Source organism: Paenibacillus sp. EKM211P, assembly GCF_011066175.1.
Taxonomy (GTDB): Bacteria; Bacillota; Bacilli; order Paenibacillales; family Paenibacillaceae; genus Paenibacillus; species Paenibacillus polymyxa.
In genome coordinates this window covers 1-169,659 of sequence record NZ_JAAMNS010000014.1, presented here as the reverse complement: position 1 = coordinate 169,659, position 169,659 = coordinate 1, and the positions used below count along the sequence as shown (strand labels likewise).

The following is a 169,659-nucleotide window of genomic DNA, read 5'->3' as shown; positions in this document are numbered from 1 at the left end:
GTTATCTCCATATCTTACGACATGGCTTGATTCTCTCGAAAGTGTTTTGATTTGTCTCACGTTATGGGGTCAGTCCCACTACAGCTGATGTGGTTAAGGGGGTTCTTTTTTTTCATAGTTACGGACTTGTCGACCTAAGGTTGGATACCATACACATATAGAATAAAATGGAGATAGCCTGTCCTTTTCAGGGATTAGATAATAGATTTGGAGTAGAAAAGATTAGGAGTGTGGAAAAATGAGCTTACAAGAGGTGCTTGAACGCCAAGCGATTGATCTACCTGACGATACGCTGGAAGCTTTACTAATCCATAGCAAGAAGCAGGAAGGGCGGCAGGTTCAGCTACGATTGCTAAGTGAACAGGAGCTTTCCGAGAGTATCGAGTGGATGACGCAGATCAAGGTGTTCAAACATATCGTCCCGCTATGGACCGATGATCATTCTAATTATGTAGGTCTATATGTAGAGGGACCACTAGCATATAAATTATGTTACATCAATCACCAGGAAACAGATTTGTCACCGATGTACCGAAGTACAGCTTCGCTGATTGCAGAGTTGGAGCAAAACCCAGAGCTGGATTGGGAACAGCTGCGTAAGGATTACCCGTCTGACAACGACATAAGCACCGAACAACTAGCAGAAGATATTCGCTGTATGCATGAAATGCAGGCTATACTGGAAAAGGATTCATCAATGGAGGATGATGTGAGGTGCCAGCTTCTTTACAGCTTAATGGCGATTACACCTGTTAGTGAGGCGGATTCATTGCTTCCTTATGTGGATGATGAAGATATGTATGTACAGGAACGTGCATGTATTCTATTGGGATATCATGGGTATGGACCCGCGACCGAATTGTTAAAAGAAGTAGTGAAGCATGGAAGCCCGAATGGGAAGCTGGCAGCCCGTAAGGCGCTCTCGATGATTCGCGCTAAGCAAATGGACAATCATATAAAAAAATAAACCAACCTCACATAGCAAATATGGACGGGATGGAAAGGTGACTTATGAAGAGACGAACAGAGCAGCAGGAAGCGATGATGGAAGATATTATTCAAAAGGCAGAGCCGTATGTACAGCAGCAGTTGGAGCATGACCACAGTGGTCATGATTGGTGGCATATTGACCGGGTGAGGAAGCTGTCTGTTGAAATTGCTGCAAAAGAAGGTGCAGATCCGTTCGTGTGCGAGCTGTCAGCACTGCTGCATGATGTAGCGGATGAAAAATTAAATGAATCCAAACAAGCGGGGCTGGATAAAGTTGATCAGTGGCTGCATCTGCATGTAAACGATGCGGATGTGATCACACACGTGATGAGCATTATTGCTACAATGTCCTACAATGGTGGACAAAATCCGCCTATGGAAACGCTGGAAGGTCAGGTTGTGCAGGATGCAGATCGGTTGGATGCTCTGGGAGCGATTGGGATTGCAAGAACCTTTATGTATGCAGGCTCAAAAGGCAGTATCATGCACGATCCGGATCAAGACTATTCACAATATGATTATCGCGCCGCAGGTAAAAGTGCCATATATCATTTTTACGAAAAGCTGCTCAAGCTTAAGGATTTAATGAATACCCCTTATGCCCGAGAACTGGCGGAGGTTCGGCATCAATGGATGGAAATGTATTTGGAGCAGTTTTATAAAGAATGGAATGTGAATGATATCCAACAAAACAGGGGAGGCTGATGCTTCCTAATTGCAATGATTCCAGGGGAAGCTAGCTCTCTTTTTAATAAATATTAGAAAAAATATTGCAATACGCCGATTTCTCTCCTACTATTGATAATAGTTATCAATGATAATGATAATTATTATCTGTAAATTCAAGTAGGTAGAGGGGAGTCTTTCAGTTTATGAAGAAGTTTGCAGTATGGATGTGTACCTTATTATCGGCAAGTTTGCTGTTGACGGCATGTGGTGGAAAGGTGCAGGAGGTGGATAGCTCAGCTCAAAAGAATACCAATGCATCGACACAAACGTCTGTTTCTGACGTAGGAAGTGCCAAGACGATTACATATCTAGATAAGACTTATAAGCTGGCCAAGACGGATCATATTATTATAGCTAGTCTGGAAGCGATGGAAGATGCAGCTGTCCTGGGAGTGAAACCAACTGGGGCGGTTACTTCGGGCGGAAAATTTCCTGAGTTCATGGAAAAAGCGATGGAAGGAGCCGCAGACGTTGGTGACCGAATGCAGCCTAGCGCTGAAACGATCCTGAAACTGAAGGCAGATGTGATTCTTGGGAGTTCTAAATTTCGGCCTGCGGTGGCAGAACAGCTAGGGAAGGTCGCTCCATTGGTTCCAGTATCCCATATTTCAACGAACTGGGAAGCGAATCTATTAATGTTGGGACAGCTTACAGGCAAAGAGGCGAAGGCGAAGGAGATCCTCGACAAGTACAAGCAAGATGCGGAGGCGGCCCAACAGAAGCTCAAACCAATATGGGGAAATAAAAAGGTACTCATGGTACGGATTCGTACAGGCAATCTGTATGTATACCCTGCGGATGTATATTTTAATCCTTCGCTGTATGCTGATCTAGGAGCTAAGGTACCGGAAGAGTTAAATACAGTTAAAGCACAAGAGGCGGTTTCTCTGGAGAAATTGGCTGATATGAACCCCGATTATCTGTTCGTGCAATTCTCCGAAGGAGAGAACAAGGACCAGCCGCAGGCATTGGCAGATTTGGAGAAGAATCCGATTTGGAGCAGTATCAATGCCGTCAAGAATGGGAAAACCTTCGTCAACATTGTAGATCCCAATGCTCAAGGTGGTACTTCATGGAGCAAACTTGCCTTTTTGGAAGCGGTTATGAACCGACTTTCGCAGTAAAGGTAGGAACATGGGAAAAAAGTTGATCTCTCCTTACCTTGTAATCTTCGTCTCTCCCTTGTTTATCGTACTAACATTACTGCTGTCTGTGATGTACGGAGCCAAGACGATAGAATGGGAGACGGTAACTGCTACCTTTTTCCATTTTGATGCTGGAAACGTGGACCATCAGGTCGTTTTAAACTCGCGTCTGCCTAGAGCGGTCGGCTCTATATTAATCGGTGCTTTTCTCGCGATTTCAGGAGCCATTATGCAAGGAATGACACGGAATTTCTTGGCTTCACCCTCAATTATGGGGGTGTCGGATGGGGCGGCGTTTGTGATCACCTTAATGATGATCCTTGCACCGAACTCCACTTCGATGGGCCTGATTGGAAGTTCTTTTGTGGGATCGGCTCTGGGGGTGGCTATTGTATTCGGTTTAGCCTGGATGATTCCCGGCGGTCTTGCCCCGGTTCGTATGGCCATTTTGGGAACGATCATTGGCACGTTTTTAAGCAGCCTGTCGGCCGTTCTCTCCATTTATTTTAATGTATCGCAAAATGTAAGCTTCTGGTTTAACGCTCGTCTGCACCAAATGGACCCCGGGATGATTCAATTGGCAATTCCCTTTGCTCTTGTGGCAATTGTAGGAGCAATGCTGCTGGCCAAGCCAATAACACTACTGTCTTTGGGCGACGACGTGGCCACAGGTCTGGGACAGCGGGCATTACCAGTCAAGTTGGGGGCGATGCTCTGTGTAGCATTGCTGACAGGTGTTTCTGTTGCGCTGGCAGGGAAAATTGCTTTTGTTGGCTTGTTGATTCCGCACATTACCCGATATTTAATCGGAGTAGATTACCGTTGGGTCATTCCATGCTCTGGTTTGATCGGTGGTGTTTTTTTGGGCATGTCTGATGTGTTGAGCCGTTTTCTTAATTATCCGTTTGAAACGCCTATTGGAGTGGTTACCTCGGTCATTGGCATCCCTTTCTTTCTGTACTTAATACGTAGAAAAGGAGGGGGAGAGCATGCGTAAAATCAGTGTGAAACGGCTGTGGTTCGTACTTTCAGGTGGGGCTGCACTTATTTTAGCAGCCTCCTATGTTAGTCTGACCCATGGAGAGTTCGACATGACCCTTCAGGAAGTAATTCAGACATTGTTCCGTATCCACCCTACTCCGCAGCTGGATTTGGTGATTTTTGATTTTCGGCTACCGCGTATTGTGATTGCGGCCTTGATCGGCTTAGGTCTGGGGATAGCTGGGGCGGCGGTACAGGGAGTTACACGGAATGGTTTAGCCGATCCCGGCATTTTAGGCATTAACGCAGGGGCAGGGGCAGCAATCGTCATATTTATGTTCTTTTACCAGGGACAGATGGAGACGACAGGCTGGACTGCGGCGTTGGCTATGCCCTTTTTTGGCTTGATTGGAGGTTTGTTGGCTGCGCTGCTGATCTATTCATTTGCTTGGAAAGCAGGACGTCTGGATTCGCAGCGACTGCTACTTGTAGGTATCGCGATTGGCTCTGGCTTCGGTTCCTTAAGCTTATATCTGTCGCTGAAAATGAAAGCCTCGGATTTCGAGATGGCGACAGTATGGATGTCGGGCAGTATTTGGAGTGCTGATTGGAAGCTGGTTGCTGCCGTAATTCTATGGCTTGTCATATTAATTCCTGTTATTTGGTTGAAATCGTATGTGCTGGATCTATTTCAATTACATGAACATACAGCTAAAAGTCTCGGCGTTGCGACCGAAAAGGAAAAGTCTATTCTCCTGCTGTCCAGCATTGGACTGGTGAGTGCCTGTGTGTCTGTTTCTGGAGGAATAGGCTTTGTAGGATTATTGTCTCCTCATATCGCCAGAAGGCTTGTTGGCCTTCATCATCGTTTTGTGATTCCCGTATGCGGTATGGTCGGTATGGTACTGGTGCTGTTGTCTGATTTTGTTGCCAAAACGGTGGTTGCGCCTGCGGAAATTCCCGTTGGACTGATTATTGCGGTGATCGGGGTCCCTTATTTTGTAGTCTTGCTTATGAAAAAAACGGCCTGATTTCATTGGAATTAAGGTTCTATAGGAGGTAATTCTCATTAAAAACGTATTTACGCAAGATTATCATTCCAGCGATGCACATGGAGCTGTGTATGTTCCTCGCAGTCAGCATCGAGTAATGTACTCGCAGGCTGAAAACTGTGAGTATCATATTTATATTGCCATTCCTGCCGAGGAACCTCCTGTATCTGGCTATCCCGTTATTTATGTGCTGGATGCCAATTCTGTTTTTGGAACCATGGTGGAAGCGGTGCGCGTTCAGGGGAGACGACCTGACAAAACGGGGGTTGTTCCAGCTATCATTGTAGGAATAGGCTATCCAACAGAGGCTCCCTTTCATCCTTCACGATATTACGATCTTACACTGCCTGGGGCGGCTGTGGAGCTTCCGGTAAAGCCAAATGAAGATGCCTGCAAAGAAAGCGGGGGCGCCGAGCATTTCTTGTCATTTATTGAAGATGAGCTTAAGCCAATGATCGAGCGTGATTTTCTTATCGACCGCAACCGACAGACGATCTTCGGGCATTCGCTTGGAGGACTGTTCGTATTACATACCCTGTTTACAAGACCAAACTCTTTTCAGGTGTATGTGGCGGGAAGTCCGTCTATACACTGGGGCGGACAAGTTATTATGGATGAAGAGAAACAGTTTGTAGCTTCTATAGCTCAGAAGCATTGGAATAAAAAGCTGTTGATTGCTGTAGGGGAGTTAGAGGCCGGACATTTTAGTGGCATGCAGGAAAAGGCCAGGGACTTAGCTACGCGTTTAACGACTAGGGACGATCTAGGACTACACGTAGAGTACCGAGAATTTACAGATGAAGGTCATATATCCGTGCTGCCTGTTTTAGTTAGCAGAGCGGTTCGTTTTGCTGCTGATTCTATGTAAATATGCAGTTAGGTATAAATTTTTAAAAGTGTACTTATAAAATAAAATGCAAGAAATCTGAGGCTGTTTCCTTTAACCGAGCGTATCGGAGAGGAAACAGCCTTTAATTTTTTATAAATGTCATATTGATATTATAGATTGTTTGTGTTATTTTATTGTTAATAACAAATTGATAATAACAATATAGAAATAACAAAAAAATAAATACTGTAAAGAAAGCGAGGAAGCGCTGATGTTTGGATTTAATTTTGTTAAATTTCAGCCCAGTGAGTATGTCATGAAGGTGAAGAACGGGAAGGTGGTTCGAGAGGGTGTTGGGTTATCTTTTTATTACTACGCGCCGACCACCTCGGTCGTTGTCGTGCCTGTCTCTTCCATTGATGTACCGTTTATGTTTGAAGATATGACAAATGATTTCCAGGCGGTGACCGTGCAGGGGCAACTGACTTATCGGATTGTGGATTACCGCAGAACGACGCAGATTTTAAACTACACGTATGATTTGAAGGAACGTCGCTACATTTCGGACGATCCAAGCAAGCTGGCTCAACGGGTGATTAACATCGCCAAGGTGCTTACCAAAAAGTATTTGGAACGTGTCCCACTCAAAGAAGCGGTTCAGTCCAGTGAACGTCTGGCTCAAAATATGACGAAGGATATTGCTCAGCATACAGAAATGGAGAAACTGGGCATTGAGGTCATGGGGCTGTCCATTTTGGCGATTTTACCAAATAAGGAGACGATGAGAGCACTGGAGGCGCAGGCGAGAGAGGAAATTCTTCGCAGTGCGGATCACGCTTTGTACGAGCGTCGTAACGCATCCATAGAGCAGGAGCGGCGTGTGAAGGAAAATGAGCTGAATACGGAAATTGCGGTGGAGACGAAAAAGAGACAGATTCGCGAAACCCAACTGGATGCCGAGCGTTCCGTAAAGCAAAAGCAAAGTGAGATGAAGGAGGAGCAGCTACGGTTTGACACGGCTTTGGAAGAGAAAAAGCGCGAACTGATTGAGCTGACCGTAACGAATAAAAAGGCGGAAGCTGATGCCAAGGCCTATGAGCTGACAGCGGTGATGAAATCGTTGCAAGATGTCGAGCCTAACGTACTTCAAGCTATGGCCAACATGGATATGAGCCCGGATAAGCTGATTGCGATCGCCTTTCAGGAGCTAGCAGAAAATGCAGGGAAAATTGGTCAGTTGAATATTACACCGGACCTGCTGCAAGGTCTCATGTCAGATACGGGAACAAGTGGATCAGCAGGATCGAGAGGGTCTGGAGGAAGATCACGATGAGCAGCCGAATGACTGAGCAGAAGATTATTTTGGTGAAGCGTAAAACGCGACTGGAGGAACTGATTGTTCGTTACAATACGGTGCAGCAGGCTCGCTTCTTTATGGAACGGCTGGGTGCGGATTTTAGTGATTATGTGCTGGAGGATGAAAATTACCGCAGGGCGGTGGCAACGGCGACGTCCGAGTTATCGGCCTTGGGGCGTGTCCAGATTGTGGAGCGGGAACATGTGCCGAACTTTATTTTTGGTGAGCAGGATACGGTGGTGGTACTGGGTCAGGATGGGTTGGTAGCCAACACGTTAAAATATTTGACCGAGCAGCCGCTAATCGGCGTAAATCCAGATCCATTGCGCTGGGATGGGGTATTGCTGCCGTTTACTGTATCTGATCTGCGCTGGGTGGTGCCGGATGTGTTCGTGCACAGACGGCCGATTAAGGAGGTTACGCTGGCTAAGGCCCAACTAAATGATGGCCAATTCATATATGCTGTGAACGATTTGTTCATCGGGCGCAAAACTCATGTTTCTGCGAGATATGAGCTGAGATTGGAGGATCAGGTAGAGCAGCAATCGTCCAGCGGTATTATTGTTTCCACCGGATTGGGGGCAACAGGCTGGCTGACCAGTGTGCTGGCTGGAGCGGCCGGGATTGTCGGCAGTGCTACACGGCATCCGGTCTCGCTGACTCCAGATCACCTGATGTCAGATGCAGCTTTCAGCCAGGAAGGGACAGTAGAAGGAATGGGGCATGATCATCGTGCTACCTGGAGCTCGCCCTCGCTTTATTTTACAGTGAGAGAACCATTCCCCAGTCGGACGACTGCTGCGGAGCTGGTGTTTGGGCAGGTGGCCGTTGAAAGACCACTGCGAATTGCTTCGCAGATGCCGGAGAATGGAGTTATTTTTAGTGATGGAGTAGAGAGCGACTTTCTGGAGTTTAATGCTGGCATTGAGGCGACCATTGGACCGGCGGAGAAAAAAGGGCATCTGGTGGTGTAGAGGTTTGTACAGGACGGCAATGGGTAATTATGAATAAGGTACAACCATCAGATGAAATTAAAAAAGGAGGAATCAACATGAGCGACCACACTCAAGACGAAGCGAAAATCCGCAACAAGAAGAACGAGGACGGAGATTCCTTGATGGAGAAAACGAAGCTGGACAATGGCGTGGATATCGAGCCTGAGGCTGATGAATGGATTGCGAAGCCCTCACCAGTATCATACGATGATACGAAATCCTCTTCGCAGAAATAAGACTCTTGCGTCTCAATAGAGCAGTAATGCAAAGACAGATGATCCTTAACCGGGTCATCTGTCTTTTTTACATAATTAATTGAATCTGGAATATACCTTCCATACTAGCTCACGACGGCTGCTTACCTCTGTTTTCAAGAAAATGGCTTTCAGATGATCCTGCACCGTGTAGGCCGTAATATGAAGTGCACTTGCCAGTTCCTTGGTAGAAAAGCCTTGGACAATGAGCCGGACAAGCTGTCTCTCTCGTTCAGTCCATGAGTAGATCTCAGCCATGAGCGGCAACATGTCGGTTGCTTTAGCAGGCTCAAACCATACAGCCAGCTGCTTCTCGCCCGTATGCTCACGTCCGCTTTGCAGGAGAGTAGCTCTGACGGTGACCCAAGGAGTTCCAGCGTCTGCGGAAGGGATACATAGTCTGGCTGGTGCAGTAGAAGTGGATAGCGCTCGCAAGCTTACCGCTCGAACAGAGGCCGGCAACTCGTCCTCATGGATTCCCTCCTGCTGCCGAAGCAGCTTTAGCCACTGTTCTGCTACTATATTGGACGAGAGGGGTTCTAGTTGAGCGGAAAGCGTCAGAACACCTGGCTCAAGTTCATGTTCCATAGCCATAGTGGGGGCTGGAGATACACCGACACTGGTTTGACGCAGATGGTAGGCTATGGATGGCGCTAACGCTTCAAGCAGTTGTTGCTCTTCCGCGCTGAATACAGGCTTTCCATAGTGGCGGAACAACGTAAGAAATCCCCAGCAGCTTCCTTTGTACATAAATGGAATACGCAGCTCATCGCCGAATCCAGCGGGCTGCAAAACATTCCTAAAACGTGTGCTGCGATCCGGCTGGCCTTGTGTAGATCCATGAAGCGTCGCGATAGGCTGTCCTTCTCGCACCAATTGATCGTATTTCATGATATCATCGTGCAGATACTCGTATTCTAGCAGTTTGCTATGAATGTCCTCTACACCCGACTCCGTAAATGCACCCGTGGAAAGCAGCGTTCGCGGATCTACTGAGGTACAGCATGCCGCATCAAAAGAAATCTGAGTACGCAAGCGGTCGATTAGCGTGTGCTTGTATGTAGGAGATGAGGGTGATTTATTTCCCATTTCCATGATTGGTTGTTGATCATTCTTAAGCTGTGCAAATTGAGTATAATGTGCGTTCATCGTTTACTCCTATCGTGAAAGCTGGAGATTCTTAAAGTGCCTCTTCCTAAATCCCATATTTATGGGATGGTGGATATTCGTATTGTCTTTATAATTGAGAATGATTCTTAATTAAATCTACAATAAATGAATGGTCGTTGAAGTTCAAGGCTAAATGTTTGGAGGAGAGCACATATGAAACAACCCCATATTGGAAATACCGACTCAAATCAACCTATGAGCTGGAATCATCCGAATGTACATAAATATGCGGATACGATTGCTTTAAAAATACCTGGATATACCCATCTGTATGAGATGACAGATTGTTTGATAACCGCACAGCTTGAAGCGCAGGCTCATAACAAAAATATTGATCCGAATGTGCTGATTGTCGGAGCCGGGGGCGGTCAGGAACTGATTACGCTCGGAGGGCGGCATGAGGCATGGTCCTTTACGGCAGTTGATCCCTCTGCGCACATGCTGGATTTGGCACGTCAACGTGTGACACAAGCGGGCAGCGGTTCAAAAATATCATTTGTTACAGGTACGTTGGAAGAGTTGTCTGGAAAATCACCTAAAGAACAGTACGAAAAGCGCAACGAAGAATCATGCAGAGAACCGGTCTATGACGCTGCTACCTGCCTGCTGGTGCTTCATTTTCTTCAGAGCTTGGAAAATAAACAGGCATTGCTGCGCCAGATATCCGGTCGACTCAAGCCGGGTGCACCTTTTTGCCTAGCTTCTATTAATGGGAATCCGCAGGAGCCTTCTTTTTCCATCCAAATGCAGGCATGGAAAGGTCATATGCTGAGTCAGGGCATTTCACTGGAGGATTGGGAGCGATTCGCTGCTTCCATCGGCCGTGAGTCAAACCCGGTGTCCAATGCAGCAATTCAGGAACTGTTGATAGATGCAGGCTTTACCCACATCACTCGGTATTATAGTGCTTTTTTAGTGAATGCTTGGTTTGCGGTTAAAGAGGGAGAGACGGCTTATGACAAAGGATAACATCATCATTATTGGCGGGTATGGCCATGTTGGAAAAATTGTATGTACAGAGTTAAGTGAAATGTTCCCCGGCAAGGTATTTGCCGCAGGCCGCAGTCTGGAACGTGCCACTGCATTCAGCCAACAATCGAATGGCAAGATACGACCCTTGCAGCTTAATATTCATGAACCGCTGGACCCGTCGATATTAAAGCAAGCCAAAATGGTTATTATGTGTCTGGATCAGGACAATACAGCCTTGGTACGCACCTGTCTTCAGCATGGGGTGCATTACATGGATATTACTGCGAATGCGGCCTTTTTGAGTCAGGTGGAGCAGTGTCATCAGGAGGCCCGAGCTTATCAGGCCACTGCGCTGCTAAGTGTAGGATTAGCTCCAGGGCTAACTAATCTATTGGCATTGCAAGCGACACAGCTCATGGATCAAACGGATGAACTGAACATATCATTGATGCTGGGCTTGGGTGATCGACACGGTCAGGCTGCGATTGAGTGGACTGTAGATCAGATTCATACCGACTTGGAGGTGATAGAACAGGGACGCCTAGTGACTCGAAGAAGCTTTACCGACGGCATAGTGGCAGACTTTGGTGCAGGAGTGGGTCGTCATCGGGCGTATCGGTTTCCTTTTTCGGATCAACAGACACTTCCACGTACACTTGATGTTCCTACGGTCAGCACACGCCTGTGCTTCGATTCGCGATTGACCACCCGGCTTCTGGCAGGGCTTCGGACAATAGGAATATCAGGTCTGCTCCGACAGCCAACGGTTCGTGAGGCAGTAGTTCGCAGCTTTGGCAAGGTGCATTTTGGAGGAAATGCTGTAGCGGTCAAGGTAGACGCCCAAGGAACTCTTAATGGCAAGGAGACGAGGGTCGAATGCAGGCTAAGGGGACATCATCAGTCTGATTTAACTGCTAAAGCCGCCGTCTTTGCAGCGCTTGCTCTGTATCGCTCAGAACTTCCATATGGTGTTTTTCACATGGAGCAGGTTTTTTCGTGGGATCACATGCGGGCTTGGCTGGGACAGCAGGTGGACCTAGATATTCAGGTGAACGGACAGCAAGTATAAAAGTCATATATTCTGAAAAAAAAGACTCTCATATCATCCAAGCTTATTCAGCAGCGCCTTGCGGATAGGTCTTGGATTTCTTTTCCTATTGGATTACACTAGAAGGAAGTACATATTTTTGGGAAAGAGCAGAGGGGATGATATAAATGTGGAATCCCTATGAAAATAGTAGACAGCATCCGCACGATTTTCTAGTAAAATATCGATTTTACACGCTGGAAGAAGGAGGCAGGAAACAACTGCCTGTTCAGGGTTATCGCTGCGATTTTGCCTATGAGGGCGACGATATTACAACAACAGGAATTTATGCGATACATCCTGAGTTTGAAGATGAAGAGGGCCGATTGATTGTAGATATGGAGCGACCGGTTCATCGGGAAGGTCAGGCAAGAATGTGGATTTTGTTTGGAGAAATGAGGGAAAAGGTACACCAACACCGGATACATGTAGGAACCAGGGGATATTTTATGGAAGGTCCGCGCCGTGTTGGTGAACTTGAAGTTACAAGTCTGGTGGGCCTCTTGTCCAATCCACTCAACTAACTGCTAAAAAATCAATCAGAAGGTACAACTAGACAACGATGGAGGTGTTCAATCTAAGATGGATGTCGCTTATATTATCGATCTATTACGTAAAGACGATGTAACCTTAACTCCAGGCTTATCCACCCAGGAGATTACTGAAGTCGAAGACAGGTATGATATTCACTTTCCGCCCGACTTAAGAGAGCTGCTGATGAACGTTCTTCCAGTCGGTAAAAGCTTCATCCCATGGAGAGATACGTCACCACAGCGGATGGGTGTCATTCGGCAAAGGCTGAATTGGCCGCTTGAAGGTATGATTTTTGATGTAGAACAGAATATGTTCTGGCCTTCCGAATGGGGAGAAAGACCAACAGATTTGGAGGAAGCCGTTGATACATGTAAACGTGAGTTTTTGCGTGTGCCCAAGCTGATCCCCGTCTATGGTCACCGATATATCCCAGAGCAGCCATGTGAAGAAGGAAATCCGGTATTTTCAGTGTATCAAACGGATATTATCGTGTATGGAGAAAGTTTGCAGGAGTATTTCAAGCTGGAATTTGGGGAGAAGACTTACGAACAGATTAATTTTGAGGCGGTAAAAACAGTTCGCTTTTGGAGTGATTTATGTAGCTGAATCGCCGAATCGTTAGGAAATTAAATAAGTCGAGATAAAGGAAGGAGAGACTAAGGTGAAGTTGGAGCAGGATTTGGAAGAAATCAAAGAAAGGTTGACCCAGATCGAGACCAAACTGGAACAAAAGTCGACTTTCAGCAAAATCTTAAAGTACATGATCATCATTTTCTTGTCTATTTTTTTCTTGCTTCTTGTGATCGGAGTTCTTCAATTCGTCTCAAGCTGATCGTTATAAATTTACGGACAGAAAGGAGCTCGTTATGTCTATAGAAGCCATTATTTTTGATCTGGATAATACACTGATTCATCGCAAACAGGCATTTGCTGCATATACGGAGCGGTTTATAGAACGATTTATTGTGGCAGAAGAACCGGCCAGCCGTGCGGCGGTCGTTGAACGAATACGTCTGGCAGATCAGGACGGCTACCGGGATAAAAGGGAGCTGTATACGGAGCTGCATGCAGACCTGAAACTGAAAAATCCCCATACGACAGTACAGGAGATGTTGGGCTTTTGGTATGGTGAATTCCATAAATTCACGGTACTGATGGACGGAGCCAAGGAAGTGCTGTCTGAACTGCGGTCTCGGGGCTTGAAGCTTGGTATGATTACCAACGGTTCACTCCGTACACAGCAGGCGAAGATTGACCGAGTGATGCTGAGAGATTATGTGGATTCCATTATTGTATCAGGCGGAGTCAACGTCGAGAAGCCTAATCCTCGTATTTTCGAGTTGGCACTGCATGAGCTGGACATTGCCGAACCTGGTCATGCCTGCTATGTAGGCGATCATCCGACAAATGATATTCGTGGGGCGCAAAGTGCAGGATTGCATACCATTTGGCTGGAAGGCTTTATGACGTGGAATGAAGCAGGCATTGTACCTGATCATCAGATTCAGAGCCTACGAGAAATCACTGGCTGGCTGGATCGTCTCAGTTATCCATCGAATATGGAGGAGGGAGCATCATGAGTATCGAGCAGCAACCGAATCCCATTCTGTTATCATTCCCGGAACAATTCCAGACGGAGCGATTGACTATACGCGCTCCGCAATGGGGCGATGGTGCGGCGGTCAATGAGGCGATACGCGAGAGTGTACATGAGCTGCGGCCTTGGCTTCCTTTTGCGAGAAATCTCCCTACGGTAGAGGAATCTGAAATCCGTTCACGCCAAGCCAGACTTAAATTTCTGGATCGGTCTGACATGGTGCTGTACGTATTTGATACGGCTTCGGGACAATTTGTAGCCAGTAGCGGTCTGCACCGAATTAATTGGGATGCACGAAGATTCGAAATTGGGTATTGGCTCAGAACCTCATGGACCGGAAAGGGGATTATAACAGAGGCCGTGCACGGTATTACAGATTTTGCCATACAGCATTTACATGCTAACCGGTTAGAGATTCTTTGTGATTCCAGAAATACGCGCAGCGCCAAGGTAGCGGAACGGGCAGGTTTTACATTAGAGGGGATTTTAAGGAATGTCGAGTATGATGAAGAGGGGAATATGGTACACCATATGGTTTTTGCCAAAGTGCGTGGTATTGAATTTTAGCAAGCGATTGTATGATATTGCGGGAGCTTATATGATTCATAATATGACGAAAAATACAGACAAGTTGGTGTGCATACAATGTGACATCAGCTTAAGGTTCAGTAATCTTGCAAGCGCTATCCCTAGAGGATGCTTTACGAAGTTTTAGAAGTTTGGTAGGTATTTTCCGGTGTTAGGAAAGGTAATTTAGTATGAGAAAATTTCGTAAGAGCAGCAGTAGGGGAATTAATCAGGAAATAAAGGAAAAGTTCCACTGGAAGGCTCGCGCTGCGTATCTGGTTGCCGTGCTGGTCATGATCTTGTTGGGCTTGGGAAGCAGGGCTTTCTCCACCCAGTTACCTGCATTCGTTGCCAATCACTTTGGGGATGCCTTGTGGGCATGCATGATTTATTTTGGGCTGAGAATGTTGTGGGTGAACCGTCAGTTGTCTGTAGCCCTTTGGGGCAGTGTGCTGTTTTGCTTCGCTATTGAATTCAGTCAGATGTACCAGGCTCCTTGGATTAACCACATTCGGGCGACCACCCTGGGCGGCCTAGTGCTTGGCAAAGGGTTTCTGACCGTGGATCTGATCAGGTACACGGTTGGTATTGTGGTATCCTGGGTACTGGACCAAGGCTGCCAAAGGCTGGTGGGGATCAATAGACGTATGGACGATGACAAACCACTCAAATAATCTGAGAAGCGAGGGTTGCGCTTGAAACAAAAGGGAAAGCATCACAGGTCGTTCGGTAAGATGATTGGGTTATGCGTAGGGTTCAGCTTGTTGTTTGCAACCATACTTATTCCAGGGCAGGCATTAGCGGAAAAGCAGCTTGCGGCGCCTCTTCGTTTTGATTTTGGTCCTGGGGATGTAGCAGACGGCTACACGCAGGTCACTGCCAAGGATGCTTACACGCCTGAGCGTGGCTATGGATTTACCGATCTTTCCAAGGTAAATGAAGAGAACCGTGGTGGAAGTGACGCTATCCGCTCAGATTTTGTTCGTGTTCAAGGCTCATCATTTGTCGTCAATTTACCGCCTGCGGATTACACGCTTTCTCTAATTGCCGGAGATACTGCCGGAAACACGGACATCACGGTTAAAGCAGAATCCATCGTTAAAGTAGAACCTACCGTCAAAGCAGCAGGACAATTTGTCGAGGCTAGATTTGAGCTTGCACTTATCGACGGTCAACTCGAATTGTATTTTTCAGGAGACGAAGCGAAGATTAACGCCTTGGTTATCACTCCCAATAAAGCTCGAACGGCTGGAGAACATCCTTCCGTATACCTGGCGGGCGATTCTACGGTTCAAACCTACAAATCCTCGATGAAGCCTCAGGCGGGCTGGGGGCAAATGATTGCTCCATTTTTTACAGATGAGACTATTTTTGTGAACCGTTCTATTGGTGGACGTAGCACGAAGACTTTTTTGGTTCAAGGGCGGTTAGATGATATTTTACGGAATATCCGTCCAGGAGATTATCTGTTCATACAGTTTGGGCATAATGATGCCGCGATCAATAATCAGGAGCGTTATGTTTCACCTGCCGATTATAAAGTTTACTTGAAAACGTACATCCAAGGAGCCACCCAACGCGGTGCGGTCCCTGTGCTAATTACTCCTGTAGGCCGCCGCGATTATGATGCAGCAAGTGCTTCGTTTCGGCTCAGTTTCCCGGAATATGTGCAGGCGATGAAGGAAACAGCATCAGAGACGGGTGTTGCACTGGTCGATCTTAGTCAATTGAGTGTAGCCTACTATGATACACTAGGCCTGGAAGGAACACTTCCACTGTTTTTACATTTGGAGCCAGGTGTGTATCCTGCATTTCCTGATGGCGTGAAGGATGATACTCATTTTCAGGAGTATGGTGCGGAGCAAATAGCTCGCTTGGTAGCTCAAGGGGTTCGTGACTTGAATATTCCTTTATCTTCAAATGTAAAGACGGAGAATCTGCAATAGCACCGAGTCTCCATAATGATATACTCAGAAAATAAGCTGGCCCTGCCCAAACCCAGCATGATTTAGGCTTGGGTGGGGCTTTAATGTTCTGGACTTTAAGGAGGAAGCACTATGACAGTCGCTCAACTTAATAATCTTATTACCGGTCAACTCCTGCATAATCAGCATCGGAGTTTATTTTATATGCGCGAGGGCTCTGTTCTGTTAGGACCATCAACGGAAATGACGTACTGGCTGACGCAGCGAAGCTCGGAACTGATCCTCATGCTTCAAAGCTTGAAGCGCCAGCATACGTATCATGTTTTTGTGAAGGATGTAGCGGCCCAAATACTGTCCCAGTTTGTAAATACCAATCAGTATCTACATTTTCACACAGATCATGCGAGGGAGCTTACGGAGCTGTATGATCGATTCTTCACCCGGATTGAAAAGCTATTCCAAAAGAAGTCTATAGCAGGGGCAACTCTGGACTTACTGCTCCAGCAGCATTATGGGCATTTGAGAGATTTTTTAACTCGTACCAATGGACGTGAAGTGTTCGCTAAGTATGCAGAGAATGAATATACCTTTTGGGTACCTTGTGAGGAATATACACCGGAGTTGCAAGCGAATCTGCTAGGATTAGACATTGCTCGTTTGCAAGAGCCTGTTCTAGATGTTGGCTGCGGATCAGAGGCACGGTTGGTTACTTATTTACGTGCCTATGGAATTGAGGCATACGGAACAGATCGGCTGGCTGAAACAGACGGTTGTATCACCCGAGGAGATTGGTTAGCGACTACTTATGAAGAAAGTACATGGGGAACGATCGTTTCACATATGGCATTCTCCAATCATTTTATACATCATCATCTGAAGACAGACGGTAATATTCATGAGTACGCTCATAAATATATGGAATTGCTTAGAGCCATTCGGCCAGGAGGCAGCTTTATTTACAGTCCATGTCTCCTATTCATGGAAGAGCTTTTGGATGCCCGAATGGGGTATCAAGTAGAGTATATCGAGTCCTCTAAAGGTTACAGAGCTACGAAAATAACGCGTATACATTCATAAGTGCTAGTATCAATCATTTGTCAGATTCACTCTTAGAATGGTAGTATAAGGATAGATATTACTCTATTTGGGATTCTGTTAATGATCGGGATTCCCATGACGTTAATTTGATAGCATAGTTGTCCTGAATAATAAATTATTGTATAGATAACGGAATTTTTCAGGGAAGATTAAACCATATTTTCCTAAAAGCCGATATATGGAAATGAGGCGAGAACACACTGTTATTATGCCCGCCGCAAAATGGAGGTATATAATTGGGTTAGGAGAGTAGAAGAAGTGTCCGATTTGTATACGAAAAAAGAAGTAGAAGATTATGTAACGAACGTGGTTTTCGAACGACCTTTAGGTGTAAGCATTGCAGCTATTTTACTAATTTTTAATGGAGCACTGCTGTTGGTGACACAGCTATTGACGCTCAATGCACTAAATGAGGCTTCTACGTTATTAGGCATGTGCAGAGGCATGTTTCAAGGGTTTATCGCGTTGCTTGGCTTGGCAGGAACGGCTGCCGGTATTGGTATGTTGTTCGGTAAGAAGTGGGCTTGGTGGCTGGCATTATTTTATTTTACATATGAGACCATGCGTTATGCGTGTGCAATTCTGTTTATTCCCGATGTCTCCCCAATGTTAGGTGGTGTGCAGCTAAGCCCTGCTCTATACTACGTTAAATATGGTATGCGTATTATTTGGAATTTATTGTTTACATTGTTTATGTGCCGTAGTACGGTAACCGGCTTTTTTCAAACAAGTAAAATCAACAAGTGGAGAGCATGTATCGCATTATTCTTCATCAATGGATTGATGGTGGGGATCGGCTGGTGGTTGACAAGGTAGGTTCTGTGAATGTGAAGGAGGAGATGAATGATGACAATGGAAACGTTTCCGATTCTGGAAACCGATCGGCTTCGTTTAAGACAGCTTACATTAGGAGACGCGAGGGATGTATTTGCCTATTTTTCCAGAGATGAGGTTACAAAATATTATGATTTGGAAAGTTTTACGGAGGTAGAGCAAGCTGAGAAATTTATTCGTTCCATGCTAACCAGATACGAGAAGCAAGCGGGTTTTCGTTGGGGAATTACGTTAAAAGAAGCTCCTGAGCGGGTGGTGGGTACAATTGGATTTCATAACTGGCAGAAGGAGCACTCTCGTATTGAAATTGGCTATGAGCTGGCGCCGGAATATTGGCAACAAGGGCTGATGACAGAAGCGTTGAGAGCGGTAGTGGATTATGGCTTTCAATTGCCGCAGGTTCACCGTATAGAAGCCTTCATTGATCCAGATAACGAAGGCTCCAGACGGCTGCTGCTCAAAAGTGGCTTTACTAAAGAGGGTCACCTGAGAGATTACTTCTATGAAAAAGGTCAGTTTGTTGACGCTGTTGTTTTTGGCTATCTTCGGACGGAGTTTCCCGTAAAGCAGTAAGTTTATAAATATCCTTTGTCTCCGTAAGGCTGGAGTCGATCAAGCCAGGTCTGCTCCAGCTTTGCCAGTGCATCTTTGACATCAAAGAATTCCGAATCTTTTTTCTTCAAAACGTCCAGCACTTCAAATTCAAACGAATCTTCGCCATATTCATTCCATTCCTGTTGTAGTGGTTTGTTCTTAAATCCACCCATTTGCAGCTCAAAACGCCTTCCATTCAGCGACTTTAAATTCGGCGTGGAAGCGACAAAAATTTTCCCATTGCGTGTATTACGAATACAATAGATTCCTGCCTCTGTCTTCATCTCCATGTATTGCTGAACTAGTTCTTTTCTTCGATCCATTGTCCAATCCTCCTATTTGAGCATTTTGCATAAATCCCAAGAGCGTTTTCAAATCAGCAATGTATAGATCGAAACGCTTTAGTTCGTCTATATATTGTACCTACGAGCGTCGAGAATCGAATTATGCAAAATGCTGATTTTATAAGCGCCTAGCTTCAAGATTCCTTCAACCAATATTCACTGCCATCCGGTTTGCGATCCAATAGACCGTATTCAATCATATATCTTCGCACCGTGACATAATCGTCATATACTTCCTGTAAAATCGCATTGATATCTTTCTCATGATATATTTGTCCCTTTACAAAACGGTCTGCAATTTCACGCAGCACAATCAGCTTGTGCTTTTCTTGCATTTTAAAGGTCTTTAGGCGCCCGTCTGTACCCTTCGGAAAATACTTCGTGAGTACCTTTTGCCTCTCGTCTTCCGTAATGTTGTAGCGTTCATCTACCATCCGTGCTCGTACGGGTACGTCTACCATGGCGGGAGCGTGATGGTCTTTCTCCTTTAACAGTTCCATTAATGTGAGAAATACTTTGGCCTGTCGTTCTTTTTCCTTGAGACCAAAGCGATGATTGCGTATGGTGGATGCGCTGCCGATTCCGGTTTCCTTTTGAATGTCCGTATCACCCATGCCTTGATAAAATAACTGAAGTAACCGATTCTGGTGATCCGTCAGTCCAGTCAGCTTTTTGTCCAGACCGATCAAATAGTCAAAGACCGATCCGTACGTCCGCTCAATATGAAGACGCATATACCGTTCCGCGTCATAAAATACCCCTTGATCCTGATATATGATGCCTTGTTCATATCGTTGTCCGTCCAGCAGGCAAACCACCTGCTCCCCTTGGCGAATATATCCGCGCTTCAGTTCTTCAATACCAGCATTCCAGAATAGTTCGGAATGGTCCATTTAGCAAACACCTCAATTAAATGATGATTATTTTATAGACAATATAACATTTTGTTTATTTTAAATCAATGGGTGGATATTTCTTTAGGATCTCGAACATGTTCGCTATATACAAAACAGATATAGGATTGTTATCATATGTAAATTGTTGAAATGCATAAGGTTGGATAGTTTCTATATATTGTAATAAGGCGGGGGACTATGAACAAAATGCGATTAGAAGAAGCCATAGAAAGTGGAGATTTAAAGGAAGCGATAAGGATTATAGAGGATGTGGGTGAAAAGCAGGATCATACATTCACTCCAATATTATTGAGATATTTAGTAACGACGGATAGTATATTGCTGAGAAATGCAATCGCTGTTACGTTAGCCGATCTAGGAGACAATGAAGCGGTGTTGCCTCTTTTCGACTTGTTAAGAAATCCCAAGACGAAGGGGAATAGAGGCACAATTTTATATGCTCTAGGATTCTTTGACGCATCTACTCATGTTATGGCGCTGGTAGATTTACTGGATGATACCTTTGAAGCGAGTAGACAATCCTATCAATTGATAAGTACCGTGCAAGATAAAATCTCTGAGGCTCAAAAGGAACTATGATAGACAAATGATAAGAAGAAAGCTGGCCGATCATAAAAACAAACATAAGCGTGATTTTTTGTTGGAGTCTTTAGGGCTTTTTACATGAGGACTTTAAACCTTATCGGCTTCAAAATAATTGATTATTCTACCTAAGAAGCTAAAAATGATACCTTAAATGCTATATTCCTTAAAATTATTGTGAGGAGATATGATACAAAATGAGGCAGAGATTTGCTGTCATGGATGATGAAAGTGGGCTCACAGTTGGTTATTGTCAAGATGCGGTTGGGCTAACGGGTGATATTATGGTCGAAACGTATGAAAAGGTCATTTTTGAACAATTTGTCTTTAATGAGGAATTCATAAGAAACATAGCAAAGACAAAACAATCTGTATCCAACTTGTGCATTGTCATTTTAAATGACGAAGAAAAAGGGATTGGAAGCTATTATTATCACCTACCTGAATCCTTTATAATCCATAAACTAAATTACAATAAAGGAAACTTCAATCTGGAACTAACCGGTATACTTGAAACGAAGCCCTCTCCTGTTGAATTAAGATTATGGGAGTTCTTAAAGTGCTCTCAGTCGCTTGAAAATAATATGTGGCAAGGCTTTTCTAACGAAGAACGGTCTGGATGGCTAAACGTGACTAGAATACATTCTGCATCTAATCATTTTGCCAGACCGGATAAACGAGGAGAAGTCTACACCTTAGACGGGGAACACATATTTGATTTTACAACATTTTTTATAGCAGTTGGTGAAGCGATTAATGGGCCAGGAGGGTACTTTGGATTTAGCTTGGACAGTATATCGGACTGTCTTTGTGGAGGTTTTGGGGCAGTAGGACCGTTCACGATCCATTGGAAAAACGCACATTATTTCTTGGAAAGATTCGAGGAAGAATGGGATCGAGAAGAAAGAAGTTATGGATTTTCACCACAGCAATATTTTATGGATCTTTTAACGATCTTAGTATCAGGTGGTGTCACCGTGAATTTTTCTTCGAATTAAGATAGCAAAGCAAGAAGGGATTTTGAAATGGAATATAAATTAATGCAACCACCTTTTTGCACATAGATATTTGGGAATGGTATCTAGGGAGTGTACAGATTCAAAGTGAAAGTGCTTTGGAGTTAGAAGCGGATCATTCAGGAACCAAAGTCTTATTTTAGCGTAAATCGTCCTGTTATCACTGGTTTGTCTAAGGAAATAGATATGGATGTGATCATGATCTTAACGAATAAAATGTATCGAGTTTTAGACGGTGATCGTAATCCTAATCCTTTATTGGACATTTATCATACGTGGGAAAAATATATTTAAAATTACCTTATAGAAAGGGATTACGGTGTGAAATCTAATTGAGTGGGAAGATCGGTAAAAAAGTACTTTAAATATTATACAAAGAACAGAGAGCCCTTAACATGTTAACGGCTCTCTTTGTCGTCTTCTGGCAAGTATTCGATCAGTTCACCAGGGAGTACGCCAAGGGTTCTACAAAGTGTATTCAAGGTTGGGAAGTCAATTCGGGCGTTTGCGTTGGAGGCCAAAGCTTTAACCGTATTTCTATTAATTCCCGTAATAGAAACAATATCTTTCTGTTCGAGTCCACGATCCTTCATAATTTTATCAAGAGAAAATCTAATCACAACAATTCCTCCAAGAAGTAATCAAGTAAACTAGTTGACATGTATAAAACAGAGGTGTATATTTGTATCAAGTAATCTAGTTAACAAGATTATAAGTAAACTAATTTGATGCCTTCATAGTATCAAAATGCCTTAAAATTAGCAACAGTCACTATATTGATAATCCTAACAAATAAATGCGTGAGGAGGCTTAAAAAACGTATAGAAGTTTCCATTTGAAATGCATTTAACAACGTTATGAAACTGTTTTTAATGTTTTTTAAAGAATAGATTGTAATACAGGTTAATATTTCATCGAACTAAGTTGTGATTAATGAAAGATTGGAGCGAGGATGTATGACAGAATCGGTAATAGAATTGGAGCGGGTATCCATGGTACAGGGGCCGTATGATTACCCTCATATGTATGAGATATTTGAAGGAGTTCTTTATGACTGTCAATATTTCTTTTACCTCGAAAATGGCATACTGTGTTTGCGCCATGTGAAGAAGGTGGAGCAGTCATATCATACGCATCTTTACCTGGATGGAGAGAGCGGAGGCTTGCAACTGGCAGAGGGTGTACAAGGGGAAGTTATGCAAGTTGTCACGGAGATTATCGAACGCTTACGCGCGAAGGATGGACTGACATTTTTATTCGATGAACTGCTGTGGTTATATGGTAGGGGCCCCATTGAATTAAACCTTCTTAAAAAAGGATGAAATGACTCCAGGCAGCAGGCAACTTGCTACAAAAAAATGATCCTAATGTTTTACATTATTGAATTTTCCATATATGAAAAAAGGCTTATGATTTTAGCGAATGAATCAATTGATGACTAATAAATATAAGTGGGTCGTGAGTTAAGCTAATTAAGTCCTGCACAACAGCACTAACAGGAAAACTAAATCCCCAATCAGCTCCGAATAATATTTTTTGCTGTTGCTCAGATGTAGGTGGCTGAGGTTCTTCCAAGCCATATTGCTCTGCTAGCCTCTCTTTCGTTTTTTGATCTATGACAAGTTCATCCTGTGCAAAGGTATAGCACATAGGATTGCTTAATTGTACTAAAAAAAGTAATAATGCTGCGGAAATGATTATTTTTTTGCTCTGCATGGTTAGCTCCTATGATCTCAGATTTTAGTCTATACTTTTTGCGTCGATCAGACTAAATTATGACTTTACAGCATTTTATCACCATATTATAATGATAAATAACAAAAACGTTTTACATACACTGGTTTATCGGGGTATAGCGCAGCTAGGTAGCGCGCACCCTTGGGGTGGGTGAGGTCGTGGGTTCGAATCCCGCTACTCCGATTATAATCCAAATGTCCTGCTGGTGCGGATCGTGCGCCTGCCGGGCATTTTTTTGTATATTACATACTCTATCAGTCATCGCCTCTACTGGGTTGTGACGAGCTAGTCGTAGACAACAAATGTATGTACTTGTGAAGTATTGAGGGGAGATAGGATGAAGCCACTTCTGCACGGGATTCGGAAGCAAAAGTGGCAAATCAACAATCTCTCAATGCTGCCATTTATGATTTTTTAATTTACCTATAGAGATTCCTGAAGGGCCTTAGAAGAAGTGCTGTAATCAGCATAACGGGGAAGCACAATAGTGTAGTATATGCCTACCATAACGGTACAGACCCCAACTAATAAAAACAAGAGCTCAATTGAAATAAACGAAGGAAAGCTTACAGCAATGAAACCTAATGTAAGTGACTGGGACAGCATCATTAACGGATTAATCAAACCTTGCACACGTCCCATCATTTGAGGATCTACAATACGAGGCAGCCATCCTCCTATGCCGATGTTAATGAACGGAAGGATCAGTGCAATGACAAAATTGATAATCAGAAAAGCATAGAGGTGGTTAACAAATCCAAGTATGCACATACCTATTCCGGCAACCAGAACTCCGGCTGCAATCATTTGGTGTAGCTTTAGCTTGACGGAGATGAGCGAAGCGATTAGGGTACCAAGCAACACACCAGCTCCAAAAATAATACCTGTCCAAACCATATACTGCTCATAGTTACCTGGAGCTAGCTTATATTTAAGAATAAACATCGGTAAAACGCTAAAACCTCCATTTAAAATACCGAACATAAAAAAGCCTGAAACCAACCAAAGCAATAGTCTGTTGCGTAATATGTAAAGAAACCCTTGTTTAAAATCGATCATGACCAGTTTGAATTTTAATTGTTTAAATTGATGTGCCCCGTTCGGAAGGCGTACTTCCTTGGGAATTTTGCAGGAACGAATAAGCAGTGCAGACACAATAAAAGAAACAGCATCAATGAGGATGGCTCCAGTAATTCCAAGGTGCCAGTAAACGACGGCCCCCAAAGTTCCTCCAAATAACATGAAAAGACTCCCCATCATTTGATTGAGGCCTGCGGCAATGGTGTAATCTTCTTCGTTTAATATCCCCTGTATAATGGCACTTTCGGCTGGGAAGAAAAATTTGGAGGCAGCACTACGGATGAAGAGAAGGGCAAATACCAAAGGAATCGAATCGACCCAAATAAAAATAAGTAAGCATAAAGATAAAAAAGCGCTAATCCAGTCACAATTAACAGCAATTTTTTGTCTGTCCATCCGATCTGCCAGCACTCCAACCACGAGAAATACTACCAGCATCGGGAGCGAATACATTAACTCGGCAAGTGTTGCATAGTAAGGCTGATTTGTAAACCGTTTCAACAAATAAAACATGAATGCAGTAACCCCGATAATTCCCCCCATTTGTGAGGCGAAGGTTGCCAGAAAAAACCTGACATAATTCTTGTTTCTGAGTATTTGTTTTAGTCCAGTCACAGTTCCATCCCTTTCGCTTTCAAAGCGGTTTTTAGATGCCTAAGTAAAATAATAGTGAAAAGTAGGAAAATTGTACAGAAAAGTGACTTTAATGTCACTTTAAGTTTGAATTTGCATCGTAACGGCCATCTACCTTTTTTAATTCTGCTGTCAACGATAATCATAGTGGGTTGGACTGGAAAGTTGTTTTTAACTCGTTTGGCGTAGTATGAGAAATAACCAGCCGTCCGTTGATATCCGGTGGCTGGTTATTTAAGTTGCCAAGTGTTTGATTCCTGAAATTAAATATCATCTCCATTGTGGTTTTGCCCATATTACCGATAACAAGCCTTACGGATAAGTTGTATGATCTGAAAGCGTTGTTAACTTTTTTTGATTAGGATATCCTTTTATACCACATTCTAATCTTTAAATGATCAAGGCTACAGAATTACAGAACAACCCGATTCATCTCATTTACGCATGGATATGTTGAGAAAAAGGAAATGCTCATAGCTAGAAAACTTTATACAATGGAAGAGAAATAAGAGAAATAAGCACTGTGAAATTCGACTTTTGATGATGGATTTCATATAATGTGAACATAGTGTGAATTACTCAAATTAAAGATTTAACAAAACATCAAAATGAAAATGATTTCCGTCCAGCTATGAATTTCAAAATTTGACGGAGGGAACGAGATGACAATGGAAGAGAGCAGCAGACAGGTACCTTGGCAGACGTATTACGGACCTAATCTAGGTTATGTGCAGGACCAGTATGAAAAGTATGTAGCGGACCCCGGAACAGTTGATCCGGCTTACCGCGAGCTGTTTGATCAATGGGGCGAGCCGCCACAATCCGAATATTCGGCTGCTTCCATGATAGACAACAAGTTGCAAGGCCCCCCTACAAGTGCTCTGGGGCACCTTGATTCAAACATATTACAGAAAGCGGTTACAGCGGGCAAAATGGTGTGGAATATCCGTGAATACGGACATTTGGCCGCCCAAATTGACCCACTGGGACTGGATGCAGAGCAGGATACACGTTTGCTTGATCCAGCATCTTACGGTTTAACTGAACAAGACCTGAAGGCTTTTCCAGCCTCTTTAATATGGGATAACGCTCCTGCGGGAACACTGAACGGGTGGGAAGCCATTCAACGGCTACGTGTAGCGTACACAGGACCGATCGCCTATGAATTTAGTCATATTCATAACGAGGAGGAACGTAGCTGGTTGAATAGCTATGCTGAATCCGGTTGGTCCTCCAAGCCGCTCACAACACAGGAACGCAAGTCGTTGCTGGGTAGATTGGTAGAAGTAGAACAGTTCGAAGAGTTCTTGCATAAAACATTCGTCGGACAGAAGCGTTTTTCCATCGAGGGTAATGATGTGCTTGTCCCTGTACTCGACGAGATTATTCGTCTAACCACAAATGCAGGAGCAAGTCATGTCCTGATGGGGATGGCGCATCGCGGCCGTCTGAATGTATTGGCACATGTGCTGGGCAAGCCTTACAGCAAAATTTTCTCTGAATTTCATCACTCACCGAATAAGGATCTGATTCCGTCGGAAGGTTCTACGGGAATTAATTACGGCTGGACTGGGGATGTAAAATATCATCTGGGCGCGGATCGTTTTGTAAAAGATGGGGAAGCTGTGCAAGCTCGTCTGACGTTGGCGAACAACCCAAGTCACCTAGAATATGTCAATCCGGTTGTCCAAGGCTTTTCGCGCGCGGCGCAGGAAGACCGCAGTGAAGCAGGCTATCCGAAGCTGGATGTCAGCAAGGCAGCTACCATTATTATGCACGGTGATGCGGCGTTTCCGGGTGAAGGTATCGTAGCCGAATCACTCAATTTCACCAATTTGCGTGGCTTCCGTAATGGCGGTACAGTGCATATTATTGTGAACAATCGTCTGGGTTTTACGACAGAGAGTGTTGATTCACGTTCGACCCGTTATGCTAGCGATCTGGCTAAGGGCTACGAAATTCCGATTGTACACGTGAACGCGGATAATCCCGAGGCTTGTATTGCAGCGGCTCGTATGGCTGGCGAATACCGCAATCGTTTCAAGAAGGATTTTCTGATTGATCTGATTGGTTACCGTCGTTATGGTCACAATGAATCCGATGATCCAGAAACAACACAACCACTAGTGTATCGTAAGGTGAAGAATCATCCGACGGTTAGCAAATTGTATGTTCAAAAGCTGATGAAGCAGGGCATAGTTGATGAAGCATTTAGTACTGCTCTGATTGAGAAGGTGCAAAACCGACTGAAGGAAGCGCATGAGCATGTGAAAAATCAACCAGAAGAGGAACCTGAATTTACAGCTGTGAAGGGGAAAAAAAATCAGAGCTCTCAGGTCCGTACTGCGGTTGAACTGAAAAAGCTGCGCCAAATCAATGAAAACTTGCTCAAATGGCCACAGGCTTTTCATGTATATCCGAAGCTGGAACGAATTTTACAACGTAGAAAAACAGCTCTGAACGAGGGTGAAAAGGTAGATTGGAGCTTGGCAGAGACGCTGGCTTTGGCCACCATTCTAGCAGACGGCAAGCCTATTCGTATGACAGGTCAGGATGCGGAGCGTGCTACTTTTGCTCACCGTAACCTTGTGCTGCATGAGCCCGAAACCGGGCGTACCCATTGCCCGCTGCATACATTGCCGGAAGCGCGTGCTTCGTTCAGTATTCATAACAGTCCATTGTCTGAGGCGTCAGTCCTCGGCTTCGAGTATGGCTATAACGTGTTTTCTCCCGAAACGTTGGTCATTTGGGAAGCGCAATTTGGCGATTTTGCCAACTGTGCGCAGGTTATTTTCGACCAATTCATTTCTGCTGGTCGTGCCAAATGGAGACAGAAATCCAGTCTGGTGATGCTATTGCCGCATGGTAGCGAAGGACAAGGACCTGAGCATACGAGTGCACGTCTGGAGCGTTTCCTCCAGCTGTCTGCACAAAATAACTGGACTGTCGCCAATTTGAGTAGCGCCTCACAGTATTTTCATCTGCTGCGCCGTCAGGCTGCATTAAGCGAAAGTGAGGAAGCTCGCCCGCTGGTGATGATGTCGCCGAAGAGCCTGATTCGCAACAATCGTGTTGCTTCGCCTGCTTCTGAATTCAGTGAGGGAACATTCCGTCCTGTGTTGGAGCAACCTGGTCTGGGATCACGTCCAGATCGGGTAGAGCGCATTGTATTGTGTAGTGGCAAGATTGCCATTGATCTGGAGGAAGCGTTGGAGAAAGATAAGAACGGGAATGAGGCAGAAGAGCACTTGCATATTATTCGTGTGGAGCAGCTCTATCCTTTCCCGGCAGAGGAAATTCGGAATATTTTCAATCGCTTCCCACATGTGAAGGAGTTCGTATGGGCTCAGGAAGAACCTAAAAATATGGGAGCCTGGAGTTATATGGAGCCTCGTCTGCGAGAGGTTGTGCCACAGGGAGCGGAAATTCGCTACGCAGGCAGACCGGATCGTTCCAGCCCGGCGAGTGGTTATCAGCAAGTACACAGCCTAGAACAACAGCGAATTATTCAATCGGCGTTGAAGCAGGATTCCAAAAACAATATTACACTGGGGAGGTAGCGGCTGTGAGCGACATTATAGTGCCAGCAATGGGAGAATCCATCACGGAAGGGACAATCTCCAAATGGCTTGTGAAGGAAGGAGATTCCGTAGGACAGGGAGATGTTCTACTGGAGCTGGAAACGGATAAGGTTAATCTGGAAATTAGTGCGGAAGAAGCAGGTGTGGTTCAGAAAATCCTTCGTCAGGAGGGGGATACTGTGGTTATCGGTGAAGCTGTTGGCTTGATCGGAAGCGGCAGTGGCGCGGAAGCAACCGGTGCCGGAGAAGCCGCAGCGACCCAAGCGTCTGAAGCGCCGTCCGTAGCAACTTCACCAACTTCTGTAGAAAGCAGCGGTAAGGCAGTAGAAAAGTCTACGCCGCCAGTTCCCTCCAATAGTGACGGAAATGGTCAGACGGCATCACCATCCGCCCGGAAGCTGGCGCGTGAGCGCGGGATTAATCTGGAGCAGGTACAGGGAAAGGACCCGCTTGGACGTGTGTTCCAGGAGGACGTAAAAACGCATAATGGTGCTGAAGTATCACGTACAGCATCTGTACCTGCGCCTCCCGTTGCCAGCAAGTCTGTGTCACCGTCTCCAGCTCAAACAGAGTACAGCAAGCCTGTGGAGCGGCAGCGGATGTCCCGTCGGAGAGCGACGATTGCCAAGCGTCTTGTTGAAGCACAGCAAACAGCCGCCATGCTTACTACTTTTAATGAAGTGGATATGACCGCCATTCTTGATGTGCGTAAACGCCGTAAAGATAAGTTTAAGGAGAAACACGATGTAGGGTTGGGTTTTATGTCCTTCTTTACGAAGGCAGTGGTTGGCGCGCTCAAGCGCTTCCCTACTGTGAATGCAGAAATCAATGGCGATGATATCGTACTGAAAAAATACTATGATATTGGGATTGCTGTATCTGCTAAGGAAGGTTTGGTCGTTCCCGTTGTCCGGGATGCGGATCGTCTTGGTTTTGCTGAAATTGAGAAGAGCATTGCCGATTTGGCTAGCAAAGCTCGTTCCAATTCACTTTCTCTGGCAGACTTGCAAGGAGGAACCTTTACCATAACCAATGGAGGTATTTTCGGTTCCCTGCTGTCTACGCCAATTCTGAATACACCGCAAGTGGGTATTTTGGGAATGCATAAAATCCAACTTCGCCCGATTGCCATCGACGAGGAACGCATGGAAAATCGTCCAATGATGTATATCGCCTTGTCCTATGACCACCGTATTATTGATGGCAGCGAGGCGGTCCGGTTCCTGGTAACGGTCAAAGAATTGCTGGAAGATCCCGAATCATTGTTGCTGGAAGGATAAAAATAAATTAGGCGAGTGTATTTCCTCTGTACGTGCATGACAAAAGCAGACTCTTGCGGGTCTGCTTTTTTTCCTGCATAGTACTAACATAAGGCTATAGGCATTGCAGACATTCAGATATAGAGAAGGGCGGGAATTGTTTTGGACAAAGACTTGCGCTACCCGATTGGACCGTTCGTGGTTCCAGATACCATTACAGAAGAACAGCTGATCACATGGATCGACGACATTGCTGAATTGCCTGGACAACTGCGTCAGGCGGTCGAAGGACTGAATGAGCAACAACTAAATACGCCTTATCGCGAAGGAGGATGGACAATTCGACAGGTTGTTCATCATTTGGCAGACAGCCATATGAACAGTTATATCCGTTTTAAGCTGGCGCTGACCGAGGATACACCGACAATCAAACCCTATGATGAAGGGCGTTGGGCTGAAATACCAGATGCCAGAGAGCTTCCACTGGAACCTTCGTTGCAATTGCTGGAAGGACTGCATGCACGATGGGTGACCATGTTACGCTCGTTAGGGGAAGATCAGCTACACCGAACATTTATTCATCCTGAATCGGGCCAGACGATCCGCCTGGAACGAAACATTGGCATCTATGCCTGGCATGGCAAACATCACATAGCTCATATTACTTCCCTGAAAGAACGAAATGCATGGTAATTAACTTAAAAATGATGCTCTGATGAAATATAAAGGAATACAAAAGAAACCTTTAAAGCCACTTTTATCGTGCTTTAAAGGTTTCTTTTGCTTATTCCTCACTAGGATGGTGACTTGGGCGAAGCTGATAAAGAGGGCGCTTCGGAGGCTCCAGACAAAACGGAAACAGAGGTTGTTCCTGTGTTAATATGACGGTCGAGCCAGTCCACGATGTCACTCATTACCTCGTTACGATTGGTTTCATGCAACATCTCATGGCGACCGTCAGGATAAAGGCGATACTCCACGTCTTGAAGCTTCAGGCTTCGATACATATCCACTAGCGACAACACACCTTTTCCGAACAAGCCCACCGGATCACGATCCCCGGCAAAAATATAAACGGGCAGTTTGGGATTGATTTTTTTCAGTGACGAAGGCCAGTGGATTTCTTGTAAAAGCCTGAAAAAATCGAGGAAAAAGCCTGTCGTGCAAATAGCTCCGCATAATGGGTCGTGCACGAACTGATCTACTTCCTCAGGATCACGGGACAGCCAGTCGAACGCTGTGCGCACCGGACGAAAGGCACGGTTAAAGCCGCCAAAGACCATAGCGTTGAGCAGCATGCTGCGATGATCCATTCCTTGCAGTTTGGCTTGCAGCAGGGCAACCTGCTCTCCGAGTTTCAGCAGACTACGTCGTCCGTTGGTCCCTGATAAAATAAACCCGTGATACGACTGCTGATCATCATACATAATTTTCTGGGTTAAAAAGGACCCCATGCTGTGACCCAGTAAAAAACGAGATTGATCAGGGAATTCCTTGGCCGCAATTTCGCCTAGCTCCAGCATGCCTTTTGCCATTCGATTGAATGCATTAGCTCCCGGCATACCGAGCTTATCAGGATCACCAGCTGTGCGTCCGTGGCCGATATGATCGTTGGCATACACACCGTAGCCAGAAGCGGTAAGTTTTTCGGCCAGCCGAATGTAGCGGTAGGACGTCTCACACATGCCATGCGAAACTTGAACGATTCCCTTGACGGGAACATTCTGCTCGGGTAGCCATCGGTAAGCAAAAAGCTCTGTTCCGTCATTTTCAGCGATGGTGAAGGTGTATTCCCGCATGATTAGACATCACATCCTTTAAGCTTTAAGGAAGATAAGATCTAAGTACGGTCATTCCGTCATTCAGCGTGTAACCGCCCAGATTAGCGGGGAGCAGGAAGCAATCTCCAGCTTTACAGGAAAGAGACTCCGTATTGTCCCATGTTATGGTTCCACTGCCTTCGCAAATCACAAGGATAGTGAAGCTGTCTTCCGTTGTAGAAAGTGTCCAACTTCCCTCTACGATACCCTTTTCCACAACAAAATACTCACAGGATGCCAGTTGGAGCCATTCTCCAGGCTGCAAGCCGTCCGTTTTCATCGTTGTTGCGCCTGCACCTTCGTAAGAAGTTACATTAAGGGAGTCCTCGATGTGCAACTCACGAGGTTTGCCGTCCAGACCGGGGCGATTGTAGTCATATAAGCGATAGGTTGTATCCGAATTTTGCTGAATTTCAGCAACCACAACACCTGCACACAGTGCATGCACGGTTCCAGCGGGAATGAAGAATGTATCGCCTGCTTCAACTGGAACCTGACGCAAACTGCCCATGATATCTCCGCTTTCAAGAGCTGTACGCAGACTTTCACGGGTTACACCTTCGGTCAGACCATAAATAATTTTGGCATCCGGCTTGGCATCAAGCACGTACCACATTTCGGTTTTTCCTAATTCTCCTGCTGGAAGTCCAGCGTAATCATCCGTCGGATGCACCTGAACGGATAAGTCATCGTTGCAATCCAGTAGCTTGATCAAAAGTGGAAAACGTCCGCCTTTTTTCGATACGCCCTTTGCGCCAAGCCAATCCTGTCCGTAGGTCTGGCGGATTTCATCCAGTCCTTTTCCAGCCAGCTCGCCATTGATAACCGTTGTTGTTCCATTTGGATGATCGGCAATCATCCATCCTTCACCAATATGTCCTTCTGGTGGGGTCAGACCAAATTGTTCTAAGGCTCGTCCTCCCCAAACTCTCTCTTTGAACTCAGGTTGAAATTGCAGCGGGTATGGCTTTAGCATGATTTCTCTCCTCCATAATGAGTAATGAGTACGATCTAACAGAATCAGGCAATCAAAACGTGCCGCTGGGCAATAGACCAGGATGAATAGACCCATATGGCGCTAAAAATATATGTAAGGCGGCTAAGAAAGTCGCTCATTACCAAATATGCGAGTTTAACAACCCGACATTATTTCTTTTCAACCGCGACTACGTAAGGCGAAGCGTCTCGTTGTAATTGACGGTAAATAATGCTTTGACCGCTGGAGACTGGGAGGGCAGAAGCCCATTGAAGAACCGCTTCCGCTTCTTCCCTGCCTCCGGCGTGTCCTGGATATAATACGGCAGTCAAAATACCGCGCGGGCGCAGCAAATGCAAGGCAGCTTCAAGTGCGACGAGCGTGCTGTCTGTATGTGTGATGACCGTAAGATCGGCGCCTTCGGACGGCAAGTAGCCAAGGTTAAACATGACCGCAGCCACTTTACCATGCAGCAGATCTGGAACGGCCTCCCGCATTTGCTCATGGCCTTGCAGCAATAGTGATACTTCTGCTAATGAAGAGGAAGAATCTTCTTCTAGCCGACGACGAGCGTAATCCAAAGCTGCCTGCTGGATATCGAACCCATAGACGCGGCCCCGTTTGCCAGCAGCTTTAGCCAGAAACAACGTATCGGCTCCTGTGCCGACAGTGGCGTCTATAGCAGTATCGCCTGGCTGCACCCGCGCAGCTACTAATTGATGAGCATAGCTCAGAACAGACAGGAATCCCATTTAAGATTTCCTCCAGTATTTTCCCTGCCACGTTTCACGTGATTTTAGTTCATTATCAATGCCGTTAAGCACTTCCCATTTTTTAAGCGACCACATAGGCCCCATCAGTAAATCACGTGGTGCATCTCCGGTCAACCGATGAACGATCATTTCAGGGGGTAAAAACTCCAGGGTATCTACAATGAGCTTAATGTACTCGTCCTTTTCCAGAAAGCGTAGCAATCCGGCTTCGTACTGCTTGACCATTGGCGTTTTACGCATGAGATGCAGGAGATGGATTTTGATGCCCTGCACATCCATAGCAGCTACTGCACGTCCTGTATCGAGCATCATTTCATGCGTCTCCTGCGGTAGACCATAAATGATGTGGGCGCACACACGGATATTCCGCTTACGTAGCTTTTCTACAGCATCCAGATAGCACTGAGTATCATGAGCACGATTAATCAGCTCAGAGGTCGATTCATGGACAGTTTGCAGGCCCATTTCGACCCACAGGTACGTGCGTTCGTTCAGCTCGGCTAGATAATCGACTACATCATCAGGCAGGCAATCGGGACGTGTAGCGATGGACAGACCGACAACACCGGGCTGTTCCAAAATAACCTCGAAATATTCTCGTAGTTCCTCAACCGGGGCATACGTATTGGTGTAGGCTTGAAAATAGCCAATATATTTAGCATTGGGCCATTTTAAATGCTGGCGATCCCGAATCGTATTGAACTGGGTGACCAAATCATCGCGGCGACGTCCGGCAAAATCACCTGATCCGCGTGCACTGCAAAAGGTACAGCCCCCTTTGGCAATGGAACCATCGCGGTTTGGGCAAGTAAAACCCGCATCCAGCATGACTTTAAACACTTTATTTTGAAATTGCTCGCGCATTTCGTAATTCCATGTATGGAACCGTTTATCTCCCCAGAGGAGAGGAGCAGGCAACAAATCTGTTTTCATGGGAGGACTCCTTTTTTTACGATCACCCTATTGTAACAAAATTCAATCTTAAATGGGAATCACTTGCCCGAGAAAGTCATTAAAAAGTGCTGATTTTATAGCTTTGCGGATTGAAAAAGGTTACACAATATGTTATATTGTAAGCGGTACCAGACATATGATAAAAGGACTGTTTTTAATCCTGAAGATAAAAACTTATCAGCCGCTAATGATTATTCTTCAGGGAGACAGCTATGCTGTTTCTATCGCCTGCTTTAGGGGAAGTGCACGTCGGTTCCATCACAAATAACCCGTGAGGTGATCTTTTATGAATACGCAGGATAAGACGCGTATGGATAAAGTTACTGTTGAGTTAACCTTTGATGAGGCGTTAGCATTGACTGGTGTCCGTTTTGGGCAGGATCGTCAGATTGGAACGGCTGCACGTCAAAAAATCAGAGCCGCTTGCCAAAAGACAATTGATTTTTCACCTGCTGATGGGGTAGACTATGAACAATTAAACTAGTTGGACCCCAATCCAAATATATTGAAAAAGGAATTTCATTTCCGTATCTTCAAGCGGGGGTGGAATTCCTTTTTCCTTGATAACAGAGCATATGGAGGAGTAACATGCGTTTACGCGGAAGAAAAGGAATACGTGAAAGTCTGGAAGAACAGCAAGATCTGGTCATCTTGGAGCCATCACAGTATAAGGGGAATTGGCAGCAGCTTTTTGGTAATGATCGCCCCATTCATGTGGAATTTGGTATGGGTAAAGGGCAATTTATAAGCCAAATGAGCTACCGAAATCCAGAGGTTAACTATATCGGATTTGATATGTATGATGAGCTGGTTCGCCGTGCTACGGAAAAGTCCCGCCTGGCCTGGAGTGATTCAGAGGTTGTTACACCGCCCAATATCAAATTGGCACTGGCAAACATCGAACAGATCGAGAATGTTTTCGAACCAGGGGAAGTAGAACGCATTTATCTGAATTTTAGCGATCCCTGGCCTAAAGCCAAGCATGCTCGCCGTCGTTTGACGCATCCGCGTTTTTTGGACAAGTATCGTCAGCTTTTGAATAGCAGAGGACAAATTCATTTTAAGACGGATTCGGAGACATTGTTTGAGTTTTCTCTGAATTCATTCGCTGACAGCGGTCTGCAAATGACGAATATTTCGTTAAACCTTCATCGTGATGGAATCAATGAGGAGCATGTCATGACGGAATATGAACAAAAGTTCATGGGTAAAGGTATGAATATTCATCGCGTCGAGGTGCTGATTGGTAAAGACGCTTTGGAAGAGTACGGAAAAACACGGCTTGAAAAATACGGAAAGTAAAGCAGAAAACTAAATAAAGTAAACAAGACAGGGTGCTTCCTTTTAGGAAAGCACCCTGTTTGGTTCCAGTATATCCAAAATACTCTGTGCGCTCTGAAGAGGATAATATCGCGCTATATTATGAATGTGCTCCTGTCGCTTGCGAACGATTTCTGGAAAATCGTATAGCAGTCGGTTCATCCATTTAACGACAACATCCAGCGAAGTAATCGGTTCTCCGAAGCCTTGAGCCGTAAAATACTGACAATTTTCCTCCTCCTGTCCAGGGAGAGGCTTGTGAAACAGCATCGGAATCCCTTTGGCCAACCCCTCGGTGCATGTCATTCCGCCGGGTTTGGTAATGAGCAAATTCGATACTTCCATTAATTTGTCGATTTCCCGTGTGAATCCGAAAATATGAATATTTGGATGATTAAACCGGGGATCTAGCTCCATTTTACGACGAATTTTATCATTATGCCCCAAACAAAAAATAAATTGAATCTTTTCTCTCCAATCGGTAAGTGAACGATGTATAAATTCGTCATTCATCAGGCCCCAGCCGCCGCCCATAACAAGTACTGTCGGGATGGGTTTAAGTCCAAATTGTTCTCTGATTTCATCGTGCCCTGGATGTTCCCAAAAATTGGGATGCACCGGAATGCCGGTCACCTGGATTTTTGATACGGGTACTCCACGCGCGCGCAGCTTACGCATGACTTCAGGAGTAGATACAAAGTACCGGTCAACCTCAGGACTAATCCATGTTCCATGTGCATCGTAGTCTGTTATGACGGTACACAGCGGGACATGTAGACCTAAGCGCTTCAAACGTGAAATGACCGCGCTTGGGATGGGGTGAGTACATACCACCAAATCGGGACGAAGCTGCCGAAGAATATTTCGGGTCTGTGTGTAGAACAGACGGTGCAAAGCGAGCGTTGTAAGACGGTTTAATGATTTTTTGTATTGATGACGGTAAACCAATCCGACTAGGCGAGGCTGCGATACAACAGTCTTCTTGTATGCTGTAATAATGAGCGGGGCCATTCTCGGATTCAAAAAGCTCCCCAGCTCCAGCACTCTTGTCTGCACATCCGGAGAAAGCTTCCGCAAGCTGCTTGAGAGCGCGTAGGCAGCTTGAGTATGTCCGGCACCGAAACCTTCCGATAATAATAACACTCGTTTTTTAGCCACTCTCATTTCACCTGTTCCTGCTGGGATGTTCTCAATCATACCATATCGGCTTTAAGGCCAGAATGCAACCGTTCCTATTGCTGCAGACGTTCCGATGACTGCTCCTGCAAGTACATCCGTGGGATAGTGAAGCCCCAGATAAATTCGAGAAAAACCTACAATTATCGCTACAGGCAACAGCAACAGTGCTAGCATGGGTGACTGCAGCATAAAAGGAACGGTAGCCGAAAAAATTGCGGTCGTGTGTCCTGAGGGAAAAGAATGATCCGACAGGGGATTGCGAAATGTATTCGTACCTGGTAACGCCAAGTACGGACGTATCCGCGGATACAGCTTTTTAACGATAGCCACGGGGATGTGACTGACCGCAAGAGCGATAGCTCCTTTCATGCCGGAATCTTTCCATGGATACGGAGCGAGCCACCAGATAAGAAGCGTAGAGGCTATAGTAAAGGTAGCGCCGCCTAAATGTGTGAGATAGTACAGCCAAAAGTTCAAAAAACGGTTGTGTAAGCGCCCGTTGATCCATTTGAACAATCGCTGCTCCAGATTTACAAGTTTTACGACTAGACGTTGCATTTGGTTTCCTCCGGTTGCCGGTTCAGGTCTGTCGGCAAATATTTTGAATCAATTTGACAGAATCAGATCTAAGTAATTATTCTCTTGCTCTCATCATATTTTTAAACGCTGTTCATTTCAAGAATCACCACTTATCTGGTTCAATTCTACACAAAAATGTTAATGGAATATAAGCAGTATTGTATAACTTTCTTTGCGTTCATCCGTCTAATAAGATAGAGTGATTAGAAGTGGTTGCTAATTGGCCCACAAAAAGGAGGGACCAAAGAAATAAAAAGTTAGCAAATGGATGAAAATAAGACCTAAGCGTCATGAATGAAAGGTCCAGCGCCGCATTCTCGGTTCAAACGGGAATTTGTCGCGTTTTTTTGCTGCTGAGACCCGTTTAGGGGCTTTGACAAAAGATTGAAAACCAACGAAAATCGTAATGGCATTCCTGTGTCAGCCAAAAGGGGGCTGCGCAGAGCCGAAAGAAGAAAGCAAGGGTCGGGTCAAAACTACAGAAAAGGCGCACAAAGCGCCGCAACTTGCGCTACACAGATAGAAAACAGACAAACGCAAGATTTTTAAAGGGGTATAAAAAGGGGGTAACAAGAGATCATGTTAGACGCTATTTTTGTGACGCTCCAGATTATACTGGCGTTGATCGCAGTCTATCAGTTTGCATTCTCCTTGTTCGGATTGGTTCGCAAGAAAAGGAAAGAGCAGGCGGCTCCAGAAAAATCATTTGCCATTTTAGTCGCTGCCCACAATGAAGAACAAGTTGTCGGAGCATTGATGGAAAATCTCAAGCAGCTTGACTATCCAAAGGAGCTGTACGACGTATTCGTAATCTGTGATAACTGCACAGATAAGACAGCGGACATCGTTCGTGCTCACGGCATGAATGCATGTGAACGTACGAATCCGAATTTGCGTGGTAAAGGCTATGCTATTGAGTGGATGCTCAAGGAGCTATGGGCTATGCCGCGTCAATATGATGCCATTGTCATGTTTGATGCTGACAATTTGGCGCATACCAATTTCTTGAGCGAAATGAACAATGACTTGTGCTCAGGCGCCCGTGTTATCCAGGGATACATTGATACTAAGAATCCTGAGGACTCTTGGATCACAGCCGCATACGGGGTATCTTATTGGTACATCAACCGTTTGTGGCAGTTGTCACGTCACAACCTGAATATGGCTAATTTCCTCGGTGGTACAGGCATGTGCTTTGAAACAAATCTGCTCAAGGAAATGGGCTGGGGTGCAACAAGTCTGGTAGAGGATTTGGAATTCACTATGCGTTGTACACAACGCAACGTATATCCAAGATTTAATTACGATGCCAAGGTTTATGATGAGAAGCCGTTGACGTTCAAAGCTTCGTCCAGACAGCGTCTGCGCTGGATGCAAGGTCACTTTACGGTTGCTCGTCGTTATTTCTTCCCGTTGCTGTGGCAGAGTATCAAGCATAGAAGCCTGATTAAATTCGATATGGCTCTTTATGGTCTAAACGTGTATATCGTACTGTTTACCTTCTTGATGACAGTAGCGATGTGGGTAGATATTGCATTATTTGGTGGACCCAATATTGAAAATATCTACGTGCAATTCCCTGCTTGGACCGGTTTTGTGGCTGTGGGGCTGAATATTGTTACCTTTTTGATCGCGATGATCTTGGAAAAGGTCACGTTCAAAAAAGTATATTTGTACTTGCTGCTGTTCCCGGTCTATCTGATTTCGTGGTATCCGATTACGTTCTATGCGTTCTTTACACAGAACAACAAGCAATGGAGTCACACCCAGCATACGCGTGTTGTTCGTCTGGAAGAGGTTCAGAGCAAGCAAGGTTAATGGACGATAAAGTAAAACTTTGTGTCCTACAGAGGCTGGGCTTCAACTGTTTTTATAAAAGTGTTGACGACTCAGTAGTAACATGATATGATATTCGAGTATGTTAATTGAAAAGTATGGATTAACAAGTAGAAGGACCGACTTCTCACCTGTCCGGTATTGCCGGCTGGTCATGATCCAATGATTTGTGAATTGAACTTTCATGATGAATTGAGTATCAGACAGGGATGTCGGCTGCATAGTCGTCATCCCTTTTTTGTGCTTAAACACAATACAACAATAACAGGTTCTGGAGGTGGAGGGTTATTAGTAAGGAACATATGATCAATGATGAGATTCGAGTGAGAGAAGTGCGTCTAGTTGGTGCAAACGGGGAACAAATCGGGATTAAACCGACTCGTGAAGCTTTGCAAATGGCGATTGACGCAAACTTGGATCTCGTGAACGTGGCGCCTCAAGCGAAGCCGCCCGTGTGTCGGATTATGGATTACGGAAAATTCCGCTATGAGCAACAAAAGAAAGAAAAGGAAGCCCGTAAAAACCAGAAGATCGTTGACATCAAAGAGGTATGGTTCCGTTCCAACATCGAGGAACATGACTACCAAACCAAGTTTCGCAATGTGGTGAAGTTCCTGAATGAAGGGGACAAGGTGAAATGCTCTGTTCGTTTCCGTGGTCGCGAAATTACCCATGCTAATGTGGGTCAAAAAATTCTCGAACGTGTGAAAACGGAAGTTGCTGATCTTTGTACCGTGGAGCGCCAACCCAAGCTCGAAGGACGCAGCATGATTATGATATTGGCTCCAAAGAGTCAATGACAAATTAAGGAGGAAGTTCAATGCCAAAAATGAAAACACATAGCAGCCTTAAAGGCCGCTTCAAAATTACCGGTACTGGTAAAGTAACGCGTTACAAAGCTTACAGAAACCACTTGCTTTCCCACAAATCCAAACGTGCAAAACGCGTTCTGGGTACTAACCCTGAGATGGCACCTGGGGACGTTAGACGTTTGAAACAAGGTCTTGCTAACCTGAAATAGCATAAGCACGGCAATAAATAAAGTATAAACATTATTTGGGAGGTCTTTTGATATGGCAAGAGTAAAGGGCGGATTCGTCGTTCGTCGTCGTCATAAAAAAGTATTGAAGCTTGCTAAAGGTTATTTTGGTTCCAAACACCGCATTTTTAAAACAGCTAACGAGCAGGTAATGAAATCGCTTGTTTACGCATACCGTGACCGTCGTCAGACGAAACGTAACTTCCGCAGACTGTGGATCGTGCGTATCAACGCAGCAGCTCGTTTGAATGGTTTGTCTTACAGCAAATTGATGCACGGTCTGAAATTGGCTGGTGTAGACATTAACCGTAAAATCTTGGCTGATCTTGCAGTCAATGATATTAATGCATTCAACTCTTTGGCAACTGTTGCTAAAGGCAAAATCAACGCTTAATTAAGGCGTGAAAACCGCGAAAGTGGTAACAAAGGTGTCCCGAGCAGTACGCTGTGTAGGGACGCCTTTTTTTGTACATACTTAACATTAAAAAAGACTTCATTTTCTTCAAAATACGAATAAATATGACGTATGATGATAGAATGTATGGTTTTTTCAACTTTGTAACGCTTACATTTTTAGAATTCTAAAAAAAATTGACCCAAGGTTATTAATTGTCTAGATTTTAGCCGATCATAATTGTATAATCTCTAAAGTAAGTCTTCTGTACGATCTGTCTCGTCAGTAAATGACATGAAAATGAAATACATTTTCTAAAGAAAAGAGACAGTCCAGGGATCTAACACTAAGGGGGAACAGTATCAGCATGAAGAAATTGTTTAGTATGTCTTTGGTTATGCTGCTGGCGATCTCGGTCATTCTCGCAGGCTGCGGTAACAAAAATCAAGGTGCTTCCAACGCAAATGGTGGAGAAGCAGGCGGTTCTGCCAAAACATCAAATGTCCAACTTGGCATGGTTACAGATGTGGGCGGAGTAAACGACAAATCGTTTAACCAATCTGCTTGGGAGGCACTTCAAGCTATTGAGAAAGAATCAGGCGTTAAAGTTAAATACCTGCAAAGTAAATCCGACCAAGATTATATTCCTAACCTGAACCAATTCGTTAAAGGTGATTTTAACCTGACTTGGGGTATCGGTTTTAATCTGGCGAATGCGATTGGACAAGTAGCAAAAGACAATCCGAACAAAAATTTGGCGATCATTGACAGTGTTGTGGATGCGCCTAATGTCAAATCGGTTGTATTTGCTGAAAATGAAGGTTCCTTCCTGGTAGGGGTTGTAGCTGGTAAGCTTACTAAAACAAACAAAATTGGTTTTGTGGGTGGACAAGACAGCCCGTTGATCAAACGTTTTGAAAAAGGGTTTGAAGCAGGGATTAAGGCTGTAAATCCAAAAGCACAACTGATTGTGAACTATACGGGTGCGTTTGATAAGCCGGATTTAGGTAAAGCTGCAGCAGCAACGATCTACAACGATGGTGCAGATATTATTTTCCATGCAGCTGGCGGATCAGGAACAGGCGTATTTAACGAAGCACTTGCACGTAAGCAGCAAGGTCAGCAAGTATGGGTTATCGGCGTAGATAAAGACCAATCCCTTGAGTTTGGTGATGAAGTAACATTAACGTCGATGGTAAAACGCGTAGATGAAGCAGTAAAACGCGTATCCCAAGAAGTAATTGACGGTAAGTTTAAGGGCGGTGTCGAAACACTGGCTCTGAAGGATAACGGAATTGGTTTGGCAGATACATCTACGAAAAACGTTCCTAAAGACGTGCTTGATCTTGTAGAACAATACAAGCAAAAAATCATTAAAGGCGAAATTACAGTTCCTTCGAAATAAGTTAGGTGAAGAACATAAAGGTGGCGACAAGGCTGGTTCATAAGACTAGCCTTGTTCTTACGTCTGGAGTTATAAGATTATAACGGTCAAAATCAGCTCATTGGAGCACATACTATAAAGTGTATAAGGGTGATCTCATGGATGCAGCGACCCCCGTCGTTGAGTTAAAGCAAATTACAAAACGATTCCCCGGCATCGTTGCCAACGACTCCATCAGCATCAAGCTGCATAAAGGAGAAATTCACGCCCTTTTGGGTGAGAATGGCGCGGGCAAATCTACGCTTATGAATATTCTTTTCGGACTGTATCAGCCGGATGAAGGGACCATTGAAATGGGAGGGAACCCCGTACAGATTGATAGTCCAAATAAGGCAATTGATCTGGGGATCGGCATGGTGCATCAGCATTTTAAGCTCGTACAGCCGTTTACCGTAACCGAAAATATTGTCCTTGGGTCGGAGCCACGTAAGGGTCTGAAAATCAATTATAAAAAGGCTGCCGCAGAAGTACAGCGGTTGTCTGAACAATACGGACTTCAGGTAAATCCGAATGCCAAAATTGAGGATATATCTGTTGGTATGCAACAGCGTGTGGAAATTATCAAAACGCTTTATCGCGGTGCAGATATTCTAATTTTTGATGAGCCAACAGCGGTGCTGACACCACAGGAAATCTCTGAGTTGCTGGACATTATGAAGCGCTTAGTAGCTGAAGGCAAATCAATTATTCTTATCACTCATAAACTCAAAGAAATTATGCAAATTGCAGATACGGTTACGATTATTCGCCGAGGTAAAGTTATTGACACGGTCAAAACATCTGAAACAACACCAAATGAGTTGGCTGAGAAAATGGTGGGCCGTCGTGTGTCCTTTAAAGTGGATAAGAAGCTTGCTCAACCAGGACAAACTGTACTGGAAATGAACAAAGTAATTTCTAAAAACAAGGATGGCATTCATGTTCTGAATGAATTGAACCTGCAGGTCAAGGCCGGCGAGATTTTGGGGATTGCCGGAGTAGACGGCAATGGACAGAGTGAGCTAATAGAAGCTTTGACAGGCTTGCGCAAGGTGGATAGCGGGAGTATCCGTTTGCTCGGAACAGAACTGGCAAATCAGCCACCGCGCAAAATTTCAGAGGCAGGCGTTTCACATATACCAGAGGATCGCCATAAGCATGGGTTGGTGCTCGATTTTTCCATGAGTGAAAATATGGTGCTGGAGACGTATTATCAGGCTCCTTACAGTAAAAACGGCTTCTTGAACAAGGACGCTATAGAAAAACAGGCAAAAAGTCTTATTGAGAAGTTTGATGTTAGAACACCAGATATTCATACCAAGGCAAGATCGCTATCTGGTGGAAATCAGCAAAAGGCAATCATAGCGCGTGAAATTGATAAAAACCCAGACCTTCTCATTGCGGCGCAGCCTACACGCGGGCTGGATGTTGGAGCTATTGAATTTGTCCAGAAACAATTGATTGCTCAGCGGGATCAAGGTAAAGCGGTACTGCTCATTTCTTTTGAGCTGGACGAGATTATGAATGTATCCGATCGAATTGCTGTTATTTATGAGGGTAAGATTGTCGGGGAAGTGCTGCCTGAAGAAACGAATGACCAGGAACTGGGGCTAATGATGGCAGGAAGTGCAGTGAAGAAAGGAGTAGAGAATGGCTAACCTATTGAAAATATTCACAAAAGACTCCTTTGTTCTGGCTCTGGTCTCTATTATTCTAGGCCTCATTCTGGGTGCTATCGTGATGTTGATTGGCGGGTATGATCCTATTGTGGCTTATTCCGCTTTGTTTAGCCGTGTGTACGGAGATTCCTACAATTTTGGCGAAGCGATCCGTGAGATGACACCGTTGATTTTAACAGGCTTGGCATTTGCTTTTGCGGCTCGTGCCGGGTTGTTTAACATCGGTGGCGAAGGTCAGTTTTTGGTCGGTATGACAGCTGCTTCGATTGTAGGTATCAAACTTCATGGGCTGCCTGCTATCCTTCATGCACCGCTTGCTGTGATCGCAGGAGCTGTTTTCGGAGGCTTGTGGGCTGCGATTGCTGGCTATTTGAAGGCCAAGCGAGGCGTGAACGAAGTTATTACATGTATTATGATGAACTGGATCGGTCTGTATTTGGCTAATTTGGTGATTAATCAGTTCGCACTTATGGAAGGCGAAAATCGCTCTGTGGATATCCAACCTTCCGCTTCTATTTCCATTGATTGGCTGTCCCAGATGATGGGGAATGCTCGAGTTCATTGGGGCACAGTTATTGCTGTGCTGGCGGCAGTGTTTTTCTATATTTTCATGTGGAAAACAAAGCAGGGCTATGAGCTTCGCGCTGTCGGATTTAATCAGGATGCATCCCGCTATGCAGGTATGAATGTAAATCGTAATATCATAAAAGCGATGTTTATTAGTGGTGTTTTTGCCGGATTGGCTGGTGCCTTTGAGGTGCTGGGGGTTTTCCATTATCAATCTGTCATGGCAGGATCACCAGGAACCGGCTTTGACGGTATCGCTGTGTCTTTGATCGGGATGAATAATCCGTTCGGTGTGTTGCTCGGTTCTGTTTTGTTCGGAACGCTCACGTATGGTTCTGCGGGGATGAGCTTTAGCGCGGATGTACCGCCAGAAATTATCCGGGTAGTTATTGGCTCGATTATTTTCTTCATTGCGGCCCAAGGTATTGTGCGTTGGGTTGTGAAGCCGCTCTACTCCAAGCGGAAGAAAGAGAAGGTGTTGTAAAATGAGTTGGTTAACACTTGGTGAATTAATCCATACAACGCTCGTTTTTGCGACGGCGATTATTTTTGCGTCTCTTGGCGGAGTTTTTTCGGAAAAATCCGGTGTAACGAATCTTGGACTGGAAGGTCTTATGGTGTTTGGCGCGTTTGCGGCAGGTGTGGGCGGATTTTATGCTGAGCAAGCAGGATTAGGTGGCACCTCTGCGGCTTGGGTAGGTATGCTGTCAGCTGCGGTGTTCGGTATTCTGGTTTCGCTAATTCATGCTGTAGCCTCTATTACATTCAAGGCTGATCAGGTAATCAGCGGGATTGTCATTAACTTCTTGGCAGCAGGTAGTACACTGTACATGGTTAAGCTGTTATTTGAGGGTGATGGGGACACCGGTCGAATTCAAGGTTTTAACGAGATATCCATTCCTTATCTTGTGGATATTCCGATTGCAGGAAAAGCATTCTTCCAAGCCTATCCAACGACATATCTAGCTATTCTATTAGTTATTATCGGCTACTTTACTTTGTATAAAACTCCGTTTGGCTTGCGTTTGCGTTCAGTAGGGGAGCATCCGGGTGCAGCCGATACAGTGGGGATCAAAGTCAATCGCCTTCGTTACATCGGTGTTATGATTAGTGGTGCGTTGGCTGGGATTGGTGGAGCTACGATCACTTTGACTACAACCAATATGTTCTCACATAATACCGTTTCAGGGCAGGGCTATATTGCTATTGCGGCTATGATTTTCGGTAAATGGAATCCGCTCGGTGCTTTTGGAGCGGCAGTGTTTTTCGGTTTTTCACAAGCCATTCGCAACTATGTGCAGTTGTTTGCATGGTCGCAAAGTATTCCCCAGGAAATTATTTTTATGTTGCCGTATCTCCTGACAATTATTGTGCTGGTAGCGGCAGTTGGACGTTCACGCGCTCCGGCCGCTTTGGGTCAACTGTATGATCCAAGCAAGCGTTAATGACTCATAGACAACTGAATGTTTTTAAATACACATATTGGTGTATATGAAAATCTGGTATCTGCATGTGCAGGTACCAGATTTTTTTACATTGTGCAGGCATTTAAACATACGCTTATGGCTTGAATGGAATAGACTGTGCTATGCAGATTGGACGGACGCTCGGCCCCTGTCAGCTCCAGTCTATTTTGTGGTGGTGGTGAGCTATCAAGGAGCCGTTCAATCTGTCCATCCGTTGAGAAAGAAGGAGGAAATACGATGAAACAGGCAGTAACCAGAAAGCAGGTGGAGAAGCTTGTCGGCAAAGTCATCTTCGCTACACGTAAGGATGGCTCTCGAGTCAGTGGCAAGCTGATTCGCATTTCGGGTAACCGACTGATTCTCCAACCAAACCGTAAGAAAAAAGTAAACACGAAAGCGATTATTCCTCTGGTGCTTTTTGATTTGCTGGCCATTGGCACAGCTCCATACGTGGGTGCCTACGGTGGCTACGGTCCAGGTTATGGAGGACCAGGTTATGGAGGTCCAGGATATGGTCCGCAATATGGACCGTACACAGACGGGGGCTACCCCGGGGTAGGCAATCCTTTTTACCCTAACTTTTTTTAGTTTTACAAAATCCTGAGCCCGAAAACCATACTTTTCACAGTGACTTTTCGAGTTCGTGACATCGGCTTAGAGCCACGTATCGTAGCATATGATATTGATGACGTAGATAAAAATGGATCCCTCGCACATTGTCTTCGTCCACCATCACTTTAGCCCGCTTGCAACGTCGCAATCGGCCATATTGCTCGGCATAATCCAGCAACTTTTTTCCGTATCTTTTACCTTGCTGAGCCGAAGAGATTGCGATCAAATCAATGTATAATAGTTCTCCATGCAGCATAACATGAATGAAGCCAACAACCTGTGCATTATCCGGTCTGCAAGCTACAAAAGTGATGCCCCGGTTTAAGCGCCGGGGTAATTCTTTACGTATTTGATCCATTTCTTGGGCACTTAAATGCGATAGAGGGACAAGCTCTTGCTCGATTAGACGAAAGATCATGTTGTCATCTTGGGCGCATCGTTTGCGAATCATAAACGGGCCTCCTTTTTTACCCTTTTAACAAGATATGTCATGGCTTCGGAGGAGTACAAAGTCTCACTGTGCGGTCTTTTTTATAATATGCGGGTACCTCTTACAAGCGTGCGGCTCAGAGGGGCTTAAGCAGAGAAACATAAATTTTTATGAAATCTGGGTATTGACTATCCCAGATGGGGGACATATAATGTGTCTAAACATTTGAAAGAATGACATGAACACAACGGCAATGAAGAGGACGAAGTGATTAGGGCTCTTTTGTTCAGAGAGTGAGGCATTAGCTGCAAGCTTCACCAAAATCCCTTTTTAACGAGCTCACCTTGGAGCTGTTTTCCTGAAAAGTATTTGGGCCCAATGATATTAACGGTGCGCTGAATCGCCTATTAGGGAAAATCGTACGGTCTACGTTACAGACGCCAGATATGGAGATCCTTTGTGATTTCTGTACCTGCCAAGGTTCGATATTGCGAAATATCGGGCAAACACGGGTGGTACCACGGAAGCTACAGCCTTTCGTCCCTCAGTAACAGCAAGTCTGTTCTAGGGATGAAAGGTTTTTTTGTTTTTACAAATGTCAGCTGTATGTAAATTTTGTAAAGGAGGATGACCAATGAGTGCACAAATTCCTGAAGTTAGGTCAACCGATGAATTACGTCAAAAGTGGATGAAGCCTGAGGTGATTACAGGTTCGGAAATTTTACTCCGTAGCCTTTTGCTGGAGGGAGTAGAGTGTGTCTTTGGATATCCAGGTGGTGCAGTGCTTTATATCTATGATGCCATGTACGGCTTCAAGGATTTCAAGCATGTCCTCACTCGTCATGAGCAGGGAGCTATTCATGCGGCAGATGGTTATGCACGGGCAAGCGGTAAAGTTGGTGTCTGTATCGCGACTTCCGGACCTGGAGCGACAAACCTGGTAACTGGCATAGCGACAGCTTATATGGATTCGGTGCCGTTGGTGGTCATCACGGGTAATGTTGTATCTTCCCTGATCGGTACAGATGCTTTCCAGGAAGCTGATATCACGGGAATTACAATGCCGATTACGAAACACAGCTATCTGGTGAGAGATGTAGAGGATCTGCCGCGAATCATCCATGAGGCATTTCATATTGCCAATACAGGTAGAAAAGGACCAGTACTGATTGATATTCCGAAGGATGTCTCGGCAGCCCAGACGTTGTTTGTTCCACAGACGGAACCTGTGACCATGCGGGGTTACAACCCGAATGTGTTGCCCAACAAAATTCAACTAGACAAGCTGACTCAAGCTATCGCCGAAGCAGAACGTCCATTCATTCTGGCAGGTGGAGGAGTTGTATACTCCGGTGGACATGAAGCACTTTACGAATTTGTTCGTAAAACGGAAATTCCGATTGCAACAACATTGCTTGGTTTGGGAGGATTCCCAAGTGGACATGAACTCTGGACAGGGATGCCGGGAATGCACGGAACATACACTTCTAACCAGGCGATTCAACAGTCGGATTTGCTGATCTGTATCGGTGCCCGCTTTGATGATCGGGTGACAGGCAAGTTGGATGGATTTGCTCCTCAAGCCAAAATCGTACACATTGATATCGATCCTGCTGAAATCGGAAAAAATGTTGCCGCGGATATTCCAATCGTAGGCGACGTGAAGGCAGTATTGGAATTGCTGAATCAGGATGTGAAACGCGCGGATCTGGCAGATGCATGGAGAGCGCAAATTCAGCAATGGAAAGCTGCGAAACCTTTTTCTTATAAGGATTCTGAAACAGTGCTTAAACCACAATGGGTTATTGAATTGTTGGATAAAACGACCAAGGGCGGAGCAATCGTTACGACGGACGTAGGACAGCATCAAATGTGGGCAGCACAGTATTACAAATTCAATCAGCCACGTTCATGGGTCACCTCCGGTGGACTGGGTACGATGGGATTTGGTTTCCCTTCTGCCATCGGCGCTCAGATGGCCAATCCCGACAGATTGGTAATATCGATTAACGGAGACGGCGGCATGCAGATGTGTTCGCAGGAATTAGCCATCTGTGCAATCAATAACATTCCGGTCAAAATCGTAATCATTAATAACCAAGTACTTGGAATGGTTCGCCAATGGCAGGAATTGATCTATAACAATCGGTACAGTCACATTGACCTGGCTGGAAGCCCGGATTTTGTGAAACTGGCCGAAGCATACGGTGTCAAAGGACTGCGTGCTACGAATAAGGAAGAAGCACGTCGGGCTTGGCAGGAGGCGCTTGATACACCCGGACCGGTCGTTGTCGAGTTTGTAGTCAGCAAGGAAGAGAATGTATATCCGATGGTGACACAAGGTTCGACAATTGATCAAATGCTGATGGGGGACGAGTAAAATGACGACAAAAAATACCATTGCTGTACTGGTAAATGATCATCCCGGCGTTTTGCAACGTGTGTCCGGACTGTTTGGTCGCCGTGGCTTCAACATTGAGAGCATAACTGTGGGTCAATCGGAGGAAGCTGGATTATCCCGTATGGTCATTGTGACTGTAGGAGATGAGAACAACCTAGAGCAGATTGAAAAGCAGCTTTACAAGCTGGTTGATGTGATCAAGGTCATCGATCTCAGTTCCAAGCCGATGGTTGCTCGGGAATTGGCAATGATTAAGGTAAAGGCTGAACCGCCTCAGCGACCAGAAATTATGGGCGTGGTAGAAACGTTCAGAGCAGCTGTAATTGATGTTGGAACGACAAGCTTGATTGTTCAGGTCATTGGCGATACTGAAAAAATCGATGCGATGATCGAGTTGTTGAAGCCTTACGGTATTCGCGAGTTGACCCGAACCGGGGTTACAGCTATGATACGTGGAAATGCATAATATAAAGCTTTAACGATTTACCGCTTATAGCGCATTACATCATTAAAGAACCGCCCGCATAAGAGCGGGTGCTCGAAGAGATTTTTAGATACCAATCATGAGGCGAAGTCTCTTGGAGTACCCGCTCATTATGAAGGGTCCAATTAAAAGGAGGAAATTAACCATGGCAGTTACAACGTACTACGAAAAAGATGCAGAACTCAGCGTATTGAAAGGAAAAACAGTGGCCGTTATCGGTTACGGTAGCCAAGGACATGCTCAAGCACAAAACTTGCGTGACAGTGGTGTAAATGTTGTTATTGGTTTGCGTGAAGGCAAATCAGCTGATGTCGCAAGAAACGACGGTTTTGAAGTTCTGAACGTAGCTGATGCAACAAGCCGTGCAGATGTGGTTCAAATTTTGTTGCCTGATGAAACTCAAGCTTCTGTCTACAAAAATGAAATCGAACCTAACCTGAAAAAAGGCGCAGCACTTTTGTTCTCCCATGGTTTCAATGTTCATTTTGGACAAATCGTAGCTCCTAAAGATAGCGATGTATTGCTGGTTGCTCCAAAATCCCCAGGACATATGGTACGTCGTACCTATGTAGAAGGGTTTGGTGTACCGGGGTTGATCGCAATTGAGCAGGACGCAACAGGTCAAGCCAAGGAGATCGGTCTTGCATACGCAAAAGGCATTGGCTGTACACGTGCGGGCGTAATTGAAACCTCCTTCCGTGAAGAAACGGAGACGGACCTGTTCGGTGAGCAGGCGGTATTGTGTGGCGGTGTGAGCGCACTCGTAAAAGCGGGCTTTGAAACATTGACTGAGGCAGGTTATGCTCCTGAGATGGCATACTTCGAATGCTTGCATGAGCTTAAGCTGATCGTTGACCTGATGTATGAAGGTGGATTGGCAACAATGCGTGATTCCATCAGTAATACAGCAGAATATGGCGATTATGTAACTGGACCACGTGTGGTAACAGAAGATACGAAGAAAGCCATGAAGGATGTATTGACTGACATTCAACAAGGTAAATTTGCTCGTGACTTCATCCTTGAAAATCAATCTGGACGTGCATTCCTGACGGCTACTCGTCGCAATGAAGCTAACCATCCAATTGAAGTAGTGGGTGGACAATTGCGTGAAATGATGCATTGGATCAAAAAGTAATAACCTTTTGTACTATAAGCTCGACAACATGAATTATTTATAAATATTAATTACAATGCGGCCCTGCTTATTGCGTGAGCCGCATTGTAATTTAAGGGTCCAAATCCTGAGGAGGTGCGTTAGGTTGCGCAAAATATATATATTTGACACAACGTTGAGAGACGGAGAACAGTCACCTGGCGTGAACTTGAATACTCGTGAGAAAGTAGAGATCGCTCATCAGTTGGAGAAGCTGGGAATCGATCGTATGGAGGCTGGGTTCCCAGCTGCTTCTCCGGGTGATCTCGCGGCTGTTAATGCAGTAGCAAAAGCTGTAAAAAATTCGACTGTTATTGGCCTTTCGCGTGCAAGGGAACAGGATATTGATGCGGTTCGCGAGGCACTTAAGGGAGCACAGGACCCGTGTATCCATATCTTTTTGGCAACCTCTCCAATTCATCGTCAGCATAAGCTGCGCATGGAGAAGGCACAGGTACTGGAAACGGCCCGTGCAGCCATTCGTTATGGATTGAAGTATTTGCCAAAAGTGGAGTTTTCATTGGAGGATGCAGGGCGAACGGAGCTTGATTTTGTGGTTGAAATGGTCACCATGGCTGTACAGGAAGGGGCTTCTGTCGTCAATATTCCAGATACGGTAGGTTACCTAACACCATACGAATACGGAAATATATTCAAACATATCAAGCAAAATGTGGTTGATGTGGAGAAGATTCAATTGAGTGCACATTGCCACAATGACTTGGGAATGGCTACTGCGAATACGCTTGCTGCCATCCTGAACGGTGCAGATCAGATTGAGGGAACGATTAACGGTATCGGTGAACGTGCTGGAAACACGGCCATTGAGGAAATCGCCATGGCACTGGAGACGAGACAGGAATTTTTCCAGGCCAAAACGTCTCTGCAACTGTCTGAAATTGCACGTACGAGCCGTTTGGTTAGCCGTTTGACGGGGATGGTAGTGCCGGGCAACAAGGCGATCGTGGGTGCTAACGCTTTTGCGCACGAATCAGGTATTCACCAAGACGGCATGCTGAAGGAAAAGACGACCTATGAAATTATGACACCGGAAAGTATCGGTCTGAAAGAAAGCAAGCTAGTACTGGGCAAGCATTCAGGGCGTCATGCTTTCCGAGAGCGTTTGGTCGAATTGGGCTACGAATTGAACGAAGAAGAACTGAATCGGGCTTTTGGTCAGTTTAAGGATTTGGCTGATAAGAAGAAGGAAGTATCGGATGATGATATCTTGGCATTGCTGGAAGAAAAATTGGCCGATGCACCTGAAGTCTTCAAGCTGGAAACCATTTTCGTAACTTACGGGAACAAGGCTACGCCTTCCGCACAAGTGCGCCTGGTTAACGATGAAGGTCAGGTAATCGAGACAGAAGCTGAAGGAAATGGTTCAGTCGATGCGATCTATAATGCGATTGACCAAGCCAGCAGCGAGAGTGTTGTACTTTCTGATTACTCCATCAAATCTGTTACCCATGGCAAGGACGCTCTAGGTGAAGTACATGTGGTGCTGACTCAAAACGGAATATCTGTACAGGGACGCGGGGTAAGCACTGATATTTTGGAAGCAAGTGCACGAGCTTATGTGGATGCACTGAATGGTTTGATCGACAAGCGTAAAAATTACAGCAATCGCGTAGATTATAAATCCTAAGTTTATACATGCCTATGAAATGAATATAGACAGGATCGGGTGTTACCGGTCCTGTTTTCTTGTTCTCTGATGGAAAAATCAGCTTATAGGCTGAGCCTATTGAATTGATAGATTCTATATCTTGGTCAAAGCCCTGCTTTATATGTTACAAAGAAGGTATGAGAAATACGGCTGTATGGCTGTATAACAAGAGGAGTGTACGTGATGGCAGACGTTAAAAAGATTGCAGTAATAGCGGGAGACGGAATCGGACCTGAAGTGGTCGCAGAGGCAGAGAAAATTTTGAAACGTACGGAAGAAGTATTTGGCCTTTCATTTGAAACAGAGCATGCGCTGTTCGGCGGGATTGCCATTGATAAGAAAGGGACTCCATTGCCGGAAGAAACACTGGCCGTATGCCAATCTGCAGATGCCGTGCTGTTGGGAGCGGTAGGAGGACCACAATGGGACAACAACCCTAAGGAGCTTCGTCCTGAAACCGGATTGCTCGGTATTCGCAAAGAGCTTGGTCTGTTTTCAAATCTTCGTCCTGCTGTTGTTTTCGATTGTCTTAAGGACGCATCTACTTTGAAACCAGAGGTACTGGAAGGAACGGACTTGATCGTGGTGCGCGAACTGACGGGCGGCATTTATTTCGGTGAGAAGTATAGACGAGAGAGTGCTCAGGGTGAAGAAGCGGTCGATACTTGCGCATATAATGTAACAGAAGTAGAGCGTATTGTTCGTCAATCCTTCGAAATTGCACAAAAACGTCGCAAAAAACTCGCATCGGTGGATAAGGCTAATGTACTGGAAACTTCCCGTCTATGGCGTGAAGTTGTTAACCGGGTCGCTGTAGATTACCCAGATGTCGAGCTTGAGCATGTATTGGTCGATAACTGTGCCATGCAATTGCTGCGTCGTCCATCCAGTTTTGACGTCATTGTAACCGAAAATATGTTTGGTGACATTCTTAGTGATGAAGCAGCTATGCTGACTGGGTCCATCGGTATGCTCTCCTCTGCATCACTGGGAGAAGGCAGCTTCGGTCTGTACGAGCCGGTGCACGGCTCAGCACCTGATATTGCTGGTCGGGGACTGGCGAACCCCATTGCAACGATTTTGTCCGTTGCTTTGATGTTCCGCCTCACCTTTGGGTACGAGAAAGCAGCTGACGCTATCGAGAAGGCGGTAGCTGAAGTACTGGATGCAGGACACCGTACGGCAGATATCGCAGTGGATAAATCACAAGCGATCTCGACAACTCAAATGGGCGATTTGATCGCAGCAGCTATTCGCTAAAGTCCCCGGAAACGTACTTGTTCTGAAAAAAAGCTTCCTATTATATAGTGAGGTTATACAGTATAATTTTATAGCAAATGTTTGACACAGTAGCTCCTGAGTATTCAGGAGCTACTTGCATATCAGAAAGCTGTTGAAATGTGAATAAATTGTGAATTTTTAAACTAGTTTAAAATAATTATAAAAAAGTAATGGTTACAATATTGACTTTGATTTCAGCGAATGATAACATTTATCAAGTAGGTGGTTTATTACAATACAGATGATTGAGGAAAACACAATTGGTGTTTTTCTTACATATTTTAAAGGAGGATTTCACATTATGGCAGAAAGATTGGTAGGAAGACCCGCACCTGATTTTGCATTGGAAACAGTATCTGGAGACGGTCAAGAATTTGGCTCGGTGAAACTTTCCGATTACCGTGGCAAGTGGCTCGTATTTTTCTTCTATCCACTGGATTTCACTTTTGTATGCCCAACAGAAATTACAGCATTGAGCGATGCAGCTGACCAATTCAAAGAGCTGGATACTGAAATTTTGGGTATCAGTGTAGACTCCGTGCACAGCCACAAAGCATGGATCAACACAGCTAAAGAAAACAACGGTCTGGGCAAACTGAACTTCCCGTTGGCTTCTGACATCACGAAAAAAACAGCAAGCGACTATGGTGTTCTGATCGAAGAAGAAGGCGTTGCATTGCGCGGCTTATTCATCATTGATCCAGAAGGCGAACTGAAATATCAAGTGGTTAACCACAATGATGTAGGTCGCAGTGTAGAAGAAACATTGCGTGTACTGCAAGCTTTGCAATCCGGTGGCTTGTGCCCAATGAACTGGAAACCAGGCGATAAAAATCTGTAATATTAGCTTTACAAGTTGAACTTAAACAAGCAAGCCCCCAACAAGCGGTTATTTTACCGTTGTTGGGGGCTTGCTTGCCTGCGCTATGCAGCGGAGATATAGGAACAGCCTGTCTGAATCATGTAATACAGAGTGAAGTAACAAATAATTATGGAAATGTTGTTGTGTTCTGGAGGAATTTTGCCTGATGAAAGCGAATAAGGTATTGTAGAAGATAAACAAGGCAGAACAGGTTTTGTTCAGAGGAGGCTGAGCCCGGATGAGTTATTGCTGTGGAGCAAGCATGGTAGGAACCAAGGGAACGCTGAAGCATTACCGCACCCAAGTCCATAATGTTCCTTTGCTGTTTTGCCCGGTATGTCGTCGCATTGAAGTTCATTATAAAGTCGAAAATGAGTATGAAATTTTAGCTGAGTATGCACATGGAGATGGGGCATCCGAGATTGATTTTCAGGATTATGTCATGGAAGACGATGATACGATATTTGAAAATTGTGTAAATCGTGAGAGTGAAGATGCAGTTGAAATTGTGAAGCGCCAAATTGACATGTCGCTGGATTTATTGACGGTAGCCAAACAAATGAATGATGAGAAATGGCAGGGAGAGCTTAAGAGAAGACTGGCTGTTATGAGTCAAAGACGATCCCGGCTTCAACATAATAAGAGCGGCAGTTGACATCCTACACACCAAAGAAGCTCTCAAATCTGGAGAGCTTCTTTGGTGTGTAGGGCGCTTATTTTTAACTTATTTTTTTATTTTGTAATGTTGCGCAGATATTATGACGAAAGAAAATAAGATAAAAATGTGGATTCGACACTTTTTCCGATTGACTGTGATCCTTAATCTTGTCTATCATAAAATAAGACTCGAATCGAAAAAAATGGTCGGAGTTGATTGAAACTGTTTTTTACACCATTTGAAGGGTGATCGATAGATCCCTTTCTCTTCTTCAAGAATATTACACGTCCGATACGGCCAGTTTATCATTCCGATACAAGGGGGAAGCCTGGCATGATCAGTGAATTCCAAGAAGCCTTGCTTGATACCGTGGGAGCTTGCCCTTCCACACAGATCGCCAATAATAAGTATGAAAATGTACTGGAGAACCTGGATAGTGGTATCATGCTGTTTGACAGTGACGGGGTACTGACCTTTATTAACGTGCAAATGGCGAGATTACTGGAGCTACCACGTAGTTCGCTCGCGGGTCGCAACCTGATGCAAATTTTGCATCATCCTGAGTTAAGTCGGTTTAAGAAGAAGAAAATCATGCGGATTTATAAAGAAACTATCTTTCATAGAAAGCGCTATCATGAGTTGATTGATGAGTATGGTCGGCATTGGTTGATAACAGTGACCTACGGTGATCAGATGGATGGCGATTTTTTGTTTAGTGTAAAGGATGTGTCGGATTATAAGCAGATTGAGCAGACGGCGTATCAAAACGACAAGCTGGCGATGCTAGGACGTATTTCGGCCTCTATCGCCCATGAAATCCGTAACCCGCTTACTGCAATCCGGGGTTTTATTCAATTGCTTCGGCCGCACTTGGTGGAGTTGGGCAGGGATGAGTATGCCCGCATTATTTTAACCGAAATTGATCGTGCGAACGACATTATTTACGAGTTTTTAAATTCGTCCAAGCCTTCGGCTCCGCAAAAAACGGCAGTATCTGTGATGGGACTGTTGAAAGAAGTAGTGATGCTGACAGAAAGCGAGGCGTTGATGAAGGGCTGCCAGATCGCACTGGATGAAAATGATGAACTCATGAAGGTTTCCATTGACGTGAAGCAGATTAAGCAGGTTATCCTCAATATGATTAAAAATGCGATGGATGCCATTGAAAGCATCAGCGGGGAACGAGAGGGATGCATTGATATCCATACCGTGCTTGAGGGCTCTTATGTGCACATTTGCATTGAGGATAACGGCTTAGGTATGGATCACAATACATTGGCGCGTTTATTCGATCCTTTTTTTACAACAAAAGAAAGTGGAACCGGCTTGGGATTGGCTGTGAGCTATCGTATTATCAAAAATCACGGAGGCTTCATTCATGTAGACAGTAAACATGGAAGCGGTACACAATTTAAAATCACACTTCCTGTAGTCTAATATGATGAGATTTTCGCAGAGGGGTCCTGTACATACTATTTCTGTTGTGGTGTGCAGCGTTGGGGTATAGGTATCACCTATTTGAAAAATGTCATCTGAAGCGCATGATCTGAAAAGATGATGCGCTTTTTTGGTACTGTAAGCATGTGCATTTGCATAAATGCGAAAATAAATTCATGAATATAGAACAAAAAAATGATTCACCTTTCACAGATTAAATGCTATTATATACCAGAATACAACATTTTTTTTGATACTATAGACTTAAACAACGGCTTCCAAAGCTGTCAAACGTCTTAGATGATCGGAATCTCCGATATGCAGGGGGCTGAAGAGGCTGAATGAATATACGGCTGGAAGTAAAAAAAACGATAGGCATTGGAATTGCCGCCATAGTTTTATTTGTCTTAGTGCAGTTATTTCACGTAACTTTGAATAAAATATACTCCTATAATGTATTTTTCTTGTTATATCCGATTATAGGATTTGCCTGTGCGGCGATTTGTTTTTCTATTTTTTATCAATCCTGGTCCGTTTTGCTGGAACAGTTAACCTGGCAGAGACTTCTTATTGCCCCAACGTTTTTGGTGGCTGGTCTGCTTTATCTTGTTCATATCGTTTCGTTTAGTTTCGTAAGCCTGACGGACTTTGCTTTGTCTCCGGGCATTTCGTTGTGGCTGCTGTTTGTAAATCGTGCCTTTACCTCGGTCATGCTCTTATTCGTTTGTTCCCTTCCATTTAGAAAGACGAAGTCTGAATACAAGACAGTGGCTTTGTGGGCAGGGATAGGCTGCACGTTGCTGATTCTAGGAGTTATTAAGGCATATGATGCAGGCTTACCGGATCTACGTATACGGTACGAATTAGGTAACCTGGGCTGGACGTTGAATCTGGTTGTCATGATACTGCTGGTACTCACATTTATTTTTGGAGTACGAAAATATCGGAAAGTGCGCCCCGCGGAATTGGGCATGTTGCTTATAGTTCGTGGGATTGGGCTGTGTGTTGTGAGCCAGTTGTTCTATTTATTTGCTGAGCAAATGAGTGATATCAATCATCTTATAGGACTTTTGACTAACGTGATTGCGTTTTATAATCTGTTGAGCGGTCTAGTCCGGCTTATGGTTCTGGTTCCTTATCGGGAAAAACAGGCGGCAGAATCTGAGTTTAATCATATTGCTTATAACGATGATATAACAGGCCTTCCCAATCGCCGTCGTCTTTCCCAGCGCCTGGATAAAATATTGCGCAATTCACTGAAATCTGATGAGACAGTAGCGCTTTTAGTGCTAAATATTGATCGTTTCAAAGCGATTAATGATTCGCTTGGGCATACGGCAGGCAATTATTTGCTGTATGCGGTAGGCGAACGCTTGGGGCATTTTTGCCGCGAAGGGGAAGCGGTCTTTAGCATGGGTGGAGATGAATTTGCCTTTCTTCTAATGGGCTACGAAGATTCAGATGTCATGAGAAATCGTATTGATGATATGGTGAAGCTGTTCGATCAGCCGTTTGATATTAATGGGGAGTCTTATCATGTGATGGTGAGCGTTGGCATAGCTTTGTACCCGTCGGATGCGAATCAGAGCGAACAACTTATTCAACAGGCGGATACTGCTGTACATAGTGCCAAGGAGCAAGGGGTGAATTTTCAGCGGTATGCTAGTGCGATGCAGATGCGAGCGCATGAAAGACTCCAGTTGGAGAATGATTTGCGGCGTGCGCTTGAAAATGAAGAATTTTCATTGGTGTATCAGCCACGTGTCCACCTGCAAAGTGGCGAGCTAACGAGTTTGGAAGCGCTGGTGCGTTGGAATCATCCTCATCGCGGGATGGTGATGCCGGGTGATTTTATTCCAGTAGCTGAAGAAAGTGGCCTGATCGTGCCCTTGGGGGAATGGGTGTTGCGTGAGGCATGTCTCCAAAATAAGCAGTGGCAGGAGCTGGGGTATCCATCGATTCCGATTTCGGTCAATTTATCCATGCGCCAATTCCAGCAAAAAAAGCTGGTTGATGTCATTCGGGGCATTTTGTCCGATACGGGACTGGAGGCACGCTATTTAGAGCTGGAGATTACCGAGAGTATGACTTTTGATAAGGACCGGGCCTTTGAACAGTTGAAAAAAATAAAAGCTATTGGTGTTGCAATCAGTATTGATGATTTTGGAACGGGTTATAGCTCATTGCATTATTTGAAAAATCTTCCGATTGATCGTCTGAAAATTGACCGGTCCTTTGTAAATGAGGTACTGGTTGACAGCAAAAATGCGGCCATTGTATCTACCATTGCCTCTATGGCTCACCATTTAAAGCTGAAGGTTACGGCTGAAGGGGTGGAGAATGAGGAGCAGCTTCAATTTTTGCAGGCGCAGGATTGTCATGAAGGTCAGGGGTATTATTTTAGCCGTCCCATTCCGGCAGAAGTTTTTGAAAAATTGTTTTTACGTAAACCTGTGAATTGGCTGGCTCAGGATGGCGTCTAGTAGGCTTGCATTTTACAAAAAGGTAAGTTATACTAAATAACATCCTGATTCAGTTAGTTGACAAAGGTTTGTGCATGTCATACATAAGAATCAAGATGTTATATAATGCGGGTGTAGTTCAATGGTAGAACTTCAGCCTTCCAAGCTGATAGCGTGGGTTCGATTCCCATCACCCGCTTACGATTTTTAAAATTTCGAAACCCTTGTGACTCAAGGGTTTTTATTTTGTTTGCAATAAGAATATATTTTAGCCGGGATACCAATGGGGGATCCCGGCTTTTTGCGTTCCTATGAACTATTTTCACGCTGATAAATAATACAATATTAAATATTTTTCTTATATGCTATAAATAAACAGATAAAAAGAACTATTTACCATTTTGCGAAAAAAGTATAGTCTCGTAATTGGAATTTAATATAAAAAAAGGATGGTGTAGCTGCGATGAGAAAAATCTCTTTTCTTTTAGCTTTAGCCTTTGTGTTTTTTACTTTTTCAGCAAGTGCTACGTTCGCTGCGACTGATTTCCCAAATACGTCGACGAATGGCATGATTGGTTTTGCTGGACAGGCTAAAAGCGAAACGGGAGCTTCAAAGCCTGCTACAACAGGGGGCAAAAATGGTCAGGTCATCTATATCAATAATCTAAACGAATTGAAAAATCAGCTAGGGGACTCAACACCTAAAATTCTGGTCATCGAAAAGAATATTTCTGCTTCTTCTAAAACCGTGATCAATATTGGTTCCAACAAATCGCTAATCGGCTCTTATGCGCAAAATAAGCTAATCAATATTCATTTGAAAACAACAGCTAACTCGGGAAATGTGATCTTTCAAAATTTAACTTTTGAGCACAGCGCCAGCATTAATGGTAACGATGATATCCAGCTATATCTTACTGCGGGCACAAATTATTGGATTGATCATGTTACTTTTGCAGGTCATAATTATAATGCAAATGGCTCGGATCTGGACAAGCTTTTGTACATAGGGCAATTGGCTGATTATGTAACCATTAGCAACTCCAAATTTGCTAATCATAAATATGGCCTTATTCTGGGTTATCCAGATGACAGCAATAAAAATTATGATGGCATGCCGCATATTACAATTGCTAATAATTATTTTGAAAACTTACTTGTACGCGGTCCAGGTCTGATGAGATATGGATATTTATTCCGAAAATAATTATTTTGGAAAAGGTAGTGAAAAGGGCGGTATTCTGGATGATAAAGCCAATGGTGAATTTAAAGATGTAGGTAGTTTTCCAGCCATCACCAACCAAAAATCGCTTGTGACCCGATGGAATCCGAGCAAGAACTACAGTTATCAAGTTCAAACCCCTGAATATACTAAAGAATTTGTAACTAAGTATGCAGGTTCGTCCAATACAACGTTGGTATTTGGAAAATAAAACTGGTATTGCAAAAATACTGTGATCTGCTATACTGACTGCAAGTAAGTATCCCATAAAAAGGAAGGTAACCATACGTCCGATGAAGTAAGCACACTGATTTTCCCACTCAACTGCACGTTACTGGCAGGCGGCTGCAAGCTGCAACGGGAGAAGTGTGTCTGAAATGAAAGTAGGGACGTATGCGTATATTTCCGAAACGGGATTTGTTTTTTTCGTTCGCGGTGTTATTTTTCATATGCATAAGTTCTGAAATAATTCATAGCAGTCATTCTATTTTCCTGTATGCAAGCCGCAGCCTTCTGCGGCTTTTTTTATTGCTTCCGGTGTAAAAACCGGGCTGGGAAAGGATGATCGTGGTATGAAAACCATTTTGCGAGTTCGCAATGTAGTCAAGGAATGGAACGGGACATCTATATTTGAGAATGTGTCGATGGATGTGACGGAAGGAGAACGGCTCGCGTTGTTTGGGAGAAATGGAGCCGGTAAAACAACGTTATTACGAATATTGCTGGGAGATGAAGCGCCAACCTCCGGTCAAGTAGAACATGATTTGCCCATGGAAGAGCGAGGCTGGCTGAAGCAGCAGGATACAGTGGATAGGTCTCGAACCGCACTGGAGGCCGCACAGCAGGCCAGCCCTCGGCATTGGCGTCTCAAGCAAACGCTGGGAGAGCTGGAAGCTGACCTAGCCAATGCTGGTAAGGATATGGAGCAGCAACTGGAGCGTTACGGCGAGCTGATGGATGAATACGAACGCCTGCAAGGCTTTGCTTGGGAGTCTGAGGTGGAAAAGGCGCTCACCCGAATGGGAATGCCTGCACAGACGTGGTCCATTGCTTATGGTGATCTGAGTGGCGGACAGAAGACGAGAGTACGACTGGCTGGCCTGATGGTCAGGCAGCCCAAGCTGCTGGTACTGGATGAGCCAACCAACCATTTGGATGCCGAAAGTATGCTCTGGCTGGAGCAGTGGCTGTCCTCGTATCCTGGAACACTGCTGTTTGTATCGCATGACAGAGCCTTTTTGGATCAGGTGGCTACGAGTATAGTTGAGCTTACATCCACAGGTATTGAGCGCTATAAAGGTGGTTATAAGGAATATAAAGCGCAGAAGGAGCGGGAACTGCGAGAGCAGGAGGCGAGCTATCGGAAGCAGGAACTGGCGAGACAGGCGCTGGAGGAAACGATTCGAAATTACAGGGAATGGTTTCATCAGGCGTATCGCAGCGCATCCAAGGTTGAAATGGCCATTACGCAGAGCTTTTACAAGGCCAAGGCTAAAAAAAATATTTCCCGTTATCATGCAAAGGAGAAGGAATTGGAGCGACTGGAGGCTAACAGGGTAGAGCAACCACGTGAAGCTCCGTCTTTGCACATGAAATTAAATGACAGCGGGTTTCAGGCTAAATATTTGCTGCGTACTGAGCAGGTTGACTTTAGCTACGACGACCATGTCATCGTGAAAAATCTAAATCTGAACGTTGCACGTGGGGAGCGTTTGGCTGTTCGGGGGCCCAATGGAATTGGTAAAACCACGCTGCTTCGGTTATTAACAGGTCAGCTTGAACCGAAGACGGGAAAAATCACAGCCAACCCACAGTTGAATATCGGGTATTTTTCACAGGAGTTGGAGCAGCTTCCAGAGGATCAGACGTTGCTCGACAGTCTGCTTGCACTCCCAACCATGACCCAAACAAAAGCGAGAACAGTGCTGGGCTGTTTTTTATTTGCCAAAGAGGATGTATTCAAAAGGATCGGAACGCTCAGTATGGGAGAAAAATGCAGGGTAGCTTTTCTGCGTCTGTACTTTAGTGGAGCCAATCTGCTGGTGCTGGATGAACCGACGAATTACTTTGACATTGAAACCCGTGAAATTGTAGAGGACTCTTTACGCCGATATGATGGGGCACTGGTACTCGTCTCGCATGACCGGGAGCTGGTGCGTTGTACGTCAACTCGATTACTCGATATGCAGCCGGGGGGCGGATATGAAATCTACGAGGGGACGGCCGACGAAAAACAAGAAGATGAACGGAGAAGCATCCGAGAGCCCAAGGATCAGGGAGAGCGGGAGGAACGTCTACGATTACAGCTGCGTCTTACCGAACTGATGGGAATGACGGGGACGAGTGAAGCAAATGAGGAGCTCTTGAGCGATATCAGGCGCATTCGTGCCAAGCTGGATCAGTTGAATGATCCCGATATCTGAAGGAATGAAATATAGGCGCTGCTTGCCAAAGTGCAGTAGTTTGCATATAATAATGAACAATAGTTCGTATTTAGAAAATGTCTTGATGGAGAAGAGTAGGCAGTGTCCGATTGAACAGGGAGGAAGCGCCGTAGGATTGAGAGCGTTTCTGCAAATATTGGGCTGTTGAAGTTCGCTCCGGAGCAGTTCCTTGAACCTCAAGCGTCATGTAAATGGCGGTTGTGCAAGTAGGGGATACCGGTTCACGACCGTTACAACGTGCAGAGCGAGATGATGATGCATAGCATGAATGAACCCCCGTACTGATTGCCACAAGGCAACGCGTCGGGTAGCTGAACTTCATTGTCTAACGAGGGTGGTACCACGGTCTTTTCGTCCCTTTTCGGGAGAAAAGACCTTTTTTTGTTGTCTGAAAAGCTGGATATGAAGAAAGGGGACTGAACAGGCGATGAGCGAAACCATCCAAATGAAGGAACATTTGCTGGCCTTGAAGGAAGAAGCACTGGAAGTATTGGAGAAGGTGGAAACACCCAAGGAGCTGGCTGATCTACGAGTTAAATATTCGGGTAAAAAGGGTGCACTGACCGAAATTTTGCGCGGTATGGGCAAGCTGAGTGCGGAAGAGCGTCCAGTTGTTGGCCAGGTAGCCAATGAGGTGCGTGAGGCGATTGAAGAGGTCGTTAACCGTAAGCAGGACGAGTTCACGAAAGCAGAAACGAATGAGCGCCTGCAAGCAGAAAAAATCGACGTTACGTTGCCTGGACGCGCAATGCCGCAAGGCGGGCTCCACCCACTTAACAAAGTGATCGAGCAAATCGAAGATATTTTTACAGGTATGGGATATCGAGTGGCTGAGGGACCACAGGCAGAGACCGATTATTATAACTTCGAAGCTTTGAATCTGCCTAAAAACCACCCGGCACGTGATATGCAGGATTCATTTTACCTGACCGAGGATCTGTTGATGCGTACTCATACGTCACCAGTTCAGATTCGCGCGATGGAGGCGATGAAGGGTGAAACGCCTATTAAGGTGATTTGTCCGGGTACGGTATTCCGACGTGATGATGACGATGCAACGCATTCCTTCCAATTCCACCAAATTGAAGGCCTTGTGATTGGAAAAGACATTCGTATGAGTGATTTGAAAGGAACCTTGCTGCAATTTGCACGCGAAATGTTCGGGGAATCGACCGAAATCCGCTTGCGCCCAAGCTTCTTTCCGTTCACCGAGCCAAGTGCTGAAGTAGACGTGACTTTTGTGAAGAAAAACGGCGAGCGCGTGTGGATTGAAATTTTGGGCTGTGGTATGGTGCATCCGAAAGTGCTGGAAATGGGTGGTTTTGATCCCGAGGTGTACAGTGGCTTTGCATTCGGTATGGGTGTAGAACGGATAGCCATTTTGAAATACGGCATTGACGATATTCGCCATTTTTATAACAGCGATCTGTCGTTCTTGAAGCAGTTTGCGCGTCAATAAACAACTATATCAAGGGAAGTGAACCCATATGAAAGTATCATTCGAGTGGCTGTCCGAGTATGTATCACTGGATCAAGTGAGTGCGGAGGAGCTAGCAGAAAAAATCACCCGTTCGGGCATTGAAATTGATGAAGTTGAACATCGTAACCAAGGAATTACTGGCGTCGTTGTAGGCTATGTCAAAAGCAAGGAAAAGCACCCGGATGCGGATAAGCTGAATGTGTGTATTGTCGATGCGGGTCAGGGAGAAGACCTGCAAATTGTGTGTGGTGCCAAGAACGTGGATGCAGGTCAAAAGGTTCCTGTTGCAGTTGTAGGTGCCAAGCTACCAGGAGATTTTCATATTAAAAAGGCCAAGCTGCGTGGTGTTGTGTCCATGGGCATGATCTGCTCGGCCAAAGAACTGGGCATGAATGATAAGCTATTGCCAAAAGAATTGCAGGAAGGCATTTTGGTGTTGCCAGAGGATGCTGAAATTGGTACGCCAATTACGAAGCTGCTTGCCCTGGATGATCAGGTGCTGGATTTTGATTTGACACCCAACCGCTCGGATTGCCTGAGCATGCATGGAGCTGCATATGAAGTAAGTGCCATTCTAGGACGTGACATTTCGCTCGCTGACCCTGCTAAGGATCTGGTGGAAATTAGCGATGCTGCGGCAGATCACTTGTCCGTTAAGGTAGATACTCCTGAACTGTGCACACACTATGCAGCGCGTTATATCACAGGTGTTAAAGTGGGCCCTTCACCGTTATGGATTCAAAACCGTCTGATGGCGGCAGGTGTTCGTCCGATAAACAATATCGTAGATATTACGAACTACGTTATGCTGGAATATGGTCAGCCGTTGCATGCTTTTGATGCGGATAAGCTGGAAAATGGAAATATTGAGGTGCGACTTGCTCGTGCAGGCGAAACTTTGATTACACTTGACGATCAGGAACGTAAGCTGGAACCGCATATGCTGCTGATCACAGACGGTGTAAAGCCGATTGCATTGGCAGGTGTAATGGGCGGAGCCAACTCTGAGGTTACGGATGCGACGATTAGCATTGCGTTGGAATCTGCGAAGTTTGACGGCGGTACCGTTCGCAAAACATCCCGCCAACTGGGACTGCGTTCGGAAGCAAGTCTGCGTTTTGAAAAAGAGGTTGATCCAGGAGCTGTTATACCTGCTGTAAATCGTGCAGCTGCGCTGATTCAGCGTTATGCAGGGGGCACTGTACACCAGGGCATCGTAGAGTCTGCTTCTGCAAAAGCTAAAAACTACATTATCAAGCTGTCGCTAGATAAAATAAACCGATATTTGGGAACCGAACTGTCCCTGCTTGAGGTGAAGACGATTCTTGGTAGACTTCATTTTGGATGTGGCGATGCAGAACAAGGGGTGCTGGAAGTTGAAGTACCTACACGCCGTGGAGATATTACCATTGATGTGGACTTAATCGAAGAAGTGGCACGTATGTATGGCTATGACAATATCCCAACCACGCCGATTGAAGGTCCAACAACTCCAGGAGCTTTGACGGCATCGCAGTCCCTGCGTCGTTCCTTGCGCAGATTGCTGGCTCATGGTGGCTGGCAGGAGACGATCAGTTACTCTTTTGTGCATCCGCAAAGCACAGCTTTATTTAATGCTCTGACAGAAGGCAGCCATCCGGTACGTTTGGCTATGCCTATGAGCGAAGACCGTAGTGTATTGCGTACAAGCATCATTCCGCAAATGCTGGATACAGCGGTGTACAACATGAATCGGAAGCAAGATAACCTGGCGATTTTTGAGATGGGAACTGTATTCTATACAGAAGAGCAAACATTAACCCGCCAGCCGCAGGAAATTCAAGTGCTGAGTCTGCTGCTGACTGGAGTGCGCCGTGAAAAACAATGGAACATCGGAGCCGAAAAGGTCGACTTCTTTGATATTAAAGGTGCGCTTGAAACAGTGTTCGACTATTTTGGACTAAGTGCCAGCATTCGCTATGTGGCTGACCAGCCGCAAAGCTACCACCCAGGACGTTCCGCTTCGGTATGGCTGGATGTGAACGGAAACTCCCAACGAATCGGTACAGTTGGGCAGATTCATCCTGAACTGCAACAGTCCTATGGGCTGAACGATACGTATGTAGCTGAAATCGCGTTGCAACAGCTCGTTGAGCACGCAAACTCCCATATTCAGTTCAGAGAGCTGGCTCGCTTCCCGTCCGTGGAACGTGACATTGCCCTCGTGGTGAATAAAGACGTTGAGGCAGGTGAACTGCTTCGTGTTATTCACGCTGCAGGCGGAGAACTGTTGCAGGATGCACGGGTGTTTGATGTATTTACAGGCAGCAAGCTTGGTGAAGACAAGAAGAGCGTGGCTATTTCCCTGACCTATCGTCATTGGGAGCATACGTTGACGGATGAAGAGATTAATGCGGCGCATTCTCCTGTCGTTACGTCTCTAGAACAAACTTTTGGAGCGGAATTGAGAAAGTAGCAGGAAATGCGGGAAGCCGTATCGAATCTTAGTGACAGAGGTTCGATACGGCTTTTTGGCCTATCATCATAGAAGCTCTCTACTCTGATATTCACCCGCTGCGGGGAAGCCGGACTAATAAGGTTGAACGCTTCACGGAAGGCGGGTTACCCTAGTACCGGACACACCTTAGAATCAACATACAGTAGTATTGAAGGAGGGCATAATTGTGACTACACCAGATCGTACTCGCGTCACTGTAGAGATCTACGGTACTTCTTATAAACTTGTCGGCAGCAATAGCGATTATATGAAGCAGGTTGCTAATTACGTAGATGAACGTATGCACAGCATTTCTCAAGCACATTCGCGTCTGGATATGCCCCGAATTGCCGTGCTGGCTGCGGTTCATATGGCTGAAGAAGCTGTACAAATTCAGGAGATTCAGAGCCATATGAACCGCTTGGCAGCGGAACGGGCGGAGCTCCGGGGAGATCTGGCCCAACTCCAGACGGCTCTAGGGGAACAACAGCAGAAAAATACAGATATGCACCAAGCCCTTGTTCAATTGAGGGAAGAAAAAGAAACGACGCAGAAGAAACTGGTGGAGACCGAATCTACATCAGCCAAGGAAATTGCCGAACTAAGGGCAAAGCTTGAACAGCAGGAGAAAAAAGCGGCTGAACTTGAAAATGCACAAAAACAAGCTAAGCGTGAATTGGAGGAATCTCGTCAAGAAGCTTCTCGTAAGCTGAAAGAGCAGCAAGAGGCTGCAAATGCGCGTGTCCGGCAGACAGAAGAGCAGTTGAAGAAGGAAATAGCCGAAGCGGCTAAACAGGCTGAAGCTAAGCTTTCCGCTGCGGAAAAGGCTCATCAGGAGCGAAAACGTATAGAGCTGGACAATTTGCGATCTACTTTGCAGCAAGAGCATAGCCAGAAGATAAGCGAATGGCAGATCAAGTGCTCCGGGCTGAATGAGCAGCTGGAGCAGGAACGTAAACAGGCTGAATTGGCTCTAAATGAGGAAAAGCTCCAGCATGAGGAAGCACAGAAACGTGCTGAAGAAGCTGCACTGGAGCAGGAGACTCGGATGGAGGAGCTTCAGGAGCAATTAGAACAAGTACAAGCAGGAAATGCAGAGCTTTCTTCTCGTCTGGAGAAGGCTCGAGAGCAAGCTGTAGCATTGGAGCAACAACAGTCCGAGCTGGAGGCTCAGCTACAAGCACAGCAACAGGCGGCAACAGAGCGGGAGCAGGCAAATACGCTTGCGCGTGAAGAACTGCAAAGCAGATATGATCAGTTGGTGAATGAAGCCAAGGCTACGCAGCAGCAGGCGGCTAAGCTGGAGGAAGAGCAGCGCCGGATGCAGAAGCTGCTGGAGCAAGCTCATGTATCTTCTCGCAAGCTGCAAAGCGAGCTGGCTACGCTGGCTGAAAGTGAGAAGTCATGGAAGAAGCTTGCAGAAGAACGTCAGTTGGCAGCCGATGAGTTGGAGCTTTCCCTGCTGGAAGCGCGTGAACAGAAGGAAGCGACAGAGGAACAACTACAGCAGACTGTGGCTGAGGTTGAGGCTGCTAATGATAAATATGCTTCACAACAGCAACGGCTGGTTCAACTTGAAGCGAAAATCAAGGAGCTGTCGCCTGAGCTGATTCGTGTTCAGGACGAGCTTGAGAAAGCCCAAGTCCGAGAGCAAGAGAGTGCGAAGGCGTATCAATCGCTTCAGGATCAATATGGAAGCATGAAGAGCCGAGCTGGACAGCTGGAGCAACATATTAAGCAACTCCAGCAGGAAAATCATGACCGGCAAAGTGAATTGGAACGTGCTGAGAAGACCTCTGTGGAATGGCAGCTTAAATACGATCAGTTGAAGGCTGAAGCGGAACGTTTGGAAGCTGAAGATGCTGCCCGCAAGGAGGAATTTGCTTCTTGGGAACGGGAAATAGCGGTAACGATTGAACAAAAAGAACAGCTTCAGGAGGAGATTCGTTCCGCGGTTGAAGCTGCCAACACCGCAAAGGCAGAACAGCAGTCCATAGAGCAGGAACGCATGGCCTTGCAGTCTGAGTTAGATGAAGTAGGTCAAAAATATGAAATGGCGGCTCATCAGCTTCGTTTACTACAAGTACAACAGGACGTAGACCGAGAAAATGCAGAGAAGATTTCAACAGAATTGCGTCAACTAAAGGAAGAATACACCAAGCTTCAAACCGAGTATAATGAATGGATTGAGCTTATCGAACAGGATCAGTAGATACGGATTATAAATGTAAGGCAATCCCCGGCTGCTCATGGCCGGGGATTGTTTGTTTATGGTATCGCTAAGAAGTATAAATGACCAAAAGCTGTCCTTTGGCAGATGAATCTGCTTCGGGACAGCTATGCTGGAAGTGTTTGCCGAAATTATTTCCCTTCCTTGCGCCCGGCTTCAAATGGTGTCGATACCGGAATGAACAGATCGATAATCCCGATAACCAATGCAGCGAGCAATGCGCCCATAATCGAAACACTAACATGGGCCACGACATATTGAGCGACCCAGATAACCAGAGCGCTCACTAGAAAACCAACGATACCGCGTCCAAATGGAGAAACGCGTCGACCAAATATCGCCTCGACGATATAGCCAATCAAGGCAATGACAATGGCAAGGATCAGCGCACTCCAAAAGCCGCCTACACTAAATCCGGGAACGATCCAGCTTACGACCATCAGAACCAGAGCGGCAACGATGAAACGTACAATGTGCCCAAGAATGCTCACGGAATAACCTCCTTTGTTTTTTTGAATTAACAGGGTTAGACAAAGGTTAGTGTGTGGCATGAAGAGCTTTCTTATGTGTGAAGCAGAGTTGGCAAATAGCGTAAGTTTGCTGCTTTCGGTATAATATAGATATAAGTGAAAGGAGCAGTGAAGTTGGACTCTAAAATTTTTAAAACCCTTGAATATCAAAAAATTCTAAATAAACTAAGTCACTATGCCCAAACGGCAACGGGACAACAGACAGCCCTTCGATTACAGCCCAGCGATGATTTGGAGCATATCAAGAAATTGCTGAAAGGTACAGATGAGGCCTATGCTGCTGATCGGCTGAAAGGAGTGCCTTCATTTAACGGAGTGGTGGATATCACTCCTACGGTGAAGCGTGCCCGTATTGGAGGAACGTTAAGTCCGCAGGAGTTACATGGTATTCGGACAACGGTTCAAGCTGCACGCCGTATACAGGTGTATGTAACAAGTTTGCATGAGGAAAATCCGGTTGAAACATTGCTGTATTGGAGTGAGCAACTTTCGGAACAAAGAAGTTTGGAAAACTCCATTAAAGGCTGTATTGACGAAAATGCAGAGGTACTGGATTCTGCCAGTACAGAGCTTTCACAAATTCGCCGGGAACTGCGCTCCGGTGAAGTGCGTATTCGTGAAAAGCTGGATTCCATGATTCGTTCCTCAACTGTGTCCAAAATGCTTCAGGATCAGTTGATTACGATTCGTGGAGATCGGTTTGTCATCCCGGTCAAGGCCGAATACCGTTCTTATTTTGGCGGAATTGTGCATGATCAATCCGGGTCTGGCGCAACCTTGTTTATCGAGCCAGAATCCATCGTGGCCATGAACAACAAGCTGAGGGAAACCAGGCTGAGAGAAGAGCGTGAAATTGAAGTCATTTTACAAAAGCTGACCGCACTTGTCGCAGAACAAGCGGATATGTTGCTGTATGATGTGGATATTTTAGGCAATCTTGATTTTATTTTTGCGAAAGCTCGTCTCGCTCGTGAAATGAAGGCAACGCTGCCCTTAATGAATGATCGCGGGTACTTGAAGCTGAAAAAGGGTAGACACCCTCTAATTCCGTTGGAACAGGTCGTTCCCATAGATGTGGAACTGGGTAATTCGTACACCTCCATTATCGTTACCGGACCGAACACAGGGGGGAAAACCGTTACCCTGAAAACTATAGGTCTGCTAAGCTTGATGGCGATGTCTGGACTGTTTGTGCCTGTTGAGGATGAAAGCCAGCTCTGCGTGTTTGATGCAATCTATGCCGATATTGGTGACGAGCAGAGCATTGAGCAAAACTTGAGTACATTTTCCAGTCACATGACCAATATTATTAGCATCTTGAAAAATATGACACCCAAAAGTCTTGTATTGCTTGACGAAGTGGGAGCAGGAACGGACCCGGCAGAAGGTTCAGCCCTGGCTGTATCTATTCTGGAGCATATACATGCTCTGGGTTGCCGCATGGTGGCGACGACTCACTATAGTGAATTGAAGGCGTATGCCTATGAGCGCAAAGGAATTATTAATGCAAGTATGGAGTTTGATGTCGCTACATTAAGCCCGACTTACCGCCTTCTGGTTGGTGTTCCTGGGCGAAGTAACGCTTTTGCTATTGCCGAGCGATTGGGATTACCAGGACGTATATTAGACTATGCCCGTGGTGAGGTAACCGAAGAAGACCAGCGCGTCGAGCACATGATTGCGTCACTGGAGCAGAACCGTTTGACCGCTGAGCAAGAACGGGAAAAAGCAGAGCAGCTGCGTAAGGAAATGGAAGTATTGCGTACACGTCATCAGACCGAGCTAGATAAGCTGGAGTCACAACGGGACCGTATGCTAGAAAAGGCCGAAGACGAAGCAAGAGTTCTCGTGGATAAGGCTCGTAGTGAAGCAGAGAAAATCATTACGGATTTGCGTAAATTGGCTCAGGAAGAGGGAGCCTCGGTTAAGGAGCACAAGCTGATTGCAGCTCGTAGAGAACTGGATGAAGCAGAACCGAAACAACGCAAGAAAAGTACAGTCAAACGTCCGGCGACTCCGCGTACTCGTTCCATCATGGCTGGCGATGAAGTATCAGTTCACAGTCTGAATAAAAAAGGCCATGTGGTTGAACTAACTGGCAGCAAGGAAGCTATCGTTCAACTGGGTATCATGAAAATGAAGGTCAGTCTGGATGATCTGGAGCTGCTGCAACCAGCCCCAACGACTACTCCAAAGGTCCAAAAGCCAGTGACTGGCGTTAAGCGGACACGGGATGATAACGTGCGAAGTGAACTTGACCTTCGGGGGGCAAACGTGGAGGAAGCGCTGATGGAAGTGGACCGCTTCATGGATGAAGCGTTTTTAGCCAATCTGGGTCAGGTATACATTATTCACGGCAAAGGTACGGGGGTCCTGAGAACTGGTATTCAGGAGTACCTTCGCAAGCATAAGCATGTGAAAAGCTACCGTATCGGTAACTACAATGAAGGCGGCACGGGTGTAACGGTTGCTGAATTGGAATAGATATGGGTTGCTGACCGAGAACGCTTGGTAGAACGGGAGGGACGAGGTGAAGATGGCGATTGATGAATTGCTATCACATCCGTTGGGGATGATGCTGGGTTATTTCTCCGTGGCAGTGCTGGAGTTGATTGTATTTTTGTCCTGCTTTGAGCTGGTAACCCGTTATAAATGCTGGGAAGAGATCAAGCGAGGCAATGTTTCGGTAGCCATGGCAACGGGTGGGAAAATGTTTGGTATTTGCAACGTGCTCCGCTTTGCGATGGAGGCTAAATCCAGCGTATATGATACGATGATCTGGTCATTCGTTGGTTTTTTACTGCTACTTGCGGCGTACTTTCTTTTTGAATTTCTGACACCGGTATTTTCTATCGATCAAGAGATTAAAGAAGATAACCGTGCGGTCGGCTTGTTCTCTATGATTATTTCAATATCGTTATCGTATGTGATTGGTGCGAGTGTAACTTGACACATCCTGTATACTAAAGCTTGGTATACGCTTCGGAACGGAAGGATGATAAAGCTTGGAAATGACTATTTGTCCATGGTGTAACATGGAAATTATTTGGGATGAAGAATTAGGACCTGAAGAAGAGTGTCCTTATTGCCATAATGATCTGAAAGGATACTCAGACATAGCCGATGAAGAGGAGTCTGAGTCTGTTTCTCCATCTGTTCACAGACATACGGATGGGCATGAAGATGCGACACACGATCATGCGGTTTCTGTAAGTCCGGCGCTCGGCGCTCATGGAAAAGAAGACCTCAAGGGTTATCGTACATTAAGTATTCAGCTCGGCGATGATGAGGAGCAGGATATTTTATACGAGGCAGAGGATGAAATCGTATCTGAAAAGCCAGCTGATGCACCGTTATTGCAGGATAATGAGCTTCATAAGCTGCCTGTGCTGCATACTTTACAAAAATTCGAAGAAAGCGGTGCGGATCTAATGGCTTATGAGCAAGGTGCTGAACAATTACTCGACAGACAAGATGAGGTTCTTGAATGTTCCCAATGTGGAGAGTATATGCTGCATGCGGGTTCGCAAACCGTAACCAGAGAGGGCTTCGAACCATCGATGTCTCCGGTGCTCGGCAAACCTGTTCTGGACTTGCCGTTCGTCTTGAATGTTTATGTGTGTCCTAGCTGCTTCCATGTTCAGCAGACTTTGTCAGAGAATGACCGACTGCGAATGTTGGAGAAGCTCAGCGGTATTTCCAATAATTAAATGGCAATTCCCCGGATAGGTCCCAACTCAATACGGGCATGTTAAATCAAAGAAATCTTTGAACAAGCTGACTCGTAATAAGCTGATTGGTGATTTTTCCGTTAGGGGGAACTGCATTGAAATCAAACCTGAACGGACAATCCATTCTGCTATTAAGCTTGAATGGATTGTTTGTGTTTGCAGCAGCATTGTCCGGCACATTTCTTAATGTGTATTTGTGGAAAAGCAGGCAGGATTACGCGATGATCGGCTGGTTTAATGTCAGTCAACAAATTGCGCTGGGAATTATGGTCTGGGTAGCTGGAAAGTGGGTCAAAGAACATAATAAAATGAATGCCCTGCGCGTGGGAACCGCATTGTCCGGCTTATTTTATCTCATCGTGTTGTATACAGGACCGCAGGCTGTAAACTACATATGGCCGCTCGGAATGTTGTTGGGTGCAGCCTTAGGTTTATTTTGGCTAGCATTTAATGTCATTTTTTTCGAAGTCACGGATCAGGCAAGCCGTGATCATTTTAACGGATGGGTGGGTCTGCTGGGCTCGTTTTCCGGTATAGTGGGTCCTTGGCTCTCTGGTTGGATTATTGCGCGTATGGAGGATGACGCGGGTTATCGCGTGATATTCAGTATTTCTTTGGCATTTTATGTTGTAGGAGTGGTGTTAAGTTTCTTTCTTCGCAAGCGTAAACCGACAGGAAAGTACAATTGGAAAGAGCCTAAGCAGCGTTTGTCGCAAAAAGGAAGTATGTGGCGTCCGTTGTCGTTATCACTTGTTACACAGGGCATCCGTGAAGGAGTGTTTGCTTTCCTGATTACGCTGCTCGTGTATGTAGTTACTCAACAGGAATGGAAGCTAGCACAGTTTTCACTTATTACATCGGGGGTTTCATTTTTCAGCTTTTGGGCTGTCGGAAAATGGCTCAAGCCACACTATCGCTCGGCTGGTATGTTGTTGGGTGCCGTGCTGTTGGTGGTCGCGCTTTTACCATTATTGTGGCGTATGGAGTATAGCACGCTGCTGATTATGGGGATTGGTACCGCTTTATTCATGCCCTTGTATTTAATTCCTATGATTTCTGCGAGCTTTGATCTAATGGGTACGAGTGAAGGAGATGCTAATCAGAGAGTGGAACTGGTTGTACTGCGCGAACTATGCTTAATGATAGGTCGGTTGACAGGAACACTCGTTTTCTTGGGTGTCCTAAGTATTAGCAAGGCTCCTACGGCGATGATCTGGTTGTTGATTGGACTTGCATTGATGCCAGTAATTGGATGGATTTTTATGCGAAGTGTGCTGAAAATGGAACAAAAAACGAAGCAAAGCAAGTCTCATTCCCATGCACGACGCTTGCACAAGCAAACCGAATAATTGAAAAATTCAATACAAAAGAGCCTCCAAATCCGTTGGTATAGGAAAAGGAGGTCTTTTTGTATCACATTTAAATCATCGGTTCTGTTGTCTCAGGCGAGGGTTTGGTGGGACGGGTCAGAGAAAAAAGCTCCATTTCAGGTCGGTGTGTGCCCGTCAGTTCATCAGCCAATAGCTGTGCGGCCACCATACTCGTAACCGTCCCATTTCCCCCGTAACCCTCCAAAAAGTAGCAGTTAGGAAAACGCGGATGTGGACCAATATACGGCAAGCCGTCGCGAGAAGAGCCGAATACAGCCGCCCAAGCATAATCGATTTGAAATGGGACACCGGGAAAATGCTCCTGTAGTGCTTGCAGCAGCTTTTGCTGTTGGTGTAACAATCTGATTTCACGTTGCTTGGCGTTCAGTACAGGCTCATCCAAACCACCAATGATGATGCGCCCTTCCTGTGTTGAGCGCATATATAGATAAGGACGAGCAGTTTCCCAGATCAGACACTGTTCATGCCATAAAGGCGCCTCTCCGATTGGATTGGTGGCGATAGCGTAAGAGCTTTCTAGCACGGCTCCGCGATCTGTTATAATCTCTTGTGTTTCATAACCTGTTGCAAAAACAACTTTTTTTGCACGGATCATCCGGTCATTGGCATGACAAACGACCTCATTTTCTTTGAATTCAAAATGCTTAGCTTCTGTATGCTCATATAAGCGAACCCCGAGACGGCTGGCAGATTGCAGCAGTCCCTGGGCAAACAAAAATGGATTAACCTCGGCATCTTCGTGCGTATACAAGGCTGCTGGTTTTCGAAATGGAAATCGGGCAGCAACCTGTTGCTCATCCCAGTATTCCACTGGAAATCCAAAACGGGTTAACTGTTTGTATTCTTCCTGCAGCACCTGCACATCCTCTGCAGTACTTGCGTAGTACAGGCTACTGCGGCGAATAAAGGAAGGGTCTCTGTCCAGTGTGGCAGCCAGTTGATCTAGCTGATTCAGAGCATCCCTACACATACGGTAAAACAGTACGCCGTTGGTCTCGCCAAACGTGTTAATAAAAGAGGTTAAAGTCTTGTCATTGCTATATTGCAGCAATCCAGTATTGGCTGAAGAACTTCCATGTACCAACCTTCGCTTGTCAATAAGTACAGTGTCGACCTGTCGTTCTCCCAATAACCGGGAGCAGAGGGATCCACCCATCCCGCCGCCGATGATTAGTACATCACAATTTATATCCTCAGCTAAAGGAGGAAAATCCAGCGTTTGCTCCAAGGTACTCGGCCAATACGTATTCCCGCTTATTAATTCCATATAAATAGCACTCCCCATAGGCAATATGTAGTATCTCTTATGTGTACATAGTATTTCGCCAAACGGACAAGATAACCAGCGTGCAACAAAACATTTAAGGAGGGACAAAAAGACTATGCAATCTATGAACATGCAACCCTTGTCAGGCAAAGAACTGGAGTACATCGTTGACTCCATTTCCAATGAGGAACTCCTGTTAAAACAATGTGCGGCGACAGCAGCGTCTATTCAGCAGCCTGCCATTCAACAAGCCTGTTTGCAACTGGCGAAAACTCATGAGCACCACTTGAATGTACTTTTCAATGCTCTTCAACAACATCAACAGCTTGCTCCTATGCAACCGCAGCAGTAATTACTACAAAAGGAGGTTTGACAGGATGTATTCACAAAACAATATGTCATTTATGCCCGAAGAAGATTTGCTCTATAGCATTCTTGCTGATATGAAACGTACAGTACGCGAGTACACAACAGCGACGACAGAATCCAATTGTCCGTCTGTGCGTCAGATGTTCACCGACCTTACGAATGATACATTGCGTATGCAAGGTGATTTGTATCATCTAATGAGCCAGAACAATATGTACGCCGCCCCAACGAAAGCACTGCGCATTGATTTGGACAAACAGATTCAAGAAGCTCGCAAGACCCAACAGGAATGCCAACAGTTCATTCAGCAGAAGTCATCATCCGCCAGAGCATATGGCCAGCCTATGCATCAAGGCCAGTCTACTCACCAAAGTAACCCTTATTATATGTAAACGGGATTTTCCGTTTTTGAAGCAATTTCCCATAACAGCCGTCCGTCTGCCGGGTTTACCGGGGCGGACGGTTTTTCTTTGCAGGTTTAAAGTGCGTATTGTATGATGTATAGTAATCTCTTTCGATGGAGGCCTTATGTAGAATGACAGAGCTGAATGAATTAAAATTAAAAGTACTGGAATTGTTAAAAGAAGATGCAAGAAGAACACCGACTTTGTTGGCTACTTTGCTGGGGGTTGACGAGCAGGATGTACGCACCTCAATTAAAGAGCTCGAAGATCAACACGTGATTGTCAAGTACGCGGCTGTAGTCAATTGGGACAAAGTCGATGACGAAAAGGTTACCGCTTTGATTGAAGTACAGATTACACCTGAGCGTGGAAGAGGATTTGAAGGGATTGCAGAGCGGATTTATTTGTATCCGCAAGTTAAATCTGTTTATCTCATGTCCGGAGCATACGACTTGCTGGTAGAGGTGGAGGGCCGAAACCTCCGTGAAGTCGCTAATTTTGTGTCGGAGAAACTGTCGCCTATTGACTCGGTTTTGTCTACCAAGACTAATTTTACGCTTAAAAAATACAAGCAGGACGGAATTATCTTTGAGGACCATGAGGAAGATAATCGTCTGATGATTTCGCCGTAAAGGAAGATCATGATGAATCTCAAAACAGAAGCATTTACCGACAGCAACAAAGCCATGAGTTCTTATTTATCCCCATTGGTACGCGAGATCCCATCATCGGGTATTCGTAAGTTTTTTGACCTGGTGGGTGGTAACAAGGACATTATTACCCTGGGGGTAGGCGAACCAGATTTTACAACCCCTTGGCACATGCGGGAAGCCTGTGTCTATTCATTGGAGCGAGGCTTCACCAGCTATACATCTAATGCGGGAACGCCAGAACTGCGTGAAGCGATTAGTGAGTATCTGAATGAGCAATTTGACGTCCGCTATGATCCTAAAAATGAGATTATCGTAACAGTTGGAGGTAGCGAGGCGATTGATCTTGCGTTGCGCGCCTTAATTGTACCTGGTGATGAAATTCTCGTGCCTGAGCCGTGTTATATCTCCTATTCTCCAATCACTTCGATTGGAGGCGGGATTCCGGTCGGCATTGAAACGTTTGCCAAAGACGAGTTTAAGCTGACGGCTGAGGCGCTGGAGGCCAAAATTACACCTAAATCCAAGGTGCTAATTTTATGCTATCCGAGCAACCCGACCGGTGCTACGATGACTTATGAAGATTGGCTTCCGATTGCGGAAATCGTGGAAAAACATGATTTGATCGTCATCTCTGATGAGATATATGCCGAATTGAATTATGGCGATAAGCACGTCAGCTTTGCTTCGGTACCGGGTATGATGGATCGTACGATTCTCGTCAGTGGTTTTTCCAAAGCCTTCGCCATGACTGGCTGGCGTATTGGATATACTTGCGGGCATCCTGATTTGATTGCTGCTATGCTCAAAATCCATCAGTACACCGTCATGTGTGCGCCCTCTATGGGCCAAGTTGCAGCCTTGGAAGGCTTGCGAAATGGTATGGGTGAAAAAGATCGAATGGTAGAAGCCTATAATCAGCGTCGTCGTCTAATGGTTGAGGGATTCCGTGACATTGGTCTGGAATGCCACGAGCCAAGAGGGGCTTTTTACGTTTTCCCGAGTATTCAAAGCACAGGCCTCAGCTCGGATGAATTTGCACAGCGCCTACTGGCAGAGGCCAAAGTTGCGGCTGTACCGGGCAATGTGTTTGGTTTGGGAGGCGAAGGGTATCTTCGTTGCTCATACGCGACTTCTGTCACTCAGCTGACGGAAGCTTTGGATCGAATTGGTCATTTTGTAGAAAAAGTGAAAAAAGAAGGTTAAAATTATTTTTTTATGGGTAATTCATAGAAAATAGTCTTTTATTTCTAAATTTCTATGCTATAATTTGAAATCGGAAGCAGGAAGTTCAATTTTTCAATTACAGGAGGAGTGCTCATGTCATATGTTGGATATAATTCGCCGAGTTCAATAGGATACGACATTTCCCTGGAAGATGAAATTTTGTTCCTGCGCAATGAGATGATGCGGACGTTTCAGGAAGAGCAGTCCTTGACCTCTGATCTTGTCATCGAGATTAGCTGCAAACTAGATTTGAAAATCAATGAATACATGAAGCTGTACGGTACGGAATGCAGAGTGTAACTGTGTGAAGTCACCGTAGCTACGAAGAAGGCCGCAGGGCCTTCTTTTTTTGCGTTCACAACTTATGATATATTAGTGGCATGGAAGAGGGGGCGTACAGATGAAAGCAGGGCTAAAAAGGCTATCGCCATGGATCATCGGAATCATAGCACTTGTACTATTGGCTGGATGTGGGGGGCGAGACAAGGACAGCTTCTCCATATTTATTATGGATAAAGGGGATGCTTCAGTCATTCGTGACGAGCTGGCACAAAAGCTTAAGGATAAGCTGGGCGAACAGGCTCCGACAATCGAGATTTCAGTCAGCCCACTGTATAATCAGCAGAAGCTGGTCGTAGAATATGCGGCCGGAGAACATGATTTGTTTCTTTTGCCGGAAGAGGACATGAAGTTGTATGGACAAAATGGTTCGAATCTACCCTTAGATGATGCCTTTGACAAGAAGACATATGCCCGGGGTGTATTCGAAGGCGGCGTATTTAAGAAAAAGGAGCAAGGGGAAGAAGGAACGGATGTCATCAAGGAAACTCATTTGTACGGAATTCCGGTGGAGCAGATGAAGATGTTTAAGGACCTAAAATATAACTCAAACACATTATTTGCTACCGTACCACCACGCACAAGCAATAAGGAAGAAGCCATCAAGGTGCTGAAAGCACTCACAGAATGATAAAGGGGATAAAATAGTATGGGTATTTATACCAGAACAGGTGATGAAGGACAAACTTCTGTGATCGGCGGTCGAGTGTCCAAAGATGACGACCGTGTGGAGGCGTACGGTACTATTGACGAGCTGAACAGCTTTGTAGGACAAGCGATCAGCTTTGCCGAAGGGGAAAAGTTTGCGGACATTCGGACTCAATTGGAAGAAATACAGCAGGAGCTGTTCGATTGTGGTTCAGATTTGGCGTTTGTTAAAATCAGTGAAAGTAAATATAAGGTCAAAGACGAGCTGGCAGAGCGGCTGGAAGGCTGGATTGATGCATGCCAGGAGGAAAACCCGAAGGTGGAGCGCTTTATTATCCCGGGAGGCAGTACATTATCTTCGACGCTTCATGTTTGCCGCACGGTTTGCCGACGTGCGGAACGCCGTGCTGTTACACTAGGTAAGCACACAGATATCAATCCTGCGGTACGCCGGTATTTGAACCGCCTATCCGATTATTTCTTTGTTGTGGCTCGCACTGCGAATGTACGTCAGGGTGTACCTGATGTCGAATATGTTCGCAGCAAAAAAGTGTTCCGCAAATAAGGAGGCAATCAGGAATTTGTGATGAGCTTGTACTATGAACCTATCGTATATATGATCCCTCCTGAGGAGGAGGGCATGCTGCTGAAGACCATTCTACAAAAACGTATGAACATTTCTCGCAAGCTCATATCCAAACTCAAGCTGACCGAACAGGGGATCATGCTGAACGGGATACGTGTGTATATCAGCGTAAAGGTGAAGTCCGGGGATCGAGTAGAGATCCGCATGGAGCGCGAGCGTTCCGATGATATTTTACCGGAACCCATTCCTTTTGAGATTTTGTTTGAGGATGAACATCTGTTAGTAGTGAACAAGGCGGCGGGGATGATTGTCCATCCGACTCACGGTCATTACACAGGAACGCTGGCGAACGGGGTTGTGCATTATTGGCAGACCAAGGGAGAGCTGTTTCGGTTTCGTCCTGTTCATCGTCTTGATCAGGAGACGACCGGCGTGCTGGTTGTAGCTAAAAATCCGTATGTACACCAGCATATTTCCGAACAGATGATTGCGGGAACGGTGGACAAGCGCTATACAGCTTTGGTGCATGGGCGCCCTGAGCAGCAGGAAGGCAGGGTGGACGGACCGATTGACCGCAACCCGGATAATCCGCATTTGCGTATGGTGACTCCAGATGGTTATCCTGCCCTTACGCTATATAAGCTGGAGGAAGTATGGAGCGAAGGAAGCCGCATCAGTCTAAAATTGGAATCCGGACGTACGCACCAAATTCGGGTTCACATGACATATATCGGATGCCCGTTGATCGGAGACAAAATGTACCGGATTACACCCGATGACGCTGTGCAACGTGAGCGATATGATCAGCTTGATGCCAAGATGCCTCGACAAGCCCTGCATGCTTCAGAATTATCCTTGGTGCATCCTGTGACCGGGGAGCGAATGACGTTTTGTGCTCCTCTACCGGATGATATGATCGGAATGCAAGCGCTATTAATGGCTCAATATCCAGAATAAATATTCAACAAAGATTGAAACCAAATGGAGGTTAATCTAGCGATGAGCCAACTGAAAGTATACCAGTATTCTAAATGCAGCACCTGTCGTAATGCAGTGAAATGGCTGCAAAACAAGGGGCATGAGACGGAACTGATTCCTATTTTTGAACAACCGCCCGGCCCGGAGGAATTGGAAGACTTGATAAAAAAAAGCGGGCTGGAACTGAAAAAGTTTTTCAATACGAGCGGTGAAGTATACAAAGAATTAAAGCTGAAAGATAAGCTTGGAGACATGAGCCGTGAAGAGCAAATTTCGCTTTTGTCCTCGAATGGAAGATTAATTAAACGCCCGATTGTAACTGACGGGAATAAAGTAACCGTAGGATTCAAAGAGGAAACATTTGAGGGGACATGGGGAGCTCAGTAAAGCCCAATTTACCCCCACATTATGTTATACTGTGAGGGTTAAATATTATGATGAATGGGAGCAATACAATCTGTGACACAACGCAATGAACAATCCGTAATGCTGGTTGACGGCATGGCTCTGCTTTTTCGTGCTTATTATGCAACCGCTGCAAACGGTTATATCCGTCGTACAAAAGCTGGAGTACCAACGAACGCCATATATGGTTTTATTCGATATTTTTGGGATGCAGTTCAAACCTTTAATCCTACACATGTCATTTGCTGCTGGGATATGGGTGGAACGACATTCCGTGGGGAACATTTTGCTGCGTATAAGGGCAACCGTGCCGACGCGCCAGATGATTTGATTCCTCAATTTACTTTGATCCGTGAAGTGACGGACAGCCTCGGCATTCCCAACATTGGGGCGGAAGGCTTTGAAGCGGATGATTGTATCGGTACGCTCGCACGTCATTATTCGCAAAATGAGGATATGGATGTCATGATTCTCTCGGGAGATCATGATTTACTTCAATTGGTAGATGAGCGGACACGGGTCATTATTATGAAAAAAGGGCATGGAAATTATATGGTATATACCCCGGAGACCCTGCTGTCAGAAAAAGGGCTTAAGCCAAGCCAAGTGGTCGACCTCAAAGGCTTGATGGGTGATGCAAGTGACAATTACCCGGGAGTACGCGGAATCGGTGAGAAAACTGCCCTCAAGCTGGTGCAGGAGTACGACTCCATTGAAGGCATTCTGGAAAATCTGGATCAATTGACTCCATCGGTTCGTAAAAAGATCGAGAGTGATTTGGATATGCTGCATCTTTCACGCAAACTTGCTAAGATTCACTGTGATGTGCCTGTTGCGTGTGCTTTAGACAGCTGTCTGTTGACGCTGGATCACGTGCAAATTGTCGATAAGTTTGAGCAGCTTGAAATGAAGAGCTTGTGTACGTTGATGGGTGTCGCAACCGGATCATAATGAAGCTGTTAGGCTTGTGCTGTGCATTTCAGGTGGACTAAGTTATATAGGGATGCTGGCGCTTGGTGCGTTAGTGTCCTTATTTGTATACAACTAACTCAGCTTAGGTATATAACCATGTGAAGGATTTTATACAATTGTGATAAGGGGATTGACCTTAGGCTCGTTTCAGGTGAATATAATGGAGAGAGATCATGGAGAGGGGATTACAGCAGCTATGACAGTATTGGGAGCAATTGAGGCAGGCGGTACCAAATTTGTATGTGGAATTGGAAATGAACGAGGAGAAGTATTGGAAAGAGCAAGCTTTCCAACAACGACTCCAGCAGAAACCATGGAGAATGTCATTGCATTTTTTGAAGGCAAGGGGATTGAAGCGCTGGGTGTAGGCTCATTCGGACCGATTGATCCTATCGAAGGCAGTGATACATATGGTTATATTACAACAACGCCAAAGCCGCATTGGGGAAATTATAATCTGATTGGCAAACTGAAGGAGCATTTCGATGTACCTATGGGGTTTGACACGGATGTGAATGGAGCAGCACTGGGTGAGTCCATTTGGGGTGCGGCTAAAGGATTGGACAACTGTCTGTATATTACAATAGGTACAGGCATCGGAGCGGGTGCTTTGGTTGGCGGAAAGCTGGTACATGGATTATCCCACCCGGAAATGGGACATATTTTGGTACGTCGTCATCCAGAAGATCACTATGAGGGCACATGTCCATATCATGGAGATTGTCTGGAAGGACTGGCAGCGGGGCCAGCACTCGAAAAAAGATGGAAGGTTAAAGGGCATGAGCTTTCTGTGGATCACCCGGCCTGGGAAATGGAGGCGCATTATCTGGCCCAGGCTTTAATGAGCTATGTATTAATCCTGTCACCGCAAAAAATTATTATGGGCGGCGGAGTAATGAAGCAGGATCAATTGTTCCCGCTCATTCGTACCAAGCTTCAACAACTTTTAAATGGGTACGTACAGCATCCGAGTCTGACTACAGAAATTGAGCAATATATCGTATCTCCGGGCTTGGGTGACAATGCTGGATTGTGCGGTGCTCTGGCTTTGGCCAAGGAAAAGCTGAATTCTTAGAATTTATGGTTGACGGTACTCCAAGGTCCGGTTATCATATAGGCAACAGCATAGTACGGATCAAAAAGGGAAGCACCTTTCTTGCGAATACGCAGGATAGGTGCTTTTTTTTGCGTTGTGTATTGTGCGAGTCAGTCATTTTAACCTTATGAGGGAGGAAGAACCATGGAGATTGTATTTTTAAACCGCTTGTCCAAACAGAATGAAGAAGGCTGCGAGGACTTTGCGCAGGTATGGATCGGACAACATGAAGGGGGATGGAGTGCAGGCTGGAGCACACATCATGTCCCAGATGAAAGTATAGACGACCTTTGGTATGAAGGCAGTTTGTGGCAGGAATTACTGCATGTATACCGTCATGAGCTGGCACTCAAGATGGCTGAGGGCTACAGGCCTCTAATTCATGGCGTTTTTCATGAGCAAGAAGGATCATCAGGACGTGGACAAACGCTACAAAAGCTGTATTGCTATAGTGATTTGTTTCCGCGTGATGAGGTGTATGAACAATTAACATTGTGGAGACGGCAAAAGGCAGCAACTGAGCGAAAAGCACCTTATTTTATCGCTACGAATCGACTACTTCGACTCATCAGCGTCTATCTTCCTCATACCGAAGAAGAATTGTTAGAACTACCTGGTATGGGCCTGGGTAAGGTGTCGCAATATGGGACGGAGCTATTGGCTATAACGAAACAAAATGATCGGACCACGCCCTTTCCGCTGAACTGGGTAACAGAGACACTTGAAGAAGAAGATTTTTTGTCATGGCTGTACAAGCAAAAAGAAAACCAGTACAGACAGGAACTGAATAAGTTTAGCCTGACTAGAGCGATTATCGAAGGCATTTCGGACGGTCTTTCACTGGAGCATATCGGAATGAAGACAGGCTTGCACCGTCGAGAAATGATTGAAGCTGTGGAGCATTTGGATAGGGATGGAATGGATATGGAGAACCTGATCCGCAAGGAATTGGCACATGTATCAGAGGAGGAGCAGGCAGCCATCTGGTCTGCTTATGCAGAGTTGGGAGATACGCTGCTCAAGCCCATTATGCTAAAAGTGTATGGAGAAGAAAAAGCGACGGAAGCAGGGCTGGATCAAATTTATGAGCGACTGCGACTGATTCGTATACGGTTCCGCCATCAGGAGATACCTGACCGACATGTTGGATAATATAGAGACGATTGAAAGTGTCCTAAAGTAAAAATAAGGTGCAACATAAAAAAAGCAGCAGCGAGTTCCTTATAGGAATCGGCTGCTGCTTTTGATGACCAAGCTTGAAAACCGAAATAATTCAAACCCAATCTTTCTTGCGGAAAATACAGAACATACTGACACCTAGTGCCACCATAATCCCAATGACGACAAAATAACCATAACGTGTATGAAGCTCAGGCATATTATCAAAGTTCATCCCATATATTCCGGTAATGACCGTCAACGGCATAAATACAGTTGTAATGGCGGTAAACACACGCATGATTTCATTAGCACGGTTGGCGATACTTGACTGATAAGCTTCTCTAAGGTTCCCCATCAAGTCGCGATAAGTTTCGAAAGTCTCCGAAATTTTCACAGCATTTTCATAAATGTCGCTAAAATATTTTTGTAGTTGATCGTCGATAAGCCGCAAATCCCGTTTGTTCAGGGTATTGATGACTTCCTTTTGTGGGCCGAGCACTTTTTTTAGCCATAGAATTTCACTGCGCAATCCGATGATTTCGTTCAAGTGCGACTTTTTCGTATGCATTAGAATGTCTTCTTCCAGCTTTTCAATACGAACTTCAATCCGGTCACCAACCAGAAAATAGTTATCAACGATCAAATCGACCAACAGATACATAAAACGGTCAGGCTGGCTAACTTCCTGCTCCCACAGCATAGGCTTGAGAGTACGAAGCTCATTGATTTTCTGCTTGGTCACCGTAATGATAAAATGGCGGCCGAGAAAAATGTTCAAAGCACGCAAAAATATTTCTTCATCATCAAAACGAATACTATTTACAACGATAAAATAATGGCTTTCATAAATTTCAATCTTTGGACGCTGTTCTTCTTCACTCAAACAGTCTTCTACTGCAAGATCATGCATAGAAAATAAGGGCTGAAGCACTGTCAGATCCTCGACATCGGCATCAATCCAATAAAAGCCTTCTGCCGGTGCAGTGAGCGCCATTTCAATTTCTTCGACAGGGGTAAAAACCCCGTTGTTAACCAAACGGATTTTCATATATGTCACTCCTTATGCTCCGTCGTAACGGAAATACGTTTACCTTAAGCATAAGGAATGGACTCAGTTAGCCAGTTAGCCGGTGCGGGTAAGCGTGCATACCATCAAAAGCAGAAGGCTTTTGGAGCATGCGGAGCCTGGCGTCCCGTCTTTCGGCAAGCTGAAGTCATTCCTATGCTGTTGTTCAGGGATCGCCGCCTATTCGGACTCGGGTCGCCTTCCATTCCGGATTCACCTCACATATGTTCTTTTTTAGGTTGCCACAGTATCGAAGAAAACACTCTAATCTACACTGTTGCACCGTATTTTTGCCTATTAGCACTTGTATAGTATAACGCTCGGCCTACGGCCTTTCAAGGGCAAAATCATGGGCTAAATCAACAGCAGTCATATGAGCTTCTGCGAAAGGGGGATATGATTTAACCTATGGAAAAGGTAGACAAAATGTGAATGCAGGGCACAAATTTACAAGTCCATCTTGACGAAGCCCAGCCGATGCATTAAAGTGAACAACAAGAACTTTGTGAACCCAAAATGAATATAGCGAAATCTTATCAAGAGCAGGTGGAGGGACTAGCCCGATGATACCCGGCAACCGGCGATTTTATCGCACGGTGCTAATTCTTGCAGGACTCGCGCTTTGTACAAAGAAGCGTAGCCCTGACAGATGAGAGAGGCGCATATGGATACAAATATGACCTTTCTCTAACCGAGAAAGGTCTTTTTATTATATGCCCGGCATCTCTACCAGACGATTTTCGCACAACTTACCGATCAAGGAGTGAGTTTACATGCCGATTAAAATTCCAGATACACTGCCTGCTAAGGAAGTACTGGAGGGCGAAAATATTTTCGTAATGGACGAAAGCCTGGCTTATCATCAGGATATTCGTCCGTTGCGCATCGCCATTTTGAATTTGATGCCTACGAAGGAAACAACGGAAACCCAACTGTTGCGTCTGGTCGGCAATACGCCGTTACAAGTGGATGTCACGTTGGTGCATATGAAGTCACATGTATCTAAAAATACATCGCAAGAATATTTGAACATGTTTTATAAAACGTTTGATGAGATCAAGAACAGTCGTTTTGACGGCATGATTATTACAGGAGCCCCCGTAGAACAACTTGAGTTTGAAGATGTGACCTACTGGCAGGAGATCCGGCAAATCTTTGAGTGGACGAAAACAAATGTTACTTCGACCATGCATATCTGTTGGGCCTCACAGGCAGGCTTATACCATCATTTCAATGTTCCGAAATACGGGCTCGACACCAAATGCTTTGGGGTATTCCCACACACCGTTATTAAACCTAAAGTGAAACTGCTACGCGGCTTTGATGAACTGTTTTATGCTCCCCACTCTCGGCATACCGAGGTTCGGCGGGAAGATATTGACCATATTGCCGAATTAGAAGTTTTATCCGAATCCGAGGAAGCCGGAGTGTACCTGGTAGCCACGCTTGATGGTAAACAAATTTTTGTAACAGGGCATTCAGAATATGACCCACTTTCGCTGAAATGGGAATACGATCGCGATATAGCCAAAGGACTGGATATTGACGTCCCCAAAAATTATTATCCTAATGATGATCCTGGACGCATACCGCCCTCGATCTGGCGGGCTCATGCCAATTTATTATTTTCAAATTGGCTTAACTATTATGTATACCAAGAAACACCTTATGATATCGGACCTCAGATTTAAAAATGGGTTTGTAGTTTACCCTTATACAGTACCACCTTGCAGTAGCGCAGCAGTATAGTCTTGGACATCCATTTTTGCAGCATATGTTATAGCACCTACTATGGAAGTGAACAGGAGGATTCATATGAGTGAGAAGCAGTGGAGAATCGAAAGCAGATTGGCACAAATCGGTTCAGTAGAGGAGCCAGTAACCGGGGCTGTTAATTACCCGATTTACCAATCTACGGCGTTCCGCCATCCCCGTCTGGGTCAAAGCACAGGGTTTGATTACATTCGGACGATTAATCCCACGCGAAAGGTACTGGAAGAGGCTGCTGCTGCACTTGAATCTGGTGATGCAGGCTTTGCTTGCAGTTCAGGTATGGCAGCGCTGCAAACGGTATTTGCTTTGTTTGGACAGGGAGACCACCTCATTGTATCGCTGGATCTTTATGGCGGGACCTATCGTTTGCTAGAGCGTATTTTATCCAAATTTGGTGTGACCGCAACTTATGTGGATACAAACGATCTCGAAGCACTCCAACAGTCATGTCGACCGAATACCAAAGCCGTATTCATAGAAACGCCTACCAATCCGTTAATGATGATAACTGATATTCAGGCAGTGGCTGCATGGGCATCACAACATGAGTTGCTTACTATTGTAGATAATACGCTGCTAACACCATATTTCCAGCGGCCATTGGAACTAGGTGCGGATATTGTGGTACATAGCGCAACCAAATATTTGGGCGGACACAACGATGTGCTGGCAGGGTTGATTGTAAGCAAAGGAAAAGAGCTGTCAGCTGAAATTTCCTTCCTGCACAATTCCATAGGGGCCGTGCTTTCCCCAAGCGACTGCTATCAGTTGATGAAGGGGATGAAGACGTTAGCGCTACGTATGGATCGACATGAGCATAATGCTACGGTGTTGTCTAATTATTTACTGATGCATCCAGCAGTGGCGGAAGTATTTTACCCGGCGCTTGAGGGCCATCCAGGTCGTGAGATACAAAATAAACAATCCAGCGGAAACACGGGTATTTTCTCTTTCAAAGTAAAGGATGCTCGCTATGTGGAGCCTTTGCTTCGTCATATTAAGCTTATTGCGTTTGCCGAAAGTCTAGGCGGTGTGGAATCGCTAATGACCTATCCTGCTGTGCAGACACATGCGGACATACCAGCAGAAATTCGGGATGCAGTCGGGGTAGATGACAGGTTGCTTCGTTTCTCCGTAGGTATCGAGCATACAGATGACCTGATTGAAGATTTGCGTTCGGCACTGGAAGCGGCACGTCAAGAAGTAGAAGGAGGGGAGCAGTAATGATAGAGGATGCGAGGAAGATCGGAGAGGATCTGGACAAAGGGCGGAAATTCGCAACCAAGCTGCTGCATTTTGGCTCTGAAATTGACAGTGTTACAGGGGCATCGAGTGTCCCGATCTATCAAGCTTCGACCTTTCACCATCATGATATTTTTAATCCCCCACAGCATGATTATAGCCGATCAGGTAATCCGACACGACAAGCTTTGGAGGATTATATCGCCTTATTAGAAGGCGGAGCTTGCGGTTTTGCCTTTGCATCAGGTATGGCTGCCATCTCCACTACATTTATGCTCTTATCCGCTGGTGATCATGTCATTGTTTCGGAGGACGTATATGGAGGAACATATCGACTGCTGACCTCCATCTTGAAACGGATGAATATTGAAACGACCTTCGTTGATATGACGGATCTCAACCTTGTGAAAGAGGCGTTGCAGGAAAATACAAGGGCTGTGTATATGGAAACCCCGTCTAATCCGACCCTCAAAATTACCAATGTAGCTGGAATAACCTCATGGGCAAGGGAAAATGGACTTTTGACGTTATTGGATAATACTTTTATGACACCTTATTATCAACGTCCGATTGAGCAGGGAGTCGATATTGTATTGCACAGTGCGACCAAGTTTTTGGGTGGACACAGCGACGTACTGGCAGGGCTTGCGGTAGCTCGTACTGAGTCGTTGGGGAGACAAATCAAGCAGCTTCAGAATGGATTAGGTACTGTGCTGGCACCGCAAGAGTCTTGGCTGCTCATGCGTGGTATGAAGACACTGGAGGCACGTATGGCTCACAGCGAAAAAAGTGCAGCTAAGCTTGCCAATTGGCTAAACGAGCGCAATGACATTGAAGCGGTATACTATCCGGGCCTGGAAAATCATCCAGGGCGTGTGATTCATGAGAGTCAATCGAGCGGTTATGGTGCAGTGATATCGTTTGATGTGGGTTCGGGTGAACGTGCCAAAGGGATTCTCAGTCGCGTACGGATTCCCATTGTGGCGGTGAGTCTGGGAGCTGTGGAAAGTATTTTGTCGTACCCAGCAATGATGTCACATGCGGCTATGCCGCAAAGTGTACGGTTGGAGCGCGGGATTACAGACGGACTACTTCGTTTCTCCGTAGGTCTGGAGGACATTGATGACCTGATCCGTGATCTGGATGAGGCGCTGAGCTAGAATGTTAGACGCCCATAGCATCTCAACGTTATACGAAGGAAGCAAATAGGTACAGCCCTAAGCAGCAGGTTTCCGGTATTCAGGAGACTTGCTGTTTTCTATATGAAAGACATGATAGACAGTGTGAAAAAAGGCACTTTTCAGTCTAAGTATGGTTCCTTACCAAAAGATATGTTAGTATTATCATTAGGTTTTACTATGCTAAATAGCACAGACAACATACAAGGCTAGTCATGAACATACATTACGGCAGGGTTCGAACGCAGGTTTGTGAAAGCATTCTCGTTCATAAGTCCTGTCTTTCATTTCGTCGCCCTGTGACAGCGAAGGAGGATACACCATGAGTGTAATCGACCATATTTTAGATAAAGCCCTGCGCGGCGAACGCCTGAATTTAGAGGATACCGTTGCTTTGTTCGAATCAGACGAGGTTGAAAAAATAGGTCATGCGGCGAATAAAGTCATGAATCGCATGCATCCCGATCCCATAAAAACCTTCGTCATCGGACGAAATATTAACTATACGAACGTGTGTGACGTATACTGCCGCTTTTGCGCTTTTTACCGCAGACCGGGTTCCGATGAAGGTTATGTTTTGCCGGATGAGGTGATTTTCCAAAAAATTAAGGAAACGCAGGATGTAGGTGGCACCGAAATCTTAATGCAAGGCGGTGTAAATCCAAACCTGCCGTTCAGCTATTATACCGATTTGCTGAAAGCTATTAAGGAACGTTTTCCAGATATTACAATGCACTCCTTCTCACCAGCTGAAATTCACAAAATGAAGGAAAAATCCGGCCTATCCATGGAGGAAACGATCCGAGCCATTCATGAAGCTGGATTGGATTCGCTGCCGGGTGGAGGCGGAGAAATTTTGGATGACCGTACACGCCGCAAAATTAGCCGTCTCAAAGGCTCCTGGCGTGATTGGATGGATGTCATGCAAACAGCTCACAAGGTTGGGATGAACACAACGGCTACCATGGTAATCGGATTTGGCGAGCTGATGGAGGAGCGTGCGCTGCATTTGCTGCGTGTCCGTGATGCTCAGGACGAATGCATTGAAAACAAATATAATTCTGAAGGATTTCTGGCCTTTATTCCTTGGACCTTCCAACCAGACAACACGAATTTGAAGAAAGAACGCCAGACGCCAGAGGAATATTTGAAGACTGTAGCGATCAGTCGTCTTGTTTTGGATAACATCAAGCATATCCAGTCTTCATGGGTAACGATGGGACCGGAAATCGGTAAAAAATCACTGTACTACGGTTGTGATGATTTTGGCAGCACCATGATTGAGGAAAATGTAGTTTCCGCTGCAGGCGCAACGTATAAGGTTAACATCGAATCCATTTTACAGTTGATCCGTGAGACGGGTCACATTCCGGCACAGCGCAATACCCGTTATGATATTATTCGTACTTTTGACAGTGCCAGCAGTATTGAGCATGACTTTATTATGCAAAATTAATATCAGCTAATATCGTACATTACAAAACGCTTATCTTTCACTATCCTATGTACAAGGATAGTGAAGATAAGCGTTTTTGTGCGGAAGAGTGAATACTACAATATCTTTAATCTTTTTTCTATTATGGTTAATATATTTGGGCTTTGCTACGTTTCCCATCGCTTCATATACATGATCTCAGCCTGTGGGTCTGCCATTTGGATGGCCGCCTTAAAGCGCTGCAAATCCAAAAGATGAACACTGTAAATGATGACCATTTGTTCATTTTTATCTGATTCGCTTTTAATCTTGCCCTTTACCTGGGCGGCAGAACCTTCAATAGGTGTGCTGTGTAAACGCAACCTGCGATATATGGCATCTTCGACAGTTGGCTGTTTTTTGCTGACAACACAGACCATGCGTCTCAGACCAGTAAACATCAGCCGAGTCGTTTCATAGGCAGCGAGACAGGATAAGGCGGAATAGAGGGCTGGCTCCCAGCCTAACACAAAACCAGCCGTAATGAGCAGCAGGCCATTACACAACATTACGATCTGTATTAACGGAATTTTCCGATGAATTAGCAACAAAGTGGATGGACGGCCATCGTCAGATTCGCTGAGTCCTAATGAATCAAGCAACCCTCCGTGACGAGCTGTCAGCGCTGCCCCAAGCCCAATACAGATTCCGCCTCCCAAAGCACATACGACCGGATGGCCACTCACTGCCGGAAAAGGCGAGAGAATGATGGCTGAGCCTGAAAAGGCAAACAAGCCGGGGAGTGCGCGAAGCAGCATGGGTTTGTGAGTAGACAAAGAATACAGCAGCATTAGTGGCAAGTTCAAAACAAATAGCAGTAACCCAAAATGCTCCTGTGTATAAAGCGACATGAGTCTGGAGATTCCCGTAACGCCTCCAGCGATCATATCATGCGGATGTAAAAACAATTCCAGACCGACGGATGCCGTAATTCCGCCAATTACCGTATAAAAGACAGGGAACCTGCTCGCATCTCCTGAAGCGGGCTTCACAAGCCGCCTCATAAAGTTTCGGCATGTTTTACAGCGTGCGGCATAGCCTTCCCTCCTATGGATTGTCGTATCCAGCTTTTACAGTTACGCCGATTTGCTTTCTTCCTTTCGTAAGCGAGGGTCCTTAAATTTGAATATTTTGTTTAGCATATTAAAGATAGGCTTTGACTGCTTTGTCAGAAGCGGCCCAAGAATGGCCAATATGAGTACATAGATGGCTGCAAAAGGTTGAACAATATCAAGCAAACCGCCTTCTTTACCCAAGTTGGCCATGATGATCGAAAATTCGCCTCGCGCCACAATAGTCAAACCGATATTTGCGGATGCTTTGGGAGATAAGGACGCCGTACGCCCGGCCAGCATTCCTGCCCAAATGTTACCAAATAGTGTGAGAAGGACTGCTGCCAGCGCAAGCCATATGGCGTTACCTCCTAGGGACAGCGGATCAATGGACAGTCCGAAACTGAAGAAGAACAGAGCACCGAAGAAATCGCGGAAAGGAACAATTAAATGCTCAATCCGTTTGGCGTGTTCCGTTTCGGCCAGTACCAGACCGACCAACAGGGCTCCAATAGCTTCTGCTACATGGATCGTTTCTGAAAAACCAGCCACCAGAAACAGTGAGCCAAAAACAACGAGTCCGAATACCTCATTGGAGCGGATACGGAGAATCCGATTTAGCAGAGGGACGGTCTTTCGACCGATAATAATAACTGCAAGCATAAAGCCAAGTGCGATGAGTGCCGATAGCAGTACACCCCCGAGCGAGGAAGAGTCGCTAAGAACCAATCCGGAGAGGATGGAGATGTAGACGGCGAGGAAAACATCCTCAAACATAATAATACCTAAAATCATTTCTGTTTCAGCATTAGCGGTACGCTTGAGATCGACTAGCACCTTGGCTGCAATCGCACTGGATGATATTGTCGTAATTCCGGCAATAACTAGTGTCTCGGCTACAGGAAAGCCGCTCAGGAAGCCGAGAGCCAGCCCCAGTGTAAAATTGATGCCAATATAAATGGTACCGCCCACAGCAATGGAACGACCTGATTTAATCAACCGACCTACTGAGAACTCCAGCCCTAGATAGAAGAGAAGAAACAGTACTCCGATTCTCCCCATAAAATCAATAAACGGGGCGCTTTCGATAAACCGAAAATCAAAATGCCATAGCTCCATCGCATGAGGTCCAACTGCCATTCCGATCAGAATATAAAAAGGGATGACCGAGAAGCGCAGTTTGGAGGATATCAGCCCCGCTGCAGCGATTAGAGCAATAGCCAATCCAACCTCAAATACCAGATGATCCATCCAATCACCCGCTTCCGTTCATAAGGATTTGTTTAAAGCGTTTCTGCTGGTCACGTTCTCCAACAACAACTACAGTGGCATCATCGCTAATAATCACTTCAGGGCCAGGATTTACATATTTTTTTCCCTTTTTCTCCACAATGGCGATAACCGTGGCACCCGAATTTTGCCTTACATCAAGCTCCCCAATGGATTTGCCTATACTTGCATAGTGGGATTCCACTCTGTACCATTCGATAATAAAATCGTCAAATGTCATCTCTACACTTTCGAGCTGCTTGGGCTTATAAGTCATACCACCGATGATGGAGGCTACTAATCGTGCTTCCTGATCATTCAGGGTCGTCATAGAAATACTTTGTTCCAGATCCTCGTAATCAAAGTGATATAGCTCACGTCTGCCATCATCATGAATAATAATGACAATTCGGTCGCCACTCTCCGCATCAATTCGATACTTAATTCCGATTCCTGGCAAAATAGACTCTCGAATATCCATTTATAAAGCCTCCCGTATAATACGTTTATTTAAGTGAATGATATGGGAAATAAATCACATACTTTGGAAGTGATATGAAAAATTAGATTGCATTAAATTTTAAATAAAAAATGGAAAACTAAATTTTACGCAGTAGATGAATAGGAAAAGTTAGCAAAGAGACATGCAAATATGGTGATATGCATGCTAAAAGGAGGTTAAGCCACATAACTAGAGGTAAATTTGATGGGGAACAAAAACAATTGTTTCTTTAGCTTACAGATGACAGGAATAAAAGGCAGACGTAGCTTAGGAATGCTCATTATCAGCACAAGCGCTATCAGAATGACAAAGGGAAGTGATTTAGCCGCAGCGATCACCAGATGCAGTAATGGGGAGGATTTGCGCACCGCTGGTTTGGAATGATGTTCCAGACCGTGAGAATCCGTTTCTAACGAAGTAACATCAGCATGAAGCATAAGTGAAGATCCCGAAGTAAACTGAAGGGATTGAGTGGTATCTTCCGCGTGAAACGTCACAGGAAGGGACAAAATCTGAACGAGGCTCAATATGACGATCATGAATGTGCGCAGCATGTTCAGCATCGTTGACATCTTATCTCCTCCCTCTTGTGAAAAATTCATATCACTATAACCTTAACATACCCCGCCCTAAATATTCAAACGTCTTTCGGTTTTTACCTAATCACGGTAATTGTTTATAACACGCTTAACGTCTCTTTGAAACCAGATCACCCTCTTTTGCATATGTCTTTTTGTTTCCAGTCGTTCACTTCGTATAACCCTTCAGAGGCCGCCATATACTGAAAGCAGTGATCGAAAGGAGTGAGCCAATGGAACTGTTTACAGTGTGGACCAATACAGACGGAGATCAAGAAACCGACCGTTTTTACGAAGTGGTCAAAAGTAGAACCAAGGGACTACATATGTCACGGCGCGGATTTCGATTCACTTTCAGACAGCTGGACAACAAAGTGGCATGGACCTGCAAGGGCACTGAAAGCAATTCAGCGTTTGAAAGCTTTCTTCCCTGTGTATACAGCATCATGTCTTCGGCCATAGCGGATTATATTATCGAAGTCAGGGAGTGGGGGATTCTCGATCATATTCTCAACAAAGCCTGCTCGTTGCTGGAGAAAGAGGACGTTGAACAAATTCGTAGCATGATTCGCTCACTGTTAAATGATGATGGTCCCCGAGGACGTTTAAAGCGCCATAGTAAGCTGACCACTCTCTTGGAAAAGGACTTTAAGGAGCTTCGTGTAATCAATTTGGAAGGGCTTATTCAATTCAGACTGCATGCGTACAAAAAAGAGCTTGAAGAAATCGTTGACTATGCGATGGAAGAATTCTGGGCAGATCGGCAATACGAAGAATTTATGGGGCTGCTTAAATATTTTGTGTTTTTTCAGGAGAGCAAAGTTCCACTCGTGCATGTACTTCACCAAGGCGGGCATGATTTTACCATTCTCGATAGTGCCATGGTGCCGATACCGACCCCTGATGCGGATGATATTATTGTAGAAATGCCCGGTATTGAACTGGAGATGGAAGTTGAGGATCGAATCGTCAGTACCCTAATTTCAATATCTCCTGCTTCCATTATATTGCACACAGACGATGAGCACACCCCTATTGTGCGAACGCTTCTGCATATTTTTGAAGACAAAGTGAAGCTAAGCAGGCTTTATCCGGGGCAGGATGTTCAAAAATAATTAATAGTCCGTATAAACTCATGGATTTCTGGAAAGCCTTTGCCTCAAGGGGAGGTTTTTTATGAGATCCATGTTGGTATGGAAACGGGTTTTGGGAACCATGTTAATCGCAATCTGTCTGGTATTATCCGGCAATGAGGTTTACGGTCACAAAGAACCGGTCCAGCATAAGAAATGGCAATCCGCACCTGTTATAGCTCCACGCGAAGAGCAGGTTATTACGACCATGACGGTCACGGCAACAGGTTATACAGCAGGGTATGAATCCACTGGCAAACGGCCGAATCATCCCGGTTACGGTATTACGTATTCCGGTGTAAAAGTGCGTCGTGACAAAAATACACTGTCCACGATTGCGGCTGATCCGAAGATGTTTCCTTTGGGCAGCATATTGTACATTCCAGGTTACGGTTACGGGATTGTAGCAGATACAGGTTCAGCGATTAAGGGCAATAAAATTGACTTGTATTTTAAAACAATCCGGCAGGTGTATTCTGAATGGGGCAAGAAAGATGTGGATGTTCAAATCATAAAAAAAGGAAACGGCAAGTGTACCGAAAAAATGATAAAATCGCTGCAAAAGGCGATAGAAACGCATAAGACCATTCCGCCCGAGACACTGGATGCTTCCATATAATCCTTGAATATTGTTTTTCCTGACTTCACATACTATGTTTCGGGATGAGCTTATCCCGCAAACCATACTGGGAGGTCGAGGAATATGCCAAATCAAGGCGGTAGTTCTTTCATGAACAAAGGCTTCAAGGCAAACACAGGAAATCAGTTCAAAGCGGAATTTGCACAAGACGATACGGTAGGCGTTGTTTCTCAAAAGGTGAAGCAGTCTGAACAAAATAAAATTCAAGACAACTTCCAAACACCAAATGAGAAGTATGACGAAGAATTTGCAACAGATCAAGGCGGTACAAGTGCAGTAGCGCAAAAAGTTCAAAACTCCAGTCGCAGCAAAATTCAAAGCAATGCACAAACACCGAACGAAAAGTTCGACGAGAACTTTAACACAAAATAAAAAGCATACTCAACACGAAATGCTCCGGATTGAATTCCGGGGCATTTCGCGTTGAGTAAAAGTGGCTAGATACAATAGGTCTGAGGTTTTATCTCCTTTTTAATTTTTTTTAAGGTGGAATTAAGGTTTAAAGTGCAAAATAAAGTCAGCTAAACAACACCACCTTGAAGCATAGGGTTTGGGAGGAGATATACAATGGACGAATTTAAAAATAATAATTCCGGGCGCCGGAACGACAATGATCAGGTTGATAACGATAAAACAACTCGGCCAAACGATTCAAATGGTTCCTCATATTACTATTCCTATGGCCCTTTCTCCTCAGTGCAGTCGGACGGACAACGCAGGGAAGGGCAGTCGGTGGAGAACGTTGAGATTACGCCACCGCAGGCAGTGAGACCGCTTCCTTCCTCTTATCAACGTGCTATGCCTGAGCAACAGGATGGTTCTGGTCGGAATAGCGGCAACTGGCAATTTAAACCGAATAAGCCCAAATCGCAGGTAAAAACGATTTTGTTATCTTTTTTAGCCGGAATGCTGGTCATTACGGTATTGATGTATACAGCTGACCGAACCAATATGTTCACACCGGAGACAGCGTTGACTTCGGCAGCAGCTGAAAGCGGAGAAACGACGAATTCGGGAACCACTAACTCGTCTCCCAGCGCAGTTCCGGCTGTGATGCCTTCAGGTACGGCTGATGTTCAATCTGTTGTAGCCAAGGCTGGCCCGGCAGTCGTCAAAATTGAAACACTTGCCAAGCAATCAAGTGCTGGAAGTGGCAGACAAAGCAGCCCTTATTACAATGACCCGCTGTATCAATACTTTTTCGGTAACCAGTATGGGGATAGTGGCAGTAGCGGCAACAGTAATGAAAATGAAGGCAGCAACAGTGGACAGCTGACTCCGCTGGGTATTGGTTCCGGTTTTATTTTTGATAAATCGGGTTACGTCCTGACTAACAACCATGTTGTGGAAGGCGCGAGTGTGGTACAGGTTACAGTAGAGGGAACCAACAAGCCTTACGAAGCCAAAGTTTTGGGCAAAAATGCAGATCTAGATTTGGCAGTTCTTAAAATTGAAGGCAAAAATAACTTCCCGACCGTAACCTTGGGAGACTCCGATAACGCTAAAGTCGGCGAGTGGATGGTTGCAATCGGTAACCCAGAAGGCTTTGAGCATTCGGTAACAGCCGGTGTGCTAAGCGCGAAAGAACGTACCATCACCATTAATAGTGAGTCAACTGGAAAACCGACACAATACAAGCATCTCATTCAGACGGATGCCTCCATTAATCCTGGTAACTCTGGCGGACCGTTGTTAAATCTGCAAGGGCAGGTTATCGGTATGAACGTAGCTGTTAGTGCAGATGCACAGGGGATCGGGTTTGCAATTCCGTCCAATACGATTTTGGAAGTCGTCGATAAGCTGAAAAATAACCAGCCTATTCCAAAAGAACCTGTACCTTTCATTGGTGCAAGTCTGTTAAACTTGAGCCCTGAAGTAGCCAAGGAATTGGGTACATCTCTGACCGAAGGCTCGGTTGTTCGGGATATTATATACAAATCACCAGCATATCAGGCCGATCTACGTCCTTACGATGTAATTATCGGAGCTAATGGCACGCCTTATAGCACATCACAGGAGTTAATTCAATTCATCCAAAAACAAAAAGTGGGTACAGCACTTACGCTTAACATCGAACGAGCCGGGCAGAAAAAAGATATTCAGCTGAAAATAGGCAACAAAAATGACTTTAGCTCGACTCTTCAGCAGTAAGAGAATAACTCTAGAATTGAACACGAACGTAAGAAACGGAAGGAAAACGACCCTTCCGTTTCTTGCTGCATTGGGTGGCAAGATGCTACACGCGTTTACTCCTGCTACAATAGAGGGAAAAGAAGAAGAGATAAAGGAGTTTGATCGTGTATGCGTTCTACTATTCTGATCATTGATGATGATGAAAAAATTGTATCCATGCTGCGTAGAGGGCTGGCTTTTGAAGGATATGAAGTGCTGACAGCCGCCAATGGAGCAGAGGGATTAAATAAAATGCTAACAGCTGAGCCTGATTTGGTCGTGCTCGATGTAATGATGCCGCAGGTCGATGGTTTTGAGGTTTGCCGTCGTATGCGGGAGGGAGGAAGCACGGTACCTGTCCTGATGCTTACAGCTAAGGATGAGGTGGAGAACCGGGTGAAGGGTCTGGACCTGGGGGCTGATGATTATCTCGTAAAGCCGTTTGCTCTGGAGGAGCTGCTGGCACGCGTACGAGCGCTTTTGCGGCGTAAAACTGAACAGCAGGACAATAATGGGAATCGGCTTACCTTCGAGGATTTACAACTGGATAACGAATCACGTGAAGTAGTTCGTGGTGGCAAACGCTTGGAACTGACGGCCAAAGAATTTGAACTACTCCATCTGTTCATGCAAAACCCAAAACGCGTTCTGTCGCGTGATCTGATTATGGATAAAATTTGGGGCTATGACTATAGCGGAGAATCGAATGTGCTGGAAGTATATATTGCCATGTTGCGACAAAAAACGGAGCAGGATGGTGGCAAACGGCTTATTCGTACCATTCGGGGAGCTGGCTATATTTTAAGAGGTGATGTGTAATATGTCTATTCGGTGGCGGCTGACAGCTTGGTATTCGAGCATCTTGGCTATAGTGCTTGTCATTTTTGGTCTGGCTATTTACGGACTAGTATATTACTACACATATAATGAAGTGAAAAGTCAGCTTATGACTCAGGCGCCACAAATTAACAAGCAATTACGCCTTATTATAAAAGGGGGATTGTTTGAGGTCCCTAATCTGGATTTGGGATTGGAGCAGGGGCGTGGAATAGATGACTCACAGCTCTATGTTCAAATTTACAATTATACGTCCGGTGTAACCAAAACGACCCAAAATATGAAAGACCTCAGTATCACCTTCCCTGTTCCGTCTACAGCGGCAGGAGCAGTTCAAAATGAGGGGATTCGGCGTGTGAACGTAAATGGTGATTCCTTTATGATTATTCAACAGCCGATCAAATCCGAGGAGTTGGGCTTGGTGGTCGGGCTGCTACAGGTAGGGCAATTCACGGGCTCTCAGGACCGACTTATGAACAGGTTACAAAATGTGCTTGTGTACGGTTCACTATTTGCCTTACTCGCTGCTGCGACCTCTGGTCTCTTCCTGGCTCGTAAATCTATGAAGCCGCTGGTTAAGGTCATTGAGGGGGCCAATCAAATTCAATCCAGTAATGATTTGAGTGTTCGGATTGAATATGACGGTCCGCCAGATGAAATTGGACAATTGATCGGGACGGTTAACAACATGCTGGGGCGTACAGAAGTGTTCTACAAGGAACTTGAAGATGCATATGGTGCGCAGCGCCGGTTTGTGGCCGATGCTTCCCATGAACTGCGCACACCCTTGACGACGATTCGTGGCAACGTTGATTTTCTGCTCAAAATGTGGACTACCGAACCGGACGAGCGACCGAATATGGATGAAGCCATGATTCGCGAGCTTTCCATGGAGGCGCTGAATGACATGGCGGATGAAGGCAAGCGAATGAGTCGCTTGGTGAGCGATATGTTGTCACTCGCAAGAGCGGACACGGGGAAAACATTCGATAAAATGCCTGTTGCGCTGGAGCCGCTCGTAAACGAGGTTGCTCGTCGTGCTCAGTTTTTGGAGCGAACGGCCGAATGGAATGTGGGCGACTTTTCGTTGTTGAATGGTATTTATATGGACGGAAGCAAAGATTATTTGCAGCAAATGCTATTCATATTCATTGATAATGCTTTTAAATATACACCTGAAGGCACAGTCCGATTTGATGCGATTGTTTATCAGGGACAGGTGGGGCTACGGATCAGTGATACAGGTATTGGTATGGACAAAAGTGAGGTTCCCTTTATTTTTGACCGGTTTTACCGGGCAGATGAGTCACGCGGCGTGACAGAGGGAATTGGCTTGGGATTATCTATTGCCAAGTGGATTATTGATGAACATCAGGGGTCTGTGGAAGTGGTTACGCGCCAAGGAGAAGGAACGACCTTTGTCATTTGGCTTCCAGTCAGCTTTTCCGCGCCTTTGGAATAGGCTATAATAGGAGGGGAACTACATCATAGAATTGGCCGGTAGAGGCATAAAAGCCCACAGCTGTCCAGTTATTGGGGCTGTATACTGTGTCGAAGAAAGTGGGGGCTATTTTTGGAGGTACTCAGAATTTCGCCCCGGGGTTACTGCTACGGCGTAGTCGATGCCATGGTATTGGCTCGTCAGGCAGCCAGAAATTTGGACTTACCCCGGCCTATTTATATACTAGGCATGATTGTTCATAACAGTCATGTCACCAATTCCTTCGAAGACGAAGGGATCATTACATTGGACGGACCGAACCGCATGGAGATTTTAAGCCAGGTAGAGAGTGGTACTGTCATTTTCACTGCTCATGGCGTATCACCAGAGGTTCGCAAGCTGGCACGAGATAAAGGATTGACTACGGTTGACGCAACCTGCCCTGACGTCACGAAGACACATGATCTGATTCGGGAGAAGTCTGCCGAAGGCTACCAGATTATTTATATTGGCAAAAAGAATCATCCAGAGCCAGAGGGAGCTATCGGTATTGCTCCTGACCATGTTCATCTGATTGAAAAGGAAGAAGAGATTGACAGTCTTACACTGTCAGCAGACAAAATCCTGATTACGAATCAGACGACCATGAGTCAATGGGACATCAAGCACATTATGAAGAAGCTGCTGGAAAAATACCCAGGTGCCGAGATACACAATGAAATCTGTTTGGCGACACAGGTACGTCAGGAAGCGGTAGCTGAGCAGGCAGGACAGGCGGATCTGGTAATCGTGGTCGGTGACCCGCGAAGCAACAATTCCAACCGATTGGCTCAGGTGTCAGAGGAAATAGCTGGTACTACGGCTTATCGTATTTCTGATATAACCGAGCTGAAGAGGGAGTGGCTTGAGGGCGTAGCCAAAGTAGCTGTGACCTCCGGGGCTTCAACACCTACACTGATTACCAAAGAGGTCATTACGTATTTGGAACAGTATGATGCGGATAACCCGGAAACATGGGAGATTCGGAGAACCATTGATATGAAAAAACTGCTGCCTCCTGTACGAGAAAAGTCAAAAACGACGAAATAGTATGTCATTGATTACAGCCGTTATTCGGATACAAATATCCGGGTAGCGGCTTTTTTCAAATTGTTTAAGTACCGATATTATTCAATTAGATCAGCTTCACTAAGTCAGAAAATAGAACTATTCGGGATAATTAAGCCTTGACGAGGCAAGTTAAAACAGGTATAGTTGCTTTAACGAATAAAAGCTTAAAAGCGAACAAGCGTCTAAGTGTCTAAGTGTCTAAGTGTCTAAGTGTCATGATATTATTCTATGTGGATAATAAAATATGGTTTATAGAGAGGAAGAAAAAAATGATCGTTATCGCTGGTGTTCAAACACCTGAAGAACATATTCAAGCTATTGTTGAAGTGATTGAAAAAGAAGGATTGCAGGCTCATGTATCCCGAGGATCGGATCGTACGATTATCGGACTGATTGGTAGCGTAGAGCCGAAGCTGGCAGAACATCTACGCCAAATGAAGGGTGTAGAAAATGTAGTTAAAATTTCGAAGTCCTACAAATTGGCCAGCCGTGATTTTCATCCGGAAAATACGGTGATCTCCATCAAAGGTGTAAATATCGGCGGCGGCGAGCTTGTCGTTATGGGGGGACCATGTGCTGTTGAATCTGCTGCACAGATCGATGAAATTGCCGGATTGGTCAAAGCTGCAGGCGCGCAAGTCCTTCGTGGAGGTGCCTTTAAGCCGCGTACAGGGCCATACAGCTTCCAAGGAACGGGTGTAGAAGGTTTAATCATGATGGCTGAGGCGGGGCAGAAGCACGATCTCTTGACCATCACAGAGGTGATGACACCTGAATACGTAGACATCTGCGCGGAATATGCCGATATTCTGCAAGTAGGTACACGTAATATGCAAAACTTTGATTTGCTGCGCAAGCTGGGTACTTGCGGCAAGCCAGTATTGCTCAAGCGCGGTTTCAGCTCAACTTATGATGAGTTTTTGAATGCTGCCGAGTACATCTTGGCAGGCGGCAACCCGAACGTTATGTTGTGTGAGCGCGGTATCCGTACATTCGAAACCTACACTAGAAATACGCTCGACTTGTCCGCGATCCCTGTTTTGCAGCAGTTGAGCCATTTGCCGGTCATTTCCGATCCTAGCCATGGCACAGGTAGACGTGAACTGGTTGTTCCTATGACGAAGGCTTCGGTAGCGGCGGGAGCGGATGGTTTAATTATTGAAATGCATACAGACCCTGACAACTCGATGACGGGTGATGGTGTACAGTCCCTATTCCCGGATCAATTTGCAGATTTACTAAAAGATTTGGAATTGTTGGCTCCTGCAATTGGGAAAACATTCCACACACCTAGTGCTGTATCTTAAAACTAATTATTAACATTAATGCATAAAAGTTTTGCCGCAATGCAGTAAATAAGAGTAAAATCACCTAAAAGCCCGATGTTTCGGGCTTTTTGTATTGTTCAAATGTTATCAAGGGCGTAAGCATATCTGACATTAGTTTAAAAAATACCTTACATAGCTATTGACCCGTGTCATGTTTGAGATTTATAATGACGACAGAAAAAAACATTCGATCATGAACATTTCAGGGTTGTATAAGACTTAATGTTCGGAAAAATTGGGAGGAAGAAGACATGTCCGTTGAAAACGTATTGAAAACAATTCAGGAAAATAATATTGAGTGGGTAGATTTTCGTTTTGTAGATTTGTCTGGTCGTGCTCACCATATTTCATTGCCAGCTTCCGAAGTAGATGAAGAAACATTTGTTAACGGTGTTGCTTTCGACGGTTCTTCCATTCCCGGCTATCGTGGCATTGAGGAATCCGACATGGTTATGCTGCCCGATCCAGAAGCGGTTTTTATCGACCCTTTCACTCAGCATCCAACACTGAATATCCTGTGTGATATTGCTACGCCAGACGGTGAAAAATATGACCGTGATCCTCGTGGTATTGCCAAAAAAGCTGAGGAATTTCTGCAATCCGCAGGAGTGGGCACAGCGGCATTCTTTGCACCTGAATCTGAATTTTTCATCTTTGATGATGTTCGCTACGAAAGCGGCATGAACAGCTCCTCCTTCTTCGTAGATTCCGAGGAAGCAGCTTGGAACACGAACCGTAAGGAAGAAGGCGGCAACCTGGCCTTCAAAGTGGGAGTGAAGGGCGGCTATGTACCTGTAGCACCAGTAGACACCCAGCAAGACATTCGTAGTGAAATGTGCCGTTTGCTTGAAGAAGCAGGTCTGAGAATTGAGCGCCATCACCATGAGGTGGCTACGGCAGGCCAAGCGGAAATCAACTTCCGTTTTGATACACTCAAGAAAACAGCAGACAACCTGCTCGTTTATAAATACATTGTACACAACACAGCGCGTCAATATGGTAAAGTGGCAACATTCATGCCGAAACCGATTTTCGGGGACAACGGAAGCGGTATGCACGTTCACCAATCTATTTTCGATGGCGACACTCCTTTGTTCTACGAAAAAGGTGGTTATGCTAATCTGAGCGAAATGGCTCTTCATTACATTGGCGGTATTCTGTACCATGCACCTGCGTTGATCGCTTTGACCAACCCAAGCACCAACTCGTTCAAACGTCTCGTTCCTGGCTACGAAGCGCCGGTTAACCTGGTATTCTCCAAAGGTAACCGTTCTGCGGCTGTACGTATTCCAGTAGCGGCTGTAACGCCTAAAGGCTGTCGAATCGAGTTCCGTACACCAGACTCCACAGCTAACCCATACCTTGCTTTCTCAGCAATGCTGATGGCGGGTCTGGATGGCATCAAGCGCAAACTGAACCCAGTCGAATTGGGCTATGGTCCACTCGACACTAACATCTATGAGCTGTCTGACGCTGAAAAAGGCAAAATCCGCAGTGTACCTGGTACACTAGATGAAGCTCTGGACGCTCTGGAAGCCGATTACGAATTCCTGACTGAAGGCGGCGTATTTACGAAGGACTTTATCGATAACTATGTAGAGTTCAAACGTTCTGAAGCTAAATCAGTGAACATCCGTGTTCATCCACATGAATACAGCTTGTATTTTGACTGCTAATACTACATTGATAGCATAGCAGATTTGAATAACACTCATTAGCCTGCGGGGAATAGTTGTTGTTCAAGATAGGTCTCCGGTCTTATGCCGGAGACCTTTTACCATTATGATAAATACTACAAAATGAAGATGTTAAATATATTAACATTCACAGCTTTGTCACATCATAAAGGAAATCGGAAACATTTTTATACAAGTCTTGAACGCATTTATGAATACTGCTATCATAGCGATAATATCCACACCAGAGTAGAGAAGGGATGGGAAATTGTTGAGTAAGAGAGCCTACAATTTTAATGCAGGACCGGCGGCATTGCCGCTCAAAGTACTGGAACGTGTACAAGCTGAATTCGTAGATTTCCAGGGGACAGGGATGTCCATCATGGAAATGTCTCACCGTGGAGCCGTATATGAATCTGTCCATAATGAAGCGCAGGAACGTCTGCTATCTCTGCTGGGCAATCCACAAGGCTACAAGGTGTTGTTCTTGCAAGGGGGCGCAAGCACGCAGTTTGCCATGCTGCCTTTAAATTTCTTAGGCGAAGGACAGATCGGAAGCTATGTAATGACAGGCAGCTGGTCGGACAAGGCATATAAAGAAGCTAAGCTATTGGGCAAGGCTCACATTGCCGCCTCCTCCGCTGATGAGAAATTCATGCGTCTTCCGAATGTGGATTCCTTGGACTTGCCTGAGAATACTGCATATGTGCATATGACGTCCAATGAGACGATTGAAGGTACACAATTTAAGCAATTCCCGGATACGGGTTCCGTACCGCTGATTGTGGACATGTCCAGTGATATTTTTTGCAAGCCTTTTGATGTTACTCAATTTGGATTGATTTATGCTGGTGCGCAAAAAAATCTGGGACCTTCTGGTGTAACGGTCGTGGTTGCCCGTGAAGAGCTACTGGCTTCCTCACCAGGCAATATTCCTACGATGCTGCGTTACAGTACTTATGAAAAGAATAACTCTCTCTACAATACTCCCCCGTCCTTTGCCATATACATGGTGAATGAAGTGCTCAAATGGATCCAGGAGGAAGGCGGTTTAGAAGGCATCGAGCGTGTGAATCAGCAGAAAGCTGATCTGCTATACGACCGTATTGACAGAAGCGAAGGCTTCTATCGTGGTTGTGTGGACAGCGCTGATCGTTCTATTATGAACGTAACCTTCCGCCTTGCGAATGAGGATCTGGAAAAACAATTTATTAAAGAATCCGAACAAGCGGGTTTCATCGGATTGAAGGGGCATCGCAGTGTAGGAGGGCTTCGCGCCTCAATCTACAATGCGGTTCCACTGGAGAACTGTCAAGCATTAGCCGAGTTTATGGATGGATTTAAGCAACGTAACAGTTGATTATACAGACATATATTTCGATACACGATATTTGATATCGAAAAAGTAAAAGCAAAGCCTTCCCTGAATGTGTATAGGGGAAGGCTTTTAGTGGTGTAGGGAAATTGATATTTTTTTGTCGTTTGATGTCTATATCCCTCTGATTTTGTTAAAATGAAGAAAGTGTATGTTTTCAGTATACACATTTTAGTTAGAATTTAGGTTATTTGTCTAATGAATTTAATAATGAAAGGAACGAAAAACTGATGCCATTACATATTGTGCTTGTCGAGCCGGAAATTCCAGCTAACACAGGGAATATTGCCAGAACGTGTGCAGCAACCGGAACTCATCTGCATCTGGTTAAGCCACTGGGCTTCCGTACCGATGATGCTACGTTAAAACGGGCTGGGCTTGATTATTGGTATGCTGTTCACATTGAGTATCACGATTCTTTTGCTGAAGTACAAGAGAAATATCAAGAAGGTCGCTTTTTTTATGCGACGACAAAGGCAAAACAGCAGTATAGTGATATTGAATTTCAGGATGGAGACTTTTTGGTGTTTGGTAAAGAAACGAAAGGTTTGCCTCCTGAACTGTTAGCTGCTAATCCTGATACATGTATCAAGATGCCTATGTCAGATAAAGTAAGATCTCTAAACTTGTCGAATTCCGCTGCGATTATCGTATATGAAGCGCTGAGACAATTGGATTTTCCAGGTTTATCGTAAAGAACATCAATCGATCAAGTATAAATGCGAATAAAGAACCAGGACCTTAGTTGCTGATAAAAGTTGCACTATTATTGCTCGAAAGTACATGACAGTAGAGCTTAAATAAAGGATATATGGTCATAAATTTGCGGAAATTCTCTGTGAAGGCTAATGATAATTGGGTTTCCGGTCGATAAAAATATTATAGACATTCTGTACCATACTTTGATATGGTTCATGATTTTATGAAAAAATGTAATAAAATTTCCTGGGATCAGCAGGATTCGACAAAAAGACAGCGAATACTACATAAAGAATAGTGTCTTTGTACCTAGTTTTTCGCCTGGAAAGAAAATTGCAAGCTAATACTCAATAGGAGAGGTGTACGATCACGATGAAACCTGCCGGTGTGGTACGTAAAGTTGATCAGTTGGGGAGAATAGTTCTGCCTAAGTCATTGCGTAAAAGATATCAAATGAATGAGGGAGACCCTGTCGAAATTTTGGTTCAGGGCGACCATATTATTTTGGAGCGTTATCGTCCAAAATGTGTATTCTGCGGCTCAATAGAACAAGTGAACGATTTCAAAGAACGTTATATTTGTGCTCAATGCCTGACAGAAATGACACAGTACTCCTCCTAAATGAGGCAAAAGCATCACGACATTCGTTCGTGATGCTTTTTTTCGGATAGAGCTATGCCTGAACAGCATATATTTAATTGGATGGTAAACTACACTACACCTAACTATTTATAGAACAAAAAATGAGTAGGGACTGGACGCAAATTACCATCTGACGGTTTGTTTACGATTCGGCCGTTTAGTATAAGGGACGATGAACCGCCGCCGTCCAAATTATAAGCATCTTGAACACCCAGATTGAACATCTTCCCTTGGAGTTCTTCGAGCGTTGCACCTGAACCCCCGCTTTCATTGTAGCCGTCTACGACAATAATGAGCAACTGATCATCTTTATAGTTGCCAATGACTGTACGTGGAGCCCGCTTGGGAGAGACTTTCCATTTGTCAGGAATAGGCACTTTTTGTCCCCTTTGCAACAGAACGGGAACAAAGGTAGCTCCAAAGGCAGGTTTTAAGCTGTCAAGAGCACTTTGATTGTAAAATTTGCCCCCAATAAGCTTGCCGTCGTTACTCAATCCGACGAATGACAAGTCCTTAAAACTCGACTGAAAGCCAGTAAGATAGCGGCCGTTCAAGACAGTAGTGCTTAATGGATAGCGTTTGCCATCTCCATCGGCAAAGCCGCCTGCGTTGATGCCTGCAATGGCTCCGTGTCTCAAGACTGCACGCATAGTCGTCTCTGAGCCACCCAATTTGTCATTTCCCAAAGACATTTTCATTGCCGTAGGATCTTTAAGTTTGACTTTCATAGCGTATCCGTGATAAATTCCCGGGTTTACTTTAAACAATTCAATGGTAATCCGGTTGCTATCTACCTGATAGTAGGGAACCCCCAGTTTGGCAGTGATGCGCCGATTATAGATAACCGCGGGACGCTTGGACTGCGCAGAGGCAGTCACGACAAGCTGATTCATCGTTTGGGTCGTTTGTTTGTAGAGCTCAGACGTCCGGCGAATCGTAGATAAGGTATACGTTGCTGTTTGCTTGGCTTCATCAAGCTGCTTGCCTACTGATTGCGTTTGTAAAGTAATTTCGGCTTTTTGCAGACTCGGAGATGTAGATTCAGGAAAGCTCAAAGGGGGATGCACTAACAAAATACACCCTAACAAACCGATAAAAGGAGCAAGGGCCAACATAAAGAACCGGTTTACTAGCTTTGCATCTACATTCATTTTAGCAAGTCCATTTTTTTCTGAAGTGTATTGAGCTGCTGCTTGACTTCATTTAATTGAGTATACAGTTTATTACTATTATCGGTCTTGTTATTGGCATTATCCTTTGTAAAGGTCAGTAGTTCGTTGAAGGACTGAACCTTGCCCTGCAATCCGCTAACTTCCTTGGAAAGTGCAGTCAATTGCTTTTCATAGTCAGATTTGAGTACTTGAATTTGTTGGTCTGTATGGGTTTGCATTTCGTTTAGCATTTGCTGCTTTAAGTGATTGCTATACAAATAGGTTGCGAGAGCACCTAGTATAATAAGAATGAACCAAAATAGCAGAAAAGTCTTTACGGGCAACCCCTTTCTTGAATTGCTCCGCCGGGCTTCGGCAGGAGGACGTTCAGGTGAAGCTTGCATGTGATTTTCAACTCCCGTGTAAATTCAAATTTCCAGTCTTTATTTGCAGTACCAATTCTATCATGGGCCTATTTATTTCGCAAAAGCGAAATAGTCATATAAAAATATTGGAAAAAGAGATTGCATCGGAAGGAAGTCCTAGGATACAATTTCCTTAAATCGTTTTCGCTTCCTATACGTTCACATTTACGCAATTTCTACATAAGCATTCTCTAGTTTTTTGATTATTTTCGCTGAATATGTATTTTTTTTGTAAATCAGGAGGTTTAGAGTATGAGAAAAGTATGGCAGGTGGTCATCATAGATATCCATCCTACAAGTATGCTGGGAACAAAGCTTATTTTGGAAGACCAGCAGGATTTGCTTGTGAGAGGGATGTCTTCCTCCGGCACAGAAGGCCTGGAGCTGGTTTGCTCCATTCGCCCGGAAATTATTTTAATGGACTATAGATTGCCTGAGGGAACGGCGGAACCGTTTTTGACACAAATGCGGGTCTTGTCTCCGGACAGCCATATTGTTATTATGACGGATGAGGACAATATTACGTTGTTCCAGCAGTTAATCTCGCTTGGCGCAAATGGAATGCTATCCAAGCAGGCATCACCGAGCCAGTTAATTCACCTGATCAACGGTTTGCGCGAAGGATTTGCTTCATTACCAATGGATTGGATTCGTTGTGGAAACTGGCCATTTATGCCGTTAATGGCTTCTGAGCCTTTTGACGAATTGACGCAAACCGAAGTTTTTATTATGGAACGTATTGTACAAGGAATTACATATGACAAAATTGCTATCGAGATCGAAGTTAGCCGGCGCTCCATTGATAATTATTTACGTAAAATTTATGCGAAATTAGGTGTGTCCAGCCGGGCGCAGGCGATTGAACGTTATGCCTTATATGCGCGTCAGATGAAGCAGTTATATGCTTGACGTGTCAGCCCGGAGATCATGACTATTTTTCAGGAGAAGGAGGATGTTCATGCAATATTCCTTTGCTTCACGAACGGCTGCGATGTTGGCTTCTCCAGTGCGTCATATCCGGGAAAATGCGAGAAGACATTCCTTTATATCTTTGGCTGAAGAATTGCCTGCACAAGAGCTGTTTCCGGTGAAACTGTTGGAAGAAGCAGCTCATGATGTGTTTGGCTCCGGCCCTGACGCCCTCCAGTATGGTGAACCGGAGGGCTATTTTCCGTTGCGGGCATGGCTTGCGGGAGAGTGGGAGCAGCGTAAAGGAGTAAGAGTACCGCCAGGTCAAATCCTTCTCACCACAGGCAGCCAGCAGGCCATTGACTTGATCGTAAGGCTGATGGTGGATGAACGTGATCCGGTATTGGTCGAGAACCCGACATCCCCTGGATGTTTACAGGTACTATCTATGCAAGGGGCGCAGGTCGTTCCTGTAGAATCGGATGGGGAGGGCGTTATTCCCGATAAGCTTGAAGCTTTAATGATCCGTTATCGCCCCAAGCTTTTTTTTGCTACGCCAACGTTTACGAATCCGACAGGCGCCTTATGGAGCGCGGCTAGACGGCAGGAAATTTTGGACCTCTGTAGGCGTCATGAGGTGTTGGTCGTTGAGGACGATTCTTACGGTGAATTGCATTTTAAGCAAAAACACGAAACCCATGATAAGAGTCCACATGCCCAGAGCCGAAAGTTTGCAGAGGCTTACCCCTCACTATTCGCACTGGATCATGCGGGACAGGGCGGTCAAGTGCTATATATCGGTTCATTTAATAAAACAGTTGCCCCTGCACTGCGAACTGGCTGGGCGGCTGGTCCTGCGCCGCTGATCGAAGGGATGTACGCCTTGAAGCAGCTGGCTGACGTGCAATCCAGTACGATGAACCAACGGCTGCTGTTCCAATTGCTGACCAATTCGCGTTTTCAATGGCATGAGCACTTGGCAATGTTGAACAAGGAATATTCAACTCGGCTCCAATTACTCTTAGAGCTGCTGAAGCGTCCGTTTTGGAAAGACGTGACGTATCATATTCCATCTGGTGGGATGTATGTGTGGGTGAAATTGCCCGCTGGGCTGGACAGCGCCTTGCTGCTCAAAGCGGCGCTACCCAAGGGCGTAGCCTTTATGCCAGGTGCGTTGTGTGCGGTTGGCGATGAAGGTGCGGCCCATATTCGCCTTAACTTTAGCCACCCAGGCCGGGAACAACTGCTTATGGGCATGAATTTAATCGGTGAGACGATCGGTGAATTTACAGCGCGAAGCTAGTAATAACCACTATCCGAGGTCAGTCATCCTCTGCCATCATTCCAGCCGCCGCTTCAATGCCCTGTTGCTGCAGTACTTCTGCATACTCGCTCAGAGCGGCTTCACCGAACGGAGTCAGCCGATAACGCCCGCGGGCTACACGTTCAAACCAACCGTAGTAGTTGCGCTGGAGTACGGCAGCAGCGTCGCTGACGGCTGCTGTACGGGCGAGCTGCGCCGGGGCGGCTTCCCCCAAACCCTGTAAAGCAGCGGCTACGCGCAGCGCTTTTTCCCGGTAGGCGGTGACCAGCTTGCGCCGGGTGCTCCCGCCGACATTGTGGTCACCGCTGCGTGCGTGAAATTCCCGCAGCAGCTTTTCCTTGCGCGAGCCGCGGCGAACGGTAGTCGTTTTGTAAACATCATCACTAGATGCCACGGGCTTACACAGCACCTCAACGAGCGGAGGCTTTGTTTTAAAATGCGTGACAGTGAGCAAGCCAAGCCCCAACTGGCGGCACAGTCCGACCAGCTCATTCCAGCGTTGATTCACCGCCCCTTTTTTGGCACGATTCCGTTCTACAGCCACATATACATTGCTGCTTAGCTTCAAGCGCTGCATGCCTTGCAGTACCAGCGCCAGGTTAAACGTCTTTTTTATCTCCACAATTAGAGGCGCTTGCTGCCCTGGCTTGATCCCCATCAAATCGCAGTTGCGCACTTCTCCTTTGACTTCATATCCCAAATTTTCAAAAAAGGCTTTGACCGGAGCGTACAGCTCCGTCTCATGCCGAACCGCCATGGATTCTCCCGCTCCTTTATCCCATTATTCCGAGCTTATATTGTACCATAATGCGTCAGGTCCGCGTCGTTGTTGTCTATTTTAGCATAGTGAATCCCTTTGTTTTTGGAAAAAGCCTAGAGACCTGTCACAAAAAAATAGGTCAATTCTGAAATCAATCTGCATAGGTATGTATTACACTTTTTTTAAGAGGATCGCATTATATCCTGAAAGGCGTGACGAGTGTAGCCATAATCATCAAGAGTGGAGGATAGTCATTACGCAGTCATGGGAGGAACCGAGCATGAATATTTTTGACCGCCTTGCGGAGTACCGAGCGGAGAACAACCGCTTGGCCTGGAACGGCACTTTTAGAGAGTATATCGAGATACTCAAGAAAGACCCGACACCGGCGATGACCGCTCATGCACGGGTTTACAAAATGATTGAATCTTTTGGTGTAGAAGAGGTTGGGGGACATAAGCGATATAAGTTTTTTGAACAGGAGATTTTTGGGCTGGATCGTGCACTGGAGAAGTTGGTGGAGGAGTACTTCCATTCCTCAGCCAGGCGGCTCGATGTCCGCAAGCGTATCCTTCTTTTGATGGGACCTGTTAGCGGAGGGAAATCAACACTGGTCACTTTGCTAAAGCGTGGTCTGGAGAAGTTTTCGAGAACAGATCAGGGAGCCGTGTATGCCATAGAAGGCTGCCCTATGCACGAAGATCCCCTTCATCTTATTCCTCATGAGTTGCGTCCCGAATTCGAAAAGGAATTGGGTGTGCGCATTGAAGGTAATCTGTGCCCATCCTGCCAAATGAGATTACGTACGGAATTTGATGGTGATATTGAAAAGGTTCGCGTGGAGCGGGTATTTATATCGGAAGAAAACCGGATCGGCATAGGTACGTTCAGTCCTTCTGATCCGAAGTCACAGGATATTGCCGATTTGACAGGCAGCATCGACTTTTCCACCATTACAGAGTATGGTTCGGAATCGGATCCACGCGCCTATCGATTTGACGGAGAGCTGAATAAAGCGAATCGCGGACTGATGGAATTTCAGGAAATGCTGAAGTGCGATGAGAAATTTTTGTGGAATTTACTGTCTCTGACCCAGGAAGGAAATTTCAAGGCCGGACGGTTTGCGCTCATCAGTGCAGATGAATTGATCGTAGCTCACACCAATGAATCGGAGTATAAAAGCTTTATTGCGAATAAAAAGAACGAGGCGTTGCAATCGCGAATGATTGTAATGCCAATTCCCTATAATCTGAAAGTTTCCGAGGAAGAAAAGATTTATGCCAAGCTCATTGAGCAAAGTGACATGCGTCATATACACATCGCTCCTCATGCGCTGCGAACGGCTGCCATTTTCTCTGTACTCACCCGGTTGAAAGAAACCAAGAAGCAGGGGATGGATCTGGTTAAAAAGATGCGCATGTATGATGGTGAGGAGGTCGAAGGCTATAAGGAGGCCGATCTGAAGGAGATGCAACATGAGTTTCTGGAAGAAGGCATGTCCGGTGTAGACCCAAGGTACGTCATTAATCGTATTTCCAGTGCGCTGATTAAGCAAAATGTGGAGTCCATCAATGCTCTGGATATTTTACGAGCCATTAAGGATGGTTTAGACCAGCACGCTTCTATCACAAAGGAAGAGCGGGAGCGGTATCTGAATTTCATTTCCGTGGCTCGTAAGGAATATGATGAATTGGCGAAAAAAGAAGTACAAAAGGCCTTTGTGTACTCTTTCGAAGAATCAGCCAAGACGCTGTTTGATAACTATTTGGATAACATCGAGGCTTTTTGCAATTGGGCGAAAATCCGCGATCCGCTCACAGATGAGGAGCTCGACCCGGATGAGCGGCTTATGCGCTCCATCGAGGAGCAAATCGGGGTGTCGGAAAATGCGAAAAAGGCATTCCGTGAGGAAATATTAATCCGTATTTCCGCCTATTCCCGCAAGGGGCGAAAGTTTGAGTATCATCATCATGATCGGCTGCGAGAAGCCATTGAAAAGAAGCTATTCGCCGATTTGAAGGATATTGTGAAGATCACAACTTCGACCAAAACGCCTGATGCTAATCAGCTCAAACGGATGAATGAGGTGATTAAGCGGCTGATTGAGGAGCATGGCTACACTGGAGCCAGCGCCAACGATCTACTGAGGTATGTAGGCAGCCTCCTGAATCGGTAAGGGGAAATAAACAATTGTGTAATGAGGCTATGGATTGAAATGGATGGTGAAGAGAATCCGGCAGGCACAGAGCGTTTGGGGTGCTGACGGGTTCTTTTTTTTGTATTATTAGGGGGTTGAATATATATATTTTTCTGAAATTAATATGTAAACAATCACAATCAATTTTCTGCTTTTTTAACATTTTCTAAAAAGTTGCCGATAAATATGGTAATGTAAAATCTATGTAAACTATTATTTGGAGGAACTTATGATTCATGTCGCTGAGAGTAGATTAAAACAGATACAATACATTGGTATTACTGATGGCGATTTGGCTTTATTGCATCATTATCAGGGGCTATTCCAATCTATTGTAAATGAGGTAGTGGATCGTTTTTATGAGCATGTAGAAAAGGTTCCCCATCTCATGTCGATTATCTCTAAATGGTCGAATATTGAGCGACTAAAGCAAACACAACGTGAATACTGGCTTTCTCTCGCAGATGGGAAAATAGATGATCAGTTTATCGAGCACCGCCTTTTTGTGGGGCAGGTACATTCCCGGATTGGATTATCTTCCGATTATTATTTGGGTACGTACATTGCTTATCTGGATATTGCAGTAGACATTTTAAAGCGTTCGGGGATAGAGGATTGGTATTCTATTGTGCACGCTCTTTCCAAAATGTTCAATCTGGATTCCCAACTTGTGCTGGAAGCTTATCAGGAAAAGGAAAAGGAACAAGTTAACGAGCTCGCCGATGAACAAACGCAGATGCTGACTGTGGTGTCCCGAATTGCACAAAATTTGACGGGGATGATTGCCGAACTTAGGGAAAATACGGATAATATCGCGGAGAGTGCCTGCACCACTGCTTCTTCGCAGGAACATACGGAGGAACTGGTACTGCAATTAAGTGATGAAATTAAGCATATTGAACAGATGAGCAGTACCATTCGAGAATTATCCGATCAGACTCATCTGCTGGGACTGAATGCGGCAATTGAGGCAGCCCATGCACAAGAAGCAGGGCGTGGATTTCAAGTGGTGGCGCAGGAAGTGCGAAAGCTGGCATCTAATTCAAAGCAAGCACAGGAGCAAATTCAGCGCAAGGTGCTGGATATTGCCCGTATGCTTGACAGTGTGCAATCCGAAACCGCTGCCACAACAGCCAGTGCCCGGCAACAGGCCTCCAGCTCGGAAGAATTGGCTTCATTCACAAAGCTGATTGAAAACATGGTGAAGGAATTGGAAATGTTGCAGCATTCCTCGGAATTGCTGGAGGTGTGAGATGTAGCTTGAGCAGTATATCCTGGGGAACTGGAAGTTTTCGGGGCGTTAGCTGGCTGGATACTGGCAAAGCGACGATCTTCCTGTTGGCAGTCCAGTCAACACAACAGAGGCAACAGAGGAAGTGCATATTCCTATGAAAGAATGCCCGAATTTTTGAAACAAGGAATTAGAGGAAGCTTTTTTTCCATTCCATATGAGCCGCAAGTACTCTTTTCCATAACTCGTCCCGTTCCTGGTGGCTGTAGTTAACGAGCGGCTCACCAAATACATCAGCCAATACTTCCAGCCACTGCGACTTCTTATCCAGCTCTATTTTTTCCAAACCGTTTAGCCCGCGTTTTTTCCACATACATCCTCTGAGTTCATTCGCTTCTAATGCTTGCCTTTGCCGAATTAGAAACAGGTTAAACCATGGAGATTCCACGGAGCGGCTATAGAAATGATGTTTCGGCTTAAATTCTTCCAAATCCTGAACAACCGTAGGGGCAAAATCAACGCCAACAAATGAAGCGAGCGGGTCATGTTCTAAACGCCAACCTTTAGTAACAACTTCAGATTCCATAACTTTATAACGAAGAGGGGCTTGTTCATAAGTCCCCATAAGAAGTGGTAGAGGCTCATATGGCATATCGCCCAGTCCGACATCTACAATCCATACTTCATCTTCTTGCTGCTCATTTAACAAGTTCACTGTTAGTCCAAGATGAAATGAATTAATGCGTGGCTCAGCTCCTAAAGGTTGTACCCCAGCATGATGCAAAGAAACTTTGTACCCTAGCGAATGTAGTAGCGCACTAAAGGCACCATTCAGATGAAAACAATAACCACTTCTCCCATGTAGAATGAGCTGAACGGATTCTTGAAAACCAATGGCAGCCGGCTTTCTTGCAAAAATGTCCAACGTTTGCCATGAAAGATTTTTTACATGTGCCTTATGCAACTCCACTAAATAGGATGGGGTAGGAGGCTGAACTTCGGAAATTCCAATTCTGTTCAAATAAGCTTTTATTTCTTCTTTTGTCATGGTGTACATGTGCAGTCACCTCTATTGTTAGTTTGCCAAATTCTCTTCACGAAACAAATGAGCATTGAGTCTTAGCATCATTGTAAAAGGGGTACGTGCTGTGTACAATGCTATAAATTTATGGCTGTACCGGTACAATCAGCAAATCAATTCGTTTAGTAACATGTCGATTTCCCGTAGATGGCTGTCAGAACACAAAAAAACAGACCTGATTATCGGGTCTGTATTTTTTCTTATTTTCAAGCTAACTAATTATAGCAGTGATCTAAGTTCACGTCGGTATTTGTTCAAATGCACGAACGATGGAATGACTCGCTTGGCAGAACGGAAGCCACCTATTCTAAGGTTGCGGACCACATGATAGGGAGAGATCAATAGCGTATGAAGCAGATGCAGATCCTGAGTACTCAACGGTCGATATCGTTGATAAAAGTCTATCGCGCGCAGCATCTTTGTCGCGTTCCAAAGACAATTCCGATGAAGAAGATGGGAGAGATCTTTCATCCTTACGTGTAGGGAACAATTTTCAAAGTCAATCAAATGGATTTTGAGCTGCCTGTCTTTGACCAGATTGGGATAGTTATAGTCACCGTGTATTAATGCAGCTGCTTTTTGCTCCTGCTGGATTGCAGCTCGAACTTTGGGCTGCTGTAGACGATATAACACTTCTTCACAAAGAGCTAGGAGATGTGCTATGCCTTTGTAAGGACTGAGACGTTTTTTATATTCAGCTATTTCATCGCTCAAGCCTTCATAACGGATTCTGGAAGGCGGCGCTTCCGTGACAGGAAAGCCTACGGCACTGGTGTGGAATTTGGCTAAAGTAGAAATTCCCTTTTTGAAGTCTATTCTTTTTGTAAATTCCGGTCTGGGTCCATGAACCCAATTAGTTAGTGTATACGAAACACCTTCATAGGTCATGTAGGCTGTTTGCTGTACGGTTGGATAGACCTTTTGGCTACGTGTAAACCCGCGTTCATCCAGGTAGGACAAGACACGTGTAATAAAACGAATCTCTTCTTCCGGAAATTTGTAGGGTTTTAAGCAATAAGTTGTATTAGCGGTTTCAATCTTGTGAATGTCCTTCATTTGACGGCTACGCTGAATTTTGATTCCGTACATTTGCTCAACGTTCGATAAAATCGACATTTTGCTCCTCACTTTCTTTTATACACGGGCCCATTCCTGCAAAATATGGATGATTTGTAATCGAAGAGGCCACGACTGATCCCAGTTGTCTAGGATTTCGCGGTCTCTTGAACGATTCGGATGTCGAGAAGCATGCCAAGCTTCTCGTGGCAGTTTATATAAAGCTGTAACAATCTTCCGCTCAGTTCGGCTGAGTGGTTTGCGTTTTTGATATCCCCTTAACAAGGATTGCACAAATTCAGGATTGAATTGAGTTGTATTCATAAGAGCCTTTGCCAAATCAGCATAGACGGAGCCAATCTTAGCCCGATCCCAATCAATGATTTTGAGATGACCGTCGTCTGAAATAATGACATTCGGGGTGGTGATATCACTGTGTATCAAGGAGGGATGCCGGCGTTCCGTTCGAAGTAGTCTTATAATGGATGCGTCCTGCAAATCCTTCCATGCACGTCTGGATAAACGTATACAGTCCTTGCCATGAGTGTTGTACCAGTTGCGATACTCTTTATCCTTGCGGCTGATTTTTGTCATTTTTTTTTGGAAAAGACGGTCTTGCTTTTTCCATATCCGCAATTGTTGAATGGTTGAAGGGGAATTTCCTTTCTCCATCCGATGTAAGCCGGTGGATGTAGCGTGAAGTGTGGCAAGGGCTAACCCTAGTTTTTCGAAATCTTCAGCGGTTTCCAGTCCCCGTCCTTTGATCCATTGACTTACATAAAATGGCGTTCCTTGATGTAGTGTCCATAGCTTGCCGGAATGAGTAGGGAGCCATGTGGGCATGTAGTTATACTTTCTCTTTTTCAAAAGCCTTATATAGCTCGCAGCTCGTTCCATCTGTTGAATCGTATTGGAACGAGCCATCTTTGAACGACTAAAGGGCTTTAATGCATAAGTTCCCTTTTTCGTTTTTACTTGGATTACTGCATTTTTTCGGTACAGTGATGAGACTAAGCTTGATTTTAAGGGGATCAGGCCGAAACGACGGGTGATTTCGCGAATCTGTGCTTTTGTATAGGATTTCGCCATAAGAACCTCACTTGACTTTTAATTGAAGAAAAAGGTAATCCTCTGTTAGTTATCAGTCTATTCATGAGGAAATAATAGGTGCAGTTTTATGGAGCTATTCTCTTACTTTTCCTGTTCACATTCGTCAAAAAAACGGAGCAGCGAAAGTTCGCTGCTCCGTTTTAATTTGCTCTGTATTACGCAAGCCTGATTATGAATGATTGATCAGTTATCGTTGTCATCTTCTTCGTCTGTATCCACGATCGCTCCAGACGATGCATGGATTTCAAGCTCGACAGTTCCTTCGTTGGTGAGTACCTTGACCTCATAGATGAACTGTCCGTCTTCCTTAACTAATTTAGAAGACAGAAGGGTACTCCCAGGCACATGCTTAAGTGCAATTTGTCCAGCCTGCTTTTCAGTTAGAGTGACGTGGTTGGGCTTGTAAAAGAAAGACTCGTCATTCGAGTCATGATCAAGCTCAGAATGGGAACGGATAGTTTTCCCGGTATAAGCATCAACATCTATATCCCAATCTTTATCTCCTTGCTGAAGATCCACTTCATAGTATACCTTTCCGTTCTTGCGCTCCAGTTCGACATCCTCAACTTGCGCATCATTTCCCACAGCCTTCTTGGCAATATTGGCAGCAGCAGTCGCTCCAATTAATCCCGTAGGTTTAGCAGCCCATACGGCATTTGCCGAGACACCTGTAACCGTAACTCCAAGCAGAACCGTGGCTGCTATTATTCCTAATGTATAGTTTTTTTTCATTACCTAATTCCTCCTTGAACTGTATGCTTGAATACAGCTTAACCCTTAAATATGAGAGGAACATAATAGAATCATGAGAAAACAATGAGAAGCTATAAGCAAGATCATCAGGGCGTCATGATTCGTCGTGATCCTGTTTTTCTTTTTCCCAAGTGATAGAGTCGATTGAGCCTGATACTGCATTGATCTGCACCACTGCCTCACGCCCATCTTGTATCTCAACCTCAACAAGATAATAGAGGCCTTTGTCATTGCGGTGCAGTTCAATATCATCGGATGTTCCATTCACTGCTTTTGCAGCAAGTTTGGCTGCTTCATTCTCTGTAATGACAAGAGAAACCGGGTCAGGTTTATGGACTGGATTTGATTTGTCACTGGGTTGTGGGGAACCGGGGGGGTGATCTTGGGGTTCCTGCTTTGCATCTGTATACATCTGTGTCCGCTTAATGGATTGAATGACACCATCATAGGCATTGACTTTTATTACATACTTCCCTTTGGTGCGTTCTAGCTTGATCACATAAAAATTATCCAAACGTTGGGATTCGAGCACCTCACCGGGATACTGATGCAATACAGATTGGACCACGGTTTTTTCTTCCAAGGGCGAAGCTGATAACGATCGTGCCCAGGGCCACTGTAAAAGGCAAATGGTGATTAATATAGCCGCTACCATACCTCCAATCATCCAGGTATAGATCGTTTTCATTGGTTTTGCCTCCTTTGGCTTATTATTCTGGAACAGTAGGGAGGATGATCGTTGCAGTTGTTCCACTTCCCTCTATGCTTTCTAGCCCAATTTGTGCTTGAATAGCTTGAGCAATTCCTGTAGCTAATGATAAGCCTAGCCCGGCCCCACCTTCCTCGCGGCTTCTGGCTTCGTCCACACGATAAAAGCGGTCGAAAACTTTAGATAACTTTTCTTCAGGGATTCCAATTCCTTGATCTGTGATTCTTATGCAAGGTTGAGCCGTACCGTCCACAATATCAATCATCAGGTGTATCGGCCCGTCACTATATTTGCGTGCATTATCCAAAAATATAAATAGAAGTTGTTTTAGTTTATTCTCGTCCGTATAGGCGATGCAGTCTGTTTGTACATCCAGTTGAATTTGTCGGGCGAAAGCATTTTCAAATGTAGCTTTCAGTTCTGTCCCTACTTTGGTCAAGCGTACAGGTTCTAACGTGACATTCCATTGTTCTTCGTTTCTGGCTAATAGAAGAAGCTGCTCTGCCATATCCTTCATTCGGATCGCCTCCGAATGGATCGCTTCAACGGATTCGGCAAAAATGCTGGGGTTCTGCAACCCCCTCCGTTTAAGCAAGCTGGCATAACTTTCAATAATGGTAAGAGGGGTTTTCAATTCATGGGACGCATTCGAAACGAATTGTTCTTGGCGAACGAAATTCCGCTCCAGTAATTCAATCATGTCATTAAACGTTTCTCCCATTTCGACTAGCTCGTCGCGTGATGACGAATTGAGCGGAAGACGTTTGAATTTCCCGCTACGTTGAATCTCTTTCATCGTGTTAATCATGGATGTGATTGGATGTGTAATCAGTCTGCCCAGCAGTCTTCCCGATAGGACGACAGGAATAAAAGCAATTCCTGTGACTGCAATAAGTACGATCCTGAGTACTCGAAGCGTCTGCATCGTCGGTTGCAGGCTCTCGGTCACCTGAAGATTGACAACCTCTCCATTCGACCAAATTATGGGGACCGATACGTAAATATAACGGTTGCTTTCATAGGTAATGATGCGAACCTGCCGTGTTTCATTAAAAACGCCCTTCACCAAGCTGAGAGACTGCTCTGATGAAGAGGTGATAGGGGCAAGAAAGTCGCCTTCCGGTCTCATTAGCCGAAGCATACCATCCAGCGGCACATAGGCTCGTAGAAGATCCTCAGTGGCTACGGATACTGGAGCGCGTTGAATGCCATGAATCATGTTTTCTGCTGCGGCTTCTACCTGGTTTTTTCGACTGTCTATCGAAAGTTGGCTGAATAGAAAATAGACTGAGAAATTAATGGCCACAAGTAAAACCCCGAATAGTAACGAGGTGTACGTATGGATTTTGTTCTGTAGCTTCATAACGATTCCTTCAGAACATAGCCAATTCCGCGTACAGTATGAATCAGCTCAGGGAGTTGGCGCGAAGGGTCAATTTTATTCCGCACGTAGCGAATATACACATCGACCACATTGGTATCACCAATATAATCAATGCCCCATACATTCTCCAGTAATTGTTCACGACTAAGTACCTGCCGCTGATGTCGAAGTAAATGAACGAGCAAGTCAAACTCTCGCGGCGTAAGCTCAATGTTGTGCTCTCCACGAAGAACTTCACGAGTACCTTCATGGAGACGTAAGTCCCCGGCACTAAGCCATTGATCTGCCACTTGTGAAGCCATGTCTTTCGCTGCACCTACCCTGAGCGCGGCCCTTACACGTGCAAGCAGCTCTTCGATCACAAAAGGTTTGGTAACATAGTCATTGGCTCCCAAATCGAGTCCCTCTACCTTATCCGCAATGGAACTTTTAGCCGTTAGTAAAATGACAGGAACGTTCGCATCATGTTTACGAATCCTTCGAAGGAGTTCGATGCCATTAAGACCGGGAATCATAATATCCAGTAAAACCAGATCCCAACTACCTTTGCAATAGGTCTCCAGTCCGTCAATTCCGTTTTTTTCTTTACTTACTTGATAGCCTTCAAATTCAAGTTCGATCTCTAGAAGTCGGGCAATCTTCTCTTCGTCTTCTACGATCAAAATGGATTGGTTCATAATCATGCCCTCCTGTAGGCGAATAGCCGATACGGAAGTATTTTAGCATATACGGACAGGTAAGACACTTCAAAGCACGGGACTGGGAGAGAAAGAGCTTAGCATAATGCGTTATAATTATGGACAATCCCCTCGATCAGATGTAGCCCCTATCATAGAAAGGGCATTAGCGACCGGGGAGTCAGTGGGTCACATGGCAGTGTTTTACTCAAAACATTATTTTATTATTTGGAAAACAGGGGCAGTCTGATAGATACAGCAAATTATTTTTTTATACATCATAATTCGGTAAAATATAGACTGGAACGGATACGCGACATGACGGATTTTGATCTTAATGATTCCCGCGAGCAGTTTATATGCCATACATGTCTAATACATTATTATTTGCGGGAGTATAAGTAGTCGAACGTTTTTTGAGGCAGGGAGGGAAGGACATGGATAAAAGAATACTGATAGCGGACGATGAGGCGAGTATTCGAAATGCACTGGCCTATGCGTTAAAGCGGGAAGGTTTTTTGGTGGAAACTGCCGTGGATGGAGAGGATGCATTGGAAAAAGTGCGTTTGTTTCACCCGGATGTGCTCATACTGGATGTGATGATGCCCAAACTGGGCGGATATGAAGTGTGTCGCCGTTTGGAAAGCCGAAAGGGCATCGGTATTTTACTGCTAACCGCAAAAAACGATATCGTCGATAAGGTGCTTGGACTGGAGTTGGGGGCGGACGATTTTATGAGCAAGCCGTTTGACCTAAGAGAACTGCTCGCACGTATTAAGGCATTGGTACGGAGACTGGAACGAGAAGGAGCGCCTGCGCCGGAAGGAACGGAAATAATACTGGACCTGTTGCGAGTGCGTCCGTCCAGTCGAACGGCTGAACTCGGAGCAAAAGCATTGGATCTGACCCCCAAGGAGTTTGATGTGCTGGCGCTACTGGTGTCCCATGCTGGAAGGGTATATACGCGGGACGAGTTGCTGGAACAAGTATGGGGCATCGATTATGCAGGGGGAACGCGGACGGTGGATATTCATATTCAGCGCTTGCGCAAGAAGCTGGAGCCGCACCAGTCGATGCTGCAAACTGTGTATGGAATCGGCTATAAGGCGGAGAAAATGACGTGAACGAACATCATTCACTCCATCCAGAAGGAAGCTTGCAGTCCACTGACCAGCCAAAGCGCAAACGTAAGCGTACAGGCTTGAGCCTGCGCTGGAAATTTCCGCTGGTCCTGGCGGCTTTACTGCTGTTTACTGTCGGTGTGCTGAGCTGGCTCGTACTTACCGGTATTCGTGCTAATCAGACAGACCAAATGGAACGCGGCTTAAAGCGTCAGGCGGAAATCGTGGAGATGCGCGTAAAACAGTCTTACCTGTTGGGAGTTCACCAATCGCCCGAAGACTTCATGAAAAAGCAAGCGCCGCAGCTTGCCGTGGAGCTCGGCGTATCCAGTAATATGCGCGTTATTTTATATGATGGCCGGGGAGATGAGGTCGGAAATTCTCTACCACTGGCTTATAGAACAAACGTCGGCCAGGCGCTTTCTTATGCGCTCCAAGGGAAAATTGCGTATATTACGGAAGGTAGCTCAGTTACTTATTTGGCTCCGCTGCAAGGTCCGGACGGCTTGCTGGGAGTGGTACAGCTTCATAGCTCAACAGAAGCGCAGCAGCAGTTCTACCAGGCGATTGCCCGCTTGTTTTTATGGACAGGAGGGGCGGTGCTGGTTTTAAGCTTTGTTCTGGGCTTAGGCTATGTCAGCCGCCAAACGAGGGACATCGGACGACTGACTCGCGTTTCTGAGCAGATCTCGGCAGGGCACTATCCAGAAGCTCGATTGCTGCGACGTCAGGACGAGCTAGGAAGGCTGGATGAAGGGATGCTCCAGATGAGTCATGTGATCCGGGCTAGTATTACCGCGCTCGAGAATGAAAAGCTTCGGCTGGAAGAAGCAGTTCAGCGTTTGCGAGAGCTGGAGCAGCAGCAGAAGACTTTTATTGGCAATATCAGTCATGAACTGAAGACTCCGTTGACCTCTATTCAGGCTTACGCTGATTTGCTGGATATGTATGGGGATGATCCCGAATTGGTGCGTGAAGCCAGAGAAAGTATCGGTAAGGAAACAAAACGGTTGTATGAGCTTGTCGAGGATTCACTGAGACTATCTGTGCTGGACAAATACGATTTTGAATTACATACGGAGGAAGTGGAGCTGCATTTGCTGCTCGAAGATGCAGGTAGCCGAATACGGGGGAAAGCTGCGGCGCGTGGACTAAATTTTTCGATGGATACCATTCCAGCCAAGGTGTGTGGAGATCCTAAACATCTAATGCATATTGTACTGAATTTGCTGGATAATGCAGTAAAATATAATCAGGACAAAGGCTGGATCACGTTATCCAATCGAGTGGAAAAGGACACTGTGATAGTGTATATATGCAATTCCGGTCCATGGATTCCTAGGGAAGAATGGGACATGATTTTTGAGCCGTTTGTTACCTTAAGCCGTGATCGTTCTCGCCAGGACAGTGGTACGGGACTTGGCCTGCCTCTGGCACGCAGACTGGCAGAGCGCATGGGTGGAGAGTTGCAGCTTACAGCTTCGGGCGGTACTGGGTTGGAAAATAGCAATGGTCATTCAGTTGCAAGTGGCAATGAATTTTCGCTCAGGCTCCCCCTGTTGGTTCATGATGGCTCTCAGTAGATAGCTTTAGAACTCTTATTTACAATTTGGAAACAATTCGATGTATTCACGAGATGTTCAGGCATTAAGCTGGGGGTAACGTTAACAAGGAGGCCGTTATACATGATGAAGAAAAACCTAGACAGCTACGGGCAAAAGAACGGCTTTCCTCGTCTCGAATATCCCTATGCACGCTTTTTCAGACACAAAGTCACAGGCTTGCTCATGACTGGCTTGATCGCTGGAGGATTGCTCAGCGGCTGCGGCATAAAAAGCGTAGGAGAGACAATTCCAACATCCGGTATGAAAACGGGGCAAAAGCTTACTGTGATTGACATGGATGCAGCTCGGCAGCAAGTATCGGACGAACTGGTGGTACAGTCCATCGACAGGCTGGGAGATGTCTACGCGAGGTCATGGCTGAGTGATGAAGAATTGATTGTGGAGCGCCAGAATCAGTTATGGATTCATAATGTAAAGACCAACAAGGAGCGAGTTTTAACACCAGGTCGTAACGCTCTACAGTTACTTGCTGTGGTATCACCGGATCAACGCCATGTGTTTTTTACGGAGGGCAGTGCCAGCAGCAAGTATGATATCCAGGGCTATATTTTAGAACTCAGCAGTGGTAAGGTTACATCGGTTGGTCAGCTGGACATGACTAACGAAGTGAGCTGGGGTGATAAGGATCATCTCATTACAGGTACACCAGACGGTAAGATACATCTGATTGGTCTGAACGGCAAAGCAGAAGAACTAAGCTTTCAAGATCCGAATCACTCAGAATTAATTGCTCATGTCGAGAAGGTGGGTAACGACATATTTTATACAGGCAATGATAAACAAGGATATCCGGTACTGAATCGGTTCTCTCTCAATCATCCTCAAGCTGTGACCATTGCAGAGGGGGCCATGTCTTTTGCTGTGTCGCTTGATGGTAAATCTATTGCCATTGAAAAGCGGAAATGGAATACATCCGAACCAGCCCGTATGATCATTTTGGATGAACAAGGCAAAGAGAAAGGGATCGTGGGTCAAGGGACTTTAATGAGTCGTGGAAGCTGGTCCAGCGACGGGACCAAGCTTGCTTTTTCCATTTATGATGAGGATCAGCAAGGAATGAGAGGACTATATGTATTTGACCAGTCCACGGGTAAAACCACTCCCGTCACGACTGATATTCAATCCTATGACAGTCCAACAGTGTGGAGCCCTTCCGCCCGGTTTTTATCCATGTACCAGAACATTTCGGAAGGTGGAAAACAACTGAATCAGAGCTACATCGTCGAATTTAAGAAAAAGTAGTAAAAAAAGGCGCATTTCCTTCTTCGGAATGCACCTTTTTTAAATTAGGCTGGCTATTCGATTGTGGGTCACTGCACAAACTTGCGATGATGTTTCTTCCCATCATATGAAAATAAGGCGAGCTTCCCCTCAATCATCGTTTCCAAATGAACGGTACGCCCCCACAGTTGATATACATATGGAAGCGTGCGCTCCATATATTTTAAATCCAGCTCAATGCCTTCATATTGATGCTTGAGCTTTAACTCGCCCGTATGCAGGTAGTCTCCGTCCTCAACGACGATGTAAGGGGAGCCTCCATTTACGCGTGAGAACACAAGCTGATCTCGTATGTTTTCCCAGGATTTATCGGTAATTTTCCAATCCGGCCCCCGTTTCTCAAACACGTACAAATCTAAATCCTCTGTTAGCTGCTTGGTCATGTAATTGCGTATAAAAGAGGTGTCCGAATCAAACTCTCGCACCTCGAACATTTTAGCTCGACCTTCGCCCGGTTTGCGTCCTTGGCGCTCTTGCTCCTCGCGAGTCGGGTTATCCCATCGCTTTTCAATATCTTCAAATATCTTCAATCCCAAATAATACGGATTCAAGCTTTGCTTGGAAGGCTGCACAACGGAAGCATTTAGCATGGCAAATTCAACAGTTTCATCCCCGGTCAGATCCAGTTCCCTGACAATCCGTTGATGCCAATAAGAGGCCCAGCCTTCATTCATGATTTTGGTCTCCATTTGGGGCCAGAAATACAGCATTTCGTCCCGCAGCATCGTCATGATGTCCCGCTGCCAATCCTCCAGTACCTCGGAGAATTCCTGAATAAACCAGACAATATCCTTTTCAGGTTCCGGTGGGAACTGGCGTACCTTGATCCCCTCGGTCTCGGCCGAATCATGCTGCTTTACTGTGTCCAGTGACCACAGATCATCGTAAGGTCCGATGGGACGCTGGTGTTTTTTAGGTTCTTTTTGCTCCTTGATTTTGAGTTCCATGTATCGTTGTTTATCTAGATGCCTTGGTTTGATGAGCTGTGGGTCTACATGCTCTTGTATCGCCAGTACAGAGTCAATGAAGGATTCCACGGCCTTTGAGCCGTATTCCATTTCATAGCTGCTGATCCGTTCTGCGGTGGCAGACATGCTCTCGACCATATTGCGGTTGGAGGCCGAGAAGCGGGCGTTGTGTTTGAAAAAATCGCAGTGCGCCAACACATGAGCGACAATCAGTTTATTTTGCACCAACGAATTTCCATCCAGCAGGAAAGCGTAGCAGGGATTGGAGTTGATGACCAGCTCATAGATTTTACTCAATCCAAAATCGTACTGCATCTTCATCTTGTGAAACGTTTTTCCGAAACTCCAGTGGCTGAAGCGCGTGGGCATACCATACGCCCCGAATGTGTATACAATATCCGCCGGACAAATCTCATACCTCATCGGATAGTAGTCGAGCCCGAATCCATCAGCAATCTCCATAATTTCTGATATCGCGTATTCCAGCTCTTTCTGGTCGGTACTCATCCCACTGTCCCCCCTTCCCGTTTGCGAAAAAAGGTGCGTAGGGCTTGGTATACCTCACCTTTTTCCTTGATGACATAGTACATAAACTGATCTGCCTTAATATTCTTGTAGGCTGACATCAGCGTACTGCTGCGATTATATTGGTTCACTTCTCCATAGCCGAACATATTGCTGCGCTTCATAAGCTCCTCGATTAGTTTCACACACCGTTCATTGTCTGAGCTTAGGTTATCGCCATCGGAGAAATGGAAGGGATAAATATTATAAGTCGAAGGAGGATAGCGCTTGTCGATAATCTCCAATGCTTTCAAATAAGCAGAAGAGCAGATTGTGCCACCACTTTCACCGCGAGTAAAAAATTCTTCCTCCGTAACCTCCTTGGCTTCGGTATGATGCGCAAGAAAGACAATTTCCACCTTTTCATATTGGCGACGCAAAAAGCGAGTCATCCAGAAAAAGAAGCTGCGGGCGCAATATTTTTCAAAAGATCCCATGCTGCCTGAGGTGTCCATCATAGCTATAATTACCGCATTGGATTGGGGAATGGTTTTCTCTTCCCATGTTTTGTAACGAAGATCGTCCGGACTAATATGATGGATGCCCGGATTCCCCTCACGAGCGTTGCGGCGCAGATTTTCGAGTATCGTTCGCTTCTTGTCAATGTTCGCTTGCATGCCTTTTTTACGTATATCATTGAATACGATAGATTCAACCTCAATTTGATCCTTATCTTTTTGCTGCAAATGCGGTAATTCCATTTCCTCGAACAACATATCTTCGAGTTCTTCTATGCTGACTTCAGTTTCCATAATATCATGTCCTGGCTGGTCGCCTGCTTTCTCACCTTTACCTGGCTTCTGGGAAGCAGGATCACGTCCGATGACATCCCCCACCTGACTGTCGCCATCCCCTTGACCTACATGCTTTTGCTTTTGGTAGTTATAAATGAAGCGATATTCATCCAGACTGCGAATGGGCACTTTGATAATCTGTTGACCGTCCGACATTATAATATTTTCTTCCGTTATCAGATCGGGTAAATTTTGCTTAATGACATCTTTGACCTTCTGCTGATGGCGTTGCTGGTCCTGGTACCCTTTGCGATGCAGCGACCAATCTTCGCGGGATACGACGAATGAATATGGCTGGCGTGGTTCCGTCATTGTTAGGCACCCCCCAAGTGGATACACGGCACAGTTTGGCCTTGTTGGTTATTAAGTATATTCACGGGGATGTACGATATGTGATGGAACTCGATTTAAATTCTGCCCGTTTGCTTTTATAATGAAAGTAAAAAATGTAAAAAAAGAATGGAGAACCTTGGTTATGGAAGAAATTGCAGTGCTTATCGTAGACGATGAACAGGGACTGCGAGATATGCTGACAACAGTTTTAAAAAAAGAAGGGTTTCTACATGTTAAGCATGCAGCCACGGGTCAAGAAGCGTTGCAAATCGTGATGGAATCTCGTATTGATGTGATTGTGCTTGATGTTATGCTTCCTGATCGTGATGGATTTGAGGTGTGTCGTCAGATGCGTCTATACACGGAAGCTCCTATTCTTTTTTTGACGGCAAGAGATACAGATTTGGACAAATTAATGGGATTTGGTATTGGTGGGGACGATTATATTACCAAACCGTTTAATCCGTTAGAAGTCGTTGCACGTATGAAAGCTCGAATGAAATATCGAAAAGTGACAACAGCGGACATGAAGCCTGCCTTACGAACCTTAGATTTTGGATATTTTTGTCTGGAATTGGAATCAGGTGTGTTGTATGTGCAAGACCAAGAGGTCGATTGTCCTGCACGTGAATGGCTGCTGCTGGTATTTTTGTGCAAGCATCCTAACCGTATATTCAGTGTGCGTCAGCTATACGAAGCAATATGGAGCGAGACCTTCCTTGGTGATGAAAAGACAGTAGTCATTCATATCTCTCGTTTGCGAAAAAAAATAGAACCTGATCCCAAGCACCCGCAATTTTTAGTTAATGTAAGAGGGCTAGGTTATAAAATGATATCAGTCAAGAGGGGGGAGCAAGAATGAACTCTCTCGTCAAGATGTCCTTTCGTTTTATAAAAGTAACATTATGTTTTGCTCTAGCCTATGTTCTTTGTTTTCTTATCTGTACTGTTATATATATTTTTATAAAAAGTACATTTGGTACATCTCATAATATGAATATTGATCTCTTCTGGATCGGACTTGGAATCGTGCAGAGCCTTGTGTTTATAGTTGTCTATGGATGGTATATAGGCAAACCCTTGGTGTATGTAATTAAATGGATTGGAAATATAGCAACAGGGGAATTCCAGGCACCGCTAAGTGAGCTAGAACTGCCAGATCGCAAAAAAAATCAGAGAAATAATTATAAGCCTCCGTATCAATTGTATAAAGAAGTTTTTGAACAAATGAACATCTTATCTGCTCAATTGCGCAGTAATGAGGAAGAGAGAATAGAAATAGAAAAGCGAAAACAGCAGTGGGTAGCAGGCGTAAGCCATGATCTCAAAACGCCATTATCCTATATTGAAGGATATGCAGCCATGCTGACTACTCAAGAGTATGATTGGTCCGATGAAGAAAAAAGAAGCTTTAGTATGGCTATCAGTGAGAAAGTAACGGAAATGAAGCAGTTAATTCAGGATTTGAATGCTTCTATGCAGATCAAGGAGGGTGCCTTGCCGATCCAGCTGAAGAAGAAGGACATTGTGGAGTTTCTCCGCAATACAGTCATAGATATCGCTAACCATCCTTCGGCCGAGCAGTACGAATTTTCTTTTATGTCATTGGAGGCAGTATGTACCATGCCCTTCGATAGTAAATTATTAGGTAGAGCGCTGAAAAATTTTCTGATGAACGCAATCATTCATAATCCTTCAGGTACACATATTTCAATGGATGTAAATAAAGAGAGCGATAAGCTTCATATTTCGATCGAAGATGATGGAAAAGGAATGAATCCAACTGAATGTATACAGGTGTCTCATTCCAAAGAGCATGGCATATCTATTGCCAAAAGCTTTATTGAAGCTCATAACGGAACGCTTCATATTCTTCCGGGAAGTAAAAAGGGTACCAGGGTGGAAATTACTTTGCCGCTAAATATGTAACTCTTTAACATCTTTGCCCTCACATTTTGGAGTCCGCTCGTTTTTTTGCCTGTTGTTTAGGAACTGTTTACCTGATGTTAACTTTCCTTCTGTAAACTGTATGTAACTAAAACTTCAGCATTAAAAGTCGAGAGGAGATCAGGAAATGTCTGAATATGTAATACATACACAGCAGCTAACCAGGCGTTTTGGAAAACGAGAATTTGTCAAACAAATAAATCTCCAGGTACCTGAGAAGCAAATTTACGGATTTTTGGGACCAAACGGGGCGGGAAAAACGACCACGATTCGTATGCTACTCGGGCTGATTAAATCCACATCCGGGGAGATTGAGATTTTTGGGAAAAAGCTCAAGGATCATCGCATGGAAATATTAAAGGATGTAGGTTCTCTGGTTGAATCACCTGCCTATTATGCCCATTTGTCTGCATATCGAAATTTGGAAATCGTTACAACAATGCGTGGGCTGCCGACCCGAAAAATTCATAAAGTGCTGGATTTGGTGAGATTAAGCAAAGATGCGTATCGACCGGTAAAAGGATACTCCTTGGGGATGAGGCAAAGGCTAGGAATTGCCATGGCGTTGATTGCTGATCCCAAATTGTTGATTCTTGATGAACCGACGAATGGTTTGGACCCGTCTGGTATCCAGGAAATTCGGGAGTTAATTATGAGCCTGCCTGATGCTTACGGAATGACGGTATTGGTTTCGAGCCATCTACTAAGTGAAATCGAACAGATCGCAACCTATGTAGGGATTATTAATCAAGGGGAAATGATATTCCAGGGAACTATGAAAGAACTTACAGACAAAAGCAAGCCTCAATTATTCATTGAAACCCAAAATCCTGTTCAGGCTGCTGGAGCCCTGATGCAGCATGGATGGATTGCCGGAGCTGAATCCTTGGAGCAAAAAGAGGTCATAACTCCTATTGTGGATCGGCAACAATCATCGGAGATGATCAAAGTGTTGGTAGAGCACAATCACCCCGTCTATCGGGTAAGGGAGAAGAAAAAAACATTGGAGGAAATATTCCTGGAGCTGACGGGTAAGGAGCGAAGTTTATGATACTCCAAGTTATCAAGGCGGAAGGATATAAGCTGAAAAAAATATGCTGGTGGCTTCCTCTAATACAGGGCTGTGTCCTTACAGGGATGACTGTCATGGAATGGTATCTCTACTTTCGTCAGGGGCCAGGAGGGGTCTATGCTGGTTTTGCGGTTATGTTTATGTTCATCTCGTTCGTGATGCTGCTTGGCGGTACACTTCTAGCAAGTATTATGGCAGGTACAGAGCATGATACCCAAACATGGAAGCAGCTTATGGCCATGCCGGTTCCCAGAAGCTACATCTACTTATCCAAAATGTTTTGGATTGTGATTCTGCAGTTTGGTACTGCCTTGATTACGATAGCAGGGATGAGTCTCATCTGGGTGCTGTATACAAACGAGCCCATTCCTTGGCGAGTTATGCTGCTGCAGCCGATTAACGCCAGCTTGGCTACTCTGCCTGTACTTGCAATTCAACTTTGGTTGTCTACGCTTTTTACTAATCAGGCATTCCCGTTAGCATTTGGCATATTTGGTTCTATTGCCAGCTTGTTTTTGGCACGAACCAGTATTCTTTGGATTAAATTATTACCTTGGTCGTATCCGGCTCTATCAAGTCCTCTAATTAAGGGATACGTAATGTGGGTGATCATTGCTTTATGTGCAGGGGTCATCTTCACAGGACTCGGTACTCTACAGTTTAGAAAGCATGAATTCAAATAGGAGGAGGAAAAGTATGGGATCCATTTTACGCGTGGAAGCGATGAAGCTTCAATGGGTCATGGTATGGATTCTCATTATATTAGATGCGGTTATCAATTCTTTAATGGGAGTCCTGGAGCTGAACGATTTGAAGCAGTTTTATGAGCCTAGCTGGTTAATGCTATACACCTATGCGGCGCAATTTCACTCGATGTTTTTTTATCCGCTTTATTGTGGAATTATCGCTTCTCTTTTGTGCGCATACGAACATCGAGACGGGGGATGGAAGATTTTATTGAGCAGTCCATATCCCCGTCAGCGAATCTATTATGCAAAATATATATTGCTCATTCTCATCCTGTTTCTTGATCAGCTTACATTCATAGTAGGATATTTTGTAGGTGGGTATATAGCAGGTGCTCCAGGAAAAATCCCTTGGTTGCTCGTCCTTTCTACCGGATGGGGAGGGTGGTTCGGGATTCTACCATTGGCAGCCCTCCAGCTTATGCTCTCGGTGAAAATCCGCAATTTTGGAGCTTCACTAGGAATGGCTATTTGCTGTGTGGTGCCTAATATTGTTATGACAGGCTTTCACTCTTCCATAGGCGCATGGTTTCCCTTTACGATTCCTTATTATATCATGTTGCCGCAAACAGCGAGCTATGCTCCTAGAGTTGAGCCTTATAGTCTTGGTTTGATTGTACTTTTTACGTTTTTAGCCTATCTATTTGCTGGAAGAAAGATGTTTGTGAATAGAGATTGGCTGTAGCTAGGATAGCATGAGCATGTAATCCCAGGGCATCTCTTTGTTCTCAGAAACACTTAATAAAGCAGAAGCAATCCCGGCGACGCCTTCAAGCAGGCCTGCTTTTGTCAGCCAGGCCAAAGAGCTGTCTGCCCTTGGCTCGGGGTCCAGATATCCAAGTGGGCTATCGGCTTGAAAGCGATCTATCAGCTGACTGGTTAAGTGTTGAATAAGCGGGATAAACGCTGGTTCCTTACTGTGACACCACATTCGCCAGGAGATCGTAAGTAACCCGGCAAGACCATGACACAATGCAGAGGAGTCCATTTCCTGCTTAGTAACCTCATAGGTAATGGCACCGATACAGGCCTTCACAGCCATTTTTTGCAGTTCTTCATCATGAAGAGCCTTCCCGGCAAGATATAAGGAACAGGCAACGCCGGGAGTACCGTAACACCAGGCTTCTCTTGCTCGTTTTAAATCTAACTGTAAAGAGCCTGTTTCAGCTTCAAAAGGAACAATATGAGGCCAGTAGTAGCCGTATGTATCCTCATTTTTATACTTAAGCAGCCATTCTGTAATCGTTTCAATCGCTTGATATTGGCCTTTTACTTCAATTCCAGAACTGTAAGCTACAGATAGTAAGGCCAATGGTCCGGGAATGCCGTGTGCCATTCCGCAATTGAAATTACCCATAGCATAATTGCTTTTATCACGATCCAAAAATTGGAACTTTTGCGGAGAGTACCAGCCTGGAACATAGAGGTTGTGAATTTTTATAGGATATGTGAGATCGGTTAAAAATTGAAGAATAGGCTCGACAAGAGGAGTACAACTAGGATCGGTTGAGTTCATCACAATATATCTCCCAATCCCGGAGGCTCCTGAAATCGTATCAAAGGATTGCATGGGCATCCCTTCGTGCAGAGCTAATTGTGCTGTATTCAATTGCAGCCATTGTTCTGTCAGAGGAATCATCCATTCATGTATTTGCTGTAAAAAATGGCTGTAGTATTCGCCATGATTGGAGGCTTCTCTCACAGAAGAAGCGATGCCGGTCCAGCCGCTGTAAAGTGAGACATCATTCAGACCTTTTTTAGCAAGTGAAGCTTGAATGTGCTTCATATTCAAGTAGATTGCCTGATTCCAATCATACGTGGAGTCTGAAGCACGACATTGAGATAGTAAAAAAATATTACCCGGATAACCGTGTGAAAGCGAAGTATCTCCCCATGGGTGATATTTTGTTTCGGGTGAAATATTTTGCTCTGCGTGGACTGCTTTGTAGACCGATTCAGGGTTACTCAGGCGCAAGGCGATTGTTGTACTGAAGTCTTTTGCCTGTAATTGCTCGCATGCTTCCATAACAAAATGGTCCGTTTTCATACGAATGCCCCTTTCATTTTTTCCTTCATTATATTGTTGCTCAAAGCTGGCGAGTTGTCCTTAAAAATTCTAAAAAGTAACGAGGGATTATCTTAATTGCATTCACTAAATTTAAGATGGATGTAAGAGTTTTATAAAGTCTAGTTAAGATTATATAAATTATAATAAAATTGTAAAAAATAAAAGGAGGTAGCAAAATGAAAAATCAATTTGATCTGGACTTGCAAGTTGCCAAAAATGAGGTTGCTCCTAAAGAGGTTCAACCAGCTAGCGGTCTTATCTGTACTCCTTCATGTGCAACAGGTACTTTGAATTGCCAAGTTAGTCTTTCTTTCTGCAAAACGTGTTAATAACGAGAAACAAGGTACAAAAGGCACGGTTTTATAACCGTGTCTTTTCCCGGTTATAAAATAGGGGGAGGAATTATGGTTGGAGATTTGCAGGAAAGGTCAGTTGAGATCAGCAAAAATATTACACAAAAACTGATAGACCTATCATATACAGAAAAAATAGTTCATCATAGAAACAACCTTTCACCTTCGCGTGGGACGGCCCCTTGGAATCCCGGCTGGCTTGCTGATGGAGTTCCAGGTGTATTCGTGCTGTTGGCCGAGTGGGGTTATCTGAAACCTGATCAGAGTTGGGCAGAACATGTGCATACACAGTTGTTGTATTTACATCGCAATTCTTTAATATTACTACCCGATATATCTCTGTACTATGGTTCTACAGGTGTAGCATATGGAATATTGCTTGCCTCAAATAACAGAGCTAATTATCAGCAACTGTTAAATCAAATAAATGATTATATTCGTACTCAATGGGTAAAGTCACCCGTTATAAATACAATTACAGAGTTCAGCAAGCAGATGGACGTTATCCACGGCCTGCTCGGAGTGGGCAGATACACATTAGAGATTCCTGAAGACGACGAGAAGATGTGTAATCTGACCCATCAACTATTAGATACTATAACGCACTTTATACCTGAATATATACATTCGGTATCAAGGGGAAGTTCGACTTCGATTCATCTAGGAATGGCGCATGGCATCACCGGAATCCTTGCACTACTTGTCACTGCCCTACAAAAAAAGATTAGAGTTAAAGGATTACATGAGGCTATAGAATATATAGCCGATTTTTTGCTTATTCAAATTCAGGAGGATCAATATGGTTTGTATTGGCCTGTAAGCTCTCAAGCGACTTCAATGAACAAGACAGATAACAAAGAAGGAATGAGAGAAATTGAAGGCTGGTGCCATGGAACCTGTGGGATAGCATGGACTTTATTCAGAGCAGGAATGGAGTGTAGCAATGAAGAATGGACAAAGATAGCTGAACAAGCTATGAAATCCGTATTTTGCTTGGATGATGAGCTTTTAAACGCGCTATCCCCCACTTTCTGTCATGGATTGGCGGGTTTGCTTCATATGGCTCATAGATTCTATTACTTCACTGGTAATCAAGCTGCATTAGGCTTTGCCGACCAAATAGCATTAAAGTTGATGAATCTATACGATGAAGAGCTCCCATTTGGTTATCAGGACTTGGAGGGGACAACTCATGTTCATAATATAGGAATACTGCAAGGGGCAACAGGAATTGCATTAAGCTTGTTGGACTATGGAGTAGGGAAGGAACAACCTAAATATTCAGGGAGATGGAGTGAATTGTTTCTAATTTCGTAAAAGCTCTGTCTTAACTGCTTATCTGAAGCCGTGTTTTTGGGGAGGATTAGATGAAACAAAAATTTATGGTTATATCATCCTTTAAGAAGATTAAGCATTTTTTTGAGACTTTAAGCACTCCAGAAAACATTCAAATTATGTTTTATGATTCGCTTTACCAGGCTCTACCGGATATTGATGAGCAGTGCATCGGTGTAGCTTTGAATCAGGATCATGTAACGCTAGAGGATTTATCTCACTGGCACACCATTAAAGAAAAATTTACAGTCCCATTTATCTTCCTATCCTATCATTGTGATGACAAACGGCAATTGGATCTCCTCAAACAACTGCTTTCCATGGCTTCATCTGAATATGGGCTGGAAAGAGATCAGGAGGCAATTAGTTTATCACCCAATGTCATTTTTGATCCTGCTGGTAAGGTTATTTGGAAGCAAGGACATGAGCATATGCTGACGATGATGGAATTTCGATTATTGATGTATCTCCTTACAGCGAAAGAGTGTGCATCCACGATTGATCACATTATAGACAGAGTATGGGGAGTTGATGCTTTTACTACATCTAATACGGTGTATGTGCATATCCGAAAATTGAGAGAGAAAATAGAAGATGATCCAAGTCATCCGAAAATACTGGTAACATGCCATGGAATCGGTTACAGGTTGAATATATTTCCTAAAAACTTGGAGGTGGCCAGTTGTGAAGAGACAACTGCATTACACTGATGCTCATAACCTACATAGAGAACCGAGAGATAAGAATGAACGATGGTTCAGCGCATGTGATTATTTTCTAATCAGAGCCCCATTACTACCGTTAGAGCAATATTTTGAGGTGTTTTCGGATCAAGATGTAGATAGCCATCTTTCTTTGGAGGAAATCACTCGTCGACTAAAGCTTGTGTCCCGTGAAGCTGTTATTCGAGAAGCTATTTCATTGGCCTCTCCGTCCCTTATGCAGTTTCTACACTACTTGAACGATGACGATGCTTTGGAAGATAAAGGACAGTTACAAAAGTATGAGAAGACGCTGAATAGTTTTTATCGTTATTTTATTCGGATGACTACCCGAACGACTCCATTTGGATTATTTTCAGGGGTGGGGCAAGGGATTTGTAAGGATACTACCCATTTGGACATAGGTACCTATCATCAACATCTGAAGAGAGCTAGACCTGACATGGAATGGATATATAAAATTATCCGAAAAATGGAGTCTGACCCAGTCATATTTGATCAATTAAAGGTTTTCTTAAACCGAACGGTTATGATCAAGGGCGATCGCGCCAAATTACCATTTCGGCCTAAGCATGGAGCGGCAGAAACCGATGATTCGGCCGAAATGTTTAGTTCCATTCGGCTTACGGACGTCGTTCGCCTGACGTTTGAAGCTGCTGAGCATCCGATTCAGGTGATGGAGCTTAAAGAATTACTATTGAAGGCATTTCCTGACGCTACTACGGAAATCATCGCTCATTTTTTGCAGCAGCTTGTAGAGCAAGAGTTTATTTTGAGCGAGCTTAGACCTCCACTGATGGATCACTCACCTTTTCATTACATATTTGAAAAAATTAAAAAAATGGACATGTCTGATCATTGGACTGACATTTTACACGAAATTGATATTTTATTACGACAATACAATCAGTGCATGATTGGAGAAGGAGAGAAGGCCTACCGGGAACTATGTGGAAAAATGCTAGATATCATTGCTGTAAAAACGCCTGTACAGGTCGATGTCAAATTAGCTCAAGAAGTAACGCTGCCGAGACATGTGCTCGATGATGTTGCATTAGGAGCTGAAGTCATGTGCAGGTTGTTTTCATCCCCAAAAATGGATGAACTGGACGAATATTTAAATCGTTTTTTGGAAAAGTACGGAGTGTACCAGGAGGTCCCTATCAATGAACTGTTTGATGAGGATTGGGGACTTGGTATACCAAAGACGTATCGTACCAATGAGAAAAAATCAATGGGCATGGAAGCATTTAAACGCAACGCAGTTCTCTTTCAATGGCTTTCGAATGCCATTGCCAACCATGACATAGAAATCGTTCTTTCAGATGAGCAGTTGGAGCAGCTGACGATATCCGATAATGATGACACTTCCCCGGAATCTATGGAGGTATACTACAGTATATTTGCCGAATCACCTGAAAAAGTTGATTCAGGAGACTATAAGCTTTTACTTGGGCCCAGCGCCGGTTCTAATCGGGCAGGTAAAACTTTTGGACGTTTTCTGGATATGTTTAGTGAAGAGTATGTTCAGAAATTCTCTGATATTTATGATCATCACCGATGCTTTCATCCCGACGCCTTGTTGGCAGAGATGGTTTTTATGCCTGACCAGGGAAAAATATCGAATATATCACTGAGCAAAAATTTTATGGAATATGAAATCGTGTCCGGAACGACCTCTTCTAAAGATGAGGAGCAGACACTACACATGGATGATTTATTGATAGGTGCAACTCACGACCGTTTCTATGTCAAGTCCAGGCGTTTGGGTAAAGAAATCATCCCCCTGCAAACCCATATGCTTAATTACAAGCTTTCACCGCATGTATTCAGATTCTTGACCGATATCACCAACAAAGAGCTTGGCACATGGTCATACTTTGACTGGGGGCCACTAGAACAGTCTCCTTTTTTGCCAAGACTTGTATATGGAAAAATTGTTATTAGTGCTGCGCAGTGGAGGCTTGGCAAGGCTGCATTGAATATTTCAGATTTAACTGAGCCTCAAGCAAGGGAGGAGCTTTTTCATACTTGGAGAGAACAGTGGAATGTGCCACGCTATGTTTATTTAACGATGGGAGATAACCGACTGTTATTGGACCTGTGCAATCTCTTCCATATCAAAGAATTGCTTCGTGAGATGAGCAAGATGAGGGAAGGACAGGAACTGCTTCTTACCGAGTGTTTGGGCGATCCATTCCATACCCCGCTACATGGGACCGCTGGAAGATATATGGGGGAATTTGTGTTTCCGCTCAAGAAGAAAAAAATAAAGGGGAAGCCGAGTATTCCAAGTTTACCCCACAAGATAGATTCTCAAAAATTCATGGCTTATACCCCTTCGGGCATTCATAGAGGGTTCCTTCCAGGAGGTGAATGGCTGTACCTTAAATTGTATGGAGTCAAGGAAAGGGAAACGGATCTTATTTCCTTAAGCTTGGATCAACTCCGAAATAACCCGGAATTTGAGGATTGGAGTCAAAAATCTTATTTTTTGCGGTACGTTGATCCTGAGCATCATATTCGTCTGCGGTTTCAAGGGGAGCCAGGTCAACTATGGAGTGCTGGCTTGGCGCAATTAAATCAGTGGGCAGGTGAGCTGCGTGAAGAGGGACTTATCACCCATATGGTACTGGATACATACCTTCCTGAGTTGGAGAGGTATGGAGGGCAGACACTTATGGACCTGGCAGAACAGGTTTTTGACGTGGATAGCCGATGGGTTATCGCCTATATGGCAGGAATTCGTTCCAAAGCTTTCAATCTGGACATAGAGATTGCAGCTGTGATTAACATTATTCACTATTTAAGCAGCTTTGGTTTAACGATTCAGGAGCAAGTGGACTGGCTAGAAGGTAGAATTGACAGCAAGCCTTATATGAAGGCGTTCAGGGATGTTAAAAAAGCATTGATTACCGCTGTAGAATCGGAATATGAATGGATTAGACAAGCGGATACGGCTACACAGGTCGCTTTGTTGGCACTTGTAGAAAAAAGACAGGCCATGATTCAACAGTATGCTCAAGCGATAACCCTGGCTGACAACAATCATGAGCTTACGAATCATGCTAATGATATTTTAGGCAGTATCATTCATATGCACCTGAATCGTCTGCTGGGTGTAAATCGGGAACGGGAAATGAAATGTATGGCTTTGGCAAAGCATACAGCGGCCAACCTGTTGCATCGGAAAGGAGTGCGCCATGTCACAGTCTAAAGGACAAACCAATGACCTGGTTTCCTTGTCCTACCAAAATATATTTCGTACCTTTTTATTTTGGCCTCGTATATTCAGGCTGCTTTGGGACACACACCCTACTTTTTTGATCGCTATACTTATTACAAATTTGTTGAAGGGTGCCGTTCCTGCTGTGATCCTTTTAGCAACGAGGGAATTAATTAATAGTGTTGTGGCAGGAGCGTCAGGAGGAAGCTTTCAGCCGGTTTTTATAGCTTTTGGTGTTCTAATAGGTGTCAATTTGCTGTACGATCTGATCAATATTGGGGAAAGCTTTTTTCGTAAAATGTTTCAAAGCCGGCTATCAAACCAGGTAAATATCAGAATTATTGAAAAAGCACAAAAGATGTCTTTGCAGTCGTTTGAGGATGCAGATGTGCAAAATATGCTTCAACGTGCTCAGGGAGAAGCAGATTACAGACCATTTGAAATATTTACTCAGATCCTCGCCATTATGAGCAGTATGGTAACCTTATTTTCGACGGGTGCTATTCTTATTGCGTGGAGATGGTGGGCATTTTTATTCATTTTTCTCATTCCATGTTTGTCATTCTATTCCTTTTTACGCATTGGGCAAAGAGAATTTAATGTTCACTTTCAAAGAGCAGGAAGACAACGCGAATCCTGGTACTTGTCTTTTTTGGTGACGAGAGATAATAGTTTTAAAGAAGTGAAAATATTTCAACTAGGAGATTACCTGCGAAATAGGTATAAAACAATACTCGAAGGGTTTTATCGTGAGGATAAAGTGCTAGCGGTTCGTAGATCCTATACTTCTCTTGCATTTCAGATTGTGAATCAGGGTGCATGCGCATTTATTATTTTCATGGCCATACAAGCCACTTATGTTGGTCAAATTTTAGTGGGGAACCTGGTGAGCTTAATTCAAGGTATCACGTTAACCCAGTCAACGTCGCAGAGCATTGTACAAGGTATTTTAAGTCTGTGTCAAAATAATTTGTATATTAAGCAGCTTTTTGACTTTCTGGATATGCCGGAGGAAACGAAAATGCAAAAGTCAGTTCAACACTTGCCTTTGTCCGCTATACACAGTATTGAATTTCGAAATGTATCGTTTAGATATCCTAACACGGAGGAGAATGCCATTTCTAATGTTAGCTTTACTCTTCATCAAGGAGAGAAGCTAGCCATTGTAGGGAGAAATGGATCGGGTAAATCAACAATTGTGAAGTTACTCACTCATCTGTATTCTGATTTTGAAGGAGAAATCTTAATTAATGGACACTCAATACACGAATTGGATAAAGACAGCTTTAGGGGAAAGATAGGCGTCGTTTTTCAGGACTTTGTACATTATGAGATGTCTGTTAGGGATAATATAGGCTTTGGTCATGTGGCTTCCAGAGAAAATGATGAGGCCATTTGGGCAGCTATTGATAAGGCAGGCATTGTAGATTTGATAGCTGGTCTGCCAGAAAAACTGAACACTCTGCTTGGAAAATGGTTTGAAGATGGACAACAGCTATCTGGAGGGCAGTGGCAGCGCATAGCAATAGCTAGGGCTTTTATGAGAAATGCTGATATCTATGTGTTGGATGAGCCGAGTTCTTTTTTAGACCCACACGCAGAGAAGGAAGTTTTTCAAAAATTTGATCAGCTTGTTCACGAGAGAATAGGAGTATTTATTTCACACAGATTGTCCTCCGCACGTATGGCGGATACCATTATTTTAATGAAGGAGGGCAGAATTGTGGAAGCGGGCAGTCATAAACACTTAATGGATATGGACGGAGTATACGCTGAAATGTTCAGGCTACAAGCATCTTCGTATCTTTCACAAGGAGAAAGTGAACTTGAGCAAGAGATGCTGTCACCTCCGTTGGTAAAGGCGACAGGCGGATCGTAAGAAAGGACAAATCCCCTCCTATTTTAGGAGGGGATTTTCTATCCCAACCACAAAACTCGAACTACAGCCATACTCACAATACCCACAACCACAGTAGCCAGCAAATTTTTGCTCCACAAAGCGGTCACCAGCGTAGGAAGGACCGCTATAAGCACTTGCCCATTAAGAGTGACCGAGGTTTCAGTTCGTACGAGCAGATTTTCCATGACCAGTGCCGTGAAGATGCAAATGGGGATGTAGGACAGCCACTGTAACACAGGTTTGGGCAACGTCAGTTTTTGCAGCACGACGAAGGGGATGATTCTCGGAATTGCCGTGACAATCATGCCGCCGATAATGATATACAGGACATTGGGACTAATATTCATTTGTCAGTTAACACTCCAATTGTTGCGGTGATCATGGTCGCTACAATGACGGCGATATGTGATGGCACCCACCAGGATAAAAGGTACATTAGAACGGCCATACATAGCACAAGTAGCAGGCGATGCTTGAGTTTGGAGGTCTGGACACTTTGGAGCTGGGAAATGAGTAGGGCCAGAAACATTGCAGGTAAGGCAAAGTCTAGACCAAAAGCTTCCGGCTGGGAAATCCAATTCCCTAGCACTCCACCAGCCACACAGGAAGCAATCCAAGCGAGATAAGCTGTAATATTAAGTCCGTTCATCCAGCGGTCACTGACCTGCCCGCCTTTAGCCAATTTATCCGACGCTACCCCAAAGGATTCATCCGTCAAAAGGATACCGATGCCTATGTTTTTCCACAGTGAGTATTTAGAAAAGTAAGGAGCCAATGACGCACTTAAAAGCAGATGGCGAGCATTCACAATAAATGTCGTTAAAATAATGACAGACGGAGGACTGGCTGCCGCCAGCATCGAGCACATAATAAACTGGGAGGCGCCTGCGTATACAAGCGCTGACATCAGACCAATTTCCATGGTGCTAACCCCTGATGAAGCGCCCACAATGCCAGCTGCGAATCCAATACATACATAACCAAGCAGTGTAGGAATACAATCTTTAACCCCTTGTAAAACGCTCAGTGAATCGGGCTTCGTTCCGCTCAATTCCGAAGCTATGGACATGTTAACCTTACCCCCAGTGTATAAATTTTATAATAGTATATAACGGAAATTGCGAAGTATCAATATATTATACAATTGTATGTTATATTGAATAATCCCTATAGCGAACAAGTAGTTCGTAAAAAAAGGGCGCCCCAGTCAGTTCATGACTTACGGGACAACCCTAAGGTGGTGGCTTATATAAGCTCTTGCCGTTTTTTCAGATATCCGTAGAGAATCATTCCCGAGACCGCGCAGATGGCTGCACATAGACCAATAACTCCATATCCCGCCTGAAGCCCGCGCAGTATGCCAAGCTCAGTGGTTGCTCCGTAGACTATCTTGACCCCTTCGATTACCCAGCCGATCACATAGTTGCCAATGACACTACCTATGCCCATCAGTGTGACGACGAACGTAATAGCTGTATCACTGTCTTTCGGATATCTCCGTGCTATGAACGCCATCACGGTCGGATAGATCATTGCAATGCCGGCACCCGATGCGGCAAAGAGAAACGCCAGTCTCTCCCCACCCGCGATTGCTGCAAACGTACATATCGCTGAGAAGGCGGAGAATAGAATCGTCGAAAGTACAAACCCCATCCGGTCTGTGAGCGGACCAAGCAACAGGCGCCCCAACGAGAAGGTAAGAAAAAACGCTGAGAGCATGCTGGACGCCTTCACCGTGCTCCATGAATACGCTTTCTCTAAAAAGTTGACTAGCCAGCCCCCAACTGCGAGCTCAGAGACTACCCCAAACGACAGGATCATTACCATCATCCAGAGTGCCGGATCGCGGGTTAGGGTCTTGAGTGAGGTCCGTTCCTCATGCTGCAGATCGTCTCCTGGGAAGGTGCTGAGCAGCGCGGCCACAATCGGCAGCAGGCAGAGAGACAACATAGCCAGATACATTCCCCGCCAGTCTAGCGTATGCCCAAATACCGTCAGTGACATGACTCCCGTCGCCAGCAAAGGGGCGACTGTTGAGCTAAGCCCATAGAAAAAGTGAGACAAATTCATCATCGTGCCGGTATTTTTCACAAAAATCCTCGCCCCCAAAATTGCGAGTGCAATCTCCAGCATGCCGTTCCCGATATACATCAAGAAGTAGGACGAAGCGAAGAACGGATACGTGTGCGACAGGTAGATGAACACTCCCGAGATGATCATGGAAGCAAAAGAAATGATGCTGACCGCCTTGATTCCCCACTTACGGACAAGGACGGCCGTGAACGAGCAGGCAATCAAATAACCAAGTGCGTTTAGAGACAACAATGTTCCGAGCTGCTGTTCATCCAGATTGAAGTCGAATTGAATGCGTGGAATGGCAGGACCTTTTATATTCTCCGAGATACCAAATACAATAAAGCCAATAAAAATTGTCGCCAGCTGCATCATGTACATGTGGCGGGACTTGCGGGTTTGCGGATTCAAATTTAGTCCCTCCTAGATAGTCAACGTTGATTTTCTCGCCTGTTGGGTGTTCAGGGATGGAAAAGTCACAGGATAGCGGTCCCCTTCAGGATATTACAATAGTTTTGAAAAACGTTTTAGTAAGTGAAGTTTAAGGACATTTATAGTTAATGTCAACAGTAAATTATAGCTACAGCGGACACTTTTGTGTATTCTTCATATATAGACTTTGGGATACGAGGAGGTATAATTCGGTGGATTCAATGCAATATATTATTGGTTCTAATTTGGCTCAAATTAGGAAAACTAGAGGACTTAGTTTGGATAAGGTGGCTGAACTGACAGGGGTTAGCAAAGGGATGCTGGCTCAAATTGAGAAGGGGAAATCTAATCCTACGGTAACCACACTTTGGAAGATTGCGAACGGCTTGCACGTATCCTTCTCCACCTTTCTTAAGGAAGACCCGCCGCAAATCACCAAAATTCGTAGAACAGATCTGCATCCAGTTATTGATGAGGACGGTAACTATTTTGTTTACCCTGTCTTCCCGTATCACTCGGAAAAGAAGTTCGAGGTATTCACGGTAAGTCTGAAGCCAGGCTTTACACACAAGGCAGAAGAGCATCTGGGAGAGGAAACGATTCTCATGATCCGTGGGGAAATGTACTTTGAAATGCAGGGGCAACAGCTCCAATTGAGTGCAGGGGACGCCGTACAATTTCAAGGATCTGATATCCATACCTATCGTAATGATTCGGATGAGGATGCCGATTTTTATGTATTGATTTATTATGCGGATTAGTGGGATGATTAACATAGTCTACAACAGACTTCCACACAGGATTCTGCAAAATCCTGAGATATAAAAAGAGAGCAACGAGGAAAAGAGAGGAAAGAACCCATGGAAAGCAAGTACATCCGAGAAACCTACTGCTTTAAGACGTCCCGAGTATTTCCCAACGATATCAACAATCATAACACGCTCTTTGGAGGCCGATTGATGTCGTATATCGACGATATCGCATCTATTGCTGCCGCCAAGCTGTGCCGTACGAACACAGTTACAGCCTCGACGGATTCGGTAGATTTTTTGCTGCCTATCCACCCGAGCGATTCTGTCACGCTGGAAGCGTTCGTAACTTGGACAGGCCGCAGCTCGATGGAGGTGTTCGTAAAAGTGATTCGCGAGGGATTGATGACTGGCGATCGCAAAATTGCAGCTACCGCCTTCCTGACCTTTGTGGCATTGGACGAGAACAATCGTAAAGTGACCGTCCCACAGGTGATTCCGGAAACAGAGGAGCAAATACAATTACACCAGACGGCTCCATCGCGCGCAGCCATACGGCGTCAGCGGAGGGAAGAAAGCAAGCAGCTGGCTAGTTTTCTGACGACAGATTTTCCGTGGGAAGTGTAGTGTACTAGACATCACCCATTTTACCGTTTTAGCATAAAAAGGAGCCGTTTTCCGTTAGAGATCACTACGATCTGTTCGGATGACGGCTCCTTTTGATAAGGATCTGAGCTATTCCACTTTGACTACACGGAAATGCTGGTTCGTCCCGCCATTATCGCCCCATTGAATGGCTTTGGCTCCATCGGCAGTGGCACCTTCGGAAATGTCGATTAGCTTGCCCGTTGCCCGATTTTTCAGCTTGTAATAACCTCCGGTTACGGATACGAGCTGCCAATGCTGGCTGGACCAGCCTCCATCATTCCATTGTTCGATAACTGCGCCGTCTGCTGTAGCACCGCTTTCAACACCAATCAGCTTCCCGCTGTTCCGATTCACAATTTTATAATACCCGCCGCCTGCATCCTTAAGCTGCCATTGCTGGCTTGGCGCTCCGGAATTCGCACGCTGCTCTAAATCTGCTCCGTCTGTCGTCGCATTGCCAATGATGCCTAGCGGCTTGTTGCTCTTGCGGCTTACCAGCTGATAATAACTATCCGGGTCGATGACCATCGGCGTAGTTACGCCCTCAACTACACCACTGGCGGTATCAATGCTGATGCTGTCGAACCAATCCATAGCTAATGAGGTCGCGGTTGGAAAACGCAGCGGCAGCCATACATATTGAGAATCCTGCACAGGACCGCTCCACGCCCCAGCCCAACGGTCGCCCAAATACAGATACGAGGTCGTCTGCGTACCTTCAACAGGAATGACGTAAGCCGACTGTGAACCATAGGTTGTACTATCCCCGAAGTTCATCGTATTGCTCCAGGTTCCTTCAATGCTGGATGCGGTAGCATACTTGGCCTGATTGGGATTCCAGCCGGTTGCCCCGGATGTAATCAGGAAGTAGACGTCTCCTTTTTTGAACATCGCTGGAGCTTCACGATATTGTCCTGGCCAAAGTGTAGTCACCAGCGATTCAACTTGAAGGAAATCCGGTGTCAGACGATAAATGTTCAGATCCGCGTTTACACGGGTAGCCGAAATCAGGTATGCAGTACCGTTATCGTTGTATACGGTCATATCGCGCGAATCATAATCCAGCGGACGGAAGCTGCCCTGATACGTATAATCTCCGTCTACAGTATCGGATGAGGCAACTGCCACTCGGGCTTCGTTATAATTAATCCCGTTTTCCTTGTGCATCCATAATACGTATTTGCGTGTTTTTTCGTTATAAATCACTTTTGGACGTTCAATATTCGATACATTCAGCTCTGCGGCCGAACTGCTGGTCAGTACGTTTTTACGAAACTCCCAATTTTTTAAATCAGAGGAACGATAGGCGGAGACCGCCTTGAATGTTCCATTCGGATTACGATTTTCACCAAACCAATAATAATAACCGTCCACTTTAATCATCCCGCCCCCATGGGCATGAACCACGTTTCCATCTGTATCTTTAAACTGAATGCCATTTACTACATTCGCTGAAGCAGCTGAAGCGATCTTAGGTGAAAACATCTGAAAAATGCTTAACGAAAGCAAAATAGTGAGCATAATACACAGCAAGCGGGCAAAATCATATTTCATTGTTTCGTCCTCCTCTGTATGGGTATTTTAAAGCGCTTTCATTAATAGGGTCTATGAAGTAGTTTTGATAGAGCTGCTTATCCCAATTGTATCCATATTGAATTGAAAGTGCTAGAGTAGTATATTGACCATGTATATGGCAAGCGTCATCCCAATTTAACAGACTTTAATCGACTGGTGAGTGTTACAAACTGGCTAATATCCATTAGGTATACAGGAGGCGACCATGGAAATATACGCGATTGATACAAGTAAGCCGGAGGCTGAGCGACATTATGAATTACTGGTAAATCAGGTTTCACTGGAAAAACAGCACAAGTTGGATCGTTTTTTACATCGAGAAGACGCTTTGAGGGGGTTATACGCCGATGTGCTGTTAAGGTGGTTGGTTTGTCGGCAATTAAAAATACCAAATGCAAGCCTTCAGTTTACATACAATGCTTTTGGCAAGCCCTCCTTGTTGAATGCGCCGGCATTCCATTTTAATGTTTCCCATTCGGGAAAATGGGTAGTATGCGCCGTTGATGATCATCCGCTTGGTATTGACATTGAACAGCTCCGTCCTATTGATTTTGAGGTAGGCAGGGTATGCTTTTCAGACACAGAGTACGATGCATTAATGCAGCAGGATGCAGAGAGTCGTTTATCCTATTTTTATGATCTTTGGACGCTTAAGGAAAGTTTTGTGAAGGCCGAAGGGCAGGGGCTAACGCTGCCGTTAAAGTCTTTTTCATTCGAGTTGGAAGCACGACCGTCTATAGGGTTCACGACAGAGGGCTTTACTACTGAGTATTGTCATTTTAAGCAGTATGAGCTAGACCCAGATTATAAAATGGCTGTCTGTGCAGCTCATGATCACTTTGCGCAGGAGGTACAGCAGGTAGATATAAATACACTACGTTTGGAAGTGGCAACCTTGGCGTAATATGCAGCAGATCAAGCATATAGTTGGAGAAAAGGAGATGAGTGGCGTTGACATTCGTTTTGTTCAAGCACGGCAGGTTATATGGGGACTGGGCTTCCAAAGGAGACTCCATCGTTGTACAGCATGGCCGCATACAGGCCATTGGATATGCCTGGGAGCTTGAATTGCAGTTGTCAGGTAAGGAGTACGAGACGGTGGATTGGGAGGGTGCCAATATACTGCCGGGCTTAACTGATGCCCATATGCATTTGTCTATGCATGGTATGAAGCTGGCTATGCTGGATTTCACATCAGCTACTTCCAAGGACGAGATGCTGGCTATGCTGCGTAAGCGGGTCGCTGTAACACCGCCGGGAGAGTGGATTTTAGGTCTTAATTGGAACGAAAATGAGTTTATTCCTGTTGAAATTCCGCATATAGCTGAGCTAGACGCCATTACAGATCAGCACCCGGTATATCTGACTCGTACGTGCTTTCATACGTTTTTGGCCAATTCAGAGGCATTTCGGCGTGCAGGTATTCACGAGAACACCCCTAATCCGGCTTCAGGAGCCTATGGACGAGACGCAGAGGGGCGGTTAAATGGATTGATTTATGAGGAAGCATCCTTTGCCTTTACAAGCGTGCAGCCAGAGCCGGATTATTCGGCGAAGAAGGATACGATCCGGCGAGCTTGTCTGGATGCGCTACGGCTGGGTCTGACTGCTGCGCACACGGAGGATTTACGTTTTTTGGGCAGCGTAGAGACGATGCAGCGAATTTACAAGGAGCTGCGAGAAGAAGGTCTTGCTTTTCGTACACACCAGCTCATCTATCATCCATTTATGGAAGAAGTGAAAGTACAGAAGCTCTGTGCAGGTACCGGAAACGAGTGGTTCAAAATCGGTGCGATTAAAATGTTTGCTGACGGCGCTATTGGTGGAAGAACGGCTTTATTATCCGAACCTTACAGTGATGCTCCACATACGTGTGGAATGGCCATCCAACCGCAGCCAGAGCTGAATCAGATGGTGGCAGCAGCCAGAGCCGCAGGCTTTCCAGTGGCTGTACATGCCATCGGAGATGGGGCGGCGCACATGATTTTGACAGCGATGGAGGCCCATGGACTAACGGAGGAAAGCGGGTTGCCGGATCGTCTAATTCATGGGCAGGTGCTACGGGCTGATTTGGTTAAAAGAATGGCGAAGCTGCCGCTGATTGCAGACATCCAGCCTCGTTTTGTCGCAAGCGATTTTCCCTGGGTGCTGGATCGGGTTGGGAAAGAACGGACCGAATATTTGTATGCCTGGAAAAAGCTGCTGCAAGCAGGCATTCCGTGTGCTGGAGGCAGTGATGCACCGATCGAGCCCCTAAACCCATTTCTGGGTATACATGCGGCAGTGACTCGCGCCAAGCCGGAAGAAATGCATGAGGGCTATCTTCCTGCTGAGAAGCTGGATGTTCACGAAGCCATTCATCTGTTTACTATGGGAAGCGCAGTAGCGGCTGGGGAAGCTGATGAAAGAGGGACAATCGCTGAAGGCAAAGCCGCTGACTTTACCGTTATTGACCGCGATGTATCGGAAAGTCACCAAGCTTTGCTTGATGTTAAGGTACGAATGACCGTTGTGAACGGGCAAGTTGCATACCGGTCGTAGGCTGGTGATACGTATGTATGGCAAAAGCCTTCAACTTCACTTTTTACGTGAGGTTGAAGGCTTTTGAATTTTTACAAGCCACGCTGTATGAAGCGGTCCGCATTTTTCACACTGGCCCACAGATCAGAGCTTGCGCCGCCTGGATACCAGTAGGCGAAGCCAGCAAATCCTTGATCCTGACCTAAGCGGTACTTACGAGTGATGGATCGCCCTTCTTCCAGCCATAGCTTATGAAGCTGAGTATCTTTGTAAGACACGGTATACTGCTGAATATCCTCGTCCCAGATCGGTTTGGAGGAGATACGGGACACCAGCAGATTTTGCAGATCTAGTGAAATATCAGAGGAAGCGATGGATTGCCCATTAGCGTTAAGTGTCCAATTCCGTGTAAATAACGGCAGCGCCAAAATTGCTTTTTCCGGATCGGTGGTTTGTACAAAGCGTCGCACGCTTTCACGCAGCCATGGCAGGGAGGACACGGAGCCGGGGATCGAGCTTCCCCCCCAATGCTCGTCATATCCCATCAGGATTAGATAGTCTGCAGCAGCGCCAAGCTTTTGATAATCAAAAGCGGCAGTCCAGTCCGTTCCGTAATCAGGAGATACACAGAGCGCCAGTACTGCATTTTGACTTTTCAACTTCGCTTTTAATTGTTGGACGAACAATGTAAGATAGGCACGATCCTGGCCATCTACATTTTCAAAATCAATGACAAGCCCGTCTAAACCATGTACAGATACAGCATTGGCAAGCTGAGTTATGGTTTTAGCCCGTAGAACCTCACTGGACAGAATTTGGTGTGTCAACGCCAGATTGGAACGGTTGCCCACCATAGCCCAAATTTTTTTTTGATGCTGTTTGGACCAGGAAAGCAGCGAAGAGTTAGTGTAATCGCTGATACTGCCCGTTTCGTTCAGAAAAAACCAGCGTGGTGACAGGGTGTTGATGTTGGATTGAAGCACCGTATTTTCAAATTGCTGAACGGTTTGGTCATATTGCCAGCCTAATCGAATGGAAGAAGCGGTGGAAGCAGCTTGGCGAGCATGCTGTGTTGAATACGTCAGCAGACGCTCCAATAATGCCGCTGTTTCTTCACGAGTGAGAGAAGATGCCGGGTGGAAATAGTTGTTCTCACCTTTCATAAAGCCGTAACGATTCACGGTGGTTACCCCTTCAAGAGCCCAATCTGCAATTTCGTCACGATCGGTGAAAGAGGATGTGGTGCTACCTGATCCGCCCGAAGAGCGGATGAGACGTGCAATCATTAAGGCTGCTTCTTGCCGGGTTATAGGACTGTTGGGTTGGAATGTGCCGGACGTTCCTCCCTGTACGATATCGAGCTGCGAAGCCGCTTCGATCCAACCGTAGTACCACGCTTGCTTGGGAACATCCCGATAGGAGGAGACAGCTGCTTGTACAGGCTCCAGAGCGAGGACACGATCCAATGCGGTAACCCATTCAGCTCTGGTAACGGCCTTTTTAGGTGAGAAGTAACCAGGTTGTGTACCGTTCAAAATTCCTTTAGCGTGTAGGGAAATAATAGACTGATAGGCGTAGCTGTGTGAAATATCTCGAAAAGCTACGCCGGTTGCTGCTGCCGGGGCAGCTAAGTATGAAGTGAATGCTGTGAATATTGTAATGGCTGTAGTTGCCGATAGAGTAAACCTGGTTAGCCAACGCGATCGTTTGGAACTCATCCCAATAACCTTCTTTTTTATGATAGATTGTAAGTGTATATATTATTACTCGACGAATAATACTATCAAAAAGAGGAAAGTTATTCATTGCTAAATTGCTGGAAAAATACCAAAAAACCCGCTACCGATGGGTAACAGGTTTGATATTGGATAAACTATGCTTTTTTGGCATACATAATACCGATCGTTTGTGGACCACAATGACTGGATATAACACAGCCTGCTGTTGTTAACAGTACCTCTTGTGCGTTCGTTTCCTCTTGTAGGCGTGCTTGCAGCATCAGCGCATCCTCTTCAGCCAGAGCGTGCACGACAATGATCATATCGTTATCCATCAAATCCCGCTGGTTCAGGGCATTTTGCAGCATTTGTTCCAGTGCTTTTTCACGTTTGCCGCGGACCTTGTAGGCAGGCGTCATTTTTCCATCAATCACTTTGATTACCGGACGAATTTTGAGCAGACTGCCGATCAGGTTTTGCATGCCTGAGCATCTTCCGCCTTTATATAGATATTCGAGTGTATCAATCACAAATTCCGTGTCGATTAGCGGTCTGGTTGCCGTCAACATATCTACAATCTGCTCTATCGTACTACCGTTTGCTGCCGCGCGAGCAGCTTTCATCACAAGCAAGCCAAAGCCGCATGACAGATTTAGGGAATCAAAAACCGTAATGCGACCTTCTGGAAATTCGGAGGCAGCGAGCAGCGCATTCTGGTACGTCGATGATAGCTCGGAGGACAGACTGATATATAAAATGTCCTCTCCTTGTTCTATGTAGGGCGTAAAGGCTTGAATGAAATCTGCCGGAGAAGGTGCGGCGGTACGAGGTAAATGTCCCTCGCGGCTGACACGCTGAAATAATTGTTCCGGGTGAATGTTCACCCCATCTTGCAATGCTTCATCACCAAATACGGTATACAATGGTACAATGCTAATCTCGTACTGTTGACGCCAGTGAGCAGGAACATCACTGGTACTGTCTGCAAAAATTTTAATTTTGTTCATACATTAAATCCTCTCTGTGAGATGCAGAAAAATCATAAAGATTGCACAGACGAAGGATAAATATCCGCCGTGCTATTCGGAATGGCGAGACCGATGGCAAGTAGTGCAATAAAGCCTACAATAATGAGTGCATTAATGATTAATCCAATAATGGCAAAGGTTTTCTTACGGTTTTTTAACGCAATGCCGATGATTCCGACCACAAGTCCGCTACAATTGAGCAGTAGGCTGCCTAAAAAAATAAAGGGAATCAGCATGGTTCCGGTTTGCTGCAAGGCGACTTCCGGGTTCATAGTTTGGTATTGGCTGAAATGAGCCATCAGATTAATGACCATAATAGCCAGAATAATATATCCGATCAGACTGACGAGCGACATAATAAAAGAAGCAATTCCGGGACCGGAATGCTTGAGCTTGACCGGAGGCTGGAACACAGGAGCTTCTGAAAAAACAGGGTGCTCCTCAGACGCAGCAGGCTTTTGCAAATTAGGATCTTGGTTACTCATTTTTTCAACTCCTTGAACATAGTCCGAACAGGTACTAATTTTCCACAAAATAAACAAAAAAGCAAGCCACTTTACACATTACCCTCCAATAGACAGGGCTTAATCATCGAATTTTGTATGCGGTTTGTTTACACACACTGGCTGGTAAACTTCATGCTGTTCCGATAAAATAAGAAGAACATTCGGGTAAAAGGATCAGTGAAAAGGAGTATAAAAAAACATGCAACGAAGATGGATTATGGTAGGATCTATAATGATGATGTTGGCGGTAGCCATTGGAGCGTTTGGGGCGCATATTGTAAAAGCACGGATTGATGCGGATGCATTGGCCGTATATGAAACCGGTGTGAAATATCATATGATTCACGCTGTCGGATTGCTGATCATTGCGTTGGCTGCCGGACAGTGGGGCCCTTCGACCCGCTTAAGATGGGCTGCGCGGCTGTTGTTCACGGGTATCATTTTATTTTCCGGCAGCCTGTATGTGCTAAGTTTAACCGGAATCCGTGTGCTGGGTGCGATCACCCCATTAGGAGGCGTGTGTTTTATTGCAGGATGGATATTGTTGGCATGGGCTGCTGCCGGTCTAAAGAAAGAGAATTAGAAAGCTCATTGCCCCATTTTAAAAAAAGAGAATCGATAGGAAAGACGCCATGTTTTTCCTATCGATTCTCTTTTTTCATGCTTACTTGTTCTAGTGAGATATTACATTTACGATGTGATCTCATCAATCTCATTCATTTTAAAGGAGTACACTTGCTTCTCATCAACATGATACACACTCAGCAGGTTATTATCATGATCCAGGTTGAGTATGCGGCATGGAATGCTGCGCTGTCCGCCGTAGCGGTTCACGATTAACCGTACAAGCGTATTATCATGTATATAGCGTTTGATCCATTCGTACGTACTAAGGTCTTGTTGTATTGCAGGCTTTGGCTGTACGTGGGATTGTTTGATCTCTTGAATAACAGGTGTCTTGTTCGTAATTGCGGCTGATTTCTTTTTGGAGAATTTTTCCGCAAGCGTAGCGGCTGCATCAGACGGGCTATTAACGGCCGACTGTTTTTTTAGATACAATGCAGCTTCAATTAAATTACCAAGTTCGATACCGGATTGAATCCGACTATCCGCAATTTGTTCGTTTTGGCTCAAGAGATGAAGCAGGAACTGAAGGGCCTCTACGTTCGAACGACCTTTAACTAATACATCAACATTAAATAAATAACTGGTTTCGTCTTGATTTGATTCCTTTTTCATACATCCTCCAGCCCAAGCCCTGGGTAATTAGTCTTTTGTAGTACCTATCAATATATCATTAAAATGTAATCTGTCATAGGGCCTAGGGCCCTGTTGTTGGATATTAGCAAAAATAAGTTCTATATAAAGCCCTATGCGCTAAATTTTTTCTGAATCCACAGGAAATGTACATTTTAGCATGTGTGTACATGAATGAGGACTGTATATGAGAAGAATGAATAGAGCTAAAGTATGCATATACCGAGAATAAGTGAGGTGGGGAATGAAATCAAGTAATTTAAATTTTAAATATTTTACAAAAAAGTATAGCGTGGCATATCTTCATTAAGGATCTTTTTCCGCCGAGAAAAAATTAAAATCCCCCTTAACGAAAGAGGGATTTGGCATATCGAAAACATGGTATATTATAGTAAGCAAAAAATAAAGTGGATGTTATATTCAATCAAAATGGGATTCGTTGTGATTGAATATGATAGTCATGTTCGACTGCCCAACTCACAAGACCACTCCAGAAATTTTCACAGACTGAAATGATCTTTGTTGGTTCCGCTAAATCTCCGGACATAACCAACTTAACTAGATGATCAAATCCCTCTGGACGATCCGGCAGTTCCAGTGCTTCTGGTAGAACCATTGAGCCCGTTGAGAAAAGCTTCTGATTGTGTAACCCAACTAACATAGCTCCATATTGGGCAAACTGCATGATCAAGTACGGCAAGTAGGTACGAGGGCCATTTATACTGACATTTCTAAGCTTTCCAATAAACTCATACATTTCACCTACAAGCACTTCGTTGATTGCATGCCTGAAATCTTCCTTTGTTGGGGATTCGGCAGCTTCCTTTAATATGGAAAAAAAGTCTTTAGGATCATACAGACGAAGTGGGGAAAAGAAAGGTCCATGTGTCAACGGCCACGTACCCTCAACAGTAGAGGCGGTTTTCAGAAGAATGTCTGAACTACAGACGTTCACCTCGGCTTTCCAAGGACCCGCCGACCATTCATGGCTAAAATCTACGGGAGCGTTGGATTCACTTAGTACACAAAACATTTCAATATCTGAGAAAGGGCCGTCCGTACCTTTGGCAACAGAGCCATAGACCCCTATAGCTAGAATTTTGTCTTTGTATACTTCATGTAACCTAGCAGCTATTTCATGGCACGTCTGAAGCCTCTCATTTCGGGAAATGTGGACAGGTCCATTCATGTTCATTTGTGATTCTCCCTCCGTTTTTAGCAAGCATGGTATGGAGTGCTGTGGGGAAATAGCGACAAGTGAAAACATCTATTTTATCAGTAGTGTGGTGACTTATGAAGCCCTTTGTTAAGAGAACTAAAAACATTACGGTCAATAATTTTATTTTTCATTGTGTGATTAATGAAATGCCTAGCAGAGATTTTGTCAGTCTTAGAATATACTCTTCCAAAACTTCATTTTTTGAAGTGAGCTTTTCATGGAAGGGGAGCTGGTCCATCAACCTTCATAAACCCAATACTTGTGCCCGTATCATTAAATATGCTATAGCACTCGGATGGGATTACAGCCAAGAAAAGAAACAGATGAAAATGGATCAGGCTGATTTTCTTATAGCCGAACTAGGCTTAGAGGACTAAGGTGAAGTGTTTGATCGTACGAACTAAGAGATTTGTCCAATCTACTGATTCGCCATTCAGCGAGGGTTTAATTTCACCTGTGAGCCCTTGCCGCCCGTCTGGATTCCAGTTTCCTTTACACCGACTTCCTTCAGATCGCCCAGTAGACGCTCCAGCACCGCTTTGGCGACAGGTGCTTCTTTTGCGCCTGAGGCCTTAACGACCAACTGTACCGGTTTACCAGAACGGAGTTGTTTGTCCGCCTGACGCAGCTTCGTGTCGTAATCATGCTCCTCAATGTGAGCGGTGAAGCGAAGCTCCTTGACCTTTTCTTTACCATGGTTTCCTGCGGCTTGGCCGTTATTTGTTTTGCTTGCTGCGGCTTTTTTTTGCACAAGCGCTTTTCCTTTGCCCTTTGCAACCAAGCTGCACGGTGGCGGACTACTCATCAGTGAGGTGCAGACCAGGTCCACTCCCTTGGATCGGGCCATAGCCAAGGCTTCTGACTTGGAAACAACGCCGAGCTTCTCCCCTGAGAGTCCGGTGAGCACCACCTCGTCAGCTTTAATTTGCTCGTTGATTAATACTGCCACTTCAATGTAGCCTCCCTTAAACAATGATAAAACTATCATATACGGAACCTATGTGCGATTCAATTGAACTTCGATATATCCTTATTGACAAAAATCACTAACCCCTATACTCTTTTACTGATAATGATTATCATTTTCCGATGCATATACATACAGGGGTGATTGAGAGAAATGAAAAAGATGTTGAATGGCCTATTGTTATTTGTAGTTTTAGCGATTGTATTGGCAGGCTGCGGTTCGGCTGGGAATAGCTCGAAGACGGAAGGGGCTACAGGGTCTGAGCAGACATCTACAGCGGCTGGTCCGGTTACGGTTAAGGACGACCATGGGGAAGTCAAGCTGGACAAGCCAGCGGAACGTGTCGTTGTACTCGAATGGACGTTTACCGAGGATCTGATTGCACTTGGCGTACAGCCGGTCGGGAATGCGGACAATGCCAACTATAAGCTGTGGGTGACACCAGAGGCGAAGCTGGCTGATGCCGTAACGGATATCGGCACACGGGGCGAACCCAATCTCGAAGCGATTGCGGCGCTCAAGCCAGATCTTATTATCTCTAACGCCGATAACAATGCAGCGATCTATGCACAGCTTAAGGGAATTGCACCAACGATAGAGTTCGATCCTTACAAGGGGAACGGCTATGATTACGACCGTATGGTCGAGATTTTCAAGCAAATCGCGGTGGCTACCGGTAAAACGGAACAGGCTGATAAAGTCTTAAGCGAACTTGACCAGCACTATGTAGAGGCAAAGGCAACATTGGAGAAGGCGGGCAAAGCAGACTTTCACTATGCGTTGACACAAGCCTTTACAGCTCAAAATGCTGCCAGTCTGCGAATGTTCAAGGATAATTCAGTTGTAGCGGGTACGCTTGCGAGAATCGGCATGGTGAACGACTGGAAGTCGGACCAGACTGAGAAGTACGGATTTAGTACCGTAGGCATCGAAGCTCTTCCAGCTGTACAGGATAGTAATTTTATCTACATTACGCAAAAGACGGACGATATATTTGGCACCGCCATGAAGAACAACACGGTATGGAACGGACTGAACTTTGTTAAAGAAAAACGCACCTACCCGCTGGACGGTACAACATGGACTTTCGGCGGCCCAATTTCGTCCAAAGTACTGGTTGATCAAGTAGTTGGAGCTCTGACGAAATGACCCGAACGGACACAACGGGATTATCGAAGACTTGGCGTATAGGAAGCATCTTTGGGGGCGGCTTGATCGTCCTCATCGTGCTTTTTTTTGTAAGCTTGTGTTATGGGGAGGCTTCGATCCCGCTCCATACAGTCATCGAGGCGTTGACCCAGCGTCAGAATACGCTTGAGCATAACATGGTTTGGGATCTTCGGATGCCGCGTACGGTCATTGGAATTCTGGCTGGCGGTGCGCTGGCCATCGCGGGTGCTTTGCTTCAGGCCATCACCAAAAATCCACTGGCAGCTTCTGATACCCTAGGGATAAACGCTGGTGCCTACTTTGTGGTCGTACTGGGTGCGGTGATGTTTCCCGGATTGCTGCACCAGGCGCCATTTCTATTTGCCGCTGCTGGCGGTCTGTTGGCAGCGGTGCTGGCTTACTTTATGGGCGGGGGAAGAGCTGGAACTCCGATTCGGTTGGCGCTTGCCGGCTTGATCGTATCCATGGTTCTTGGTTCGTTTACCGGAGCGCTGCATATCTTTTATTCATTTGAAACACAGGGGCTGTTTCTCTGGGGTTCGGGCTCACTGGTGCAAAATGATTGGAGTGGGACGACTTACGCTTGGCCTTGGGTCGTAGGACTCTCGGTTATTGCTGTTATGCTGTCAAGGCAGTTTGATGTGCTGGATCTGGATGAGTCCACATCCACATCCCTTGGACAAAAGGTTAGCTTAACCCGGGCGGTGGGAATTGTGCTGGCGGTTCTGCTGTCGACCATTACAGTCAGCGTCATTGGTCCCATCGGATTTGTAGGTTTGGTGGCTCCGCATTTGGTACGCCTAAGCGGGCTGAAAATGCATCGTTGGGTGCTGCCCGGTTCCTTCCTCTGGGGGGCACTGCTGTTGATCGGCGCAGACGTGCTGGCGAAAATGATTCACAAATCAAGCATGGATCTGCCAACCGGAGCGGTCATGGCCTTGATTGGGGCACCTTGGTTGATTTGGCTGATTTTGCGGAAAATGAAGCTGCCATCCGGTATCGGCGGACAGTCTTCCATGAACATAGGTGTGCGCTCTCGGAAATTACCGTTTGGCAGACTGGCTACAATATTTGCGTGCTGTGCCGTGCTGCTAACGGTATTCAGCCTGATGTTTGGAGGAATGCGCATTCCAGTGGGGGATCTGCTATCCGGCCTGTTTGGCGGGGAGAGTGCGAATTCGGCTTTGCTTCAATTTAGAATACCACGTACGCTGGTGGCGGCCGGGGCTGGTATCGCGCTTGCGGTCAGCGGCGTCTTGATCCAACTAGCGGTTCGTAATCCTTTGGCGGATGCCTCGATCATTGGAGTTTCGTCAGGGGCTGGTTTCGGTGCGCTTGCAGTGATTATCGTGTGGCCTGGGCTGCCTATTTATATGCTGCCCATCGCGGCGATTGCTGGAGCGGCAGTGTCGGCAGCGGTGATCTTCTTTTTATCGTGGAACAAGCACCTAAATCCGTCAGTGGTCATCCTGCTTGGGATTGCTGTATCTGCGATCGGATCAGCCGGCATTCAGGTGTTGATCATCCAAGGTTCGCTCTGGGGTAGCACAGGCTATATCTGGCTGACTGGTAGCACCTACGCTCGAAACTGGGGGCAGGTGGCAACCATTCTGGCCTTTCTACTCGTGTTGTTGCCAGTAGCATGGTGGCTGGCTCGCCGTTTCGATCTTTTGGTATTTGACGATAGCAGCGCTATGGGATTGGGGCTTCCGGTGCGCCGCACCCGGCTGTGGGCGATGGTAGTAGGTGTGCTGCTGGCGGGTGGAGCAGTAGCCTGTGTGGGTACAATCGGCTTCATTGGGCTGATTGCTCCGCATATCGTGCGTACGTTGATCGGGCACCATGTACGCCGTTCCATTGTTCTGTCTAGCATCTTGGGAGCGGTCATGCTGGTGCTGGCGGATACGATTGGACGGACCGTGCTTGCGCCGACCGAAATTCCTTCTGGATTGCTGATTGCACTAATCGGTGCACCGTATTTTCTATACTTGATGTACCGCTCGAATAAGAGTAAATCTGTGTAGTTGAGATGACACGAACAGGCTGTTTCCAAGCGGATTCTCCGTGAGGAAGCAGCCTTTATTATTTTTTTCTATGCAATCATCTGAGGAATCATCTGAATTAAATATTTACAAATCTAATAAAGTAGATATAATGTGAAGTATGGAACCGTCATTGATTTATAAAGCTTTGTCGAACGAGACTCGTCGTCTGATTATGCAGTGGTTAAAAAAACCACAAGATTATTTTGATGAGCAGGCTTATTTAAAGCAAGGGCTCAATTTTCAAATTGGTGTATGTGTGGGAGATATTCAGGCCAAATCGGGACTTGCACAGTCTGTAATCTCAAGTTATTTATTAACGATGCAAAAATCCGGTTTGTTAGAGTCTGAGCGAGTAGGGAAGTGGACGTACTACCGTCGGAATGAAAAAACAATACAGGAATTTGCCGAGTACATCCAAAAAGAACTATAAACAGAAAGGAGTTTTTTTTCACATAACATATCTATAAATCTATATATATAATTAATTGGAGGCTTATACTTAAATATGAAAAAGGTTAACCCGTTAGTTATTATCATTCTAGCTTTGGGCGTGTTCGGCATTATTACAACGGAAATGGGGATTATAGGTGTTCTTCCCCAAGTCACTCAAAAATTCAATATATCAGCTTCCCAGGCTGGTTGGCTCGTCAGTATATTTTCTTTCGTTGTTGCGATCTCAGGGCCGTTTTTGACCTTACTCGTTTCTGGCATGAATCGTAAAGCTATTCTATTAATATCAGTATTCAGTTTTGTTATTTCAAATCTTGTCTATGCCTATACTACTCATTTTGAGGTCATGCTCATTTTTCGTGTTCTTCCTGCAATATTTCATCCTGTCTTTTTTTCAGTTGCCCTCGTGACCGCATCTAATCTTGTTCCCCCTGAAAAGAGCAGTAAAGCCGTCACCAAGGTTTTCGCCGGAATCACGGTAGGATTTGCTTTTGGCGTACCCTTGACTTCTTATCTTGCTGAGAAAATAGCATTAGAAGCTGCTTTCTGGTTTGGAGCTGTCGTAAGCATGATTGCATTTGTGGGAATCCTCATATGGCTTCCTTCTCTACCTGCTCAGGAAAAAATGTCTTATGGCAAACAGCTAAGTGTATTACGAAAGCCTCAATTATGGTTTAATATTGTGTCAGTTATTTTTATCTTTGCAGCTATGTTTTCAGTGTATAGCTATTTTGCTGAATATCTTGGAGAAATAACCCGTATGAACGGGTCATGGATCAGCATGATGCTGATGGGCTTTGGAATCGTTATGATTTTTGGGAACTTTTTATTTGGGGGATTACTACATAAAAATCTGATAAAGACTATTATCACGTTCCCGTTGCTATATATGGTCATTTACGTACTCACTTATGCTCTGGGTACTTCTTTCCTACCGATGATTGTGGTTGTGCTCATTTGGGGAGCCGTACATTCCGGAGGGCTAATTATTAGTCAAGTATGGTTAACCACTGAAGCGAAAGAAGCTCCAGAGTTCGGTAATAGCCTATTTGTCTCATTTTCTAATCTCGGTATTACGATAGGGGCTGCTATGGGTGGGTGGTTTATCTCTCACTTGGGAATACACCAGCTCATCTGGAGTGGAATGATGTTTGCACTGCTAGCATTTTTATCAATTATCATAAAAATAAAAATGTTCAAATCAAATGCAACGGAAGTCAACGTGCGTTAAAATATGGAGAGGCAAACGGGATCTTGGCGTTGCTCACCTGGGGAGTGATATCCTTAATTAAGCGTTTTCGCTAATCGTAATAAAGGAGTAGACATCTCTAAGTATTAGAAATTACATTATTTATGGGGAGGAATCTGATGGATATTCGAATGTATCACGATCTGGAGGCTCAATTGGAAGAAGCGATTTGGGCTCTTGGAGAGGAAGCAGCTCTTACACTTCCCATAGATAGCGGTATGGCCGAGGAAAAGGCACAGAAGGCTTGGGATCTAATCCCTGAGCCAAAGCACACATGGGGCATTACAGGTGTAACCTTGCATCAGTATGTTCAAATACTCAACTATAACAGTCATATGGAGCGATCAGTAGAGCTTTTAAATGACGAAATTTTAGATTTGGAAGGTTCAGGGCACCGAATTATACATGCAGAGCCTTACATTCAAATGGCGGAAACGCATCTTCTTCAGAGCAAGCCTGGATTAGCTTATAAATATCTCAAGAAGGCATACTCGATTGGGGGCGCACGGGCATTTCGGGATCAGCCCAAGCTTTATCTCGAAATGGCGAAAAGTAAAGTTCTGGATGAACAGGATGTATTACTTCGATTTAAGGCGTTGGATGTGAATGCCAAACTTTTGAGCGAATTAAAAGATAGCCAATAATCAATGTAATGGTCTTATTTTTTATTTATGAGGAGGACGACTGCTTTGAAATTAAAAGAAGTGCTCTTAGGTACACACAGCTTCGAAGCGATGAAGATTTTTTACGGTTCTCTCCTGGATTTGCAGGTTGTAGAGGAGGGACCTTCGCGGTTGTCGTTTCAAGTAGGTGAATCGGTGCTTGCTTTTCAGGAATCCTCCCATATGGAAAATGAATTTTACCATATTGCCTTTACGATTCCAACCAATAAATTTATAGAAGCCAAACAGTGGGCTATCAACCGAGGAATTTCGTTGATTTCAAGGCACCAAGAAGATGAGTTTTTTTTCGAAAACTGGAATGCAACCGCGTTTTACTTCTATGATCCGGATCAAAACCTCGTTGAATTCATTGCTCACCATACACTTGATAATGCAGTCGCTGAAGCTTTCGGATCTCACTCGATACTTCGTATAAGCGAGATTGGTCTTCCGGTCGATGATGTCCCAGAGGGTTCTAGAATAATTACCGAAACGTTCCAACTTAATTCATGGGGAGGGGCTGGACAGAAATTTGTACCGCTAGGGGATGTGGAAGGTTCCTTTATTGTTACAGACAAGCAACGTCCCTGGTTTCTTGATGATAGGCTTCCGACCGTGTTCAGCATCCGTGTCTTGTTTGAAGGTATATGCTCTGCCCGTCTTTCGCTTCATAATGGGTCGTATGAATTGAGATCAACCTGAGTTAAGGCTTCATCTCATTGCCACCACCCTGGATTTCTAGAATAGATCAATAAGAGGAATATCCGGGGATTACCATACATATAGGAGAGAATAGATGAATATTAGATTGCTAAATTCAAATGAAAATTATCCGTTAGAGCTCTTGTTACTAGCTGATCCTTCGCGTCAACTTGTTGAGGAATATTTGAAAAGAGGGCAGTGTTATGTAGCAGAAATTGACCATCAAATTGTGGGAGTCTATGTTCTTTTACCTACAAGACCTGAAACAATTGAGGTGGTGAATATTGCAGTATCGGAAGTCATGCATGGTAAGGGGATTGGCAGACAATTAGTGACACATGCGATTGAAACAGCCCGGATACAAGGCTATAAAACATTAGAAATTGGTACAGGAAACTCTAGCATTGGACAGTTAGCTCTCTACCAAAAATGTGGTTTCAGAATTGTAGGTGTAGATCTAGATTTCTTTGTCAGACATAGCTATGTAGAAGAAATTTATGAGAATGGCATACAGTGTAGAGATATGATTCGTATGTCTCAGGATTTGTAGAGCTTAATTTTCTTTGCAAACCCTTCAAAGGTATCTTAAGTAAGGTTCTGAAAGGTATATGATATTGTGCCAAAAGATGGTACAATGAATTGCGGAAAGGCTATACAATCATTGGATTGCAATAGTCCTTTTTTAATGAGCTGATATCCTACTAAGTTCCTGACAAGGGGTGGTTATTTTGTACAACACAACAACCACGATACTCACAGAGATAGCAAAACATATGAGAGATCATGATTTAATCCTAAGTGATTTAGCTAGAGCAGCCGAAATGAATCCGGGCACCATGAGCAGTATTATTAATGGGAATCGCACACTTTCAGTCGATCAGCTAGACCGAATTACACAAGCGATGGGCTATCCCGTTGGTTATTACTATGAACGCTACGTGTCTGAGTATTTAGCAGAGGCTAATCCGAATTGGCGTCGAATGAGTCCTTTTATACATAATTGTGCGAGACTCAATAAATTGGACTGCATTCATGATGTGGTTAATTTATTGATGGATAAACTAGGCTATTCAGAATCTTTATTTGAGCTTGCCGAAGAACTATTTCATGAAAAAATGTATCAAGCGGCAACCATACTTTATGAAAATGTGGCTATAAGTGAAAAAAAGCAATATTCGGAACGTCTGGCTATGTGTCAGTACCGTTTGTTCCATACAAGGCAAGGAGATAATCAAGAGAAAAACTATGAAGCAGCCGTTCAATTTGAAATATACGTTGATCGACTAGATGAGATAGAACAGTTAGATGCATTAAAAGATCTGGCGAATACATACCGCTCGTTACGAAAATGGGACAAAGTAGAATTATTCGCTAAAGCTCTGGGAGACAAGGCAAAAATTCAATATAAACTGGAGCAAGAACGCCATCCATCCAAAAGAGAAAATGCAAAGAAACCAAGCTTTCCTCTGTTTGCGTATTGGGCTTTTTCTCATTTGCTTCGTGCAGAAGTTTGTGAGGCTCATAAAGATTATGAGAAGGCACTTCAGCATACGTACAAATATGGTGACTTAAGTTGGGTGAAAGATTCAGATGAAATCACTTCAGAATGGAAAATGAGATATAAAGAATGGTCTAAAGCCAATACTTATGTAAATAAACTTCATGCTGGTGAAATTGGTGTTCTGGCTGATTATGTAACATTATTTTCTTCAAGGAAAGAAGAATTACTTTCGGGATTAGATAACATACTTGAGGCTGCTAATCGATTTCATTTAAATGTTGATCATATTCTAAATCAATTTAAAACAGAAATTTTAGCTTTGCTGGATAAACCCGAGTGTGTAGGTACGTACAATCAACAATTAGTTATAGAACGTTATATCCATTTCACACATGAATTAGCAGTTTACTACTTTAACAAAAGTAATTTTGTAAATGGCTTTACTTTTTTGTTAAATTGTTTGGAAAAATCTACATCAATCAATAATAAGTCGTATATAATTAAGTGTGTAAAACTGTATGAGTTCTATCAAGAGTGTGCAGCATCTGAGACGAAGACAGCATATAGAAATATAATTAATGAGGTGGATAATGATGAGACGTAAAGTAATTCTATCTTTTTTAGTTACTAGTTTTATACTAGTAGTAGTAGTAGTTCCCCCTCTTCAGTATCAAGACAAAGGGTCTATTTATGAGCCCACTGGACAACACGGAGGAATGTGAGAATAAAAAGGTCTCCAGTATAGGACACAGTAGAACCTAAAAATATACTATTAATAAGTGGTTAGATGGAATGATCCGTCTAGCCTTTTTATTACCTATTTTGCTGTAAATAATCAATATGAAGAAATCTTCTTTTGAGAAATATATGTAAAAAGTGCAAAAATGTATTATGTATTGTATGCCGAGTTTGTGTTGAAAGGGTGGTTTATTTATGGAGATCATACCTACGATTAGAGCAGAAGTTCAAACCTATTTGATACGGAAAAGCTTAACCATGACCGAGTTTGGTCACATGATTGATTTGAATGTAGGAACAGTTAGTGGCATTGTGACGGGCAACCGATCTATTTCTGTTCACCAGCTAGATCGCATCACTATGGGAATGAATTTACCCCCAGATTATTTTTATGAACGTTATATTGTTGAGTGTATTGAAGAAGAACCGCTCAACTGGCGAAGAATCAGCCCTTTTTTGTACCGATGCGTGGAGTTAGGACGACTTGATTGCTTGCGAAGAGTTGTAGGTATGTTGCTAGATAATCCTGTATATCTTCCTTCACTTTTTGAAGTAGCTGAGGATTCTTTTAAAGAAGGTTATACTGAAGCAGCGGCATTCCTTTATGAAAATGTGGCAGAAGGGGAAAAGTATCAATATTCAGAACGATTGGCCGTTTGCCAGTATCGATTGTTTACGATTCGCATTGGAGACGATCAAGAGAAAAACTATGATGCTGCTCTTCAATTTGAGCCCTATGTTGAACGGTTAGATGAGATAGATCAGCTTGATGCGCTAAGAGCGTTAGTGAATACATATCGTTCTCTACGAAAGTGGGATAAATTGGATGCGTTTGCAAAAGCATTAGGAAATAAAGCTACAATACAATACAAAATTGACCAACAGCATCATGAAAATAATGAACACACAAAGAAGCCGCTATACCCTCCATTTGTCTACTGGGCATTTTCGCATTTAATACGTGCTGAAGTTTGTGATGCTAATAAAGATTATGAGACAGCGCTCCAACATATCCAGAGATATGCCGATTTAAGCTGGGTAGAAGAGAAAGATAAAACGACTCTAGAATGGATAAATCAATTTAAAGAATGGGCAACCGCTAATATTTATGTGAATAGGCTTATGTCAGGCGACTTAGGTGTAATCCCTGATTATGTTGCTTATTTCTCTTCAAAGAAAGGTGAAATACTCCCTGCAATAGATAATATAATTGAGGCGGCTAATCGATATAATATTAATGTAGATCACATCCTTGAAATGTTTAAAACAGAAATTCAATCTTTTTTGAATGAACAGAATCAGGTAGGCGTGTATACTCAACAAATTAGTTCAGAACGTTTTACTCATTTATCAAGGGGATTAGCAATCTACCATTTGCGTAAAGGGAAGTTTTCAGATGGGTTCACATTTTTGTTCAGCTGTTTGGAAAAGTCTGCTGAAGCTAATAATAGAATACAAGCAATCAGATGTATGAGGTTGTTTACACATTTTAAAGAACATGCATCTGCTCAGACGAAGGCAGTCTATGGAGAACTGATTAAAGCGGTTAACGAAGAGGAAGAGTAAGCTGATCCCACCATTCCAATTGCAAATAAAATGCTTTTAAGTTCAAAACTACGCCTGACCTGATTCCTGAGTTGCAGGTTATGGTTGTTCGAGATTTGAAAGCTAACAGTGCTGCTTATTGATTCAAATAACTTATAACAAGGGAGTGTGATACTTAAGACATAATAGAATCTGTTTATTTCAGTTCAAACGTCACATGGGTTAAATGGAAATAACAGGATAGCAGATGGATTTCCCTAAATCACCTCTTCTGATAAGATTATTTCCATCAAAATTAAAGTGGGCGTGGTAGAATGGGGAGAATTTTAGTTCCACCTGACAAATTGATGGAAGTGGCTGATCAGTTCATACCAAGGCATGAAATAGAACACTTGAGTGGAAAGAAGACGGAACGTAAAAAAGAATCAATAAAAAGTAGGGGAATGTTTTGGAATACACTGAATTAGTAGAACGTTTTGAGATGGGGGAAGAGTTTCAATTCTATTATAAAAACGACAGCTACTGGATTAGCCATAATGAAGAAGAGTATTTTCTTACTCGGGAAAGAGACAGTTTTTCGCAGTCGTTTCCATCAGCAAGAGAGTTGTTTGTTAATGGAAAGATTGACGATAAGACTATTTTAGAATTGTGGGATAACATAGAAATTTGAAAAAGTATATTTTGGGCTTGATCTTTTTTATAAAATACCTTGTATTGATTTCGTCCTTAAATATAACTTATGTACTAATTAAGGGAGCTTTAGCTATTTGAGTTTCAACCGAATAAATAATTGAATACTTCGATTTGGGTATGACTTTTAGTGTAGCTACTAAGTATCCAAATGCTTGCCAATATAATTACAATAAAGATTGGCATTCCATATTTCTTTATAATTATCTCCTTTGTTGGCGCTACCTGTGACGCAATATTTGCTTTGAACCGTCGATAAAGAAAAGGAGCTATTGCGATTGGTCGGCTCCTTTTGTTTTAAGTTTACTCTAGGAAATCCACTGATTTCCTTTTATACATAAAAAAACGATTGTATACACCACTCCAGCAATGAGACTTAGTATAAACGAGATGGATAAAGTTCTGAAAATAAAAGTAGAAGTGGGTACTGTATAAAGTTCAAACATACCGTTAATTGAAGAACTCGTTGTTGTTGGCCCCTTTTTCAAATTTACTCATTTTCTAGCCTCTAATAATGTTTATGGAAAAGGAGAATTTGTGTACTATGAAGCCATTTAAATTAGTATAGGAAAAGCTTAGTATTTAAAAGAAATCCTTGTTAAGCTAACGGGAAACGCTAGTTGAAATCTGTTCATTGAGAGGAATGTTACATGAATGAAAAACAAAGTTATGAAGATTATTGCTATCACTGCATCTATTTTACTTATTATTGGCGTTTCAAGTGCCTTGAAAAATAATGTTGATTTAAAATTCAAAGAAGAAAATGGAATCTTTGAAAGCAGTCCTGATGCATTCGAAGATACACTAACTTGGGATTTAGCGGGTGATAAGGTGGACCCTGAAAAAGATTATTCTGTGACAATTGGATATCCACATATTATACTTAATGCAAAAAATACTGGAGCACATTCTTTTAGGGTCGAAGTAAAGCACAACAGCAAGAATACAGTTATTTTTAATGCAAGTGTTGCAGCAGACGCAACAGTAGAACTTGTAAATAATGATAGTATACCACTTGTTCCTTCAGGTCCTTATACAGTGACTATTTACGGTGGGATAGGCCTCCCAAAAGGACAAGTTCTTCTTACACAGTCAAACGCACCATATTGAAGAGGCAGAATTTGTTCCTATCAAAAGTCGAGTTGTCAAGGGACAAGAACTTGTACCGATTATTGATTTAGATATACATTTAATAAGTTACTTTAGCTCATTAAGCTATACCAGCTAATAGCTTGTCAAGATTACCAGTAAAGTGATTCTAAATCATGTGGTATAGTTAAAATG

Annotated in this window: 160 protein-coding genes, 2 tRNA genes, 2 pseudogenes and 1 riboswitch; of the genes and pseudogenes, 121 read left to right on the top strand and 43 right to left on the bottom strand. The window is 44.8% G+C overall.

The features are described from left to right. Nucleotides 1-238 precede the first annotated feature (238 nt). The 9 genes from G9G57_RS19100 to G9G57_RS19060 all read left to right on the top strand — a co-directional run bounded on the left by G9G57_RS19100 (nucleotide 239) and on the right by G9G57_RS19060 (nucleotide 8,314). Entirely contained in the window at nucleotides 239-967 is a 729-nt protein-coding gene (locus G9G57_RS19100; protein WP_164965405.1) for a HEAT repeat domain-containing protein, read from the top strand. Nucleotides 968-1,011: 44 nt separating this feature from the next. After that, nucleotides 1,012-1,695, top strand: coding sequence for an HD domain-containing protein (locus G9G57_RS19095; RefSeq protein ID WP_164965404.1), 684 nt, complete (start codon nucleotides 1,012-1,014; stop codon nucleotides 1,693-1,695). 167 nt (nucleotides 1,696-1,862) lie between these two features. Next, nucleotides 1,863-2,843 (top strand): iron-hydroxamate ABC transporter substrate-binding protein, encoded by a 981-nt coding sequence (locus G9G57_RS19090; protein WP_164965403.1) that lies wholly within the window; start codon nucleotides 1,863-1,865, stop codon nucleotides 2,841-2,843. 10 nt (nucleotides 2,844-2,853) lie between these two features. Further along, a complete protein-coding gene (locus tag G9G57_RS19085; protein ID WP_016820618.1) occupies nucleotides 2,854-3,861 on the top strand; it encodes a FecCD family ABC transporter permease in 1,008 nt (335 codons plus the stop codon). Then, nucleotides 3,854-4,876: a FecCD family ABC transporter permease gene (locus G9G57_RS19080; protein ID WP_164965402.1), complete on the top strand. Its 1,023-nt coding sequence runs from the start codon at nucleotides 3,854-3,856 to the stop codon at nucleotides 4,874-4,876. Before G9G57_RS19085 ends, G9G57_RS19080 begins: the two co-directional genes overlap by 8 nt. A 118-nt stretch (nucleotides 4,877-4,994) precedes the next feature. Continuing rightward, on the top strand, nucleotides 4,995-5,765 hold the full coding sequence (locus tag G9G57_RS19075; RefSeq protein ID WP_164965408.1) for an alpha/beta hydrolase: 771 nt from the start codon (nucleotides 4,995-4,997) through the stop codon (nucleotides 5,763-5,765). A gap of 232 nt (nucleotides 5,766-5,997) precedes the next feature. Beyond that, nucleotides 5,998-7,059 carry an SPFH domain-containing protein gene (locus tag G9G57_RS19070; protein WP_090887899.1) on the top strand — a complete coding sequence of 354 codons (1,062 nt, stop codon included), beginning with the start codon at nucleotides 5,998-6,000 and terminating at the stop codon, nucleotides 7,057-7,059. Next, nucleotides 7,056-8,057 (top strand): sugar kinase, encoded by a 1,002-nt coding sequence (locus tag G9G57_RS19065; RefSeq protein WP_044785850.1) that lies wholly within the window; start codon nucleotides 7,056-7,058, stop codon nucleotides 8,055-8,057. Before G9G57_RS19070 ends, G9G57_RS19065 begins: the two co-directional genes overlap by 4 nt. Before the next feature lie 77 nt (nucleotides 8,058-8,134). Beyond that, complete coding sequence (locus G9G57_RS19060) at nucleotides 8,135-8,314, top strand: hypothetical protein (protein WP_013370039.1); 180 nt, start codon at nucleotides 8,135-8,137, stop codon at nucleotides 8,312-8,314. Between the two features lie 75 nt (nucleotides 8,315-8,389). Here G9G57_RS19060 and G9G57_RS19055 read toward each other — a convergent pair whose 3' ends face one another. Then, complete coding sequence (locus tag G9G57_RS19055; RefSeq protein WP_044785851.1) at nucleotides 8,390-9,481, bottom strand: LuxR C-terminal-related transcriptional regulator; 1,092 nt, start codon at nucleotides 9,479-9,481, stop codon at nucleotides 8,390-8,392. A gap of 174 nt (nucleotides 9,482-9,655) precedes the next feature. Here G9G57_RS19055 and G9G57_RS19050 point away from each other — a divergent pair, with 174 nt between their 5' ends. From G9G57_RS19050 to G9G57_RS18995, 12 genes are all read left to right on the top strand, one after another. After that, nucleotides 9,656-10,471, top strand: a complete 816-nt coding sequence (locus tag G9G57_RS19050) for a class I SAM-dependent methyltransferase (protein WP_164965401.1) — start codon at nucleotides 9,656-9,658, stop codon at nucleotides 10,469-10,471. Then, entirely contained in the window at nucleotides 10,458-11,543 is a 1,086-nt protein-coding gene (locus G9G57_RS19045; RefSeq protein WP_044785854.1) for a saccharopine dehydrogenase family protein, read from the top strand. Before G9G57_RS19050 ends, G9G57_RS19045 begins: the two co-directional genes overlap by 14 nt. 146 nt (nucleotides 11,544-11,689) lie before the next feature. Continuing rightward, on the top strand, nucleotides 11,690-12,085 hold the full coding sequence (locus G9G57_RS19040; RefSeq protein ID WP_044785855.1) for a hypothetical protein: 396 nt from the start codon (nucleotides 11,690-11,692) through the stop codon (nucleotides 12,083-12,085). 58 nt (nucleotides 12,086-12,143) lie between these two features. Next, on the top strand, nucleotides 12,144-12,701 hold the full coding sequence (locus G9G57_RS19035; protein ID WP_044785856.1) for a hypothetical protein: 558 nt from the start codon (nucleotides 12,144-12,146) through the stop codon (nucleotides 12,699-12,701). Between the two features lie 55 nt (nucleotides 12,702-12,756). Beyond that, nucleotides 12,757-12,927, top strand: coding sequence for a hypothetical protein (locus G9G57_RS19030; protein ID WP_164965400.1), 171 nt, complete (start codon nucleotides 12,757-12,759; stop codon nucleotides 12,925-12,927). A 34-nt stretch (nucleotides 12,928-12,961) separates the two neighbouring features. Continuing rightward, nucleotides 12,962-13,675 carry an HAD family hydrolase gene (locus G9G57_RS19025; protein WP_044785857.1) on the top strand — a complete coding sequence of 238 codons (714 nt, stop codon included), beginning with the start codon at nucleotides 12,962-12,964 and terminating at the stop codon, nucleotides 13,673-13,675. After that, nucleotides 13,672-14,259, top strand: a complete 588-nt coding sequence (locus G9G57_RS19020) for a GNAT family N-acetyltransferase (RefSeq protein ID WP_044785858.1) — start codon at nucleotides 13,672-13,674, stop codon at nucleotides 14,257-14,259. The genes G9G57_RS19025 and G9G57_RS19020 overlap by 4 nt, the downstream gene beginning before the upstream one ends. Before the next feature lie 191 nt (nucleotides 14,260-14,450). Continuing rightward, complete coding sequence (locus tag G9G57_RS19015; protein WP_025364377.1) at nucleotides 14,451-14,933, top strand: ribosomal maturation YjgA family protein; 483 nt, start codon at nucleotides 14,451-14,453, stop codon at nucleotides 14,931-14,933. A gap of 60 nt (nucleotides 14,934-14,993) precedes the next feature. Next, on the top strand, nucleotides 14,994-16,205 hold the full coding sequence (locus G9G57_RS19010; RefSeq protein WP_044785890.1) for a rhamnogalacturonan acetylesterase: 1,212 nt from the start codon (nucleotides 14,994-14,996) through the stop codon (nucleotides 16,203-16,205). A gap of 111 nt (nucleotides 16,206-16,316) precedes the next feature. Next, on the top strand, nucleotides 16,317-17,261 hold the full coding sequence (locus G9G57_RS19005) for a class I SAM-dependent methyltransferase (protein ID WP_044785860.1): 945 nt from the start codon (nucleotides 16,317-16,319) through the stop codon (nucleotides 17,259-17,261). A gap of 279 nt (nucleotides 17,262-17,540) precedes the next feature. Beyond that, complete coding sequence (locus G9G57_RS19000) at nucleotides 17,541-18,098, top strand: hypothetical protein (RefSeq protein WP_016820601.1); 558 nt, start codon at nucleotides 17,541-17,543, stop codon at nucleotides 18,096-18,098. Between the two features lie 30 nt (nucleotides 18,099-18,128). Continuing rightward, nucleotides 18,129-18,689, top strand: coding sequence for a GNAT family N-acetyltransferase (locus tag G9G57_RS18995; protein ID WP_044785861.1), 561 nt, complete (start codon nucleotides 18,129-18,131; stop codon nucleotides 18,687-18,689). A 2-nt stretch (nucleotides 18,690-18,691) separates the two neighbouring features. Here the strand turns inward: G9G57_RS18995 and G9G57_RS18990 are convergent, their stop codons facing one another. Then, the gene (locus tag G9G57_RS18990) at nucleotides 18,692-19,033 is read right to left on the bottom strand and encodes a GIY-YIG nuclease family protein (protein ID WP_016820599.1); all 342 of its coding nucleotides are present in this window, start codon (nucleotides 19,031-19,033) and stop codon (nucleotides 18,692-18,694) included. A 155-nt stretch (nucleotides 19,034-19,188) separates the two neighbouring features. Further along, nucleotides 19,189-19,947 carry a DUF2087 domain-containing protein gene (locus G9G57_RS18985; protein ID WP_164965399.1) on the bottom strand — a complete coding sequence of 253 codons (759 nt, stop codon included), beginning with the start codon at nucleotides 19,945-19,947 and terminating at the stop codon, nucleotides 19,189-19,191. 201 nt (nucleotides 19,948-20,148) lie between these two features. On the opposite strand from G9G57_RS18985, the gene G9G57_RS18980 reads away from it, so the two are divergent. Then, nucleotides 20,149-20,550 carry a HEAT repeat domain-containing protein gene (locus G9G57_RS18980; RefSeq protein ID WP_238799319.1) on the top strand — a complete coding sequence of 134 codons (402 nt, stop codon included), beginning with the start codon at nucleotides 20,149-20,151 and terminating at the stop codon, nucleotides 20,548-20,550. Between the two features lie 200 nt (nucleotides 20,551-20,750). After that, nucleotides 20,751-21,551: a barstar family protein gene (locus G9G57_RS18975; protein ID WP_164965398.1), complete on the top strand. Its 801-nt coding sequence runs from the start codon at nucleotides 20,751-20,753 to the stop codon at nucleotides 21,549-21,551. Between the two features lie 416 nt (nucleotides 21,552-21,967). On the opposite strand, the gene G9G57_RS18970 is transcribed toward G9G57_RS18975, so the two are convergent. Further along, nucleotides 21,968-22,189 (bottom strand): helix-turn-helix domain-containing protein, encoded by a 222-nt coding sequence (locus G9G57_RS18970; RefSeq protein WP_164965397.1) that lies wholly within the window; start codon nucleotides 22,187-22,189, stop codon nucleotides 21,968-21,970. A gap of 336 nt (nucleotides 22,190-22,525) precedes the next feature. On the opposite strand from G9G57_RS18970, the gene G9G57_RS18965 reads away from it, so the two are divergent. Beyond that, a complete protein-coding gene (locus G9G57_RS18965) occupies nucleotides 22,526-22,891 on the top strand; it encodes a hypothetical protein (protein WP_019686635.1) in 366 nt (121 codons plus the stop codon). 85 nt (nucleotides 22,892-22,976) lie between these two features. Here G9G57_RS18965 and G9G57_RS18960 read toward each other — a convergent pair whose 3' ends face one another. Then, nucleotides 22,977-23,285 carry a hypothetical protein gene (locus tag G9G57_RS18960; RefSeq protein WP_017426622.1) on the bottom strand — a complete coding sequence of 103 codons (309 nt, stop codon included), beginning with the start codon at nucleotides 23,283-23,285 and terminating at the stop codon, nucleotides 22,977-22,979. Between the two features lie 130 nt (nucleotides 23,286-23,415). Here G9G57_RS18960 and G9G57_RS18955 point away from each other — a divergent pair. Next, a tRNA-Pro gene (locus tag G9G57_RS18955) sits at nucleotides 23,416-23,489 on the top strand. A 240-nt stretch (nucleotides 23,490-23,729) separates the two neighbouring features. On the opposite strand, the gene G9G57_RS18950 is transcribed toward G9G57_RS18955, so the two are convergent. After that, nucleotides 23,730-25,001 (bottom strand): MFS transporter, encoded by a 1,272-nt coding sequence (locus G9G57_RS18950; RefSeq protein WP_164965396.1) that lies wholly within the window; start codon nucleotides 24,999-25,001, stop codon nucleotides 23,730-23,732. A gap of 680 nt (nucleotides 25,002-25,681) precedes the next feature. On the opposite strand from G9G57_RS18950, the gene G9G57_RS18945 reads away from it, so the two are divergent. The 3 genes from G9G57_RS18945 to G9G57_RS18935 all read left to right on the top strand — a co-directional run bounded on the left by G9G57_RS18945 (nucleotide 25,682) and on the right by G9G57_RS18935 (nucleotide 30,552). Further along, nucleotides 25,682-28,579, top strand: a complete 2,898-nt coding sequence (locus G9G57_RS18945) for a 2-oxoglutarate dehydrogenase E1 component (protein ID WP_164965395.1) — start codon at nucleotides 25,682-25,684, stop codon at nucleotides 28,577-28,579. A gap of 5 nt (nucleotides 28,580-28,584) precedes the next feature. Next, a complete protein-coding gene (gene odhB, locus G9G57_RS18940; protein WP_164965394.1) occupies nucleotides 28,585-29,880 on the top strand; it encodes a 2-oxoglutarate dehydrogenase complex dihydrolipoyllysine-residue succinyltransferase in 1,296 nt (431 codons plus the stop codon). Between the two features lie 141 nt (nucleotides 29,881-30,021). Then, nucleotides 30,022-30,552: a YfiT family bacillithiol transferase gene (locus tag G9G57_RS18935; RefSeq protein ID WP_016820583.1), complete on the top strand. Its 531-nt coding sequence runs from the start codon at nucleotides 30,022-30,024 to the stop codon at nucleotides 30,550-30,552. Nucleotides 30,553-30,653: 101 nt separating this feature from the next. On the opposite strand, the gene G9G57_RS18930 is transcribed toward G9G57_RS18935, so the two are convergent. The 4 genes from G9G57_RS18930 to G9G57_RS18915 form a co-directional block, all read right to left on the bottom strand. After that, nucleotides 30,654-31,658 carry an alpha/beta fold hydrolase gene (locus G9G57_RS18930; RefSeq protein WP_164965393.1) on the bottom strand — a complete coding sequence of 335 codons (1,005 nt, stop codon included), beginning with the start codon at nucleotides 31,656-31,658 and terminating at the stop codon, nucleotides 30,654-30,656. A 25-nt stretch (nucleotides 31,659-31,683) separates the two neighbouring features. Continuing rightward, on the bottom strand, nucleotides 31,684-32,655 hold the full coding sequence (locus G9G57_RS18925) for a type I phosphomannose isomerase catalytic subunit (protein ID WP_044785869.1): 972 nt from the start codon (nucleotides 32,653-32,655) through the stop codon (nucleotides 31,684-31,686). 170 nt (nucleotides 32,656-32,825) lie between these two features. After that, nucleotides 32,826-33,407, bottom strand: coding sequence for a class I SAM-dependent methyltransferase (locus G9G57_RS18920; protein ID WP_044785870.1), 582 nt, complete (start codon nucleotides 33,405-33,407; stop codon nucleotides 32,826-32,828). After that, nucleotides 33,408-34,361, bottom strand: coding sequence for a TIGR01212 family radical SAM protein (locus G9G57_RS18915; RefSeq protein ID WP_013370065.1), 954 nt, complete (start codon nucleotides 34,359-34,361; stop codon nucleotides 33,408-33,410). A 307-nt stretch (nucleotides 34,362-34,668) separates the two neighbouring features. Between G9G57_RS18915 and G9G57_RS18910 the strand changes: the two genes are divergently transcribed. Continuing rightward, nucleotides 34,669-34,866, top strand: a complete 198-nt coding sequence (locus tag G9G57_RS18910; protein WP_013370066.1) for a hypothetical protein — start codon at nucleotides 34,669-34,671, stop codon at nucleotides 34,864-34,866. 104 nt (nucleotides 34,867-34,970) lie between these two features. After that, nucleotides 34,971-35,684, top strand: a complete 714-nt coding sequence (gene trmB / locus G9G57_RS18905) for a tRNA (guanosine(46)-N7)-methyltransferase TrmB (RefSeq protein ID WP_016820575.1) — start codon at nucleotides 34,971-34,973, stop codon at nucleotides 35,682-35,684. 42 nt (nucleotides 35,685-35,726) lie between these two features. On the opposite strand, the gene G9G57_RS18900 is transcribed toward trmB, so the two are convergent. Together G9G57_RS18900 and G9G57_RS18895 are read right to left on the bottom strand one after the other, a co-directional pair. After that, entirely contained in the window at nucleotides 35,727-36,860 is a 1,134-nt protein-coding gene (locus G9G57_RS18900; RefSeq protein ID WP_404925993.1) for an MGDG synthase family glycosyltransferase, read from the bottom strand. A 51-nt stretch (nucleotides 36,861-36,911) separates the two neighbouring features. Then, a complete protein-coding gene (locus tag G9G57_RS18895) occupies nucleotides 36,912-37,439 on the bottom strand; it encodes a phosphatase PAP2 family protein (RefSeq protein ID WP_013370069.1) in 528 nt (175 codons plus the stop codon). Between the two features lie 600 nt (nucleotides 37,440-38,039). On the opposite strand from G9G57_RS18895, the gene G9G57_RS18890 reads away from it, so the two are divergent. The 9 genes from G9G57_RS18890 to G9G57_RS18850 all read left to right on the top strand — a co-directional run bounded on the left by G9G57_RS18890 (nucleotide 38,040) and on the right by G9G57_RS18850 (nucleotide 46,452). Next, a complete protein-coding gene (locus G9G57_RS18890) occupies nucleotides 38,040-39,278 on the top strand; it encodes a glycosyltransferase family 2 protein (RefSeq protein ID WP_017426627.1) in 1,239 nt (412 codons plus the stop codon). Between the two features lie 320 nt (nucleotides 39,279-39,598). Beyond that, the gene (infC, locus tag G9G57_RS18885; RefSeq protein ID WP_007429515.1) at nucleotides 39,599-40,096 is read left to right on the top strand and encodes a translation initiation factor IF-3; all 498 of its coding nucleotides are present in this window, start codon (nucleotides 39,599-39,601) and stop codon (nucleotides 40,094-40,096) included. A 20-nt stretch (nucleotides 40,097-40,116) separates the two neighbouring features. Next, nucleotides 40,117-40,317 (top strand): 50S ribosomal protein L35, encoded by a 201-nt coding sequence (rpmI, locus tag G9G57_RS18880; protein ID WP_007429516.1) that lies wholly within the window; start codon nucleotides 40,117-40,119, stop codon nucleotides 40,315-40,317. Between the two features lie 52 nt (nucleotides 40,318-40,369). Further along, a complete protein-coding gene (gene rplT, locus G9G57_RS18875) occupies nucleotides 40,370-40,729 on the top strand; it encodes a 50S ribosomal protein L20 (RefSeq protein WP_007429517.1) in 360 nt (119 codons plus the stop codon). A gap of 367 nt (nucleotides 40,730-41,096) precedes the next feature. Then, entirely contained in the window at nucleotides 41,097-42,134 is a 1,038-nt protein-coding gene (locus G9G57_RS18870; RefSeq protein ID WP_016820568.1) for a BMP family lipoprotein, read from the top strand. A 137-nt stretch (nucleotides 42,135-42,271) separates the two neighbouring features. Continuing rightward, complete coding sequence (locus G9G57_RS18865; RefSeq protein WP_025364391.1) at nucleotides 42,272-43,810, top strand: ABC transporter ATP-binding protein; 1,539 nt, start codon at nucleotides 42,272-42,274, stop codon at nucleotides 43,808-43,810. After that, a complete protein-coding gene (locus tag G9G57_RS18860; RefSeq protein ID WP_016820564.1) occupies nucleotides 43,803-44,882 on the top strand; it encodes an ABC transporter permease in 1,080 nt (359 codons plus the stop codon). Before G9G57_RS18865 ends, G9G57_RS18860 begins: the two co-directional genes overlap by 8 nt. Before the next feature lies 1 nt (nucleotide 44,883). Continuing rightward, entirely contained in the window at nucleotides 44,884-45,843 is a 960-nt protein-coding gene (locus G9G57_RS18855; protein WP_164965392.1) for an ABC transporter permease, read from the top strand. A 258-nt stretch (nucleotides 45,844-46,101) separates the two neighbouring features. Then, on the top strand, nucleotides 46,102-46,452 hold the full coding sequence (locus G9G57_RS18850) for a hypothetical protein (RefSeq protein ID WP_017426630.1): 351 nt from the start codon (nucleotides 46,102-46,104) through the stop codon (nucleotides 46,450-46,452). 34 nt (nucleotides 46,453-46,486) lie between these two features. On the opposite strand, the gene G9G57_RS18845 is transcribed toward G9G57_RS18850, so the two are convergent. Then, a complete protein-coding gene (locus G9G57_RS18845) occupies nucleotides 46,487-46,927 on the bottom strand; it encodes a GNAT family N-acetyltransferase (RefSeq protein WP_164965391.1) in 441 nt (146 codons plus the stop codon). A gap of 613 nt (nucleotides 46,928-47,540) precedes the next feature. On the opposite strand from G9G57_RS18845, the gene ilvB reads away from it, so the two are divergent. The 15 genes and pseudogenes from ilvB to G9G57_RS18770 all read left to right on the top strand — a co-directional run bounded on the left by ilvB (nucleotide 47,541) and on the right by G9G57_RS18770 (nucleotide 69,150). After that, nucleotides 47,541-49,286: a biosynthetic-type acetolactate synthase large subunit gene (gene ilvB, locus G9G57_RS18840; RefSeq protein WP_013370079.1), complete on the top strand. Its 1,746-nt coding sequence runs from the start codon at nucleotides 47,541-47,543 to the stop codon at nucleotides 49,284-49,286. A 1-nt stretch (nucleotide 49,287) separates the two neighbouring features. Further along, nucleotides 49,288-49,773 (top strand): acetolactate synthase small subunit, encoded by a 486-nt coding sequence (gene ilvN / locus G9G57_RS18835; RefSeq protein ID WP_016820552.1) that lies wholly within the window; start codon nucleotides 49,288-49,290, stop codon nucleotides 49,771-49,773. Between the two features lie 163 nt (nucleotides 49,774-49,936). Continuing rightward, a complete protein-coding gene (ilvC, locus tag G9G57_RS18830) occupies nucleotides 49,937-50,929 on the top strand; it encodes a ketol-acid reductoisomerase (RefSeq protein ID WP_013309387.1) in 993 nt (330 codons plus the stop codon). Nucleotides 50,930-51,053: 124 nt separating this feature from the next. Then, the gene (locus G9G57_RS18825; protein WP_107733937.1) at nucleotides 51,054-52,595 is read left to right on the top strand and encodes a 2-isopropylmalate synthase; all 1,542 of its coding nucleotides are present in this window, start codon (nucleotides 51,054-51,056) and stop codon (nucleotides 52,593-52,595) included. A 204-nt stretch (nucleotides 52,596-52,799) separates the two neighbouring features. Then, a complete protein-coding gene (gene leuB, locus G9G57_RS18820) occupies nucleotides 52,800-53,876 on the top strand; it encodes a 3-isopropylmalate dehydrogenase (protein ID WP_017426633.1) in 1,077 nt (358 codons plus the stop codon). A 322-nt stretch (nucleotides 53,877-54,198) separates the two neighbouring features. After that, the gene (locus G9G57_RS18815) at nucleotides 54,199-54,738 is read left to right on the top strand and encodes a peroxiredoxin (RefSeq protein WP_013370083.1); all 540 of its coding nucleotides are present in this window, start codon (nucleotides 54,199-54,201) and stop codon (nucleotides 54,736-54,738) included. 259 nt (nucleotides 54,739-54,997) lie between these two features. Beyond that, nucleotides 54,998-55,414: a hypothetical protein gene (locus G9G57_RS18810; RefSeq protein ID WP_016820546.1), complete on the top strand. Its 417-nt coding sequence runs from the start codon at nucleotides 54,998-55,000 to the stop codon at nucleotides 55,412-55,414. 336 nt (nucleotides 55,415-55,750) lie between these two features. Further along, nucleotides 55,751-56,854, top strand: coding sequence for an ATP-binding protein (locus G9G57_RS18805; protein WP_016820545.1), 1,104 nt, complete (start codon nucleotides 55,751-55,753; stop codon nucleotides 56,852-56,854). A 341-nt stretch (nucleotides 56,855-57,195) separates the two neighbouring features. Then, nucleotides 57,196-59,337 (top strand): putative bifunctional diguanylate cyclase/phosphodiesterase, encoded by a 2,142-nt coding sequence (locus tag G9G57_RS18800; protein WP_044785877.1) that lies wholly within the window; start codon nucleotides 57,196-57,198, stop codon nucleotides 59,335-59,337. Between the two features lie 107 nt (nucleotides 59,338-59,444). Beyond that, nucleotides 59,445-59,515 (top strand) — tRNA-Gly (locus tag G9G57_RS18795). A gap of 264 nt (nucleotides 59,516-59,779) precedes the next feature. Next, nucleotides 59,780-60,749, top strand: a pseudogene (locus G9G57_RS18790) (polysaccharide lyase family 1 protein). A gap of 361 nt (nucleotides 60,750-61,110) precedes the next feature. Beyond that, nucleotides 61,111-62,961 (top strand): ribosomal protection-like ABC-F family protein, encoded by a 1,851-nt coding sequence (gene abc-f, locus G9G57_RS18785; RefSeq protein ID WP_019686695.1) that lies wholly within the window; start codon nucleotides 61,111-61,113, stop codon nucleotides 62,959-62,961. 448 nt (nucleotides 62,962-63,409) lie between these two features. After that, on the top strand, nucleotides 63,410-64,441 hold the full coding sequence (gene pheS / locus G9G57_RS18780; protein ID WP_016820540.1) for a phenylalanine--tRNA ligase subunit alpha: 1,032 nt from the start codon (nucleotides 63,410-63,412) through the stop codon (nucleotides 64,439-64,441). Between the two features lie 28 nt (nucleotides 64,442-64,469). After that, nucleotides 64,470-66,917, top strand: coding sequence for a phenylalanine--tRNA ligase subunit beta (pheT, locus tag G9G57_RS18775; protein ID WP_164965390.1), 2,448 nt, complete (start codon nucleotides 64,470-64,472; stop codon nucleotides 66,915-66,917). A 208-nt stretch (nucleotides 66,918-67,125) separates the two neighbouring features. Beyond that, complete coding sequence (locus tag G9G57_RS18770; protein ID WP_164965389.1) at nucleotides 67,126-69,150, top strand: DNA repair protein; 2,025 nt, start codon at nucleotides 67,126-67,128, stop codon at nucleotides 69,148-69,150. Between the two features lie 149 nt (nucleotides 69,151-69,299). On the opposite strand, the gene G9G57_RS18765 is transcribed toward G9G57_RS18770, so the two are convergent. Further along, nucleotides 69,300-69,659 (bottom strand): phage holin family protein, encoded by a 360-nt coding sequence (locus G9G57_RS18765; protein ID WP_016820537.1) that lies wholly within the window; start codon nucleotides 69,657-69,659, stop codon nucleotides 69,300-69,302. Nucleotides 69,660-69,812: 153 nt separating this feature from the next. Here G9G57_RS18765 and G9G57_RS18760 point away from each other — a divergent pair, with 153 nt between their 5' ends. The 4 genes from G9G57_RS18760 to G9G57_RS18745 all read left to right on the top strand — a co-directional run bounded on the left by G9G57_RS18760 (nucleotide 69,813) and on the right by G9G57_RS18745 (nucleotide 74,778). Continuing rightward, entirely contained in the window at nucleotides 69,813-72,182 is a 2,370-nt protein-coding gene (locus tag G9G57_RS18760; protein ID WP_044785881.1) for an endonuclease MutS2, read from the top strand. 52 nt (nucleotides 72,183-72,234) lie between these two features. Further along, nucleotides 72,235-72,648, top strand: a complete 414-nt coding sequence (locus G9G57_RS18755) for a DUF350 domain-containing protein (RefSeq protein ID WP_014599569.1) — start codon at nucleotides 72,235-72,237, stop codon at nucleotides 72,646-72,648. 55 nt (nucleotides 72,649-72,703) lie between these two features. Continuing rightward, on the top strand, nucleotides 72,704-73,408 hold the full coding sequence (locus G9G57_RS18750) for a hypothetical protein (RefSeq protein WP_044785882.1): 705 nt from the start codon (nucleotides 72,704-72,706) through the stop codon (nucleotides 73,406-73,408). A 116-nt stretch (nucleotides 73,409-73,524) separates the two neighbouring features. Beyond that, on the top strand, nucleotides 73,525-74,778 hold the full coding sequence (locus tag G9G57_RS18745) for an MFS transporter (RefSeq protein ID WP_044785884.1): 1,254 nt from the start codon (nucleotides 73,525-73,527) through the stop codon (nucleotides 74,776-74,778). Nucleotides 74,779-74,848: 70 nt separating this feature from the next. Here the strand turns inward: G9G57_RS18745 and G9G57_RS18740 are convergent, their stop codons facing one another. Beyond that, complete coding sequence (locus G9G57_RS18740) at nucleotides 74,849-76,087, bottom strand: NAD(P)/FAD-dependent oxidoreductase (RefSeq protein WP_044785885.1); 1,239 nt, start codon at nucleotides 76,085-76,087, stop codon at nucleotides 74,849-74,851. A 115-nt stretch (nucleotides 76,088-76,202) separates the two neighbouring features. Here G9G57_RS18740 and G9G57_RS18735 point away from each other — a divergent pair, with 115 nt between their 5' ends. The 12 genes from G9G57_RS18735 to G9G57_RS18680 all read left to right on the top strand — a co-directional run bounded on the left by G9G57_RS18735 (nucleotide 76,203) and on the right by G9G57_RS18680 (nucleotide 84,913). After that, entirely contained in the window at nucleotides 76,203-76,439 is a 237-nt protein-coding gene (locus tag G9G57_RS18735; protein ID WP_016820532.1) for a hypothetical protein, read from the top strand. 25 nt (nucleotides 76,440-76,464) lie between these two features. After that, nucleotides 76,465-76,848, top strand: coding sequence for a spore coat protein (locus G9G57_RS18730; protein ID WP_016820531.1), 384 nt, complete (start codon nucleotides 76,465-76,467; stop codon nucleotides 76,846-76,848). Between the two features lie 143 nt (nucleotides 76,849-76,991). Continuing rightward, complete coding sequence (locus G9G57_RS18725) at nucleotides 76,992-77,492, top strand: Lrp/AsnC family transcriptional regulator (RefSeq protein WP_016820530.1); 501 nt, start codon at nucleotides 76,992-76,994, stop codon at nucleotides 77,490-77,492. Between the two features lie 12 nt (nucleotides 77,493-77,504). Continuing rightward, the gene (locus G9G57_RS18720; RefSeq protein ID WP_016820529.1) at nucleotides 77,505-78,716 is read left to right on the top strand and encodes an aminotransferase class I/II-fold pyridoxal phosphate-dependent enzyme; all 1,212 of its coding nucleotides are present in this window, start codon (nucleotides 77,505-77,507) and stop codon (nucleotides 78,714-78,716) included. A gap of 114 nt (nucleotides 78,717-78,830) precedes the next feature. Next, nucleotides 78,831-79,037, top strand: a complete 207-nt coding sequence (locus G9G57_RS18715; RefSeq protein WP_016820528.1) for an aspartyl-phosphate phosphatase Spo0E family protein — start codon at nucleotides 78,831-78,833, stop codon at nucleotides 79,035-79,037. Between the two features lie 100 nt (nucleotides 79,038-79,137). Further along, the gene (locus tag G9G57_RS18710) at nucleotides 79,138-79,707 is read left to right on the top strand and encodes a hypothetical protein (protein ID WP_164965388.1); all 570 of its coding nucleotides are present in this window, start codon (nucleotides 79,138-79,140) and stop codon (nucleotides 79,705-79,707) included. A gap of 18 nt (nucleotides 79,708-79,725) precedes the next feature. Then, a complete protein-coding gene (locus G9G57_RS18705; protein WP_016820526.1) occupies nucleotides 79,726-80,289 on the top strand; it encodes a cob(I)yrinic acid a,c-diamide adenosyltransferase in 564 nt (187 codons plus the stop codon). 21 nt (nucleotides 80,290-80,310) lie between these two features. Beyond that, on the top strand, nucleotides 80,311-81,267 hold the full coding sequence (locus G9G57_RS18700; RefSeq protein ID WP_164965407.1) for an RluA family pseudouridine synthase: 957 nt from the start codon (nucleotides 80,311-80,313) through the stop codon (nucleotides 81,265-81,267). A 42-nt stretch (nucleotides 81,268-81,309) separates the two neighbouring features. Beyond that, complete coding sequence (locus G9G57_RS18695; RefSeq protein WP_019686701.1) at nucleotides 81,310-81,675, top strand: arsenate reductase family protein; 366 nt, start codon at nucleotides 81,310-81,312, stop codon at nucleotides 81,673-81,675. Between the two features lie 72 nt (nucleotides 81,676-81,747). Next, nucleotides 81,748-82,644: a 5'-3' exonuclease gene (locus G9G57_RS18690; RefSeq protein WP_016820523.1), complete on the top strand. Its 897-nt coding sequence runs from the start codon at nucleotides 81,748-81,750 to the stop codon at nucleotides 82,642-82,644. A gap of 217 nt (nucleotides 82,645-82,861) precedes the next feature. Further along, on the top strand, nucleotides 82,862-83,740 hold the full coding sequence (locus G9G57_RS18685; protein WP_031463162.1) for an ROK family protein: 879 nt from the start codon (nucleotides 82,862-82,864) through the stop codon (nucleotides 83,738-83,740). A 165-nt stretch (nucleotides 83,741-83,905) separates the two neighbouring features. Beyond that, a complete protein-coding gene (locus G9G57_RS18680; protein WP_164965387.1) occupies nucleotides 83,906-84,913 on the top strand; it encodes an HRDC domain-containing protein in 1,008 nt (335 codons plus the stop codon). A 121-nt stretch (nucleotides 84,914-85,034) separates the two neighbouring features. Here the strand turns inward: G9G57_RS18680 and corA are convergent, their stop codons facing one another. Then, a complete protein-coding gene (corA, locus tag G9G57_RS18675) occupies nucleotides 85,035-85,970 on the bottom strand; it encodes a magnesium/cobalt transporter CorA (protein WP_013370115.1) in 936 nt (311 codons plus the stop codon). Between the two features lie 548 nt (nucleotides 85,971-86,518). Beyond that, a riboswitch (SAM riboswitch) is annotated at nucleotides 86,519-86,644 on the top strand. 117 nt (nucleotides 86,645-86,761) lie between these two features. Here corA and metA point away from each other — a divergent pair. The 4 genes from metA (at nucleotide 86,762) to mqnC (ending at nucleotide 91,637) form a co-directional block, all read left to right on the top strand. After that, on the top strand, nucleotides 86,762-87,679 hold the full coding sequence (gene metA, locus G9G57_RS18670; RefSeq protein ID WP_017426648.1) for a homoserine O-acetyltransferase MetA: 918 nt from the start codon (nucleotides 86,762-86,764) through the stop codon (nucleotides 87,677-87,679). Between the two features lie 124 nt (nucleotides 87,680-87,803). Then, complete coding sequence (locus G9G57_RS18665; RefSeq protein WP_164965386.1) at nucleotides 87,804-88,985, top strand: PLP-dependent transferase; 1,182 nt, start codon at nucleotides 87,804-87,806, stop codon at nucleotides 88,983-88,985. Then, entirely contained in the window at nucleotides 88,985-90,163 is a 1,179-nt protein-coding gene (locus G9G57_RS18660) for an aminotransferase class I/II-fold pyridoxal phosphate-dependent enzyme (RefSeq protein WP_164965385.1), read from the top strand. Before G9G57_RS18665 ends, G9G57_RS18660 begins: the two co-directional genes overlap by 1 nt. 340 nt (nucleotides 90,164-90,503) lie before the next feature. Further along, complete coding sequence (gene mqnC, locus G9G57_RS18655) at nucleotides 90,504-91,637, top strand: cyclic dehypoxanthinyl futalosine synthase (RefSeq protein WP_016820516.1); 1,134 nt, start codon at nucleotides 90,504-90,506, stop codon at nucleotides 91,635-91,637. A gap of 146 nt (nucleotides 91,638-91,783) precedes the next feature. Here mqnC and G9G57_RS18650 read toward each other — a convergent pair whose 3' ends face one another. From G9G57_RS18650 to G9G57_RS18635, 4 genes are all read right to left on the bottom strand, one after another. Continuing rightward, on the bottom strand, nucleotides 91,784-92,647 hold the full coding sequence (locus G9G57_RS18650; protein ID WP_164965384.1) for a YitT family protein: 864 nt from the start codon (nucleotides 92,645-92,647) through the stop codon (nucleotides 91,784-91,786). A gap of 84 nt (nucleotides 92,648-92,731) precedes the next feature. Continuing rightward, entirely contained in the window at nucleotides 92,732-93,958 is a 1,227-nt protein-coding gene (locus G9G57_RS18645) for a cation:proton antiporter (RefSeq protein WP_164965383.1), read from the bottom strand. 4 nt (nucleotides 93,959-93,962) lie between these two features. Then, complete coding sequence (locus G9G57_RS18640) at nucleotides 93,963-94,457, bottom strand: cation:proton antiporter regulatory subunit (RefSeq protein WP_025364453.1); 495 nt, start codon at nucleotides 94,455-94,457, stop codon at nucleotides 93,963-93,965. A gap of 197 nt (nucleotides 94,458-94,654) precedes the next feature. Next, complete coding sequence (locus G9G57_RS18635; RefSeq protein WP_164965382.1) at nucleotides 94,655-95,050, bottom strand: hypothetical protein; 396 nt, start codon at nucleotides 95,048-95,050, stop codon at nucleotides 94,655-94,657. Nucleotides 95,051-95,289: 239 nt separating this feature from the next. Here G9G57_RS18635 and G9G57_RS18630 point away from each other — a divergent pair, with 239 nt between their 5' ends. The 12 genes from G9G57_RS18630 (at nucleotide 95,290) to G9G57_RS18575 (ending at nucleotide 108,088) form a co-directional block, all read left to right on the top strand. After that, nucleotides 95,290-96,171, top strand: coding sequence for a putative sporulation protein YtxC (locus G9G57_RS18630; RefSeq protein ID WP_164965381.1), 882 nt, complete (start codon nucleotides 95,290-95,292; stop codon nucleotides 96,169-96,171). A 61-nt stretch (nucleotides 96,172-96,232) separates the two neighbouring features. After that, nucleotides 96,233-96,808: a 3D domain-containing protein gene (locus G9G57_RS18625; RefSeq protein ID WP_016820510.1), complete on the top strand. Its 576-nt coding sequence runs from the start codon at nucleotides 96,233-96,235 to the stop codon at nucleotides 96,806-96,808. Nucleotides 96,809-96,892: 84 nt separating this feature from the next. Then, on the top strand, nucleotides 96,893-97,201 hold the full coding sequence (locus G9G57_RS18620; RefSeq protein WP_016820509.1) for a hypothetical protein: 309 nt from the start codon (nucleotides 96,893-96,895) through the stop codon (nucleotides 97,199-97,201). A gap of 195 nt (nucleotides 97,202-97,396) precedes the next feature. Beyond that, a complete protein-coding gene (locus tag G9G57_RS18615) occupies nucleotides 97,397-98,980 on the top strand; it encodes a S1C family serine protease (protein ID WP_017426655.1) in 1,584 nt (527 codons plus the stop codon). 150 nt (nucleotides 98,981-99,130) lie between these two features. Then, nucleotides 99,131-99,820 carry a response regulator transcription factor gene (locus G9G57_RS18610; protein WP_016820507.1) on the top strand — a complete coding sequence of 230 codons (690 nt, stop codon included), beginning with the start codon at nucleotides 99,131-99,133 and terminating at the stop codon, nucleotides 99,818-99,820. Between the two features lies 1 nt (nucleotide 99,821). After that, complete coding sequence (locus tag G9G57_RS18605; protein WP_016820506.1) at nucleotides 99,822-101,300, top strand: sensor histidine kinase; 1,479 nt, start codon at nucleotides 99,822-99,824, stop codon at nucleotides 101,298-101,300. 111 nt (nucleotides 101,301-101,411) lie between these two features. Continuing rightward, nucleotides 101,412-102,368 (top strand): 4-hydroxy-3-methylbut-2-enyl diphosphate reductase, encoded by a 957-nt coding sequence (locus G9G57_RS18600; RefSeq protein ID WP_031463165.1) that lies wholly within the window; start codon nucleotides 101,412-101,414, stop codon nucleotides 102,366-102,368. Nucleotides 102,369-102,658: 290 nt separating this feature from the next. After that, nucleotides 102,659-103,696, top strand: a complete 1,038-nt coding sequence (gene aroF / locus G9G57_RS18595) for a 3-deoxy-7-phosphoheptulonate synthase (RefSeq protein WP_017426658.1) — start codon at nucleotides 102,659-102,661, stop codon at nucleotides 103,694-103,696. Between the two features lie 272 nt (nucleotides 103,697-103,968). Then, a complete protein-coding gene (gene glnA, locus G9G57_RS18590; protein ID WP_016820503.1) occupies nucleotides 103,969-105,393 on the top strand; it encodes a type I glutamate--ammonia ligase in 1,425 nt (474 codons plus the stop codon). A gap of 268 nt (nucleotides 105,394-105,661) precedes the next feature. After that, nucleotides 105,662-106,753 carry a 3-phosphoserine/phosphohydroxythreonine transaminase gene (serC, locus tag G9G57_RS18585; protein ID WP_016820502.1) on the top strand — a complete coding sequence of 364 codons (1,092 nt, stop codon included), beginning with the start codon at nucleotides 105,662-105,664 and terminating at the stop codon, nucleotides 106,751-106,753. A gap of 245 nt (nucleotides 106,754-106,998) precedes the next feature. Beyond that, on the top strand, nucleotides 106,999-107,463 hold the full coding sequence (gene trmL / locus G9G57_RS18580) for a tRNA (uridine(34)/cytosine(34)/5-carboxymethylaminomethyluridine(34)-2'-O)-methyltransferase TrmL (RefSeq protein ID WP_017426659.1): 465 nt from the start codon (nucleotides 106,999-107,001) through the stop codon (nucleotides 107,461-107,463). Between the two features lie 376 nt (nucleotides 107,464-107,839). Beyond that, on the top strand, nucleotides 107,840-108,088 hold the full coding sequence (locus G9G57_RS18575; RefSeq protein ID WP_014599574.1) for an AbrB/MazE/SpoVT family DNA-binding domain-containing protein: 249 nt from the start codon (nucleotides 107,840-107,842) through the stop codon (nucleotides 108,086-108,088). Nucleotides 108,089-108,192: 104 nt separating this feature from the next. On the opposite strand, the gene G9G57_RS18570 is transcribed toward G9G57_RS18575, so the two are convergent. Both G9G57_RS18570 and G9G57_RS18565 read right to left on the bottom strand, forming a co-directional pair. Beyond that, nucleotides 108,193-109,260 (bottom strand): phosphodiester glycosidase family protein, encoded by a 1,068-nt coding sequence (locus G9G57_RS18570; protein ID WP_016820500.1) that lies wholly within the window; start codon nucleotides 109,258-109,260, stop codon nucleotides 108,193-108,195. Beyond that, nucleotides 109,257-109,664, bottom strand: coding sequence for a hypothetical protein (locus G9G57_RS18565; protein WP_017426660.1), 408 nt, complete (start codon nucleotides 109,662-109,664; stop codon nucleotides 109,257-109,259). The genes G9G57_RS18570 and G9G57_RS18565 overlap by 4 nt, the downstream gene beginning before the upstream one ends. Nucleotides 109,665-109,937: 273 nt before the next feature. Here G9G57_RS18565 and G9G57_RS18560 point away from each other — a divergent pair, with 273 nt between their 5' ends. Both G9G57_RS18560 and G9G57_RS18555 read left to right on the top strand, forming a co-directional pair. Further along, on the top strand, nucleotides 109,938-110,594 hold the full coding sequence (locus tag G9G57_RS18560) for a response regulator transcription factor (RefSeq protein ID WP_016820498.1): 657 nt from the start codon (nucleotides 109,938-109,940) through the stop codon (nucleotides 110,592-110,594). 49 nt (nucleotides 110,595-110,643) lie between these two features. Further along, complete coding sequence (locus tag G9G57_RS18555) at nucleotides 110,644-111,897, top strand: aminotransferase-like domain-containing protein (RefSeq protein ID WP_016820497.1); 1,254 nt, start codon at nucleotides 110,644-110,646, stop codon at nucleotides 111,895-111,897. A gap of 19 nt (nucleotides 111,898-111,916) precedes the next feature. Here G9G57_RS18555 and G9G57_RS18550 read toward each other — a convergent pair whose 3' ends face one another. Further along, nucleotides 111,917-112,675 (bottom strand): DUF2161 domain-containing phosphodiesterase, encoded by a 759-nt coding sequence (locus tag G9G57_RS18550; RefSeq protein ID WP_017426661.1) that lies wholly within the window; start codon nucleotides 112,673-112,675, stop codon nucleotides 111,917-111,919. A gap of 283 nt (nucleotides 112,676-112,958) precedes the next feature. Here G9G57_RS18550 and G9G57_RS18545 point away from each other — a divergent pair, with 283 nt between their 5' ends. Together G9G57_RS18545 and G9G57_RS18540 are read left to right on the top strand one after the other, a co-directional pair. Next, on the top strand, nucleotides 112,959-114,854 hold the full coding sequence (locus G9G57_RS18545) for a PrkA family serine protein kinase (protein ID WP_013370145.1): 1,896 nt from the start codon (nucleotides 112,959-112,961) through the stop codon (nucleotides 114,852-114,854). 250 nt (nucleotides 114,855-115,104) lie between these two features. Continuing rightward, the gene (locus G9G57_RS18540) at nucleotides 115,105-116,127 is read left to right on the top strand and encodes a globin-coupled sensor protein (protein WP_044788211.1); all 1,023 of its coding nucleotides are present in this window, start codon (nucleotides 115,105-115,107) and stop codon (nucleotides 116,125-116,127) included. 169 nt (nucleotides 116,128-116,296) lie between these two features. Here G9G57_RS18540 and G9G57_RS18535 read toward each other — a convergent pair whose 3' ends face one another. The 7 genes from G9G57_RS18535 to G9G57_RS18505 form a co-directional block, all read right to left on the bottom strand. Beyond that, a complete protein-coding gene (locus G9G57_RS18535) occupies nucleotides 116,297-117,163 on the bottom strand; it encodes an arylamine N-acetyltransferase family protein (RefSeq protein WP_019686776.1) in 867 nt (288 codons plus the stop codon). A 243-nt stretch (nucleotides 117,164-117,406) separates the two neighbouring features. Further along, nucleotides 117,407-118,303, bottom strand: coding sequence for a phosphotransferase (locus G9G57_RS18530; RefSeq protein WP_164965380.1), 897 nt, complete (start codon nucleotides 118,301-118,303; stop codon nucleotides 117,407-117,409). 18 nt (nucleotides 118,304-118,321) lie between these two features. Continuing rightward, nucleotides 118,322-119,332: an aminoglycoside phosphotransferase family protein gene (locus G9G57_RS18525; RefSeq protein WP_019686778.1), complete on the bottom strand. Its 1,011-nt coding sequence runs from the start codon at nucleotides 119,330-119,332 to the stop codon at nucleotides 118,322-118,324. Nucleotides 119,333-119,536: 204 nt separating this feature from the next. Continuing rightward, a complete protein-coding gene (locus G9G57_RS18520) occupies nucleotides 119,537-120,085 on the bottom strand; it encodes a PepSY domain-containing protein (RefSeq protein WP_164965379.1) in 549 nt (182 codons plus the stop codon). 115 nt (nucleotides 120,086-120,200) lie between these two features. After that, the gene (locus G9G57_RS18515) at nucleotides 120,201-120,794 is read right to left on the bottom strand and encodes a PepSY domain-containing protein (protein ID WP_164965378.1); all 594 of its coding nucleotides are present in this window, start codon (nucleotides 120,792-120,794) and stop codon (nucleotides 120,201-120,203) included. A 22-nt stretch (nucleotides 120,795-120,816) separates the two neighbouring features. Beyond that, nucleotides 120,817-122,178 carry a sensor histidine kinase gene (locus tag G9G57_RS18510; protein ID WP_164965377.1) on the bottom strand — a complete coding sequence of 454 codons (1,362 nt, stop codon included), beginning with the start codon at nucleotides 122,176-122,178 and terminating at the stop codon, nucleotides 120,817-120,819. Beyond that, a complete protein-coding gene (locus G9G57_RS18505) occupies nucleotides 122,175-122,876 on the bottom strand; it encodes a response regulator transcription factor (RefSeq protein WP_016820488.1) in 702 nt (233 codons plus the stop codon). Before G9G57_RS18505 ends, G9G57_RS18510 begins: the two co-directional genes overlap by 4 nt. A 189-nt stretch (nucleotides 122,877-123,065) precedes the next feature. Here G9G57_RS18505 and G9G57_RS18500 point away from each other — a divergent pair. The 4 genes and pseudogenes from G9G57_RS18500 to G9G57_RS18485 form a co-directional block, all read left to right on the top strand. Continuing rightward, nucleotides 123,066-123,281: pseudogene (locus G9G57_RS18500) on the top strand (PucR family transcriptional regulator); the annotation flags it as partial. A gap of 32 nt (nucleotides 123,282-123,313) precedes the next feature. Beyond that, nucleotides 123,314-124,000 (top strand): response regulator transcription factor, encoded by a 687-nt coding sequence (locus G9G57_RS18495; protein WP_025364467.1) that lies wholly within the window; start codon nucleotides 123,314-123,316, stop codon nucleotides 123,998-124,000. Further along, nucleotides 123,997-125,580 carry a sensor histidine kinase gene (locus tag G9G57_RS18490; protein WP_017426671.1) on the top strand — a complete coding sequence of 528 codons (1,584 nt, stop codon included), beginning with the start codon at nucleotides 123,997-123,999 and terminating at the stop codon, nucleotides 125,578-125,580. Before G9G57_RS18495 ends, G9G57_RS18490 begins: the two co-directional genes overlap by 4 nt. Nucleotides 125,581-125,682: 102 nt before the next feature. Continuing rightward, complete coding sequence (locus tag G9G57_RS18485) at nucleotides 125,683-126,864, top strand: WD40 repeat domain-containing protein (RefSeq protein WP_164965376.1); 1,182 nt, start codon at nucleotides 125,683-125,685, stop codon at nucleotides 126,862-126,864. A 68-nt stretch (nucleotides 126,865-126,932) separates the two neighbouring features. Here the strand turns inward: G9G57_RS18485 and G9G57_RS18480 are convergent, their stop codons facing one another. Together G9G57_RS18480 and yhbH are read right to left on the bottom strand one after the other, a co-directional pair. After that, complete coding sequence (locus G9G57_RS18480; RefSeq protein WP_016820484.1) at nucleotides 126,933-128,378, bottom strand: SpoVR family protein; 1,446 nt, start codon at nucleotides 128,376-128,378, stop codon at nucleotides 126,933-126,935. Beyond that, a complete protein-coding gene (gene yhbH / locus G9G57_RS18475; protein WP_016820483.1) occupies nucleotides 128,375-129,541 on the bottom strand; it encodes a sporulation protein YhbH in 1,167 nt (388 codons plus the stop codon). Before yhbH ends, G9G57_RS18480 begins: the two co-directional genes overlap by 4 nt. 163 nt (nucleotides 129,542-129,704) lie before the next feature. Between yhbH and G9G57_RS18470 the strand changes: the two genes are divergently transcribed. The 5 genes from G9G57_RS18470 to G9G57_RS18450 all read left to right on the top strand — a co-directional run bounded on the left by G9G57_RS18470 (nucleotide 129,705) and on the right by G9G57_RS18450 (nucleotide 134,012). Beyond that, on the top strand, nucleotides 129,705-130,424 hold the full coding sequence (locus G9G57_RS18470) for a response regulator transcription factor (RefSeq protein ID WP_016820482.1): 720 nt from the start codon (nucleotides 129,705-129,707) through the stop codon (nucleotides 130,422-130,424). A 131-nt stretch (nucleotides 130,425-130,555) separates the two neighbouring features. After that, complete coding sequence (locus G9G57_RS18465; protein ID WP_228552495.1) at nucleotides 130,556-131,491, top strand: sensor histidine kinase; 936 nt, start codon at nucleotides 130,556-130,558, stop codon at nucleotides 131,489-131,491. Between the two features lie 145 nt (nucleotides 131,492-131,636). Further along, entirely contained in the window at nucleotides 131,637-132,560 is a 924-nt protein-coding gene (locus tag G9G57_RS18460; RefSeq protein ID WP_044788205.1) for an ABC transporter ATP-binding protein, read from the top strand. Beyond that, a complete protein-coding gene (locus G9G57_RS18455; RefSeq protein WP_016820479.1) occupies nucleotides 132,557-133,264 on the top strand; it encodes an ABC transporter permease in 708 nt (235 codons plus the stop codon). Before G9G57_RS18460 ends, G9G57_RS18455 begins: the two co-directional genes overlap by 4 nt. Before the next feature lie 13 nt (nucleotides 133,265-133,277). Beyond that, nucleotides 133,278-134,012, top strand: a complete 735-nt coding sequence (locus G9G57_RS18450; RefSeq protein WP_016820478.1) for an ABC transporter permease — start codon at nucleotides 133,278-133,280, stop codon at nucleotides 134,010-134,012. Here G9G57_RS18450 and G9G57_RS18445 read toward each other — a convergent pair whose 3' ends face one another. Continuing rightward, nucleotides 134,013-135,374, bottom strand: a complete 1,362-nt coding sequence (locus G9G57_RS18445; RefSeq protein ID WP_164965375.1) for a lanthionine synthetase C family protein — start codon at nucleotides 135,372-135,374, stop codon at nucleotides 134,013-134,015. It lies immediately after the preceding gene. A 197-nt stretch (nucleotides 135,375-135,571) separates the two neighbouring features. Here G9G57_RS18445 and G9G57_RS18440 point away from each other — a divergent pair, with 197 nt between their 5' ends. The 5 genes from G9G57_RS18440 (at nucleotide 135,572) to G9G57_RS18420 (ending at nucleotide 142,910) form a co-directional block, all read left to right on the top strand. After that, entirely contained in the window at nucleotides 135,572-135,724 is a 153-nt protein-coding gene (locus tag G9G57_RS18440) for an FDLD family class I lanthipeptide (RefSeq protein ID WP_016820476.1), read from the top strand. A gap of 75 nt (nucleotides 135,725-135,799) precedes the next feature. Continuing rightward, nucleotides 135,800-137,065 carry a lanthionine synthetase C family protein gene (locus G9G57_RS18435; protein ID WP_164965374.1) on the top strand — a complete coding sequence of 422 codons (1,266 nt, stop codon included), beginning with the start codon at nucleotides 135,800-135,802 and terminating at the stop codon, nucleotides 137,063-137,065. A 50-nt stretch (nucleotides 137,066-137,115) separates the two neighbouring features. Next, entirely contained in the window at nucleotides 137,116-137,793 is a 678-nt protein-coding gene (locus G9G57_RS18430; RefSeq protein ID WP_016820474.1) for a winged helix-turn-helix domain-containing protein, read from the top strand. After that, nucleotides 137,768-141,022, top strand: a complete 3,255-nt coding sequence (locus G9G57_RS18425; RefSeq protein WP_164965373.1) for a lantibiotic dehydratase — start codon at nucleotides 137,768-137,770, stop codon at nucleotides 141,020-141,022. Before G9G57_RS18430 ends, G9G57_RS18425 begins: the two co-directional genes overlap by 26 nt. Nucleotides 141,023-141,176: 154 nt before the next feature. Next, nucleotides 141,177-142,910 carry an ABC transporter ATP-binding protein gene (locus G9G57_RS18420; RefSeq protein WP_238799318.1) on the top strand — a complete coding sequence of 578 codons (1,734 nt, stop codon included), beginning with the start codon at nucleotides 141,177-141,179 and terminating at the stop codon, nucleotides 142,908-142,910. Between the two features lie 38 nt (nucleotides 142,911-142,948). Here the strand turns inward: G9G57_RS18420 and G9G57_RS18415 are convergent, their stop codons facing one another. From G9G57_RS18415 to G9G57_RS18405, 3 genes are all read right to left on the bottom strand, one after another. Next, the gene (locus tag G9G57_RS18415) at nucleotides 142,949-143,278 is read right to left on the bottom strand and encodes an AzlD domain-containing protein (RefSeq protein WP_016820471.1); all 330 of its coding nucleotides are present in this window, start codon (nucleotides 143,276-143,278) and stop codon (nucleotides 142,949-142,951) included. After that, nucleotides 143,275-144,000 (bottom strand): AzlC family ABC transporter permease, encoded by a 726-nt coding sequence (locus tag G9G57_RS18410; RefSeq protein ID WP_016820470.1) that lies wholly within the window; start codon nucleotides 143,998-144,000, stop codon nucleotides 143,275-143,277. Before G9G57_RS18410 ends, G9G57_RS18415 begins: the two co-directional genes overlap by 4 nt. Before the next feature lie 176 nt (nucleotides 144,001-144,176). Then, the gene (locus tag G9G57_RS18405) at nucleotides 144,177-145,415 is read right to left on the bottom strand and encodes an MFS transporter (protein WP_017426681.1); all 1,239 of its coding nucleotides are present in this window, start codon (nucleotides 145,413-145,415) and stop codon (nucleotides 144,177-144,179) included. Between the two features lie 233 nt (nucleotides 145,416-145,648). Here G9G57_RS18405 and G9G57_RS18400 point away from each other — a divergent pair, with 233 nt between their 5' ends. Both G9G57_RS18400 and G9G57_RS18395 read left to right on the top strand, forming a co-directional pair. After that, a complete protein-coding gene (locus tag G9G57_RS18400) occupies nucleotides 145,649-146,197 on the top strand; it encodes a helix-turn-helix domain-containing protein (RefSeq protein ID WP_164965371.1) in 549 nt (182 codons plus the stop codon). Between the two features lie 99 nt (nucleotides 146,198-146,296). Next, nucleotides 146,297-146,812, top strand: a complete 516-nt coding sequence (locus G9G57_RS18395) for an acyl-CoA thioesterase (protein ID WP_014599583.1) — start codon at nucleotides 146,297-146,299, stop codon at nucleotides 146,810-146,812. A 108-nt stretch (nucleotides 146,813-146,920) separates the two neighbouring features. Here G9G57_RS18395 and G9G57_RS18390 read toward each other — a convergent pair whose 3' ends face one another. Beyond that, nucleotides 146,921-148,387: an RICIN domain-containing protein gene (locus G9G57_RS18390; RefSeq protein ID WP_039276941.1), complete on the bottom strand. Its 1,467-nt coding sequence runs from the start codon at nucleotides 148,385-148,387 to the stop codon at nucleotides 146,921-146,923. A 226-nt stretch (nucleotides 148,388-148,613) separates the two neighbouring features. Between G9G57_RS18390 and G9G57_RS18385 the strand changes: the two genes are divergently transcribed. Next, on the top strand, nucleotides 148,614-149,312 hold the full coding sequence (locus G9G57_RS18385; RefSeq protein WP_164965370.1) for a 4'-phosphopantetheinyl transferase family protein: 699 nt from the start codon (nucleotides 148,614-148,616) through the stop codon (nucleotides 149,310-149,312). 47 nt (nucleotides 149,313-149,359) lie between these two features. Next, nucleotides 149,360-150,949 (top strand): amidohydrolase, encoded by a 1,590-nt coding sequence (locus tag G9G57_RS18380; RefSeq protein WP_164965369.1) that lies wholly within the window; start codon nucleotides 149,360-149,362, stop codon nucleotides 150,947-150,949. Between the two features lie 71 nt (nucleotides 150,950-151,020). Here the strand turns inward: G9G57_RS18380 and G9G57_RS18375 are convergent, their stop codons facing one another. The 3 genes from G9G57_RS18375 to G9G57_RS18365 all read right to left on the bottom strand — a co-directional run bounded on the left by G9G57_RS18375 (nucleotide 151,021) and on the right by G9G57_RS18365 (nucleotide 154,159). Further along, nucleotides 151,021-152,646, bottom strand: a complete 1,626-nt coding sequence (locus G9G57_RS18375) for an S-layer homology domain-containing protein (protein WP_164965368.1) — start codon at nucleotides 152,644-152,646, stop codon at nucleotides 151,021-151,023. Nucleotides 152,647-152,801: 155 nt separating this feature from the next. Continuing rightward, on the bottom strand, nucleotides 152,802-153,653 hold the full coding sequence (locus G9G57_RS18370; protein ID WP_017426688.1) for a DegV family protein: 852 nt from the start codon (nucleotides 153,651-153,653) through the stop codon (nucleotides 152,802-152,804). Nucleotides 153,654-153,685: 32 nt separating this feature from the next. Beyond that, entirely contained in the window at nucleotides 153,686-154,159 is a 474-nt protein-coding gene (locus G9G57_RS18365) for a hypothetical protein (protein ID WP_017426689.1), read from the bottom strand. Between the two features lie 220 nt (nucleotides 154,160-154,379). Between G9G57_RS18365 and G9G57_RS18360 the strand changes: the two genes are divergently transcribed. Continuing rightward, nucleotides 154,380-154,763 (top strand): DUF423 domain-containing protein, encoded by a 384-nt coding sequence (locus tag G9G57_RS18360; protein WP_016820461.1) that lies wholly within the window; start codon nucleotides 154,380-154,382, stop codon nucleotides 154,761-154,763. Nucleotides 154,764-154,870: 107 nt separating this feature from the next. Here G9G57_RS18360 and G9G57_RS18355 read toward each other — a convergent pair whose 3' ends face one another. Together G9G57_RS18355 and G9G57_RS18350 are read right to left on the bottom strand one after the other, a co-directional pair. Next, nucleotides 154,871-155,419: a hypothetical protein gene (locus G9G57_RS18355; RefSeq protein ID WP_016820460.1), complete on the bottom strand. Its 549-nt coding sequence runs from the start codon at nucleotides 155,417-155,419 to the stop codon at nucleotides 154,871-154,873. Between the two features lie 442 nt (nucleotides 155,420-155,861). Beyond that, nucleotides 155,862-156,632 (bottom strand): ANT(4')-I family aminoglycoside nucleotidyltransferase, encoded by a 771-nt coding sequence (locus G9G57_RS18350; protein ID WP_164965367.1) that lies wholly within the window; start codon nucleotides 156,630-156,632, stop codon nucleotides 155,862-155,864. Between the two features lie 98 nt (nucleotides 156,633-156,730). On the opposite strand from G9G57_RS18350, the gene G9G57_RS18345 reads away from it, so the two are divergent. Next, nucleotides 156,731-157,033 carry a hypothetical protein gene (locus tag G9G57_RS18345; protein ID WP_019686799.1) on the top strand — a complete coding sequence of 101 codons (303 nt, stop codon included), beginning with the start codon at nucleotides 156,731-156,733 and terminating at the stop codon, nucleotides 157,031-157,033. Between the two features lie 56 nt (nucleotides 157,034-157,089). On the opposite strand, the gene infC (G9G57_RS18340) is transcribed toward G9G57_RS18345, so the two are convergent. After that, complete coding sequence (gene infC, locus G9G57_RS18340; RefSeq protein WP_019686800.1) at nucleotides 157,090-157,605, bottom strand: translation initiation factor IF-3; 516 nt, start codon at nucleotides 157,603-157,605, stop codon at nucleotides 157,090-157,092. 171 nt (nucleotides 157,606-157,776) lie between these two features. Between infC (G9G57_RS18340) and G9G57_RS18335 the strand changes: the two genes are divergently transcribed. The 11 genes from G9G57_RS18335 to G9G57_RS18280 all read left to right on the top strand — a co-directional run bounded on the left by G9G57_RS18335 (nucleotide 157,777) and on the right by G9G57_RS18280 (nucleotide 169,485). Next, entirely contained in the window at nucleotides 157,777-158,772 is a 996-nt protein-coding gene (locus G9G57_RS18335; RefSeq protein WP_164965366.1) for an ABC transporter substrate-binding protein, read from the top strand. After that, a complete protein-coding gene (locus G9G57_RS18330) occupies nucleotides 158,769-160,817 on the top strand; it encodes an iron ABC transporter permease (protein WP_031463180.1) in 2,049 nt (682 codons plus the stop codon). Before G9G57_RS18335 ends, G9G57_RS18330 begins: the two co-directional genes overlap by 4 nt. Before the next feature lie 139 nt (nucleotides 160,818-160,956). After that, nucleotides 160,957-161,268: an ArsR/SmtB family transcription factor gene (locus G9G57_RS18325; RefSeq protein WP_019686803.1), complete on the top strand. Its 312-nt coding sequence runs from the start codon at nucleotides 160,957-160,959 to the stop codon at nucleotides 161,266-161,268. Nucleotides 161,269-161,343: 75 nt separating this feature from the next. Beyond that, entirely contained in the window at nucleotides 161,344-162,519 is a 1,176-nt protein-coding gene (locus tag G9G57_RS18320; protein WP_164965365.1) for an MFS transporter, read from the top strand. Between the two features lie 137 nt (nucleotides 162,520-162,656). Further along, nucleotides 162,657-163,181: a hypothetical protein gene (locus tag G9G57_RS18315; RefSeq protein WP_164965364.1), complete on the top strand. Its 525-nt coding sequence runs from the start codon at nucleotides 162,657-162,659 to the stop codon at nucleotides 163,179-163,181. Between the two features lie 45 nt (nucleotides 163,182-163,226). Next, nucleotides 163,227-163,901, top strand: coding sequence for a VOC family protein (locus G9G57_RS18310; RefSeq protein ID WP_164965363.1), 675 nt, complete (start codon nucleotides 163,227-163,229; stop codon nucleotides 163,899-163,901). 94 nt (nucleotides 163,902-163,995) lie between these two features. After that, complete coding sequence (locus tag G9G57_RS18305; protein ID WP_164965362.1) at nucleotides 163,996-164,451, top strand: GNAT family N-acetyltransferase; 456 nt, start codon at nucleotides 163,996-163,998, stop codon at nucleotides 164,449-164,451. A 223-nt stretch (nucleotides 164,452-164,674) separates the two neighbouring features. Next, the gene (locus tag G9G57_RS18300; RefSeq protein WP_164965406.1) at nucleotides 164,675-166,006 is read left to right on the top strand and encodes a helix-turn-helix domain-containing protein; all 1,332 of its coding nucleotides are present in this window, start codon (nucleotides 164,675-164,677) and stop codon (nucleotides 166,004-166,006) included. Between the two features lie 329 nt (nucleotides 166,007-166,335). Beyond that, a complete protein-coding gene (locus G9G57_RS18295; RefSeq protein ID WP_164965361.1) occupies nucleotides 166,336-167,706 on the top strand; it encodes a helix-turn-helix domain-containing protein in 1,371 nt (456 codons plus the stop codon). A 427-nt stretch (nucleotides 167,707-168,133) separates the two neighbouring features. Then, nucleotides 168,134-168,355 carry a hypothetical protein gene (locus G9G57_RS18285; RefSeq protein ID WP_102997754.1) on the top strand — a complete coding sequence of 74 codons (222 nt, stop codon included), beginning with the start codon at nucleotides 168,134-168,136 and terminating at the stop codon, nucleotides 168,353-168,355. A 674-nt stretch (nucleotides 168,356-169,029) separates the two neighbouring features. Further along, nucleotides 169,030-169,485 (top strand): hypothetical protein, encoded by a 456-nt coding sequence (locus tag G9G57_RS18280; RefSeq protein ID WP_164965360.1) that lies wholly within the window; start codon nucleotides 169,030-169,032, stop codon nucleotides 169,483-169,485. Nucleotides 169,486-169,659: the final 174 nt, after the last annotated feature.

Coding starts and splice junctions, on each gene's coding strand:
- G9G57_RS18375 (WP_164965368.1), bottom strand. CDS start 152,646: ATGAGTTCCAAACGATCGCGTTGGCTAACCAGGTTTACTCTATCGGCA.
- G9G57_RS18625 (WP_016820510.1), top strand. CDS start 96,233: ATGAGATCCATGTTGGTATGGAAACGGGTTTTGGGAACCATGTTAATC.
- G9G57_RS18910 (WP_013370066.1), top strand. CDS start 34,669: ATGAATACGCAGGATAAGACGCGTATGGATAAAGTTACTGTTGAGTTA.
- G9G57_RS19090 (WP_164965403.1), top strand. CDS start 1,863: ATGAAGAAGTTTGCAGTATGGATGTGTACCTTATTATCGGCAAGTTTG.
- G9G57_RS18870 (WP_016820568.1), top strand. CDS start 41,097: ATGAAGAAATTGTTTAGTATGTCTTTGGTTATGCTGCTGGCGATCTCG.
- trmL (WP_017426659.1), top strand. CDS start 106,999: ATGCCATTACATATTGTGCTTGTCGAGCCGGAAATTCCAGCTAACACA.
- G9G57_RS18710 (WP_164965388.1), top strand. CDS start 79,138: ATGAAAGCAGGGCTAAAAAGGCTATCGCCATGGATCATCGGAATCATA.
- G9G57_RS19040 (WP_044785855.1), top strand. CDS start 11,690: ATGTGGAATCCCTATGAAAATAGTAGACAGCATCCGCACGATTTTCTA.
- G9G57_RS18465 (WP_228552495.1), top strand. CDS start 130,556: ATGAATATTGATCTCTTCTGGATCGGACTTGGAATCGTGCAGAGCCTT.
- G9G57_RS19025 (WP_044785857.1), top strand. CDS start 12,962: ATGTCTATAGAAGCCATTATTTTTGATCTGGATAATACACTGATTCAT.
- G9G57_RS18395 (WP_014599583.1), top strand. CDS start 146,297: ATGGAAAGCAAGTACATCCGAGAAACCTACTGCTTTAAGACGTCCCGA.
- G9G57_RS18665 (WP_164965386.1), top strand. CDS start 87,804: ATGAGTGAGAAGCAGTGGAGAATCGAAAGCAGATTGGCACAAATCGGT.
- yhbH (WP_016820483.1), bottom strand. CDS start 129,541: ATGACGGAACCACGCCAGCCATATTCATTCGTCGTATCCCGCGAAGAT.
- rplT (WP_007429517.1), top strand. CDS start 40,370: ATGGCAAGAGTAAAGGGCGGATTCGTCGTTCGTCGTCGTCATAAAAAA.
- G9G57_RS19095 (WP_164965404.1), top strand. CDS start 1,012: ATGAAGAGACGAACAGAGCAGCAGGAAGCGATGATGGAAGATATTATT.
- G9G57_RS18520 (WP_164965379.1), bottom strand. CDS start 120,085: ATGAAAAAAAACTATACATTAGGAATAATAGCAGCCACGGTTCTGCTT.
- G9G57_RS18300 (WP_164965406.1), top strand. CDS start 164,675: ATGAGAGATCATGATTTAATCCTAAGTGATTTAGCTAGAGCAGCCGAA.
- G9G57_RS18545 (WP_013370145.1), top strand. CDS start 112,959: ATGAATATTTTTGACCGCCTTGCGGAGTACCGAGCGGAGAACAACCGC.
- G9G57_RS18460 (WP_044788205.1), top strand. CDS start 131,637: ATGTCTGAATATGTAATACATACACAGCAGCTAACCAGGCGTTTTGGA.
- G9G57_RS18540 (WP_044788211.1), top strand. CDS start 115,105: ATGATTCATGTCGCTGAGAGTAGATTAAAACAGATACAATACATTGGT.
- G9G57_RS18730 (WP_016820531.1), top strand. CDS start 76,465: ATGTATTCACAAAACAATATGTCATTTATGCCCGAAGAAGATTTGCTC.
- G9G57_RS18700 (WP_164965407.1), top strand. CDS start 80,311: ATGAGCTTGTACTATGAACCTATCGTATATATGATCCCTCCTGAGGAG.
- G9G57_RS18975 (WP_164965398.1), top strand. CDS start 20,751: ATGAGGCAGAGATTTGCTGTCATGGATGATGAAAGTGGGCTCACAGTT.
- G9G57_RS18855 (WP_164965392.1), top strand. CDS start 44,884: ATGAGTTGGTTAACACTTGGTGAATTAATCCATACAACGCTCGTTTTT.
- G9G57_RS18715 (WP_016820528.1), top strand. CDS start 78,831: ATGTCATATGTTGGATATAATTCGCCGAGTTCAATAGGATACGACATT.
- G9G57_RS18530 (WP_164965380.1), bottom strand. CDS start 118,303: ATGTCGATTTTATCGAACGTTGAGCAAATGTACGGAATCAAAATTCAG.
- G9G57_RS19100 (WP_164965405.1), top strand. CDS start 239: ATGAGCTTACAAGAGGTGCTTGAACGCCAAGCGATTGATCTACCTGAC.
- G9G57_RS18845 (WP_164965391.1), bottom strand. CDS start 46,927: ATGATTCGCAAACGATGCGCCCAAGATGACAACATGATCTTTCGTCTA.
- G9G57_RS18995 (WP_044785861.1), top strand. CDS start 18,129: ATGACAATGGAAACGTTTCCGATTCTGGAAACCGATCGGCTTCGTTTA.
- G9G57_RS18920 (WP_044785870.1), bottom strand. CDS start 33,407: ATGGGATTCCTGTCTGTTCTGAGCTATGCTCATCAATTAGTAGCTGCG.
- G9G57_RS18495 (WP_025364467.1), top strand. CDS start 123,314: ATGGATAAAAGAATACTGATAGCGGACGATGAGGCGAGTATTCGAAAT.
- G9G57_RS18915 (WP_013370065.1), bottom strand. CDS start 34,361: ATGAAAACAGATTTGTTGCCTGCTCCTCTCCTCTGGGGAGATAAACGG.
- G9G57_RS18755 (WP_014599569.1), top strand. CDS start 72,235: ATGGCGATTGATGAATTGCTATCACATCCGTTGGGGATGATGCTGGGT.
- G9G57_RS19010 (WP_044785890.1), top strand. CDS start 14,994: ATGATTGGGTTATGCGTAGGGTTCAGCTTGTTGTTTGCAACCATACTT.
- G9G57_RS18455 (WP_016820479.1), top strand. CDS start 132,557: ATGATACTCCAAGTTATCAAGGCGGAAGGATATAAGCTGAAAAAAATA.
- G9G57_RS18980 (WP_238799319.1), top strand. CDS start 20,149: ATGAACAAAATGCGATTAGAAGAAGCCATAGAAAGTGGAGATTTAAAG.
- G9G57_RS19085 (WP_016820618.1), top strand. CDS start 2,854: ATGGGAAAAAAGTTGATCTCTCCTTACCTTGTAATCTTCGTCTCTCCC.
- G9G57_RS19050 (WP_164965401.1), top strand. CDS start 9,656: ATGAAACAACCCCATATTGGAAATACCGACTCAAATCAACCTATGAGC.
- G9G57_RS18450 (WP_016820478.1), top strand. CDS start 133,278: ATGGGATCCATTTTACGCGTGGAAGCGATGAAGCTTCAATGGGTCATG.
- G9G57_RS18630 (WP_164965381.1), top strand. CDS start 95,290: ATGGAACTGTTTACAGTGTGGACCAATACAGACGGAGATCAAGAAACC.
- G9G57_RS18895 (WP_013370069.1), bottom strand. CDS start 37,439: ATGCAACGTCTAGTCGTAAAACTTGTAAATCTGGAGCAGCGATTGTTC.
- G9G57_RS18345 (WP_019686799.1), top strand. CDS start 156,731: ATGAAGCCCTTTGTTAAGAGAACTAAAAACATTACGGTCAATAATTTT.
- G9G57_RS18740 (WP_044785885.1), bottom strand. CDS start 76,087: ATGGAATTAATAAGCGGGAATACGTATTGGCCGAGTACCTTGGAGCAA.
- G9G57_RS18435 (WP_164965374.1), top strand. CDS start 135,800: ATGGTTGGAGATTTGCAGGAAAGGTCAGTTGAGATCAGCAAAAATATT.
- G9G57_RS18615 (WP_017426655.1), top strand. CDS start 97,397: ATGGACGAATTTAAAAATAATAATTCCGGGCGCCGGAACGACAATGAT.
- G9G57_RS18925 (WP_044785869.1), bottom strand. CDS start 32,655: ATGCTAAAGCCATACCCGCTGCAATTTCAACCTGAGTTCAAAGAGAGA.
- G9G57_RS18370 (WP_017426688.1), bottom strand. CDS start 153,653: ATGAACAAAATTAAAATTTTTGCAGACAGTACCAGTGATGTTCCTGCT.
- G9G57_RS19080 (WP_164965402.1), top strand. CDS start 3,854: ATGCGTAAAATCAGTGTGAAACGGCTGTGGTTCGTACTTTCAGGTGGG.
- G9G57_RS18605 (WP_016820506.1), top strand. CDS start 99,822: ATGTCTATTCGGTGGCGGCTGACAGCTTGGTATTCGAGCATCTTGGCT.
- G9G57_RS18810 (WP_016820546.1), top strand. CDS start 54,998: ATGAGTTATTGCTGTGGAGCAAGCATGGTAGGAACCAAGGGAACGCTG.
- G9G57_RS18505 (WP_016820488.1), bottom strand. CDS start 122,876: ATGAACCAATCCATTTTGATCGTAGAAGACGAAGAGAAGATTGCCCGA.
- G9G57_RS18535 (WP_019686776.1), bottom strand. CDS start 117,163: ATGTACACCATGACAAAAGAAGAAATAAAAGCTTATTTGAACAGAATT.
- G9G57_RS18385 (WP_164965370.1), top strand. CDS start 148,614: ATGGAAATATACGCGATTGATACAAGTAAGCCGGAGGCTGAGCGACAT.
- G9G57_RS19065 (WP_044785850.1), top strand. CDS start 7,056: ATGAGCAGCCGAATGACTGAGCAGAAGATTATTTTGGTGAAGCGTAAA.
- G9G57_RS18945 (WP_164965395.1), top strand. CDS start 25,682: ATGACAATGGAAGAGAGCAGCAGACAGGTACCTTGGCAGACGTATTAC.
- G9G57_RS18480 (WP_016820484.1), bottom strand. CDS start 128,378: ATGAGTACCGACCAGAAAGAGCTGGAATACGCGATATCAGAAATTATG.
- G9G57_RS18610 (WP_016820507.1), top strand. CDS start 99,131: ATGCGTTCTACTATTCTGATCATTGATGATGATGAAAAAATTGTATCC.
- trmB (WP_016820575.1), top strand. CDS start 34,971: ATGCGTTTACGCGGAAGAAAAGGAATACGTGAAAGTCTGGAAGAACAG.
- G9G57_RS19060 (WP_013370039.1), top strand. CDS start 8,135: ATGAGCGACCACACTCAAGACGAAGCGAAAATCCGCAACAAGAAGAAC.
- G9G57_RS18550 (WP_017426661.1), bottom strand. CDS start 112,675: ATGGCGGTTCGGCATGAGACGGAGCTGTACGCTCCGGTCAAAGCCTTT.
- G9G57_RS18350 (WP_164965367.1), bottom strand. CDS start 156,632: ATGAACATGAATGGACCTGTCCACATTTCCCGAAATGAGAGGCTTCAG.
- G9G57_RS18280 (WP_164965360.1), top strand. CDS start 169,030: ATGAAAAACAAAGTTATGAAGATTATTGCTATCACTGCATCTATTTTA.
- G9G57_RS18985 (WP_164965399.1), bottom strand. CDS start 19,947: ATGGACCATTCCGAACTATTCTGGAATGCTGGTATTGAAGAACTGAAG.
- G9G57_RS18695 (WP_019686701.1), top strand. CDS start 81,310: ATGAGCCAACTGAAAGTATACCAGTATTCTAAATGCAGCACCTGTCGT.
- G9G57_RS18960 (WP_017426622.1), bottom strand. CDS start 23,285: ATGCAGAGCAAAAAAATAATCATTTCCGCAGCATTATTACTTTTTTTA.
- G9G57_RS18635 (WP_164965382.1), bottom strand. CDS start 95,050: ATGTCAACGATGCTGAACATGCTGCGCACATTCATGATCGTCATATTG.
- G9G57_RS18470 (WP_016820482.1), top strand. CDS start 129,705: ATGGAAGAAATTGCAGTGCTTATCGTAGACGATGAACAGGGACTGCGA.
- G9G57_RS18355 (WP_016820460.1), bottom strand. CDS start 155,419: ATGAAAAAGGAATCAAATCAAGACGAAACCAGTTATTTATTTAATGTT.
- G9G57_RS18865 (WP_025364391.1), top strand. CDS start 42,272: ATGGATGCAGCGACCCCCGTCGTTGAGTTAAAGCAAATTACAAAACGA.
- corA (WP_013370115.1), bottom strand. CDS start 85,970: ATGAAAATCCGTTTGGTTAACAACGGGGTTTTTACCCCTGTCGAAGAA.
- G9G57_RS18685 (WP_031463162.1), top strand. CDS start 82,862: ATGACAGTATTGGGAGCAATTGAGGCAGGCGGTACCAAATTTGTATGT.
- mqnC (WP_016820516.1), top strand. CDS start 90,504: ATGAGTGTAATCGACCATATTTTAGATAAAGCCCTGCGCGGCGAACGC.
- G9G57_RS18850 (WP_017426630.1), top strand. CDS start 46,102: ATGAAACAGGCAGTAACCAGAAAGCAGGTGGAGAAGCTTGTCGGCAAA.
- G9G57_RS18415 (WP_016820471.1), bottom strand. CDS start 143,278: ATGAATATTAGTCCCAATGTCCTGTATATCATTATCGGCGGCATGATT.
- G9G57_RS18335 (WP_164965366.1), top strand. CDS start 157,777: ATGAAAAAGATGTTGAATGGCCTATTGTTATTTGTAGTTTTAGCGATT.
- G9G57_RS18800 (WP_044785877.1), top strand. CDS start 57,196: ATGAATATACGGCTGGAAGTAAAAAAAACGATAGGCATTGGAATTGCC.
- G9G57_RS18620 (WP_016820509.1), top strand. CDS start 96,893: ATGCCAAATCAAGGCGGTAGTTCTTTCATGAACAAAGGCTTCAAGGCA.
- G9G57_RS18565 (WP_017426660.1), bottom strand. CDS start 109,664: ATGCAAGCTTCACCTGAACGTCCTCCTGCCGAAGCCCGGCGGAGCAAT.
- G9G57_RS18295 (WP_164965361.1), top strand. CDS start 166,336: ATGGAGATCATACCTACGATTAGAGCAGAAGTTCAAACCTATTTGATA.
- infC (WP_007429515.1), top strand. CDS start 39,599: ATGATCAATGATGAGATTCGAGTGAGAGAAGTGCGTCTAGTTGGTGCA.
- G9G57_RS19005 (WP_044785860.1), top strand. CDS start 16,317: ATGACAGTCGCTCAACTTAATAATCTTATTACCGGTCAACTCCTGCAT.
- G9G57_RS19035 (WP_044785856.1), top strand. CDS start 12,144: ATGGATGTCGCTTATATTATCGATCTATTACGTAAAGACGATGTAACC.
- G9G57_RS18305 (WP_164965362.1), top strand. CDS start 163,996: ATGAATATTAGATTGCTAAATTCAAATGAAAATTATCCGTTAGAGCTC.
- rpmI (WP_007429516.1), top strand. CDS start 40,117: ATGCCAAAAATGAAAACACATAGCAGCCTTAAAGGCCGCTTCAAAATT.
- G9G57_RS18440 (WP_016820476.1), top strand. CDS start 135,572: ATGAAAAATCAATTTGATCTGGACTTGCAAGTTGCCAAAAATGAGGTT.
- G9G57_RS18315 (WP_164965364.1), top strand. CDS start 162,657: ATGGATATTCGAATGTATCACGATCTGGAGGCTCAATTGGAAGAAGCG.
- G9G57_RS19045 (WP_044785854.1), top strand. CDS start 10,458: ATGACAAAGGATAACATCATCATTATTGGCGGGTATGGCCATGTTGGA.
- G9G57_RS18410 (WP_016820470.1), bottom strand. CDS start 144,000: ATGTCCATAGCTTCGGAATTGAGCGGAACGAAGCCCGATTCACTGAGC.
- G9G57_RS18560 (WP_016820498.1), top strand. CDS start 109,938: ATGAGAAAAGTATGGCAGGTGGTCATCATAGATATCCATCCTACAAGT.
- aroF (WP_017426658.1), top strand. CDS start 102,659: ATGATCGTTATCGCTGGTGTTCAAACACCTGAAGAACATATTCAAGCT.
- G9G57_RS18360 (WP_016820461.1), top strand. CDS start 154,380: ATGCAACGAAGATGGATTATGGTAGGATCTATAATGATGATGTTGGCG.
- G9G57_RS18555 (WP_016820497.1), top strand. CDS start 110,644: ATGCAATATTCCTTTGCTTCACGAACGGCTGCGATGTTGGCTTCTCCA.
- G9G57_RS18890 (WP_017426627.1), top strand. CDS start 38,040: ATGTTAGACGCTATTTTTGTGACGCTCCAGATTATACTGGCGTTGATC.
- G9G57_RS18485 (WP_164965376.1), top strand. CDS start 125,683: ATGATGAAGAAAAACCTAGACAGCTACGGGCAAAAGAACGGCTTTCCT.
- metA (WP_017426648.1), top strand. CDS start 86,762: ATGCCGATTAAAATTCCAGATACACTGCCTGCTAAGGAAGTACTGGAG.
- G9G57_RS18525 (WP_019686778.1), bottom strand. CDS start 119,332: ATGGCGAAATCCTATACAAAAGCACAGATTCGCGAAATCACCCGTCGT.
- G9G57_RS18430 (WP_016820474.1), top strand. CDS start 137,116: ATGAAACAAAAATTTATGGTTATATCATCCTTTAAGAAGATTAAGCAT.
- G9G57_RS18965 (WP_019686635.1), top strand. CDS start 22,526: ATGACAGAATCGGTAATAGAATTGGAGCGGGTATCCATGGTACAGGGG.
- G9G57_RS18805 (WP_016820545.1), top strand. CDS start 55,751: ATGATCAGTGAATTCCAAGAAGCCTTGCTTGATACCGTGGGAGCTTGC.
- G9G57_RS18575 (WP_014599574.1), top strand. CDS start 107,840: ATGAAACCTGCCGGTGTGGTACGTAAAGTTGATCAGTTGGGGAGAATA.
- G9G57_RS18645 (WP_164965383.1), bottom strand. CDS start 93,958: ATGGATCATCTGGTATTTGAGGTTGGATTGGCTATTGCTCTAATCGCT.
- pheS (WP_016820540.1), top strand. CDS start 63,410: ATGAGCGAAACCATCCAAATGAAGGAACATTTGCTGGCCTTGAAGGAA.
- G9G57_RS18570 (WP_016820500.1), bottom strand. CDS start 109,260: ATGAATGTAGATGCAAAGCTAGTAAACCGGTTCTTTATGTTGGCCCTT.
- G9G57_RS18510 (WP_164965377.1), bottom strand. CDS start 122,178: ATGAAGCTACAGAACAAAATCCATACGTACACCTCGTTACTATTCGGG.
- G9G57_RS18705 (WP_016820526.1), top strand. CDS start 79,726: ATGGGTATTTATACCAGAACAGGTGATGAAGGACAAACTTCTGTGATC.
- G9G57_RS18640 (WP_025364453.1), bottom strand. CDS start 94,457: ATGGATATTCGAGAGTCTATTTTGCCAGGAATCGGAATTAAGTATCGA.
- G9G57_RS19055 (WP_044785851.1), bottom strand. CDS start 9,481: ATGAACGCACATTATACTCAATTTGCACAGCTTAAGAATGATCAACAA.
- G9G57_RS18735 (WP_016820532.1), top strand. CDS start 76,203: ATGCAATCTATGAACATGCAACCCTTGTCAGGCAAAGAACTGGAGTAC.
- ilvB (WP_013370079.1), top strand. CDS start 47,541: ATGAGTGCACAAATTCCTGAAGTTAGGTCAACCGATGAATTACGTCAA.
- abc-f (WP_019686695.1), top strand. CDS start 61,111: ATGAAAACCATTTTGCGAGTTCGCAATGTAGTCAAGGAATGGAACGGG.
- G9G57_RS18725 (WP_016820530.1), top strand. CDS start 76,992: ATGACAGAGCTGAATGAATTAAAATTAAAAGTACTGGAATTGTTAAAA.
- G9G57_RS19015 (WP_025364377.1), top strand. CDS start 14,451: ATGAGAAAATTTCGTAAGAGCAGCAGTAGGGGAATTAATCAGGAAATA.
- G9G57_RS18365 (WP_017426689.1), bottom strand. CDS start 154,159: ATGAGTAACCAAGATCCTAATTTGCAAAAGCCTGCTGCGTCTGAGGAG.
- G9G57_RS19070 (WP_090887899.1), top strand. CDS start 5,998: ATGTTTGGATTTAATTTTGTTAAATTTCAGCCCAGTGAGTATGTCATG.
- pheT (WP_164965390.1), top strand. CDS start 64,470: ATGAAAGTATCATTCGAGTGGCTGTCCGAGTATGTATCACTGGATCAA.
- G9G57_RS18515 (WP_164965378.1), bottom strand. CDS start 120,794: ATGAAAACGATCTATACCTGGATGATTGGAGGTATGGTAGCGGCTATA.
- G9G57_RS18930 (WP_164965393.1), bottom strand. CDS start 31,658: ATGCGGGAATACACCTTCACCATCGCTGAAAATGACGGAACAGAGCTT.
- G9G57_RS18325 (WP_019686803.1), top strand. CDS start 160,957: ATGGAACCGTCATTGATTTATAAAGCTTTGTCGAACGAGACTCGTCGT.
- G9G57_RS18330 (WP_031463180.1), top strand. CDS start 158,769: ATGACCCGAACGGACACAACGGGATTATCGAAGACTTGGCGTATAGGA.
- ilvN (WP_016820552.1), top strand. CDS start 49,288: ATGACGACAAAAAATACCATTGCTGTACTGGTAAATGATCATCCCGGC.
- G9G57_RS18445 (WP_164965375.1), bottom strand. CDS start 135,374: ATGAAAACGGACCATTTTGTTATGGAAGCATGCGAGCAATTACAGGCA.
- G9G57_RS18720 (WP_016820529.1), top strand. CDS start 77,505: ATGAATCTCAAAACAGAAGCATTTACCGACAGCAACAAAGCCATGAGT.
- G9G57_RS18815 (WP_013370083.1), top strand. CDS start 54,199: ATGGCAGAAAGATTGGTAGGAAGACCCGCACCTGATTTTGCATTGGAA.
- G9G57_RS18680 (WP_164965387.1), top strand. CDS start 83,906: ATGGAGATTGTATTTTTAAACCGCTTGTCCAAACAGAATGAAGAAGGC.
- G9G57_RS18860 (WP_016820564.1), top strand. CDS start 43,803: ATGGCTAACCTATTGAAAATATTCACAAAAGACTCCTTTGTTCTGGCT.
- G9G57_RS18660 (WP_164965385.1), top strand. CDS start 88,985: ATGATAGAGGATGCGAGGAAGATCGGAGAGGATCTGGACAAAGGGCGG.
- ilvC (WP_013309387.1), top strand. CDS start 49,937: ATGGCAGTTACAACGTACTACGAAAAAGATGCAGAACTCAGCGTATTG.
- G9G57_RS18990 (WP_016820599.1), bottom strand. CDS start 19,033: ATGGATCGAAGAAAAGAACTAGTTCAGCAATACATGGAGATGAAGACA.
- leuB (WP_017426633.1), top strand. CDS start 52,800: ATGGCAGACGTTAAAAAGATTGCAGTAATAGCGGGAGACGGAATCGGA.
- G9G57_RS19020 (WP_044785858.1), top strand. CDS start 13,672: ATGAGTATCGAGCAGCAACCGAATCCCATTCTGTTATCATTCCCGGAA.
- G9G57_RS18320 (WP_164965365.1), top strand. CDS start 161,344: ATGAAAAAGGTTAACCCGTTAGTTATTATCATTCTAGCTTTGGGCGTG.
- G9G57_RS18390 (WP_039276941.1), bottom strand. CDS start 148,387: ATGAAATATGATTTTGCCCGCTTGCTGTGTATTATGCTCACTATTTTG.
- glnA (WP_016820503.1), top strand. CDS start 103,969: ATGTCCGTTGAAAACGTATTGAAAACAATTCAGGAAAATAATATTGAG.
- G9G57_RS19075 (WP_164965408.1), top strand. CDS start 4,995: ATGTACTCGCAGGCTGAAAACTGTGAGTATCATATTTATATTGCCATT.